This window comes from Paraburkholderia dipogonis, from assembly GCF_042680985.1.
Lineage (GTDB): Bacteria > Pseudomonadota > Gammaproteobacteria > Burkholderiales > Burkholderiaceae > Paraburkholderia > Paraburkholderia phytofirmans.
This window is the reverse complement of the sequence record NZ_JBHUFR010000006.1, coordinates 596,246-826,931: the sequence shown is the minus strand read 5'-3', so window position 1 is coordinate 826,931 and position 230,686 is coordinate 596,246. Positions and strand designations below refer to the sequence as shown.

200 protein-coding genes and 1 pseudogene are annotated in these 230,686 nt (G+C 62.6%); 86 read left to right on the top strand and 115 right to left on the bottom strand.

The genetic code is table 11. The features are described 5' to 3' along the window. Positions 1–414: 414 nt before the first annotated feature. Together ACFSNN_RS08355 and ACFSNN_RS08350 are read left to right on the top strand one after the other, a co-directional pair. On the top strand, positions 415–1,038 hold the full coding sequence (locus ACFSNN_RS08355) for a glycoside hydrolase family 25 protein (RefSeq protein WP_134465404.1): 624 nt from the start codon (positions 415–417) through the stop codon (positions 1,036–1,038). A 143-nt stretch (positions 1,039–1,181) separates the two neighbouring features. Then, positions 1,182–1,499, top strand: coding sequence for a hypothetical protein (locus ACFSNN_RS08350; RefSeq protein ID WP_134465405.1), 318 nt, complete (start codon positions 1,182–1,184; stop codon positions 1,497–1,499). Between the two features lie 28 nt (positions 1,500–1,527). Here ACFSNN_RS08350 and ACFSNN_RS08345 read toward each other — a convergent pair whose 3' ends face one another. Beyond that, entirely contained in the window at positions 1,528–4,593 is a 3,066-nt protein-coding gene (locus ACFSNN_RS08345) for an acetoacetate--CoA ligase (RefSeq protein WP_134465406.1), read from the bottom strand. Positions 4,594–4,982: 389 nt separating this feature from the next. Between ACFSNN_RS08345 and ACFSNN_RS08340 the strand changes: the two genes are divergently transcribed. Next, on the top strand, positions 4,983–6,209 hold the full coding sequence (locus ACFSNN_RS08340; RefSeq protein WP_134465407.1) for a GDSL-type esterase/lipase family protein: 1,227 nt from the start codon (positions 4,983–4,985) through the stop codon (positions 6,207–6,209). A 43-nt stretch (positions 6,210–6,252) separates the two neighbouring features. On the opposite strand, the gene ACFSNN_RS08335 is transcribed toward ACFSNN_RS08340, so the two are convergent. Further along, a complete protein-coding gene (locus ACFSNN_RS08335; RefSeq protein ID WP_166799392.1) occupies positions 6,253–6,420 on the bottom strand; it encodes a hypothetical protein in 168 nt (55 codons plus the stop codon). A gap of 503 nt (positions 6,421–6,923) precedes the next feature. Here ACFSNN_RS08335 and ACFSNN_RS08330 point away from each other — a divergent pair. Beyond that, the gene (locus tag ACFSNN_RS08330; RefSeq protein ID WP_134465408.1) at positions 6,924–7,157 is read left to right on the top strand and encodes a hypothetical protein; all 234 of its coding nucleotides are present in this window, start codon (positions 6,924–6,926) and stop codon (positions 7,155–7,157) included. A 149-nt stretch (positions 7,158–7,306) separates the two neighbouring features. Here ACFSNN_RS08330 and ACFSNN_RS08325 read toward each other — a convergent pair whose 3' ends face one another. The 5 genes from ACFSNN_RS08325 to ACFSNN_RS08305 all read right to left on the bottom strand — a co-directional run bounded on the left by ACFSNN_RS08325 (position 7,307) and on the right by ACFSNN_RS08305 (position 14,387). Further along, positions 7,307–8,956, bottom strand: coding sequence for a glucosamine inositolphosphorylceramide transferase family protein (locus ACFSNN_RS08325; RefSeq protein ID WP_134465409.1), 1,650 nt, complete (start codon positions 8,954–8,956; stop codon positions 7,307–7,309). A 43-nt stretch (positions 8,957–8,999) separates the two neighbouring features. Continuing rightward, entirely contained in the window at positions 9,000–10,817 is a 1,818-nt protein-coding gene (gene glmS, locus ACFSNN_RS08320; protein WP_134465410.1) for a glutamine--fructose-6-phosphate transaminase (isomerizing), read from the bottom strand. Between the two features lie 177 nt (positions 10,818–10,994). Further along, entirely contained in the window at positions 10,995–11,693 is a 699-nt protein-coding gene (locus ACFSNN_RS08315) for a FadR/GntR family transcriptional regulator (protein ID WP_134465411.1), read from the bottom strand. Between the two features lie 183 nt (positions 11,694–11,876). Continuing rightward, positions 11,877–13,013: an MraY family glycosyltransferase gene (locus tag ACFSNN_RS08310; RefSeq protein WP_134465412.1), complete on the bottom strand. Its 1,137-nt coding sequence runs from the start codon at positions 13,011–13,013 to the stop codon at positions 11,877–11,879. A 312-nt stretch (positions 13,014–13,325) separates the two neighbouring features. Beyond that, a complete protein-coding gene (locus ACFSNN_RS08305; RefSeq protein ID WP_134465413.1) occupies positions 13,326–14,387 on the bottom strand; it encodes an EpsG family protein in 1,062 nt (353 codons plus the stop codon). 468 nt (positions 14,388–14,855) lie between these two features. Between ACFSNN_RS08305 and ACFSNN_RS08300 the strand changes: the two genes are divergently transcribed. Beyond that, positions 14,856–16,031 (top strand): glycosyltransferase family 4 protein, encoded by a 1,176-nt coding sequence (locus ACFSNN_RS08300; RefSeq protein ID WP_134465414.1) that lies wholly within the window; start codon positions 14,856–14,858, stop codon positions 16,029–16,031. Between the two features lie 21 nt (positions 16,032–16,052). On the opposite strand, the gene ACFSNN_RS08295 is transcribed toward ACFSNN_RS08300, so the two are convergent. The 30 genes from ACFSNN_RS08295 to ACFSNN_RS08150 form a co-directional block, all read right to left on the bottom strand. Next, positions 16,053–17,027 carry a hypothetical protein gene (locus ACFSNN_RS08295; RefSeq protein ID WP_244323027.1) on the bottom strand — a complete coding sequence of 325 codons (975 nt, stop codon included), beginning with the start codon at positions 17,025–17,027 and terminating at the stop codon, positions 16,053–16,055. 67 nt (positions 17,028–17,094) lie between these two features. Continuing rightward, on the bottom strand, positions 17,095–17,832 hold the full coding sequence (locus ACFSNN_RS08290; RefSeq protein ID WP_244323099.1) for a DUF2334 domain-containing protein: 738 nt from the start codon (positions 17,830–17,832) through the stop codon (positions 17,095–17,097). 38 nt (positions 17,833–17,870) lie between these two features. Then, positions 17,871–19,061 carry a glycosyltransferase family 4 protein gene (locus ACFSNN_RS08285; protein WP_134465417.1) on the bottom strand — a complete coding sequence of 397 codons (1,191 nt, stop codon included), beginning with the start codon at positions 19,059–19,061 and terminating at the stop codon, positions 17,871–17,873. A 72-nt stretch (positions 19,062–19,133) separates the two neighbouring features. Continuing rightward, entirely contained in the window at positions 19,134–20,258 is a 1,125-nt protein-coding gene (locus ACFSNN_RS08280; RefSeq protein ID WP_134465418.1) for a glycosyltransferase family 4 protein, read from the bottom strand. 52 nt (positions 20,259–20,310) lie between these two features. Continuing rightward, entirely contained in the window at positions 20,311–21,471 is a 1,161-nt protein-coding gene (locus ACFSNN_RS08275) for a glycosyltransferase family 4 protein (protein WP_134465419.1), read from the bottom strand. Further along, on the bottom strand, positions 21,468–22,835 hold the full coding sequence (gene murJ, locus ACFSNN_RS08270; RefSeq protein WP_134465420.1) for a murein biosynthesis integral membrane protein MurJ: 1,368 nt from the start codon (positions 22,833–22,835) through the stop codon (positions 21,468–21,470). The genes ACFSNN_RS08275 and murJ overlap by 4 nt, the downstream gene beginning before the upstream one ends. Before the next feature lie 85 nt (positions 22,836–22,920). Then, entirely contained in the window at positions 22,921–23,952 is a 1,032-nt protein-coding gene (locus ACFSNN_RS08265) for an SDR family oxidoreductase (protein ID WP_134465421.1), read from the bottom strand. 77 nt (positions 23,953–24,029) lie between these two features. Further along, entirely contained in the window at positions 24,030–25,307 is a 1,278-nt protein-coding gene (tviB, locus tag ACFSNN_RS08260; protein WP_134465422.1) for a Vi polysaccharide biosynthesis UDP-N-acetylglucosamine C-6 dehydrogenase TviB, read from the bottom strand. A 92-nt stretch (positions 25,308–25,399) separates the two neighbouring features. Then, positions 25,400–27,643, bottom strand: coding sequence for a polysaccharide biosynthesis tyrosine autokinase (locus ACFSNN_RS08255; protein ID WP_134465423.1), 2,244 nt, complete (start codon positions 27,641–27,643; stop codon positions 25,400–25,402). 403 nt (positions 27,644–28,046) lie between these two features. After that, positions 28,047–29,216 carry a type VI secretion system protein TssA gene (gene tssA, locus ACFSNN_RS08250; protein ID WP_134465424.1) on the bottom strand — a complete coding sequence of 390 codons (1,170 nt, stop codon included), beginning with the start codon at positions 29,214–29,216 and terminating at the stop codon, positions 28,047–28,049. Further along, on the bottom strand, positions 29,213–33,400 hold the full coding sequence (locus tag ACFSNN_RS08245; protein ID WP_134465425.1) for a type VI secretion system protein: 4,188 nt from the start codon (positions 33,398–33,400) through the stop codon (positions 29,213–29,215). Before ACFSNN_RS08245 ends, tssA begins: the two co-directional genes overlap by 4 nt. A 61-nt stretch (positions 33,401–33,461) precedes the next feature. Further along, entirely contained in the window at positions 33,462–34,217 is a 756-nt protein-coding gene (locus ACFSNN_RS08240; RefSeq protein ID WP_134465426.1) for a DotU family type IV/VI secretion system protein, read from the bottom strand. 55 nt (positions 34,218–34,272) lie between these two features. Continuing rightward, positions 34,273–35,622, bottom strand: coding sequence for a type VI secretion system baseplate subunit TssK (gene tssK, locus ACFSNN_RS08235; RefSeq protein ID WP_134465427.1), 1,350 nt, complete (start codon positions 35,620–35,622; stop codon positions 34,273–34,275). A gap of 87 nt (positions 35,623–35,709) precedes the next feature. Next, positions 35,710–36,111: a hypothetical protein gene (locus tag ACFSNN_RS08230; RefSeq protein ID WP_341868452.1), complete on the bottom strand. Its 402-nt coding sequence runs from the start codon at positions 36,109–36,111 to the stop codon at positions 35,710–35,712. 110 nt (positions 36,112–36,221) lie between these two features. Further along, positions 36,222–37,643: a dicarboxylate/amino acid:cation symporter gene (locus tag ACFSNN_RS08225; protein ID WP_134465428.1), complete on the bottom strand. Its 1,422-nt coding sequence runs from the start codon at positions 37,641–37,643 to the stop codon at positions 36,222–36,224. Then, on the bottom strand, positions 37,640–38,341 hold the full coding sequence (gene cuyB, locus ACFSNN_RS08220) for a cysteate racemase (RefSeq protein ID WP_134465429.1): 702 nt from the start codon (positions 38,339–38,341) through the stop codon (positions 37,640–37,642). The genes ACFSNN_RS08225 and cuyB overlap by 4 nt, the downstream gene beginning before the upstream one ends. Positions 38,342–38,349: 8 nt before the next feature. Then, positions 38,350–39,624, bottom strand: a complete 1,275-nt coding sequence (locus ACFSNN_RS08215) for a dicarboxylate/amino acid:cation symporter (protein WP_134465430.1) — start codon at positions 39,622–39,624, stop codon at positions 38,350–38,352. 25 nt (positions 39,625–39,649) lie between these two features. Further along, complete coding sequence (locus ACFSNN_RS08210; protein ID WP_134465431.1) at positions 39,650–40,657, bottom strand: ABC transporter substrate-binding protein; 1,008 nt, start codon at positions 40,655–40,657, stop codon at positions 39,650–39,652. 14 nt (positions 40,658–40,671) lie between these two features. Continuing rightward, on the bottom strand, positions 40,672–40,920 hold the full coding sequence (locus tag ACFSNN_RS08205; RefSeq protein WP_134465432.1) for a hypothetical protein: 249 nt from the start codon (positions 40,918–40,920) through the stop codon (positions 40,672–40,674). 12 nt (positions 40,921–40,932) lie between these two features. After that, positions 40,933–41,319: a DUF4280 domain-containing protein gene (locus tag ACFSNN_RS08200; RefSeq protein ID WP_134465656.1), complete on the bottom strand. Its 387-nt coding sequence runs from the start codon at positions 41,317–41,319 to the stop codon at positions 40,933–40,935. A 2-nt stretch (positions 41,320–41,321) separates the two neighbouring features. Continuing rightward, positions 41,322–41,993 carry a toxin-antitoxin system YwqK family antitoxin gene (locus tag ACFSNN_RS08195; protein WP_244323029.1) on the bottom strand — a complete coding sequence of 224 codons (672 nt, stop codon included), beginning with the start codon at positions 41,991–41,993 and terminating at the stop codon, positions 41,322–41,324. An 80-nt stretch (positions 41,994–42,073) separates the two neighbouring features. Continuing rightward, positions 42,074–43,969 (bottom strand): type VI secretion system tip protein TssI/VgrG, encoded by a 1,896-nt coding sequence (tssI, locus tag ACFSNN_RS08190; RefSeq protein ID WP_134465434.1) that lies wholly within the window; start codon positions 43,967–43,969, stop codon positions 42,074–42,076. Between the two features lie 4 nt (positions 43,970–43,973). Next, the gene (gene tssH, locus ACFSNN_RS08185) at positions 43,974–46,709 is read right to left on the bottom strand and encodes a type VI secretion system ATPase TssH (protein ID WP_134465435.1); all 2,736 of its coding nucleotides are present in this window, start codon (positions 46,707–46,709) and stop codon (positions 43,974–43,976) included. Continuing rightward, positions 46,706–47,932 carry a type VI secretion system baseplate subunit TssG gene (tssG, locus tag ACFSNN_RS08180; RefSeq protein WP_134465436.1) on the bottom strand — a complete coding sequence of 409 codons (1,227 nt, stop codon included), beginning with the start codon at positions 47,930–47,932 and terminating at the stop codon, positions 46,706–46,708. Before tssG ends, tssH begins: the two co-directional genes overlap by 4 nt. Further along, positions 47,887–49,650, bottom strand: coding sequence for a type VI secretion system baseplate subunit TssF (tssF, locus tag ACFSNN_RS08175; protein ID WP_134465437.1), 1,764 nt, complete (start codon positions 49,648–49,650; stop codon positions 47,887–47,889). Before tssF ends, tssG begins: the two co-directional genes overlap by 46 nt. Continuing rightward, positions 49,643–50,098 carry a type VI secretion system baseplate subunit TssE gene (tssE, locus tag ACFSNN_RS08170; RefSeq protein WP_134465438.1) on the bottom strand — a complete coding sequence of 152 codons (456 nt, stop codon included), beginning with the start codon at positions 50,096–50,098 and terminating at the stop codon, positions 49,643–49,645. The genes tssF and tssE overlap by 8 nt, the downstream gene beginning before the upstream one ends. Positions 50,099–50,163: 65 nt before the next feature. Beyond that, on the bottom strand, positions 50,164–50,652 hold the full coding sequence (locus ACFSNN_RS08165) for an Hcp family type VI secretion system effector (protein ID WP_134465439.1): 489 nt from the start codon (positions 50,650–50,652) through the stop codon (positions 50,164–50,166). A 64-nt stretch (positions 50,653–50,716) separates the two neighbouring features. After that, positions 50,717–52,228: a type VI secretion system contractile sheath large subunit gene (gene tssC / locus ACFSNN_RS08160; protein ID WP_134465440.1), complete on the bottom strand. Its 1,512-nt coding sequence runs from the start codon at positions 52,226–52,228 to the stop codon at positions 50,717–50,719. Between the two features lie 53 nt (positions 52,229–52,281). Further along, positions 52,282–52,857 (bottom strand): type VI secretion system contractile sheath small subunit, encoded by a 576-nt coding sequence (tssB, locus tag ACFSNN_RS08155; protein WP_134465441.1) that lies wholly within the window; start codon positions 52,855–52,857, stop codon positions 52,282–52,284. A gap of 385 nt (positions 52,858–53,242) precedes the next feature. Further along, positions 53,243–55,030, bottom strand: a complete 1,788-nt coding sequence (locus ACFSNN_RS08150) for a hypothetical protein (RefSeq protein ID WP_134465442.1) — start codon at positions 55,028–55,030, stop codon at positions 53,243–53,245. 359 nt (positions 55,031–55,389) lie between these two features. Here ACFSNN_RS08150 and ACFSNN_RS08145 point away from each other — a divergent pair, with 359 nt between their 5' ends. Beyond that, positions 55,390–55,845, top strand: coding sequence for a ribonuclease (locus tag ACFSNN_RS08145; protein WP_134465443.1), 456 nt, complete (start codon positions 55,390–55,392; stop codon positions 55,843–55,845). An 8-nt stretch (positions 55,846–55,853) separates the two neighbouring features. Here ACFSNN_RS08145 and ACFSNN_RS08140 read toward each other — a convergent pair whose 3' ends face one another. The 3 genes from ACFSNN_RS08140 to ACFSNN_RS08130 all read right to left on the bottom strand — a co-directional run bounded on the left by ACFSNN_RS08140 (position 55,854) and on the right by ACFSNN_RS08130 (position 57,739). Beyond that, on the bottom strand, positions 55,854–56,351 hold the full coding sequence (locus tag ACFSNN_RS08140; protein WP_134465444.1) for a CPBP family intramembrane glutamic endopeptidase: 498 nt from the start codon (positions 56,349–56,351) through the stop codon (positions 55,854–55,856). 91 nt (positions 56,352–56,442) lie between these two features. Then, positions 56,443–56,844 carry a hypothetical protein gene (locus ACFSNN_RS08135; RefSeq protein WP_134465657.1) on the bottom strand — a complete coding sequence of 134 codons (402 nt, stop codon included), beginning with the start codon at positions 56,842–56,844 and terminating at the stop codon, positions 56,443–56,445. Between the two features lie 82 nt (positions 56,845–56,926). Then, the gene (locus ACFSNN_RS08130) at positions 56,927–57,739 is read right to left on the bottom strand and encodes a hypothetical protein (RefSeq protein ID WP_134465445.1); all 813 of its coding nucleotides are present in this window, start codon (positions 57,737–57,739) and stop codon (positions 56,927–56,929) included. A gap of 143 nt (positions 57,740–57,882) precedes the next feature. Between ACFSNN_RS08130 and ACFSNN_RS08125 the strand changes: the two genes are divergently transcribed. Beyond that, a complete protein-coding gene (locus tag ACFSNN_RS08125) occupies positions 57,883–58,425 on the top strand; it encodes a DUF488 domain-containing protein (protein ID WP_134465446.1) in 543 nt (180 codons plus the stop codon). A 45-nt stretch (positions 58,426–58,470) separates the two neighbouring features. Then, positions 58,471–59,082, top strand: coding sequence for a uracil-DNA glycosylase family protein (locus tag ACFSNN_RS08120; protein ID WP_134465447.1), 612 nt, complete (start codon positions 58,471–58,473; stop codon positions 59,080–59,082). Between the two features lie 52 nt (positions 59,083–59,134). Here the strand turns inward: ACFSNN_RS08120 and ACFSNN_RS08115 are convergent, their stop codons facing one another. Both ACFSNN_RS08115 and ACFSNN_RS08110 read right to left on the bottom strand, forming a co-directional pair. Further along, complete coding sequence (locus ACFSNN_RS08115; RefSeq protein ID WP_134465448.1) at positions 59,135–59,749, bottom strand: O-methyltransferase; 615 nt, start codon at positions 59,747–59,749, stop codon at positions 59,135–59,137. A gap of 3 nt (positions 59,750–59,752) precedes the next feature. Continuing rightward, positions 59,753–59,941: a hypothetical protein gene (locus tag ACFSNN_RS08110; RefSeq protein WP_134465449.1), complete on the bottom strand. Its 189-nt coding sequence runs from the start codon at positions 59,939–59,941 to the stop codon at positions 59,753–59,755. 262 nt (positions 59,942–60,203) lie between these two features. Between ACFSNN_RS08110 and ACFSNN_RS08105 the strand changes: the two genes are divergently transcribed. After that, on the top strand, positions 60,204–60,482 hold the full coding sequence (locus ACFSNN_RS08105) for a DUF1488 family protein (RefSeq protein WP_012426572.1): 279 nt from the start codon (positions 60,204–60,206) through the stop codon (positions 60,480–60,482). 25 nt (positions 60,483–60,507) lie between these two features. After that, positions 60,508–61,299 (top strand): phosphate/phosphite/phosphonate ABC transporter substrate-binding protein, encoded by a 792-nt coding sequence (locus ACFSNN_RS08100; RefSeq protein WP_134465450.1) that lies wholly within the window; start codon positions 60,508–60,510, stop codon positions 61,297–61,299. A gap of 16 nt (positions 61,300–61,315) precedes the next feature. On the opposite strand, the gene ACFSNN_RS08095 is transcribed toward ACFSNN_RS08100, so the two are convergent. The 4 genes from ACFSNN_RS08095 to ACFSNN_RS08080 form a co-directional block, all read right to left on the bottom strand. Further along, on the bottom strand, positions 61,316–63,385 hold the full coding sequence (locus ACFSNN_RS08095; RefSeq protein ID WP_134465451.1) for an acetyl/propionyl/methylcrotonyl-CoA carboxylase subunit alpha: 2,070 nt from the start codon (positions 63,383–63,385) through the stop codon (positions 61,316–61,318). An 80-nt stretch (positions 63,386–63,465) separates the two neighbouring features. Beyond that, on the bottom strand, positions 63,466–64,251 hold the full coding sequence (locus ACFSNN_RS08090) for an enoyl-CoA hydratase/isomerase family protein (RefSeq protein ID WP_134465452.1): 786 nt from the start codon (positions 64,249–64,251) through the stop codon (positions 63,466–63,468). A gap of 41 nt (positions 64,252–64,292) precedes the next feature. Beyond that, on the bottom strand, positions 64,293–65,900 hold the full coding sequence (locus tag ACFSNN_RS08085; RefSeq protein WP_134465453.1) for a carboxyl transferase domain-containing protein: 1,608 nt from the start codon (positions 65,898–65,900) through the stop codon (positions 64,293–64,295). 49 nt (positions 65,901–65,949) lie between these two features. Further along, positions 65,950–67,131, bottom strand: coding sequence for an isovaleryl-CoA dehydrogenase (locus tag ACFSNN_RS08080; protein WP_134465454.1), 1,182 nt, complete (start codon positions 67,129–67,131; stop codon positions 65,950–65,952). A gap of 306 nt (positions 67,132–67,437) precedes the next feature. On the opposite strand from ACFSNN_RS08080, the gene ACFSNN_RS08075 reads away from it, so the two are divergent. The 3 genes from ACFSNN_RS08075 (at position 67,438) to ACFSNN_RS08065 (ending at position 70,346) form a co-directional block, all read left to right on the top strand. Further along, positions 67,438–68,187 (top strand): TetR/AcrR family transcriptional regulator, encoded by a 750-nt coding sequence (locus ACFSNN_RS08075; protein WP_134465455.1) that lies wholly within the window; start codon positions 67,438–67,440, stop codon positions 68,185–68,187. Positions 68,188–68,278: 91 nt separating this feature from the next. Then, on the top strand, positions 68,279–69,100 hold the full coding sequence (locus ACFSNN_RS08070) for a DUF72 domain-containing protein (protein ID WP_377747537.1): 822 nt from the start codon (positions 68,279–68,281) through the stop codon (positions 69,098–69,100). 127 nt (positions 69,101–69,227) lie between these two features. Then, positions 69,228–70,346 (top strand): 3-deoxy-7-phosphoheptulonate synthase, encoded by a 1,119-nt coding sequence (locus ACFSNN_RS08065; RefSeq protein WP_377747536.1) that lies wholly within the window; start codon positions 69,228–69,230, stop codon positions 70,344–70,346. A gap of 200 nt (positions 70,347–70,546) precedes the next feature. Here the strand turns inward: ACFSNN_RS08065 and ACFSNN_RS08060 are convergent, their stop codons facing one another. Beyond that, positions 70,547–70,825, bottom strand: coding sequence for an HU family DNA-binding protein (locus tag ACFSNN_RS08060; protein WP_006049832.1), 279 nt, complete (start codon positions 70,823–70,825; stop codon positions 70,547–70,549). Positions 70,826–71,174: 349 nt separating this feature from the next. Here ACFSNN_RS08060 and ACFSNN_RS08055 point away from each other — a divergent pair, with 349 nt between their 5' ends. Further along, the gene (locus ACFSNN_RS08055) at positions 71,175–71,558 is read left to right on the top strand and encodes a hypothetical protein (protein WP_377747535.1); all 384 of its coding nucleotides are present in this window, start codon (positions 71,175–71,177) and stop codon (positions 71,556–71,558) included. A gap of 185 nt (positions 71,559–71,743) precedes the next feature. Beyond that, positions 71,744–73,717 carry a putative bifunctional diguanylate cyclase/phosphodiesterase gene (locus tag ACFSNN_RS08050; protein ID WP_377747534.1) on the top strand — a complete coding sequence of 658 codons (1,974 nt, stop codon included), beginning with the start codon at positions 71,744–71,746 and terminating at the stop codon, positions 73,715–73,717. Between the two features lie 30 nt (positions 73,718–73,747). On the opposite strand, the pseudogene ACFSNN_RS08045 reads toward ACFSNN_RS08050, so the two are convergent. Both ACFSNN_RS08045 and ACFSNN_RS08040 read right to left on the bottom strand, forming a co-directional pair. Continuing rightward, positions 73,748–74,047: pseudogene (locus tag ACFSNN_RS08045) on the bottom strand (cytosine permease); the annotation flags it as partial. Positions 74,048–74,076: 29 nt separating this feature from the next. After that, positions 74,077–74,808, bottom strand: a complete 732-nt coding sequence (locus tag ACFSNN_RS08040; RefSeq protein WP_377747533.1) for a DUF899 family protein — start codon at positions 74,806–74,808, stop codon at positions 74,077–74,079. A 237-nt stretch (positions 74,809–75,045) separates the two neighbouring features. Between ACFSNN_RS08040 and ACFSNN_RS08035 the strand changes: the two genes are divergently transcribed. Both ACFSNN_RS08035 and ACFSNN_RS08030 read left to right on the top strand, forming a co-directional pair. Continuing rightward, positions 75,046–75,984, top strand: a complete 939-nt coding sequence (locus ACFSNN_RS08035; RefSeq protein ID WP_377747532.1) for a LysR substrate-binding domain-containing protein — start codon at positions 75,046–75,048, stop codon at positions 75,982–75,984. A 107-nt stretch (positions 75,985–76,091) separates the two neighbouring features. After that, positions 76,092–77,342, top strand: coding sequence for an MFS transporter (locus ACFSNN_RS08030; protein WP_377767262.1), 1,251 nt, complete (start codon positions 76,092–76,094; stop codon positions 77,340–77,342). A gap of 75 nt (positions 77,343–77,417) precedes the next feature. Here the strand turns inward: ACFSNN_RS08030 and ACFSNN_RS08025 are convergent, their stop codons facing one another. Then, a complete protein-coding gene (locus ACFSNN_RS08025) occupies positions 77,418–78,023 on the bottom strand; it encodes a peroxidase-related enzyme (RefSeq protein ID WP_134459175.1) in 606 nt (201 codons plus the stop codon). Between the two features lie 180 nt (positions 78,024–78,203). Between ACFSNN_RS08025 and ACFSNN_RS08020 the strand changes: the two genes are divergently transcribed. The 4 genes from ACFSNN_RS08020 (at position 78,204) to ACFSNN_RS08005 (ending at position 81,822) form a co-directional block, all read left to right on the top strand. Next, positions 78,204–78,620: a cupin domain-containing protein gene (locus ACFSNN_RS08020; protein ID WP_134459177.1), complete on the top strand. Its 417-nt coding sequence runs from the start codon at positions 78,204–78,206 to the stop codon at positions 78,618–78,620. A 340-nt stretch (positions 78,621–78,960) separates the two neighbouring features. Next, complete coding sequence (locus ACFSNN_RS08015) at positions 78,961–79,980, top strand: VTT domain-containing protein (RefSeq protein ID WP_134459179.1); 1,020 nt, start codon at positions 78,961–78,963, stop codon at positions 79,978–79,980. Between the two features lie 115 nt (positions 79,981–80,095). Then, positions 80,096–80,629 (top strand): MarR family winged helix-turn-helix transcriptional regulator, encoded by a 534-nt coding sequence (locus ACFSNN_RS08010; RefSeq protein WP_134459181.1) that lies wholly within the window; start codon positions 80,096–80,098, stop codon positions 80,627–80,629. Next, complete coding sequence (locus ACFSNN_RS08005; RefSeq protein ID WP_134459183.1) at positions 80,626–81,822, top strand: MFS transporter; 1,197 nt, start codon at positions 80,626–80,628, stop codon at positions 81,820–81,822. Before ACFSNN_RS08010 ends, ACFSNN_RS08005 begins: the two co-directional genes overlap by 4 nt. Before the next feature lie 41 nt (positions 81,823–81,863). Here ACFSNN_RS08005 and speB read toward each other — a convergent pair whose 3' ends face one another. The 3 genes from speB to ACFSNN_RS07990 all read right to left on the bottom strand — a co-directional run bounded on the left by speB (position 81,864) and on the right by ACFSNN_RS07990 (position 85,129). Next, complete coding sequence (gene speB, locus ACFSNN_RS08000) at positions 81,864–82,832, bottom strand: agmatinase (RefSeq protein WP_134459185.1); 969 nt, start codon at positions 82,830–82,832, stop codon at positions 81,864–81,866. Between the two features lie 136 nt (positions 82,833–82,968). After that, positions 82,969–84,462, bottom strand: a complete 1,494-nt coding sequence (locus tag ACFSNN_RS07995) for an aldehyde dehydrogenase (protein WP_134459187.1) — start codon at positions 84,460–84,462, stop codon at positions 82,969–82,971. A 115-nt stretch (positions 84,463–84,577) separates the two neighbouring features. After that, positions 84,578–85,129, bottom strand: coding sequence for a cupin domain-containing protein (locus ACFSNN_RS07990; RefSeq protein WP_106277429.1), 552 nt, complete (start codon positions 85,127–85,129; stop codon positions 84,578–84,580). Positions 85,130–85,574: 445 nt separating this feature from the next. On the opposite strand from ACFSNN_RS07990, the gene ACFSNN_RS07985 reads away from it, so the two are divergent. The 12 genes from ACFSNN_RS07985 to ACFSNN_RS07930 all read left to right on the top strand — a co-directional run bounded on the left by ACFSNN_RS07985 (position 85,575) and on the right by ACFSNN_RS07930 (position 99,709). Further along, on the top strand, positions 85,575–85,796 hold the full coding sequence (locus tag ACFSNN_RS07985; RefSeq protein ID WP_370577238.1) for a hypothetical protein: 222 nt from the start codon (positions 85,575–85,577) through the stop codon (positions 85,794–85,796). A gap of 304 nt (positions 85,797–86,100) precedes the next feature. After that, on the top strand, positions 86,101–86,895 hold the full coding sequence (locus ACFSNN_RS07980; protein ID WP_134459189.1) for a gamma-glutamyl-gamma-aminobutyrate hydrolase family protein: 795 nt from the start codon (positions 86,101–86,103) through the stop codon (positions 86,893–86,895). A gap of 32 nt (positions 86,896–86,927) precedes the next feature. Continuing rightward, positions 86,928–88,262, top strand: a complete 1,335-nt coding sequence (locus tag ACFSNN_RS07975; protein ID WP_134459191.1) for a glutamine synthetase family protein — start codon at positions 86,928–86,930, stop codon at positions 88,260–88,262. Between the two features lie 27 nt (positions 88,263–88,289). Then, positions 88,290–89,735, top strand: coding sequence for an aspartate aminotransferase family protein (locus tag ACFSNN_RS07970; protein WP_134459193.1), 1,446 nt, complete (start codon positions 88,290–88,292; stop codon positions 89,733–89,735). 73 nt (positions 89,736–89,808) lie between these two features. Beyond that, the gene (locus ACFSNN_RS07965; RefSeq protein WP_132377569.1) at positions 89,809–90,930 is read left to right on the top strand and encodes a polyamine ABC transporter substrate-binding protein; all 1,122 of its coding nucleotides are present in this window, start codon (positions 89,809–89,811) and stop codon (positions 90,928–90,930) included. Between the two features lie 212 nt (positions 90,931–91,142). Then, positions 91,143–92,306 (top strand): ABC transporter ATP-binding protein, encoded by a 1,164-nt coding sequence (locus ACFSNN_RS07960; RefSeq protein ID WP_134459195.1) that lies wholly within the window; start codon positions 91,143–91,145, stop codon positions 92,304–92,306. Continuing rightward, positions 92,303–93,277 carry an ABC transporter permease subunit gene (locus ACFSNN_RS07955; protein ID WP_134459197.1) on the top strand — a complete coding sequence of 325 codons (975 nt, stop codon included), beginning with the start codon at positions 92,303–92,305 and terminating at the stop codon, positions 93,275–93,277. Before ACFSNN_RS07960 ends, ACFSNN_RS07955 begins: the two co-directional genes overlap by 4 nt. After that, positions 93,274–94,185: an ABC transporter permease subunit gene (locus ACFSNN_RS07950; protein ID WP_106277415.1), complete on the top strand. Its 912-nt coding sequence runs from the start codon at positions 93,274–93,276 to the stop codon at positions 94,183–94,185. The genes ACFSNN_RS07955 and ACFSNN_RS07950 overlap by 4 nt, the downstream gene beginning before the upstream one ends. Before the next feature lie 38 nt (positions 94,186–94,223). Continuing rightward, positions 94,224–95,792: a DUF3138 family protein gene (locus ACFSNN_RS07945; RefSeq protein ID WP_134459199.1), complete on the top strand. Its 1,569-nt coding sequence runs from the start codon at positions 94,224–94,226 to the stop codon at positions 95,790–95,792. A gap of 71 nt (positions 95,793–95,863) precedes the next feature. Continuing rightward, complete coding sequence (locus tag ACFSNN_RS07940) at positions 95,864–97,156, top strand: NAD(P)/FAD-dependent oxidoreductase (RefSeq protein WP_134459201.1); 1,293 nt, start codon at positions 95,864–95,866, stop codon at positions 97,154–97,156. Beyond that, the gene (locus ACFSNN_RS07935; RefSeq protein ID WP_134459203.1) at positions 97,156–98,496 is read left to right on the top strand and encodes an NAD(P)/FAD-dependent oxidoreductase; all 1,341 of its coding nucleotides are present in this window, start codon (positions 97,156–97,158) and stop codon (positions 98,494–98,496) included. Before ACFSNN_RS07940 ends, ACFSNN_RS07935 begins: the two co-directional genes overlap by 1 nt. Before the next feature lie 202 nt (positions 98,497–98,698). Next, positions 98,699–99,709 (top strand): DUF2891 domain-containing protein, encoded by a 1,011-nt coding sequence (locus tag ACFSNN_RS07930; RefSeq protein ID WP_134459205.1) that lies wholly within the window; start codon positions 98,699–98,701, stop codon positions 99,707–99,709. A 198-nt stretch (positions 99,710–99,907) separates the two neighbouring features. On the opposite strand, the gene ACFSNN_RS07925 is transcribed toward ACFSNN_RS07930, so the two are convergent. Next, on the bottom strand, positions 99,908–100,333 hold the full coding sequence (locus ACFSNN_RS07925; RefSeq protein ID WP_012426540.1) for a PRC-barrel domain-containing protein: 426 nt from the start codon (positions 100,331–100,333) through the stop codon (positions 99,908–99,910). Positions 100,334–100,561: 228 nt separating this feature from the next. On the opposite strand from ACFSNN_RS07925, the gene ACFSNN_RS07920 reads away from it, so the two are divergent. Beyond that, positions 100,562–102,937 carry a DNA polymerase II gene (locus tag ACFSNN_RS07920; RefSeq protein WP_134459207.1) on the top strand — a complete coding sequence of 792 codons (2,376 nt, stop codon included), beginning with the start codon at positions 100,562–100,564 and terminating at the stop codon, positions 102,935–102,937. Between the two features lie 77 nt (positions 102,938–103,014). Here ACFSNN_RS07920 and ACFSNN_RS07915 read toward each other — a convergent pair whose 3' ends face one another. From ACFSNN_RS07915 to ACFSNN_RS07900, 4 genes are read right to left on the bottom strand one after another with little or no spacing between them, the layout of a single operon-like run. Beyond that, the gene (locus tag ACFSNN_RS07915) at positions 103,015–104,283 is read right to left on the bottom strand and encodes an MFS transporter (RefSeq protein WP_134459209.1); all 1,269 of its coding nucleotides are present in this window, start codon (positions 104,281–104,283) and stop codon (positions 103,015–103,017) included. A gap of 1 nt (position 104,284) precedes the next feature. Beyond that, complete coding sequence (locus ACFSNN_RS07910) at positions 104,285–104,839, bottom strand: GAF domain-containing protein (protein ID WP_134465456.1); 555 nt, start codon at positions 104,837–104,839, stop codon at positions 104,285–104,287. Positions 104,840–104,871: 32 nt separating this feature from the next. Next, the gene (locus ACFSNN_RS07905; RefSeq protein WP_134459211.1) at positions 104,872–106,284 is read right to left on the bottom strand and encodes an MFS transporter; all 1,413 of its coding nucleotides are present in this window, start codon (positions 106,282–106,284) and stop codon (positions 104,872–104,874) included. 48 nt (positions 106,285–106,332) lie between these two features. Next, complete coding sequence (locus tag ACFSNN_RS07900) at positions 106,333–108,117, bottom strand: gamma-glutamyltransferase family protein (protein ID WP_134459213.1); 1,785 nt, start codon at positions 108,115–108,117, stop codon at positions 106,333–106,335. Positions 108,118–108,341: 224 nt separating this feature from the next. Here ACFSNN_RS07900 and ACFSNN_RS07895 point away from each other — a divergent pair, with 224 nt between their 5' ends. Together ACFSNN_RS07895 and ACFSNN_RS07890 are read left to right on the top strand one after the other, a co-directional pair. Continuing rightward, positions 108,342–108,998 carry a FadR/GntR family transcriptional regulator gene (locus ACFSNN_RS07895; RefSeq protein ID WP_134459215.1) on the top strand — a complete coding sequence of 219 codons (657 nt, stop codon included), beginning with the start codon at positions 108,342–108,344 and terminating at the stop codon, positions 108,996–108,998. A 167-nt stretch (positions 108,999–109,165) separates the two neighbouring features. After that, positions 109,166–111,097, top strand: a complete 1,932-nt coding sequence (locus ACFSNN_RS07890; protein ID WP_134459217.1) for an SMP-30/gluconolactonase/LRE family protein — start codon at positions 109,166–109,168, stop codon at positions 111,095–111,097. A 40-nt stretch (positions 111,098–111,137) separates the two neighbouring features. Here ACFSNN_RS07890 and ACFSNN_RS07885 read toward each other — a convergent pair whose 3' ends face one another. The 5 genes from ACFSNN_RS07885 to ACFSNN_RS07865 all read right to left on the bottom strand — a co-directional run bounded on the left by ACFSNN_RS07885 (position 111,138) and on the right by ACFSNN_RS07865 (position 117,107). Continuing rightward, positions 111,138–112,604, bottom strand: a complete 1,467-nt coding sequence (locus tag ACFSNN_RS07885) for an MFS transporter (protein WP_134459219.1) — start codon at positions 112,602–112,604, stop codon at positions 111,138–111,140. Positions 112,605–112,726: 122 nt separating this feature from the next. Further along, positions 112,727–114,694: an aconitase family protein gene (locus tag ACFSNN_RS07880; protein ID WP_134459221.1), complete on the bottom strand. Its 1,968-nt coding sequence runs from the start codon at positions 114,692–114,694 to the stop codon at positions 112,727–112,729. A gap of 201 nt (positions 114,695–114,895) precedes the next feature. After that, entirely contained in the window at positions 114,896–115,798 is a 903-nt protein-coding gene (locus ACFSNN_RS07875) for a LysR family transcriptional regulator (protein WP_134459223.1), read from the bottom strand. Between the two features lie 191 nt (positions 115,799–115,989). Continuing rightward, the gene (locus ACFSNN_RS07870) at positions 115,990–116,310 is read right to left on the bottom strand and encodes a DUF1330 domain-containing protein (protein WP_134459225.1); all 321 of its coding nucleotides are present in this window, start codon (positions 116,308–116,310) and stop codon (positions 115,990–115,992) included. 131 nt (positions 116,311–116,441) lie between these two features. Beyond that, complete coding sequence (locus ACFSNN_RS07865; RefSeq protein WP_134459227.1) at positions 116,442–117,107, bottom strand: GntR family transcriptional regulator; 666 nt, start codon at positions 117,105–117,107, stop codon at positions 116,442–116,444. Between the two features lie 253 nt (positions 117,108–117,360). Here ACFSNN_RS07865 and ACFSNN_RS07860 point away from each other — a divergent pair, with 253 nt between their 5' ends. The 6 genes from ACFSNN_RS07860 to ACFSNN_RS07835 all read left to right on the top strand — a co-directional run bounded on the left by ACFSNN_RS07860 (position 117,361) and on the right by ACFSNN_RS07835 (position 126,156). Beyond that, positions 117,361–119,631 (top strand): alpha/beta hydrolase domain-containing protein, encoded by a 2,271-nt coding sequence (locus ACFSNN_RS07860; protein WP_134459229.1) that lies wholly within the window; start codon positions 117,361–117,363, stop codon positions 119,629–119,631. A 26-nt stretch (positions 119,632–119,657) separates the two neighbouring features. Beyond that, complete coding sequence (locus ACFSNN_RS07855) at positions 119,658–120,470, top strand: hypothetical protein (protein WP_134459231.1); 813 nt, start codon at positions 119,658–119,660, stop codon at positions 120,468–120,470. 426 nt (positions 120,471–120,896) lie between these two features. Beyond that, entirely contained in the window at positions 120,897–121,637 is a 741-nt protein-coding gene (locus tag ACFSNN_RS07850) for a gluconate 2-dehydrogenase subunit 3 family protein (protein WP_134459233.1), read from the top strand. Then, a complete protein-coding gene (locus tag ACFSNN_RS07845; RefSeq protein WP_134459235.1) occupies positions 121,637–123,415 on the top strand; it encodes a GMC family oxidoreductase in 1,779 nt (592 codons plus the stop codon). The genes ACFSNN_RS07850 and ACFSNN_RS07845 overlap by 1 nt, the downstream gene beginning before the upstream one ends. Continuing rightward, positions 123,412–124,767 carry a c-type cytochrome gene (locus ACFSNN_RS07840; protein WP_134459237.1) on the top strand — a complete coding sequence of 452 codons (1,356 nt, stop codon included), beginning with the start codon at positions 123,412–123,414 and terminating at the stop codon, positions 124,765–124,767. The genes ACFSNN_RS07845 and ACFSNN_RS07840 overlap by 4 nt, the downstream gene beginning before the upstream one ends. Before the next feature lie 195 nt (positions 124,768–124,962). Continuing rightward, positions 124,963–126,156, top strand: a complete 1,194-nt coding sequence (locus ACFSNN_RS07835; RefSeq protein ID WP_134459239.1) for a porin — start codon at positions 124,963–124,965, stop codon at positions 126,154–126,156. Positions 126,157–126,187: 31 nt separating this feature from the next. On the opposite strand, the gene ACFSNN_RS07830 is transcribed toward ACFSNN_RS07835, so the two are convergent. The 4 genes from ACFSNN_RS07830 to ACFSNN_RS07815 form a co-directional block, all read right to left on the bottom strand. After that, the gene (locus tag ACFSNN_RS07830) at positions 126,188–127,051 is read right to left on the bottom strand and encodes a helix-turn-helix domain-containing protein (protein WP_134459240.1); all 864 of its coding nucleotides are present in this window, start codon (positions 127,049–127,051) and stop codon (positions 126,188–126,190) included. 113 nt (positions 127,052–127,164) lie between these two features. After that, positions 127,165–127,713 carry a carboxymuconolactone decarboxylase family protein gene (locus ACFSNN_RS07825; protein WP_134459241.1) on the bottom strand — a complete coding sequence of 183 codons (549 nt, stop codon included), beginning with the start codon at positions 127,711–127,713 and terminating at the stop codon, positions 127,165–127,167. Between the two features lie 184 nt (positions 127,714–127,897). Next, on the bottom strand, positions 127,898–129,118 hold the full coding sequence (locus ACFSNN_RS07820; protein WP_134459242.1) for a porin: 1,221 nt from the start codon (positions 129,116–129,118) through the stop codon (positions 127,898–127,900). Between the two features lie 59 nt (positions 129,119–129,177). Beyond that, positions 129,178–129,720 carry a hypothetical protein gene (locus ACFSNN_RS07815; RefSeq protein ID WP_134459243.1) on the bottom strand — a complete coding sequence of 181 codons (543 nt, stop codon included), beginning with the start codon at positions 129,718–129,720 and terminating at the stop codon, positions 129,178–129,180. A 454-nt stretch (positions 129,721–130,174) separates the two neighbouring features. Here ACFSNN_RS07815 and ACFSNN_RS07810 point away from each other — a divergent pair, with 454 nt between their 5' ends. After that, positions 130,175–130,876, top strand: coding sequence for a GntR family transcriptional regulator (locus tag ACFSNN_RS07810; RefSeq protein WP_134459244.1), 702 nt, complete (start codon positions 130,175–130,177; stop codon positions 130,874–130,876). Next, positions 130,873–132,180 (top strand): LysR family transcriptional regulator, encoded by a 1,308-nt coding sequence (locus ACFSNN_RS07805; RefSeq protein ID WP_134459245.1) that lies wholly within the window; start codon positions 130,873–130,875, stop codon positions 132,178–132,180. The genes ACFSNN_RS07810 and ACFSNN_RS07805 overlap by 4 nt, the downstream gene beginning before the upstream one ends. 31 nt (positions 132,181–132,211) lie before the next feature. Here the strand turns inward: ACFSNN_RS07805 and ACFSNN_RS07800 are convergent, their stop codons facing one another. Then, the gene (locus ACFSNN_RS07800) at positions 132,212–133,096 is read right to left on the bottom strand and encodes a DUF1932 domain-containing protein (RefSeq protein WP_134459247.1); all 885 of its coding nucleotides are present in this window, start codon (positions 133,094–133,096) and stop codon (positions 132,212–132,214) included. Positions 133,097–133,582: 486 nt separating this feature from the next. On the opposite strand from ACFSNN_RS07800, the gene ACFSNN_RS07795 reads away from it, so the two are divergent. Further along, positions 133,583–134,179 (top strand): putative pterin-binding protein, encoded by a 597-nt coding sequence (locus ACFSNN_RS07795; RefSeq protein WP_134459249.1) that lies wholly within the window; start codon positions 133,583–133,585, stop codon positions 134,177–134,179. 437 nt (positions 134,180–134,616) lie between these two features. Further along, positions 134,617–135,525 (top strand): LysR family transcriptional regulator, encoded by a 909-nt coding sequence (locus tag ACFSNN_RS07790; protein WP_134459251.1) that lies wholly within the window; start codon positions 134,617–134,619, stop codon positions 135,523–135,525. A gap of 21 nt (positions 135,526–135,546) precedes the next feature. Here the strand turns inward: ACFSNN_RS07790 and ACFSNN_RS07785 are convergent, their stop codons facing one another. From ACFSNN_RS07785 to ACFSNN_RS07770, 4 genes are all read right to left on the bottom strand, one after another. After that, complete coding sequence (locus ACFSNN_RS07785) at positions 135,547–135,801, bottom strand: shikimate kinase (RefSeq protein WP_377747624.1); 255 nt, start codon at positions 135,799–135,801, stop codon at positions 135,547–135,549. Positions 135,802–135,870: 69 nt separating this feature from the next. Further along, positions 135,871–136,647 carry a hypothetical protein gene (locus ACFSNN_RS07780; RefSeq protein WP_134459255.1) on the bottom strand — a complete coding sequence of 259 codons (777 nt, stop codon included), beginning with the start codon at positions 136,645–136,647 and terminating at the stop codon, positions 135,871–135,873. Further along, positions 136,644–137,825, bottom strand: a complete 1,182-nt coding sequence (gene pheA / locus ACFSNN_RS07775) for a prephenate dehydratase (protein ID WP_377747623.1) — start codon at positions 137,823–137,825, stop codon at positions 136,644–136,646. The genes ACFSNN_RS07780 and pheA overlap by 4 nt, the downstream gene beginning before the upstream one ends. A 25-nt stretch (positions 137,826–137,850) precedes the next feature. Further along, positions 137,851–138,948, bottom strand: coding sequence for a 3-deoxy-7-phosphoheptulonate synthase (locus tag ACFSNN_RS07770; RefSeq protein ID WP_166799310.1), 1,098 nt, complete (start codon positions 138,946–138,948; stop codon positions 137,851–137,853). Positions 138,949–139,467: 519 nt separating this feature from the next. On the opposite strand from ACFSNN_RS07770, the gene ACFSNN_RS07765 reads away from it, so the two are divergent. From ACFSNN_RS07765 to ACFSNN_RS07745, 5 genes are all read left to right on the top strand, one after another. Continuing rightward, on the top strand, positions 139,468–140,391 hold the full coding sequence (locus tag ACFSNN_RS07765; protein WP_134459261.1) for a DMT family transporter: 924 nt from the start codon (positions 139,468–139,470) through the stop codon (positions 140,389–140,391). 137 nt (positions 140,392–140,528) lie between these two features. Further along, complete coding sequence (locus ACFSNN_RS07760; RefSeq protein ID WP_134459263.1) at positions 140,529–140,945, top strand: acyl-CoA thioesterase; 417 nt, start codon at positions 140,529–140,531, stop codon at positions 140,943–140,945. 17 nt (positions 140,946–140,962) lie between these two features. Then, positions 140,963–142,108 (top strand): acyl-CoA dehydrogenase family protein, encoded by a 1,146-nt coding sequence (locus ACFSNN_RS07755; protein ID WP_134459265.1) that lies wholly within the window; start codon positions 140,963–140,965, stop codon positions 142,106–142,108. A 24-nt stretch (positions 142,109–142,132) separates the two neighbouring features. Beyond that, on the top strand, positions 142,133–142,549 hold the full coding sequence (locus ACFSNN_RS07750) for a thioesterase family protein (RefSeq protein WP_134459267.1): 417 nt from the start codon (positions 142,133–142,135) through the stop codon (positions 142,547–142,549). 97 nt (positions 142,550–142,646) lie between these two features. Continuing rightward, positions 142,647–143,606 carry an NAD(P)H-dependent flavin oxidoreductase gene (locus ACFSNN_RS07745; protein ID WP_134459269.1) on the top strand — a complete coding sequence of 320 codons (960 nt, stop codon included), beginning with the start codon at positions 142,647–142,649 and terminating at the stop codon, positions 143,604–143,606. Between the two features lie 82 nt (positions 143,607–143,688). Here ACFSNN_RS07745 and ACFSNN_RS07740 read toward each other — a convergent pair whose 3' ends face one another. From ACFSNN_RS07740 to ACFSNN_RS07730, 3 genes are read right to left on the bottom strand one after another with little or no spacing between them, the layout of a single operon-like run. Then, entirely contained in the window at positions 143,689–144,795 is a 1,107-nt protein-coding gene (locus ACFSNN_RS07740) for a porin (RefSeq protein WP_134459271.1), read from the bottom strand. A gap of 52 nt (positions 144,796–144,847) precedes the next feature. Further along, positions 144,848–146,176 (bottom strand): uracil-xanthine permease family protein, encoded by a 1,329-nt coding sequence (locus ACFSNN_RS07735; RefSeq protein WP_134459273.1) that lies wholly within the window; start codon positions 146,174–146,176, stop codon positions 144,848–144,850. A gap of 38 nt (positions 146,177–146,214) precedes the next feature. Beyond that, positions 146,215–147,330: an aryl-sulfate sulfotransferase gene (locus ACFSNN_RS07730; RefSeq protein ID WP_134459275.1), complete on the bottom strand. Its 1,116-nt coding sequence runs from the start codon at positions 147,328–147,330 to the stop codon at positions 146,215–146,217. A 103-nt stretch (positions 147,331–147,433) separates the two neighbouring features. Here ACFSNN_RS07730 and ACFSNN_RS07725 point away from each other — a divergent pair, with 103 nt between their 5' ends. Further along, a complete protein-coding gene (locus ACFSNN_RS07725) occupies positions 147,434–148,390 on the top strand; it encodes a LysR family transcriptional regulator (protein WP_134459277.1) in 957 nt (318 codons plus the stop codon). Here the strand turns inward: ACFSNN_RS07725 and ACFSNN_RS07720 are convergent. Then, positions 148,383–150,527, bottom strand: a complete 2,145-nt coding sequence (locus ACFSNN_RS07720) for a tetratricopeptide repeat protein (protein WP_134459279.1) — start codon at positions 150,525–150,527, stop codon at positions 148,383–148,385. The genes ACFSNN_RS07725 and ACFSNN_RS07720 overlap by 8 nt on opposite strands. A gap of 271 nt (positions 150,528–150,798) precedes the next feature. On the opposite strand from ACFSNN_RS07720, the gene ACFSNN_RS07715 reads away from it, so the two are divergent. The 3 genes from ACFSNN_RS07715 to ACFSNN_RS07705 all read left to right on the top strand — a co-directional run bounded on the left by ACFSNN_RS07715 (position 150,799) and on the right by ACFSNN_RS07705 (position 155,305). After that, positions 150,799–151,209 carry a DUF2946 domain-containing protein gene (locus ACFSNN_RS07715; RefSeq protein ID WP_134459281.1) on the top strand — a complete coding sequence of 137 codons (411 nt, stop codon included), beginning with the start codon at positions 150,799–150,801 and terminating at the stop codon, positions 151,207–151,209. 82 nt (positions 151,210–151,291) lie between these two features. Then, a complete protein-coding gene (locus ACFSNN_RS07710; RefSeq protein ID WP_134459283.1) occupies positions 151,292–153,691 on the top strand; it encodes a TonB-dependent receptor in 2,400 nt (799 codons plus the stop codon). Positions 153,692–153,766: 75 nt separating this feature from the next. Beyond that, positions 153,767–155,305: a PepSY-associated TM helix domain-containing protein gene (locus ACFSNN_RS07705; RefSeq protein ID WP_134459285.1), complete on the top strand. Its 1,539-nt coding sequence runs from the start codon at positions 153,767–153,769 to the stop codon at positions 155,303–155,305. A 65-nt stretch (positions 155,306–155,370) separates the two neighbouring features. On the opposite strand, the gene ACFSNN_RS07700 is transcribed toward ACFSNN_RS07705, so the two are convergent. From ACFSNN_RS07700 to ACFSNN_RS07635, 14 genes are all read right to left on the bottom strand, one after another. Continuing rightward, entirely contained in the window at positions 155,371–156,084 is a 714-nt protein-coding gene (locus tag ACFSNN_RS07700) for a methyltransferase family protein (protein ID WP_134459287.1), read from the bottom strand. Between the two features lie 7 nt (positions 156,085–156,091). Continuing rightward, on the bottom strand, positions 156,092–157,420 hold the full coding sequence (locus tag ACFSNN_RS07695; protein WP_244322869.1) for a VWA domain-containing protein: 1,329 nt from the start codon (positions 157,418–157,420) through the stop codon (positions 156,092–156,094). A 73-nt stretch (positions 157,421–157,493) separates the two neighbouring features. Continuing rightward, positions 157,494–158,123 carry a TadE/TadG family type IV pilus assembly protein gene (locus tag ACFSNN_RS07690; protein ID WP_134459291.1) on the bottom strand — a complete coding sequence of 210 codons (630 nt, stop codon included), beginning with the start codon at positions 158,121–158,123 and terminating at the stop codon, positions 157,494–157,496. 1 nt (position 158,124) lies between these two features. After that, positions 158,125–158,655 carry a TadE/TadG family type IV pilus assembly protein gene (locus ACFSNN_RS07685; protein WP_134459293.1) on the bottom strand — a complete coding sequence of 177 codons (531 nt, stop codon included), beginning with the start codon at positions 158,653–158,655 and terminating at the stop codon, positions 158,125–158,127. After that, positions 158,652–159,527: a sterol desaturase family protein gene (locus ACFSNN_RS07680; RefSeq protein WP_134459295.1), complete on the bottom strand. Its 876-nt coding sequence runs from the start codon at positions 159,525–159,527 to the stop codon at positions 158,652–158,654. The genes ACFSNN_RS07685 and ACFSNN_RS07680 overlap by 4 nt, the downstream gene beginning before the upstream one ends. Before the next feature lie 26 nt (positions 159,528–159,553). Further along, the gene (locus tag ACFSNN_RS07675) at positions 159,554–160,510 is read right to left on the bottom strand and encodes a type II secretion system F family protein (RefSeq protein WP_134459297.1); all 957 of its coding nucleotides are present in this window, start codon (positions 160,508–160,510) and stop codon (positions 159,554–159,556) included. A gap of 44 nt (positions 160,511–160,554) precedes the next feature. Further along, positions 160,555–161,532, bottom strand: coding sequence for a type II secretion system F family protein (locus tag ACFSNN_RS07670; RefSeq protein WP_134459299.1), 978 nt, complete (start codon positions 161,530–161,532; stop codon positions 160,555–160,557). Between the two features lie 27 nt (positions 161,533–161,559). After that, a complete protein-coding gene (locus ACFSNN_RS07665) occupies positions 161,560–162,942 on the bottom strand; it encodes a CpaF family protein (RefSeq protein ID WP_134459301.1) in 1,383 nt (460 codons plus the stop codon). A gap of 65 nt (positions 162,943–163,007) precedes the next feature. Further along, positions 163,008–164,210 carry an AAA family ATPase gene (locus ACFSNN_RS07660; protein ID WP_134459303.1) on the bottom strand — a complete coding sequence of 401 codons (1,203 nt, stop codon included), beginning with the start codon at positions 164,208–164,210 and terminating at the stop codon, positions 163,008–163,010. A gap of 46 nt (positions 164,211–164,256) precedes the next feature. Continuing rightward, positions 164,257–164,550: a hypothetical protein gene (locus ACFSNN_RS07655; RefSeq protein ID WP_134459305.1), complete on the bottom strand. Its 294-nt coding sequence runs from the start codon at positions 164,548–164,550 to the stop codon at positions 164,257–164,259. A 24-nt stretch (positions 164,551–164,574) separates the two neighbouring features. Then, positions 164,575–166,374: a type II and III secretion system protein family protein gene (locus ACFSNN_RS07650; protein WP_134459307.1), complete on the bottom strand. Its 1,800-nt coding sequence runs from the start codon at positions 166,372–166,374 to the stop codon at positions 164,575–164,577. A gap of 87 nt (positions 166,375–166,461) precedes the next feature. Continuing rightward, the gene (cpaB, locus tag ACFSNN_RS07645; RefSeq protein ID WP_134459309.1) at positions 166,462–167,295 is read right to left on the bottom strand and encodes a Flp pilus assembly protein CpaB; all 834 of its coding nucleotides are present in this window, start codon (positions 167,293–167,295) and stop codon (positions 166,462–166,464) included. A 37-nt stretch (positions 167,296–167,332) separates the two neighbouring features. Beyond that, the gene (locus ACFSNN_RS07640; protein WP_134459311.1) at positions 167,333–167,869 is read right to left on the bottom strand and encodes an A24 family peptidase; all 537 of its coding nucleotides are present in this window, start codon (positions 167,867–167,869) and stop codon (positions 167,333–167,335) included. Positions 167,870–168,010: 141 nt separating this feature from the next. Continuing rightward, positions 168,011–168,187: a Flp family type IVb pilin gene (locus ACFSNN_RS07635; RefSeq protein WP_134133970.1), complete on the bottom strand. Its 177-nt coding sequence runs from the start codon at positions 168,185–168,187 to the stop codon at positions 168,011–168,013. Between the two features lie 983 nt (positions 168,188–169,170). On the opposite strand from ACFSNN_RS07635, the gene ACFSNN_RS07630 reads away from it, so the two are divergent. After that, the gene (locus tag ACFSNN_RS07630; RefSeq protein ID WP_134459313.1) at positions 169,171–170,394 is read left to right on the top strand and encodes a metallophosphoesterase; all 1,224 of its coding nucleotides are present in this window, start codon (positions 169,171–169,173) and stop codon (positions 170,392–170,394) included. 58 nt (positions 170,395–170,452) lie between these two features. On the opposite strand, the gene ACFSNN_RS07625 is transcribed toward ACFSNN_RS07630, so the two are convergent. The 4 genes from ACFSNN_RS07625 to ACFSNN_RS07610 form a co-directional block, all read right to left on the bottom strand. After that, positions 170,453–171,340 carry an amidohydrolase family protein gene (locus tag ACFSNN_RS07625; RefSeq protein ID WP_208949606.1) on the bottom strand — a complete coding sequence of 296 codons (888 nt, stop codon included), beginning with the start codon at positions 171,338–171,340 and terminating at the stop codon, positions 170,453–170,455. A gap of 102 nt (positions 171,341–171,442) precedes the next feature. Then, positions 171,443–172,465 (bottom strand): substrate-binding domain-containing protein, encoded by a 1,023-nt coding sequence (locus ACFSNN_RS07620; RefSeq protein ID WP_166799312.1) that lies wholly within the window; start codon positions 172,463–172,465, stop codon positions 171,443–171,445. A 38-nt stretch (positions 172,466–172,503) separates the two neighbouring features. After that, complete coding sequence (locus ACFSNN_RS07615; protein WP_134459317.1) at positions 172,504–173,499, bottom strand: ABC transporter permease; 996 nt, start codon at positions 173,497–173,499, stop codon at positions 172,504–172,506. 75 nt (positions 173,500–173,574) lie between these two features. Beyond that, a complete protein-coding gene (locus ACFSNN_RS07610; protein WP_134459319.1) occupies positions 173,575–175,119 on the bottom strand; it encodes an ATP-binding cassette domain-containing protein in 1,545 nt (514 codons plus the stop codon). A gap of 382 nt (positions 175,120–175,501) precedes the next feature. Here ACFSNN_RS07610 and ACFSNN_RS07605 point away from each other — a divergent pair, with 382 nt between their 5' ends. From ACFSNN_RS07605 to ACFSNN_RS07585, 5 genes are all read left to right on the top strand, one after another. Continuing rightward, on the top strand, positions 175,502–176,398 hold the full coding sequence (locus ACFSNN_RS07605; protein WP_134459321.1) for a LysR substrate-binding domain-containing protein: 897 nt from the start codon (positions 175,502–175,504) through the stop codon (positions 176,396–176,398). Between the two features lie 197 nt (positions 176,399–176,595). Then, on the top strand, positions 176,596–177,345 hold the full coding sequence (locus tag ACFSNN_RS07600; protein ID WP_134459323.1) for an SDR family NAD(P)-dependent oxidoreductase: 750 nt from the start codon (positions 176,596–176,598) through the stop codon (positions 177,343–177,345). A gap of 83 nt (positions 177,346–177,428) precedes the next feature. Continuing rightward, positions 177,429–178,757: an MFS transporter gene (locus ACFSNN_RS07595; protein ID WP_134459325.1), complete on the top strand. Its 1,329-nt coding sequence runs from the start codon at positions 177,429–177,431 to the stop codon at positions 178,755–178,757. Positions 178,758–178,792: 35 nt separating this feature from the next. Continuing rightward, positions 178,793–179,638, top strand: a complete 846-nt coding sequence (locus ACFSNN_RS07590) for a transketolase (protein ID WP_134459327.1) — start codon at positions 178,793–178,795, stop codon at positions 179,636–179,638. Then, positions 179,635–180,636 carry a transketolase family protein gene (locus ACFSNN_RS07585; RefSeq protein ID WP_134459329.1) on the top strand — a complete coding sequence of 334 codons (1,002 nt, stop codon included), beginning with the start codon at positions 179,635–179,637 and terminating at the stop codon, positions 180,634–180,636. The genes ACFSNN_RS07590 and ACFSNN_RS07585 overlap by 4 nt, the downstream gene beginning before the upstream one ends. A gap of 78 nt (positions 180,637–180,714) precedes the next feature. On the opposite strand, the gene ACFSNN_RS07580 is transcribed toward ACFSNN_RS07585, so the two are convergent. Both ACFSNN_RS07580 and ACFSNN_RS07575 read right to left on the bottom strand, forming a co-directional pair. Continuing rightward, a complete protein-coding gene (locus tag ACFSNN_RS07580) occupies positions 180,715–181,047 on the bottom strand; it encodes a DUF2322 family protein (protein WP_134459331.1) in 333 nt (110 codons plus the stop codon). An 86-nt stretch (positions 181,048–181,133) separates the two neighbouring features. After that, on the bottom strand, positions 181,134–183,050 hold the full coding sequence (locus tag ACFSNN_RS07575; protein WP_134459333.1) for an SMP-30/gluconolactonase/LRE family protein: 1,917 nt from the start codon (positions 183,048–183,050) through the stop codon (positions 181,134–181,136). A gap of 313 nt (positions 183,051–183,363) precedes the next feature. Here ACFSNN_RS07575 and ACFSNN_RS07570 point away from each other — a divergent pair, with 313 nt between their 5' ends. After that, complete coding sequence (locus ACFSNN_RS07570) at positions 183,364–185,037, top strand: FAD-dependent oxidoreductase (RefSeq protein ID WP_134459335.1); 1,674 nt, start codon at positions 183,364–183,366, stop codon at positions 185,035–185,037. A 29-nt stretch (positions 185,038–185,066) separates the two neighbouring features. Here the strand turns inward: ACFSNN_RS07570 and ACFSNN_RS07565 are convergent, their stop codons facing one another. Genes ACFSNN_RS07565 through ACFSNN_RS07550 form a run of 4 tightly spaced genes read right to left on the bottom strand, consistent with a single transcriptional unit; the run spans position 185,067 to position 187,627 of the window. Continuing rightward, positions 185,067–186,392 (bottom strand): sensor histidine kinase, encoded by a 1,326-nt coding sequence (locus tag ACFSNN_RS07565; protein ID WP_377688815.1) that lies wholly within the window; start codon positions 186,390–186,392, stop codon positions 185,067–185,069. Then, on the bottom strand, positions 186,389–187,129 hold the full coding sequence (locus tag ACFSNN_RS07560; RefSeq protein ID WP_134459337.1) for a response regulator: 741 nt from the start codon (positions 187,127–187,129) through the stop codon (positions 186,389–186,391). The genes ACFSNN_RS07565 and ACFSNN_RS07560 overlap by 4 nt, the downstream gene beginning before the upstream one ends. A 7-nt stretch (positions 187,130–187,136) precedes the next feature. Further along, positions 187,137–187,259 (bottom strand): hypothetical protein, encoded by a 123-nt coding sequence (locus ACFSNN_RS07555; RefSeq protein WP_274378474.1) that lies wholly within the window; start codon positions 187,257–187,259, stop codon positions 187,137–187,139. Continuing rightward, entirely contained in the window at positions 187,256–187,627 is a 372-nt protein-coding gene (locus ACFSNN_RS07550; protein ID WP_134459339.1) for a GFA family protein, read from the bottom strand. The genes ACFSNN_RS07555 and ACFSNN_RS07550 overlap by 4 nt, the downstream gene beginning before the upstream one ends. Before the next feature lie 210 nt (positions 187,628–187,837). On the opposite strand from ACFSNN_RS07550, the gene ACFSNN_RS07545 reads away from it, so the two are divergent. Further along, entirely contained in the window at positions 187,838–188,404 is a 567-nt protein-coding gene (locus ACFSNN_RS07545) for a thioredoxin family protein (protein ID WP_134459341.1), read from the top strand. A 213-nt stretch (positions 188,405–188,617) separates the two neighbouring features. Then, complete coding sequence (locus tag ACFSNN_RS07540) at positions 188,618–188,869, top strand: DUF4148 domain-containing protein (protein ID WP_134459343.1); 252 nt, start codon at positions 188,618–188,620, stop codon at positions 188,867–188,869. Between the two features lie 147 nt (positions 188,870–189,016). Here ACFSNN_RS07540 and ACFSNN_RS07535 read toward each other — a convergent pair whose 3' ends face one another. The 3 genes from ACFSNN_RS07535 to ACFSNN_RS07525 all read right to left on the bottom strand — a co-directional run bounded on the left by ACFSNN_RS07535 (position 189,017) and on the right by ACFSNN_RS07525 (position 191,816). Further along, positions 189,017–189,685 carry an OmpA family protein gene (locus ACFSNN_RS07535; protein ID WP_134459345.1) on the bottom strand — a complete coding sequence of 223 codons (669 nt, stop codon included), beginning with the start codon at positions 189,683–189,685 and terminating at the stop codon, positions 189,017–189,019. A 49-nt stretch (positions 189,686–189,734) separates the two neighbouring features. Then, a complete protein-coding gene (locus ACFSNN_RS07530; RefSeq protein ID WP_134459347.1) occupies positions 189,735–190,499 on the bottom strand; it encodes a flagellar motor protein in 765 nt (254 codons plus the stop codon). Positions 190,500–190,571: 72 nt separating this feature from the next. Continuing rightward, positions 190,572–191,816 carry a Crp/Fnr family transcriptional regulator gene (locus tag ACFSNN_RS07525; RefSeq protein ID WP_134459349.1) on the bottom strand — a complete coding sequence of 415 codons (1,245 nt, stop codon included), beginning with the start codon at positions 191,814–191,816 and terminating at the stop codon, positions 190,572–190,574. Positions 191,817–192,283: 467 nt separating this feature from the next. On the opposite strand from ACFSNN_RS07525, the gene ACFSNN_RS07520 reads away from it, so the two are divergent. From ACFSNN_RS07520 to ACFSNN_RS07490, 7 genes are all read left to right on the top strand, one after another. Then, the gene (locus ACFSNN_RS07520; RefSeq protein ID WP_377688814.1) at positions 192,284–192,433 is read left to right on the top strand and encodes a hypothetical protein; all 150 of its coding nucleotides are present in this window, start codon (positions 192,284–192,286) and stop codon (positions 192,431–192,433) included. A gap of 63 nt (positions 192,434–192,496) precedes the next feature. Continuing rightward, positions 192,497–192,847, top strand: a complete 351-nt coding sequence (locus ACFSNN_RS07515; protein WP_134459353.1) for a DUF4148 domain-containing protein — start codon at positions 192,497–192,499, stop codon at positions 192,845–192,847. A gap of 117 nt (positions 192,848–192,964) precedes the next feature. Then, positions 192,965–193,759, top strand: a complete 795-nt coding sequence (locus tag ACFSNN_RS07510) for an alpha/beta hydrolase (RefSeq protein WP_134459355.1) — start codon at positions 192,965–192,967, stop codon at positions 193,757–193,759. A 558-nt stretch (positions 193,760–194,317) separates the two neighbouring features. Next, positions 194,318–196,663, top strand: a complete 2,346-nt coding sequence (locus ACFSNN_RS07505) for a TonB-dependent receptor (RefSeq protein WP_134459357.1) — start codon at positions 194,318–194,320, stop codon at positions 196,661–196,663. A gap of 27 nt (positions 196,664–196,690) precedes the next feature. Then, the gene (locus ACFSNN_RS07500) at positions 196,691–197,338 is read left to right on the top strand and encodes a MotA/TolQ/ExbB proton channel family protein (RefSeq protein ID WP_134459359.1); all 648 of its coding nucleotides are present in this window, start codon (positions 196,691–196,693) and stop codon (positions 197,336–197,338) included. Continuing rightward, complete coding sequence (locus tag ACFSNN_RS07495; protein WP_134459361.1) at positions 197,335–197,733, top strand: ExbD/TolR family protein; 399 nt, start codon at positions 197,335–197,337, stop codon at positions 197,731–197,733. The genes ACFSNN_RS07500 and ACFSNN_RS07495 overlap by 4 nt, the downstream gene beginning before the upstream one ends. 4 nt (positions 197,734–197,737) lie before the next feature. Further along, the gene (locus ACFSNN_RS07490) at positions 197,738–198,412 is read left to right on the top strand and encodes a TonB family protein (protein ID WP_134459363.1); all 675 of its coding nucleotides are present in this window, start codon (positions 197,738–197,740) and stop codon (positions 198,410–198,412) included. Positions 198,413–198,457: 45 nt separating this feature from the next. Here ACFSNN_RS07490 and ACFSNN_RS07485 read toward each other — a convergent pair whose 3' ends face one another. After that, positions 198,458–198,958 (bottom strand): lysozyme inhibitor LprI family protein, encoded by a 501-nt coding sequence (locus tag ACFSNN_RS07485; RefSeq protein WP_134459365.1) that lies wholly within the window; start codon positions 198,956–198,958, stop codon positions 198,458–198,460. A gap of 586 nt (positions 198,959–199,544) precedes the next feature. Here ACFSNN_RS07485 and ACFSNN_RS07480 point away from each other — a divergent pair. Further along, positions 199,545–201,383 carry a tannase/feruloyl esterase family alpha/beta hydrolase gene (locus ACFSNN_RS07480; protein ID WP_134459367.1) on the top strand — a complete coding sequence of 613 codons (1,839 nt, stop codon included), beginning with the start codon at positions 199,545–199,547 and terminating at the stop codon, positions 201,381–201,383. Positions 201,384–201,524: 141 nt separating this feature from the next. Here ACFSNN_RS07480 and ACFSNN_RS07475 read toward each other — a convergent pair whose 3' ends face one another. The 5 genes from ACFSNN_RS07475 to ACFSNN_RS07455 all read right to left on the bottom strand — a co-directional run bounded on the left by ACFSNN_RS07475 (position 201,525) and on the right by ACFSNN_RS07455 (position 207,921). Next, positions 201,525–202,376, bottom strand: a complete 852-nt coding sequence (locus tag ACFSNN_RS07475; protein WP_134459369.1) for a carbohydrate ABC transporter permease — start codon at positions 202,374–202,376, stop codon at positions 201,525–201,527. 10 nt (positions 202,377–202,386) lie between these two features. Next, a complete protein-coding gene (locus tag ACFSNN_RS07470) occupies positions 202,387–203,364 on the bottom strand; it encodes a carbohydrate ABC transporter permease (RefSeq protein WP_134459371.1) in 978 nt (325 codons plus the stop codon). A 64-nt stretch (positions 203,365–203,428) separates the two neighbouring features. Then, positions 203,429–204,682, bottom strand: a complete 1,254-nt coding sequence (locus ACFSNN_RS07465) for an ABC transporter substrate-binding protein (protein ID WP_134459373.1) — start codon at positions 204,680–204,682, stop codon at positions 203,429–203,431. A gap of 90 nt (positions 204,683–204,772) precedes the next feature. Beyond that, a complete protein-coding gene (locus tag ACFSNN_RS07460) occupies positions 204,773–206,755 on the bottom strand; it encodes a beta-galactosidase (protein WP_134459375.1) in 1,983 nt (660 codons plus the stop codon). Between the two features lie 11 nt (positions 206,756–206,766). Then, positions 206,767–207,921, bottom strand: a complete 1,155-nt coding sequence (locus tag ACFSNN_RS07455; RefSeq protein WP_134459377.1) for an ABC transporter ATP-binding protein — start codon at positions 207,919–207,921, stop codon at positions 206,767–206,769. A gap of 195 nt (positions 207,922–208,116) precedes the next feature. Here ACFSNN_RS07455 and ACFSNN_RS07450 point away from each other — a divergent pair, with 195 nt between their 5' ends. The 6 genes from ACFSNN_RS07450 to ACFSNN_RS07425 all read left to right on the top strand — a co-directional run bounded on the left by ACFSNN_RS07450 (position 208,117) and on the right by ACFSNN_RS07425 (position 214,775). Further along, complete coding sequence (locus tag ACFSNN_RS07450) at positions 208,117–209,148, top strand: LacI family DNA-binding transcriptional regulator (RefSeq protein ID WP_134459379.1); 1,032 nt, start codon at positions 208,117–208,119, stop codon at positions 209,146–209,148. A gap of 251 nt (positions 209,149–209,399) precedes the next feature. Then, entirely contained in the window at positions 209,400–210,173 is a 774-nt protein-coding gene (locus ACFSNN_RS07445; protein ID WP_134459381.1) for a flagellar brake protein, read from the top strand. 445 nt (positions 210,174–210,618) lie between these two features. Further along, entirely contained in the window at positions 210,619–211,623 is a 1,005-nt protein-coding gene (locus tag ACFSNN_RS07440; RefSeq protein ID WP_134459383.1) for a sugar ABC transporter substrate-binding protein, read from the top strand. Between the two features lie 91 nt (positions 211,624–211,714). Beyond that, on the top strand, positions 211,715–212,701 hold the full coding sequence (locus tag ACFSNN_RS07435) for an ABC transporter permease (RefSeq protein WP_134459385.1): 987 nt from the start codon (positions 211,715–211,717) through the stop codon (positions 212,699–212,701). Positions 212,702–212,720: 19 nt separating this feature from the next. After that, complete coding sequence (locus tag ACFSNN_RS07430; protein ID WP_134459387.1) at positions 212,721–213,518, top strand: ATP-binding cassette domain-containing protein; 798 nt, start codon at positions 212,721–212,723, stop codon at positions 213,516–213,518. Positions 213,519–213,548: 30 nt separating this feature from the next. After that, complete coding sequence (locus ACFSNN_RS07425; RefSeq protein WP_134459389.1) at positions 213,549–214,775, top strand: ROK family transcriptional regulator; 1,227 nt, start codon at positions 213,549–213,551, stop codon at positions 214,773–214,775. A 52-nt stretch (positions 214,776–214,827) separates the two neighbouring features. On the opposite strand, the gene ACFSNN_RS07420 is transcribed toward ACFSNN_RS07425, so the two are convergent. Both ACFSNN_RS07420 and ACFSNN_RS07415 read right to left on the bottom strand, forming a co-directional pair. Continuing rightward, positions 214,828–217,908, bottom strand: coding sequence for a transglycosylase domain-containing protein (locus ACFSNN_RS07420; RefSeq protein WP_134459391.1), 3,081 nt, complete (start codon positions 217,906–217,908; stop codon positions 214,828–214,830). 195 nt (positions 217,909–218,103) lie between these two features. Next, complete coding sequence (locus ACFSNN_RS07415; protein WP_134459393.1) at positions 218,104–219,087, bottom strand: LysR family transcriptional regulator; 984 nt, start codon at positions 219,085–219,087, stop codon at positions 218,104–218,106. 138 nt (positions 219,088–219,225) lie between these two features. Between ACFSNN_RS07415 and ACFSNN_RS07410 the strand changes: the two genes are divergently transcribed. The 5 genes from ACFSNN_RS07410 to ACFSNN_RS07390 all read left to right on the top strand — a co-directional run bounded on the left by ACFSNN_RS07410 (position 219,226) and on the right by ACFSNN_RS07390 (position 224,151). Then, positions 219,226–220,158, top strand: a complete 933-nt coding sequence (locus ACFSNN_RS07410) for a dihydrodipicolinate synthase family protein (protein WP_134465458.1) — start codon at positions 219,226–219,228, stop codon at positions 220,156–220,158. Between the two features lie 442 nt (positions 220,159–220,600). After that, positions 220,601–221,170 (top strand): RNA polymerase sigma factor, encoded by a 570-nt coding sequence (locus tag ACFSNN_RS07405; RefSeq protein ID WP_134459395.1) that lies wholly within the window; start codon positions 220,601–220,603, stop codon positions 221,168–221,170. Further along, on the top strand, positions 221,170–221,952 hold the full coding sequence (locus tag ACFSNN_RS07400; protein WP_134459397.1) for an anti-sigma factor: 783 nt from the start codon (positions 221,170–221,172) through the stop codon (positions 221,950–221,952). Before ACFSNN_RS07405 ends, ACFSNN_RS07400 begins: the two co-directional genes overlap by 1 nt. A gap of 128 nt (positions 221,953–222,080) precedes the next feature. After that, positions 222,081–223,361 (top strand): NAD(P)/FAD-dependent oxidoreductase, encoded by a 1,281-nt coding sequence (locus tag ACFSNN_RS07395; RefSeq protein WP_134459399.1) that lies wholly within the window; start codon positions 222,081–222,083, stop codon positions 223,359–223,361. Between the two features lie 94 nt (positions 223,362–223,455). After that, positions 223,456–224,151: a TetR/AcrR family transcriptional regulator gene (locus ACFSNN_RS07390; protein WP_012426458.1), complete on the top strand. Its 696-nt coding sequence runs from the start codon at positions 223,456–223,458 to the stop codon at positions 224,149–224,151. Between the two features lie 71 nt (positions 224,152–224,222). On the opposite strand, the gene ACFSNN_RS07385 is transcribed toward ACFSNN_RS07390, so the two are convergent. The 3 genes from ACFSNN_RS07385 to aroQ are packed head-to-tail and all read right to left on the bottom strand — an operon-like array spanning position 224,223 to position 226,988. Beyond that, the gene (locus ACFSNN_RS07385) at positions 224,223–225,608 is read right to left on the bottom strand and encodes an MFS transporter (RefSeq protein ID WP_134459401.1); all 1,386 of its coding nucleotides are present in this window, start codon (positions 225,606–225,608) and stop codon (positions 224,223–224,225) included. A 49-nt stretch (positions 225,609–225,657) separates the two neighbouring features. Then, positions 225,658–226,536, bottom strand: coding sequence for a shikimate dehydrogenase (locus ACFSNN_RS07380; protein WP_134459403.1), 879 nt, complete (start codon positions 226,534–226,536; stop codon positions 225,658–225,660). Beyond that, positions 226,533–226,988, bottom strand: a complete 456-nt coding sequence (gene aroQ / locus ACFSNN_RS07375) for a type II 3-dehydroquinate dehydratase (protein ID WP_134459405.1) — start codon at positions 226,986–226,988, stop codon at positions 226,533–226,535. Before aroQ ends, ACFSNN_RS07380 begins: the two co-directional genes overlap by 4 nt. Positions 226,989–227,306: 318 nt before the next feature. On the opposite strand from aroQ, the gene ACFSNN_RS07370 reads away from it, so the two are divergent. From ACFSNN_RS07370 to ACFSNN_RS07360, 3 genes are all read left to right on the top strand, one after another. Continuing rightward, complete coding sequence (locus tag ACFSNN_RS07370; RefSeq protein WP_377747526.1) at positions 227,307–229,190, top strand: bifunctional sugar phosphate isomerase/epimerase/4-hydroxyphenylpyruvate dioxygenase family protein; 1,884 nt, start codon at positions 227,307–227,309, stop codon at positions 229,188–229,190. A gap of 289 nt (positions 229,191–229,479) precedes the next feature. Continuing rightward, complete coding sequence (locus ACFSNN_RS07365) at positions 229,480–229,812, top strand: YdgH/BhsA/McbA family protein (RefSeq protein ID WP_134459407.1); 333 nt, start codon at positions 229,480–229,482, stop codon at positions 229,810–229,812. Between the two features lie 157 nt (positions 229,813–229,969). Further along, complete coding sequence (locus tag ACFSNN_RS07360; protein ID WP_106301051.1) at positions 229,970–230,230, top strand: hypothetical protein; 261 nt, start codon at positions 229,970–229,972, stop codon at positions 230,228–230,230. Positions 230,231–230,351: 121 nt separating this feature from the next. On the opposite strand, the gene ACFSNN_RS07355 is transcribed toward ACFSNN_RS07360, so the two are convergent. Further along, the gene (locus ACFSNN_RS07355; RefSeq protein WP_134459409.1) at positions 230,352–230,681 is read right to left on the bottom strand and encodes a hypothetical protein; all 330 of its coding nucleotides are present in this window, start codon (positions 230,679–230,681) and stop codon (positions 230,352–230,354) included. Between the last annotated feature and the right edge of the window lie 5 nt (positions 230,682–230,686).

The following is a 230,686-nucleotide window of genomic DNA, read 5'->3' as shown; positions in this document are numbered from 1 at the left end:
GAACGATGTATCGGGCATTTCAATAGGAATAGAAAATGTTCCAGTCCAACTTGAGGTGGCGGAGAAAGAATGTGAGCTAACACACACAGCGTTGAAGATTCATGTTTCGGACCTTTACGCAGCGCTTATTGTTTTCTTGCAGGTTCCAGACTCAACGCAACGTGCGGCAAACCGGGCGCTTCCTGAAACTCGAGCACCCCTCCTTCGACCGCAACGTTGAAATCAACACTCCGCGTGTGATCGGCGCATTGACGTGATGCGCGAGACACCCAATCGCTTGCAGCAAGCGGCTCGTCTTTCGAGCCGCGATAGCTGTGAGCGCTCCCGAACCGGGCCTCGATATCGTTGCTGATCGATGTCAGGTCTATCGACGCGCGTCGCATTTCGAAACCAGTCAATCGAGCGAGGACACTTATGCCAACCGGTTCGAACGTTGTCGTCGATATATCCCACCACAACGCCAACGTCGACTTCTCCGCGCTGAAGGCGGCAGGCATAGTCGGCGTCATTCACAAAGCAACACAGGGCGTAACAGGTGTGGATCCGACGTATGCCAGTCATCGCGCAAGCGCACAGCAGCAAGGCTTGCTCTGGGGCGCCTATCATTTCGGCACGGACAGCGATGGAGTGCAGCAGGCCGTCAGTTTCCTCGACGCTGTCGGCGACGTATCCAACACACTGATCGCGCTCGATTTCGAATCGAATCCGACGGGACCCAGCATGAGCCTCGAGGAAGCGCGCGCGTTCGTCACGCATGTCGCGTCAGCCACCGGCCGCTATCCGGGATTCTATTCGGGACACGATATCAAGCAGCTACTCGGCACAGGCACCGACACGGTGCTATCCAACTGCTGGTTCTGGCTCGCGCAGTACGGACCCACAGCCGTGGTGCCGCCGAACTGGACCCGCTGGACGCTGTGGCAATACACCGACGGCGCACTCGGGCCGCCGCCTACGGAAATACCTGGCGTTGGCCGGTTCGACCGCGACATCTTCAACGGCGACGAGGACGAACTGCGCTCCTTCTGGGGCACATGAGCGCGCCTATGCACGGGTACGCTCAAATGCCGATTGTTCGCGTGGTGCTGTGGACACTGCTGACTTGCGCGACTGGTGCCTGCGCGGACCACACGCCGGCCGGCACCGGTTGTCCGTCGACTTGCGGACCAGCAGTTCGGTCCGTGCCGATCGAGATCATCGTGCCGGTCGGCGCAAGCGCCGACGCTATCGTGGTCAGTGGCCAGCTTCGTCACAACGCGGATAGCGTCGGCTTTGCCTTCTCCGCTCGCTCAGGCATGCGTCTGGAATGGTCGTTCTCCGGGCCGCCCGCGCATATGGTGTTGACCCATCCGGATGGCGACTCGGATGGCCCCTTCCTGCCACCCGTCGTCGCGCTGCCGGGTTCCGGGCGATATGTGCTGGCGCTGTCCGCCGACACGATGGCCGAGGGCGCCGATGGTCCTTTTCGCCTGAAATTACGGCTATTACCGCCGGATTGAGGCCCACCGCCGGCTGCCCTTCGGCTCGCTATGCACCGGCCAGCCTGCGCGCGAGCGTATCGGCCACCATTGCCAGGTTCGGCTCCACGACGAGATCCGTATGGGCGCCGTCGATGGTCTTCACCAGCAGCCCGCTGCTTGCGACGCGCTGCCATGCCGGCAGTGGATCGCCTTGCCCGCCCTCCCTGCCGGACGCGCGCACATAGACGATCGGACTGCCAAGATAGCGGCGCGGGCGATACGTCGCCATCGCGACGCGCATCGACTCGCGCACCTGCCGCAGTACCGGCGGCAGCCCCTGCGTATCGGCTGCCGGCCTGGCCGCCATTCTGCCGAGCCGCATGCGAATCCGGTCAGCGGCGCCGAACACTCTGTCCTTCATGTAGGCCATGCGACCGCGCGCGGACAGTGCGCGGAATGCACGCACGCGCTCCGCCATGACTTCGTACTGGAAGGACAGCCACTCATGCAGCGGCAAATAGCGTTCGTCCACGTAAGTATCGAGCAGACACAACAACTCGATCTTTTCGCCCGCCGCGACAAGTTGCTGCGCCATTTCGAACGCGACCAGGCCGCCAAACGAATAGCCCACCAGCGCATATGGACCGCGCGGCTGCACCGCGCGCATCTGCCGGACATAGACTTTCGCCATTTCCTCGACGCAGCGCTGCGGCTCCTCGTCGCCGTCGAGCCCGCGCGCCTGCAGGCCGTACACAGGCCGCTCGCTCGCTAGCGCGCCGGCCAGCGTCAGGCACTCCATCACCGAACCCGTGATGCTATGAAGCATGAACACAGGCCTTCCGCGCCCCGCGCGCATCGGCACGACGTTCGGATGCGCGTCCTGGGTGCGCTCGCCCGTGATGACGGTCGCGAGCCGCGCAATGGTCGGCGCGATGATGAGCGTGGCAAGCGGCAGCGTTCGGCCTGTTGCCAGCCGTATTTCGGCGAGCATCTGCGCGGCGAGCAGCGAATGGCCGCCGAGTTCGAAGAAGTTGTCGTCGCGACTGACCGGCGAGAAGCTGAAAAGCTGCTCCCAGAGCGCGCATAGATAGACTTCGACCTGCTCGGCCGATTCACCGGGTTCCGGCAACTCGCGACGCGTGCGGGCGAGCGCGGGATGCGCGCTGATCTTCTCGACGCATCCGGGGTTCGCCAGCGACGACAGGTTGCGCACCGGCAAGCCGTTCACGGCATCGCGCGCGGCCGCCTCCGAAGCCTTGCCGTTGTGCGTGACGGGCAGCGCTTCGACTTCGGCGATCACGTCCGGCACGAGCGCCGCCGAACCCTGCAGCATCAGTTCACGCCGTACGCGCGAAGCGAGCGCGGCGCTCATCTTCGCGCCCCGTCGCAACACGAGCAGCAGCACGACGCGCTGGCCCGATCCGCTCGCGTCATGGGTGGTCTGCGCGACGACCATCGACTGATTGATCTCGCTAATCGTGCTGACAATGCGGTAGATCTCGCCGGGGCTCACGTTGATGCCGCGCACATTCAGCACGCCATCGCTGCGTCCGTGCAGACGCGCCGACCCCTGCGCCGAAAACTCAATGATGTCGCCGTGCGTCCACACGCCTGGATTCGCCTTGAAATAAGCGGCGTGAAAGCGCGAGCCGTCCGCGTCGCCGAAGAAGCCGAGCGGGCGCGACGGAAACGGATTGACGCAAACCAGCTCGCCGGTCGTGGAGGTGGGCGCGCCCTCGTTCCACGCCTGAACGTCGAGGCCCAGACTCCTGCACTGTGCTTCGCCCGCATAGACCGGCAGATTTGGATTGCCCAGCACGAAGCAGCCGATGATATCGGTGCCGCCGGAAATCGACTGAAGCTGCAGCGGCTTGACGTAGGCGCGTACCCATTCGAACTGCGAGTCGTACAGCACGGCACCCGTCGACATCATCGCGCGCAGCGCCTGCAGCCCGAACTGTTCGCCGGGTTTCAGGCCCGCGTCCTCGCACATCTTCAGATAGGCGGGACTCGTGCCGAACACGGTCACGCGCTCATCGGCGACCAGCCGCCAAAGCGTGTCGACTTCCGAAACCGGTCCGTCGTAGGTGACGATCTCGACGCCCGAAGCCAACGCCGACAACTGCCAGTTCCACATCATCCACGAGCAGCTCGTGTGAAAGTACAGCTTGTCGCCAGGACCCAGGTCACTGTGCAACTGATGCTCTTTCAGATGTTCGAGCAAGGTGCCGCCGGCACCGTGCACGATGCACTTGGGTTTTCCCGTCGTGCCCGACGAGAACATGATGAAAAGCGGATGATTGAACGGAAAGCGCCGCCATTCGAAGCGCGCGGCGTCACCCTGAACGACGAGATCGCGCAGCGAATGCTGAGGCTGGCTCACCGTGCTCGGCAGCGGCGTTTCATCCAGGCAGACGACATGCGTGAGCGTCGGCAAAGCGGCGGCCACGGCGGCGACGTGCGAAGCGATCGAGCCGGCCGTATCGAATGAGCGCTGCGTCGTGTGCGCGAACAGCATGCGCGGCTCGAGCGGCTCGAAGCGGTCGAGGATCGCCTGCACGCCGGTTTCGGGCGCCGCGGTGGAGAGCGTCGCGCCCAGCGCCGTGACCGCGAGCGCGGCGATGATTGCGTGCGCGTCGTTGCGCATTATCGCGACCACGCGGTCGCCCGGACGCAGACCGAGCTCGTCGAGCGAACGGGCAAGGCGCGTGACGCGCTCGCGCAGTTCGCCGCGCGTCATTGTTTCGCGGCGGCCATCGGCATAACGCGCGGTGAGTGCCGGCGACTCGTCCGGCGCGATCTTCGTTCCAAGAACGCTTTGGGCGTAATTCAGCTCGACGTTCGGAAAGAAGGAAGCGGTCTCGCATTCGTCGCCGACGCAGGCCGGTTCGGCTTTGCCGCCCCATTCCATTCCCTCCGTCCATTGCAGAAAGCACTGCCAGAACCGGCGAAATTCGCGCGTCGAATAAGCATGAAGTTCTGGATAATCCGCGAAACGCTCACCGGTGAAGTTTTCCAGCGCCGCGGTAAAGCGTGACATGCGTGAGCCGGCGACGTGTTCCGGCAAATTCTGAAATACGGGTTCGCGCGCATACATGCGCATGCTGGCCCCGACGAAATTCTCGTGATTCATCCCGCCACCAGTTGTGGAATAAAGCGTTATATGTAGTTATCTGCCTGTCGGCCGGCGGGCGCCGGCGAACAGTCGCATTCCGACAATGCCTCTTATCCGACCTTGGGCACTCTTCCCTCGCAAACAGATTACTGCGCGAGACAACGATGCTATGTGCGACCTCACACAAAATTACATGCGTCGACGTGCAGCGTCCCGCGCATGTACTTTCGACCACAGGCTCGTTGCGGGCGAGCAATCTGAATTCGCTCGCCGTCCGCCAGAGTGTTATCTACCGTACCGAACGCATAGGCAAAGACCGTTTAAATCGACAGACGAAGAACATTGTGCGATGCGTCTGCAACTGTCATCGCACTCACCGAAGCTCGGCCTTCCACAAGGAAAAAGGCGTGAACCGATGGATTCCGGCGCTTCTCAAAGCGGCCCTCGTCATCTCTATCGTGCTGCCGGGCACCGCCAGCAATCGCGTGCAAGGCGCCGAGACGTCCGCGCCCTGGATAGGCACGTGGTCGGCTTCGCCCTCCATCACCGACGATGACGGCTTCAATAACCAGACGTTGCGGCAGATAGTGCGCACCAGCATCGGCGGGACATCGGCGCGAATCCGTCTCTCGAACCTTTTCGGCTCCGAGCCGCTCGTAATCGGCGAAGCGCGAATCGCCCGCTGCGCGCAAGGTCAGCAAACGGTGCCCGGCAGCGACCGCGCTGTCACCTTCGGCGGACAGCCGAACGTGACGATCCCCGTGGGCGCTTCGGTCGTGAGCGACCCGGTCGCATTCGAGGTTCCGCCGCTCGCCGATGTCGCCATCAGCCTCTATCTACCCGTGCGGACGGCGCCGCGCTCGACCGGCCACGTCGACGGCCTGCAAGACATCTATATCGCCGCTGGAGACGTTGCCGCCGACCCGGCCTTCACCGGCGGGAACACATTCTCCCCGGGCGGCCAGTCCTACTATTTCCTGACGAACCTCGACGTGATGAACCCGGCCGCGACCGGGGCGGTGGTCACGTTTGGCGCCTCGATAACCGACGGCCTCAAGTCGACTGTGAATGGAAACCGTCGCTGGCCCAATCGCCTCGCAATACGGCTGCAACAGGCCGGCATGACGGTGGGCGTGCTCAATCAGGGCATCAGCGGAAATGACTTCTTTACCAATAACGCCGGACAGGCCGGTCTCAAACGCTTTGGTCGCGACGCGCTTCAGCAATCGGGCGCGAATTGGGTGGTCATCTCGGACGATGCAATCAACGATCTGAACACCGACAAACCGTCCACGGCTGCCCGGTTGATCGGTGCATTGCGACAGCTCATCGAGCGCGCGCATCGTGCCAACATCAAGGTGATCTGCTCTACGCTGACGCCGTTTGCGGCAACGGGACCCGTCGAAGCAGCGCGGCAAGACATTAACGCCTTCATCCTGAGTTCGACGACAAGCGGCTGCGACGCGGTACTCGACCAGGCGAAGGCCGTCAGCGACCCCGCCAATCCCGCTGTGTTGCTGCCGGCTTATAACAGCGGCGACGACCTCCATCCGAACGAGGCGGGCTTGCAAGCCATCGCCGACGCGATGGATCTGGACGCGCTCACAGCCGGGCCGCCCGTCCAGGCACCCTGAGAACGGCTGCGCAGGCGCTCACGCAGGGGCTCACGCAGGCGCCTCATTTACGCAGGCATCTCCGACGTCCGCCCAGTTTTCGCGCTCCGGCACCGGACTTCATCATTTTCTTTTTATCGGACGTGAATAGCAGGACATCCATCACCGCCAACAGCGAGAGCAAGACAATCGCGACGAAAACAACCGTCCCGACGATGCTCAAAAGTGTCATATGTCCTCCGTGAGTTAAGGGAAGCGGGGATCGATGCGCACTTTATCATTCCCACGGGCGTGGCCGCGATTTGCAAGGCTGCATGCTCCGCCACACCCGGTTAGCCGGCTAAACCTTGCACTCTCCTATAACGCTCCATTAAGTTGTTAGCAAGCCATGCGCGTCCGGCCTGGCGTCCCTGCGGGATATATCGGATGCCGGTACTCGCCGAGCCGCAGCATGAATTGCATTCTTACGAGTATACCCACGGCGGCATTCGCCACTCCCGGCGCACCGCCATTCGCGGGGTTGTTTATTGTCCGTGCATTCCCGAGCAGTTTGATTTCTGTGTGCGCCTTGCCGCAGAAAGGGCTCGCCTTTAGCCTCAACATCGGCACCAAATACATCAAAACGGGGGGACCAAAGTGGTAATCAGTAAATTTGAGGCACCAGGTTGAGTCGCCTGGATCGAACGCTTTACCGCCGTTCACGCCTATAAATCAATTCCAATATGCAGGCTCGCCATGTTCACATCAACCACAATTGTTGTCATCGTTTCCGTATGGGTCACCGTCGTAGTCCTGCTTTGGCTACTGGTTCGCAACGGTGCACTAAGAGAGCGCGAGGAATACGGAAAACCGCTCGCCAGCAAGCAGAAGCGGCGTGCCGCGAACGAACGGCGTTATGGAAATGCCGATAACGGTCACGCAGACCAGCCCGAGATTCACGGGCCGCCCGGAAGAAAGAGAACACCGTGAGATAGACGGACGCGAATTAAAACAGCCCCGGCGTAATGCGGGGCTGTCGCTTTAATGTTTCCGTATGCGGGATATGCTGTGTTAAGTCTGTGACTTTGCTTGATGACTCGCCGCTACGAGCGCGTTGCGCCGGATACAGCAGTGATTCGCTATTTACCGCGCTTTTTCATCCCGTCGATAAGGGTCAATCGGCCCACTCGATTGAACGTGTGCACGCGATCTATGCTCGCGTCCCAGTTTGCTTCGATCCGGCTCGCCGGCGTTTCCTTATAGGCAGTCTCGTCGATAGTGTCGATACGCTGAAACGACAACGCGCGCCCGTATTTACCACTGCAGTCCTGCGCGGGCCGATACCACTGCCCACGATGCTCGAAGATGCTCCCCGCGGGTCGAGCAGTTCTGATATCCGACACGATCGGGTTGCAGGGATGCGGATGCCAGTCCTTGCTCAACAGCGTATCCGACCAGAACAGAAACAACTCGTCGGACAGCGGTGCGTGCTCGTTTTCCCGCATGCAGGCGAACAGCCAATACTTGCCGTCGTGACGCCAGATCGTCGTGTCCACGGCCATCACGTCATCCATCAGGTTCATGACGTGTTCCCACTGATCCGGGAAGCGCGTGCACCGATAAAGCTCGATGGCCTTGCTCTCGTTGGTCTCCGGAATCATATACAGTTCGCCGTCCTCCTCCAGCATGAATGGATAAGACAGGTGATAAGGCCGCTCCAGAATTTTCACGGGAGGCAGGATCGGCTGGTCGTTTGCATCGAAACGGATAACCGAGAGATGCCCCCTGTTCTTCGAGTATTCGAGTTCTTCGATAAAGACCGCATACTCGCCATTTCTTTCGACCACGAACGGGTCTGCCCAGAAGCGGTCCTTGGGCGGCAGCAGTTGCTTGAATTCGAAAAGACGCTCAGGGAGATGATCGTTCTCGCCGAAGTGATACAGCAGCATCCACTGTTCGAACTTGCGCAGCCCGCTTGCCTTCTTTGCGACAGTTCTCGCCATCAACTGGCCAATGAATTTGCCGTACGCGCCGCTGGTCGGCTCGGCGACTTTCTCTCCGGAATAGAACACCGGCGGCGCATCAGCCTGCGTGTATTTCAGCCTGAACTTGTCTTCGCCGATCTCCCTCAATTCGCGCAACTTTCGCGGCGCGAACGAAAGCGTCTTCCAGTAGCAGTGGCTGCGATTCCTGTGAATCGACACCGGATAAGTCATCGACCATGATCTTTGCAGCGTGTGCGGGCGTTCGCCTGCCCGGGTCTGAAACTGCAAGGCGGACGCCGTCGTTGTGCGGTCCAGAAGAATGTCCCACACGCCGACGGGTCCATCACGTTCGACGACTTCATCGCCATGCCGATACGACCAGATGCCGCAAGAAGCCGTATCGAAGATCTCGCCGCACGGCCGCAACGGGCCTAGCCGCAGGAATACGGTGATGCCATGCGCGGCGATTTTCGCGAGGTCGCGAGGATCGAAATGATCCCCGCATTCCTTGCTCTCCACCTCGACATTCAGGGTCGGCACTTCTGCCAGCGCCGAGGCCAGGGACTCGGTCCTGAACGCGTCGTGTCCAACCTTGACGAGCCGCTTGTCGAGCGCCATCCACAGCGACAAGGGCCACGGACCGGCCGGCGAAGCGGTTTTCCTCGCCGGCCGCCGTTGGTACGCATATTTGACGACCAGGGCGATCTCCATCCCCTGCTCGGCGGCAATCAGTCCGAGCATGTGATTCACCCAGGCCGGCAACGCAACGTCGTCGACGAGAACCCCAACCTTTATCGTGTTCATCGCTGATTGTCTTAATGGATCGATATGCAACCTGCCCCGCGCTTCATTCCACCGTCACCGATTTCGCGAGATTGCGCGGCTTGTCGACGTCGGTCCCGCGCGTGCACGCCGTGTGATACGCAAGCAATTGCAAAGGCAGCACGTGCAGAATCGGCGACAACGGCCCGTAGTATTCGGGCATCTGAATGACGCGCAGCCCTTCCTCGTTCGACAGATTCGCATCGGCGTCGGCGAAGACGTACACTTGGCCCCTGCGGGCGCGAACCTCCTGAATGTTCGACTTCAGCTTCTCCAGCAAGCCGTCGTTCGGTGCGGTCACCACGACCGGCATCGCATCGGTCACGAGCGCAAGCGGTCCGTGCTTCAGTTCGCCGGCGGGATAACCTTCGGCGTGAATGTACGAAATCTCCTTGAGCTTCAACGCGCCTTCCAGCGCAATCGGGAAGTGCGATCCGCGGCCGAGGAAAATCGCGCTGTCCGTGCGCGCGATCTCGTGCGCCCACGCGATGATCTGCGGCTCGCGCGCCAGCACGCCCTGCAACGCCGTGGAGAGGCCCGATAGCTGCGAGCGGTAGGTCGCTTCCTGCTGTGCATCCACGTAGCCGCGTGCGCGGCCGAGCGTCACCGCGAGAACGAACAGCGCCACGAGTTGCGTGGTAAATGCCTTGGTCGACGCGACACCGATCTCGGGACCGGCTTGCGTGATGAACGACCAGCGCGACTGCCGCACGATCGCGCTCGTCGCCACGTTGCAGATCGCCAGCGTGTGGTCCTGCCCGAGCGATTGCGCATGCATCAGGGCGCCGAGCGTGTCGGCGGTCTCGCCCGATTGCGAAATCGGCACCACGAGCGTGTTCTTGCCCGGGATCGTTTCGCGGTAGCGGTATTCGCTGGAAATCTCGACCTGCGTCGGAATCTTCGCGATCGACTCGAACCACGCCTTGGCGGTCAACGCGGAATAGTGGCTCGTGCCGCAGCCGAGCAGCAGGATGCGGTCGATCTGCGCGAACGCCTGCGGGTCGGTGGCGCCGAAGAGCGTGGCGTCGAACGCGCTGTTGCGAGGGAACGTTTTCGACACAGCCAGCGGCTGCTCGAAAATTTCCTTCTGCATGAAATGACGGTACGGCCCGAGCGCCGCCTCGGTGGGCGGATGCACCAAAGTGCGCGCCTCGCGCACGACCGGCTGGCCGTCGCGGTTCATGACCCGCGTGCCGTTGTGCGACAGATCGGCAATGTCGCCGTCCTGCAGAAAGATGAACCGGTCGGTGACATCGGAAAGCGCAAGCGGGTCCGACGCAAGAAACGATTCCTTGCCGTTTATTCCGATCACAAGCGGCGAGCCATACCGCGCACCCACCACTCGCTCCGGCTCGGATTTGCAGAAGACCGCGATGGCATAGGCGCCACGCAGCTCGCTCACGGCGCGACGCACGGCTTCCGCCAGATCGCCCTGGTAGTAACTGTGAATCAGATGGGCGATCACTTCGGTGTCGGTCTGGCTCGCGAATTCATAGCCCGCGCCGCTCAGGGTGATTTTCAGCGCCTCGAAGTTTTCGATGATGCCGTTGTGAACGATCGCGATCTCGTTCTGCGAGAAGATGGGATGCGCGTTCTGGGTCGCCGGCGCGCCGTGCGTCGCCCAGCGCGTGTGCGCGATGCCTGTCCAGCCTTCGAGGCCCATCTCGCGAACCTCGCGATCCAGAGAGCGAACGCGCGTCAGACTGCGCACGCGGTGCGGCGCGCCGTCCCGCAGCACGGCCACGCCGCAGGAGTCGTAGCCGCGGTATTCCAGCCGCCGCAAGCCTTCGAGCAATACCGGAACGACGTTGCGCTCCGCAATCCCAGCCACGATTCCACACATATTCCCCTCCGATGGTTTAGTCCGTTGCGCGACTCAACCGTGTTGGAATATCGCGTGGACTTCATAAAGCGTCTTCTGTTGCGCTAAAGCAGTGCGTTGCTTCGCACATCCTTCTTCTTTATAGGTATCCGAATTAAATCGGCCACCTCCCGACAACTACAGCGGCCGGCACTCGACTCAAACTGTTTCCGCAAGCAGTTGGTCCGCGCTATGGGTGATGAGTTGCATCATCGCGGCCTTCGCGCTGTCCGCATCGCCGACCTCGATCGCGCGCACAACCTTGCCGTAGTCGGCGACCCGCGCCTCGTATGCGAGTGCCTGCATGCGGAAGACCGGCTGCATGGCCGTCAGCCCCATCCTGACGATGCTGCCCATCTGGCTGAGCAAGGCGTCGCCGCTTGCGTCGATGATCGCCACCTGCAACGCGTCCTCGGCGGCCTTGCGGGCGACGGGATCCCCGCTCGCCTGCTGCAGATTCTGATACATCGCGGCGATGGCAATGCGTTGATGCCGGCTCGCCCGGGTGGCCGCGAACGCAGCCGCGCGAGGGTCGACGAGCTTGCGGAACTCGATCAGCCCGTGCAGATATTCCGGATCGGGCGTGGCGCGAAGCCGCCACTCGGCAACCTCATGATCGATGATGAGCCAGTCTTTGGCCGGCTTGACGCGCGTACCCGTCTTGGGCCTGACATCGAGAATCCGGCGCGAAATCAGGATGCTGATCGCCTCGCGCATGATCGAGCGGCTCACGCCGAGCTTCTTCGAGAGGATGACCTGCGGAGGCAGCATGTCGCCGTCGAAATCCCCGTTGATGATGCCGGTCACCACCTGGTTGACCACTCGCTTGACTAGCGATGTTTCGTATCCGTGGTTCATTTTGTTTTCTCGTGGTCCTATGAGGCGTTACCTGCAAGGTCCGTGTTTTCCCGGATCCTCACTGCGGCTTTCAAGGCTTGTCCCCGTGCCTTTGTAGGTTCATATGGTGCATCGGGTTTCGTTCCCGCAACGTACGTCCTCACACACTGCCTGTGTAAATTGAAGGGAAATTGCAGCGCCGCGTCAGTGGCGCGGCTCTTCGGCTCCTCGCGGCGCGACGACCGGCGCGTGGCCCGTGATCACCAGCCAGCGCGGCGTCCTCAGGCGCACGATCGCCACATAGAGGTGAACGTAGATCGTGACAAAGGCGATGGCTGCTCCGGCGAGCGCGATAGGCGTGTCCCAGAAGAACGTGGCCGGCACGATGCTCACGAGGCTCAGCACCCACAGATAAACCGAGGTGCAGGAATTGCGCATCGCGCGCCGGCGCAGATTGCCGCCGTCGATACCCTTGCGCACCACACGCCGATACACGAGCGTATGCAGATGAAGCCCGTCCGGAGCGCCCGCCGGCCTGCCGCGCACGATCCTGCGGCGATAGATGGAAAAGAGCGTCTCGAAGGTCGGATAGATCGCGACGGCCATTGCGTACCACGCCGACACGCCCGGGTTGCGCACGATCAGCAGCACCAGCAGCTCCGCCATGATGAAACCGACGAAATAAGCTCCGCCGTCGCCAAGGAAGACGGAAGGCACCGGAAAGTTCCAGAGCACGAAGCCGCCGATCGCTCCGATCATGGTCAGCGCCATGCTCATGACGAGCCAGTCGTTGACGCTGTGGGCCACGTAGCCGATCGAGGCGAAGATCAGCATGGTCACCACCGAGGCGAGTCCGTTGAAGCCATCGATAATATTGACCGCGTTCGTCAGCCCGGCCACGCCGAGCATCGTGAAGCCGATCCCGATCGGCACAATGCGCAGCCACTGATCGACGAGCGGCAAATCCACCCGCGTGAGGGTCGCGTGCATCAGCAGGCAGGCCGCGAGCGCGGAAGCAAGCGCGCACAGCAGCCGCACTCGCGGGCTCACGCGCTTGGTCATGTCCTCGATCACGCCGCCGGCGAACACCGGCACGGCGCACAACAGGAGCAGCAGTTGACCTGTGCCGGGGGCGGTCGCCCACAGCGGCTGGATGAGCGGAATGACAGTGGCGGCGCATGCAATGCCCACTCCACCAATTCTCGGCACCGCATAGGCGTGGTTCTTCTGAATGCCGCGCAAGTCGTGGTCCATCGTCAGCGACCCGTGCAGCCCCGAACTTCGCACGATAAAAAATATAACCAGGAATGAGACAACAAAGCCAAACGCAAGATTTAACATCTCGGTCTCCAGCATAAACGGAGGAATTTTTATTTTCTTGTCGCTTTAATGCATGTTTAGGACAAGGTTAGTGATGCACACCGTCTCTCACTTTGAGTCTTTCCTCTGTGGCATTCCCAACACAACCCGGACACGATCATTTTATGAGCCGACAAATCAGCGTTAATACGACGTGCCACGGCATACGCCGGTTCGCTTACCGGCGCATCGGAATATGTCTATGAAATGACCATTACCCGCTCTTGCGCACGCTTCGGACAGGAGGCGCGCTTCGCACCGGCAAGCATTACATGGCGCCTGGCGGAAAACCGCTCAGAGAAAGTACTTATAAGTATCGAGCAGATAATTCTTGTGAATGTCGTAAGACAAAATAGCCAGGATAAAAGCGACGATCCACAGAATCAGCGAATTCTTGATACGGATCTCCGGCAGCATGAAGGCCAGCAGCAGCGGTCCATAGTAGACAATGCGCTGAGTCCCGAATGGATAGACGAAGAAGGAGATGATCAGGAACATGATCAGCCCGATATGCATGATCGCGACCTCATGCACTACGATTTCGCGCGCGACGTGTTCGATATGCTTTCGACGCAGCACGATCACGAGCATCGGTACAATCAGATAGAGAGCAAGTGAGATCAGGAAGTTCACTGTGAATTCTTCCTGCTGCGTGTATTCCTCGAGCCGGCGGCCGCCGAACCTGGCGAACAGCCATGCCGACGCCAGCGACATCGCGAGCGCCGCGCCGACCACGCCCACGATCGCCAGCGCCTTGCTTCGCCGCATGAGAAAGTGCGCAAGAATCAGGAACAAGGCCGGATACGCAAAGGTGGTGTGAACGATACTCGCGAGCAACGCGCCTCGAACGGGTTGCTGCCGGCACATCGCGAAGTACATGGCGATGGAAAGGGCGAATCCCTGGCGGATCTGGAACAACCCGACCGTCGCGAGGCCGGTGGGAATCAGCGCCCACAACAGCAGGCCGAGAAGCGGCCGGCGCGTGCGGCTAAGAGCAAGTGCCATCAGCACGTTCAGCACGACAACCGTCACGCGGACCGCGGTGTCCGGTGAGAGGCCCAGTGAATCGAGGCCTAGCACCCAGAGCCGCCAGCCGAGCTCGTCCGTGATGGTTTTCACGATGAACAGCACCACCGACTGGCTGCTGGACCAGAGATGGACGATCCAGAGCGGATCGGCGTCCCTGAAATACGCAACGTAATTGTCCTGATCGAGCAGCATGCTCCGATCGCCAAGGGCGATCTTCAGGAGGATGAACGCCGACAACGCCAGGAATCCAAGCATGGAAGGCCGCAGCCACCGGTAGCCGATTGGATGGATCTGGAACTTCGAGTTGAGTTGTTGTGCCACTTTCATCCCTCTCTTGCCCATCAGCTTGCCAGTGCCGCGCAAACCGGAGGAGGTGCGTTGATTTTTATGCCGCTCAGACTTGCGTTCGGCACTCGCCGTTCAGCGGACCGTGCCCGGTGATCGGTATTGCCATCTGCGGATTGAACGGCCTTGAAACTGACTTTCCCTTACGCCCCTGCACGCTATCAGCTTTTGATTGGACCTTACGAGCGGAACGGCACATAAGATTCGCATCGATGCCGAAGCACGGGTCCGTAGACCCGTATAAACAATAAATCGCATCCGGGCATGACCAGGGACAATTGTCCTGGCCTGTGTTCGATGCCGAACGGTATGGCAGCGGCTCGATCACTTAGCCTTCCATTGTCCTTTCGTGATTGCGGATATCGAGTCCGTTAAAAACACGCGGCACAGACTGACCTGATTGAAATAGCAGCGGTTCTATGACACCGAATGCCGTACCGTGCAAACAAAATGAAAATTGTCCATATTATTTCGGGACTCGGGGTAGGCGGCGCCGAAACCTTGCTTCTGAACCTGGTTTCGGAGTCCCGCACCGCCGGCGGTACGCATGTCGTCATTTCCCTGTCCGGCATCGACAAGATGGCGGACCGTCTGCGCGCCGCCGGTGCGGAAGTCAGGTTTCTGGGAATGCGATCCGGTGTTCCGAATCCGCTACTCCTGATTCGACTGGCCAGGTGGATCGTCGAAGCGCGCCCCGATGTCGTCCAGACGTGGATGTATCACGCGGATATTTTCGGCGGCGTGGCGGTGTGGCTGGCGCGTCTGATGTTTCGGCTCAGCAGGCAGCGCCACCGCTTCGTGCTGGTCTGGGGCATCCATCGAACCGAAGTGCCCACGGCCAAAGTCGGGCGCGTTCTGAATACGCTCGCACGGATGGGCGCGGCGACCTCCAACCGGTTGCCGGATTCGGTCATTTGCTGTGCCAACGCGTCGTTTAGAACTCACGTCGAGTACGGCTACGAGCGCACGAAAATGCGCGTGATTCATAACGGCTTCGATGTTCGCAAGTTCGTGCCGGACGCCACCGCAAGGACCGCACTGCTGAATGAGCTCGGCCTGCCGGCAGGTTCCATACTGATCGGAATCGTAGGGCGCTCCAATCCCGCTAAAGACTACGATAACTTTTTGCGCGCGGCCGCGATGCTTCATCAGCGCGTGCCGGAATGTCATTTCGTCATGGTCGGTAAAGACGTCGATGCCAACAACAAGGCGCTCGCACGCACGATCAACGAGCTTGGCCTGAGCGGCGTCTGCCACTTGCTGGGCGCCCGCAATGACCTGCATCGGATCATGCCGGCGTTCGACATGCTGTGCCTCTCGTCGCGAACAGAGGGCTTGCCCACGGTGGTGGGCGAAGCGATGGCTTGCAGCGTTCCGTGCGTGGTCACCGACGTGGGCGATACCGGCCAGCTGGTCGGCGACACCGGTCTGGTTGTTCCACCGCGCGATCCCGTCAGTTTGTCGGACGCGCTCGAGCAGATGGCGACGTTGAGTCTGGAGCAGCGCAAGACACTGGGAAGGCTGGCGCGCGAGCGGATCGTCGAATCCTTTTCGATTACGGTGTGCTGGCAACAGTATCGGGACATGTACGCGACATTGCTGCGCGCCAAAGGCGTGACGCGTTGAGCGCCACGCCTTTCGCAGCAGCTACCGGACGATGGTGGGATTCGTGATATCGATCTTGGGCCCCGCACGGTCATAGTCGGTACTGACAAAAGCATCTCGCCTCGGACGAATCCATGTCGGCGAATTGCTCGTAATAGAACCGGTGACCACGCTGCCTTTCATCTTCAATCCGGATACGCTGAAAGCCGCTTCCCTGCTGTCTTCGTCCTTGTGTCCGCTGATCACGACGCTGACGTTCTTTTCCCGGCTTCCCGGCAGTGCTTCCAGATAGACCAGAATGCCGAACTGGCAATGCCGCGTGATCGGATTCACAATGCGGATGTTTTCCACGATGTCCGTGTTCGCGTTCGGCTCGATGTCCAGTCCGGCGGAAGGAAGCGTGCCGGCTATGTTTTCCCACACCGGACTATCGAACAGAATATTCTTGCCGCTGATAATCGAAACACCTTGCCGGCGACAGCCGGACGCATAGTGATTCATGACCCGGATGTCGCTCGAATACGGCAGACCGTTGCCGAAGCTGTTGGCGATATAGATGCCGTCCCCCCAGCAATTGATCGTGCTGGGCGACAGTATCGTTACATCGGTGCTTCCTGCAATGGAGATACCCATGCCCCACTCCCCGCCCTTCACGGTATTCAACTCTTTACTGCCGTCGAGACGAGGATTTTCCAGCACCACGTGCCGCACGTCCCAGACACGGATGACCTCGTAGTTTTGCGTGTCATGCGGAAGCAGTTTGATCGAAGCGCCGGGAGCGAAGCGCACGCGGCTGTTGTTGCGCATGTGCAGTCCTTCCGCGTCGATCCGGCATGGGCCCGTAATCACCAGCGTCTTGCCGATCGAATTGTCGACCGCCTTCTGAAGCGCGGCGCGGTCATTCGTCTTGCCGTCCGCTATGACGCCGAACGATCGATCGATAACCTCATCAGGCGCGGCATGCTTATTGGTCACGACGTCGGCCACGGCAGAGAGAGGTCGCGTGATCGCACCCACCAGGCTGCTGAGGAGAAAAGCATTTACCGCTCTCCGGCTGTTGCGCACCGTGCACCCCATAAAGAGTTCAGCCCCTCAAGCGGCGCATGGCGCGCAACGGGGTAGAGGTTAAAAAGCGCATCGCCATCGCGACACCCGGGACAGGAGTTCTGACGCTCGCGGCTTCTTCAAAGGAGATGAACCGCGAGCGGTTCTTCTTCACGAAGCCGATAATCCTGTCGATCTCGGCCTCGCCGAGCGTATTGACATGCAGGCAGATGGAATACACGCCAAAACCAAAATGCAGCGGCGTTGCGAACAACTGCGGCACCGCAGTGAGAGCGCCGAATTTGTACGGATAGACGCCGCTGCCGTCCGTCAGATATTTGAAGTCGAGATCGGCCAGCGCGCGGAGCGTCGCTTCGTCGAACGAGTGGGAAGGCGCCATGAATACCGGTTGCCAAACGCCTTCTTGCTGAAGAATCGTCTTTCCCGCCTGCAGCTTGGCGAACTGCTCCTCGTAGGAGAGACCGGCCAGCTCCGATTTGCTGCCCAGACGCAACAGCCCGGGATGCTCGGTGACGTACTGGTGGGTATAGCCGTGCTGCGCGATGCTCCAGCCGCGATCGGCCCAACCACGCACCGTATCCCAGAACGCGTCTCTCGCCGGCTCGACGACCAGCGTCTGATCGAGACAGTTCGGCACGACGCCGACGAGCAACGGCAGGTCCTGATCCATGGAAAGCTCGTCGAACGGATCGAAGCGCGACCAGGCCATTTCTGGCGTGATGTCATCGAAGCGCAGTATGAATTTCGGAACGACCATGGCCACTCAATCTCCTTCAGGATGTTTTGCCGACACCGTCAAATCTGCCGCTCGCGCTGACCCGCCACGACGACTTCGCGAGGCGCCGGGTCCAGCAATTCGCTATAAACCCGCAGCGTCTTGCTGATCACGATCGATTCGTCGAATTCGCTCAGCGCCTTGGCCTGAGCCGCAAGGCCGAGTTTCCGGCAAAGCTTGCGATCGTCGTCGAGCAGGCGAATCGCATTGGCCAGTGCCGCGGCATCGCGCACCGGAATCAGCAAGCCATCGTCTCCCGTGCCGCTGACGACTTCGCGGCAGCCGGGGACGTCGGTGGTGATCAGCGGCAAAGCACACGCCGCGGCCTCGATCAGCGTCTTGGGCAAGCCTTCCCGATAACTCGGCAGCACCACGACGTCCACTTCTGACAGCAGCTTCGGCATATCGCTGACATGTCCCAGCCACGTGAGAAGCCCGTCCTTAGTCCAACCTTCGACGAGCTCACGGGGGACGGAGGCGGGATTGCCATCGTCGGGGGAGCCGGCAAGAAGAAACCGCACCGTGCGGTTTTCATCGCGCAGTGCGCGGGCCGCCTCGACGTACTCGGCAATGCCTTTGTCCCACAACAGGCGAGCAGCCAGTACGACCCGCAATGGAGCCTGGGCGTCCTCATCGGTCTGCGGCCGGGCCGAGAACCGCGAACAGTTCACGCCGGACCCTTTGATGAGCTGTATCGACCGGTCATCGACAATTTTCGCGCGCTTGAAAATCGCGACGTCGTCGGGATTTTGCAGAATCAGCGCATTGCGCCGGCCGTTAAGAGCGGAGCGCATCAGTTGGCGCACAATGGGCCGCAGCACGCGGGCTTTCAGATCCCGGCTCGTGAAGACGTAGCCCATGCCCGCCACAGCGTTGATTCGCGCGGGCACGCCGGCCAGCTTGCTCGCGAGCGAGCCATACACCGCGCTCTTGATCGTGAAGCCGTGGACGAGGTCGGGCTTTTCGCGGCGCAGAAACCGGACGAGCCATGCGAGCACACCCACTTCGCGCAACGGATTGAGGCTGCGGCGATTCATCGGCACCGCGTGCCAGCTGAACCCGAGTGCCTGCAGCTTCGGTCCGAATTCTCCCGGCGGCGACAGCAGGACCACGTCATATCCGTCTTGCCGCAGTCTCTGCGCCAGCGAGAGGCGGAAATTGTAGAGATACCAGTCGGTATTGGCAAAGAGAACTACTTTACGTCCGTTCATGTCCCGCTCCTGAATCTCTGAGCTGTATGTAAATACGGCAGGTCACGACCGCAACCATGCCGCCGGGTTTATTCAGTGCGTCGACTCGGCAGCCTTCGCACGTGCCCCAACCCGTTCGAACAACTGGTCCCAGATATGCAATACCGCCTTCAACGAATAGCGCTCCCGTACCGACATGGCGGCCTTCCTGCCCAACTCGGCGCGCAGCGGGTCGTCCGAAATCAGCCGGCGCAGCGCGGCAGCCATGGAGTTCGCGTCGCCCGGCGGAATCAGAAGGCCGTCCTCGCCGTTGCGCGTCAATTGCCGCGGTCCGCTAGGACAGTCGAACGAAACAACCGGCAGGCCGATCGCCATGCCTTCCATCAGCGCCATGGGCAAGCCTTCGTGACTCGACGACATCGCAAAGACCTGGCCCTTGGCCAGTTCGCTCCACGGGGTCAGCGTTCGTCCCGGCAGAAAGATCCGCTCGCCCATGCGCAGTTGCGCGATCTGCGCCTCCAGCGCCGCGCGCTCCGGTCCTTCGCCCCAGATCCACAAGTCCCAGTCAGGCCACTCGTCCGCGAGCAACGCAAAGGCGCGGATCAGCAAATCGAATTGCTTCGTCCTGTTCAGCCGTCCCAGCGAAATGACGCGCTTGCGCGCGGTGGCCGGTTGCCGTTGCTGAAGGAACAGTCCATCCGGCAAAGGGTTGGGCATCACCGCGATCTCCTTCATGCCCGGCACGACTTTTCTGAACGGCGCGACCACGTCGTCGGTGAGCAAGGTCAGCAGATCGGCCTTCGGATAGACGAACCGGCACAGCAGTCGCCATAGCAACGAACGGTTATCGGCAAGCGGATTCGTGTGCTCGCTCACGATGATGGGAATGCCGAGGCCTCGCGATGCGAGAATCGTCGTGACATTCACATTCGTCAGAAACGACACGATCACATCCGCCTTGCTCTCGCGCATGAGCGCGCGCAACGCCCTCATGCGTTCGATGTAGGCGAGCGGTCCCCGGCCGCGGCGCGTCACCAGGTCGGCCAGATAGACGAACTTCACGCCGGGTGAAACGGGGTAATTGCAGGCGCTGCGCCCGGAATACGTGGCGACGAGCGTGACCGAGTCGCCGCGCGCGACCCACGCATTGACAAGCGTTGCGGCGACGCTCTCGGCACCGCCATCCTGCATCGCGCTAATGAACAGGACGATATTCATGAACGTTCCGGCTTCGGTGCACAGCGTTGATGGAATGCAGCGCGCCCAGGACTCATTCCGTCACCCGCACGGAAGGACGATCGACGAGCCCCGAAGGTCGCGCGCCGGTTTGCGTGAACACGTCGCGCCACAGGGAGAAGACTCGCGCCACCGAGAACCGCTCGACGACAGCACGTGCGCGCGATGCCATCAACGCCCGGGTCTCGTCATCCTTCATCAAGGCCGACAAGGCTTCGGCGAGTGCCTGCGGGTCGCCGACCTCGCGAACCAGCAAGCCGTCGTGGCCGTGCGTGATGATGTCGCCAGGGCCCGCGTCGCAGTCGAAGCTCACCACCGCGCAGCCGCTCGCCATCGCCTCGACGATCGTCATCGAGAAGCCTTCGAAGCGCGAGCTCAGAACGTAAAGGTCCGCTCGCTCGTACCAGTCAGGCATATTGCCGACCTGACCCGGCAGCAGCACGCGGTTTCCCAGTCCCGCCGCCGCTACTTGTGCAGTGAGTGCGCGCCGGTCATCGCCGTCGCCGAGAATGACGAGGTCCCACGCGGGAAAATCGCTCGCGATCCGGCCAAAGGAATCGATCAGGATATCGAAGCCTTTCTGCTCGGCCATCCGTCCCGCCGCGAGCAATACGCGACGCTGCGCGCCCACCACCGCCTGCGGCGACACGAGAGGTTCCACGACAGGAATCGGCAGTGAGATCGAATTCGGAATGACGGTGACGCTTTTGCAATGGCAGTGATCCTGCAGCCATAGCCTGCTCTTCTCCGTCAACGCGACCACCTTGTCCGCGAACGGGTAAGTCCAGCGGCGCAGGCTTTCCCAGAATCTGCCTTCGAACAGCATCGGCGGATGGATGTGTTCGGTCGCGATGACCTTGCATGGCAAGCCGATGCCGGCCAGGATCGCCAGAATCGAGGGCCTCGTCTCGATACCGAGCACCACGTCGGGGCGCTCCTGTTTGAGCACACGCCGCAATGCCAGCATCCGGCTCGCATTCGCGAAGACCGCGCCCGCCAGACCGTTAGTGGCGCCCGCCAGATCGAGTGTCCTGCGCTTGACCGAGTCGTGCAGCGAATAAAAGTCGCTCGCGGTGGAAGTCAGCGTCACGACACAGACTTCCTGACCTTGTGCCGCCCATTCGCTCGACAGGTTCATGGCCACGCGTTCCGCGCCGCCGTAATGCAGTGAATGGATGAACAGCAGAATCTTCATAGCGGACCTGCCTTTTTATTCTCTAATGATCCGTGTGACAGCGTGAGAGACAGATAGCACACGAACGAACTGGCGCCCATGACGCCGGTTGCAAGAACGACCCCCGTGATGCCGAACCATCGAATCAGGAAAAAATTCGCAACTGCCTTTACAGCGAAGTTCACGACCGCGATGCCGGCCATGGTTTTAAAACGGCCCTGGCTCGCGAAAAGCTGCACCAGCACCAGCACCGAAAAATAGAAAGGAATCTGAATCAATCCCCAGCGAAACAGGCTGGACACCGCTACCGTATCCGCCGCGCTAAAGGCGCCGCGCTGAAACAGCAGCTTCACGACGAACGGCGCGAGAAGCCACGCCACCACCACCACTACGCCGCTCATCGCCAGCATGAACAGCGACCACTTTAGCGCGATGCTTCGGGCCCGAACGTTATCTCCTGCACTCAACAGCTCCGATAAAACCGGCAAGGTCGCGCGGCTGATCGCCACCGCACCCATGCTGACGAGCAGGCCGAGCACGCGGCTTGCATAACCGAGTGTCGCGATGTTGCCGTCGCCGAGACCGGCCACGAAATACTGATCCAGCGGCGTGGCCAGACTCATGACGAGCTGGCCGATCATGAACACGCCGACCGCACGGTACATGTGCGGCCATTGCGGCGAACTGAGAGAGACGCTGAGCCGCGGGCGGATCTGGTCGGCACGCCCGGCGAGCACGCCCAACAGCACCGCCTGGAGGATGAAACCGAGCGTGCTGCCCCAGATCAACGGCGCCGGCGAGCCTGCATCGTGCCAGGCCAGCACGAAACACAGCAACACGAGCGCCGGCACGCACTCCAGCAGCGTGTTGACATGCTTTTCGCGTGCCTGGAGGCGCGCGGCATAGACGCAGATCGTCAGCATGACGATGCCGACCGGCGCCATGCCGAGCATCATCCGGCGCGACATGACGCGGGTCTCGTCCGAGAGATTGCGCGCCATCAGGTCGAGCGCATACGGCCAGGAGAAATAGAGAAGGACCGTGAACGCCACGCCGACCACGATCGCCATCACGTCGAGTTCGCCGAGAAACTTCGCTTGCTCCTGTTTGGGCCGCGAGCGCAGTTCGACCAGCGCCGGCACCAGCACGACACTCAGCACGGCGACAAACGTAGCCGGCAACCAGGTGATCAGCGTGAGCGTGAGCTGATAGGCATCGACGACGTTGCTGATGCCGTAGCGATACGCGATCGACATTTCCTTGAGCGCGCCCGCCGACTTGCCGATCAGCGCGAACATGGAAACCCAGACCGCACTGCGTGCGATCCGGCTATGGTCAGGATGAATCTGCGCAAGACGGTTTCGCCAACCTGCGATCTGAGACATTGACGTTACCGCCTTAAAAGAAGCGACGCGTTGTGCATGAACCTGTTATGCCGAATGCGCCGGTGAGCTTGGGCGACTGAAGGCATTACCGTTTCGATACGAATTCGATGTACCAGGGCATCGCTCTGGACAAGCCTTCGACGAAGGGGATCCTGTTTTCATAGCCCAAAAGCCGCTCCGCCTTGTCGACATTGGCCTGTGAATGCCTGACATCGCCAGCGCGAAACGGGCCGAACACCGGACGTTTGTCGCAGTGCACGCCGTTGTCGGTGAGCACGGCCCGCAAGCCGTCGTAGAGCTGAATCAAGGTTGTGCGATCGCCGACGGCGACGTTGTAAACCTCGTTCCTCGCCGCCTCGTCCGACATGGCCGCGAGGATGTTCGCCTGCACTACGTTGTCGACGAAGCAGAAGTCACGGCTGGTCTCGCCGTCGCCATTGATCAGCACGTCGTCGCCGGCAATCAGCGCCGCCGTCCATTTGGGAATGACCGCGGCATACGCGCCGTCCGGATCCTGGCGCTTTCCGAAGGCATTGAAGTAACGCAGGCCGATCGTCTTGAAACCGTACGCACGGGCAAACACCGACGCGTACAGTTCATTGGCGTACTTGGTGACGGCGTACGGCGAAAGCGGCTGGCCGATCTGGTCCTCGACTTTCGGCAAGCCCGGATGGTCGCCGTATGTCGAACTCGACGCGGCATACGTGAAGCTCGACACTCGCGCATCGCGCGCGGCCACCAGCATATTGAGGAAGCCGCTGATGTTCACTTCGTGGGTCGCGATCGGATCGACCACCGAACGCGGAACCGAACCTAGCGCCGCCTCATGCAGCACGTGATCGACGCCATGAACGGCGCTCACGCAATCTTCCAGACGGCGGATATCGCCTTCGATGAATCTGAAGCGCTTCCATTGCTCCGGCGAAACAACAGAGCGTACTTCGTCGAGATTGCGTTGATAGCCAGTGGAAAAGTTGTCGAGCCCGACCACGGTCTGATCGAGCTTGAGCAGCGCCTCCAGCAGATTCGAGCCGATGAAACCGGCCACGCCGGTAATCAGCCACTGCTGCGGGCGCCCGGCGAGTTGTTGCCGTATTGTGTCGTAACGATCGGGCATCCTTGCCTCCGGATCAGATGAGGAAGCCATCACGTCGTGATGGCGTTGCGTGCGATGTGCGTGGCATCCAGCTTGGGTCAGAGACGCAGATCGCTGGCCTCGGGAGGCAGCAGGTATTTCAGGTCGTACAGCACATGCTCGGGCTTGCCGAAAACGCGAATGGCTTCCGCGCCCAATTCCAGGAACCGGCGGTGCGCGACGGCCACGATTGTCGCGTCGTAAACACCTTTGGCGGGATGCTCGATCGGGTCCAGGTTGTGTTCGCGCCGGGCGTCTTCTTTCGAGACCCATGGATCGTAGACATCGACTTGAACACCGTACTCCCGCAACTCGGCCACGATGTCGACGACCTTGGTGTTGCGCAGGTCGGGACAGTTTTCCTTGAAGGTCAGCCCCATGATCAGCACGCGGGCGCCGGCAACGCCGATCTGCCGCTTGGTCAACGCCTTCACGAGCTGCGAGGCGACATACCCGCCCATGCTGTCGTTCAGGCGCCGCCCGGCGAGGATGATCTCCGGGTGATAGCCGATCGCCTGCGCCTTGTGCGTCAGATAGTACGGATCGACGCCGATGCAATGCCCGCCCACCAGACCCGGTCTGAACGGCAGGAAGTTCCATTTGGTTCCGGCTGCCTGCAGGACCGACTCCGTGTCGATTCCCATCTTGTTGAAGATGATCGACAGTTCGTTGATCAGCGCGATGTTGACGTCGCGCTGCGTGTTCTCGATGACCTTGGCCGCCTCCGCCACGCGAATGCTGCTGGCCTTGTGCGTGCCCGCGACGATGATCTCGCGGTACAGCTGATCGACGAGTTCGGCGGTTTCCGGTGTCGATCCCGAGGTGACCTTTTTGATATCCGTCACGCGGTGCGCCTTGTCGCCGGGATTGATCCGCTCCGGACTGTAGCCGACAAAGAAATCCACGTTGAATTTCAAACCGGAAACGCGCTCGAGAACCGGCACGCACTCCTCTTCCGTCGCCCCCGGATAGACGGTCGATTCATAGATCACCACGTCGTTCTTTTTCAGCACGCTGCCGATGGTCGCGCTGGCGCCGATCAAGGGTCCGAGATCGGGACGCTTGTAGTCGTCGATCGGCGTGGGAACGGTTGCGATGTACACGTTGCAGGCGTTCAGTTCTTGCGCGTCCGACGTGAACGTCATACCCGTGGCCGCGGCCAGCTCTTCATTGCAGACTTCGAGCGTGACGTCCCGTCCTTCACGCAACGCCGAGATGCGGGCACCGTTGATGTCGAAACCCACCACCGGCCGATGCTTGCTGAACTCCACCGCAAGCGGCAATCCAACATAGCCGAGACCGATCACCGCGAGTTTCAGCTCGTTTAACGAATGCATGATTGTTGCTCCCCTTTATTATGGATTCGCGTCTTCGTTCAAACCCCGGGCGCGATTCAGCAGCGCTGAATCCTGGCCCGGGGCCACGCGCGTCATTTCGTGACCGAATCGGAGTAGTAAGCGTCGTATGCGTAGCCGCCGTACCGGCGCGACTGAGCGTAATTGCCGCGGCTCACCTTGAATCCGTTCAGCAGAATGCCTTCGACTTTCGAACCCGTTTGCGCCAGACGCTTGACCGATTCCGAGATCTCGCCGGCACGCGTATCGGCGAAACGCGCGACCATGAAGATCGAATCGGCGACCGGCGCCATGGTCACCGTGTCCGATACGGCAAGAATGGCGGGCGCGTCGAGCAGCACAATGTCGTACTGCTCCGAAGCGGCGCGAATGGTTGCTCTGAAATTGGCGCTCAACAGCAATTCGGCCGGGTCGTGCGGATACTCGCCGCACTGCAGGACGTCGAGATTCGGCAGAACTTCCTTGTGCACCGTATCTTCGAGCGAACGTTCACCCGTAATCAGATCGGCCAGCCCCGCGCCGCGTTGCAAGCCGAAGTACTGGTTCAGATGACCGCGGCGCAAGTCGCCGTCCACCAGCAGCACACGCTTGCCGCCCGAGGCGAGCAAGGTGCCGAGATTGGCCGACAGGAACGACTTGCCGATGCCCGGCAGCGGTCCCGCGAGCATCACCACGTTGTTGCGCTCGCCGTTCAGCGCGAATTGCAGTGCGGCCCGCATCGTGCGCAGCGCTTCGACAGCCGGGTCCATCGGATAGCGGAAAGCCAGAGCCAGTTTTTCCGGACCGCGAATCGCCATTTTCTGCGTCAGTTGCTCCTGCTGATCGCTGACCGGGATCGTCGCGTACACGGTCAGGCCGGTGCGCGATTCCAGCTCTTCCGGATCGGCCTCGCCCTTGAACAGATAGTCGCGCAGGAAGGCCAGCCCGATAGCGACGAACAGCCCCAACACCGCCGAAATCAGCAGCACGAGCGTTTTTGCCGGCTTGACCGGCCGCTCGGGGACGTCTGCGGTATCCAGCAACTGCACCGAAGCGGACTGACCGGCCTTGACCAGCCGCAGGGTGTCGATATTGCTGCGCAGCGCCGAGTACATGTCGGAGCTCATGCGCATGTCGCGCATCAGACGTATCGCACCTTGCTCCGCCGTCGGCATGGACTTGACGCGTGCCGCGAGACTCTCGACGTACTTGTTGGTGCTGGCGATCTGTTGATCGATCGCCACCACGCTCGGGTGCTCGGCGGTCAGGTGAGCCATGAGGTCCTGGCGCTGACGCTTGAGGTCATAAAGACGCGAGTCCGCTTCCGTAGCCTGGCGCAGGATGAGCCGGCTTTCCTCGTCCGCATCCAGCAGGCCGTGACTGTTGCGATAGGTGTTGTAGGCTTCTTCCGCCTGCTCCATCTGGCGCTTCGCGCCCGGCAGCTGCTGCTCGAGATAGTTCAGCGACTTCTCGGCGTTGGCGCCCTTCTCGTTCACGTTCTGGCGCACATACACTGCGCCGATATCGTTGAGGATGTTGGTCACGAGAACCGGGTCACGGCCTTCCAGCATGACGCCCAGCACATTCGACTTGTTGCCTTGCTCGTCGACCTGAAGGCCCTTTTGCAGCTGTTCGAGAGCCTGCTGACGCGAGTGGCGCGTGAGCTTGAACTCCGCCCCGCTCTCGCCGTCGAGCTTGCTCACGAGCAGATTGACCGGCCCGTGGCTGGTTTCGAATTGCTCGTCGACGCCGACGCGTCCCGTGACCGGCTGCTCCAGTCCCGGCCCGCGCAACTGGTACTGGCCGCCGGTCAATGCGGTGACGGTGTACGCGTTGCCTTCCTGCTTCCTCGGCACTTCGAAGGTCGACACGCTGATCGATTCGTCACCCCAGACGAAGCCGCCCCAGCCGAAGATGCCGGGCGTCATGCGGGTGTCGGTGTGGCGCGCGATCAGGCCGCCGAGCACCGGCAGGCGCTTCGGCTCGGCTTCGATGTAGAGCTTGAGGTAATCCACCGTCTGCATGGCGATGGCTTTCGACCTCAGGATCTGCATTTCGCTTTCGGCCGAAGACTTCTCCTGGAACAACGACGACGCGTTGCGCACCAGATCCTTCGAATCCGGCAGCGCGGTCGGCGAATTGTCCTCGACCCTGATCGAAATACTGGCCCGATAGATAGGCGTCGCACAAAACGCGTACAGCGCGCCCACCAGAATGAATGCCATTGTTATAGCGGCGATCATTTTTCGGTGATTAATCAACGTATCGATGATCGATCCGGGATCGAATTCGTCGTTACGTTCGGATAATCCCTCTGACGCTTGATATTTGAGTTTCATGGGCACGTCTCGTCACGTGGTTTTATTTGACCGCTCAGGCAAGCGGATTCGAACGAGGGAAATGTGCGATTAACGGTATTGGTCCTTTCCCTGACGCAACAGTACGCATAAGGCCGAATCAAGTATGCGCGGTAGTGCACACAAAAAATCCCGGACTTTATTCGCTATAAACGACTTGCAAAGCGCCTCGGGAAGCGGGTAACGGATTCTTTGAATAAGGGAAAACCACAAAATGTCCGACCAGACGGATTCGTGTTTTCACGTAAGGCGGAGGGGGATCGCCACGCGACGGTGGCGTAGCGGCATGCCGGGCGAATGCCAGCATGCCGCATTAGATGCGATGTGAGCGCGGACTCAAACCGGTGCGCCGGCCTCGCGCCGACCGTCCGGCATCGGGGAGGCTTTAATCGAGTCCCAGCAGCGCGAGATAGCGCGTCATGTCGCCTTCAGTGCGGACGATTTCGCGCATCAGATCGGCCAGCGGCATTTGCCCCCACGTCACGGCTCGCTTGAGCAGATACGGCGTGGGACTGTGCGGCTCGTTTTCTTCGAGGTAGCGCGCGACGATTTCGATCAGCCGGTACGCGTGCGCGCGGCTTTCGATATGTTCCGGCAATGCCGCGAGTCCCACCGCCGTCGTGCGCTGCGAGTCGGCAGCGAGCGCCTCGAGTTCCATTGCACCCTCCTGGTATTGCGCCGCCGAGGCAAACGCGCCTGAGTTCGTCTGCGCTCCTGCCTGCACATAGCCGAACGCGTCCTGCCCGTTGCCAGCCTGCGTGGGCGGCAACGCGTGGTCGCCGAGCAGACTGGCCGCCGCGCGCGCGAGACGCGCGAGCACGTCGCTCACACGCGACAGATTCGGGCCGTCGTCCTGCAAGCGTTCGTCTATCAGCGCGGCGAGCGAGCGCCATGCGTCGAGCGCACCGCCGATCTGCCGATACAGCGACATGAGGTTCGCGAGGTTGCTCCCTTTGGCCAGATGCTGCGCGAGCAGTTCGCGCGTCAAAGCGCCAGGGCCCGCTTCGTCTTCGGCGAGTTGCACGACCCGCTGCCAGTCGTCGAGATTGACCGTGGACGGCTCACGCCCTTCGATCGCCATCAACGGCACGTGCAGCGACAGCAGCAAGGAAAACGTGTCGTTCATCCAGACAAACGACGCGATGCGCGCGTCCGCGTCGCCGTCTTCGATGCGCGGCCACGCCTGATCCCAGTAGCGTTCGACCAGCGCGGCAAGCAGATGCGTCCCGGCCACGAATCCTTCGATCCGGTGCAGATGCGTCCACGCTTCGCAAAGCCATGCGGCAAGCTGAAAATCCTTGCTGCAGCTGCCGAGCGCGCCACTGCACATTGCCGCGACCGCTTTCCAGTCGGCCTTGATCAGCGGGCGCTCCCATTCGCCCATCGGCAGAGTCGCGTCGTCGTGATGGCGGGCGTCGCGAATCTGCTGATAGAGCGCGTCGTAACGCAGCGAAACGCCGCCGCCATCATCGTCGCCGCCCGTGACCGGCGCGATCAGCGCTTCGAAATCGACGTCGAACGCCGGGGCAAAATCGGTTGCATCAACCAGGTTCATAACGCGGTCCAGTCCGGCGCGCGCGCCGGGAAGTTGGCGGGCCACGGCAAGGGCGTTTTCTTGCCAGCGGGCGTCAGCGTGAGGCGCAGGAACACGCTGCCGCGCGCCTGCTTCGGCAGCAGCACGAGGTCGGCCGGACTCGCCGTGCCCAGCGGAAACTCGAAGCCGAGCAACTGCGCCGCGCTGTCGCCTCGCAGGCTCGCATCCGGCACGCGCTGCCGCGCGATGAACGACAGCAGCGCCCACGGGTCGGCGAATTGCCAGGTGAGCGTGCGTCCGTCGGTGGAGAGCGCGCGCTGCTGCGGGTCGCTGACGGCCGTGAGCGGCGAGTCTTTGGCGAAGCGCAGCACCAGCGACACCGGCGTGCCGTAATCCCAATGAAGCGCATGCGGCGCGTCATGCAAGGACACGCTTTGCGAGCCGATCGACAAGGTCCAGTCGATCACCTGATTCGCCGCCACTTCAGCGCCGCGATTGGCGCGGAATTCGACATTGACGTCGTAGCCGGTCGGCGCACCGTCGTCGGCCGGATAGAGCGGCGCGAGCAGCGTTCTGACCTGATCGAAGTTGTCGATGAACTGACGCACCGAGGCGTTCGTCAACGAGGTCTGCACGCCGCCGCCCGAGCGCGCGGCGCGGAACGTATCCGACACGCCCGCGTACCGCCGCAGCATCTGACCGACTTCGCCGAAATCCGCCGAACTGACGTCGCCCCGGTTGGCCACGCGCATCAAGCTCGCCCCGTTGAAGGGTGGCCGCCCCGCTACGCTCTGGTTGAAGACCGTCGCGAAACTGTCCCACTGCTCGCGCAACTCGTACACGAAGCTCTGGCTGCAACGCGACAGCAGGCGGTCGTAAAGACGCTCATGCAGCGCCGCGAAGTAGTCGTCGGCGCCGTTCGCGGCAGGCCGGCCCGCAAACTTCGACATGCAGCCGCCCGTGCCGGAATCGCCCGCGGCGGTCGCGACGAACTGCTCCAGCCGCAGCAAGCTGCTGTTCGGATTTTTCAACCGGTAGCGCTCGAGATCGCGCACGATGGACTGCCAGCGCTGCGCGAGCGGAGAGGCAGCATCGGTCGTATCGAGCGCCGCCAGATAGACGGACGCCTGCTTGCCGAGCGTCAGCGCACGGCTCGATTGCTGGTCGAGATACACCGCGAGCGCGCCGGCATCGGCGGCGCCGAATGCGGTGAGCACCGGCGAGCGCCCGCTGCGCGGACCGTCATACGCGACGCTTTGGCGGGTCGCATACAACTCGGACTGCGTCAGCGTATCGTCCACGACTTTCAAATGCGCCATCGCATCGCGCGACATGAGGTTGTCCAGATCCTCGACCTGCGCCGTGGCGTTCATCTCCGTCAGCAGCGCCTCGATCCTGACGAGGCGCGCGCGCGACGCATCGAACGCGGCGCTGTCCATGTCGCCTTGCGCCGGTTTGGTGGTCGCGGCGGCCGCGGTCTGATCGAGTATCAACTGCGCGAACTGCACGTCGAGCGCCTGTTCGACAGAAGGCAAGATGGCCGGCGGCATCGATGCGAGACCATCGGTCAGGAAGCGCTTGCGCACGTCGCCGAGCGTCAGCGCCTGGTCGAGTTGCGCGCGGTCCCACGCGATCGTCGAACCATCGGTGAGTTCAGGGAACGCACGGTCACGCGGCGCCGTCATGAACGGCTGCGCGAGCAGATTCGACAGACCGTCGCGCAGCGCAAGACGCGTCGCCGAGACCGCGTAGCGCCCGTCCTTGTCGAGCCAGACGAGGCCGCCGTCGGAGCCGTCGAAACGTACCGCGAATTCACTGCGGAACGCACGGAACGCCGTGTCGTCGCGCTCACGCACACGCGCCGCGAGCTCGGGTCCGATCAGGCGATTCTGCGCGGCATGCGCCAACGTGCGTTCATAGACCGGGCCCGGCGAGAACTGCGGCTGGCGCAACCAGTTGCCCTTGCCCGACGCGAGCAGATCGCGCTGCGTGTCGATCCCGGCGACGACCGCGCGATAGTTGCTGGTCAGTTGCGTGAAATCCGCCGCGCCCGTGGTTCCGACGGACAGGCTGTTCAGATGCTCGGTGATCGAACGCTCGGCAGCCAGTAACGCGTTGTCGGTGAAGAGCCCGCTATCCACCTGTTGCGCGCCCTTGTCGAAGGAGCAGCGCAGCGCCTGCTGGATGACCGGCAGATTGATGCCGCCGGCGGCGTTGGTCGGATCGGCGCCGCGCCGGGCCGGGTCGCGATAGAAGTAAGGCAAGGTGCCGGCCACGCTGCCCTGCAATTCGGCGCCGAGTGCGTAACGCACCACCAGCCGCAATGCTTCGGCATTGTCCGCGGACGGTGTTTGCAGACGTTGCAACGCCTGCAAGGCGGCGTCGAGTTGATCGGCCGAGCCGACGTACTGCTGGAGCGCGCGCATTTGCGGCAAGTCGTCGACAGCGAGGCTCGGGGCGCCGTGCACGTCGCTGCGCGCGGCTGCCGGCGCCGCACAGTCGTCGCCGATGATCAACTGGCCGGTGCTCGGGTCGCGGCTCTCGCCGGTCAACTGGCTCACGCGCGAGTACATCTCGCGCTCCAGCGCCGTCACCGCGATTTCGCCGAATTCCCGCTCGAAGCGCTCCTTCACGCGTGTGTTCAGATCGTCGACCAGACTCCACGAACCCGGCATGAAAACCGCCCAAGTGCTGTCGGTTTTCAGATTCTGGTTCAGTGCGATCAACGCTAGCGCCTTGCGCCGATACCAGTCCGCCGGCAAGTCCTGGGCCTGCTGCGCGGCCGCGGCGCGCTCGTGCGCGTCGCGCTGCAGAGAACCCAGCGCGGCGACCAGTTCGCCATTGCGATGGCTCAGCTGAAACGTCGCGACGGCGAGTCCGACGCCCCAGGTTCCCAGCAGCGCAATGCCGCCCCAACGCAACGCGCGGTTCAGCACCGGACGCGCGAGATACTGCGAGCGCGAGGGACGCGTCAGGCCGTATTCGAGGAAGATCTTCTTCTCGAACAGGTCGCGCAGGAACGCGGGCTGTAGCATCAACTCGTTGATTGGGCCACCCGGTTCACGGCGGCCCGCCGCAGAATCCTCGCGGACCTCTTGCAACGCGCCGCCCGCTTCGTAAGCCATCACGCCGCCCGCCGCCGCTTCATCGAATGCGGGCGATGGGAGCGCATCGCGCCTCGGCGCCGTTTCGTCTCCTTGCGCCATGCTCCATTGGGCGAACTCGCTGCTGTCGCCCGTCAGGTAAATGCCGCGGAAGAAAAACGGCTCGTGGTACGCGCTCGCGCGCAGCAGTTCATCGACATAGCGCTGCAATTGCGCGCTCATCGCCTCGATGCGTGAGGGCAGGAGCAGGAACTCGCGTGCGTCCATTTGCCCGGCGTCGAGCGCGAACAGCTCGGCGCTCGCATCCGAGACCGAGCGCATGATGCTGTGCATCGCCGTGTCGACCCAGTCCGACGAATACGTGGTGGAGAGGTCATACGGCGACGACCAGCCGAGCATGCTCGCGCGCAGCGTTTCCGGCAGCGCGCGGGCGAACGGCGCGAAGCCGGTCAGCGATTCGCAGCCTGTGACCACGACGTATACCGCGAAACGCATCGCGAAACGATTCTGCGCGAGCCACAGCCGCCGATGCGCGAGCTTCGCATGACGCACCAGTTCGAGTTGTGCATCGGTGTCGTCGGCAAGCAGTGTCGCGGCCGGCACGGTGATGACGACCGAGTCGAACGGCCGCTGCTGCCGGTAGTTGCGGCACAGGCCGAGAAACTCGTCCCACGGCTTCTCGTCGCCGTCGTCGTCGGGCGAACCCAGATAGGCCGCCTTGATATCGACCACGATGCCGCGATCGAAGAAATGCCACGAGATGCCCTGCGTGGCCGCCGGGCTCGCCGATTCGGCGCTCAACACGCTCGCCACGCCGGATTGCGCGATCGGCAGCGGGCGGGGATCGTCGCCCTCATTGAGGATCATGATCCAGGGAATGTTGTAGCGCTCGGCGCGCGACGCGATATTCCCTTCGATCAGTTCGACCGCCTGGCGAAACGCGCTGCGCAGCGAATCCGAGCGCAGGCGCACGATCTTGCGATCCGGCGCCGGCTTGCTGTTCGCGCCATGCAACGCGAAGTACAGCACGGCCCCGAGCACGACGCACACCACCAGCGTGAGCACCGCGATGGACAACAGAAACAGATTGCTGGTCAGCATGCTCGCGCTCCCCTGCAACGCGCGCGGCACGGCGCCGCAACTTTGATCGGCTGGCGTGAATTCACGGCTGCACTCCCGTCACCGGATCGGCATACAAGGCCTGACGCACCGGCCATGATTGCCAGAGCCACAGCACTTCGGAAATGGCCAGCAACGACACCAATGCCAACAGGAAAATGACTGTCCAGCGGCTGACGGTCGGCAGCTTGCGCGGCGCGACGTGCGATAGCGTGTTCGCGTAGGCCGGCTCGGCCAGCACGCGGTCGCGGCCGCCGAGATCCGCGCGGCGCTGATAGACGAACTCATACAGTTCCTCGCGATAGCCGCGCAGCCGTGCGGCCGCATCGGCATCGCGAAAGCGGCCCTGAAAACCCATCGCCAACGCAAACAGGTAAAGCCGCGCGACGTGGCGGCGCGAAGGTTCGCGATCCGACAGCAATTGCTCGATGCGGCGAAACACCAGATCGCCCGCGACATTGGTGCGAAACAGCGTGGATTCGAGCAGATACGCGGTCCAGCGTTCGCGGCCAGTCCACGGCGTATTGAGCAGGATTTCGTCGGCGAGCACGGCTTTCAGATAACGCGCATCGGCGACGTTTTCCATCTCGAAGCGCGAGCTGTCGCGCCGCGATTGCAGCGTCTGCACTTCGAGCAGATTCAGAAGATGACGGCTCAAGCCTTGCGCGGCGACATCCGGATCCGTGCCCGGCACTTCGGAAAAGCGCGCCTGCGCCTTGACGAGCTCGTCGAGAAAGACCCGGAACTGTTCGGTGACGAGATCGTCTTCTTCGGGTTCAAGCGGTCGATTGCGTGCCATGCTCAGCGTACCTTCATCGTTGCATTCATCTTCACTGTCTCATCGCGTGCAGGCGTCAGCCCTTCACGAACAGCAGCATTTCCTGTGGCCGCTGCGCGCTCGCGCCTTCGTTCGGATTACCGATCACCAGCGGTTCGCTGGCATGCACGAGCGCCGGTTCCGCGTCGATCTCGAACAGCAAATAGCCGGAGCCGGAGCGAATCCCGAGGTCTTCCGCGTAATCGACACCGCGCCGCGTCGCGCCGAGCACACGGCGCGCCCGCAGCGACGCATACACGGACTGCGAGCCGATCACCGCGCCGTCCATCCACGAAAGCAGGTCGCGTTCGGACTGGCCGCGCAGACCGACGACAAGACGCTCGCCGACCCAGTCCTGCTGCAAGGCGATTTCGAAAGCGCCGTGACGGAAGTCGAACTTGTGCTCGCGGTAGTCCTCGCTGACTTCCGACACCGAGTCGCGCAGCGAACGCAGCAACGGCGTGAACACCGCCAGCGGATCGGCATGCTCGTAATCCGGCGGCACGGGCGGCAGGCCGCCGGGCTTGAGCGTCGCGAGTGCGCCGCTTAACGACGCCAGCGACCAGAACAACGCGAGCGGATGCAGATGCGGCGTGCGCAGCACCGCTTCGGCATGCGGCAGCGCCGTGAGCAGACTGCGCAGGCGATCCTTCAATTCGAGCTGCGTCAGCCGGTCGTCCACTTTCGACGACGGATTGGCCGTCTGCCGCGCGACGAAAGCCGCCTTGCCGCGCAACTGTCCGAGCAAGGAAGCGACCGCGGTCCACAGCGGGTTATCGCGGGCAATTTCGAGCAGCGGCGGCAAGGTGTCGCCGAGCCGCACCACTTCATTGTCGCGATATACCGAGCCGAGCCTGAGATGCACGTGCATTCCCGAAGGCAGTTCGCCGGCCGTCAGCGCGAGATTCGGTACGAGGCGCGGAATGTCGGCGGGCGGTGCGTCGGACACCTCGTCTTCCACCGGCACACCCGCGGTCGAACGGAAGCGCTTCACCTGCGCGTCGCGGCGCATCGCGGCGGCGACCGGCAGCACCAGATAGAAGTCCAGCGGACCTTTCGCCAACTGCTCGGCGAACGGCTCCAGCGACAGTTCGAGCCGGCCGTGCTGGCTCGACTCGGCCGCATACGAAACCGCCGTGCCGTCGGGCATGATCGCGTCGAGCGCGAGAATCCGCACGAGTCCGGTCGGCAACAGGCCGTTGTCGAACACCAGATGCCGCACGCCCCAACTGAACGGCGCGGCGGCGAGCGTCTGCCAGGCGACGAGCGAATCGACCCGCGCGGCGCTCAACTGAAAATGCTGCGGCGACAGCAGCATGCCCTCGAACCACTCGATGCGGTCGGTCACCGCATTAGCCAGATTAGCCAGATTAGCCAGTCTAGACATGATTGCTCCTTCTCACGCCGGCTTCCTTCGCGCGGCATGCGGCCGTCCGACTGGCCGGGGAATGCTTCAAAACACCTGCACACGCTGTCATTTCGTATCCGCGACGGAAAAATTATTGCTGTCCAGCTGCACGACCAGGCGCCCGCTGAACTTCTGAATCCGGACGCGATGCGCGCCCGGGTCCGGGTAATTGGCAAACACAAAGGCCGCGACCACGCGCGGGCCCGCGAACGCATCGTCCGTTACGTCGAGCCGCTGGCCCGGCACCAGCTCCCAGCTGCGGTAGCGCAGGCTCTTCGGGAACGTGCTGAGCAGGTCGCCGCGTCCCGCGAACCATTTCGACGCGGGCAGCTCTGCGAGCCGCGCGAGCATCGCGTCGTCGCTGACCAGCACGACATCGACGGCGACGGGGCTGTTGTTGTTGACGTCGTCGCTGGCCGCTAGCGTGACCTGCGACCAGGAGGCTTTCTCGCCGCTCATGCCCAGCATGCCGCAGCTCGCGAGAACGCAGGCGCAGCCCAGCGCCATCAGCAGGCGAGTTGCGCGGCGCGACAGGTGGCGCGCAGGTTCGCTAGTACGTTCGCTAATCAGGCAGTTCCTCATCTCGCTCCAACTCCAATGCCCATCAGGACGATCAGCGATGCCGCCACGACCATGCAGCCGGCGGCCAGCACGAGCTGCGCGCGCGTGAACGCGAAGCGCAACACCTCGCCGAGTTCGGCGTCGCCGCGCGCTTCGGCCATGTGTGTGCGCTCCGACGGCAAGCCCGCCGACACGAGCGCGATCACCGCGCACACCGACAGCAGGCTCAGCACGTTGCGCGGCCCTTCGCAGATCAGATCGATGGTGACGAACAGCACGCCGGCCGCTTCCACCGGCAGATGCAGCAAGGACAGCACGATGCCGGTGTAGCCGGCGGTCGCCAACCCGCTCTGCCCGGCCGAGGCGAAGGCGGCCACCGCCGCGGCGGCGCCGATCATGGCGATCTCGCCGGCGCCGAGCGGACGCTCGTAGAGGTTCGCGACGAACACCGTCGCCAGCGCGAAGTACAGCGCCGAGCCGGCGCGCAGGAACACCGAGCCGAACGGCACCACCAGTTCGACCACACCGCGGCTGAATCCGAGCACCGTGCTCATCGCCTCGATGGTGTGCGGGATCGGTGCGGTCGCGCTGCCCGAGGTCAGGCCGACCAGCAGCGGCGCCTTCAGACCCGCGAGCACGCGACCGAAGGGCTGGCTGCTGCGCGCCGCGATCATCGCCAAAGCGATTCCGCCGAACAGCACGGTGGCCAGCAGGAAGCACAGCAGAAAGCCGCCCATCGCGCTGAGCGTCGCGCGTTCGGTATGCGATGTCAGATGCGCGGCCATGCCGAAAGCGAGCACCGGAATCAGCAGGTTGGCGCGCGCAATCACGATCTCCAATGAGCGATAGATCCCTTCGAACACGCTGTTCAGCATGTTCGTTCGCTCGCGCGAGAGCGTGGCGAATGCCATGCCAAACAGCAGCGTGCCGGTCAGAATGCCGAGCGAGCGCCCTTCCGCGAGCACCCGGTAGAAGTTATCCGGAAACAGATCCTGCACCCCGTAAGCGCTGACGCTCGACGCCGCGTGTGCGCCGTGATCGAACAGTGTGATGCGCACTTCTTCCGCATCGCTCGCGCTTTTGAGGACGAGCCCGCCAAGCTGCGCGTGCGCTGCATCGGAGAGATGTTGCCCCGGCATCATCAGCACGCCGGTCAGCGTTCCGCCGATCGCGCACAGCACCACCAGCATGACCGCCAGACCGAGAATCGTGCCGACGCGCACGGCCGGGCGCGGCAACGCCAGCACCTGGCGCAAGCCGAAAAACGTCGCCACCACCAGCAGCGGCACGGCCGCCATGTTGACGACCGACAGATACAGTTGCCCGATGAAATACGCGAATGCGCCGGCCGGCGCGGCGAACACGCCGCACAAGCCGCCCACGGCCACGCACAGCAGCAAGCCGAGCGTGCTCTGCGAGAGCGTCTGCAAAGTCTTCATTGCGGCCTGTTCCAGCCGCGCGCGACCGCGAACGTGACGGTGGCGCGTGCCAGTTCGAGTGAACTGTCGATCAACGTCAGCGGCGGATTCGACAGATGCCGCGCCGCCACGGGGATCTCGGTGCAGGCCATGACCGCCGCGCGCACATCCTGCGCGGCCAGCGTGTCGAGCACCGCCGACAGGTGGCCGGCCGCCTGTTCGAGCGCGCCGGCCTTCACCTCGCGGATACACGCCGCGATGCTTTGCTGCAGGTCCGCGCCGGGCACCAGCGGCTCGATGTCGCGCGCGCCCAGCGCGGCCTGATAGAAGCCCGACTTCAGCGTACCGCCGGTGCCGAGCACGGCCACCCGCCGCGCCGAAGCGGGCACCGCGGCCACGCAAGCCTCGGCGATATGCAGCACCGGCGCGGCACTGCGCGCCGCGATCTGCGCATACCAGTGATGCGCCGAATTGCACGGAATCGCGATCAGCCCGACGCCGTTGCGGTTCAGCAGATCGATGCCTTCCAGCAGAGCGCCGCGACAATCCTCGCCGTCACCGAGAATGGCCCGCGAGCGGTCCGGGATGTGCGGCAGATTGGCGACCAGCATCGGCAGATGCTGCTGGTCGCAGGAGGCGTCGGTGAGCTGCACGACCTTGGCCATGAAGTCGACCGTCGCGAGCGGCCCCATGCCGCCGAGGATTCCGATGAGTGCCATCGAGGCTCCTAGATTTTCAGCGGACGCGGGCAGATCAGCGTGACCGCGGCCGCGTTGCCGATCACGAGAATCAGCGTACGCAGCATGTCGCACAACGGATCGACCGCGAGGAACAGGATGAACGCGGCTTCGAACGGCAGGCGCAGATACGCGCACGTCATGCCTACCAGCGATACGGTGACGAGCCCCGTCATCCCCGCCGACGCAAAACCGGCCAGCACCGAAGCGAGCAGCACGGTCGCCACTTCGACGACGCCTAGCGGCCGCCCGTACAGTTGCGCGATGAACAGCGTCGCGCACACGTAATAGACCATCGGTCCGACGCGCAGCAGCGAAATGGTGAGCGGCACCAGCAGCTCGACGCGTGAACGCGCGAAACCCAGCTTGTCGACGAGGCTTTCGATCATGCTCGGCATGCAGGCCGCGCTATTGCGGGTGGCGAGCGCCAGCGCGAACGGCGCGCGCAGCGCGTCCAGCGTTCTCGCGAGGCTATGGCTCGAACGCTTCCAGATGATCGCGGCCGCGAGCATCAGCAACAGCACCGATACGACGAAGAAAGCGATCACGAACTGCAGCATGGCATGCAGCGGCCCCACGCCCGATTTGCCGAGCTGCGCGGCGCTCATGCAGATCAGGATCAGCGGCAGCGGATAGCTGAGCCAGTGCATCAGCCGTTGGCAGGCGTGATAGATCGTTTCCAGCGACTGGCTCAGGCCCGCCGAAATGCGCTCGGGTACGCGGCCGACCGCGAGGCCGAACAGCAGCGCGAACACCAGCGCCTTCAGCGCATCGCCGTTGGCGAGCGCCGCGAAGATGTTGGTCGGCACGAGGCTCGTCAGCACGTCGGAGAAACTGAGCGACGGTTGCGGGACGTCGGCGCCGTACAGGTTCATCACGGTGTCGCTGGAGGTCGCGTCGCTGCCCACCATCAGGCCGAACGTGCGCATGGTCGCGCTCGACAGGTTCGCGCCGGGATGCAGCGTCAGCAGCACGATCGCGCCGACCACCGCCACGGTCGCCGAGGTGCAGATGAACACGGTAATGACGCGCACCAGCAGGCGCGAGGTGCCGCCGTCGCGAAACAGGCGCTGCAAGCTGAAGATCACCGCCGAAATCATGAACGGCAAGGTCGTCATCTTCAGCAGATCGACGTAGATATCGCCGATGAAGCCGAGCTTCTGCGCCTCGACCGGCATGAGCAGGCCGAGCGCGCCGCCGATCGCGAGGCTGCCGATCACCACCCACGGGTTGAGTACGAATGCGTAGATCCTGCTGGAATTCATGGTGTGCTCTCTTGCGTGATGCGTATCAGTGATCGGTGGCCTGAAGAACCGTGCCGACATCGAACTTCGTATTGCGCTCTGCCAGAAACTGGTTGACGAACGCGAGCAGCGTCGGCTCGGACACGTTTACACCGATGGCGAGCGTGTCCTCCAGATCCTGCAGCGTAACCACACGCAGCCGCAGCGACGCGGTCGGGTCGATCTTGAGCACGCGCTTGACCTCGAACTCGTCGCGGAAAGCCGCCGTCACTTCGCCGGCGTTCAGCGCGCTCAACACCGCGTCCCAGGTCGGATAACTACGCACTTGCGCCTTCGGAAAGTTGTTGGTGACATAACCGGCGTACGACGAATTCGCGACCACACCGATCGAGCCGTCGTACGCGCGGATCACTTCCGGCACCGGCCGGCCATGCGCCAGTTGCGCGAACTTCACCCGATTGAGCAGCAGCGAGCGTTTCAGGCTCAGATACGGCGCGCTGAAACTGATCACTTGCGCGCGCGACAGCGTCCGCGATAGCTTACTGACGGCAATATCCGCCTTACCTTTAGCGAGCAGGCTCACAACATCGTCAAAAGTCTTGGCGTCGCGATTGAAACGCACCTTCACGCCGAGTTTTTTGGCGATGTCGGTGGCGAGCGTGATGTCGAGACCGGTCAGCTTGCCGTCGTGTTCTTCGAAGAACGGCGGCTGATCGACGCCGAGCACCGCGACCACCAGCTCGCCCCGTCCGACGATGCGGGCGAACTCCGGCGCCAGCAGCCGGCCGTCCGGCATCTGCACGAGGCCCGTAGAAGTGGTCGGCAGCGCGGCTGGAACAGCGGCGCCGGGTGCCGCAGACACAGACACGGCCGCGGCGGGCGCCGGCGGAGTGCCGGCGGCGCCGGCCGGCGGCGAGCTCAGCACGGCGAGCGTGGTCACCGCGGCGATCGCGATGAGCAGCAGCGCCACCCGGCGCTGCACGCCGCGCGTGAGGCAGGCCGCGAAGGATTGGCGGTCGAGGTACCGGGCGAGGATAAGGAGCGGAAACGACATGACAAGTACCAGTCTTAAAGAGTCGAAGAAGCGGGAACCGGAGCGAGGTCGCTGGCGCCCGGCAAAGCCGGTTGCGGCGCCACGCTGCCGGTGGCGACCGTGGCGCGAGCCGCCGGTGCCGTGGACGCGTCGCGCGGCGCGTCGGCGCTGAAGCGCGCGCCGATCTCGATGCCCAGCACAAACAGCAGCACGCAGAGCAACAGCGCACAGGCCGCGGCGATGGTCATCATCCGCGAAGTCATGGAAAAAACGTATTGCTGCATTGGCCTCTATCCTCAAGGAACCATAGTGGTGAACTGCGCGGGCGCGACGATCTGGATCACGCCGCCCCAGGAGCACATCAGCTTCGACGAGTTCTGCAGCGCGGGCAGTCCGCCGATCAGCACGGTCGGCGAACCCGGCACCCACGGCGCGGCGGTGACCGGCACGCACGGCATGGGCGTGAGCGCGCCGAGCGCCGCGGCGGTCGCGGCGGCGACCATCGGATTGGCCGGGCAATTACACATGCCGAAGGGCATCACGTTGACCATCGGCAGATGGTCCATGATGGTGGCCGCCGGCGCGCCGGACAACACCCGGTTTGCCGGCAGCACGCCGAGCGTGCCGGGCGCGGCGCCGAAGCTGCATTGGAGCGTGGTTCCCGCCGTTACCTGGATGCCCACGTCTAGCCCCTCACCCATTTTTCGAAATGCCTGACGAGCCGCGGCGCGGCGGTCGAAGCGCCGGGCGCCTGGCCCGCGTCGACCTTGCGCCATTCGCCTTGCGGCTTGCCTTGCTGGTAGACACGCTCTTCGACCACGCTGCCATCGGGAGCGAAGCGGCGCACGGTGCCGTGCAGCAGATCCGCCCGATAAGGCGACGACTGAACCAGCGCGCCTTCGCGCGAGTAGTCGCGCGTTTCGCCTTCGAGCAATCCGTGGCGGTAGTTCACGCGCCGCACGACGACGCCGTCGCTCATGAACACCGCCTCGCGATCGAGTTTGCCCGCCTGGTAAATCAGCCGCGACGTGACGAGCCCCGACGGCGCATACGAGACGCTCTCGCCGTGCAGCACGCCGTGCACATAGTGCTGACGCGCGGCGACGCGGCCTTCCTGATAGAGCATCGTCACGCCATGCAGCTTGCCGTTCAGGTAGTGCGCCTGCTGCAGCGGAACGCCCTGCTCGTCGAATGCAGTCAGCGGGCCGTTCAATGCGCCGTGCGCAAAGTTGGCCTGTACGAGCGCGGTGCCGTCGGCCGCATAGCGCGTGCTCTCGCCGTGCGCCACGCTGCCCACCAGAGACGCGCGCCCGACGAGACGGCCCGCATCGTCGCGTTCTTCGACGATGCGCGCCACGCCATCCGCCGCTTGCGGTGGAATCGACGCATCGGCGGAAGTTGCGGCTGGCGGTGACAGGAAAGTTTCGATCGCTTGCCTCAGTTCAGTTTGACCAGCCCGCCCTTGAGCGCGAGCATGCCGCCGCCGTCGACCGTCTGCGTCGTCGAAGCCTTGTGGGAAAGCGACAGTCCTTCATTGCTCAAGGTCGTGCCCGCCTTGCTCGCGTGCGTGGTGCCGGCTTCGCTGCTGAGCGAGGTGCCCGCCTTGATGCTGATCGAACCGCTGACGTCGAGCACGAGATTGCCACTGACCTTCAGCGTGTAATTGCCGGTCACGTTCTGCGTGAAAGCCGCGTGGTTGGTGTGAGTCTCGTCGCCGGTCACGTCGAGCGTACGAGTGCCTTTGACGTTGTGCGTTTCCTTGCCGGTCTGCACGTCGATCGTGCGGTCGCCCTTCTGGATCACATGCGATTCGGCGCCGGCAATCACGGTCGTGCTGAGCGCGTTCTCGATCGCGACGGTCATGTCTTTTTGCGCGTGGAAGTACAGCTCTTCCGCATTGAGCTTGTCTTCCATGCGGATTTCGTTGCCGGCGGTGCCGCTTTTCGACGAGCGCGAGCGCATCACGCTTTGTGTCTGCAGCGAAGGCAGCGCGACCGGCGGCGCGTTCTGGCCGTTGTAGACGCTGCCGGTCACGAGCGGCCGGTCGGGGTCGCCGTCGACGTAGCTCACCACCACTTCCTGGCCGATGCGCGGCAGGAACAGATGCCCCCAACCCTGGCCCGCCGAGGCCTGCGACACGCGCACCCAGCACGAGCTGTTCTCATCGTTGGCGGCGCTGCCGTCCCAGGGGAATTTCAGCTTCACGCGGCCGTTCGCGTCGGTCCAGATTTCCTCGCCGGACGAGCCGACCACTTTCGCGGTGTGCGTGCCGGCAACCAGCGGACGCGGCGTCACGAGCGGCGCGCGAAACGGCACCGACGCCGGAAACACATGGAATTCGTTGCTGTACGTATCGTTCGACGCCGTATGCGTGACGTCGCGCACCACATACGACACGTTGAGCGCGCCGTTGACGTGCCCGCTCAACTCGAACGACGTGCCGGCCGTCAACGCATAGCAATAGCTCGCGCCGCGTCCGGTTTGCTGCTGCACGGTTTGCGCGGCGAGCCGGACCGCGGATTTGCGCGTGCCTTCCGCGCTCGTGGCGTACTTGCCGGGAAACGTGAAGCGCCGTCCGGTAGGAATCGAAGCGCTCCCGACAGACGACGCCGTCGAACTGGCCGCGGCAAGATAGTCGTAATCGCCAAGCACATGTTCGCCGGACACGATGCCCTGCGTCATGGTGAAGTCGGAGACCCGCTCGGCGCGCGGCGCTATGCTGCTGTCGGGCGCGAAATACAGCGTGGGCTGACCGACCTGGTGCGCCGACGGGCTGTCGGCGAGCACCATGGTGTGCGCGCCGTTCGCGAAGCTGAAGAAATAGAAAATGCCTTCCTCTTCCATCAGCCGCGAAATGAAGGCGAACGCGCTTTCGTCGTATTGCACGCAGTACTCGCGCACCGCATAGTCCGTGCTGCTGATGCGCAATTCGAACGGCACCTGAAAACTGCCCAACACGGTCTTGACGATGTCGAGCGCGCTCTGGTTCTGAAAGATCATCCGGTCCTGGCCGAGCGTGAGCAGCCACAGGCGCGGCGCGAGTTCGGCCGAATAGAAACCGTACTGCGAATTGGCGCCCGTATGCGCGAAACGCTTGACGATGCCGTTGAAGTAACGCGCCGTGCCGGCCTGATCCTTGACCGTCACCGTCACGCTCTTGCCGATGATCGTCTGCGCGTCCAGCGCCAGGTTTGTCGAGTGCATCCGCAAGTCGAAATGAAACGGCTCGGAGATCGCCTCGCGGCCACCGAATCCGTCGAGCAGCAGCGCGTCGGCGCCGAACGGCGTCGTGACCGAGATGAAGCTGTTGGCCTGGCTGGGCACGCTGGACATGCTGCTACGCCTCCTCGACCGACAGGAAGCGGAATTCGATGCCGCCCGCGCCGTTCAGCGCGAGATGCACGCCGCCGAACGGCTCCGCGATCGAGATGCGTTCCAGCACCTGGCGCGCCAGTTCCGGCAGGATCGATTGCGTCAGGATGTGATCGACATTGCGCGCGCCGCTATCCACTTCCTTGCAGCGCTCGGTGATCAGCGCGGCGAGCGGTTCGTCCCACGTCAGGCGTGCATGGTGATTGCGCTCGAAACGCTGCGCGAGCCGCGTGAGCTTCAGATTGACGATCGACGTGATCTGCGCGTCGCCGAGCGGGTAATACGGCACGAGCACGAGGCGGCCGAGAAACGCCGGACTGAACTGCTTGAGCAACGCGGGCCGCAGGCGTTCGCTCAGCGCCTCGGGTTCCGGCCGGCGGCCGCCCTGGCACGCGTCGGTGATGATGTCCTGCGCCGCGTTCGAAGTCAGCAGGATCAGCGTGTTCTTGAAGTCGATCGGCACGCCTTCGCCGTCTTCCATCACGCCCTTGTCGAATACCTGGAAAAACAGTTCGAGCACGTCGGGGTGGGCTTTTTCCATTTCGTCGAGCAGCACGACGCTGTACGGGCGACGCCGCACCGCTTCGGTCAGCACGCCGCCGCGTCCGTAGCCCACGTATCCGGGCGGCGCGCCCTTCAGGCCGGACACGCTATGCGCCTCCTGAAACTCGGACATGTTGACGGTAATCATGTTGCGCTCGCCGCCATACAGCGTATCCGCGAGTGCGAAGGCCGTTTCGGTCTTGCCGACGCCGCTCGGCCCGACCAGCAGAAATACGCCTACCGGCTTGCCTGGATCGTCGAGATCGGCGCGGAACGTGCGCACGCGGCGCGCGATCGCGTCGAGCGCCTGATCCTGGCCGACCACGCGCTCGGCGAGTTTGTCCTGCAGATACAGCACGGTGTGCAGTTCGTCGGCGAGCATGCGGCCTACCGGGATGCCGGTCCAGCCGGAAATCACCTTCGCCACAATGGCGGAATCGACGCAGACCGGCACCATCGGCTCATCGCTCTGAACCGCTTCGAGCCCTTTTTCCAGGCGCGCGAGATTCGCCGTCAGCGACGCGCCGTCGTCGGCGTCGTCACCCTCGGCGGCCTTGCGTTCGTCCGCCAGATAGAGGCCGATCTTCTTGCGCCACGCGATGATTTCGCCGACCGCATGCTTTTCGGTGACGAGCTTGTCGGACAGACGCGCATGCTGTGCGCGCTCTTCGTCGAGCTGCTTGTTGACCGCCGCAATCGCGTCCGCGCGATCGCTGCCCGTGGCCGCTTCGTGACGCAGAATGCGCAACTGGTTCTCGTTGGTCTCGATCGAGCGGCCGAGCGCTTCGATTTCCTCGGGCACGCCGTTCTGCCCGATCGCCACGCGCGCGCACGCGGTGTCGAGCACGCTGATCGCCTTGTCGGGCAACTGGCGGCCGGAAATATAGCGATGCGACAGCTTGACCGCGTCGCGCACCGCGTCGTCGAGAATTTCTACGCCGTGATGTTCCGCGAGCTTTTGCACCATGCCGCGCAGCATGTCGATGGCCACCGCTTCGCTCGGCTCTTCGACCTTCACCACCTGGAAGCGCCGCGCCAGCGCCGGGTCGCGTTCCACATATTTCTTGTATTCCGCCCACGTCGTCGCGGCGATGGTGCGCAGTTCGCCGCGCGCGAGCGCCGGTTTGAGCAGGTTGGCCGCGTCGCCCTGGCCTTCGCTGCCGCCCGCGCCGATCAGCTGATGCGCTTCGTCGATAAAGAGAATCACGGGCACCGGCGAGGCCTTCACCTCGGCGATCACCGACTTCAGGCGATTCTCGAACTCGCCCTTCACGCCGGCGCCGGCCTGCAACAACGCGAGATCGAGCGAGCGCACCGACACGTTGACCAACGCGGGCGGCACGTCGCCCTGTACGATGCGTTGCGCGAAACCTTCGACGACCGCCGTCTTGCCGACGCCCGCCTCGCCCGTCAGGATCGGGTTGTTCTGGCGCCGCCGCAGCAGCACGTCGATCAGTTGACGGATCTCCGCATCGCGGCCGCGAATCGGATCGATCGCGCCTTCGCGCGCCAGGCCGGTCAGGTCGACGGTGTACTGGTCGAGTGCGGTGCGTTGCGTGCCGCCGCCCGGCGCGCGCGACATCGACGGCATGGCGGGTTGCACTTGCGCGCCAGCCGTTTCGCCGGACGCATCGGCAGGCTTGCCGCTTGATGCGGCGTTGCGTGCAGCAGCGCCGCCGGCGTCTTCCGCCGAACCGGCCAGCACGGTCGGCAGCATTTCGCGCAAAGTGGCGCGTGGAATGTTCAGCAATGCCGGCGCCGATTCGAGCAGCAGCCCGCGCAAGCTGTCGACTTCGAGCAGTGCGAGCACGAGCGTGCCGGAGCGGATCTGCTGCTCCGCGAGCAGCATCGAACTCAATAACCACGCCTCCTGAAACAGCGACGAAAAGTTCGGCGACAAAGCCGGCGTGCGGCCATTGCCGCGCTTGAACTGATCGATCGATTTCTGGAGTTGCGCGATCAGCGTTTCCGGTTTGATCTGGAAATGCGCGAGGATCGCGTGCAGATCGGGCGCATCCGCTTCGAGCAGGCTCAGCAGCAGATGCTCGACGTCCACGTTGTAATGGGTCTGCCGCACGCACGCCTGGGCGGCCTGCTCCATCGCATGCTTGCACTCCGGATTGAGCCGGCTCAGCAACGTGCGGATATCGATGTTCATGCGCTGCATCCTTCGTAATGGCGCGAGGGTTGGCCGGCCGCGCGCAGCGCGAGACGAACCGGAGCCGGCGCCACGGCAGTCGTGCCGCGTGCGCTTGTTGTAGCGTTGGTGCGCGCGGCGTTGAGCGAGGCGCCGTCGTCTTGCGCGCTCTGCTGGCCGCCGGCCACCCAGGAGGTCCAGCCGAGCCGGGCCGCATGCGGGCCGCCGAGCGCGCAGCTCACCCGTTGCGGCGTGAGCTTCAGCACGAACTCGACGTCGAAATCCTGCTGCACGTAGCACTGGATCAGCCACTGCGCGAGCGCGTGATCGCGGCCGCCGGGCAGCAATGCGGCAAAGCGCTCACGCGACAGGTCGGAGAACTCGATGCGGATGCCGGCGGCCTGATCCCACGCGCGCCGCCCGAGCACACTGTGTCCGCCGAGCCGCGGTGCGCGCGAACCCACCCGCGCGAGCCGCAGCGAATCCGTGGCGTCGATCTGGCGCCAGCCGCCGACGAACTGCATGCCGCGCACCGGCACGCCGAGGCGGTCGGACAGCAAGGCGAGCAGACCTGTCATCGAACGCGGCGCCGCGCTGAGCAGACCGGCATGACGCATCCACAGCCGTTCCTCGTGAGGGCCGCGCAGCGCACCATGCAGCCCGAGATTGCTCAACGCATCGAGACAGGCGGCCAGCGCCGACGCGTGCGGCGAGCGCCAGTTCAAACCGGGCGCGTGCTTCTTGCGGCTGCGGTAGAGAAACGAGAGAAAGCGGTGATTGAAGATGTCGAGCAGGTCGGCGGTGGCGAACTCGCGCCGTGCGCGGCCTTCCAGCACCAGCTCCGTGAACGGCATGGGCAGCGGGCCGTTTGCGCCTGCAAGCGTAAGCACCGGCGTGGACAGCGTGTAGGCCGGCGTTTGCCGGTCGCGGTCGCGGTCGTGGTCATGCTGATGCTCGTGTGCGTGAGATGCGTCTTGCGGCTCGCTCTGGCGAGCGGACGGATGCCTCGGCGACTCGCCGCGCCGCACACCGTGCACATCGCTCGGCTCGAAGGCGAGCGACACGAAACCGCTCAACCGCACGGCTTCGCCCGCGCCGTTGCCGCGACCGAGCGCGCGCGCATGCGGCACGGCGCGCTCGAGCAGACTGATCGCCTGGAACAGATCGAAACCCTGCGGATTCGCGATGAGCCGGTCGATCAGAGCAGCTGCTGGCAACCGGTCATCGGCTCCCATTGCTTCCATATCTCGTCTCCACGGCGCACCACCAACCGCACAAAAGAATTGACCGATGTGTACATGGCGAAAAACCGCGCCAGCACCGCGCCCATCAGCAACGGCGATCCGCCGACGAACGCATGCGCGTCGAACTCGATGCTGACTTCGGTGCCGCGGCAGTAGCCGCGCCATGCGTCGGCGCCGACATGCGCGGTCACGCTGCGCGCCTGAATGCTCTTGATGCCGCGAATCTGGTCCTGTTCACGGGTGCTCTCGGAGGCGAACAGACGCAGCATTTCCTGCAACTGCTTGTGGCCCGTCGCGCCGCTCACGAGCGAGTGATAGTTGAGCGTCAGCAACGAGATCAAACGCCACAGCGTCTCGCTGCCGAGCGGCGGATTGCGCTGCAGCGTCGGTTCGTACAGGCAGCGCACCCGCGCGTTCTGCGACACCTTGTCGACCAGCATGCGGGCGCCCACCGGCACCTGTTCGGCCAGATGCCGGTTGGTGCACAGCACGTTCGCGTAGACCACCGGCTCCGCCGGCTCGCTGACGGCGTTGCTCGCGTCGACGAAACTCAGGAACATGTCGGTGCCCTGCACGTTCTCGCGCAAGCTGTGTTCGCGGCGTGCCGACCAAAAGACCGTCGCGCCGTTGGCGTCGACGTGATCGATCGAGGAGAAACCCGGCACGGTCGCCGAGCGTTCCATCGACGGGTCGGACGCCACCACGGAGACGATCGAGTGAATTTCCGTCATGGCGTCGCGCCGCTGATCCGCGACCAGCCGGTATTCGTAATGACGGTGATCGATCGCGATCGGCTCGCTCGTCTGCGAAAACAGATTGACGATGGGCGTGCAGCCGAGCTTGAAATGCTGCGCGCCGAGCATGCCGAGCCCGCGCGGCACGCGTTCGAGATGCAGCACGATTTCGCACGTGCGGCCCGTGCCGAGACGGCCCGCCAGATGGTGCAGATCGAAAAAATGAAACTTGCGCGGAAAGGCGAAATACTCCTGCATCAACCCATAGGCCGGCTGCGCGTGGGGCGGCTGCGGCAGCACGCTGTCCGCCTCCGCATAGCCCACCTCGCGCCACGCCGATGCGGGCAGAACCACGCCGCCGCCGCTTTGCGGGCGCAGCGATACGTCCGTCACGGCCGATGCAAGCAGCTCGTAAAGCGGCATCGTCACCATCCAGTCGCCGTGCAGATGAATGCGCAACTGTTTGAGTTCCAGCTCCGCAAAATCGACGCCCGGCTCGCATTCGAGCGTGAGACGCAGCGTCGAGTCGTCGCCGAACGCGGCCCGGCTGATTCGCAGCGGCCACAGCGTGGTGTCCCACGCGGTGCGGAACCGGCAAGCTTCGCCGCTTTCGGTAAGCGCCTGCAGTCCCGTGTGACGCGCCACCTTGAAACCCGCCGTCACCTTGCCCTGACTCGGATCGAGTTCGAACTGCGCGACCGTCATGGAGGGCGTCGGCTGAACCAGCGACGGACACACGTTGTCCAGCAAGGCCGACGCGACCTGCGGAAATTCCTGGTCGAGATCGCGGTGCACGCGCGCCGCGAGAAACGCGGTCGCTTCGATCAGCCGCTCGGTGTGCGGATCGAGCGATTCGGTGCCGTGCAGCGCAAGCCGCGCGGCGACCTTCGGATAGCGCTGCGCGAATTCGGCGCCCTGCGTGCGCAGATAGGACAGTTCGCGTTTGTAGTACTGGAGAATGTCGTCGTGCGCGAGTTCAGCCATGTTCCACCCAGCGCGGATCAGCGGTGTGATGGCCCGACGGCGCCAGTTCGAAGGCCACGTGGCCCACGCCTGTCTGTTCACGGATCTGTCCGCCGATCATCAGAATCGCGTCGGGGGCGCGCTCGGCGGGAAAAGCAAAACTGACGCTCACGTCCTTCAGACGCGGCTCGAACAAAGCGATGGCATGCTGGATGACCGCGGCGATCGCGTCGCGATCGCCGCCCGAGCGCAACGAACGCTCCGAGAAATCCGGCACGCCGTAATCGATGACGCTGCCGTCGCTCTCACCGAACGCTTCGAAAGTGAGCCGCGAACGCGTATTCAACAGCCTGCCCAGGTCGCGCGCCACCGACTCACGGAGCGCATTCGCGCCCGTGAGTTGCGTCTCGCCGGCAGCGGCGAGACGGTCGAACAGGGGCATGGCCGAACCCCTTGAAATTGCCGACATGACGCGAATACTCCTGCAACGCGGACGGTGATACGGCGTTCGCTTGCGCGACCCGCGATAAATGCTCAGGCAGCCGGCGAAACCGCGACGTTCTTCGACAGATCCCAGCCGAACGACGCGTTGCCCTTCTTCGTCGAATCGATGTTTTGCTGCGTGTACGAAGACGTGATCTGCGTGAAGTTGAGCGAGAACGAATCGCTCATCTGACCACCGCCGCTCGTGCCGATCGACGACACCATCGCGTTGGTCATCACGTACTTCATTTGCAGCATGAACTTGCCGTTTTCGTTACGGCCGATATACAACGTCGCGTCGCCGAGTTTCGTGCCGGCCGTACAGGCTGCGTACAGGCCCGGCGTCGACTGATCGGTGCTCTTGGAGAACGTGAATTCCTGGAAGCTCGGGCGGCCGAGCGTGCGTTCCGTATTGGTCGCGTCCATGCCCATCGGCAGCGAAACGGAATGCGAGAAAGAGTGGATCACGATCTGATCGGCGTAGCCGTCGATCATCGCGTTGCCCTTGATGTCCTTGATCTGGAGAAGAATCGTATCCATGACTGTCCTGGTTTAATCGGTTGTGTGTGCAAACTCGCGTGCGGCTCTCGCCGCACGCCATGCATCAGGCTGCCGCTGCCGGCAATTCGGCGACGAGGCGGATCGATGCGGTCAGTTCTTCCATCTGGAAATGCGGCTTCAGGAAGCAGGTTGCGCGATACGCGCCCGGCTTGCCCGGCACTTCCGTCACGTCGACACGCGCTTCGCCGAGCGGATAGCGCGCCTTCGAAGCCTGCGAGGCCGACGGATTGATCAGCACGTAGTCGGCAATCCAGTTGTTCAGATAGCTTTCCACGTCGGAGCGCGTCTGGAAGCTGCCGATCTTGTCGCGGATGATGACCTTCAGGTAATGCGCGAAGCGCGACGCGGCGAGCACATACGGCAGGCGCGACGACAGTTGCGCGTTCGCATTTGCCGCATCCTTGTTGTAGACCTTCGGACGGTTGGCCGTCTGGCTGCCGAAGAACGTCGCGTAGTTGGAGCCCTTCGAATTGACGATCGCGATAAAGCCGAGGTCGTTCAGTTCCTTCTCGCGGCGATCCGTGATCGTGACTTCCGTCGGGCACTTCAGCGCGATGTCGCCTTCGCCGGTCTTGAACGTGTGAGCGACCATGCCGTCCACTTTGCCGCCGCCTTCCACGCCGCGAATCGCCGTCGACCAGCTGTATTTCGCAAAGGCGTCGGTGATGCGCAGGCCGAGCTGGTAGGCGGAGTTGGCCCACAGGTACTTGCCGTGATCCGTGCCGTCCACGTCTTCTTCGAAGTTGAAGCTCTCGACCGGCTTGGTCTTCGCGCCGTACGGCAGACGCGCGGCGTACGACGGCAAGACCAGCGACACGTAGCGCGAGTCTTCCGAATCGCGGAAGCTGCGCCATGCGGCGAGTTCGGCGCTTTCGAAAGTCTTCGACAGATCGCGCGTGACACCCAGTTCCGTGTACGACTTCAGGTCGAACAGGCTCGGCGCGGCGGCGGTGATGAACGGCGCGTGCGCGGCCGCGGCGACCTTCGAGATGCGCTGGAGCAGCGCGAGATCCTGCGGATGACGGCCGAAGCTGTAATCGCCGATCAGCAGCGAATACGGATAGCCGCCGAAGGTGCCGTACTCTTCTTCGTAGATCTTCTTGAAGAGCACGCTCATGTCGTGATCGACCGCCGTTTCCAGATCCTTCAGCAGTTCCTTCTTCGTGACGTTCAGGAGACGCAGCTTGAGCTGCGGGCCCGTTTCCGTGCCGTACACCATGTCGTGCAGACCGGTCCACGACGCTTCGAGCGCCTGGAACGCCGCGTCATGCATGATCGCGTTGATCTGGTCGGTCAGCAGCGAATCGATTTCAGCGACACGTTCGTTGATCATCGCGACCACGGACTTGTCCGGGCTCGTGCGCATGCCTTCATCGAGAATCTGCGACGCGAGTTGCCCGATCAGCTTCTTCGCGTAGACGCTTTGCGACTCCTCGACCGCCATGTTGCCTTCGTGAACGATGCGTTCGAGAAGACTCAGGTCGGCGCCGGGTGCGCTTGCCTGGATTGTCTGGGTATCGCTTGCCGCCATGCCGGCTGCATTGTTGCTTGCCATCTGGATCACCTGTGAAAGTTCGTTACGCCCGCCATGACGGGCATGCAATGCCGTTACGCTGCGGGTGCGCCTTCGTCGGCGGCCGGCTCGGCTGCGGCCTCGGCTTGAGGTTTGGCGGCCGCGGCAGCGGGCTTCTCGCCGCCGTGAGCCTGGCTTTGAACTTTCTTCAGGTCCTCGGTGTTCTGGACGATGCGCTCCAGCATCAGATCGAGTTCGTCGTTGCCGTCGAGTTTGGCGAGCAGATCACGCAGTTGCTGACGTGCTTCCAGCAGCTTCGCAAGGCGCGGAACCTGTTGCACGATCGCTTCCGGATGGAAGTCGCCGAACTTGGCGAAATTCAGTTCGACCTTGAGGTTGCCCTCGCCCTTCATCGTGTCCGGCACCGACAGATCGAGACGCGGTGCGATCTTGCCCATGATCTCGTCGAAGTTGTCGCGATCGATCTCGACCAGCCGACGCTCTTTCAGCTTCGGCAGCGGCTGGGCCGGGTGACCGGACAAATCGGCCAGCAGGCCGACGACCATCGGCAATTCGCGCTTTTCAATCGCGTCGCCGATTTCCACGTCATAGGTGATCTGGACGCGCGGCGGACGATTACGCCCAACCCACTTCTGCAAACTATTGGACATACGTATCTCCCGGTGAAGCTCGCATACATTAAGAAAACCGTCCGCTCGTCTATCTCGAAGCCGAGCGCCATATCAGGTAATTCGGGGTGGAACGCGCAGTAATCGCATGACGAGGGCAGGCGCGCGCAACCGTCGCCAAAGCTTTATCGGCGCTGCCTGAGTGATCTTTAGAGTTTTTCCTCGGAAACCGGGTTAGTACCTACGAGCCGGTGCCGCGCTAACGTTTGCGCGCATGTTTGCGCGCATTTGAAGGGCAATTTGGGGTCAGCGAGAGCTGGGCGAACCGGTCGTCGACCGGTTCGCGCGACGACCGGCGGGTTCGCATTTTTCGAATGGAGAACCCGCCGCCGGGGAGAACCGCGGAATGACGTTCCGCGTATGGCGCTTACGTTGCCGCCAGGAAGGCGACGGCCTTGTCGGCGAACGTATCCTGCGTGTGATGATGCACAGCGTGATCGAGCAGACCCTGAATATTGCTGCGGCCCTCGGTGTCGCGTGCCTGGAACTTGAAGCCGGAGGTCTGCAAATACCGCGCGCCGAAACTCTTCAGACGTGCAAAGTACTCCGCGCCGGCGTTGTACGTGGCGCGGTCGACCACCTGGCGGGCGGGTTCCAATTCATCCCGGAACAGGTTGGCGAGCGTCATCAGGCTGCCGCAAATGCCGGTATTCAACGTGAGCATCGGGATCAGCGGGCTGGCGTCGCAGCCTTCCTGGAAAAACGCCTTGAACTTGTCGAGGTCGTGGATGATGCCACCTTTGGATGGATCCATATTCGGCTGGAATTCGAGGCCGCGCGGACCCGGATCGCGCGTGGCGAGTTCGCGTTCCTGCAGGTAGACCTCGCGCGCCTTGGCGAGAAACGCGTGGATCTTGCTCTGCTCCCACAGGCGGAAGGTGAACTTGACCAGCCACTCGACGCCGGTGACGATAGCCGATACGAGACTGCCGGCGCCCGGCAGGAAGGCACTCAGCGACATCGACACCACGCCTTTGAGCGTGGTCCACAATCCCTGGAAAATGCCGGATTCCATTTCGCCTTCGAGCGTGGCGGCGATCAGTTCGGGATGCCCGGGGTTCAGTTCGATGCGGCGCCGCTGCAGCCACGCGCCGACCTTTTCCGCGGCGGCACGCAAGGTCTTGACGATGCCCGCGCCAAGGTCGATGGCCGCGCCCACGAAAGGCGCCGCGCTGGCTAAACATTGTGTGACGACGACCTTGATCAACGAACGCACCACGCTGCCGGCCAGGTTGAAGTTGCTCGCCGATGCCCCGAGCAAGGCATTCTTGATCTTCTCGAAAGCCCACGTCACGGCGCTTTCTATCTCGCGGCGCAGGTTGTTGAGCGTTTCAGTCACGGTGACGAACGCCGCGCCGACCAGCGTGGTCGGCAACACCCAGGGGTTGAGGAAAAGCGCCGGATCTTCCTTGATCATGTCAAAGCCGGCCTGGGTCACCGGATAAGTCCAGGTCACGCTGGACTTGATCACGCCGCTGCCAGGGCTACTCATGCCGGGGCTCACGGTGCCGGTGGTCGCCCAGCGCCGCTCCCTGGTGGCGGGGGCGCTCAGACCGAAGAGATCGTCCACTTTCGCCACGCCCTTGGGCAACAGTTTGACGCCTGTCGCGGATGCCGTGGTAAGCGCTTGAGCGGATACCGGGTGGCCTGCCATGTTGATATGCCGGGTGGCCTGTGTGGCGCTGTTCAGATGTTGCGTGTTGGTGGCGAAGCCGGACCCCACTGCACCACCGACGGCGGCCACACCCTCCATCGCGATGGTGAAGCAGTTCATGTCGATGTTGAGATTGCCCAGCAGATAAAGCACACCGTAACGCGAATGCGGGATATCGAAGTTCCTGATCCGGTCGCGAGCGGCCGCAGCCGACGCGCGCGGCGGCGCGACGTTGGTGGCCTCCCGCAGGATGTATTCCATCAGGCCGCCGCTCTCGGTGTTGCGCGGCACGCGGGCCCAGTTACCGCCTTTTTCCGCGACGTAATCGTCGAGGGCGTCGCGCAGCGTGGCGGCCTTGAGCGCGTCGAAGCGCGCCGTGCACCAGACGGCGTACGCAGCATCGACGCGCCGTGTGCTCGCGCTTCGCGAACTGAGTGTCAGCGCCGTACGGCGAATCCACTCGCTTGCATTGACAACTTCCAACGGTCCTTTTGCACCCATCTCCAGATCCCCTGTCGCCGGTCCGCCGGCTTATCCTGGTGTTGAACCCAATTGCAACTTCGTAGGTAAATGATCTCCTGCACCGGTTCTTTCGAGTGGTTCCAGGATCGTCGATGGCGCGCACGCGGAGCCGATAGCTTGCGACGAACTCACTTCGTCAGTCACCGAGGTATGCATCGGCCCGAAACGCCATCACATCGTTAACGGTCGCCATGTCGCGGACTTTAGTGGAGAGTCGATATCACCCTGGTTGCGGTGTAAAAAGCGGTGATCTGCCGCCGAACATTGATTTGCTCCGCCATTAGCGATACCTTCTATCCTGGTCGTCGAATTGCGGTCAACGAGAGGAGACCCGTTTCGTGAAAAGAGCGTGGGCTTTGTCCGGCATCGTCGTCTTGAGCGCGATTCTCGGCGGATGCGACAAGGGGGGATCGCAAAGCCCCACCGAGGCGTCGGGCGCATCCGCGAGCGAGGCATCGGCTCCGCCAGCGGCAAGCGCGAGCGCTCCCGCCGTCGCGTCAGGCGCGCTCGGCACCATCACCAAAACACAGTTGCCGGGGGAAGCAGCCGAAACCTTGCGGCTGATCAAAGCGGGCGGCCCCTTCCCTTTCTCGGAAGACGGCGTGGTGTTCCGCAACAGCGCGGCATTGCTGCCGCAGCATCCACGCGGCTATTACCACACATACACGGTTCGCACGCCTGGGTCGACGGATCGCGGGCAGCGCCGGATCATATGTGGTGGACCACGCAGGCAGACAAGCGACTGCTATTACACCGACGATTACTACGTCAGTTTCAAGCGCATTGCGGAGTAAGGCCGCCTTTACAGAACGAATAGCGTGATTGCCGCTGTTATTCCGTTGCGCAACGCATGCACGGCAAGCGTTGCGATAAAGGGATGACCTTTGCGCGAATCTTCAATCGCGAAGACCGTCGCCAAAATGCCACCCACAAGTGTGCCGAGTACAACGTACGGTACGCTGTAACTATGACTCAAGCCGAATAGCAGAGCCGAAATACAGATTGCGATGCCAGTCTTGCAACGGAGTTTGCTTAGGACCCGAAGACATCCCCACTGATGAATTGTGGTCTCGATGAGCGGTGCCGCAACGCACCCTATCGCAATCAATTTGAAGACGTTGCCTTTTCCTAAGTCGGGGCCGCCCAGCGTCTGCCCGGGCGTTAAAAAGGGGGCAAAAATTAGCAGCGGTATTACGGCTAGATACGTGCCTGCCAATGCCAGCACTACCAGCTTCGCCGTCGGTAACTCCAATAGCCAAAGTTTCACTCTCTGCAGGCATCTATGCGATGTCGTTAGCATGGGCCGTCTATGGTCTCTCGGGTCGTCGTTTTTTTCTGGTTTGATTGTCAGCGATCCGGGAGTTGTTGTCGATCGGCTGCTCAATGATAAGTCATCCGAAAACCCTCGCCCATGCCGCCCGAAGACGTCGCGCGCGATCTTCGAAGAGATATGACGCGGCGAGCGTCAAGAGGCCTGAAATAACACCCGTGACGATGTGCTCGACATAAGGGATGCGGTAGTGACTCACGTGTGCATAGGCGTCGCCCAATGCCGTCAGCGAGCCTACGATCAGCGCATTGCCGTATCGGTTCCCGTAAAGTTTCGCAGCGGGCGTGAAGGTCAAAAGCACGGCAAAGAGTCCGGTGAGCAGACCGGTATGGAATGCAATCGTCCAGTGGGCAAGGCTCATGATGTTGCCCCAGCTCCCCGGCATGCAGGTCATGCACGCGCTGGTCGGCTGCCAGAAACGCTGGACAAACAGCTTGAAGCGGCGCTTCCACTCGATTGACATGAGGTTTTTCTCACCAATGCCGGTGTTACGGCCGACGCCAGCTCTTTGGTAAGTCGTGGCGGAAGCGGCCATTCGAAAAATATCAGCCCTTCCCATCCTCCTGCCGCTCCGCAATCGCCGCAATCGCCGCAACGATCCGGCTCTGTGGCGCAACGAGCTGGTCATCCGTAGTCGCCACCAGCCACAGGCGCGCTCGCTCCGCGATCCGGCGGTTGTGGTCCTTCAACGGGCCCATCGCGGCAGCAGCCTTCCAGACCACCGGGCCGACCCGGCTTTGCCTGCCCGACGGCGCGCCGACAAGCAGGCAGTACGGTCCCAGCGGAAGCGATACAAACGGAAGTGCCGGACTCGCGCTCACGCGCCAGTCGATAAAAGGCGTCTCGCTGATAAGCAGCGGTGTGGGCAAGCCGTAAAGCACGCTGTAGTCGTACAGCGCCAGCTGTTCCGGCATGCCGGCGTATTTGCGCCGGACGTCGTCGACAACCGCCGCGCGGATCTCGTCGTCGAACATGGGTTCCTGCGCGTAGCGGGCAAACGCCTCTCGCGCCTCCCATTGATAGGCGCTGAACACGCCGAGTTCAACGCAATCCTGCACCGCGCGTTGAACCTCCGTGACAGAACCGGCTTCCTCCGGCTTGCCTAACTGCGCAGCCCGCAAAAACCGGGCAAGTCCCGCCTCCTGAATCGCGGGCCCCTCCTCGGACACATCGTCCTGAGCGTCCTTGCCAAGCGGCACGTAAGTATATTTTTCGGCGGCGAAATGCGACTTCTTGCCTTCGTCGAATTTGATCACGCCATCGACGCAATCCAGATAACGAGTCCCGACCCGACCATGCTCCCAAATCCAGTTTTTCAGGAGCGGACGTAATGGATGCGGTCTGTCTTGTTCGGCCATTGAAACCTCCAAGTGCCTCAGTATAGTTCCAAGTCGCGGATTGCTCCGTGGAGGACATGGCGACGTTAGCGTCGGCACGTTGACCTCTCGCCACCCACGTTGTACACAACATGAATGGACGCAAGCGCTTCAGGAAGGCACCGATGAGCCGCCCCTTTTTCACGATTGGTCATTCCAACCGGCCGTTGCCCGAATTCGAGAGTCTGCTGAAGGAGGCGGAGATCGCGACGCTGATCGATGTGCGCAGTATTCCTCGCTCACGAACCAATCCGCAGTTCAATCAGGACACGCTGCCGGATGCGCTCGCGCCGGAACATATCGGCTACGTGCATCTTGCGGAACTGGGTGGGCGCCGCGGCAGGCGCAAAGACGATGCAGCGTCGCCCAATGCGTACTGGACTCATCCGGCGTTCCGCAATTATGCGGACTATGCGCTGAGCGACGCTTTCCGCGATGGTCTCGCGCAGCTTCTCGCGCTCGGCCACCGGCGCCGCTGCGCGATCATGTGCGCGGAGGCGGTCTGGTGGCTCTGTCACAGGCGTATCATCACGGATTACCTGCTGCTGCACGGCGAAACCGTACTGCACATCATGGACGCGCGCCACACTACCGTTGCAACGATGACACCGGGCGCGCAACCTCAACCCGACGGCACGCTGATCTATCCGGCTCCCACCACGGCCTGAACCGGCATGCGAAGCGACTGCCCGTCCGCTGTATTGCACGATTGCATGACTGTCACCACACAAGCCACGTCGCTCGATAGCCTTCTTCGCGAGATTCGCGCCTGCACACTCTGCTCGCCGGTGCTGCCGCACGCGCCGCGGCCGGTGCTGGCGGCATCCGCGCAGGCGCGCATTCTGATCATCGGCCAGGCGCCGGGCGCGCGCGTCCATGCGTCCGGCGTGCCATGGAGCGACGCGAGCGGTGCGCGGCTGCGCGCATGGCTCGGCGTCGACGACACCGCCTTCTACGACACGTCGAAATTCGCCGTCGTGCCGATCGGCTTCTGTTTTCCAGGCCGCGGCGCGAGCGGCGATCTGCCGCCGCGGCCCGAGTGCGCCGCCCGCTGGCACGAGGAACTGCTCGCGCACATGTCGTCGGTACGGCTCACGCTGCTGGTCGGACAATACGCGCAGCGATTCGGACTGGGCAAGGCATTCGGGCCGACCTTGACGGACACGCTCGTGCGATGGCGCGAATTCGGCCCGCAAGTCGTGCCGCTGCCGCATCCGTCGCCACGCAACATTGCGTGGTTCAAACGCAATCCTTGGTTCGAAGCAAGCGTGTTGCCGACATTGCGCGAGCGAGTCGCGGCGGCATTGGCGACGCCCGACGCGTGAAAATCTGGCCGATCGACAGGTCAAGATCAGCCGCCGCCAGTCATTCGAGCCTTTAGCGATACCGGCTGATTTCCAGACCGGAGCCCACCGGCACCGACAGACTCGTCATTCCCGGCTTCGCGCGAACCGCGCGGATATAGCGCAACGCGTTCTCGCCGCCCGGCCGGATCATATTGTCGGCGACGATGATCGCGCCCGGATTGAGCTTCGGATAAAACGCGTCGAGACACGGCACGTAGAGATCTTTCCAAAGATCGATAAAGACGAAATCCGGCTTGATCGACATATCCTCGATCAGTGTGACCGCATTGCCGACCTTGAAGTCGACATAAGAAGCGAGGCCGGCGCGGCTCGCCATCTCGCGTGCGTAGGCCGATTTGTCGTCGTGCAATTCCATGGTGGTCACGCGGCCGCGCGCCGCTCGCGCGGCTTGCGCGAGCCAGAGCGTCGCATAGCCATCCGACGTGCCGAGTTCGAGAATGTGCGGAGCCTGCAGGCTTGCCGCGAGAATATGGATGAAACGCGCGGTCTCCAACGCCGCCGCGGCTACATGGCGACCTTTCGTTGCCTTCTGCTTATCGTGCCGGCGCGGCTCGCGCCCTTTCGTCGGCTCTTCTTGCGCGCGCTCCTGATAGGCGTCGAGCACGGCCAGAAAGTCGGGGTCCATCCGTCAGCGGCAACCGATCGCGCAGCCGAGCAGGCTGAACGCACCGACAATCCCCACGCCCGCGCCAAGCCCGAACGTTTCGAGCGACGTGGCGCAACCTTGCAGGCCGCAGGCGCCCGCCAGCGCGGCCACCATGAGAACTTGCCGGATGCGGCTGCGCGCAAACCGGCTATATCGACTGCCGTGGATCATCGTCCCTCCTCTCGTGTTGATGGGCCCGTGCCAACGCGAAACGCCGCAGCGAGTGTAGCCAGCCGGCTTCATCGCGAAACGGTCGAATACCGGGGACAAAGAGGGAGTCGATTACAAAAGCTTCCGCAGACGTATCCGGTTTCTGCTCCGCGCAGCCCGTCAGTCGCGGCCATTTCACACCGAATGCCGGTTTTCCCACATACCGACAGCTTACGGCTTGTCATCCTGATGGCTCAGGCGTGTGTTTTGGCGGGAGATGGCTATGTCGGTCTATGTCGATGAAGGGTTCAGGCCCTGTGTGACGGAATGCGCGACGGTCGCGTTCCGGGTGTGCTGTGACGATCGCGCGCAGATTTTCGAGGTCAGCGCCGACGCACTCGTAACCTTTTGCGGCGCGGCGAGCAAGCGCAAGGAGGATCTGCTCGTCGCATTCGAGGATGCGCAGTTCGAGATCCTCTCGGTCGCGGCGCAGAAATGGGCATTCAGACCGACGGAGCCGGTGCGTCTCGGCCTCGACGAATTCCGTATGGTCAGACATTAAACAACAGGTATGCCAGAATCGCATCATGACCTGGATCGCCGCCCTGCCAATGTATAACGTCACGCCCGCGCTCGACCTCGAGTGGCGCGAGTGGCTCGCCGACGTGCTGCGTATGGTCAAGCCCGCGTGCCGCATCGTCGAACCGGACGAGGAATTGCACGGCTTCTGGCGGCGTCCCAATCTGCTGATCTCGCAGACCTGCGGTTATCCGTTCATGCATGGTCTGCAGGAACAGGTTCAACTGGTCGCGACGCCGCGCTTCGACGCTCCGGGCTGCGAAGGCGCGCATTACTCGAGCGTGCTGGTCACGCGTGCTGACGCGCAATTCGATACGCTCGCGGCCTGCCACGGCGCGCGCGCCGCGTACAACCAGGACGATTCGAATAGCGGCATGAACGTGTTTCGCCACGCGGTGGCGCCGTTCTCGCGCGCCGGCATGTTCTTCAGCTCGGTGTTGCGAACCGGCTCGCATCTCGGCTCGCTGCGCGCGGTGGCGGAAAATCGCGCGGACGTCGCCGCGATCGATTGCGTGACCTTCGCTTTCGTGTGCGACGAAATGCCAGAACTGGCCCGCCAGGTCCGCCGGATCGGTATGACAGCGCCCTCGCCGGGCCTGCCTTTGATTGCCTCCGACACGGTGCCCTCGGCGACGATCGAGGCACTGCGCGAAGCGCTGAACGAGGCGCTTGTGAACCAGCCCGAACGCGCAAAACGCCTACGTTTGCAGGGCTTTTCCGTATTGCCGCTCTCGGACTACGAGCGCATCGAGCAACTCGAAAACGAGGCGCGTGCCGTTGGGTATACGCGCCTCGCCTGAGGCCTAAGCCGAGGATTTACTGGTGCTGCACGTCCAGCACCAGAAGCTGCGCGCCATCGGCAACCTGATCGCCGACCGAGTACAGCACTTCCGACACCATACCGGCCGCCGGCGCACCGATGGTGTGCTCCATCTTCATCGCTTCCATCACGATGAGCGGCGTGCCTTTCTCCACCACGGTGCCCGGCTCGACCAGCACCGCGATCACCTTGCCCGGCATCGGCGCGGTCAGGCGGCCTTCGCCGCCTTCGGCATCCGCGGCGTGTGCAAGCAGGTTCTGCCATTCGAACGACAGCGCTTCGCCGAGGCAGAACACATGGAACGTATCGCCGTCGACGAACACGCGGCCCGTTGCGCGCGCATCGCCGATCGTCGCGCGGTATTCATGCAGACCGTTGCCCTCTGACCAGCTGAAGTCCTCGCGCACGCCATCGTGTTCGAGCGTTTGCGTGCCGCCGTCGCGCGCGAACGTGACGGTAAAGGTGCTTTCGCTGTCGCCGCCCGCGCTGCCGCTGTCCAGATCACGCCAGCCGAGCGTCTGCGTGTAGCCGCCGTTCAGGCGCCAATGCGACAGCGCATCCCACGGCGACGCGCCATGCGCCGTGCCGCCCTCGCGCTTGAGCAACGCCGCGCAAGCCAGCGCGAGCGCTTCCTTGAACGGTTTCTTGCGCGGCGCGAACAAGGCGTCGTGATGACGTTCGATCAAACCGGTATCGAGATCGCCCGTTGCAAACGGCTCGCTCGCGACGATGCTTTGCAGGAACTCGACGTTGGTATGCGGGCCGACCACCTCGCAGGCATGCAACGCGCGGCTCATACGCGCGAGCGCCTCTTCACGCGTCGCGCCGTGCACGATCAGCTTGGCGATCATCGGATCGTAGAACGGTGTGATGGTGTCGCCTTCACGCACGCCGCTGTCGATACGCACCGGCGCCTTGCGTCCAGATTCGCCGAGACCCGCCGCGCCTGAGCCGGCCGCGTCGAGGGTGAACTCCACGCCTTCCGGCATGCGCAGATGCTTGAGCGTGCCCGTCGACGGCAGGAAGCCGCGCGCCGGATGTTCGGCGTAGATACGCGCCTCGATCGCGTGACCGTCGATCTTCAGCTGTTGCTGCGTGAGCGGCAGTGGTTCGTCGGCCGCGACGCGCAGTTGCCATTCGACCAGATCCTGGCCGGTCACCATCTCCGTGACCGGGTGCTCGACCTGCAGGCGCGTGTTCATTTCCATGAAGTAGAAGTCGCCCGTGCCGGTCATGATGAACTCGACCGTGCCCGCGCCGACGTAATTCACCGCGCGCGCGGCCGCTACCGCCGCCTCGCCCATTTCACGCTTGATTTCAGCGGCCAATCCGGGCGCCGGCGCTTCTTCCAGCACCTTCTGGTGACGCCGCTGCACGGAGCAATCGCGATCGAACAGATAAACCGCGCCGCCGTGACGATCCGCGAACACCTGCACTTCCACGTGACGCGGACGCGTCAGATACTTTTCGATCAGCACGCGATCATTGCCGAAGCTGCTTGCCGCTTCCCGCTTGCACGACGCCAGCGCCGCCGCGAAATCCTCGCTGCGTTCCACCACGCGCATGCCTTTGCCGCCGCCACCCGCGCTGGCTTTGAGCAGCACCGGATAACCGATCGCATCCGCCTCGCGGTGCAACAGTTGTGCGTCCTGATCGTCGCCGTGATAGCCGGGCACGAGCGGTACGGCGGCTGCATGCATCAGCGCCTTCGCGGCAGCCTTGGAACCCATCGCGGCGATGGCCTCGACCGGCGGTCCGATGAAGACGATGCCGGCCGCCTCGCACGCATGCGCGAAGTCTTCGTTTTCCGACAGAAAGCCGTAGCCCGGATGCACCGCCTGCGCGCCGGTGGCGCGCGCGGCTTCGATAATCCGTTCGACGCGCAGATAACTTTCCGCCGCTGTCGAGCCGCCGATATGCACCGCCTCATCGCAGGCGGCCACGTGTTTCGCGTTGGCGTCCGCATCGGAATAGACGGCCACGCTCGCGATGCCGAGCCGCTTGCAGGTCGCGGCGACGCGGCACGCAATCTCGCCCCGGTTGGCAATCAGGATCTTGTTGAACATGAAGTGTCTCGATGAAGTGAGCCGTTTTTTCGGGGCTGTTGTTCTGATCAAGGCGCGGCGGGCGCCCTGGAATAGGTGCTTCAGTTGCGCCAGGCCGGCGTGCGTTTTTCGAGGAACGACGCGACGCCTTCGCGGCCTTCCGCGCCGGCACGCGTGCGCGCGATGCGCGCCGCCGTGTCCTCGATCATCGCGTCGCTCAACTCCCGGCCCGCAATGTCCTGCACGAGTTGCTTGCACGCGCGCACTGCTTGCGGACCGTTGGCGCAAAGCGTATCGGCAATCTGCCGCACGGTGGCGTCGAGTTGTTCCATGCTCACCGCTTCACTGACGAGGCCGAGACGCAACGCCGTCGCGCAATCGAACTGCTCGGCGGTCGTAAAATAGCGGCGCGATGCCTGCTCGCCCAACGCGCGGATCACGTACGGCGCGATGGTGGCGGGAATCAGACCGAGCCGCGCTTCCGAGAGGCAGAAGCGCGCGCTTTCAACCGCCACCACGATGTCGCAGGCCGAGATCAAGCCCATGCCGCCCGCGTACGCGTCGCCGTTCACGCGCGCGATCACCGGCTTGTTGCAGCGATAGATCGACGACAGCATGTTCGCCAGCAGCATGGCGTCGGCGCGGTTCTCGTCGTCCGAGTAACCGGCCATCTTCTTCATCCAGTTCAGATCCGCGCCCGCGCAGAACGCCTTGCCGTTCGCGGCGAGCACCACCGTGCGCACGTCGTCGCGGTCGTTGAGCGCCGTGAAGGCCGAGGTCACTTCGGCGATCATCGTTTCGTTGAACGCGTTGCGCACGTCCGGACGATTCAACGTGACCGTCGCGATCGCTCCGGCGAATTCGACATTCAGTGTTTCGTATTGCATCGTCGCTGCTCCCGCGCGTGGTTGCGTTGCCTGGCGCATCGTCACATTCTGAACACGCCGAACCGCGTGTCTTCGATCGGCGCGTTCATCGTGGCCGACAAACCGAGACCGAGCACGTCGCGCGTTTGCGCCGGGTCGATCACGCCGTCGTCCCACAGACGCGCGCTCGCGTAGTATGGGTGGCCCTGATGTTCGTATTGATCGCGGATCGGCTGCTTGAACGCCTCTTCTTCTTCGGCGCTCCACGAACCACCCTTGCCTTCGATGCCGTCGCGCTTGACCGTGGCCAGCACCGACGCCGCCTGCTCGCCGCCCATCACCGAGATGCGCGCGTTCGGCCACATCCACAGGAAGCGCGGCGAATACGCGCGGCCGCACATGCCGTAATTGCCCGCGCCGAACGAGCCGCCGATGATCACCGTGAACTTCGGCACCTTGGCCGTGGCCACCGCCGTCACCATCTTCGCGCCGTTGCGCGCGATGCCTTCGTTTTCGTATTTGCGGCCCACCATGAAACCGGTGATGTTCTGCAGGAACACGAGCGGAATCTTGCGCTGGCAGCACAGTTCGATGAAGTGCGCGCCCTTGAGCGCCGACTCCGAAAACAGAATGCCGTTGTTCGCGATGATGCCGACCGGATGCCCCCAGATATGCGCGAAACCGGTGACGAGCGTGGTGCCGTAGCGCGCCTTGAATTCGTCGAACGCCGAGTCGTCGACGATCCGCGCGATCACCTCGCGGATATCGAACGGCTTGCGGGTATCCACCGGAATCACGCCGTACATGCTCTTCACGTCGTAGCGCGGCGGCTTCGGCTCCTGCAACGCGACCGGCACCTGCTTGCTGCGATTCAGATTGCCGACGATGCTGCGCGCAATCCCCAGCGCATGCGCGTCGTTCTGCGCGAGATGATCGACCACGCCGGACAGACGCGTATGCACGTCGCCGCCGCCGAGGTCTTCCGCGCTCACCACTTCGCCAGTCGCGGCTTTCACCAAAGGCGGGCCGCCGAGAAAAATCGTCCCCTGGTTCTTGACGATGATCGACTCGTCGCTCATGGCCGGCACGTACGCGCCGCCCGCGGTGCACGAACCCATCACCACGGCGATCTGCGGAATGCCTGCCGCCGACAGATTCGCCTGGTTGAAGAAGATGCGGCCAAAGTGATCGCGGTCCGGAAACACATCGTCCTGGTTCGGCAGATTCGCGCCGCCGGAGTCGACCAGATACACGCACGGCAAGCGATTTTCAGCGGCGATTTCCTGCGCCCGCACGTGCTTTTTCACGGTGACGGGATAGTAAGTGCCGCCCTTGACCGTTGCATCGTTGCAGACGATCACGCACTCCTGCCCGGCGATCCGGCCAATGCCGGTGATGACGCCCGCACCTGGCGCGTCGTCGTTGTACATGCCGTAGGCCGCGAGTTGCGAGAACTCCAGAAACGGCGTGCCCGGATCGAGCAGCTTCTCGATCCGCTCGCGCGGCAGCAGTTTGCCGCGGCCCGTGTGTTTGTCGCGCGCCGCCTGACCGCCGCCCAGCGCGAGCTTCTCGACTTTCGCGCGAAGGTCGGCGACCAGCGCTTCGAGCGCCGCCGCGTTGGCGCGGAAGTCGTCCGAGCGCGGATTCAGCTTTGATTCGATGATCGGCATTACGTGGCTCTCCTGTTCGCCGCTTCTTATTCGCTTCGGGCCGTGGCGCTCATGCCGTTTCGGCGAACAGCTCGCGGCCGATCAGCATGCGGCGGATTTCGCTCGTGCCGGCGCCGATTTCATAGAGCTTCGCGTCGCGCCACAAACGGCCGACCGGATACTCGTTGATGTAGCCATTGCCGCCGAGAATCTGGATCGCCTCGCCCGCCATCCACGTGGCCTTTTCGGCCGTGTAGAGAATCACGCCCGCGCAGTCTTTGCGCACCTGGCGCACGTGTTCCTTGCCGAGCGTGTCGAGTTGGCGGCCCACCGCGTAGAGATACGCGCGGCACGCCTGCAACGTGGTGTAGAGATCGGCCACCTTGCCCTGAATGAGCTGGAATTCGCCGATCGACTGGCCGAACTGCTTGCGGTCGTGGATATACGGCACGACCGCGTCCATGACGGCGACCATGATGCCGGTCGGGCCGCCCGCGAGCACGGCGCGTTCGTAGTCGAGACCGCTCATCAGCACCTTCGCGCCGCCGTTCAACTGGCCGAGAATGTTTTCTTCCGGCACTTCCACGTCCTGGAACACGAGTTCGCCGGTATGCGAGCCACGCATGCCGAGCTTGTCGAGCTTCTGCGCAACGGAGAAACCCTTCATGCCCTTCTCGACGATAAACGCGGTAATGCCGCGCGAATTCGCTTCGGGATCGGTCTTGGCGTAGACCACTAGCGTGTCGCAATCCGGGCCGTTGGTGATCCACATCTTGGTGCCGTTGAGCACGTAGTGATCGCCCTTTTTCTCCGCGCGCAGCTTCATGCTGACTACGTCCGAGCCGGCGTTCGGTTCACTCATGGCGAGTGCGCCGACATGTTCACCCGAGACGAGCTTGGGCAGATACTTCTGTTTCTGCGCTTCCGTGCCGTTGCGATGAATCTGGTTGACGCATAGATTCGAATGCGCGCCGTACGAGAGACCGACCGAGGCCGACGCGCGCGAGATCTCCTCCATGGCGATCATGTGCGCCGTGTAGCCCATGTTCGCGCCGCCGTATTCTTCCGAGACCGTCATGCCGAGCACGCCCAGATCGCCGAACTTGCGCCACAGGTCCATGGGAAACTGATCCGTGCGATCGATTTCCCCGGCACGCGGGGCGATTTCTTTGGCAGCGAATCCCGCAATGCTGTCGCGCAGCATTTCGATTTCTTCGCCGAGCGGGAATTGCAAACCGGGCAGGTTGCTCATTGCAGTGTCTCCAGAGTTCGTTGGCGGCCGGCCTTGGGTGGGCGCCGGCTGGTCCGGTGGCGGCTCGGCGGACGGCGGCAGCCCGGCGGCTTTGTGAGCCGCCCCTGCCGTCACGCACGAGGCGCGAAACGTTCAAGGCGCATTTCACGCTAGATTTACGTAAGCGTCAATAGGTATTTTTGAGTGTTACTCAGAAACTGGAGCGGCCGCCTACAACGTGACTTTGGCGTGATAGCATCGCACTCATCGGGCTCGATTCGCATCTACACCGGCGGAATGAGCCTCACAAATTTGAACTGGACTCATATGACGGTTGCCACGAAGGCCGAGTTACCCGCCTCGCGCCGCCAGCCGGCCGGCCGCAAGTCGCAGCAACGCGTGAAGGAGATCCTTCAGGCGGGGCGCGACGTGTTCTCCGAAAAGGGCTACGAGCGCGCGACCACCGCCGAGATCGCGCAGCGCCTCGGCATTTCCGAGGCGACCGTGTTCAGCTATTTCCGCGGCAAACGCGAGCTGTGCGCGCGCGTGATCGGCGACTGGTACGACGAGATCATCGAAGCGATCGAATCGGGCTTGCCGCGCGACGGCAATGTGCGGCAGCAGTTCGCGTTCATCGTTCGCACGCACTTGCGGTTGATGCTGGTGAACGGCACGGATCTCTGCGCGCTGGTGTTGTCCGAAGGCCGGGCGCGGCATCATGAACTGAGCGAGGCGCTCACCGAGTTGCAGCGCCGCTATACCGCGCCGTTGATGCGCGTGCTGGCGCAAGGCCAGGAGAGCGGGCAGATTCGTGCCGACATGCCGTTGCGCCTGTTGCGCTCGATGGTGTTCGGGCCGATGGAACACGTGCTGTGGGATGCCACGCTCGCAAACCGGCACATCGATATCGATGCCACGGCGGATCAATTGATCGACGTACTGTGGGCGGCGCTGACGCCGCCGGATCTCGCGGTGAGCGCGTTGCAGCAGTTCAGGGTGGAGGTGGCGGAGGCGAACCGGCGGTTCGAGAAGGCGACACGCGGGGCAACGGATACGCCGGCTGACAGCAGCGAATAGAGCCGCAATCTCGTAGTTGTGCACTTCAGTTCCACGGCGAAAAAACGGCTAATCTACTGCTTCCCCGCGCGAAGTCAGATGGAGACGCCAAGTGCCGAAAGAACCCGCCGCAAAGACCACAAAAACCACGAACATCCGCATCGGCATAGGCGGCTGGACCTACGCGCCCTGGCGCGGCACCTTCTACCCGGCCGACCTCACGCAAAGCCGCGAACTCGAATACGCGAGCAAGAACCTCACATCGATTGAAATCAACGGCACGTTTTATGGTTTGCAAAAACCGGCGAGCTATGAAAAGTGGTATCAGGAAACCCCGGACGATTTCGTCTTTTCACTGAAGGCGCCGCGTTACGCGACCAACAGAAAAGTGCTCGCCGACGCGGGCGAAACGATTGAACGGTTCTTTGGCAGCGGTGTGCTGCTGCTCAAACAGAAGCTCGGTCCAGTCGACTGGCAATTCGCGCCCACCAAGAAATTCGACAAGGAAGACTTCGAAGCCTTTCTGAAGTTACTGCCGGCCAGTATCGAAGGCCAGAAGCTCAGGCATGCGATCGAAGTCCGCAACGACACCTTCAGGACGCCGGACTTCATCGCGCTGGCCCGCAAATACAAAGTCGCCGTGGTCCTCGCCGGCGACAGTGAATACCCACAGATCGCCGACATCACCGCGCCCTTCGTGTACGCCCGCATCATGGGCACCACGGACAAACAAGCCAAGGGCTATTCGACCAAAGCGCTCGACGCGTGGGCCGAACGCGCGCGGCAACTGGCGGCAGGCACCACACCGGACGACCTGGAAACCTGCGCGGATGCACCCGCGAAAACCGCCGCGCGCGACGTCTACCTCTACGTGATCAGCGGCTTCAAGGAACGCAATCCTGCCGCCGCCATGGCGCTGATCAAACGGCTCTGACACGCGGCGCCCGGCCGCATCGCGCGAGTGTCATAATCCCGGCAGCGAAGACAAGCACAATCGACGCACCCACACACACGCAGTCAGGCCGCAAGGCCGCTTCATCACCAAGGTCCGGGAGAATATTTTGAGCGCCATCGACAATCCTTTGCACGATCAGGAAGTCGGCTCGGCCGACGCCACCCAGGACACCACGCGCATCGACGACGTACGGATCGGCGCGGTCCGTCCACTGATTTCGCCTGCCCTGCTGCAGGACGAGTTGCCCGTGCCGCCTTCGGTGCAGACGCTGGTCGAGAAAACCCGCGCGGAAATCGCCGACATTCTGCATGGCCGCGACGACCGGCTCGTAATGATCGTCGGACCGTGTTCGATTCACGACCACGACCAGGCAATCGAATACGCGCGCAAACTGAAAGTCGCCACCGACGCCTACAAAGACGACTTGCTGATCGTCATGCGGGTCTACTTCGAAAAGCCGCGCACCACGGTCGGCTGGAAAGGCTATATCAACGACCCGCGTCTGGACGGCAGTTTCCGCATCAACGAAGGCCTGCGTCTTGCGCGGCAACTGCTGCTCGACATCAACGGTCTTGGCTTGTCCACGGCCACCGAGTTTCTTGATCTGCTGAGCCCGCAGTACATCGCCGATCTGATCGCGTGGGGCGCCATCGGCGCGCGCACGACGGAGAGCCAGAGCCATCGTCAGCTGGCATCGGGTCTGAGCTGCCCGATCGGTTTCAAGAACGGCACGGACGGCGGCGTGCAGATCGCCGCGGACGCGATCGTCGCCGCGCGCGCGAGCCACGCGTTCATGGGCATGACGAAAATGGGCATGGCCGCGATCTTCGAAACGCGCGGCAACGACGACGCGCACGTGATCCTGCGCGGCGGCAAGAAAGGGCCGAACTACGACAGCGCGTCGGTGGAAGCCACCTGTGCGGCGCTCAAATCAGCGGGTTTGCGCGAGCAGGTCATGGTCGACTGTTCGCATGCGAACTCCGGCAAGTCGCATTTGCGTCAGCTGGAGGTGGTGCAAGATCTGGCGCAGCAATTGTCGCAGCGCGAGCGCCGCATCATCGGCGTCATGCTGGAAAGTCATCTGGAAGAAGGCCGTCAGGATCTGAAGCCAGGTGTGCCGTTGCGTCACGGCGTGTCGATCACGGATGCCTGCGTCAGTTGGGCGCAAACCGAGCCGGCGCTCGAAACACTCGCCGAGGCCACCCGCAAACGTCGCGCGGGCTGAGCGCGCCGGGCCGCCAACGCCGCGTCGAGCACGCCCCCGAGGAAGCCCCTTGGGGGGAAGTACAAAACACACGCGCCGCACCATCCGCCGATCGATCCACCTTACCGGGGTTGGGCAGCGCGTGATTCCTCACGCCCGATGCATCGCTCTCCGCGCGCCATGGCAGCGCGCGTGGATGCTCCGGCGCGAAGCGCGTTGCATTACGACGCGTTGACAGCTTCCTTGAACGCCTTGCCTGCCGTGAACTTCACCGTCTTGGCAGCCGCGATCTGGATCTCGGCACCCGTCGACGGATTGCGGCCCACGCGTGCTGCGCGCGCGCCAGTCGAGAAAGAACCGAAACCGACCAGTTGCACCGTATCACCACCCACCACGGCTTTGGTCACCGCTTCGACGATCGCGTCGATGGTTTGGCCGGTGGCCGCTTTGCTTTCGCCCGTCGCTGCGGCGACTGCATCAATCAGTTCCTGTTTGTTCATAGCACTTCCCGTATGGTAATCATGGAACCGGCGCCACATCTGTTGCGCCGGGACCGACACACTAACGCATAGGCGCGGGTTCGCGCAAACCTTGGGTGTAAGCCTTGTATCACCCGCCCACAGGGAATTTGACGATTTTTTCCGGCAAAGTGCCATAAGAATCGCGCCCTTAGCCGCTTCTTCGGCTGGATACGTGTTTTCGCGTTATCACAATCCGTTGCAATTTCAGTGCTTTAGCGCGTCGCAAGCCGCTACCGGCGGGCTTTTTTACTATGTTATGGTGGATCGGGAAGACTCGAAATTTGTCAGGCGCGGCGGGGTTAAATAGAGAATCCGGGAGAAATAAAAAATGAAATTTCGCCATATTGCAACATATGCGCTGCTCGCAGCGACGTCGTGCGGAGCCTTCGCGGCGGACGAGAACAGCTGCGCGACGCTCGTCGGCACGGCAAATTCACCCGCGCCGCAGAGCTTTCAGATACGCGACGGCGAGCCGGTCGACCTCGTCAGCGGCGCCCGAACGGTGCACGGCAAGCTGCTGGTTTTCGGCGACGGCGGCGTTTTCCGGGCCTATTGGCAGCCCGACAACAGCCCGGAAAAATATGTGCTGGCGAACGCCGGCGTGAACAGCGTGCGGCTCGTCTCCACACCGCCGCAAGGCACGCCCGCGCAGAATGGACAGCCCGGCACGGCGCTCGCGCCGCAACGCGTGCTCTCATGCCCGGCGCTTTGACTCGGCGAACCTCTCACTTCAGCCGTCTGGACACGGCACAAATGACACGCAGAGCGCCGTATCCCGGTCGTACTTACCGTTTATTCGCACAGCGATCGATTTCTATCTGACCCGCCCTCAAGGTCCCATCGGTCCTGCCGATATACAAAGCTGCGTGTGCTGCGCAAACGTTTAAAGGGACGGGGATGATTCTATTAACCAAATTGAGGGAGGCGCTGTCGGTCGCGGATCGCGACCCCGAGCTCGTACGTTCGCAGCTCGAAGCATTTGGCCACCAGGTCCCGCTTCTCTATTTCATCCTGCTCGTCAATACGGCGGCCGTCGCCATCACGCACGTGAACTGCGCGCCGGCCTGGCTGTCGATCTACTTTCCCACGACGCTGTGCACGCTGTGCATCATCCGGTGCATACGCTGGTGGCGGCTTCGGCACCGCGTCCTGACTCTCGACAAGGCGGTGCCCGAAGTGCGCAAGCTGACCTGGCTTGCGGGCCTCTTCGCCGTCGCCTTCAGCGCCTGGTCGTTGTTCCTTTTTCCCTACGGCACCGCGTATGAACAGACGCAGGTGGCGTTTTACATGGCGACCACGCTGGTCGGCTGCGTGTTCTGCCTGATGCACTTGCGCGCGGCGGCCATGCTGCTGCTGTCCATCGTCATCCTAAGCTTTTCGATGTTTCTGGTGTTCACCGGCTACCCGGTCTTCATCGCGATGGCTGTCGACATGACCCTCGTCGGCGTTGCGCTCGCCTTTATCATTCAGCTGTATTGCCGGACCTTCGCCGATGTGGTGCATGCGCAGCGCGAGTTGCAGGCGAGCCAGCAGAAGACGCAGCGCCTGAGCGACGATAACTTCCGGCTCGCGAGCATCGACAGTCTGACGGACCTGCCCAACCGGCGCAGTTTCTTCGCCTCGTTGCGTGCGTTGTCCGAACAGGCGATCGGCACAAGCAGCGGCTTCAACGTTGGACTGATCGATCTCGACGGTTTCAAACAGGTCAACGATATCTACGGCCACGCCAGCGGCGACCTCGTCCTTCAGGAAGTCGGCTCGCGGTTGCTCGCGCTTGCCGAGCCCGGCATTTTCTTCGCACGCCTTGGCGGCGACGAATTCGGCGTGCTGGCGCAGCACAAGCTGACGGACGAGACGCTCGTCGAGTTGGGCGAGCGCATCTGCGAGGCGCTCGGTCAGCCGTACCGGGTCGCCGGCAATGTCGCCGAGTTGTCGGGCACGATCGGCTGGGCCGCGTTTCCCGAGGCCGGCACGACGGTGGCGCAGGTGTTCGAACGCGCCGACGCGGCGCTGTACGTCGGCAAGGAAAGCCGGCGCGGCACGCCGGTCATCTTCTCGACTGAACATGAAACGCGCATCCGGCGTTCGAGTCTCGTGACCCAGGAGCTGCGTCACGCGGACCTCGAGTCGGAACTGTTTCTGGAATTTCAGCCCATTTACGACGTGGTCACGCAACGCACCCTCGGCATGGAAGCGCTCGGGCGCTGGCATAACGCCCGGCTCGGCGCCGTGAGGCCGGAAGAATTCATTCGGATTGCCGAGCGTACCGAACTGATTCTGCGCATCACGGAGGTGCTGCTCCACAAGGCGCTCGACGAAGCCGCGCGCTGGCCGTGCGAGCTTTATCTGTCGTTCAATCTGTCGGCGATCGATATCTGCACTTCCGCGCGCGCCCGCCGGTTGATCGATATCGTGCTGGCTAGCGGTGTGCCGCCGCATCGCGTGTCGTTCGAAATCACCGAGACCGCCGTGACGCGCGATTTCGAACAGGCCCGCAGTTCGCTCACCATGATCAAGAAAGCCGGCTGCCGCGTGTCGCTCGACGACTTCGGCACCGGGTATTCGAGCCTCAGCTACGTGCACCGCCTGCCCTTCGATACGATCAAGATCGACCGCAGCTTCATGACGGACGTGGATACCAACAGCGCGTCGAAGAAGATCGTCAAGTCGGTACTCGACCTGTGCCGCAACCTTGGACTCGAATGCGTGGTGGAAGGACTCGAAACGGCATCGCAAGTCGAGGTCGTCAAGACGCTTGGCGCACGCGCGGTGCAGGGTTATCTGTTCAGCCGGCCGATGCGGGCGAGCGCGATCGCCGCGTATCTGCAAACGGCGCAGGGGCACGACTACGCTGTGCAAATGCTGCCGTAGTGGATGCCTCGCGTCTTGTCGTCCCGCTCTCTATTGCCCCACGCTGTCCGCGCCGCCGAATTCACGCGGCAAGACCACCTGCTCGGGAATGTCAGCGCCTTTGACGCGCGCGGCCAGGTAGTACAGCAACGCGGGCGCGACTAGCTCGACGATCCACGAAATATCGACGCCGCCCAACGATTCCACCAATGCGCCCGTGTAGAAGCTCGTCGCGATGAACGGCATCTGGACCTGTACGCCGAAGGCGTAAACCGTAATGCCCGTCATATTTCAGCGGCCATAGCGGCCATCGGAGTCGAATAACGCTGGCACTTCTTCGGCGATACGCGTGCGGCGCCTCGCCGACTTCACCACGGTGCTTAACGCGCCGCGTTCCCGTATTCGAGCTTCGGATACCAATCCGTGCCGCGCCCGCCTGGCGTCATATCGAGCACGGTCCAGATGGGCATCACGTCCGGCGCGCCGCGTGGATCCTGCCCGGGGTCCGCGGTCGAAGGTCCCATCTCCTCTGCCCAGAAGTGCCGCACGGTGCCGCCCGAGCGCGTGAACACGTTGAACGCGGGATTGTCGTCGCCGGCCGGATCTTCCGCCGCGTAGTCGCGATTGAAGGTGTTGCCGCCCGACGAATACAGCCGCAGATTTCGCCAGCCGCGCTCCTGCTTGAACGCCACCAGCCTCTCGATCGGCGAGCGCGCGATGATGGCGAACGCCACGCGCTGCAGCATGTCGGGCATTTCGCCGTCGTATGCGCTCAGCAGCGACGTGCACATCGGACACGGCCGGGCGCGCTGCGGGCCGAACATCCAGTTGTAGGTGACGAGCGTGTCGTGTTCGCCAAACATCTCCGACAGCTTCACCGGACCGGCTTCGCCCACGAAAAGGTAATCTTCCGGCACGACGCCGCCGGGCGGCAGCGCGCGGCGCTGTTCGGCGACCCGTTCGATATGGCGGCGCAACTCGATTTCCTCGGCGAGCAATTCGTTGCGCGCGCGGCGATAGTCGGCGCTTTCGCCGGGAAAGCGGCTCGGTGTGTCGGCCGCCAGTTGGCGGGCCGGCTTCAATGTTTGTGCGGATGCGGATACGTCGGTCATCAGCCATCTCCTGTTACGGAACAAGGATAAAGGGCGCAAGTAGCGCGCCGCGACCACGAGCGCGTTCTCGTCCTCCATGTAGTCACGACGAACCGCGCGGAGGCAAATCGACAGCATCGATCGAAACTTTTTTGCTGCAACGCTCGCATCTGCCGCCCCGGCAACCCAAAGCGCCCGGCAAGGTATCCTTTAGCGCAACAGCAGGCGCGCCAGACGCGCCGTCCATGGAGATGCAACATGCCGCTTCGTCTGCCACCGCTGCCGGCGCTTCGTTTCTTCGAAGCGGCCGGCAGGCATCAAAGTTTCAAACTTGCCGCCGCGGAACTGAATGTCACGCCGAGCGCGATCAGCCACGGCATTGTCGGCCTGGAACAAGCGCTCGGCGTCGAACTGTTCGCGCGCGAGCCGCGCGGCATTTCGCTCACGGCGAGCGGCGCGGACTATCTATCGTACGTCTCCGAAGCGTTCTCGCTGATCGCCATCGGCACGCAGCGTCTGCCGAATCACCGCGCGGATCGCCCGATCGCGCTGAGTTGCGCGCCGACCTTCGCGTCGCGCTGGCTGCTCCCGCGCCTTGCCGGCTTCCGCGCGCGCTGGCCGAATGTGAACGTGAGCGTCGACACCTCGCATCGGCAAGTCGGCTTTCCCGTCGACGGGTTCGATTTCGCGGTCCGCTTGAGCCGTGCGCCGGTCGCGGGCACCGCGTGGACGCGGCTGTTCGGCGAGCGCTTCGTGCCCGTATGCAGCCCCGCGTATCTGGCGAATTTGCGCGACGACAAGGGCAACGCGGACCTGCGGCACGCGACGCTCATTCACGTCAACGCCGCCAGCGAGGACTGGCAGGCATGGCTCGACGCGACCGGCACCGAGGGCATCGATACCACCGCGGGCCTGCGCGTCGACACGATCCAGCTCGCTTTCGAAGCCGCCGCGATGGGCCTCGGCGTCGCGCTCGGCAGACGGCCACTGGTGGATCGCGACATCGACAACGGCACGCTGGTGCAAACCTGCGCGGCGACGATCGCGTCCGCCACGGCCTACTGGTTGGTGAGCGCGGAAAACGCGGATCGCCGGCCGGAGCTGTTCGATTTCAAACGCTGGCTGGTGAGCGAGGCCGAGCACGTCGACACTCACATTAATCCTGCCGACCAGGCACTGCAAAGCGCCGCCAACTAAACCGCATGTCCGTTCGCACAGGTGAGCCACGCTCACCTGTCGTCGAAAACTTATCTTTTGCCGCTTCTGACGCTCGCTGCGACCATATGTCGAAGGAGATCAGAACCATGTCCACCGCCGACAGCAAACGCTTCACCCCCGCCTTCAATCAGACGACGCTCGTGATTCTCGCCGGCGCGCTCATTCTGAGCGCCGCGATGGGAATCCGGCAGACCTTTGGCCTCTTCATCGGGCCATTCTCGTTCGACCGCGGCCTGCCGGTCACGCTGATCGCATTCGCGATCGCGCTGCACAATCTCGTGTGGGGTTTCGCCCAGCCGTTCGCGGGCGCCGCCGCGGATCGCTACGGCTCGGCGCCGGTGGTCGCGTTCGGCGCGACGACGTTCGCGGCGGGGCTCGGCCTCGCGGCCGTGGCGCCCAGCGGCGCCATGCTGATCGTCGGCATGGGACTGCTAGTGGGCATCGGCGTGAGTTGCACGACCTTCGGCGTGGTGCTGCCGGCGGTCGGCCGCATCGCTTCGCCGGAAAAACGCAGCATGGCGATGGGGCTCGTCAGCGCCGGCGGCTCCGCGGGCCAGGTGTTGATGGTGCCGCTTGTACAAGGCATCCGGCTCAGTTCGGGCATCGCGACGTCGCTCTTCGTCCTCGCTTTCGTGATGCTGCTGATCGCCCCGCTCGGCATGGTGCTCGACCGGCGCGCACGGGTCGGCACGCCCGTTCAGGAAACGCCGGCCGTGCCGCTTCGCAAGGTGCTGGGTCAAGCGGCCGGGCATCGCGGCTACCGGCTGCTATCGCTCGGTTTCTTCACTTGCGGTTTCCAGCTTGCCTTCATCGCCACGCATCTGCCCGAATATCTGTCGCTTTGCCATATGCCGCTCGGGCTCGGCGCCACCGCGCTCGCGCTGATCGGCCTGTTCAACATGGCGGGCAGTTGGGCCTGCGGCTGGCTGGGCGGCCGCTTCCGGCAGCACTATGTGCTCGGCTGGCTTTACGTGATTCGCAGCGTGACGATCGGCGCGTTCTTTCTACTGCCGAAAAGCCCCACGTCGGTGGTGGTCTTCGCGGCCGTGATGGGTCTGACCTGGCTCGGCACCGTGCCGCTCACGAGTGGACTCGTCGCGAAAGTGTTCGGCACGCGCCATCTCGGCAGCCTGTTCGGGGTCTGCTTTCTGAGCCATCAGATCGGCTCGTTTCTCGGCGCGTGGCTCGGCGGTCTGGTGTTCGATCTGACGGGCTCGTATTCGCTGCTGTGGGAAGCGACGGTGGTTGCGGGCCTCGTCGCCGCCATGCTGCACTTTCCGATCGACGACACCGCCGTCAGCACGCCCGCGCTTCGAGCCGAACCGGCGGCGGCGTGAGCGTGTGTGCCGGCGATGCGGGCGGACGCAGCCGCCGGCATCAAGTGAAAAACAGCGGGAAACGCCCTTACGTGGCTATTTTTTTGGCGTCTCCACCGCGGCTTTCGGCACACGTCCCATCAAATAGAACTCGTCGTTCGGACGCATGGAAATGACGTTGGCCATGCGGTTCGACAAACCGAAAAACGCAGTGATCGCCGCGATGTCCCAGATGTCTTCGTCGGAAAAGCGATGCTCGCGCAGCGCTTGAAAGTCGGCGTCGCCGACCGTGCCGGACGCGCTGCAAACCTTGACCGCGAAGTCGAGCATCGCCTTCTGACGCGGCGTGATATCCGCCTTGCGATGATTGACGGCGACCTGATCGGCCACCAAGGGCGCCTTTTCGTAGATGCGCAGAATCGCGCCGTGCGCGACCACGCAATACAGGCACTGGTTGATCGCGCTGGTCGCGACCACGATCATCTCGCGCTCGCCTTTGCTCAGGCCACCCTCTTTCAGCATCAACGCGTCGTGATAGGCGAAGAACGCGCGAAATTCGTCCGGGCGGTGCGCGAGCGTCAGAAACACGTTCGGCACGAAACCGGCCTTTTCCTGAACTTCGAGAATGCGCGCGCGAATGTCGTCCGGCCATGCGTCCGGTTTGGGCACGGGGTAGCGGCTGATCGGCTGATGCTTGGCCATGCTGTGTCTCCGTCGTATCTGTGTGGGTATGGCGACGATTCTAGCAAGCCGTACCGCAGCAGCACGCCTGCGCTCGACAAGGTCCGATATCGGCGCTCATATCGTCTAGACTTTGCACTCAAGGGAGTATGAGCCGCGCCGCGACGACCGGCGCCGGCCGGATTTCAGCAGGAGCTGACCATGTCAGACGTTTTGCGCGACGCGCGAGCGCGCGTCGTCAAGGTTCGACCCGACCGGGCAATGGCGACGACCCAGCGGCTGCCTTACTTTGTCGGCATCTCGGCCGGCACCGCGGGCAGCACGGGTTTGTCGATGTATATGGTCGTGGTGCCGCCAGGCGGCCATGCCGAACCGCACTTTCACGCCGACTACGAAACCGCGATCTACCAGCTCGAAGGCAAGATCGAAACCCGCTACGGACCCGGCTTGCGGGAGTCCGTGATTACCGAACCGGGCGATTTCCTGTTCATTGCGCCGGGCGTGCCGCATCAGCCGTTCAATCTGGACGCGACCACCGCGGCGCGCGCGATCGTGGCGCGCAACCACGCGGACGAGCACGAACGCGTCGTGCCGTACGATCCGGCCTCTGACGCGTGATCCTGCGCCAGACGCGACGCGAGTGCCTTTAGATGAAGGCGGCGGGCCCGCCGCAGTGGCTAACGGCCTGCTGCATCGGTCTCGCCGCCGACTACAACCATACGCATTCCCCCCCGCCATCCCGCCTCAATCGGCCCGGCGTGCCGCCTTCCCCGCAGCGCCGTTCTGCCACCTGTGCTTAAATCCGCTTTTCATACCTTTTTTGTACCATGGCGGCCGCCTGCCGACGCGGCATGGCGCGCGCCGTAGTGCGGGAACGGAACATGCGCGGGCTGTTCGCCATGCGCCGCCCGGGCGCGGTCGTTTCAAAACCCTTCAGTGCATTCTCAGGAGCGCGGTTGTGTGGCATTTTCCGGTTGCTATTCCGCCCTCGCTGGGCGTTTGGGCCGTGTTCATGAGCGTGCTCATCACGCAACTCGGCGTGCCGATTCCGGCCGCGCCGATGCTGATTCTCGGTGGAACCATGGCCGCCATGGGGCAAACCTCGTATGCGAGCGTGGTGTGCGCCGCAGTCGCCGCCACACTGATCGCCGACTCGCTATGGTTTTTCACCGGACGGGCCTACGGCCGCCGCCTGCTGAACTACCTGGTGCGCTTCTCCCTCTCGCTCGACACCACGGTCCGGCTCGCGCGCAATACCTATGAACGGTACGGCGCACCGATTCTCACCGTTGCGAAGTTCCTGCCCGGACTCGGCCTGGTCTCCGCGCCGCTGCTCGGCACCACGGCCATCAACGTCGGCGTGTTTCTGCTGTGGGATTTTGTCGGCGCGACGCTGTGGGCGAGCGTATGGGTGATCGGCGGCGCCGCGCTGCACGACGAGATCGTGCAACTGATGCTGCTCGTGCGCCACAACGGCGGCACGATTTTCGATGCGTTCGCGGCGATCTTCGTGGCCGTGCTGCTGTATCGCTGGGTGCGCCGCTGGCAGTTTCGCCGCTGGCTCGCGCATACGCGTATTTCGCCGGACCAGCTCGACGAGATGATGAAGTCGAACGAGCCGCCGCTGATCTTCGACGCGCGGCCACGCAGCGTCCGCGCAATGGAATCGCACCGGATTGCCGGCGCACGGCCGCTGGATCTCGATTCGCCCGAGCCGATCGACCCCGAACTGTTAAAGCGGCCGATCGTCGTCTACTGCGTGTGTCCGAATGAAGCGACGGCGAAGCGGATCGTCGAGCAGTTGCATCGCAAGAATATCCATCACATCCGCGCGCTCAAGGGCGGCCTCGATGCATGGCAGAAACGCGGCTATCCGGTCGAACCGTTGCCGGCCGACTTCCACACCGCGAAGGCCCACATGATCGAGGACGAAGGCAAAGAAGGCGAATACACGATTCGGGCGCGGCTGGCGAAGTAACGCTTTCGCGCGTGCCTCGCGAATAGCGCCGCGTTGCCGTCAAAAAAACAGCTTGCGTCTCATCTTCAATGTGTGCAACATGCATATATGCATGTTGCACACATTGAGGCTTCCCATGACGCAGCGCACAGAAAACCTGCTCGGCGTGCTCGCCCTGCTGGTCACTGACGAAATGAACACGCAACCCACCGTGGATGCGCTCGCCGGCCCCACCGCTCGCGCCATGCTCAACGCGGTCGGCCAGTATCCCGATTCATCGATTGAAGTGCTGCGCGAGGCGGTCGATCTGTCGCATCCGGCCGCCGTGCGCGCCGTGGCGGGCTTGGTCGAGGCGGGTCTCATCGAGAAAAAATCGGGTGCTGACAAACGGGCTGTCGCGCTTGCCTTGACCACAGCCGGCAAACGTGAGGCCAAGCGTCTGCAAACCGCGCGCGACAAGATGCTGCAACGCATAGTCGGCCGGCTTGAAGACAGCGAGCGCGACGTGCTGGAAAGCCTGCTGATCAAGATCTTGTGGAACGAGACTCGCGACCCCGCGCACGCCATGCAACTGTGCCGCCTGTGTGACGACGGTCCCTGCCTGAAAGCCGGCTGTCCGGTCGAATGCCGCGAACAGGGCCTGCCCATGCCCGCGCGGAGCAGCACATGAAATCCGCCGCGCCGGTGCGCTGGCGCGCAATCGCGGCGCTGACCGCAGTGTCGGCGCTCTCGCAGGTCGGCCAGTTCGGCATCGGCTTCATGGTGCTGCCCGTTTGGCTCGCCCATCGCGGCCTGGATGCGCCACGCGCCGGCCTCTTTTCCGCCGCGCAGTGGACCGGCATGCTGGCCGGCTTGCTGATCGCGCCGTGGCTGATGGCGCGCGTCGGCGCGAAACGCACGGTGTCGCTGGGTTTGGTGGCCACGCTTGTGGCGTTCGCGATCATGGATACGTTGTCGTGGCCGCTGTGGCTCGTGCCCAGTCTGCTGACGGGCTTCGGCATCGGCTTGCGCTGGATCGCCAACGAAACCTGGCTCTACAGTCTGGTCCCCGCTGAATCGAGTGGACGCGTGGTGGGCGTGCACGAAGCGCTGATCGCCACGGCCGGCGTCATCGGGCCCGCGCTCGCGGTGTGGTGCGATGTCGATGGACTCATCACGTTCGCGGCCGGCGCGGCCTTCACGTTTGCAGCGGCGCTGCCGCTGTGGCTGACCGCATCGGATGAAAAACCGCCAGCCTTGCAAGTAGCGCCGCCTACGCGAAGAAAGAGCGCCGAGCGACGCCGCACCCTCGGCCCGCTAGTGAGCCTCGGCATGGTAGTCATCGCGGCAGGCGGCATCGGCGACGGCGCGCTTTACGGCCTCTTCCCGCTATTCGCAGACGCGCACGGCCTCAACGCCACGCAAACCGCCACGCTGCTGACGCTGTTCGGGGTCGGCGGCATGGCGCTGCAATTTCCGGTCGGCTGGCTGGCCGATCGCGCGGGCCTTGCGGCCACGGTGATCGTGTGCGCCGCGCTCAGCACAGTGGCTATCTGCGGCTTCGCGCTGGCCGCGCCCGCGTCGTGGCTCGCGGCGGCGAGCGCTTTGCTGCTCGGTGGCATGAACAGTTCGTTCATCACACTCGGCATGTATGCGGCTGCTTGCAGCGACAAGGCCGCGCTCACACGCAACATGCGGCTGCTGTCGCTTACCTTCACCGCGAGTTCGATCGCGGGGCCGCTCGTCGCGGGCTTCGCGATGAATGCGCGCGGCAGCGATATGCTGATGTGGCAACTCGCGCTGATGAGCGGCGCGCTCGTGGTCTATACGCTCGGCTTGCGCGAAGGCCGGCGCCAGCCCGAACATTCGTCGTCGATGAGCTGAGCCGGTTTCTTTGCGCCAGTTCGCCGGAAGAGCGGGCCCGCCTAAGCCTCGCGTCCTGCAACCTTGCGCTGTCGCCACAGACACAGCAGATCACACGCGATATGCGCCGCGGCAATCGCCGTGATCTCGCTCTGGTCGTAAGCCGGCGCTACTTCCACGACGTCCGCCCCCACCAGATTTAACGCACCGAGCGCGCGCACGATCGCGAGTCCCTGCGCCGACGACAAACCGCCCGCCACCGGCGTCCCCGTACCCGGAGCGAAGGCCGGATCGAGACAGTCGATGTCGAATGTCAAATACGCGGGACGTGTGCCCACAATCGACGTAATCCGCTCCACCGCCGCTCGCGCGCCGTGCTCGTGCACCCACGCGGCGCCGAGGATATTGATGCCCATGAAATCATCGTTCCATGTGCGAATGCCGATCTGCACCGAGGTCTTCGGATCGATCAAGCCGTCCTTCACCGCTTTGTAGAACATCGAGCCGTGGTTCAGGCTGTCGGGGCTGTCATCGGCCCAGGTATCGCAGTGCGCATCGAAATGAATCAACGAAAGCGGTTTGCCGTACTTCTCCGCGTGCGCGATCAAGAGCGGATAGGTGATGTAGTGATCGCCGCCGAGCGTCAGCATCTTCGCGTCCGAACGCAGAATCGTGCGCGCATGCTCGACGATGGACTCCTTAATCGTGAGCGGATTGTGCGCGTCGAACCAGCAATCGCCGTAGTCGGTCACGGCGAGGTCGTCGAACGGATTGAAACCCCACGGATACGGATGCAACTCCGACAACTGCACGCTGGCCGCGCGCACCGCGGCGGGCCCCAGACGCGCGCCGGGGCGGAACGTGGTGGCCAGGTCGAGCGGCACGCCGGAGACCACGACGTCGACGCCGTCGAGTTCGCGTGTGTACTTGCGGCGCATGAACGACAGCACGCCCGCATAGGTGTTTTCGATCGACGAGCCATAAAGCGACGGGCGACGCATCGCGCCGTCGCCATAGACGAGTTCAGTCATGGATGAGCTGTTACCTTTAGGCAGTCCGGCGCGGCACGCAAAGCTTCCGGATAGCACACGCAACGCCGGCCTCGGATTCATTGGGAAACGCTACGGCGCGCATCACACGCGCCGTAGCGCCGGCTTCGCGAATCCTTTAGCGCAGCCGCACGAGCGTGGACTTCAGCTCGGTGTATTTTTCCAAAGCATGCAGCGACTTGTCGCGGCCATTGCCCGATTGCTTGTAGCCGCCGAACGGGAAGTTCATGTCGCCGCCTTCGTCGTAGCAGTTGACCCAGACTGTGCCGGCGCGGAGTTTGCGCGACACCTCGTGTGCGGTGGTCAGGTTCGAGGTCCAGACGGCGGCCGCGAGACCATATTCGCTGTCGTTAGCGATCCTGATCGCTTCCTCCACCGTGTCGAACGTGATCACCGACAACACCGGCCCGAAGATTTCCTCACGCGCGACCTTCGCGCCGGAAGCCGGAATCTCGAAGATGGTCGGCTCGATATAGAAGCCGCCGGTGTCCTCTTTCACGCGCGCGCCGCCGAGCAACAGTCCGGCTTCGGCACGGCCTGCCTCGATATAGCCGAGCACGCGCTCGAGCTGAACCTTGTCGACGATCGCACCCATCGACGTGTCCGGATCGAGCGGATTGCCCGGCGTATAGCTGCGCGCCGCGGCGATCAGCTTGTCGATGAAGAGGTCCTTGATGTCGCGATGCACGAGCAGGCGCGAACCCGCCGTACACATTTCGCCCATGTTGTAGAAGATCGCACCCGCTGCCGCATTCGCCGCGCGGTCCATATCCGGGCAATCCGGCATCACGATGTTCGGCGACTTGCCGCCGAGTTCGAGCCACACGCGTTTGAGATTCGATTGCCCCGCGTACTGCATGATCAGCTTGCCGACGTTGGTCGAGCCGGTGAAGGCGAGGCAGTCCACGTCCTGATGCAGCGCCAGCAGCTTGCCCGGCTCGCCAGCGCCCGGCACGACGTTGAACACGCCGGCGGGAATGCCGGCTTCGAGTGCGAGTTGCGCGAGGCGGATCGCAGTGAGCGGCGACTTCTCCGATGGCTTGAGCACCACGCTATTGCCCGCCGCCAACGCCGGGCCGAATTTCCACGACGCCATCAGGATCGGGAAATTCCACGGCACGACCGCGGCCACCACGCCAATCGGCTCGCGCGTGACGAGTCCGACCAGATGATGATCGGCTGGCGCGACTTCGCCGCCGATTTTGTCGATGGCTTCAGCGAACCATTCGACGCAATACGCCGCGCCTGGTACGTCGACGCTAGTGGTGTCGGCGATCGGCTTGCCGGCGTCGAGCGTTTCGAGCAGCGCGAGTTCGTCCATGTGCTCGCGAATCGACGCGGCCCAGCGCAGCAGCACGGCTTTACGCTGGCGCGGGTTGAGGCCCGACCACACGCCGGAGTCGAACGCGCGGCGTGCGGCCGCAACGGCGGCGTCGACGTCGGCCGCGCCGCTGTCGGCGACTTTGGCGAGCAGCTTGCCGTCGATCGGGCTCAGGCAGTCGAACGTGCGGCCGCCCTCGGCATCACGGTATTCGCCGTCGATAAACGCGCGGCCTTCGATCGATAGCGTAGCGGCCTTGTCTTGCCAGAAGGCGAGAGATTTCTTTTCCATCAGGATGCCTCAATGTTATGCGCTCGACGCAAACCCGCATCGACTTCATGCGGCACCGAACTGCGGCAGTGAGTTGCGGCAGTGAATCGAGTCGAGGCGCGTTGGCGCGGAGTCTTTAGAAAGTGGGCGGCGAATTGGCCGACACGATCTCGCAGAGATGCTCCGCGCTGGGATTGCGAAAACGGTGCGGAAGACGGCTTTCGAAGTAGTAGCTGTCACCGGGGTCGAGCAGCCACGTGGTGCCGTCCACCGTCAGTTCGATCTGACCGCTGACCACCACCCCGCCCTCGTGCCCTTCGTGCTCCAGCATTTCCGGCCCCGTGTCCGACAACGGCTGATAGACCTCGCGCAGAATGCCCATGTTGCGGTCTTTCACACTCGAACCCGCGAGATAGAACTCGATCGACTCATTGCCGAGGTTCGGCATGTCGGCACGGCGCGACACGACCGAACGTTCCACTTCCACTTCGAAGGTGAAGAACTCGGCAAGACTCATGGGTATGCATTCGAGCAGTTTCTTCAGCGAGCCGACCGAGGGGCTCACACGATTCTGTTCGATCAGCGAGATCGTCCCGTTTGTCACTCCCGCCCGTTTCGCCAGTTCACGCTGGGACAAGCCGTTCTTCTTGCGGATGTATTGCAGACGGGTTGCTACTTCTATGGACATCGCTAGGTTCTCTGACATTGAATACGATCGGGGCGCTAAGTGACCAGATGAAATGAACACAAGACTCGGGGCAACGCGCTGCTTGCGAGTGTTGAATATTCTAATCACTTTGATCTTTGCGCCGCTGGGGAAAACCCTGAAAGGATTCCGAAATATGAATGGCGCAACGAACGTTCCCACGGGCCGGGATTCTAGCCGGACCCTCGGGAAAGCCCTGATAAATGTTTTATCAAAAAGGGTTTGACGGCTTTATTGGCTCGTATATGCTGGTTCCCAGGCGATCGTCATACCGGCGTCGTGAGGCACCCAACGGTGTTTCGCGGCGCAGCGAATTCAGTTCGCATCGGTTCAAGGCGATCATCCCAGCGTCCTGTTTCTTTAAACGCCCCGTGCGGATTTCGAGCAGGCCGTTCAATACTTTCAACGTCGCTAGTCGAGTGTAATCGTGAGAGTCCGAGGCCCTTTGGTGAGATGGAATCGTAGTCAGGCGAGTTGTCCTCGCGCTGACGGCGCCATCGCCGACGGCAGCAGCGGCAGCCTTGCGTTCCGCCGCTTTCTGTCCGTCTTCACGATCCTGTCCCGCCGTTCAGTTCGACGTCACAACTCTATCTCCGCGCGCGCCTTCATTGCCGTGCGCACGGACGAAGTCGCCTCGCTGCTGCCGTAGCGCCTCCCCCTTTTCGCCGTTCGATTCATCCGTTTGCGTGAGCGCGCTCTTTCGAGCCGTGCGTTCCTGCCTGTGCGGTGCTGTTTGCCGCCTGTGCAATTCATGCCCATCGGAGCGGTTGCGCACCGCAGCGGATCGAATCGAACAGCTCATCTGACTATCACGCGCGGCGCGTTTCAGTTGACGACGACTGCCTGCACTACACCGGTGGCTTTGCGCTCGGCGCACGGCTGCGGAATCGTGCCGCGCTGTGTTTAACGTTGTTCATGCCGCGTCCCGCGGGGAACACACACGTCTATTCGTTATGCGAAAGAAACCCTTGGTCGGCATCAGCGCTGACAGAACGATGATGGGAGTCCACCCGTCGCACGTGGTCGGCGAGAAATATATCGCCGCGATCGTGGACGGTTCACAGGCGCTGGCCATGCTGCTGCCGGCGCTCGGCGAGCGTCAGTCCGCCGAAGACGTGCTCGCGACGGTCGACGGCCTGTTGTTTACAGGCAGCTATTCGAACGTCGAGCCGCACCGCTACGGCGGCCAACCCAGCACGCCGGGCACGCTGCACGACGCCGCACGCGATGCGACGACGCTGCCGCTGATGCGCGCAGCGATCGCCGCTGGCGTGCCGGTACTGGCAGTCTGCCGGGGCTTCCAGGAAATGAACGTGGTTTTCGGTGGGACGCTGCATCAAAGCGTTCACGCGGTGGACGGTCTGAACGACCACCGCGAGAACAAGGAAGACGACCTCGACGTGCAATACGCACCGTCGCATTCGATCACGCTGACGCAGGGCGGCTTGTTGCAGCGCCTCGCGGGCGGCACGAATGAAGCGCGTGTGAATTCGTTGCACGGCCAGGGCGTCGAGCGGCTGGGCGTCGGCCTCACGGCCGAGGCCACCGCGCCGGACGGCTTGATCGAAGCGGTGAGCGTGAAAGATGCGCGCGCTTTCGCGCTGGGTGTGCAGTGGCACCCGGAGTGGAAGCATGCCAACGACGCACTGTCCACCGCAATCTTTCGGGCCTTCGGCGACGCCTGCCGCGATCGAATGCGCACCAAGGCCGGCTATGGCGCGGCATCCGCCGCTGCCACGCATGCCTGAGCCGGTCGCGCACCAAAACAGAGAGAATAAACATGCATGACATCGACGATTTTCTGAAGAAGAACCGTGTCACCGAAATCGAAGCGATCATTCCGGATATGGCCGGGATCGCGCGCGGCAAGATCATTCCGCGCAGCAAATTCGAATCCGGCGAGTCCATGCGCTTGCCGCAGGCGGTGATGATCCAGACCGTCACGGGAGACTATCCGGAAGACGGCACGCTCACCGGCGTGACCGATCCGGACATGGTGTGCGTGCCCGACGCCAGCACCATCCGCATGATTCCGTGGGCCGTCGATCCGACCGCTCAGGTAATCCACGATTGCGTCCACTTCGACGGCACGCCCGTCGCGATCTCGCCGCGCCGCGTGCTGCGCCGCGTTCTCGAACTCTACAAGGCCAAAGGCTGGAAGCCGGTTATCGCGCCTGAACTCGAGTTCTATCTGGTCGATATGAACAAGGACCCGGATCTGCCGCTGCAACCACCTATCGGCCGTACCGGTCGTCCGGAAACCGGCCGCCAGGCGTACTCGATTGAAGCCGTCAACGAATTCGATCCGCTGTTCGAAGATATCTACGAGTACTGCGAGGTGCAAGAGCTCGAAGTCGACACGCTGATTCACGAAGTCGGCGCCGCGCAGATGGAAATCAACTTCATGCACGGCGATCCGCTCAAGCTCGCCGACAGCGTGTTCCTCTTCAAGCGCACGGTGCGCGAAGCCGCGCTGCGTCACAAGATGTACGCGACTTTCATGGCCAAGCCGATGGAAGGCGAACCGGGCTCGGCGATGCACATGCATCAAAGCCTCGTGGACGAAGAAACCGGTCACAACCTGTTCACCGGCTCCGACGGCAAACCCACTTCTTTGTTTACGGGTTATATCGCCGGCCTGCAGAAGTACACGCCTGCGCTGATGCCGATCTTCGCGCCGTATATCAACTCGTATCGTCGCCTGTCGCGTTTCATGGCCGCGCCGATCAACGTGGCGTGGGGCTACGACAACCGTACGGTGGGTTTCCGCATTCCGCATTCGGGACCGGCTGCGCGCCGCATCGAAAATCGCATTCCGGGCGTGGACTGCAATCCGTATCTGGCGATTGCCGCGACGCTCGCCGCCGGCTATCTCGGCATGACGCAGAAGCTCGAAGCCACCGAGCCGCTGCTCAGCGACGGTTATGAATTGCCGTACCAGTTGCCGCGCAATCTCGAAGAGGGTTTGACGTTGATGGGCGCATGCGAGCCGATCGCCGAAGTACTCGGCGAGAAATTCGTCAAGGCCTACCTCGCACTGAAGGAAACCGAATATGAAGCGTTCTTCCGCGTGATCAGTTCGTGGGAACGCCGGCATTTGCTGCTGCACGTGTAAGGCAAACGCAAAAAATTGGAGGCAGTCATGAGCTACAGAACAGAAGAAGTCGCTTACGTGCAGCCGGCCCAGCCGGCCGCGAGCGCGCAAGCAGCACAAGCTACGCAACAACGCAGCACCGCCGAATATCGCGCACTGGACGCCGCGCACCACATCCATCCGTTTTCGGATATGGGCTCGCTCAACCGCAGCGGCAGCCGCGTGATCGTGAAGGCGCAAGGCGTGTACTTGTGGGACTCGGAAGGCAACAAGGTGATCGACGGCATGGCCGGCCTGTGGTGCGTGAACGTCGGTTATGGCCGCAAGGAACTGGTCGATGCCGCGTACAAGCAGATGCAGGAACTGCCGTACTACAACACCTTCTTCAAGACGACGCACCCGCCGGTGATCGAGCTGTCGGCCTTGCTCGCGGAATTGGCGCCGGAAGCGTTCAATCACTTTTTCTACTGCAACAGCGGTTCCGAAGGCAACGACACGGTGCTGCGCATCGTCCATCAATATTGGGCGACGCAAGGTAAGCACTCGAAGAAGTTCGTGATCTCGCGCAAGAACGGCTATCACGGTTCGACCATCGCGGGCGGCACGCTCGGCGGCATGGGCTACATGCATGAACAGATGCCCTCGAAAGTCGAGAACATCGTCCACATCGACCAGCCGTATTTCTTCGGCGAAGCACAAGGCAACCTGACGCCGGAAGAATTCGCACTGGCCCGTGCACAGCAACTGGAAGCGAAGATTCTCGAAATCGGCGCGGACAACGTTGCGGCGTTTATCGGTGAGCCTTTCCAGGGAGCGGGTGGCGTAATCTTCCCGGCATCGACGTACTGGCCGGAAATTCAGCGCATCTGCCGCAAGTACGACATTCTGCTGGTCGCAGATGAAGTGATCGGCGGTTTCGGCCGCACCGGCGAATGGTTCGCGCATCAGCACTTCGGTTTCGAGCCGGATCTGATCACGCTGGCGAAGGGCCTGACGAGCGGCTACGTGCCGATGGGCGCGGTCGGCCTGCATGACCGCGTGGCCAAGGCAATCATCCAAAACGGCGACTTCAATCACGGTCTCACGTATTCGGGTCACCCGGTCGCCGCCGCTGTTGCGGTCGCCAACCTGAAGCTGCTGCGCGACGAGAAGATCGTCGATCGCGTGAAGAACGACACAGGTCCGTACTTCCAGAAACAATTGCGCGAAACCTTCGCCAATCATCCGATCATCGGCGAAATCTCCGGTACGGGTCTGGTGGCCGGCCTGCAACTCGCCCAGGACCCGAAAACACGCAAGCGTTTCGCCAATGGCGGCGACGTCGGCACGATCTGCCGCGACTTCTGCTTCAACGGCAACCTCATCATGCGCGCCACCGGCGACCGCATGCTGCTGTCGCCGCCGCTCGTGATCAATAAGGTGGAAATCGACGAAATCGTTTCGAAGGCCAAAAAAGCCGTCGATGCGACAGCGCAACAACTCGGTATTTCGTAACGGCAGTCCGTTCCGGCGTGAGCACACCCACAAAACACGCTCATGCCGGTTCTTCACATCAAGGGAAAAAACCATGAGCGTTAGTCATCTTCGTCATGCGGTCGCGGGGGCCGCGCTTCTCGCCTTCACGGGTTTTGCGGCGCTGTCGGTTACGCCGGCCCTTGCGGCCGACACGGAACTGAATGTGTACAACTGGTCGGACTACATCGCGAAGGACACGATTCCGAACTTCGAGAAGCAGGACGGCATCAAGGTCAAATACGATAACTACGATAGCGACGACACCCTGCAGGCCAAACTGCTCGCCGGCAGTTCGGGTTACGACATCGTGGTGCCGACTTCGAACTACATGGCCAAGCAGATTCAGGCCGGCGTGTACCAGAAGCTCGACAAATCGAAGCTGCCGAACCTCGCGAATCTCGACCCCGTACTGATGAAGATGATCGCCGACGCGGACCCGGGCAACCAGTACGGTGTGCCTTGGGCATACGGTACGGATGGCATCGGTTACAACGTGCAGGCCGTGCAGAAAGCGCTCGGCGCCAATGCGCCAGTGGATAGCTGGGCACTCGTGTTCGATCCGGCCAATCTCTCCAAGCTGAAAGGCTGTGGCGTGTCGATACTCGATCAGGCCGTCGACGTCTTCGCCGCCACGCTGCAATACATGCACAAGGATCCGAACAGCACGAACCCCGCCGACTATCAGGCCGCCTTCGAAGTGCTGAAAAAGATCCGCCCGTATATCACCCAATTCAATTCGTCCGGCTACATCAACGACCTCGCCAATAACGACGTGTGCGTCGCACTGGGCTGGTCGGGCGACGTCGGCATTGCCAGCCGCCGCACCGAAGAAGCCAAGCGCTCCTACCAGATCAAGTTCTCGAACGTGAAGGAAGGCGGCTTGTTGTGGTTCGACGTGATGGTGATTCCGAAAGACGCACCGCATCCTGAAGCCGCGTTGAAATGGATCAACTACATTTCGGACCCGAAGGTCAACGCCGCGATCACCAACGAAGTGTTCTACCCGACCGCGAACAAGGCCGCGCGCCAGTTCGTGACGCCTGCTGTCGCACAGGACAAGACCGTTTATCCGGGCGATGAAGTGTTGAGCAAGATGACGCTCATGAAGCCGATGCCGACCGACATTCTCCGCCTTGAAAACCGTCTTTGGGCGCAGCTTAAAACCGGTCATTAACCTGGCCACATTAATTAATCGATCCCGCGCTCAGGGATCGCTCGAACCCTGAGCGCATGAATAGCCGTAACGGTAGTCAGCCTGCGCGTTTGTTCTAACAGTCCCACCCGCGCGCAGTCCCATGTTTTCCGATCGCAGCGCACGTTGCGAGACGCCTCTAGCGCCTCGTATGGAGACACTTGCGCCCGCGATCCGCAAGGAATGGTTACATCATGAACTCGACGACCTCAAAAAGCGCAGCCGGCGCCACCCAGATGGCCCGCCCCGCAGTGACGACAAAATCGAAATCGGACGAATTCGTTCGGATTGAAAACGTCGTGAAGAAATTCGGCGACAGCACGGCTGTCGACAACGTCAACCTGAGCATCGCCAAGAACGAGTTGTTCGCGCTGCTCGGCAGCTCAGGCTGCGGCAAGTCCACGCTCCTGCGCATGCTCGCGGGGCTCGAGACGGTGACCTCCGGGCGTATTTTCGTCGACGGCGAAGATCTCGCCGCGATGCCGCCGTACAAGCGGCCGGTCAACATGATGTTCCAGTCGTATGCGTTGTTCCCGCACATGAGCGTGGAGGCGAACATCGCCTTCGGTCTGAAGCAGGAAGGCACGCCGAAGAACGAGATCAAGGAACGCGTCGCCGATGCGCTCAATCTCGTGCAGATGAGCAAATACGCGCAGCGTAAGCCGCATCAACTGTCAGGCGGCCAGCAGCAGCGTGTAGCGCTCGCGCGTTCGCTCGTGAAGCGCCCCAAGCTGCTGTTGCTCGACGAGCCGATGTCGGCGCTCGATAAAAAGATCCGCCAGAAGACCCAACTCGAACTCGTGAACATCATCGAGAAGGTCGACGTGACCTGCGTGATGGTCACGCACGATCAGGAAGAAGCAATGACGATGGCCGGCCGCCTCGCCGTGATGAGCGAAGGCCGCATCGTACAGATCGGTTCGCCGAGCCAGGTGTACGAGTTTCCGAATAGCCGCTTCTCCGCCGAGTTCATCGGCTCGACCAATCTGTTCGAAGGCACGGTGGTCGCGGATGAACCGGACCATATTTTCGTGGAAAGCGAAGAGCTCGAATCGCGCATTTACGTGAGCCACGGCATTACCGGACCGCTTGGCATGCCGGTAGGGATCTCGGTGCGTCCGGAACGCGTCAAGGTCTCGCTCGATAAACCGGCCACGCCGCACAACTGGGCGCGCGGTGTAGTCGCGGATGTGGCGTACATGGGCAGCTATTCGCTGTATCACGTGCGTCTGCCGAGCGGCAAGACCGTCGTGTCGAATCTTTCCAGTTCGCATCTGATGGCCGAAGGTGCGCCTTCCTATAACGACGACGTGTTCGTCTACTGGTCGCCGGCTAGCGGCGTGGTGCTGACGCAATGAGCAATCCCACTACCTCCTCCCCCGCGACGCTCGGCGCACCGTCCGGCAGCCGCCTGCTTGGCTTGCTGAAAAAACGCCTGTCGATGTTCGTGCCGTCGGGCCGCTCGACCGTGATCGGCGTGCCGTTCCTCTGGCTCACGGTGTTCTTCGCGTTGCCGTTCGTGCTGGTGCTGAAGATCAGTTTCGCCGATCTGCGTCTGGGCATTCCGCCTTACACGGATCTCGTCACTGTCAAGGACGGCATGGTGCATTTCGCCATGCAGCTCAGCCACTACGCGTTTCTGCTGCAGGACGATCTGTACGTCGCCACGTATATCAGCTCGCTGAAGATGGCAGCGGTCTCGACCTTCTTCTGCCTGCTGATCGGTTATCCGATTGCGTACTACATCGCCCGCTCGGAACCGACGAAACGCAACCTGCTGATGATGGGCGTCATGCTGCCCTTCTGGACGTCTTTCCTGATTCGCGTCTACGCATGGATCGGCATTCTGAAAGACGACGGCCTGCTCAATCACACGCTGATGGCGATCGGCATGATTCATTCGCCGTTGCGCCTCTACCACACGGATATTGGCGTCTATATCGGCATGGTCTATTCGTACCTGCCCTTCATGGTGATGCCGCTGTATGCGCACCTCGTGAAGATGGATCTGACGCTGCTCGAAGCCGCCTACGACCTCGGCTGCAAACCGTGGACCGCGTTCACGCGTATCACATTGCCGCTGTCGAAGAACGGCATTATCGCCGGCAGTCTTCTGGTGTTCATTCCGGCGGTGGGCGAATACGTGATTCCGGAACTGCTCGGCGGCGCCGACACGCTAATGATCGGCCGCGTGATGTGGGATGAATTCTTCAACGACATGGACTGGCCGATGGCGTCCGCCGTCACCGTCGCAATGGTGCTACTGCTGCTCGTGCCGATGGCCGTGTTCCAGTACTACCAGGTCAAGGAACTGGAGGGCGCGAAATGATCAAGCCTAATAAGACGCTTTCCAATAGCGTGCTGACGTTCGGATTTCTGTTTCTCTACATTCCGATCATCAGCCTGATTGTGTATTCGTTCAACGAGTCGAAGCTCGTCACGGTGTGGTCCGGCTTCTCGCTCAAATGGTATGGCGCGCTGTTGCAAGACGGCGAGTTGCTGAATGCCGCCTGGCTTTCGCTGAAGATCGGTCTGTTGACCGCGTGCGCCTCGGTTGTGATCGGCACATGGGCCGGTTTCGTGCTCGCGCGCTTCGGACGCTTTCGCGGCTTTACGCTTTTCGCCGGCATGATCAACGCGCCGCTCGTGATTCCGGAAGTGATTCAGGGCATCTCGCTGCTGCTGTTGTTCGTCGCGCTCGAACAGATGCTCGGCTGGCCGAAGGGCCGGGGTCTCTTCACCATCTGGATCGGCCACGTGATGCTGTGCGTGTCGTACGTGGCGATCATCGTGCAATCGCGTGTGAAAGAGCTCAACAAGTCGCTCGAAGAAGCCGCGCTCGATCTCGGCGCCACGCCGTTCAAGGTGTTCTTTCTGATCACGCTGCCTCTGATCTCGCAGGCGCTCATGTCGGGCTGGCTGCTGTCGTTCACGCTGTCTTTCGACGACCTCGTGCTCTCCGCATTCCTCTCCGGCCCCGGCTCGACCACGCTGCCGCTCGTCGTGTTTTCGCGGGTGCGTCTCGGCCTGAATCCGGAAATGAACGCACTCGCCACTATCTTCATCACCACGGTGACGATCGGCGTGATTGCCGTGAATCGCTGGATGCAATTGCGCGAACGCAAACGCAATCGCGACATGCAGATGGCTTTCGCCCTCGCCGAAGCCGCCGACCCCTTGCCCGCCGCACCACAACAAGCCGCCGTACGAAAGTCGCTCGATACGGCACGCGCATAAGAAGTCCATTCGCAATACGACCAATAAGGAGAATTTGAATGAGAAAGAAGCTCATCTGTCTGTTGGTGGCGGGGAGTCTGCCTGGCATGGCCATGGCGGATGCCACCAGCGACCAGATCAAGGCGCTCCAGGCCCAGCTCAATGCACTGCAAAAGGAGGTCAAGCAGCTGCGGGCAGAAGTCGCCACCAAGCCGAAGGCAGCCACGGCGGCGACAGCGGCCGCTGCCCCGGCGATAGTGGCCGCGCCGATGGACGTCTCCTCGCCTGATTACGGCAAGGCTCAGGCGACGCTGACCAACGACGACGTGACGGCGATGAAGCAACAGATCGCCAATCAGCAGTTGAAGGTCGATTCGCTCGAAGACGCGGCGCAGACCGGGCCGATCGCCGGTTTGTCGGTAACGGGTTATATCGACCCGACATACCTGTATAACCGTGCACAGAGCAGCTCGTCGTTCCTGTTCGCGAACCACGAAAGCAGCTATAACTACTTCAACAGCACGTTCGGCGATCTGTACCTCGACATCAAGAAGACCTTCGGTGTCGGCCCGATGGCGCCGTCGGCTGAAATCACGTTGATGCCCAACCGCGGCAACGGCATTACGCTGCTGCAGAACTCGCACGGCGATATCGGCAACAACATCCTGAACACGGCCGTGGTGAATGTGCCGTTGACGGCAACCACGACACTCGTGGCCGGTTTGATTCCGAGCTTCGGCGGCTATGAAGTGCAGCAGTCGAATCAGATGCTCACGCTCACGCACAACCTGCTGTACGACTTCTCGGATCCGGGCAGCTACATCGGGATCGGCGCGAACTACACGGCCGGCAACTGGGCGTGGAAGTTCTTCCTCGGCAACGAGCAGTACCGCACGTTCGGCGCAGTCACGCAGACGGGCACGAACGCGCTGGGCGATCCGATCACGACCAGCAACAAGATTCCGACGTTCACGGCTCGCACCGATTACACGTGGTCGAGCGCACTCGATCTCGGCGCGTCGATCAACATCGGCCGTCAGACCTTGCCTAGCTCGATCGACGCCAACGGCGCGGTCAGTTACGGCGTAGGCGGCCAGGCGCCGAGTTCGGGCGGTACGTTCTTCTTCACCGAAGCCGACCTGACCTACACGCTCGCCGACGTGCAATACAACGCCGAACTCGACTACGGCCAGCAGCAGAACGCCGCGTACAACGGCGGCCAGGCTCAGTGGTACGGTCTGTCGCTGCTCGCGCACCGCAAGTTCAATCTGCCGGTGGTGGGCCGCATGGGCGCGACGGTGCGTTATGACCTGCTGGTCGACAGCAAGAACGGCGGCGGCGGTGGCGGCATTGCGTTGAACGGCAACGGCATGGACACGGCGAACGGCTTCGGTATCGGCGCGGATTGTCTCGCCAATTCGCAGGCGAACGGTGGCCTCGGTTTCGAATGCAAGGGCGCGACCCGTCAGGACGTTTCGCTCGACCTGCTGTTCTATCCGACCCAGCAGATCACGGTCAAGGTGGAATACCGCCACGACTGGGCCAACAAGCAGGTGTTCCTGAAGAACGACGGTTCGTATGGCAAGTCCAACGACCTGCTCGCGACCCAGTTCATCTACTCGTTCTAATCTGTTTTGCCGGCGCGTGGCCTTGCTATCGAAAAGGCCACGCGCGCAGGCTCTTTCTGCATGCTCTGCCTATGCTCCGATTCTCGAACCAGCCTCACGTCGCCTCGTACTACGCCGCCACTGCCAACGACAGCACCCGCCATCCCGCGCTCGACGAAACGATCAGCGTGGACGTTTGCGTGATCGGCGCGGGACTGACCGGCATTTCCACGGCGCTCAATCTTGCTGAACGCGGCCATTCGGTCGCGGTGCTCGAAGCATCGAAAGTCGGCTGGGCGGCGAGCGGCCGCAACGGCGGCCAGTTGATCGGCGGCTTCGCGTGCGATATCGATACGTTCGCAAAGTACTTGCCCGCGGACGACGTGAAGCGTGTTTGGGACATGGGGATCGAAACCCTCGATATCGTCAAGGAACGCGTCGCGAAGCATCAGATCGATTGCGATCTGACCATCGGCTATCTGACCGCGGCGAATAAGCCGCGCGATACCGACGCACTGCAAAAATGGCGTGACGAAGCGCAACGGCGCTTCGGCTACGACCGCTTCAGTTATGTCGATGCGGACAGCGTCGGCAACTATGTTCAATCGCAGCGCTACCTGGGCGGCCTGTTCGACGCCGACAGCGGCCATCTGCATCCGTTGAATTACACGCTGGGCCTGGCGCGCGCGGCGCGCGAAGCGGGTGTGCAGATTTTCGAGGACAGTTGCGTCACGGCCTTGCGTGAAGAAAACGGCCGACATGTGGCTGAAACCGCACGCGGGCGGGTGCAGGCACGCTTCGTCGTGCTCGCCTGCAATACTTATCTCGGTCAGCTCGCGCCGGACGTGGCGAACAAGATCATGCCGGTCGGCACCTACGTGATCGCCACCGAACCGCTCGACCCCGATCGCGCCGAAGCGCTGATGCCCGCCAAAGCCGCCGTGTGCGACAGCCGCTTCGTGCTGGATTACTTCCGCCCGGCGCCCGATCACCGCCTGCTGTGGGGCGGCAAAGTGAGTTACTCGAAGCTCGCGCCGCGCAACCTCGGCGAAGCAATGCGCCGCGATATGCTGAAGACTTTCCCGCAACTGGACGACGTCAAGATCGACTATGCGTGGGGCGGTTTCGTCGACATCACCATGAACCGCGCGCCGCATTTCGGCCGGCTCTCGCCGACCGTTTATTTCGCGCAAGGGTTCTCGGGGCACGGCGTGAATACCACCGGTCTCGCGGGCAAACTGATCGCCGAAGCGATCGACGGCCAGGCGTCGCGCTTCGATCTGTTCGGCAAGATCCGTCACCGCGACTTCCCGGGCGGCGCTACACTGCGCACCCCTGCCCTCGTACTCGCGATGGCCTGGTATCGAATGAAGGACCTGCTTTGATGAATGCTCCGACTCCCGGCCTCAATGCGCCCAACACGCTTAACACGCTCGACCGCCGTGCCGATGCGCTGATCGCTAACTCCTACTACGAAGCGAGCGCGACCCGCCCGCTCGCCGACGACCCCGAGCTCGACGGTACGCTCGAAGCCGACGTATGCGTGATCGGCGCGGGCTTTTCAGGTTTGTCGGTGGCGCTGGAGTGCCGGGCGCGCGGCTTGTCGGTGGTCGTGCTCGATGCGCATCGGCCCGGTTGGGGCGCGTCGGGCCGCAACGGCGGCCAAACGCTGGTGGGTTTCGCGAAAGACGAGATCATGGAACGCCAGCTCGGTCTCGACGGCGCGCGGGCCGCGTGGGCGATGTCGGTGGAAGGTGTTTCGTTAGTGCGCGAGCGTATCGAACGCTACGGCATCGATTGCGATTTCACGTCCGGCTATCTGACCGTGGCCACCAAACCAAAACGCGTGCCCGATTTGCGTTCGTGGATGGAGTCGGCATCGCAACGATGGGGCTATTCGAAACTCTCGTGGCTCGATACGGACGAGGTCCGTTCGCGCGTCGCTTCAAAACGCTATCTGGCCGGGGTCTACGATCCGTTTTCCGGCCATCTGCATCCGCTCAAGTACTGTCTAGGTCTCGCCGACGCTGCGCGCCGCGAAGGCGCGCAGCTGTTCGCGCATTCGCCGGTGATCGAGGTCGTGCGGGGCGCGCGGCCTGTCGTGCGTACCGCTCGCGGCGAAGTGCGCTGCCGTTTCGTCGCGGCTTGCGGCAATGCCACGATCGGCGATGTACTGCCCGCAGCGGTGGCCGCGCGAATCGCGCCGATCGCATCGTACATCGTTGCGACGGAGCCGCTCGGCAAGGAGCGCGCGGATGCATTGATCAAAGGCCGCGAGGCGATTTGCGACAACAACTTCTTCCTCGACTATTTCCGCTTGTCGGCGGACCATCGCGTGCTGTTCGGCGGGCGCGCGAGTTCGACCGGTGCTTCGCCGGTACAGCTCGGCGAAGAGATTCGCCAGCGCATGATCGGCGTATTCCCGCAACTCGGTGACGTGAAAATCGACTATGCGTGGGGCGGATTTGTCGACGTGACGCGCAATCGCGCGCCCGATTTCGGATCGATCGATCCGAATTACTACTATGTACAGGGGTTTTCGGGGCACGGCGTCGCATTGACCGGTATTGCCGGGCGCGTGGTGGCTCAAGCAATGGCCGGTGAGACGAAAGCCTTCGATCTGTTCGCGCGGTTGCGGCACGCGCGCTTTCCTGGCGGCCCGGCGTTGCGCGGACCGGCGCTGGAATTGGGGATGATGTATCACCGGATTCTGGAGATGTTTTAAGCGTCACCGGCAGGCCGTGCGGCTTTTACGCCGCCCCGGCAACCGCGACGACACCCATCCTCAATATCATGCCGACAGCGCTGCTGTAACGTCGTAACGAGGCACGGCGCAATCCGGTCGCACATGCCCACTGCTTTACTATTGGTGGCCCTCAACAGCATACTGTCATACTTATTCGTATGCCGCTTTTGAGGAGACGCCGATGACCACTCAACTCACTCGCGAATTCGCGTCGAAATTCGCCAACCTGGCCCTTGCCCATCTCACGCGCGAATACCCGAACAAGCTGACGCATTCGCTCGCCGGGCCGCAAGACGTGCAAGGCCCGCGTGCGCTGCATCCAATTTTTTACGGCAGCTACGACTGGCACTCGTGCGTGCACGGCTACTGGTTGATTTTGCATCTACTCGACCGTTTTCCCGATCTGCCTGAAGCGACGCGCATCGTCGCGGTGGTCGACGAGCATTTCACCGCGGCTAATGTGGCCGGTGAAGTCGCGTATCTCGAACTGCCGCACAACCGTGGTTTCGAGCGTCCGTATGGCTGGGCCTGGCTGCTCGCGCTGAGCGCGCAACTCAGTTCGCTGAAGCTCTCGGAAGCCGCGCGCTGGTCGAAAACCTTTGCGCCGCTTACCGAACTGTTTGTCGAGCGCTTCGAGGACTTTCTGCCGAAAGCTACCTACCCGCTGCGCGTGGGCACGCACTTCAACATGGCCTTCGCATTGGCGTTGACGCTGGATTTCGCGCGGCAAACATCGCGTGATTCGCTGGAAGCACTGGTCGTGAATACCGCGGAACGCTGGTTTGTGAACGACGTCGCGTGTCAGGCATGGGAGCCTGCCGGCGACGAATTCCTCTCGCCTTCGCTCATGGAAGCCGAGCTCATGCGCCGCGTATTGCCGCCGGCCCAGTTCGTCGACTGGTTCGGCCGCTTTCTGCCGGATCTCGGCGCGAAAAAGCCCGCTACGCTGTTCGAACCCGTCACCGTGACGGATCGCACCGACGGCAAGATCGCGCATCTGGACGGCCTGAATCTCAGCCGCGCATGGTGCCAGCGTTCACTCGCGCGCGCCCTGCCCGCAGGCGATATTCGCCGGACGGTTCTATTCGACGCAGCCGAGCGGCATCTGCAAACCGCACTGCCGCACGTGGCCGGCGACTATATGGGCGAGCACTGGCTCGGCACATTCGCCACGCTTGCGTTGGAAGCTTGAATGAAGGCCTGATTCGAGACCTGGAATCGAACTCGACCGGCGGCATGGTCGACTGAAAAATACGAAAGCGGCGCCGCACGCGCGAATCGGTTTTTCAAACCAACCGATTCACGCTGCGAGCGCCGCTTTTCCACTATTGCGTCAATGCAGAGCCGCTTCTTGCGGCTCAACCAGCGACGCTGCGCCGGCTTCCCGCATTTACTGCCCCGTCAGCTTTTTAGGCTTTGGCGGCGCCTGAACCTTGTTGTACTGGAACTCGGGCGTTGCCTTCAAGGCATCTTTGGTAGCGCCCGCCAGATAGAAATTCCCCTCGCGGATGTCCAGCGCCGCGATAGGCACCGCCACGTCGTGCGATGCCACGCCCAGGAAGCCGCCTGCGGAGACGATGGCCGCGGACAGCGAGCCGTCCGGCGCGATCACCAGATCGCGGACCGTGCCGATTTTCGCGTTCTGGTCGTTGTAGACCGACTTGCCGAGAATGCTCTTCTTCACACTCCAGCCGCTCAGCAGCGCATTCGACTGCTCGACCGTGACGCTCAGCGGTTGCGTGCCGGCGACTTGCGCCTGTGCACCAAGGCTGGTTGCAGCTACCGCGACGACAACAACAAGTTTGCCCAAAGTCATATCGCTTACTCCGTTATTAGTAGACTTGACCGGCGCGTGGCCCGCGCCGTATGGAATCGCTGCACCACGATCATACAGACTGCGCGGCGCGGTTGCATCCAGCGTGCCGGAAGGTCGCACGCGCACATCGACGAGCCTACGCCACGATGCTCGGTGACGACGTCACCGGCCGTAGCGCATGGCGGTAAAATCGCGCAGGGCGATCACGCCGGTTTTAGAGGTGGCAGTTTGACTGAGCTTGAACAGGGTTTCATCTTGACCCGGCATTGGCGGGACACGCCCGCCGGCACCGAAGTCGATTTCTGGCTGGCCACGGACGGCGGGCCCCGGCACGTGCGCTTGCGCCCTCAGCCTTCGGTGGCGTTCATTCCCGCCGAACATCGCGAGCGCGCCGAGACGATTCTGCGCCGCGAAGCGCCGCTCGATCTGCGAGCGCTCGATCTGTGCGACTTTCAGCATCGGCCGGTCATGGGACTTTACTGCCCGCAGTACCGGCAATTGACGGGCTTCGAGAAACGCCTGAAGCAAGGCGGCGTCGACGTCTACGAAGCCGATGTCTTTCCCCCCGAACGCTACATGATGGAGCGCTTTATCACGGCGCCGGTATGGTTCAGCGGCGAAGCGCAGAGCACCGGAAAGAGCGGCCCGCTCGTGAACAGCGAACTTAAGCCGGCCGCCGGCTATCGCCCGCCCTTGAAACTGGTGTCGCTCGATATCGAAACCAGCGCTCACGCCGAGTTGTATTCGATCGCCCTAGAAGGTTGCGGACAGCGTCAGGTATATATGCTCGGGCCGCCGAATGGCGAGGCTGGCACGCTCGACTTCGACCTCGAATACTGCGAAACCCGCGCACAGTTGCTGGAAAAACTGAACGCGTGGCTCGAGCGGCACGATCCCGATGCGATCATCGGCTGGAATCTGGTGCAGTTCGATCTGCGTGTGCTGCAGCAGCATGCCGAACAATATCGCGTACCGCTGCGGCTCGGCCGTGGCGGCGCCGTGATGGAATGGCGCGAGCATGGGCTCAAGCAGAACCACTTCTTTGCCGGCGCCGCGGGGCGCTTGATTATCGACGGCATCGAGGCGCTGCGCTCGGCGACCTGGAGTTTCCCCTCGTTCAGTCTCGAATATGTCTCGCGCACGGTGCTGGGCGAAGGCAAGGCGATCGACAATCCGTATCAGCGCATGGATGAAATCCAGCGCCGCTTCGACGAGGACAAGCCCGCGCTCGCGCACTACAACCTCAAAGACTGCGAACTGGTCACGCGCATCTTCGCTAAAACGGAGCTGCTGCCGTTCCTGCTGGAACGCGCGAGCGTGACCGGTTTGCCGGCGGATCGCAGCGGCGGATCGGTGGCGGCGTTCACGCATCTGTATATGCCGCGCATGCATCGGCAAGGCTATGTCGCGCCCAATCTCGGCGATGTGGCCGGCGCCGCGAGCCCCGGCGGTTTCGTCATGGATTCGCGCCCCGGTCTCTATGATTCCGTGCTCGTGCTGGACTACAAGAGCCTGTATCCGTCCATCATCCGCACGTTTCTGATCGACCCTGTCGGTCTTGTCGAAGGCATGCGCAATCCCGCCGACGATCAATCGGTTCCAGGCTTTCTCGGCGCGCGCTTTTCACGCACGCGCCATTGTTTGCCGTCGATCGTCGGGCAAGTGTGGCAAGGCCGCGAAACGGCCAAACGCGAAAACAACAAGCCGCTTTCGCAGGCATTGAAGATCATCATGAACGCCTTTTACGGCGTATTGGGATCGACCGGGTGCCGCTTCTTCGATCCGCGTCTCGCCTCGTCGATCACCATGCGCGGCCACGAAATCATGCATGCCACACGCGAACTGATTCAAGGCGAAGGCTATGAGGTCATATACGGCGACACGGATTCGACCTTCGTGTGGCTGAAACACGCGCACAGCGAGGAAGACGCGAGCCGCATCGGCCGCGCGCTGGTCGAGCATATCAACGCGTGGTGGCGGCAGAATCTGCAGGAAAGATTCGGGCTCGACAGCGCGCTCGAACTGCAATTCGAGCGGCACTACCGGCGCTTCTTCATGCCGACGATTCGCGGCGCCGAGGAAGGCAGCAAGAAACGCTACGCGGGCCTCACCGTTTTGCCGGACGGCAGCGAAGACATCGTCTATAAGGGACTCGAAACGGTACGCACCGACTGGACGCCGCTCGCGCAGCAGTTTCAGCAGGAACTGTATCGGCGCATCTTCACGCAGCAACCGTATCAGGATTACGTGCGCGACTATGTGCGCGACACGCTCGACGGCAAGCTCGACGATCAGCTCGTCTATCGCAAGCGGCTGCGCCGCCCACTCGAAGAATACGAGCGCAACGTGCCGCCGCATGTGCGCGCGGCGCGTGTGGCGGACGAGTTCAACCGGCGGCAAGGGCGCCCGCTGCAATACCAGAACGGCGGCTGGATCAGCTATGTGATGACGGTTGCCGGACCCGAGCCGCTGGAGACGCTGCGCTCGGCAATCGATTACGAACATTATCTGACGCGTCAATTGCAGCCCGTCGCCGACGCTATCCTGCCGCTCCTGCGCGACGATTTCACGACCTTGATGTCAGGGCAGAAGCAGTTGTTCTGAGGCAGTGCCAGCATCGGGCGTATCGACGACGCACAGCAAAGGTCGCGCATGAGAAACGCATTAGCACCTGCCGCGACTCACGGCGTGGATGGCCGGTCCGTGTCGTACAGGCGGTCCGGAATAAACAGCGCGGTCACGCCGCTCAGGAAGAACACCGCGCCGACCACGAGAAAGCCCATACCGATGGAAAACTGCGTGGCCAGAAAACCGATCACGATAGGCGCCGCCCCCGAACAGAAGCGCCCGAGATTATAAGACCCGCCCACCGCCGTGCCGCGGATGGAAGTGGCGAAACTTTCGGACATGAACGTGCCGATCGTGCCCAGTGGTACGCCGTACAGGAACCCGAAGAACAGCATGAGAACGGCAATGTTCTCCCGCGTGTGCCAGAAGATGATCACCGGCAGAAAGAGCGCGGCGCCCACGCAGCCGAGCACATACACGCCGCGCCGGCTCCAGCGGTCGCCCAGCCAGCCGGCGAAGATCTTGCCGATGAACGCCACGACGTAGGTTCCGATCATGTACCCGGTCAGCGAGCTGAACTTGATATGCAGCTCTTTTTCGAGGTACGTCGGCAGCCAGTTATTCAGGCCGTAGAAACCAGAAAGAATGAAAACCGAGGCCAGCGTCCACAGGATAAACAGAGTACGCGTCTGTCGATTGCTGAAAATCACGTGGTAGCGGCTGTCGCGCCAGCGGCGCTGGCTCGTGCGCTCGATCGCCTGGCTCGCCCGCCAGCTAGCCGGCTCGGGCACCGCGAACTTGATCGCCAGAGCAAACACCACGGGTATCGCCGACACGTAGTACAGCGTGCGCCAGCCGTAGTGCGGCAAAATCCAGCTGCTCAGCGCAATGACCACGATATAGCCGGCCGAAATGCCGGTCTGCAAGGCGCCCAGAATCAGCGAGCGCCGCTCCGTGGGCACGTATTCGGCCACGAGTGTCGTGACCAGCACCATGGAGCCGATGCCCAACGAACCGATGAAGCGGACAATCGCGAACTCCACAAAACTGTGCGTGAGTCCGAGCAGCCCCGCGCCGAGCGAAAAGAGCGCCAACGCCCAGACCACCACCCTCACCCGCCCTATGCGATCGCTCGCCCAGCCGCCGAGAATCCCGCCGACTGCCATGCCGAGCAACGTCAGGCTACCCAATGCGCCCGCCTGGACATTGCTCAGTCCGAAGTCGTCCTTGATGCGCGTCAGCGTGAGGCCGTACATCATGACGTCCGCGCCATCGGCCATGAGCGCAAGATAACCGAGGATGAAAACAAGCAGCCAGCGGCCTTGCGAGACGGAAGTCTGGCTCGCCGGCGACGCCGTCGCAACGCGTTGGGTAGTGGTCATGTCAGAGCGGAGTCAAACTGCTGGCGGTTACCGGTTGGCGCGAAACGAGAGCGGGAGCCAGGAAGGAACCAATCAGCAATCCCAACTCTTCATGCCGCCTCGTGTACCACCTCTCCTGATGCGTCAGGTTCATCGTGCCGATGCACACGCCGTCGTACGCGATCGGAATGTTCAGTATCGATCCGAGGCCCATGCCGGTCATCACCGTGTGATCGTCGAACGCTTCGCGGATGCCTTGCGGGGTTTCCGCGCGAAAGGGCTCGAGCTCGAGCAGGATCTGTTTGGCCCACGGCGTGCCGTGCTTTTTCTTGCGCCCGCCAACCGGATAGACGTCGGGCATGTTCGTATAGACGCGCTCCACCTCCTGGTTTTGCGCGTCGTAGGACATGATCGTGAAAAGGCTGAAGCCGATTGCGCTTGCCGCCACGTCATGAACCGCACGGAAAATCGCCATTGGCTGACCCGTGAGCCGCATGGCCTTGGCAAGCTGTTCAAGGTTCGACATATCCAGCGCTTGCGAAATGGGCGGCGCAGTTTCGATCCGGATGCCTTGCATGGTCTGTGTGGGAAAGTTAGCGATCACGGCATTCAGCCGTGTATTTCGGTGGAACTGAGCGGGCCTCGAACATCTTGCGTGCGACCGAATTCCTCGGCCTCGATGTCTTCGAGCGAGCGGTTGCGAGTCTCGATACCCAGGAAGAACACCACGCAGGCCCCGATCAGCAGAACCGTCGTGGTCATCGCGAACACGCCGAGGAAGCCGAGCGCGGGATAGACGAGGCCGACCAGAATGGGCGCGCTCACCGAGCCGATGCGGCCGAACGATGACGACGAGCCGGTGCCGGTCGTGCGCACCGCGGTCGGGAATACTTCGGGGGTGTACGCATACACGCCTGCGAACGCACCGTTCATGAAAAACGACAGGCAGATGCCCGCGACCATGATCCCGATTCCCGTGTGAGAGAACGCAAGCGCGATTGCCGCTATGCCGCCCAACAACATGTATGAGGCGACCACCGCCTTGCGCCCGATCCGTTCATTGAGCCATGCAGCCGAGAAATACCCCGGAATCTGCGCGCCATAGATCGCGATCGAATAGCCGAAGCTCTTCGTCATGGTGAGCCCTTCTTTGAGGAGCAGGCTCGGAATCCAGGAGAAGAACGAGTAATACGCGAAGGCGACCGAGAACCACATCAGCCAGCTGACCGCCGTGGTGCGCGCGAGTCGCGGCGACCATAACGTGAGCACGTTCTGCAGCGCGCTGCCGCTGGCGCGTGCCGACGCGGGAAGCACGCCGACGGAGCCGACCGGCGGAAGATGAATGCCCCGGCCGGCAAACCACGACTCGATCGTGCTGACGATCCGGTTCGCTTCGTCCGTGCGGCCCTGGCTTTCGAGCCAGCGCGGCGACTCGGGCAGCGTTCTGCGCCACCAGAGCAGCATGACGACCGGCAACGAAGTCACCACGGCCAGGTAGCGCCAGCCGTCGACATAATTTCGCACCACGACGAAGCCGAGGATGGACGAACTCAGATAGCCGAACGACATGAAGCCGACCAGCGCTCCGCAAAACATTCCTCTGTAGCGGCGCGGCACGAATTCCGCGAGGAATGGCGCGATCACCACGGTCTCCGCGCCGGAACCGAATCCCGCGACGATGCGCAGCGCGAAGAACGTGTGCCAGTCCGTCGCGGCCGCACTCGCGAGCGACGCGACACAGTAGATGGCCAGCGCTGTCATCATGATGCGGCGACGGCCGATCAGATCGGCGAATACGCCTGACAGGAACGCGCCGAAGAAGTACCCGATATAGGTGCTACTTGCGACGAGCCCAGTTTCGGCGCTGCTCAGATGCCATAGCTTGCTCACGACCGGCAGCAGAAACGCGAGCGACGATGAATCGAGTCCATCGAACAGATACCCCAAGCCACCGATGAGCAGGAGTTTGCGGTGAAAGCCCGATAACGGAAGTCTTTCAAGACGAGCGGCTACGGCAGACACGGTAACTTTCTCCCTGAAGGAATGGACACGATTTCCGCCATGCCGAGGTTATCGCCCGACCGCGTAGGCCTGCATCTGGCGAGGCGTCGCCGCGCCGCGCATCAGACCGTTTCTGATTCCGACTGCGCAGACGCGCCCGAGCGACCAGGGTTCGGCCACCGTCAGGTCGTGGCCGCGCGCGCGCAGTTCGGCCAGGGTGCTTTCCGGAAAACGCGACTCGGCGGACATCTTGCCGAGATGCATCGCGCGCGGGTAGAACGAACCCGGAAAATGCGCGGTCTGGAACGACGGCGAATCCGCGGCCGCCTGAAAATTCATGCCGGCGTGCACGTGTTTGAGGAAGAGCTGGATCGACCATTGATCCTGCTGGTCGCCGCCGGGCGTGCCGAATGCCGCATAGGGCTTGCCCGCGCGAGTGACCAGCGTGGGCGAAAGCGTCGTGCGCGGACGGCGACCCGGCCCGAGCGATGACGGCAAGCCCTCTTCCATCCAGAACATCTGCGCGCGCGTGGTCACGTTGAAGCCGAGGCCGGGCACCGCCGGCGACGCCTGCAGCCAGCCGCCCGAAGGCGTGGCCGACACCATGTTGCCCCAGCGGTCGACCACGTCGAGATGCACCGTATCGCCGCGCAGTTCGGGCAACGCCGCGAAGGTCGGTTCGCCCTGGCCGAAGCCGCCGGACTGCTCCTTGCCGGCCATCGCCATGATGCGCGCGGCGCGGCGCTCGCTGTCGCCGAACGTGCCGGGACGGAATTCGAGCGAGGCCCGGAGCGGGTCGATCAGCCGGCGACGTTCGCCGTTATAGGCGTCGCTCAGCAGCATATCCATGGGGACGTGCGCGAACGCTGGGTCGCCGTAGAACACCTCGCGGTCGGCGAACGCGAGCTTCGAGCACTCGATGATCGTATGCACGAAATCCGGTCCCATTGGGTCCATGGCCGCGAGATCGAAGCCCTTGAGCAGCGCGAGCTGCTGCAGGAACATCGGCCCCTGGCCCCACGGGCCGGTCTTGTGGACACGAAGGTCGCCATAGTCGTACGAAACGGGGTCTTCGTAGGACGGTTCCCAGCGCGCGAGATCGCCGGCGTCGAGCAGGCCGCGGTTGCGCTGACCCGAGGTGTCGAGAACGGCTGTCGAACCGAAATACTGGTCGATGGCATCGGCCACGAAGCCGCGATAAAAAACCTCACGGGCGCGTTCGCACTGTTCGCTGCGGTCACGTCGGGTATTCGCTTCTCGCAGAATGCGCTTATACGTGTTCGCAATGGCCGGATTGGCGAAGAGCTGGTTCGGCATCGGTGCGTCGCCGTCGCGCAGCCATTGCTCGGCCGAAGTCGTCCATTCGGCCCGGAAGAAATCCTTGATGGCAAGGATCGATGAGGTCATGCGCGGCAGCACCGGGTAGCCGTTTTCCGCATAACCGATTGCGTAGCTCAGCACGTCTTCGAGCGGCAACTGGCCGTAATCGCGCAGCATGGCCATCCACCCGCCAAACGCGCCGGGCACGACGGCCGGCAGCAGTCCGGTACCCGGCACGACTTCCAGGCCTAACTTGCGCATGCGCTCGATGGTCATGCTCGCGGGCGTTACGCCCTGCCCGCACAGCACGCGCACGCGGTCTTCGCGCGCGCTGTAGAACACGACCGGCAGTTCGCCGCCCGGACCGTTCAGATGCGGCTCGACGATCTGCAGAACAAAACCGGCGGCGGCGGCGGCATCGAATGCGTTACCGCCTTTCTCGAGCACGGCCATGGCCGACGCGCTAGCCAGCCAGTGCGTGGAAGCCACCATGCCGAATGTGCCGATCAGTTCCGGGCGGGTGGTGAACGACATGCGCTGCTCCTTTTGCAATCGTGGGCGACTGGCGGCTGAACCAATCACGATAGGTACGAGTTGATCATCAGCAACGATACTGCCAGAGCCGATGAATTTCACATGATGCTAACCCGAAATATCCTTGCGATATACCGGGTCAAAATATTTTCTGGAAACTGCGCGCCACATTGCGTCAATTCTGCTACCGTTGGAACCAATAAACATTGGTTCGGTCGAGAAAAATGGAACAGACAGCATTGGAAGGGTTGCTCGGCTATATCGCCCTCCATCAACTCAAGGACGGCGACGCGCTGCCGCCCGAACGAAAGTTGGCCGAAGACCTCGGCGTCAGTAGAAGGGAACTGCGCTCGGTGCTGGCTTCGCTGGAGGCGTCGGGCCGGGTGTGGCGCGGTGTCGGGCGCGGCACTTATCTGGGCGCGCGGCCGCTGAAGTTCGGCCCCACGCTGCGAGGACTGCGCGCGGGAACCAGCCCGGCGGACATCGCCGAAATGCGGCTGCTGTTCGAGCCCGCTCTTGCGGAACTCGCCGCGACCAAAGCGAGCCGGGACGATCTGCTGGAACTGGAAAAGTGCGCGCGCAAAAATGCCGCTGCGAAGAACGACGAAGAGTGGCAGCAATGGGATCATCGCTTTCACTTACTGATTGGGCAGGCCACTCGCAATCCCGCACTCATCGCGCTCATGGAAGTCATCAACAGCATGCGCGTCAAACCGGACGTACGTGAAAAGACGGTGGCCCAGGAGACCCGGCAGTATTTCGCCCAGCAGCATCAGGCTGTCGTCAATGCGATGAAAGCGCGCGATGGAGAGACAGCGGCTCGCTGCATGCGCGAGCATCTGCTGAGCGTTCAAGGGCGGGCATCGGGCAAGGCGAATTGATTTTCGTGAAGACCCCGGCAGTCAGAACTTCAACCCCGCGCGCGCCGTTTCGATCTTGAGTCCATCCGCAATTTGACCTAGAAAGGAGGAGGCGCAAATGTGCCCGTTATTCGTATTGAATTAAACGAGTCACATCAATCATCGCTACGCTCAGGAGAGCATCAGTCATGGTCGCAAGAAAACGAATTCATGCTGCGCTCCTCGTCGCGATGATCGCCGCGATTGCGTCGGCCTGTCAGGCGCAAAACACCACTGATTGGCTCGCGAACACCTATGGCACTCTCGCCACTCATGTCGGCAACGCCGCGCGTTCCATGTGGGTCGCACCCGAAGGCGTCATCTACACGGCCTCCATGTGGGACGAGTACGAAGGCGGCGTCGCGATTTATCAGAATCACCGGAGCGCCGGTTCCATCGGCGCGCATGGCGAATTTCAGGGCAGCGCCATCACGGGTAATGTCAAATCGATTTTCGTGGCGTTGCAATACAGCGCGTCATACGGAAGCGGCGCGGTGGGACGATACAACCGCACCACCGGCGCTCGCGATCTTTTCATTCAGGTCACGGCGTCGAAGCACCAGCCGCGCGTCGACGTCGTCACCGGACTCGCCACGGCGGGCTCGCTGCTTTATGCGAGCGACATCGACGGCAATCGCGTGCGGATCTTCACCACCGACGGTGTCTGGCAGAGAGACATCAACGTCCAGAGCCCAGGGGCGCTTGCCGTGGATGGCGCCGGCAACGTCTGGGTCGCGCAGAAGAGCGCGGGCACGATCGTCGAGTTCAGTCCAACCGGGGCGCTGCTGAATACCATTCAGATGCCTGGCGGATCGCAGCCGTCGGCGCTCTATTTCGATGCGTCGTCGGAACAACTCATGGTGGGCGATGAAGGGCCCGACATGAACATCAAGCGCTACACGCTATCGGGTACGCCGACGCTGGCTGGCACGTTCGGCATTCAGGGCGGTTATCTCGACACCACCACCGGCATCAAAGGCCAGGTCGGTGCGAAGCGCTTCACACGCATCGCAGGCATCGGCAAGGACACCGCGGGCAACCTCTATGTGCTCAACAACCCGTGGGGCGGAAGCTGGGACCTTGGCCGCAACGGCGGCACCGACATTCATGCGTATAGCAGCGCCGGCAACCTGCAATGGACGCTGCGGTCCCTCAACCTCGAGGGCGACGCCGTACCGGACCCGCTCACGGACGGCACGATGTTCTATGGCGGCACCAACATCTACAGCGGCAGCGCAGGCGGCGCCTTCGTCGCGAACACCGTCGATCCGTTCGCCTATCCGTCGGACCCGCGCATCGACATGAACGATACTTCTCGGGACGAGCACTTCGCTCACCTGGCCACGGTCGGCGCCAACCGGATTCTCGTGGCGTCCGGCCAGAATCCCGATGTCTACTACTTCTTCCATTTCAACGCAGCGAACGGCTACATCGCGATACCGGACGCCACGCTTCCCGGCGCGGCGTTTAAAACCACCGCCCTGGTCAGGGACGGGTTCTGCATCGACAGCAAGGGCGGCGTGTGGGCCGGTCTGGACAAGACAGGCTACATCTATCACTACCCGCTGACCGGCTTCGACGCCAGCGGCAAGCCGACCTGGGGAGCCGGCATACCGATCCGCATTCCCGCGAGCATCCAGCCGCTGACGCGCATCCTCTACCTCGCGGACAGTGACACGATGATTCTCGGACAGGGCGTTGTCGGGAGTACGGATTGGACCGGGATAGGCACGCGGATCGAGGTGTATCACGGCTGGAGCGCGGGCAATACCACGAAACCCAATCCGGTGATCAACCTGACCCACGCCGGCGCCAAGTCGATCGACGCGGCCGGCCGCTATCTTTTCGTGGGCTACTGGTTCGGCAGCGGGCCAGCGTTGCCGGACATCGACGCGTTCAATCTCGCCACAGGCAACCTCGACGCAACGCTGGTCAACACCAGCCCGCGTACCGTGGACGCCAGCAGCGCGATCGATGCGATGTACAGCGTCAAGGCCTACCTTCGATCGACCGGCGAGTACGTGGTCACGAAGAACAACGTCAAGGGCTCCAGCATTACTGTTTTTCGCTGGACGCCGTGACCGCGTATAAAGACGTCAATCCTTACGAGCGTGAGGTTGCCTACCGCGAGATTTTTTCCAGCTCGATGCCCTTCGTGCGCGGTCCCATCAAGCCGATTGCCAGCATGACGATCAGCATCGCTCCAGCAATAAAGACGAACACCCCAGTGGTGCCAAACTGCTTCAACACGGCGGCAATCAGAAACGCCGTGAAGATCGCCGAAAAACGGCTCCACGAATAAACGAAGCCCACCGCGCGCGCCCGAATGCTGGTCGGAAAAAGCTCGGTCTGATAAGCATGGTAGCTGTACGAAATAATGTTGCCCGCGAGCGTCAGACACACACCGAGACTCACCAGCAACACCGCGCCCGACGCCTGGCTGAACCACAAGCCGCAGACGATATTCACACCCGCCATCACCACGATCACTGTCTTGCGCTCGAAGCGGTCGCCGATGATAAGTCCGATCAGCGGACCGACTGGCGCAGCCAATGCGATCACGCTCGAATACATCAGGCTCGTGGTGATCGTAATGCCCTGCTTGATCAGCAGCGTGGGCACCCAGTTCGCAAAGCCGTAGAAGCCCACGGTCTGGAAGATATTGAAGATCGTCATCATCAGCGTGCGGTTGCGATACGGCGGCACCCACATATCGCGGAAGCTGCCGCGCGGCGCGACCGCCACCGGCGGCGCGGGCGGCGGCAACTCGCGGCCGTATTCGCGGCGCACGTTCGCTTCGAGCGCCGTCATCACGCGGTCGGCTTCGGCAAGCCGTCCTTGCTGTGCGAGCCAGCGCGGGCTTTCCGGCAAGGCTCGACGAATCCACCATACGAACAGCGCGCCATGTGCGCCGATCAGCACGACCCAGCGCCAACCGTCGAGACCAAGCAATGTGCGCGGCACCAGCAGATACGACAGGAACGCCACCACCGGCACAGCCGTAAAACCGACCGCCTGCTCGCACGCGAACGCGCGGCCGCGAATCTGCTTGGGCACGAGTTCGGAGATGTACGTGCCGATCGTCACCAGTTCAACGCCGATGCCGACCCCTGCCACGAAGCGCCAGAAGTTCAACCCGGTCGCCGTTTCCTGAAACGCCATCACCACATTGGCCGCCGTGTACCACAGCAGCGAATACGTGAACACGGCGCGGCGTCCGAAGCGATCCGCGAGAAAGCCGCACGCGATCGTGCCGATAAAGAGACCGCTGAACAGCGCCGCGATGAAACTCGCGACACCGGTCGAGCCGAACAGGCCGTGCGTGGTCGCGCTCAGCAGACCGCTTTTGACGAGGCCCGGCGCGACATACCCGGAGTACAGCAGATCGTAGAGTTCGAAGAAGAAGCCGAGGCTCAGCAACACCACCAGCTTCCAGACGGAACGCGTGGCCGGCAGCCGGTCGAGGCGCGCGGAAATGCTGCCGGCGTCGAGCGGCGCGGCCGCGGCGGTGCGATTGACGGTGCTGTCGGAATGCGCCGCGCCGCCGCTTTGCTTCGCGACGGACCCGGCGTGATCGGGGGATGCCATGTTGTTTGTCTCCTGGTGATACTCGCGAAACGATAGGGCTCGCTGGACCGGTCTCGCCGGCCTCTTGTACTTTCGCGCGTCACACGCACCATGATGCCGGGCCCCAAGGTCCGGCCAGCATTCTAGCCGCGCGCGCGCTTCAATTGTTCGAAGGTCGTGATTTTTCCGGCCAGCGCGCTCGCCGCTACCGTGTACGGACTCGCGAGCCACACATTGCCCGGTCCCGAACGGCCCGGGAAATTGCGGTTGATCGCGCTGATCGTCACTTCGTTCGCCCGGGCCGATTGGCCCGGCCCGCAATTCGCGCACGACCCGCAGCCCGGCATGACGAGCGTCACGCCGGCGCGCTCGAAGACCGGCAAATAGCCGCGCTCCTCGCAATACGCGCGCACCGCCATGGTGCCGAACTGCAAGTAGAGACGCGTCCCCTCGGGCACGCTAAGACCTTGCTCGACGCCCCAATGCAGCACCTCGTGATAGAAATCGAAGTCCTCGCGCTTGCCTGCCGTGCATGAGCCGCCATAAGCGATATCGATGGCGACATCCTGTTCCAGTTGCGGAGCCGGCACGCCGTTGCCGGGGTCGCCGGGACGCGCGAGCATTGGCTCGATCGCGCTTGCGTCGATAGTGATCGTGTCGCGATAGGTGGCGCCCGCATCGCTTTCCATCCAGTTTTCAACGGTGAAATCGATACCGCGCCGCTCTTTGAGAAACGCCACCGTGCGCTCGTCCGGTTCGACGATGCCGGTGAAACCGCCCAGTTCCGCGACCATGTTGGTCAAGGTCGCGCGTTCGTCGATCGACATCGCGCGCACGGCCGCACCGCCGTATTCGAAGACGAGGCCGATCGCGCCACCCGAGCGGATCGCGTCCATTTGCAGCAGATGCAGCACCACGTCCTTCGCGGTCACGCCGTCGCGCAAGTGACCGCTGATTTCGATGCGCAAGGTCTCCGGCACTTTGCAGCGCACATAGCCCGTCACCCAGCTATTGGCGATTTCCGTTGCACCGGCACCGAATGCGAGGCAGCCGAGCGCGCCCGAATGCGGCGTATGCGAATCGGTGCCACACGCCACTTGTCCCGGCAACGCGTATTGCTCGGCCATCAACGCATGACAGATGCCTTCGGAGCCCGGCATGCCGTCGAGCGCGCCGTGCGAGCGCACCGGATAGTCGCGCGAGAACGACGTATGCCCTTCCATCAGATTGGCGACGCCTGGCAGCAGGCCGTCGCGCACGTGCGGAATGCTCTGCGATGCGAGCACCAGATGATCCTGGAACGCGATGATGTGATCCGGCGCATGCAGCGGCGCCGGTTTGCCGAACGCGCGATGCATCAGATGCGCGCACATGCCGGTGAAGTAATCGTGGCTGAAGCGCCAATCCGCGGCGATGAACACGCCGTCGCCGCGTTGCGCGCCCACGCTGGCCGGATGCAGATGGCGCCCGATGATCTTCTCGACCAGCGTCTTCGGCTGCGCGGCCTGCGCCATGTCAGCGTGAGCATCAGCGCTAGCGCTATCGCCCGAGCGCGGCGCGGGCCAGTCGGCGAACTTGCTGTACGCGAGCAGGCCGCCGCTGCGAATGATCTGCTGCGTGAGCGCGTCGCGCCCCTTGAGAAATTCGTCGATCGGCACCGCTTCTCCCGCGCTCAAACGATCGAGCACGGAAAAGTCAGTGGTGGTGAGAATGCCGATGTTGTCGCAGTTCTGCTGGTAGATCCGCTCGAAGCTTTCCGCGACGATCAGCCGGATACCGGCCGAGAGTTCCGCCAACGGACTCGATTCGCGCGACGATCCCTTGCCGTAGCGCTTGCCCGTCACCGTCACCTGGAAGCCGCCGTTCTTCACCGCATCGCGGCCGATCGGCATGCGCTCGCCGGCCTTGAAGCCGACATACGGAAACTGGCCGAGACGCTCGTCGTAGGTGAGCATGACGGTGACCGGCGTGATCTCGTCGGTGGAGACGTTGTCGCGAAGCGGTCCGGCTGTTGCGCGCGTGAAGTTCTCGCCGGCGAGTTGCGCCTCGATCACCGCCGGGTCCTGGGACAGGTACAGCACGCGGCCGTCCAGACGAATCGTGTCGCTCATATGCATTCTCCTTGCGACCACTATACGGCGCGCGCGGGCAATGCCGAAGTGCCGGTGCGGCAACGCAGACCTCTCGTTTGGCGATGCTTGGCGCGATCGTGCAGGACATGGTGGTCCGGGCGTTGGCGCGTCACCGCCGGCATACTAAAGCCGGCCACCGGCACAGACATGCATCGGCCAATTCGCGCGCCTTGGCTCGCGTCAACCGCCCTTGCCGAGAAACCCGACCAGCGCCGCCGCGCTCGCGCTCAACTGATCGCGCGCCTTGAAGATCATGATGAGCCGGCGCACCGCCCACGCATCGCTCAGAGACAGCAGGCTCACGTCGAGCGCATTTAAATAGAGCAGCCCGACCTGTTCGGGCACGATCGCGATGCCGAGCCCGGCATGCACCATCCGGCAAAGCGCGTCGAGACTGCTGACGCGAATCTTCACGTCGAGCTGCCGTCCCGCGCCGGCGGCCTGTTGCGTGAGCAGTTGCGTCAGCGCGCTCTCGCTGCGCAACCCGACGAAGCTGTCATCGAGCAGGTCGTCGAAGTTCACCCGCAACGCACCGGCGAGCCGATGACCACCCGGGACCAGCACCGCCAGCCGATCCTGCCGATACGGCACCTGCTCGAACGCCTCGCTGCCCGCCACCGGGTTGCAGATGCCGAAGTCCGCCGCGTGCTCACCGACAATCCGCAGCACGTCGGCGCTATTTTCCTCTTCCAGTTCGATCGACACCTCCGGAAACGCGCGCCCGAACGCGGCTACATCTTCCGGCAAAAACTGCACGATCGAAGACAGATTCGCCACCACCCGCACGCGCCCTTTCGCGCCCGACGAAAAGCGCGACAGCTCCGCGCTCATCTGCTCGATATTGCCGATGATCGCCAGCGCGTAGCGCAGCACGGTCTCGCCGACCGGCGTCACGGTGATGCCGCGCGACTGGCGCTGGATCACCGGCAAACCGATCACCGCCTCGATCTCGGCAATACGCCGGCTTACCGCGGACGATGCGATGAACTCGCGCTCCGCCGCGCGCGCGATATTGCGCTCCTGGCAGACGGCGACGAACAGGCGCAGCGAGGTGAGGTCGAGTTTCTTGAGAAGGTTTTCCATTGTTGCTGCTTCATACGCGGTGAGCCCGAAGAACCCGGCATCGGCATGAAGGGACCCTTGGCAAAAAAAGATGGGCAAGTGTAACGCCCTTCTCCAGGCCAACCTGTCATTCCCACAACCGGCTTTCGATTAGCCTCTTTGCTGCCTACACGCGCAATGAACACAGTAAGACGCGTCATCGCCGGCGCGTTTCACTTCAGGATATCGGTTGCCTTGTGCCGCTCCTCCACGCCGTCGATCAGAATCACCGGCCCACGCGCATGCCGCGTGCGCAGCGGCAGGATGCGCTGATACGCGTCCGAGCGGTACCAGGTGCGCGCGGCGGCGAGATCGGGAAACGCAATCGCGATCAGATCGCCGTGCCATTCGCCTTCGAGTATCTCGGGACGTGCGCCGTGCACGATGAAATGGCCGTCGAACGGCGCGAGCGTGGCGTCGATGCAATTGAGGTATTCGACGATGTCGTCGCCCAGTTCGACGTCGTGCAGATGGGCAATCGCGTAGGCGGTCATGGCGTGGCTCCTGGTCATGAGTGGATGCGAAAACTCGCATGCCGCTCATGGTCGGCTCGGGCGTGACGCGCGTCGATTACCTGTGAGGTAAAAGAACTCGCCGCGTCGCGCACGAGGCAAGCGCCACGCCGCTATTGCGCGCTGACTTGTGCAAGCGCGGCAATCAGGTCGCCGAAGCGTTCGCCCTGAACCAGAATGTGCCCTCTCAGCGCGGCGGCGGCAGCTTCGCCGTCGCCCGCTTCGAGCGCATCCACGACCGCCTGGTGTTCATCGAACGAGGCGGCCACGCGCCCCTTGACGCGCAACTGCAAACGCCGGTACGGGCGCAGCAGTTTATGGAGCGCCTTCGCCTGGTCGTGCAGAAAACTGTTGTGGCTGCCGTGATAGATCAGGCAGTGAAAGCGCTCGTTCAGATGGTAATACTCGTCCGGGCTGCCGGCGTCACGCGCTTTCTGACATGCGACATGCGCCTCGCGCAGCGTCTGCAATTCCTGCGCGTTCATACGCCGCGCGGCAAGGCGGCTGCACATCGCCTCGAGTTCGGCCATCACCTCGAACATCTCGATCAGCCTGTGCAGGCTGATCTTCGCGACCACGGCGCCGTGCCGCGGCCGCATCTCCACCATACCTGCCGCGGCCAATTGGAGAAGCGCTTCGCGCACGGGCGTTCTGGACACCTCGAAGCGCGCGATCAATTCGGCCTCGTCGAGCGGCGCGCCCGGCGGCAGGTCGCCGGTCGCAATGGCTTCCTCGATGGATTCGCGCAGCTGGTCTGCGAGCGTGAGCTTGTTTGTCATGTTTGGACTCCATACGGAACCGAGTTGACCACAACGAGCATCCTGCCACCGTACGCGTAAACGATAGTTGAGAACGGTGTCAGTCGAATTATAAATACGGATGAGCCTTATAAATATAAAGATAAACCCCTTACAAAATATTGACAGGCCAATCTGGGCATATTCGGTGTTGTTCACGCTGTTCGCCCGATCACGGTCCGTCGCATCCACACGCGCGCACTCCTTTTCCCTGACCGTGTTCGGAGGCCTGACCATGAAGGTGCAGTCGGTAGCTGTATCCGTAGGAGTCGGTGTCGGAATCGCGTTGCTCGGCGGCTGCGGGCACGACAGCGTGTCGTCGTCCTCGCCCGCCATGGCGAAGGGCGCCGGCTTCATCCAGAGCTTCCAGATCGTGTCGAGCGCACCGGCGTTCGGCGGCGCCACGCCGGCCGGCGCGGCGGGCCCCTACCAGGTGATCAGCGCGGTCGTACATGGCGAACTCGATCCGAACGACCCGCTCAATGCAGGCATCGTGAACCTGAAGAACGCGCCGGTCGGCAGCGACGGCTACGTCGCCTATACGACCGACGTGGTGATCCTGCGCCCGCAAAACGCGTCGGCCGCCAAACGCGTGCTGTTCTACGACGTCGTGAATCGCGGCAGCAAGATCGGCGCGGCGTCGTTCGTGGGCGGCGGCGCGCTCGATACCGGCGCGGCGCCCTCGTCCAGCTTCCCGTCGCTGCTGCGCAACGGCTATACGATCCTGTGGAGCGGCTGGCAAGGCGACGTGCCGCTCGCCGGCAACAGCACCACGTCCGGCGCCGGCCTGCTCGGCGCCAGCTTTCCGGTGGCGACCAACAAGGACGGCACGCCGATGACCGGCCTGAGCCGCGAAGAATTCATCCCAGACTATGCGGGCGGCCCGCCCACCACTATTCCGTTGACCTATCCGCCGGCCAATCTGTCCGACAAGAGTTCGGTCACATTCACCGCGCGCCAGTCGTGGCTCACCGCGTACGGCAGCATTCCAGGCGGGCTCGAAACCTATACCGCGCCGTCCCAGCCGGTGACGACCTGGAGCTACGTCAGTACGCCGAACAATGTCTACGAAGGCAACTACTCCGTCACGTTCACGCCGCCCGCGACCGTGCCGGGCCGGAACGGCACGCAGGTTGCGCCTGATGCCGGGACCATTTACAGCTTCGTCTATCAGGCCGCCGCGCCGACCGTCGACGGCATCGGTTTCGCCGCCTTGCGCGACCTGGTGTCGTTCCTTCGATACGATGCGGCCGACGCGCAAGGTGTCGCCAATCCGCTCAACGATCTTAAGAACGCGGGATGCGCGGCCACGACCTGCTCGACCAGCACGAACTTCGATATCGCGATCGGCGAAGGAATTTCGCAATCGGGCCGCTTCATGAAGGACTTCCTGTATCAAGGCTTCAACGTCGACAAGCACGGCAAGATCGTGTTCGACGGCATGTTCCCGATCATCTCGGCCGCGCGCCGCACGTGGACCAATGCCGCCTTCGCGCAGCCCGGCCGCTGGTCGAAGCAGCATGAAGATCACTTCATGCCGGGCTTCCAGTTCCCGTTCACTTATGCGACCACGACCGACCCCGTGAGCGGCGCCACTGACGGCATCCTGAAGGCATGCACGGCCACCAACACCTGTCCGAAGATCATGCAGCTCGACGGCGCGTTCGAGTGGTGGGGCGGCGCGGCGTCGCTGGTCGTGACCGACGGACGCGGCAACGACATCCAGTTGCCTTCGAACGTGCGCTACTACCTGGTGGCAGGCACGCAGCACGGCGGCGGCAGTGGCGTGACGACCGGCAACATGACCGTTCCGGCCACGGGCAGTCAGTGCCAGTTGCCGGGCTCGCCGGTCGAAGAAACACCAGTAGAACGCGCGCTGATTCCGGCGCTTGTCGCCTGGGTCGGCAAGGGCACGCCGCCACCCGCATCGCAGTATCCGACCGTAGCCGCCGGCACGCTGGTCGCGCCGACCCAAACCACGGTGGGTTTCCCGTCGCTGACCAACGTGATGGTGCCAAGCGGTGCGGCCGCGACGCCCACCTCGCTGCAATTGACCTTTAATGGCGAGTACAACCAGTTGTTCGTGACCGACTATAGCAATGCGGTTCCCGTGGTGAACACGGCGCAGGCGTACACGATTCTCGTGCCGAAAGTGGATGCCAACGGCAACGAAACGTCCGGCGTGCTGGTGCCCGACGTCGCCGCCCCGCTCGCCACTTACACCGGCTGGAACTATCGCGGCGCGGGACATGCGATCGGCGACGGCTGCATTTCGAACGGCGCCGCGATTCCGTTCGCGGTGAGCGCGGCCGCGCAGGCCGGCGGCACCGACACGCGCACCACGCTCGCCACGCTGTACGGCGGCAGCCGCTCGAAGTATCAGGCTGCGGTCGCGGCCGCGGCGAACGCGCTGGTCAGCCAGGGCTATCTGCTGCAGGACGACGCCACCAACGTCTTCATTGCGAACGCGAGCGCCGTGTCCGCGACCTTGCTGCCGCAACCTTGAACGGCCGCGCGCCGGGAGCGAACGCCATGATGCACAGAGCAGGATGCACCGCCGCCGCGTTCGCCGCCGCTGCGCTGGTTGCCGCATGCGGAGGCGGTGGCGGCGGAGGTGGCAGTAGTGGCGGCAGTGCCGGTGCGCCGCCCGCTCCGTCTTCGAACGCTTCGGCGTATCAGAACAGCATGACGCTCGGCAGCGTCGGCGCCGTTTCGCTGTCGCTCATCGCGGCGACGACGACCGTCAACGCCATGCTGGTGAGTCCCGTCGCTGCCCCGCTGCTCGTGGCCGGCAACAACACGCTCGTGTCGACGCATCTGGCTACCAACGTCACGGGCGCCGGCACGGCATGTGTGTCGGCGCCCACGAACAGTATCGGCACGGTGAGCGGCGTCAACGCTGGCGTCAATATCAAGAGCGTGGCCGCGCTGCTGGACAATACCTGGAGTGTGTCGGCCACGCCGTCCGCGAACTGGACGACGCTCGGCGCGAGCGGCGCCGTGTTCGACGGCTGGGAAAACTGCGGCGCGAAGGCAGAAGGCGCGCCTTCGCCGTCGTCCACCTTGACGGTCAACGCGGACGGCAGCTTCTCCGATAACGTGTTCGACGGTAATCCGTCCACCACCGTCACGACAGTCAATCAGAGCTTCACCGCCGCGCAAGCTGCCGCGTTATTGTCGGATGCCGGCTATGTCGATACCAGCCAGCCCGCGAATCCGCAGACCATCAGGTTGAGGATTTACCACAACGCCGCGCAGCAGACCGTGCTGGTCGAACAGGGCATTCCGGCGAGCGGTGCGACGAATCAGAATCCGGGTTTCGTGGCGATTTACTTTCCGCGCTGATGGCGTGCCGCTCGCGATCGTTACGAGCCCACCGTTAGCGACATCGGAAACGTGCGCGGCTTGAGTCGCGTCAAATACGTCAGCATCCACGTCCTTACAGGCTCGCCGTACACGGACAGATCAATGCCGCGATAACGCAGCGCGCCTTCACCCTTTCGATGACCTCGGCACGCTCCTGTTTCGTTCTCGCAACAGGCGCACCCCATCAGTAGCGTTTGAAAAAAAGCCGTCGCCGCCCTGTTCAGGTTCGGAACCCCCTTTGATTTAAAAGGGTTTTTCTCCGAGACGCGGCATTTCATCACTCCACGAAACAAGCTATTGTAAAAAAGTTAAAAGACTTTGGAACCGGTTCCATCTATCATCCCGCCGGCAATCCGATGACTGCCGCAACGCAATTGCGCGCTCCAATCTGGTGACTGGAACAACATGCCTTCATCCCCTATTAGCTCTCGCCGTGGCTTCTTACGTACGGCTATCGCTCTGGTTCCGGCCGGCACGCTCGCCGGCTGCGAGGTCAAGCAACCCACGACGGCCTCCGCGCCGGGTTCCAGCGAAAGCGCGAACGCGAACGCAGGCCGCGCGTCCGGCGTGGACTACAAACCGCATTTCTTCGACGCGAAAGAATGGGCGTTCATCCACGCCGCGGTCGACCGTCTGATTCCGTCGGACGGTGAAGGCCCCGGCGCCGTCGAAGCGGGCGTGCCCGAATTCATCGACCGGCAAATGGATACGCCGTACGCACATGGCGCGCTCTGGTACATGCAAGGTCCGTTCGCGCAGGGCGCGCCCGAACTCGGCTACCAGTTGAAGCTCGTGCCACGCGATCTGTACCGCCTCGGCATCGCGGCGGTCAACGCGTACTGCACGAAGACTTACGCGCATCCGTTCGACGCCCTCGATCCCGCCACGCGCGACACCGTGCTCGGCGCGCTCGAGAAAGGCAAGGTCGATCTGGACAACGTGCCGGCCGGCGTGTTCTTCGGACAACTGCTGCAAAACACGCGCGAAGGCTACTTCTGCGATCCGATCCACGGCGGCAATCGCGACATGGGCAGCTGGAAGATGATCGGCTTCCCCGGCGCGCGCGCCGATTTCATGGACTTCGTCAATCAGAACGGCGCGGCTTATCCGTACGGCCCCGTGTCGATCGAAGGAAAGCGCACCTGATGTCTACTCAAACCAAACCGCACGTCGACGCGGTGATCGTCGGCTTCGGCTGGACCGGTGCGATTCTCGCGAAGGAACTCACCGAAGCCGGTCTCAAAGTGGTCGCGCTCGAACGCGGCGAGTATCGCGACACCTATCCGGACGGCGCGTATCCGAACACGATCGACGAGCTGACTTATAACGTCCGCAAGAAGCTCTTTCTCGATCTCTCGAAGACCACCGTATCGATCCGTCATGCGCCGAACGATACCGCTCTGCCGTATCGCCAGTTGGCCGCGTTTCTGCCGGGCGAAGGCGTCGGCGGCGCGGGCCTGCACTGGTCGGGCGTGCACTTTCGCATCACGCCGGAAGAACTGCGTCTGAAGAGCCACTATGAGGAACGCTACGGCAAGCGCTTCATTCCCGAAGGCATGACGATTCAGGATTACGGCGTCAGCTACGACGAACTCGAACCACATTTCGATTTCGCCGAGAAAGTGTTCGGCACCTCGGGCCAGGCGTACAAAGTCAACGGCAAGATAGTGGGCGACGGCAACATTTACGAAGCGCCGCGCAGCGACAATTTTCCGCTCGCCGCGCAACTGAACACGTATTCGGCGGAGCGCTTCGGCAAGGCCGCGCGCGAACTCGGGCTGAATCCGTACCGCTTGCCATCGGCGAATACGTCGGGGCCGTACACCAACCCGTATGGCGTGCAGATGGGCCCGTGCAATTTCTGCGGATTCTGCAGCGGTTACGCGTGCTACATGTATTCGAAGGCGTCGCCGAATCTGAACATTCTGCCCGCGCTGAAACAGTCGTCGGACTTCGAGTTGCGTTCGCGCTGCCACGTGCTGCGCGTCGAACTCGACGACACGAAAAAGCGCGCCAAGGGCGTGACGTATGTCGATCCGGCTGGCAACGAAGTGTTTCAGCCGGCCGATCTGGTGATCGTCGCGGCGTTCCAGTATCACAACGTCCATCTGCTTCTGCTATCGGGTATCGGCAAGCCGTATGACCCGATCTCCGGCGAAGGCGTGGTGGGCCGCAATTTCGCGTACCAGAACCTCTCGACCATCACCGCGTTCTTCGACAAGGACACGTTCACCAATCCGTTCATCGGCGCGGGCGGCAACGGCGTCGCGGTCGACGACTTCAATGCCGACAACTTCGATCACGGCCCGCTGGGTTTCGTCGGCGGATCGCCGTTGTGGGTGAACCAGGCGGGCGCCAAGCCGATCAGCGGTATCGCCACGCCAGCCGGCACGCCGAACTGGGGCGCCGACTGGAAGAAATCGGTGAAAGACCACTACGCCCACACCATTTCGATGGACGCGCACGGCAGCAACATGTCGTACCGCGACGTGTTCCTCGACCTCGATCCGACCTATCGCGATTCATACGGCCAGCCGCTGCTGCGCATGACCTTCGACTGGAAGGACAACGACATCAAGATGGCGCGCTACGTGACCGGCCAGATGCAGAAGATCGCGCAGCAGATGGGCCCCAAGTCGATCAATGTCTATACGCGCGAATTCGGCGCGCACTTCGACTCGCGCCGCTATCAGACCACGCACCTGGTGGGCGGCGCGGTGATGGGCACCGATCCGAAAACGAGCGTGCTGAACCGCTATCTGCAAAGCTGGGACGTGCACAACGTATTCGTGATGGGCGCCTCGGCGTTTCCGCAAGGCATCGGCTATAACCCGACCGGACTCGTCGCGGCGCTGGCTTACTGGTCGGCGAGGGCGATCCGCACGCAGTATCTGAAGAACCCCGGGCCGCTGGTGAGCGTATGACGAAGAAGATCGATATCCAACGCCTCGCGCAGGCGATGAAACGCGTGGGCGCGGCGGCCGTGCTGGGCATGACCACGCTTGCCGCACACGCGGCAGCGCCACCAAGTCAAAACGACGCAGCGCTGATCGCGCACGGCGAGTATCTCGCGCGGGCCGGCGATTGCATCGCGTGTCATTCCGCGCCCGCAGGCAAGCCTTTCGCCGGCGGTCCGAAATTCGACACGCCGATCGGCGCGATCTACTCGACCAATATCACGCCGGACCGCAACACCGGCATCGGCTCGTGGACCTTCGCGCAGTTCGATCGCGCGGTGCGCGCCGGCGTGAAGCCGAACGGCGACACGCTGTATCCGGCCATGCCGTTCCCATCGTATGCACGCCTGAGCGAAGACGACATGCACGCGCTGTACGCGTACTTCACGCAAGGCGTCGCGCCGGTGAGCCAGAAGAACAGACCGGTCGACATCGTCTGGCCGCTGTCGATGCGCTGGCCGCTCGGCATCTGGCGTCACCTGTTCACGCCCGAGCCGGTTTCGTTCGACGCGAAACGTTACGCCGATCCGGTGATCGCGCGCGGCGCCTACCTCGCGCAAGGACTCGGCCATTGCGGCGCGTGCCACACGCCGCGCGCGGCGACGATGCAGGAACGCGCGCTAAGCGACCTCGACGGCCCGGCGTTTCTCGCGGGCGGCGCGACGATCGACGGCTGGATTCCGTCGAGCCTGCGCGGCAATCCGCGCACCGGCATCGGTGCGTGGAGCGAAGCCGATCTCGTGCAATTCCTGAAGACCGGACGCACGCAGCACAGCGCGGCCTTCGGCGGCATGACGGACGTCGTGCAGCACAGCATGCAGCACATGAACGACGCCGATCTCACCGCGATCGCGCGCTATCTGAAGACGCTGCCGTCGACCGATCCGCAGGAAACGCCATACGCGTACGACGACACCGCCGCGCGCGCCCTGCGCATGGGCAACGCCACCGCGCCGGGCGCGGCCGTCTATCGCGACAACTGCACCGCCTGCCACCGCAGCGACGGTCGCGGCTACAACCGCGTGTTTCCGGCACTCGGCGGCAATCCGGTCGTGCAGGGCAAGGACGCCACCTCGCTGATTCACGTGCTGCTCACCGGCAGCACGCTCGAAGGCACGAAGACCGCGCCCTCCTCGTTCACGATGCCGGCCTTCGGCTGGCGCCTGAACGATCAGGAAGTCGCGGAAGTGACCAACTTCGTGCGCAACAGTTGGGGCAACACCGGCTCGACAGTCAGCGCGACGGACGTCGCCAAAGTCCGCAAGACGGTCACGGTGCACGCGCCCGACATGCCGCCGGGCGCAGCGCTGACCCACTGATCGCACGCGGCCTCGCGTGACGCGTCCCACTCAAGGGACGCGTCACAAGCATGGCAAGCGCCGCTGCGCACACCCTTCCCCTGCTTCACATAGTCCGCTCCGTTGCTCAGGAGCGGGCATCGGTGCGCGCGCAAAAAAAGAGAAAGCGCCATTCAGGCGACTTGAGATAGAAGTTCCAACCAGGCTATGAATACGATGAAAAAGCAATGGATTGCCGCCCCCCTGTTGATGTCGTTCGCCGGCATTGCGTCCGCGCAGAGTTCCGTCGTGTTGTACGGCATCGTGGATGCGGGTATTTCATACCGCAGCAACGAGCGCACCGGCACCACCGGAAACTATAGCGGCCACTCGAACCTCGCAGTGACGAGCGGCAACCTCTCCGGCAGCCGCTGGGGCATCAAGGGTCAGGAGGACTTGGGCGGCGGCTGGAATGCATTGTTCCAGCTCGAGGACGGCTTCGATATCACGAACGGCAAGACCGGCCAGAACGGCGGGCTGTTCGGCCGCCAGGCGTACGTGGGCGTCGGCAGCAAGCAGTACGGCACGATCACGCTGGGCCGCCAGTACACCTCGCTGAACGACTTCGTTTCGCCTGTCGTGCCGGTGGCAATGGTCGGCGGTTACGGCGCACACCCGGGCGATATCGACGATCTGGATCAGACCGCGCGCGTCAACAACTCCATCAAGTACACGAGCGCGAACTATGCGGGCTTCACGTTCGGCGCCCTGTACGGTTTCGGCGGCCAGCCCGGCAGCCTGAAGCAGCAGAACACGTGGAGCGTGGGCGCCGCCTACGGCAACGGCCCGTTGCATGTGGGCGTCGGCTACGAACGCTCCGACAACAGCAAGACCGGCACGCTGGACGCGACTTACGGCAAGTGGAACGGCACGGACGACGGCCTGTTCAATTCATCCATCAACGAAGGCTACGCGAGCGCGCAATCGCAACAGATCATCGCGACGGGCGCGACGTACGACTTCGGGCCGGCGATCGTCGGCGTGAATTACAGCAACGTGCAGTATCGCTCCGGCGCGGACTCGCTGTTCAAGGGACACGCCACGTTCAATATCGCGGGCGTGTTCGGACAATGGACGATCCGTCCCGCCGTGCAATTGTTTGCGGGCTACAGCTACACGCGTGGCGGCGAAGTGGATGGCGTGGCTGAGCGCGCTCAATATCACAACGTGACGCTCGGCGCGCAATATGCGCTGTCCAGGCGTTCGACTGTCTATCTGATGGGTGGTTACCAGCACGCGTCGGGCGGCACGCTGGATGCGCTCGGCAGTCCGCTCGCCGCTACCGCATCGGTTAGCGACAAGGGTAATGGCCACTCGTCCGCGGCGCAGTCGCAGGCGATTGTCAGCATCGGTGTGCGGCATAAGTTTTAAAGCTTCAACGCGGCGCCGCTTGCCAATCGATCTAGCGCTGCGACTGCGGCGCCGCGTCGAGCATCTCCAGATGACGGGCTTCGGTTTCGTCGTCGGCGGGGAACATGCATTCGAGGCGTAACTCCTGCGCCGCGATCGTCTGCGGCGTGCCTACGGTCGCGACCATCGAGAAATACTTCATGACGTAGCCGTTTTTGACGAAGCCGATCGGGATCACCGGCATGGCCGCCGCCGACGCGGCCCCGGCCGCCAATTCGGAATGCCCCGGCTGCATGTTCGTTTCCACATCCGGGTAGGCGCGCAACGCATCGAGCAACTCGCGCGTACGATCATCGATCACCCGCCCCACCGACTCGCGGTAGACCCGCTGAATCAGACTGTCCGCCACGCTCTGCCAGTCGCTCACGAATGGGCGCATACCGTCCGGGTCGAACATCAGATGCAGCATGTTGCGCGGCCCCTTGCGCGCCGCCATGTCGATGAAGCAATCGAAAAAACGCGGCGCCGCCTCGTTGGTCATCAGCACGTTCCAGTAGCGGTCCATGACCAGTGCCGGAAACGGTTCATGCTGACGCAGCATGCGTCCGAGCGCATTCGTGACGCTTTGCATTTCTTGCGCATTCCAGGCGGCGTCGGCATACATCGGCGCGTAGCCCGCGGCCAGCAGCAGCGTATTACGTTCGCGCAGAGGGATGTCGAGTGCCTGCGCGATATCCATCAGCATCTGGCGGCTCGGCACGCTGCGTCCGCTTTCGATGAAGCTGATATGACGCTGCGACACGCCAGCATTGAACGACAGGTCCAGTTGGCTGATGCCGCGCACATCCCGCCAGTGGCGCATCAAGACGCCGAGATCGTTCGGGGGCGTTTTTTTGAGTGGGTTCGCAGCATTCATCGTGTGTTCCTGTCCGCAAGACGATACAGATAACGGGTTCGGCGAGCACAGCTCGGCCGAACCTCGTCGGTCAGCATACTCGCTGGCGCTGAGCTCGCCGTCCCTTACGAGAATCAAGCCGTCCAGGCGTGGACCTGAAACTGCGCTTCCAACGGCGGTTGCGTGATGCTGCCCACGTAGTTCGTGATCGTCGAGGCCGCCGCCACCGCGAGCACTTCGAGTACCTGATCGCGACGGAAACCGGCTTCGAGAAATGCGCTTACGTCGCGCTCGTCGAGATGGCCGCGCTCCAGGATCGCGGTTTTCGTCAACGTGGAAAGCGCGGCATGCTGGCGGTCCGCAGGCGCGCGGCCTGCGCGAAGCGCTTCGACATCGGCAGGCGTGAGTCCCTCGTTCAACGCCAATGCCGTGTGAAATGCGACCGCCCACGTGCATGCATTGGTGACGGCGTTGGTCAGCAACAGCGTCTGGATCTGCGCTTCCGTAAACGTGCCCGAATGGACTTTCTGAAACAGATTGATGAACGCACCGATCAGCACGGGCGATTCGGCCATGGCGCCCGCGATGTTGGGGATGAAGCCGAAGGTCTCTTGCAGTTGCTGCAATACCGGTTTGGATTGTTCCGGTGCGGATTCGATGGTGTGAACCTGAAACGTCGACATGATGTGTCCTCGATAGTGAACGGGTTCGGGGTGAACCGCGCGACAACCGAAGATTAGGCGTGGGGGTGAGGGGCGGCAATTACCTGGGATGTAATAGAAGCGGCGCGGCGAGGAACCGCACGCGCCAATAAAATGGCCGGGTGCGTCAGCCGCAACCCGGCCCATGTCATCACGACACTCTAAATCAGAACCGGTGAATAATCCCCACCCCCACCGCCACCTGACTGCCTGACGAAGACGGCGTCGAGTTATAACCATCGCCGAGCGTCGCCGTGGCGTCGATGATCTGCCCCGCGCCATTGGTGCCCAGCGTCTTGCCCTTCGCCTTCTGATACGCCTCCAGCGCATACAGACCGGTGCGCTTGGACAACGAGTAGTACTGGGACAGATTGAACTGGTGATATTGCGCGTTGTCGTCGATGCCGTTCGCGCGCGTCGCACGCGTGTAGCTGTAGCCCGCGCCGAAGTCCCAGGCAATCGCCGGCTTCCAGTGCAGCACCAGACCACCGGTGTTCCAGATCTCCGTATCATGAAACTTGGAGCCCGTGCCCGGAATGTACTGCACGTTCGAGTACGTGGCCGTGACGTCCCAGGCGCTATTGAACGTGTAGCCGCCGCCAACCGCAAACCGCTGCTGTGCCTGCGCGGTCTGATAGCCGTTCGTCAGCGCGGAGACGCCGATCTGCGAGCCGCCGTTGGTGGTGGTCGAATCCGCGCCCCACGCTCCGCCGCCCAACGTCGAGTTGTTGATCCGCGAGAAGCCGACCGCGAGGCCCACCGGACCCATTGCATACTGCACCGCCGTCGACCATGTCGAACCACGGTTCGTGCTGCCCGCCACGCCGCCCAGCGAATACGAGCCGCTCGCCGTCAAACCATAGAATTTCGGCGACGTGTACTCCAGCGTGTTGTTCGCGCGGTAGATCGTGTCGAGGCCGTCGATATCGCCCGGGTGCGCGCCGTAGTAGCCGGTGATCCAGGTGGTCGGGCTGTATGGTGAGAGCAGCTGGTAATACGACGCGTACTGCCGGCCCGCCGTGAAGGTACCGTACGCCGGATTCGTCACACCGACCCATGCCTGTCGGCCGAACATCGCGTTGGTGTATTGCTGGCCGCCCGTCGCCGAATTGAAACCGGACTCGAGCTGGAAGATCGCCTTCGTGCCGCCGCCCAGATCCTCACCGCCCTTCAGGCCGAAGCGGCTGCCGGCCCATACGCCAGGCGTCATCTTGACATCCGATTTGCCGCCCTTGGTCGTGCCGAGCGTCGACTGATTGTTGGTGTACGACAGGCCGTTGTCGACAATACCGTACAAGGTCACGCTGCTTTGAGCAAAAGCCGGCACGGCGGCTGCAATCGCCGCGCCGAACAGCACGGCGTCGACACGTCTGATACTTTTTTTCATGCTCCAGATCTCCAATTGCTACGTCGTTTGTTGAAATACTTTTTTTGCCGGCGTCCTGGCTATTGCGTGGCCTGTTGCAGCCGCCGTTTCACCGTCAAGGCCAACGGCACGGTAAAGAAGATGTGCGACATGAATCCGCCGATGATCACCGCCGGGTCGTAATAGTTCGGATGGTTGTCGGAAGCGATCATGATCGCCACATGCATGGCGATCCATGCCAGCACCGCGTAGAACAACGCCACCAGCGTCGCTTCATAGCCGCGTCGGCTGAAGTACGGCCAGATGGCCGCGAACAGCACGCCCCACGCGCTAGCGAAGACAAAGTGAATCGCGGTGCCCACCAGGTACGCCCAGATCCCGAGCGATGCCTGCATCTCCTTGCCGAATACGAGGCCGGTCGCGTTACGCGGAATGCCCGCGAGCGGCATGATGTGTTGCGCACCCACCCACACGAGCGCCTCATAAATCCAGATGACCACCGCGCCGATCAAGCCACCGGTCACGCCCGCGCGAATCATCGCCGCGCGACTCGGCCACGCCGATTGCGACGCGGCCGACCTGCCGCCGAGTTCCGCTCCACTCACACTGAAATTGCCACTCATGTCTCTCTCCTTGAAACGCGTGTCACATCAGGAATGCCGTACGGACATCAGCGCGCGAAGTCTCGCAAGACGCTTCGTGCCGCGCAGGAACCGCTCGTCGATCGGATAAGCCGTCGTCAACGGAGAAGAGCCCGTGACAACCGCCTTGGGATCCGAAGATAAGAATCGTGCGGGTTTCTAGAAAGTACGGGTAAACCTGAGACGAGCCGGGAAATATCGCTCGCCGTGGCTTGAATTGCGGGTTTTGAGCGTTCAAGGCGGCGCTGCAACCCGCGCGGCGCGTGGCCTCATCGGTATCCCGAGTGTGTGCCGACGGTCCTAGGCCAAGTCTCCGCTCCGCTACTCGCAATAAACAAAACAGATGACCCCGAAACGAAGTCGCAAGCCTCGCGAGAAGCGTGGTGAAGCGCCGTTTGCATGGCTATACTTGACGGCGTCCAACGAGTCGACAGCAATGAACGAGACCACCCAACAGGCGATTGTCCAGACCCTGCGCGAGAAGATTCTGGCGGGCGAACTGTCGCCCGGCCAGCGGCTCGTCGAAGCGCAGCTCGCGCAATGGCTCGGCGTATCGCGCACGCCGCTGCGCTATGCGCTGAGCGTGCTGTCATCAGAGGGGCTGCTGGACCGTTCCGGCGGCCGTGGTTATGTCGTGCGCCGTTTCAGCGTGAAGGATGTGCTGAACGGCATCGACGTACGCGGCGTGCTCGAAGGACTCGCCGCGCGCTCAGTCGCGGAGAGCGGCGTGGGCCCGGCGCTGGCCGCCTCGCTCGATGAGTGCTTGCGCGAAGGCGACGAGATCTTCGCCAAGGGGCGTCTGAACCCGGGCGACGACGTGCGCTACGCCGCCATGAACGGGCGTTTTCATGCGCTCATTATCGAGGCCGCGCAAAACACGGCCGTGAGCGCGGCCTTGAGCCTGAACGACAAGATCCCGTTCGTCTCGCCCGCCACGGTCGCCTTCGACGAATCCGCCAGGGAGCGCCAGTTCATGATGCTGATCTACGCGCATCGCCAGCATCATGCGATCGCGGACGCGCTGAGGAAAGGCGAAGGCGCGCGCGTGGAGGCCTTGATGAAGGAACACACGCACATCTCGAAGGAAAGCCTGAACCTGTCGCTGCCCACGCTGCATCTGATCGCGGGCGCGGCATGACGAGCGCCGCGACGTCCTCCGTCGGGAACCCGGCTTCAGCCAGGACGCCGTCGACCTCGGGCAGCAAGGAGTTGCTCAACCTCGCGCAGTTGCGCGCGTTTCGGCTCGTCGCCGATATGGGCAGCGCGACACGCGCCGCCGCCGCGCTGTTTCGCGCGCAATCGGCGGTCACGCGTTCCGTGCAGGAGTTGGAGTCCGCGCTCGGCGAGCCGCTCTTCGACCGCGGCCCGTCGGGCATGCTGCCGACACCCGTGGGCCGCGCCGTGCTGCAGCGCTGCGAAAGGATTTTCGCGGAACTGGAAGAGCTCGCGCATTGGTGCGGCGCGCGGCAGGCACGCCGCCGGCCCGCCGCGGAAGGCGCATTGCCGGCCTATCTGCTCAACACGCGGCGGCTGCAACTGTTCGTGGCGCTGGCGCGGCACCGGCACATGCCGAGCGCCGCGAAGACCTTCGGCATTAGCCAACCCGCCGTGAGCACCGCAATTCGCGTGCTGGAAAGCGGCTCGGGCCTGAGTCTTTTTCACCGAAGCCCGCGTGGCATTCTGCTCACCACCGAGGGCGAAACGTTTCTGCTGCACGTGCGCCGCGCGCTAAACGAACTACGCCACGTGCCCGACGATATCGCCGCATTGCACGGCAAAATCCAGGGCTCGGTGACGGTCGGCGCGCTGCCGCTCAGCCGCACGCTGATTCTGCCCAAAGCGATCGCGCGCATGACATCGGAAAATCCGGGCGTGCGGGTCGTCACCGACGAAAGCAGTTACGAAGCGCTCGTCGCGGGTCTGCGCGCGGGCGACATCGATTTCATTCTCGGCGCGCTGCGCGACAACGACGCCAGCAGCGGCCTGAAGAACGAGCGCCTGATGTCGGAAGATATGGTGGTGCTGGTGCGCCGCGATCATCCGCTTGCGCAGGCGCGCAACCTGACCATCATGGATCTGCGCGACGCGCGGTGGATCGTGCCGCGCAGCCATGCGCCGGCGCGCGCGCTGTTCGAAGCGCAGTTCAAGCGCATGAAAGTGAAGCCGCCCATGCCCACAGTCGAAACCGCGGACCTTGCGGTGATTCGCGGTCTTCTGTTCGGCACCGACATGGCGGCAGCGCTATCGGCGCAGCAATTGCATCATGAGGTGCAATCCGGGCAACTGGTGGTGCTCGACGTGCGGTTGCACAACACCCGGCGCGAGATCGGCCTGACCGTGCGCGCGACGGGCACGCCCTCGCCTGCCGCGCGCGCGTTGATCGATGCGATTCGCCTCTCGGTGGTCGATGTGACGCGCACGGTCAGCATCGCCGCGAGTTAGCCTCGGTGGACGCGTGCGATTGTCTGAATGCTTAATCCAGTAGAGCGTCGAAGAAAGCGCGCCAGTCGAATGGCGCGGCTAACAATCCTAACGAGCCGTAGTCGATACCACCTTCCTGCATCGCATCCACGATGTTGTCCTGCAGGCGCGCGCACGCCTCGCTCATGAACGGCGTGATGCCGGCTTCTTCCAGCGTCTGCGAGACTTCGCGCATTTCCGCCGCGCGCCGCCGGCCATGTTCCGCGACGCGGCTGATCAGATAGCCGGGCACGTCGGCGTCGGCACGCATCTTCGTGAACGTTTCGGTCAGCGAGGCGAGCACGATCGACTCGGCGTCATAGTGCCGTGCGGCGCGCAGGCACTCCACGGTCAACGCCTCGATGCCTTTGATCATCACGCTGCGGCACATCTTGGCGGCCGACGCCACGCCGACCTTTTCCGACACCGCGCGCACATCGAGGCCCAACGGCGTGAGCAAAGCCGCCACGCGCGCGGCCTCGGCGCCGCCTAGCAGCATCGGCACCGCGAGACCATAAGGCGGCACCGGCGCCATGACGGCGGCCTCCACATAACACGCGCCGGCGCGCTCGATGAAAGCTTGCGCGTGCTGCTTGGTGGTGGGCGAAACCGAGTTGATGTCGAGATAGATCTGCTCCGGCTCGATGCAGCTCGCGACCGCTTGCGCGACTTCGAGGTCGGCTTGCGCGGTCACTGCGGAGACGATAATCTGCGCGTCCCCGATGGCAATCGCCAGCGTATCGCCGACACGAACGCCCGCGGCCTGCGCCTTCTCACGCAGCGCGTCGCGCCGCAGGTCGAACATCGACACTTGCACGCCTTTTGCGGCCAGCGCCGAACCTAGTATTCCGCCGGCCTCGCCGAAGCCGACGAATGCAATGCGTTCAAGATCGTTCATGGCCGCGTTTCCCACACCGTCGCAACGCGCGAGCGGATTTCAATGCACATGAGGTTCGCGCGATATCCGTTCTGGTTGCGTAGAGCGAGTGCTATGCCTGAACGCCTCACGAGATTGCAGCTATGCGCTGTCACCGCCTGCGTTTGCTTGCCTTTCATTTGCACCTCACCACTGTTCACTACGTGAGTAGTGGTCATTGTAGGATCGGAAAGCACAATATGAAGCACTAGAGGTGCGCGCAATATCATCCATTCTGTTTATCGATGACGCAAAACCGCGACACGTGCCCGATTTCCTCATTAACCTGCGAATAGCCGCATGTGTTCCAACGCCGCGACAACACACGTGCGGCCTACGTCACGTAGCATAGGAATCAACGCGATATATAAAGCCAGGCCGCGACACAGCGAGCGGCAATTACCCGACAATAGAGGCCGCGACGATCTGGCCGAACCCGTCGCCCTTCTCGTCGTCCGGAGACAAGCAATGAATAAACGCAATTTCCTGACCAGCGCCGCACTGCTGGGCGTGACCGCTGCGCCTGCATTCGGCGGTCAGCGCGTCCGGAAAGAAGCCTGCGCGGCATCGCCCGTCGTTCTGACGATCAGCGGCGCGATCAAGCGCCACAATCGCGGCGCGCTCGATCCCGCGTTCGACCAGTTGCTCGCCAAGCATCAGGTGAAGTTCTCCGAAGCGTACGGCGTCGATTTCGCTGCGCTCACCGGCATGCCGGCGGTGACGATCAGGCCCACCACCGAATACGATTCCCGTCAGCACACGTTAAGCGGCCCGCTGCTCGCCAATGTGCTCGAACACGTCGGCGCGCCCGGCGCGGGCAGCACGCAGATCGTCATGCACGCGGTGGACGGCTACGCAGTCGCGACGACGCTCGACAAGGTACGCGCCTATCAATTCATCGTGGCGACGCAAATGGACGGCAAACCGCTGCCGCTTGGCGGAGTCGGTCCGCTGTGGGCTACCTACGACGCGGACAAGATCCCTGAGCTGTCGAGCAAGCCGCTCAAGGACCGCTTCGAACTGTCGCCTTGGGGTTTGTATCATCTGCAGGTAACCGAGGCTTAAAGGTGTGAGGACGGCCGCGATCAAGCTTCGTGCGGCGGGTCGCTGTGCTGGTCAACAACGTCGGCAGCACGATCGTCGAACAGGTTGGTGCGATTCTGCTTTTTCGCTTCCAACTAGGCTTTCTACCTCACCGGTAGCGTGCAGACCGTTGCCCATCGTGATCGAGGCTGACGTGAGCACCCTCGGAACATTAGGAATTTTCCAACCAAATCTTATGAAGTTGACACGCAGTCTTTGATAGGGAGGAAAAGCTTCGTCTGGTAGGCTTGCGAAAGTCAAATTAGCGTGTTGCTCAAGCCACGATTGGCACCATGTTCCAACCGCCGCGCATCACAAACGCGTCTGACTTAAACGTCGAGAGTATCGGCACGCATTGCGCGGAGACTCTGGAACGGCAGCTAAAAATAAAACAGTAATTGACCGGGAATCGCGCCGCTATGGACATTGACGATCGTTTCAGGGGCATCTCGGTCTTCATGCAGACCGCGAATGCGGGCAGCTTCACACTCGCGGCGGAGCGAATGGGGCTCACGACGTCGGCTGTCGGCAAGAGCATCGCACGGCTCGAAGTGCGGCTCGGCACCCGGCTTTTCCATCGCAGCACACGGCATCTGAGCCTGACCGATGACGGGAAAGGGTTTCTCGACAGTTGCCTGCGTGCGAGCGCCGAGTTGGAAGCCGGGCGTGCGGCGCTGGATTCCCGCAAGATCGCACCCGTTGGCCGCCTACGCGTCGATTTGCCGACCGTGTTCGGGCGGCAGTTCGTGATGCCGGTATTGTTCGACTTGACCAACCGGTTTTCCGAACTGGAACTCGAAGTCAGGTTCAACAACCGGATGGTCAATCTGATCGACGAGGGTGTCGACCTCGCGATCCGGATCGGCGAACTCGAGGACAGCTCGAACCTCGTGGCCCGTTGGCTCGGCCAACACAAGCTGGTCGTCTGCGGCTCCGCCGACTACTTGCGCATGCACGGCATTCCGGCATCGCCAGATGACCTCGCTTCGCACAGGTGCATCGCACACGGACGCGGCGACATCACGACACCGTGGTTTTTCGCAAGAAGCGACGGCTCGAAGGACAAATATCGCGTGCGCGGGCACCTGCAGTTCGGCAATGTCGACGTGATCGCGGATGCGGTTCGCATGGAGCGAGGGCTCGGCCAACTGCCAACCTGGCTGGTCAACGACGAGCTTGCCTCTGGTACGCTCGTCAGCGTCCTCGACGAGTACTCAACCGAAGGCGTGCCGATTCACGCGGTGTGGCCAAAGGTTCGACATACGATGCCCAAAGTACGCGTGGTGGTCGACGAACTCGTTCGGCACTTTGCCGCCACGATGCCGTGACACTCTGGCAACCGGTGACGCTCATTGACGACACGCGGTGACGGCGTCGAGCCGCCCGACGATATCGGCTACGATCGAACAAACACTTCTGTCGGTCGTATCGATCGACCAGGACGCGCATGCCGCGAACGCCGCTTCACCCTGGATAGCAAAAAGCCCCGAAACCGAGCGGCGCGCCCGTGATTCGAGAAGCGTGTCAGAATCTATGAAACTAATTCCAAGGTGCTTTGCAAGTCGTTGCCCCACTGTCGTTTTTCCCGTGCCCATCAAGCCGATCAGGCATATGCGAGGAACAACCGGCGGCCGTGCCTCAGCCGCGTGCGCCGGACTGGTTCAGACCCGTCATCAGAGGCGTCTCCAGATCGAACGATTCGCACGCGTTGCAGCGGCGATCATGCCGTGTGTCACCGCATCGGCAATCCTATCGAGCGTGATTCTTGTCTCACGGACTTCGACGGTCCATTGTCGGGCCGAGTCCCCGCGGCACCCGACAGTTTCGGTGCTGCCGATAAAATTCAGCACGATGCCGCCGAGTGCTCCGCGATCGTCGAGATGCATCTCGGGCAGCGAATGAGCGCCTCCCGTCGGGCAATCACCGTGCTTGCTGGAGAAGTCGAGGAAGAAATGCCTCAGCCCGGCATACGCTTTGCTCTCGAATTCAGTGGACGGACTCGGCAACTCATGCGTGCCGAGACTGGATGCAACCGTCCAGCCAACCGACGACGCATTTGCCGGAATCGACAAAGGCTCCGCCGTCTGAATCTGGCCGACCAAATCAGGAAATACATCCTCATTCCAGAGGAACCAACTAGAAATCACGTCCCGTTCGCTCGTGACGGTCGCGAGGGATGCCTCCAACGCGAGTGCGATCCCACACCTGCGCAACCACTTCGCGAGTGTATGGCCTTGAGAAGGGTCAGCGCGCTTGCAATCGTGCATCCAGATCATCGGCAGGATCTGGAGTTCGTCGACGTAAGCACGCTGAAGCTCGCGTAGCAGTTCAATCGTATCGCGGCGCATCAACGTATTGGGTGTTACGCGCAACAAAACGATTGCGCGCTGATCGCGGCGCTGAATAATCGCTTCCACGTCGCGCCGGGCGATTCTTTGGGTGACACTCATGCGAATACCTCGAGCACACCTGCTTGTCGGGACGGGTAAGAACCTGCAACGAACAGCGACGACGACTCCTGTCCCATGTCCGCGAGCGCACGCGAAACCGCCTCGTCCAACTGATGGCCCGCGAATTCAAGAAAGAACCGGTAGGTCCACAAAGTCGTCCTGACAGGACGACTTTGGATCCGCAGCGTCGATATCCCGCGCTGTTGCAACGGCGCCAGCAGCCGGGACAGACTGCCCGGCTGATTCTTCAGTTCGGCGAGTATCAGAGTCGCGTCGTTGCCGGTCGGAGGCTTCCGCTGGCCACCGATGACGAGGAAGCGAGTGGTGTTGATTGGCTCGTCCTGAATCGACCGCTTCATCAAGCCAAGATCGTAAAGCCGCGCGGCCCGTTCACCGGCGATCGCGGCGTAACCGGGTGTGGAGGCCGCCGCGCTAGCCGCGCGCGCATTGCTCGGCGACGCCCGACGCTCGACGCCCGGTAAATTCCGATCGAGCCAGCGCCTGCATTGCGACAGCGCTTGCGGGTGACCGAGCACGCACTCGATCTCGGCAAGTTCCGTTGCATTGGTAAGCAGACAATGGGCGATCGGTATTACTACCTCGCCAGTGACGGGCAGGCGCGCTTCGCCAATCAAATCGAGCGTGCGCGCAACGACGCCTTCAGTCGAATTTTCGACCGGTACGACCGCGCACTCGATCACGCCAGTCGACACGGCTTCGAACGCCGCATCCGTCGATTCGAATGGAGTCAGCAGTGAGACCGAGCCAAACTCGCGCAAGGCGGCGTCTTCGCAATAGGTGCCTCTAGGGCCGAGATAGCCAACAAGAGGCTTCCCTTGCATCAAGCGGTTAGCCGCAAATATCTCGTTCCAGATACCGGCTATCTCATCGGCACCGAGTGGTCCATGGCTCTCTGCCGCGAGATCGGCGAGAATCTGCTCCTCGCATGAGGTCTGCACGAATGCGATACCCGCCTGTCGCTTTGCGATGCCAATTGCTCCGGCAAGCTCGCAGCGCCGATTGAGTAGCGCGAGGATCTCGCGATCGATAGCATCGATGCAAATACGGTCGTTGTCGATCTTGTTCTGCATCTGTTCTCTGAATAATCGAATAGCTTCGGCCACGGCACCGGAAAAACGTTGCCAAATTCCGCCAGGAGCGCCAGGTCGGCGCGCCACCTTCCGCAAAACTCGGACAAAACGGCTAAACAGTTGCCGCCGGCGCGCCCATTTGCGTAAGCGCCGCGCCTGCTTCCCGGCGTAACCGGACCGAATGGGCAAGCTCTGTGAGCACCGCAACGGTGTCGTTCCAGCTGACGCACGCATCCGTGACGCTCTGCCCGTAGACGAGTGGGACGTCCCCGTTCAGCGGCTGATTACCTGCAACGAGGTGCGACTCGATCATCACGCCGGCGATGCGACGCTCGCCGGCGGCGAGTTGCGAGCCAATCGATTCGCACACGGCCAGTTGGTTCATATGGAACTTACCGCTATTGCCATGGCTCGCGTCAATCATGATCCGCATGGCGAGGCCGTGAGACGCGAGCGAACTGCACGCAAGATCAACGCTGCGCGAATCGTAGTTCGGCTGCTTGCCGCCGCGCAGCACGAGATGCGCGGACGGATTACCGGCCGTCGAACGCCTGATGGCACTTCCGTCCTCGGAGATTGCGAGGAAGTGATGGGGAGCGGAAGCCGAACGGATCGCATCGATCGCGATCTTCACGTTACCGTCAGTGCCGTTTTTGAATCCGATCGCACACGGCAGGCCGGATGCCATCTCGCGATGAATTTGCGATTCCGTCGTGCGCGCGCCAATCGCCCCCCAACTGACAAGGTCAGACAAGTATTGATGCGTCGTCACATCGAGAAATTCGGTCGCGACTGGCAAGCCAAGCGCCGTGATCTCCAGCAGCAGTTGGCGCGCGAGACGCAGGCCGGCTTCGATATCGTAGCTCTCGTTCAGATGTGGATCATTCACGAAACCCTTCCAGCCGAGACAGGTGCGAGGCTTCTCGAAGTACGCGCGCATCACGATCTCCAGGTCGCTGCCAAGCGTGGTCCGAAGCGATGCAAGACGCCGCGCGTAGTCGAGTGCGGCCTTGGGCTCGTGAATGGAACAGGGGCCCACCACGACGAGCAGTTTGTCGCTCTCTCCCAGCAGGATGTTTCGAATTGCTACCCGAGCACGAGAGACAAACCTGCCGCCAACGGGATGAAGTGGAAGTTCCGCCTTCAGCGAATATGGACTTGGCACGCGAATATCAAGAGCAACTTTCGTGGTCTGTTCCGTAAGCGACATGTCAATAGGCTCTTTAAATATTTTAAGTCCGACTTGCGATTGATAATGGAGCCAGTCTTTGGCGATGCGCAATCTACATTGACCGATTGTTAGATGCAACATCAATTTTGTCTCGATTCCCAATTTTGAATATTTTTCCCATGTATTTTATTCGAATCGCATTTCTTCGACGTTTGATGTTCAGAAATTTCGCAATGCATGATTGTTTGGTGGCGGAACGCCGGGCGGGGATGACCTGGTGGCGAGGAGCCTGCGCCCCTTGACGCAACGAGGCCAGGCGATGATGTAGCGGTGTCACGCGGCATTTATCATCGCGAATTTCAGGGCTTTTACATTTTTAAATTCTGAATCCACCTTCCGAAAATTCTGCATGCAACTGCGACACAAATGGCCTCATTGATTGACGACTGCTAGCCTAATCAAGGAATCAAAATCCACAAACACTGGAATTCGAATCGGTTTATTCCTGAAATACTTTTGAATACACTGTGCGGATTCCGAATATGTGGAGAGGACTTGATGAAAAATCAAACCGCCGGAACGCAAAAATTTGCTTTTGCGTTTCCACTTCTGGCCGTGTTGATCTGGTCCGGCAACACTGTCGTTGCGAAGCTTGCTGCGACCGCGGTACAGCCGGGTGCGATCTCGTTCTATCGGTGGCTCGTCGCCGGCATCTTGATGACTCCATTTCTCGGGCGTCATACGTGGGCGAACCGCCAGATCGTCAGGCAGCATCTCGGCAAGCTCGCCTTGCTTGCATTGCTCGGCATGGTGATCTACCAAGGCTTCGCGTATCTGGCCGGCAAGACCACCACCGCGACCAACATGGGGGTAATCATTGCGATCATGCCCCTCGTCTCGGCAATTCTGAATGCAGCCGTCAACGAAGAAGCGATAACGTCTGGCGTATTCGTGGGTGGCTTACTGTCGATCGGCGGAATCGTGTTCCTCATCAGCCATGGGCATCCAGCCAACCTGTTGGACAACGGCATCCGCTTCGGTGATGGCCTGATGCTCGCAGCGACGGTCTCGTACGCGGCGTACGGGGTACTCCTGAAACGGTGGGCAATTCCGCTGCCGACGTGGCAATCGCTGTATGCGCAGGTGGGCTTCGCGATTGTCTTCCTTCTTCCGTGGTTCGTCCTGTCGCCTTCGTCACCCGTCACTGCCGGGAACACCTCGTTGATCCTGTATGCAGCACTTCCCGCATCGATCCTCGCACCGTATCTCTGGATGAACGGCGTGCGACTGATCGGTCCCGGCCGGGCGTCGCTGTACATGAACCTACTGCCAATTTTTGTCGCGCTAGTCGCAATGCTGATGCTCGGCGAACCGCTCCACTCTTACCACCTGATCGGCGGCGCCGCGACGCTCGTTGGCGTGTGGCTCGGACAGACCGCAACGCGTCCGCTGATTCGGGCCAAGGGCGTTCAGCCCCGATAACAGAAGTTGGTGGTAACTCCGCACAGCTTAAGGTGCGAGAGTCAACGGAACACTGCGCTTCCACAAAAGCGAACGTTCGACATAGCTTTAGGGCCCGCGATTCCCCTTTTTTGAAATCGCAACGAGAGAAAATGAAAATGAACAAGCGACTCCACGAGACAACTATCGAGGTCAAGTATCGTGACACGGACTCCGTCGGTCACGTCAGCAGCCCGGTCTACTACGATTACATACAACACGCGTATGTGAAGTACATGCATGAACTTCTCGACGTAAGTTACGACGAGAAACTTCCGCAGATCATGGTCAAAACGCAGTGCGAATATGTCAAGCCGGCAGTGCTCGGCGACACGCTAACAGTGCGTTGTGGCGTCAGCAGATTTGGCAACAAGAGCTTCGAAATCGAGTATCTGATCGAAAAAAGCGACTCCGAGCGGACGCTGATCGCGAAGGCGCAATCAACGCACGTCGCGTTCGACTACGCGGCCCATCGGCCGATTCCGGTGCCGGAAAGCCTGAAGGCGTCCGTCGCCGCCTTCGAACAAAGCGTCTGATCAGACCAGAGGCAGACATGCAGTTCGAATGGACAGCGGAACAGCGGGGAATCCGAAACCGCTTTGAAGCACTCGGCAGACGCCTCGCGCAAAGTGCAGCCGATGCGCCAGCGGAAACCTCGGCGCCACGTGCATGGCAGGCTTTCAACGCCGAGCGGTTGTGGCACATCCTGATACCGGCAACGCACGGAGGCGACGGCCTCGGATGGTGGGAATTCGCGGCAGCATTTGAAGGGCTCGCGTCGGAAATCCGCAGCACCGCGCTGTTGATGTCAGTCGCGAGTCAAGCGGGTTTTATCTACGCCCTGCTGTCGTACGGCTCAAAGGGCCAGCAAAAAAAATACTTTCACGAACTGCTGAACGGTGCGGTCTCAGCAATCGCAATCTCGGAGCGCGTGACGGGAACCAACTTCCAGAACCTGCGAACGCGACTGACACCTAGTGCCAACGGCTATACGTTGAGCGGCAGCAAGTACAACATCAGCAATGCGCCGGCCGCGGACGTCATTCTCGTCGTAGCGAAACTGACTGAGCAGACGAAGGAAAACGTCGCACTCGTACTGCTCGACCAGGGCACGGCCGGCCTGAATTGCGCCGCACCGGACTCGAAGCTTGGCAATGTGGACCTCCCTACCGGTGCGCTGACGTTCGAATCGGTCGGAATCGCCGAGGAGAACATACTGGGACCTATTTCGGCGGGCGGGCGGAATCTGATGGAAATCGCGTCGGTGATGCGGATCTTCTTCGCACTCGCAACGGCGTGCGTGGTCGCACCGTATCTGCGCAATGCGCTGCGTTATGCATCGGTCAGGCAAGGCCAGTCGCAGCCGTTGAATGCGCACCAGTACGTGCAGAAGAAACTGGTCGACATCAAGATCGGTCTTGAGCGAACGAAATGGCTTTCATATGCGGGGCTCTCGCAACTGCTTGCCAGGGATCCAGAGGCGCTGATGACCTGCTCGATCGCAAAGATCGTCGGATCAGAGGACATTAGCAATAGTGCGTTGGAGTTGTTGAAACTCTACGGCAGCGATGGATACCAGATCGGTGAGATCTCGCGTTTCGTCACGGACGCACTCGGTTTCCTCAGTGCCGGCGGAACGGAGGAGATGCATCGCAACAGCATCTTTGGCCAGTTGACGCGAGTCGCCGCATCAGCCTGATCAACACTTAAAAAAGGTAGCGCAATGAGTATCCAGATTGGAATGAAGACCTCGAAGGTCCACGGAGTCAGCAGCGCTGAGTTGGCGAATCATTGGGGTGGAGAAGCCGGTGCGCTCGCAAGCCCAATGATGATTATCTTTATCGAAATGACCTGCATGTCGATTACCGATCATTTGCTTGAGCCGGATCAGATCACGGTCGGCTATCGATTCAACATCAACCATCTCGCCCCAACGCCGCCCGAGTGGAAGGTGCGGGTCGACGCCGAACTGATCGATGTCGACGGCCGCATGATGACATATCGCATCGAGGTACATGACGCCGCAGGCAAGGTTGCGGACGGAACACACACACGCTTTGCCGTCAGCAACACTCGCTTCCACGAGCGGATGCAAGGCCGCAAAGAGGCGGCCAGCGTGCTCGATAGTACGCCCCCGTAAACCTCAGCGGCCTGAACGTCGCTGGACTGTCCCATCGCCAGACGCTATTCGCGTCAGCGACGGGTTTGACATTTGCATTTCCTGATAAGGTCCTGCCTTGCTACCGTCGATTCTAAATAACCTGACGCTCCCGATTATCTCGTCGCCGCTATTTGCAATTAGCTATCCCGAGTTGGTTGTTGCACAATGCAAGGCTGGTATTGTCGGATCGTTCCCAGCGCTTAACGCTCGTGAGCCGGATACGCTTGAAGACTGGATCGATCGCATCAATACGCAACTCGCGGTGCTCCGAAAAGAGACCCCACACGCGATTGTCGGTCCTTACGCGGTCAATCAGATCATCCATGCTTCGAACACTCGCGCGGAGCGCGACATCCGGACCTGCATCGATCTGCAGGTGCCAATCCTGATTACGAGCCTTCGTCCTCCTGAGCGAGCGTTGATCGATGCAGTACACGAATACGGCGGCCTCGTGCTGCATGACGTCATCAACCTGCGTCACGCGAAGAAGGCGATCGACGCAGGCGTAGACGGATTGATCCTCGTCGCCGCCGGGGCCGGCGGACACGCGGGCACGCTGTCGCCGTTCGCATTCGTTGCGGAAGTCAGGAAGATTTTCGATGGAATCGTTGTACTCGGCGGCGCGATTGCAACTGGCGAATCGATCTTCGCGGCGCGCGCGCTTGGCGCCGATCTCGCGTACGTCGGCACGCGCTTCATCGCGTCGCGCGAGGCAAACGCAAAGGACGCGTACAAATCGGCACTTGTCGAAGCGCAGGCCGGCGACATCATCTACACCGATGCGTTCACCGGCGTGCACGGGAACTACGTCCGTCAAAGCATCCTTGCAGCCGGGCTGGATCCCGACGCGCTGCCGGAATCCGCGGGGGCGAAAATCGATTTCTCAGCAACGGAAGGCATGCAGATCAAGGCATGGCGCGACATCTGGGGAGCTGGCCAAGGAGTTGGCTCCGTCGATGACGTCGATTCGGTCAGCGAGATTGTCGCAAGACTCTGCACAGAATATCGTGGCGCGCGCGAGCGGATGCTCGGCTAGTCGGCAAGCATGGGCGCACGCGTCATATATCGCCACCGCCGTGCCGCCTGCCGGCGGCGGCAAATCCTACCCGCGCGCAGCCTCAAAACAAATGATGAACCCCGGCAAGAACCACCGTCTGCCGTCCACCTGACGCAGCCCCAATCCCAAGCGTATTCGCCACCGCGCCACCGCCCGCGGTCTCGAACATCAGGTCGGCGTAAAGCTGCGTCGTCTTCGACAACGAATACACGTTCGCCACCGTGAATTGCGTCCAGCGATGTCCATCGAGCGTCGCGGCCCAGGCTCCGGCCGCGACTTCCTCGGCCGGCGTCAAGCGCAGATTGGCGCCGCCGTCGAAGCTGCGGAAGTGCTCGCTGCCGCCGTTCGAAGCGATCCGCACATCGGTGGCGAGCGCATGCAGCGTCACCCGTTCGAACCGGTACGATCCGCCGATACCCATGTCGCGCACCTGTTTTGCGTTGAAGCTCGCGCCGGGTACGAGCGTTTGCCCTTCGAACGAAGTCAACCCGAGCCCGTTCGACAACGGCAGCAAACGGTCGCGATACTCGGAATACGCCGCCACCAGTTTGAGCGGACCATTCATATAGTTAGCGCCGAAGCTGATGGTGCGCCCGTTGGTATTGCTGGCCGCCGCGCCGGGAAATCCATAGAGCACGCCGAGCGTCAGGCCGCTATAGGTCGCGCTTTTCCATTTCACCGTGCTCGACAATTGCACGGGCAAGGTACTGCCGAGACCATCCAGATTGCCGGGGTGAAACGCGGAGAAGTCGCCGAGTAGTTGTCCCGTCGAGACCGAACCGAGCCAGTCGAAATTCCAGTCGGTCTGACGGCCGAGCGTCACCGTACCGAACAGCGGATCGGATAATCCCACGTACGCCTGACGATTAAAGAACGTCGTGCTGCTCGCGGAGGCGCCGGTCGTCGTGACGAAACCGCTCTCGAGTCTGAACACGACCGAACGGCCCGCGCCGATATCCTCCACGCCCTGAAGGCCGAAGCGATCGGCCTGCAGCGTGCCCTGCTCCGCGATAAAAGCCGATGAGCCGTGCAGATTGCTCACATAACCGAGACCTGCGTCGAGACTGCCATACAGCGTGACACTGCTCTGCGCAAAAGCCGTCGAGGAAACGACGAGCGCAGCCGAGCCCGCGACGATTGTCGCGAGGAAAGCGATTTTGATTTTCATGGCGTGTGGTGAAACGTTGGAAGGAAAACAGCGTGGGCGTGGAAAGCCGGAATCAGATGGTTTGCACTTTCTCCGCGGGTGCGAGGCGCCATGGGCCGAACACCAGATTGACGACGATCGCCGTGAGCGTGCCCGCGGCCATGCCGTTACCCAGCACGATCTGTAACGAGCCCGGAAACGCCGCATAAACATTCGGCACCAGCACCGGTATCAGTCCCACCACGAGCGCCGCGGCTAGCGTGTACTGATTGCCGCGCACGTGCAGGTCGACCTTGCCGAGCAGATTGATGCCCATCACGCCGATCATTGCGAAGACGATCAACGCGGTGCCGCCGACCACCGGCGCGGGAATCGCGTAGGCAAAGCGTCCGAGCGGCGCGAACAGCGCGACGAGCATCAGCATGGCGCCCGCCGTCGCGGTGACGTAGCGAGAACGCACGCCCGTGGTTTGCACGACCCCGATATTCTCCGCGCTGGTGATGATGAGCGAAGTGCCTAGCAGCGCGCCGATTAATGACGCCAGCGCATCACCGCGAATCGTGCGCGGCACGTCGCGGCGCATGTCGATCTTCCGGCCCGTGATCTCGCCGACGGCTACCGTTTGCCCCGTCGCTTCAGCCATCGAGATCACGCTGAAGATCAGCATGGGCAGCGCGGCCAGCACGTCGAAACGCGGCATGCCGAACGGCAGCAGCGCCGGCAGCGTGAAGAGCGGCCCGCTCCACAGCCCATTGGCGGGCATCAAGCCCATCGTCCAACCGGCGAACGTACCGGCGGCAAGACCTAGCAGCACCGCCAGCCGGCCCACCGTGCCCTTGAACAGACGCGCTACCGCGAGCGTGGCCACGATCGTGAGCAGCGCAAGTCCAAGCGATTGGGGCCGCGCGAAACCCGCCGTGCCCGGCTGTCCGACCACGATACCGACATAGATCTTGATCAGGCTCACCGACACGAGGACCAGCATCGTGCCCACCACCACACGAGGAAAGAACCGCAAGCAGCGCGCGAATACCGGCAGCACGATCCAATAGAACAGACTGGTGAGAATCGCGGCGCCGGCCGCCGTGCGCAAATCCGTTTGCGTCGCGATGACCGCGAACAGCATCGCGGGCGCGCCGCCCGGCACCATCACGAAGGGCAGACGCGCGCCGATCGATCCCGCACCGAGCGATTGCAGCAGCGTGCCCGCGCCGCACACGAAGAAAGTCGCGCCGATCAGATGCACGGTCATGTCCGACGGCAGCGACAACATGCGCGACACCAGAAACACCGCGGTGACGGGCGAAGCGGCCATCGACAGCACATGTTGCAGGCCGAACAGCACGAGTTGCCACGCGGGCAGGCGAGCGTCGACGCTATGAGTGGCGGGTTCTGGATTCACGTTACCCTCGCAGTTTGAAGCGCAATGAAGCGCGGCAGTTACGCGCGCAACCACGGCAATTGCTCGCGGCTGTAGCGGAAGGTCTGGAACACACTGTTCAACTGGCCCGGACCGGTTTTACGCGCCGCTTCATCCGGGTATTCGCCGAACCACGGAATCACGTATTCCCACACCACTTCCCCTGCCGGAGTCACTTCGAATAAGCGCCCCGTGGCGGACTCGGTAATGTGCGTATTGCCGTTCGCGAGGCGCTGCGCGTTGCCCATGAACGCGCTGTAGAACATGTTCACCATGTCGTCCGCGTATGACCACACTACTTCGCGGCTAACAGGATCGATCTCCAGCACTCGCGAGAACACCACGTGCGCGCCAGCGCGGAAATTGCCGTTGTCGAAGGTAAGAATGTTGCCGTTGGCGAGCGCCACCGGCGCATGCTGATGCGAAACCACGCTCGGTGGAATATGCATTGTCACGGCGCCCGATTGACGATCGACCGCGATGATGCCGGACGTGGTGCGCAAACTCATCAGCACCTCGCCCTGCGCGTTCACACCGAGCCCGTTTACGAGCGGCCAGTGATAGCGGCCGAAGCCGGGCGCGATAGGAAAGTCCTTGGGATTCAGGTGCTCCCAGGCCTTCCATTCCCATACGAGCTCGCCCGCTCGATTCACTTCGCGGATCACGTCGCCGTACATCGCTTCTTCGGGACCATGCGCGGTGCCGCCCGGCACGCGATCCGCGAAACCTGCCGGCACCGGCGCGCATGCGGCATAGAGCAGATTGCCGTTCGGCAGCCACTGCGCGTCATGATGATGCGCCGGGTCTTGGTAACGCCAGACCACTTCGCCTTGCGGCGTGACCTCGTAGAAATCGCCGCCATGCCACATCGACCACGGTGCATAGCGGTCTTCCAAGTCCGCATGGTTGCCGTTGTAGCCGAGATTGCCGTTCGGCAGAATCACCGCGTGACGGCCGGGACGCACGGGCATCTGCCATTCGTGCACGACCTCGCCGCCGATATCCACGAGATACACGCGCCCGCCTGCTGTCTGTGGCGCGATCAGCGTGTAGCCGCCGGCGGACAGTTCCGGGTCGTGAGCAATGAGGCCGACGCCGCGGCGGCGCTGGGTAATTTGATCGACTGTGGTGGTCACGATTCGCTCCGTTAAGATGGTGGAACAAATCTAGGCCATTCAATGCGTCAGGAAAATCTGATTGTTCTATACGGGCCGTTCGAGAAAACTATACAGTCCAATCATGCGTCCAATATCACAGACATTCCGCTGTTTCGACGAGGTGGTCAGACGCGGCTCGATCCGAAAAGCAGCCGAATCGCTGCATCTGACCGCTGCCGCAGTGCACCAGCAAATCCTCAATCTCGAGGAGCAGGTCGGCTCGCCGCTGTTCGACCGCTTGCCACGCGGCATGCAGCTCACCACCGCCGGCGAAATCATCATTGCGGCAGTGCGGCGCGGCCAGCGCGATTTCGACAACGCCATGACACAGGTCGAAGATCTGCGCTCGCTGAGACGCGGGCATGTCAATCTGGCGGTGTCGCCGTCGTCGGCCGAGCAATTGGTGCCCGATGCGATCCAGGCCGCGATGGAACGCTATCCGGGCGTGACCTACAGCGTGCGTTCGGGCAACGGCGAGAGCATCCTGAAGTGGGTAGAGACCGGCGAGGCCGATATCGGCTACGGCCTGCGCCGCAAGCCGCCGCCAGGCGTCGTGGAAGTGCGGGCGTTCACGCAGTATCTCGGACTGGTCACGCCCCCGGGGCATCCCCTCACGAAGCTGCAGAAACGTCCACGCCTGCGCGAATGTCTCGACTATCCGCTCATCCTGATGACGCCGGATACCGAACTACGCGCCATGGTGGACCAGATCGATCACCGTGAAAGACGCAAGGCGCGTCCTCTGGTGGAAACCAGTTCTGTTTCGATGGTGCGGCGGCTCGTGGCGGACGGCGTCGGCATCGGATTTCTGATCGCGGAGAACGTCGCCGAAGACGTGGCCGAGCGCAAGCTGGCATGGACACCGCTCGCCGATGCGGGCGCCCAATCGTTCAGTTGCCTGTATCAGCGCTCGGACCTGACGAGTACGGTCGCGATGAGCATGTTTCTGCAGTTCCTCGGTCAAGCGATCGAAACGATCGAGGACCGCTTTCACACGTCGACGCAATCGACCCGCAAGCGTGGCACGCGCGTCAGGTAGGCGTATGGGCTGCCGCGCCGAATCGTTCGACGCACGCCTGACGCACCCGTTCGACCGGCATCGACCAATCCTCGCCCGGCGCGCGTCGGAACAGACGCAGCGTGTGCGGATACCACGGCGAATCGTTGCGATCGTGCAGCCAGCGCCAGTCGATATCTTTTTCCGGCAGCATCACCCAGCACGGCTTGCCGAGCGATGCCGCCAGATGCGCGGTAGACGTATCCACGCAAATCACCAGATCGAGTTGCGCGATGATCGCGGCGCTGTCCGCGAAATCCATCACGCGCGAGCCGAGGTCGAGTAGCGGTTGACCGGCGGGCGGCTGGTGCGCCTCGTCCTCGCCGCGCCCCTTTTGCAGACTCACGAAGCTCACGCCGGGCACACTCCAGAGCGGCGCCAATATGGCGAGCGACGGGATCGAGCGGTTCACATCGTTATGATGGTTCGCGTTGCCTCTCCATACCAGACCGATCCTGCGGCCGGAAGGCAGCGCGTCCAGCTCGGGCCGCCACCGCTCGACCAGCGCCGGCTCCGCCGCGAGACGCACGGCGCGCGGAATCGTGTCCACGCTCGTGCGCAGATGCAGCGGCGCGCTCAGCAGACTCGTCCAGCAATCGTAAGCAGACGCTTGCGCACGCGCGGTGTCGTGATCGAGAACGGCATCGACGCCGTCGACGCATGCCATCAGCCTGTGCAGCGACGGTACGCACGCGAAGGCGATATGCGAGGCGCCCTGTGCTTTCAGCAAGGCGAAATAGCGGCTGAACTGGATCATGTCGCCGAGACCATCCTCCTGCCACACCAGCAGCGACTTGTCGGCGAGCGTGCCGCCTTGCCACTGCGGGCAAGCCAGCATCGCCACAGTCTTGTGATGGACGAAACCGGGTTGCTCGTAGCGGCATTCGTAAAGACGCCAACCTTCTTCGAAGCGTCCCATGCCGAGCAGCAGCACGCCCAGGCCGAATTTCGCATCGCCGTAATCGGCACGTAAAGCGAGCGCTCGCCGATACGCGCTTTCGGCCTCGGGCAATTGCATGAGTTGCGCCCGCGCCGCGCCGAGGTTGTAGTGCGCCTCGGCCATCTCAGGGCACACGCTGAGCGCCTGCTCAAAAGCGTCGACCGCCGCCGGCAAACGATCCAGCCGGCGCAGCACGCACCCCAGGTTGTTGTGCGCGTGAACGAGACCGGGCCGCAGGCGAATCGCTTCCCGGTAAGCCGCTTCGGCCTCGAACAGATGCTCCATTTTGCACAGCGTCACACCGAGGTTGTAGTGCGCTTCCGCGTAGTCGGGACGTTGCGCGATGGCGTCGCGATAAGCCGCTTCCGCTTCATTCAAACGTTCGAGATCGGCGAGCACGGTGCCGAGATTCAGGAGGGCTTCTTCGTAATCCGGACGAATAGCGAGGGCGAGGCGAAAAGCCAGTTCGGCTTCGGTGTGACGAAGCGTCGCCTTCAGTACGCCGCCAAGGTTGTTGAGCGCCTCCGGATACTGCGGCCGAATTGTCAGCGCCTCGCGATAGGCGGCGTCCGCTTCGGCGAGACGGCCCAATTCCATCAGCACGTTGCCCAGATTGTTATGGACTTCGGCGTGAGCCGGCAGTCCCGGCAGCGCGTCCCGGAACGCCGCTTCCGCTTCCTGCAGGCGGCGCAGTTCGTGCAACACGATGCCCCGGTTGTAATGGGCTTCGGCGTAGTCGGGGCGAATGGCCAGCGCCTCGCGATACGACGCCTCCGCTTCCTCCTTGTAGCCGAGCCCGTAGAGCACGGTGCCGAGATGATTGCGGGCGTCGGCGTCGCCGGGCCGCAGTGCGACCAGTTGCCGGTACATCGCCTTGGCCGCCGACAGACGCCCGAGCGACTTGAGCAGCATGCCGAGACTGCCGTACACCTCGGCATAGCCCGGTCTGAGTTGCAGACAGCGACGCCAGTAGCGTTCCGCCTCCGCGGGACGCTGCAAGGCGAACGAACAGGCCCCGGCGATATTCAACGCGTCGGCGAGGGCGCCGTCCGGCATCGCATCGCCTTCGACGAGCGGCGTCACTATCGACAAAGCCTCGGCGAATTGGCCGGCCGAGAACGACGAGACGGCCCGCTGGTTGATATCGTCGATGGGGGATGCGAGCTGCGTGTGGTTCATGAGTCGTGGTAACTGGAGTCGGCGACGATCCGGCCGGGTCGGTCGCATGCGCCGCGCACTGAACGGTACTTCGGCTGCGGGATCAGGCGTGCCAAGCCTCGGTGCGGCCGCGAAAGCGGAACATGTACCACGCAGCTTACGTGAATCGGCGCGCCTGTAACGCGGCGAAATGAGCGGGATTCGGCCTTCTAATCCCACGCTATAACGAGCATTACGAACAAAAAGACGGCGCGGCAATGTTAGAATCGCCCGCGTCTTTACACCCGACATCATGAATCCACGCTCTCGCAACCACCTGACCGCATGGCTTGGCCTGTTCGCCATGTGGCTCGTCGTGTTCGCGCCGGTCGTGAGTCAGATGTTGATGGCGAACCGCGCGCACGAGCCCATCGCCGCGCTGTGTTCGGTGTTGCAACCGCGCAATTTCAGCGTGGTCAGCACGGCGAGCGCGACCACGCAGGCCGCCCCGGCACCGGTCAATCTCAGCCACGACGACGCGTTCGGCGCGTGCGGCTACTGTCATCTGCTTCAACACCACGTCGCCATGCCGACGGTCGCCGCCGCCGAGCCGCCGGCCGCCCTCGCGCTTGCCGGCACCGCGCCGCCCACACTCTCCACCCGCTTCACGCCGCTCGGCGCCTTTCCGTCCGGCCGTCCCAGAGCTCCGCCCGTCGTTTCCTGATCGCCATCGGTCCTGATCGCGCATTCGTCGCACCCGTCGAGGGGGCACGCGATCGTCTGTTCCATGCATCGAGGAAACGTTCATGTTCAACTTCGCCTTGCGAAGGCTGCCCTTTTGCGCCCGCCGTGGCGCGCGCGGCGTCTCGCTTCAACCGCTGCCCCGGCCGTTCCTGTCCGGCTATCTGCCGGCCATCGTTCCCGCGTTTGTTCCTGCATTTGTTCCCGCGTTCGTCCCGGCCTTCATCGCTTCTTCCGCTCATGCGCAGAGCGCGAGCGCCGAAGCCGCGCTGCCCGCCATCAGCGTCAGCGCGAATGCCGCCGCGCCGCGCGCTGTCGATCCCAACCTGCCGGCCTCGGTCGAAACCGTCACCCGCGAGCAGTTCGACAACTGGAACGTCGTCAACACCGAAGACGTGCTGAAGTACATGCCGAACCTTGCGGTGCGCAAGCGCTTTATCGGCGATCTGAATTCGATCATCGCCGTGCGCGGCACCAGCAACACGCAAAGCGCGCGCGGTCTCGTCTACGCGGACGGTCTGCTGCTCAGTAATCTGCTCGGCAACAGCTACTCGTTTCCGCCGCGCTGGTCGATGGTGTTTCCCGACGAGATCCAGCAGGTCGATGTGATCTACGGACCGTTTTCCGCGCTTTATCCGGGCAATTCGCTCGGCGCGACCGTGCTCATCAGCACGCGCATGCCGAAACAGTTCGAAGCGAGCGCCGACGTCAAGGCTTTCACGCAGCACTTCAGCCTGTTCGGCGTGAACCAGAATTTCAACGGCAGCGAAGCGAGTGCGACACTCGGCAACCGCATCGGCAAATTCTCGTTTCTGCTCGGTGTGAATCACCTGGAAAACACCAGCCAGCCGCTGCAATTCGCCACGCTCGCCAAGTCCGGCACGCCCGCCAAAGCCGGTGACACGCCGGTCACCGGCGCGTACTTCTACAACAACCAGACCAACACACCGACAGCGGTGCTCGGCGTGAACGGCGAAGGCATCGAACACACGGTGCAGGACCAATTCAAGCTGAAGATGCAGTACGACTTCACGCCGACACTGCAGGCCGGCTTCACGCTCGGCTATTGGCATCAGACCTACAACAGCCAGACCTCGAGCTTTCTGCGCGATGCGAACGGCAATCCGGTCTACAGCGGCAAAGTCGCGATCGATGGCTACGAGTACACGATTCCCGCCGCCGCGCTCGCCCCGAGTCTCGGCCATAGCGAGAACTGGCTGTATGGCGTGTCGCTGAAAACGCGCAATGCCACCGGCTGGAACGGCGAAGCGATCGCTTCGTACTACGACGTCAGCAACAGCGTGGCGCGCACCGCGAGTTCCGGTGCGCCGGGCAACGGTCCGGGCACCGTGCTCTTCGGCGACGGCGCCGGCTGGAAAACGCTCGATCTGCGCAGCACCTACACGCCCGCGACGAATCAGGCCGGACTCGCGAATCACGCGCTGAGCTTCGGCTATCACTACGACAACTACTTCGTCGACAACGAAAGCTACAACACGCTGAACTGGCGCGACGGCGCGGCCACGTCGTTTGCCAACGCGTTTGCGGGCAAAACGCAAACCCAGGCGCTGTACGCGCAGGACGCCTGGCGCTTTTTGCCGCGCTGGAAGCTCGTCTACGGCGTGCGCTATGAAGACTGGCAGGCTTATGGCGGCTCGCAGTCGCTGGGCGGCACGACGCTGCCGTATAGCGACGTGAGCCAGCAGCACTTCTCGCCGAAAGCCTCCCTGTCGTTCGACGTCACCGACGATCTGATCCTGCGCGCGTCGATCGGCCGCGCCTATCGCTTTCCGACGGTTGGCGAGCTGTTTCAAGGGCAGATCAACGGCTCCGCGATCGTCAACAACAATCCGAACCTGAAGCCCGAAGACGATCTCTCGAAGGAACTGAGCGCCGAATGGGCGCACTGGAACGGCGTATTCCGCTTCTCGCTGTTTCAGGACGACGTGAAGAACACGATCTTCAGCCAGACCGATACGACCGTGATTCCGAACGTGACGAACTTCCAGAACATCGGCAAAGTCCGCTCGCGCGGCGTCGAAGCGAGCTACTCGGGACAGGATGTGCTGGTGCGCGGCCTGGATCTGCTGGCAAGCGTGGCCTACACGCAGTCGAAGATCATCGCCAACGCGCAGAACCCGGCCACGGTCGGCAAGTACTTCTACCGAATTCCGCTGTGGCGCGCGAATCTCGCCGCGACGTACCACTTCGACGAACGCGCCGCGCTCACGCTGGCCGCGCGCTATTCGGGCCGTCAGTACAACACGCTCACCAACGCGGACACGAATCCGGATGTGTTCGGCGGCACCAGTTCGTACACGGTGGCGGACGCGAAATTCAGCTACAAGCCGACCAGGCTGAGTGAAATCGGCATCGGCGTCGACAACCTGTTCGATGCCCGCTACTTCGTCTATCACCCGTATCCCGGCCGTACGTTCTACGTGGAAGCGAAGCTGCGCATGTGAGCGCGCTGAAACCAGGCGCTTACGCATCCACGTCGCTCGAACTGATCGATTCATCTTTGCTTCAGGAGGATTTTCATGTCCACCACCACTGGCGCCGACGCCCGGCGCGTCACGCCGGCGACCGCCGCTGTCCATCCAGGCTATCGCACGCTCTGGCGCTGGCATTTCTATGCGGGCCTCTTCGTGATGCCGTTTCTGGTCGTGCTGGCGATCACCGGCACGCTGTATTGCTTCCAGCCGCAAATCGAGCCGCTGCTTTATCCGGGGCGCCTGATCGTCACGCCGCAAGCGACGCCGAGACTGCCCGAAGAGGCGCTGCTGGCGAGAGCGCGCGCGGCCATGCCACCGACCGCGCACGCGCTGACCGCGGTTGTCGCGAACGCACCGGAGCGCAGCGCCGAATTCGTCTTCCGTCTCGCGGACGGCGATAGGCAGAGCGTCTATGTGAACCCCTATACCGGCGCGGTGCTGGGCACGCTAAGTGTCGAACGCCGCTTCATGCAAGTGGACCGGATGCTTCATCGCAAGCTGCTGCTCGGCAAACCCGGCGAGCTGCTGATGGAGCTGGCCGCATGCTGGACGCTCGTGATGATCGGCACCGGCGTCGCGTTATGGTGGCCGCGCGACAAAATCACGGCACGTGCGGCGCTGTTGCCGCGCTTTGCGCTGAAGGGACGTGCGCTGTGGAAGAACGTCCATGCCGTGATGGGCATCTGGCTCGCGCTCGGCGCGCTCGCGTTCGTGTTGACGGGACTGCCGTGGACGGGTTCGTGGGGCAAGCAATTCAAGGCGCTCGCGACCGCCGCGAATCTCGGTGCGCCACCGGGTTCGTGGGGCGCTCTGCCGTTGCGTTCCGCCATGCCGGCAAAGAACGGCGCGCAGCACTCCGCAACGGATACGCACGCGGACAACACGGCGCACGATGAGCACGCCGAACACAACGGCCACGGCGCCCATGCCGCCAAGATGGACTCGATGCCCGGCATGGTGATGGACGACCTGCCGCTGCCGCTCACGCCCTGGGCCGTCGGCAACACACGCGTGCCCGACTCCCGCTCGCCCTCCTCCGCCGATGAGGCAAGCGTCGCGCATCCGCTGCCGCTCGGACGCGTCGTCGCGCTGGTTGCCTCGCTCGGCGTGACGGACGGCTACAACATCGTGCTGCCTGCTTCCGCGACTGGCGTCTACACGGTCTCGTACTTTCCAGACGACCCGAAAAACCAGCGCACGCTGTACATCGATCAATACAGCGGTGCGATTCTGAAGGACATCCGCTATGCAGATTACGGTGCGGTGTCGAAGGCCGTGTCGTACGGCACGTCGCTGCATATGGGTCGTTATTTCGGCGTCGCCAACCAGATTCTCTGCGCCGCGATTTCTCTAGGGCTGGCGGCGATGGCCGTCACCGGCTGCGTGATGTGGTGGAAGCGGCGGCCGCAACGCGCGCTCGGGGCGCCGTCGCGCGAACGTGCCGCGCCGCCGATGCGCGGCTGGAAAATCGGCCTCGTCCTGCTCGGCATCGTGTTCCCGTTGATGGGCGCCACGCTGCTTGCGGTGTGGCTCGCGGATCGGGCGATCTTCGGCCGTGCCGCGCGACGGGCGGCGACGTTGTGACGGCGGCTGCCTGGCCGTTTGTGTGATTGCGGGGGAAGACGGGGCGTGGCTTGCCTGAAACACACCTAAAACAGGCCCGGAATCACGCGATAACGCACGCGGCCCTTGTAGTTGCGATAGCCTTCGTCCGCTGAGAGAAGCTGCTCCTCGCGTACGATGCGCCCCACCTGCAACGCGAACTGGCACCCGTAAACCAGCAGATTCTGCAGACCGAAGTTCACCAGCAGGAAGCCAATGTCGGTGATGAAGTAACCGAGGTACATCGGATGCCGAATGAAACGATAGGCACCGCGCGATACGACGCCGCGATTGGCGGGCAAGATGCCGAACGAGCGGCGCAGCGATGCTTTGGCGAACAGTTGCCAACAAATCCCCAGCAGTTGCAGCGCCGCGCCCACAGCCTCCGGCACAAGCTGCACGCCGGGCGCGAGACGCACGGCGAGGAAATAGTACGTGCCGCCCATTGCACACAAGAAAGCGAACGGCCGCCAGTCGCGTTTCATCGGCACCCGTGTGAAGAGCGACAAGCCCACCGTGAAGCACGCCGCCACCACCAGCAACAACAGCGTGATCCGCGAAGGCGCCGCGCGCCATTGCGTGATCGCGGCATAGGCGAACAGGCTCAGCATGGTCGCGGCGCCCGCGCGCGCCAGCACTTCCACGAACGCGTGGCGCAGACCGCCAACACTGCCGGGATCGGCAGGCGTGGTGCTCGACGCAGCAGCGTCTTGCGGGCTGGCCGTGAGTGGCAGGTCTTGCAAAAGTGTCGTCGGTGTCATGGCGTGCTCACTTGGAAATACGCAGGATTTGCGAAGCCAGTTGCGAAAAGCACGGCTTCAGATCGGCCGGTGTCGCGGCGTAGCAGTACACGCCGACCGGCTGTTTCGGGCTGTAGCAGCGCGCGGGTGAATCGGCGGTGTTGGCCATGCACTTGAGCACGTCCTGGCCGATTTCATTGTCCGGACCGGCGGGCTGCACCAGTTCGGGTCCGTACCCGAGCGTGAACACGTAAGTGCCTTCGGCGCGCGCCGCCGCGGCCATCGCTTCGAGCAGATTGCGCGACGCGCGGTTGACGTTCACATACGTGATGTCGCCGTTCGGCACGGCGCGCGGCGCGCTCACAGGCCAGATCGGGAAGACCTGTTCGTTCTTGTCGTGCGCGTTGTACCACTTCGGCATGGCCGTCACGAGCTTGGTCACGTTGCTCTGGTAGCACGGCGAACCGAGCGTCTGGTTGAGCGAATTCATGTCGTACAGCCCGGACATCGTGCCCGCGCTGTCCGGGCTCGCGATGGTGCCGGCGGTGTTATTGCAACCGCTCTGATTGGTCGTGAAGAACGAAGAGAAACTGTTTGGCGCGCCGTCGGAGAAGAACACGATCACCCGCAAGCTCGACGGCTGCGTGATTACCGTATTCAACTGATTGCGCGCGTTCCAGATCGCTTCGGCCGAATTGGTGCTGCCGTTGAACGAGTATTTTTTGATGTCGGCAGTCATCGTCGCGCGATCGAATCCGCGCGTATTGCCTTTGAACGGCACATCGACCACGGTGCCATAGGCGAAGTGCATCAGCGCCACGCGGTCGTTGGTGACATCGAAATTATTGAGGAAGGCCACCGCATTCGAGCGTACCGCGGCCGGCACGCCGGACGTATTCAGCGAGCCCGTGGTATCGATCACGAACGCCATATCCAGAGTCTTGCGAATCGCTTGCGAGGACGAGCTCACGTTCAGCACGTTGAATCCAAGTACTTTCGTGAAGGTAACCGGCACGCTCGCCTGCGCGGTCATGCCGATCGTCACCGTGCCGGCGTTGAACACGATCGACGGCGTACCCGCGCTTACGCTGGAGCCGAGAAAACCTGCCGGGTAGTTCGCCGAGAAAAAAGCCGTTGCCGCCTGCTGCGCGTTGTTGGTCTGCTCCGTCTGGTTGCTGCCGCGCGTGACGGCTTCGCCGGCCGCGATCACCGCGCCGTCGGTGGCGGCATCGAGGCGCGCCTTGATCATGTAGCCGAGACCGGAATCCACGGCGAGACCGAGGATGCCCAGCAACGCGATCAGCGACACCGCCACGATGATGCTGACCGATCCCCGCTGCCGCCTTCTTAATGCCACCGTTCTTTTCGGTATTGTTGTCATGCCTACCCCCGGTCCTGCATTTTTTTATTTGACCCGGCTATTCGCCGGGTCAGAACACCGTCATTGCGTAAAGATTCGGCGAGAGCGCGGGCGTCGTGAAGCCGCCGCCCAGATCCAGCGAACCGATGAGCGGCTTCTGCAAATAGAACGCCTCGACCGCGTACGCGATCTGCCCGTCGGAGAGCTTGCCTTGCAGAAGGTTCACCGCCGGCGACGATTTCCCCGCCGCCGGAATGCCGCTGCAACCGCCGGTCCCGTCCGTCGCCCAGCGCGTGCCGGCGTTGCCACAGTTCCATAGCTGGCTCGCCGGATAGTAGTTGCCGCCGGTCCAGCGATACTGCGCGACCACCACGCCCGTGCAATTGTTACCGCTGCTGTCGCAGTTGTTGTTGCCCATGATCTCGGTGATGTAGATCATGCCGTTCGCGGTCATGTTCAGCGGTGGCGTGGTCGACGTGAGCGAGGTCATGATGGTCTGCATCGGAAACGTGAGCGACGCGCGCGAGGACAGGCTCGCGCCCTCGCGGCTCACGTTGATCAGAATCATCTGCGCCTGAACGTTGCGCGCAATGTCGTACACCGGCAGCGCGAGTGCCACCAGCATCGGCAGCAACAACGCCATTTCCACACTGACAATGCCTTTGGACGCGCGGCGGCTTCGCAAGGAACGTGTGCGCATGTCAGAAGCCCTCGTTGCGCATCGTCGCCGCGACGCTGAAACTGAAATCGCCGTTGGCGAAGAACGGCTTGACCAGCGGCGTGAGAAGCGGCCAGATGCAGTTGATCTGCAGCACCACGATGTCGCCGGGATTGCCGAACATGCCGGTGCTGTAACTCGTCTGCGTGTTGTAGGTCTGGGTCGCGCCATTGATAGTGATCACGTAACTCGGCGAGACGAGCGAATAGAGACCCATCGAACTGTCCTTGATCTCCTGCACGACGGCCAGATAACGTTGCTGGTTGGTCGCGTTCGGGTCGAGGTTGGTCTGCCCCGTTACCGAATAACGCGCGCCTTCCCGCACCGCGTATTGCATGGTCAGATTGACCCACAACGCGACGCCGAGGTCCATGGCGATGCACAGCAGCAGAATCAGCAGCGGCGCGACCAACGCGAACTCGATCGTGGCCGCACCTCGCTGCTTGCGTGCGAGGCCGCGCCTGTTTGTGCGCGCTTCTGCGCGAGCGGCGGTGTGGCGGCGAGCGGCTTTCATTTCGTCTCCTTGTCCAGCACCGGCATCCGCACCGGTTTGGCGCTACGGAGCCCCGCGCCGCGTTCGGCGCGCAGGCGCAGCGGCCAGCAGAACGCTTCCAGCAGCGAACGTGGTTGCGTGCCGTCGTCGAGCCCCGTGGCCGGCCACTCTTCTCTGGCCGGCACCCACTGCGTGTCGAACAGGTGATCCCATAACGGCAGAAGTTGCGTGAAGTTATGGTCGAAATGCTCGGTGCGGTTCGAATGATGCAGGCGGTGATATTGCGGATTGTTGACCCAGGTAATGTATCGGCCGAGGTCCACGCGCAGATTCAGATGCGCGAAGTAATTGCCGAACATGAATACGACCGAAGTCAAACCGACAATCCACGGTTCGACCTTGAACAGCACGCCGACGAGCGGATACAGCAGACAGCCCTTGATGAGCGATTCGACCCAGTGGTGCCGCCACGTGACCGTGACATTGAACTCGACCGCGCTATGGTGCAGCGAATGCAGCTTCCACAGCACGGGCCACGTATGCTGCAGGCGGTGAAACGCATATTCGAGCACGTCGATTGTGAGCAGCACGATCACGAACGAGGCCAACGCGCCGAACCCGTGCGAGTTCAGGACCACCATGCCGCCGCCGAGCGCATTCACGATCGCGATGCTCGCCGCCGCCGTAAGCGGCCTCATCGCTTCCACCATCGCCAGATACATGCCCGCGTAGGCCACGTTGAAACGCTGCCCGGCACGCGATTGCAGCATCGCGGCCGGCCAGCGCCGTTCCAGCGCCGCGCCCGCGGCCATCATCACCAGGCCGAGCGCATATGCGCGCAGCCAGATGCTTGCATGATTCATCAGATCAGGAAACGGGCCGGATGCGAACATGTGATTCCCCAGTGAATGCCTGGCGTTCAACCGCCCGCGATGCCGTTGATGGCCGGGAACAGCTGGCGCATGACCTGGATCGCCGACGGACCGACCAGCACGGCCAGCAGCGTCGGAAAAATAAAAAACATCAGCGGAAACAGCAGCTTCAAGGCGATCTTCGCAGCCTGCTCTTCAGCGCGCAAGCGTCGTTTGGTGCGCAGGTTGTCGGTATAAACACGGAGCGAGTCGCCCACGCTGGTGCCGAAGCGGTCAGCCTGAATCAGCATCGCGGCCAGCGTGTCGATGTCTTCCACGCCGGTGCGCAGCGACAGGTTGCGCAATGCCTTGTCGCGGCCCGAGCCGGCACGCAGTTCCAGCAGCACCATGTCGAATTCGTCTTTTAGCGTGTGGCTCTTCACGCCGATTTCCTGGGTGACGCGCATCATCGCTGCATCGAGGCCGAGGCCCGCTTCCACGCACACGGTCATCAGATCGAGCGCGTCGGGCAAATCCTCGAACAGCTTGCGCTGACGGCTCTCGACGAGACGCGTCATCACCAGATTCGGCAGATAAAAGCCGAGCGCCGACGCGGCAAGCACCGTCAGCAGCAGATAGATGCGCTGACCGGCTTCGAAGGCATTGCCGAAAAAAATCAGTGCAAGAGCGGGCAGTGCGAGCGCGAGCACCGTCTTGGCAGCGAAATAGAGTGCCGGCGCGGATGCTGTGCGGATGCCCGCGTTCGCGAAGCGCAGACGCAGCGCCGATTTGTCCCAGTCGTCCTTCGGCAACGACAGTTTGGCAACCCGCTCGGACACCTTAGTGACCGTCTCGATCCAGTTCTTCTGCGTACCCGCCTCGGCCTCGCCGTCGATGCCCGGCTGCCCGAGTTCCTCGATGCGCCGCTGCACTGGATCGGGGCGCAGCAGCGACATCGCCTTCAGCGCCGCGCCGAACACGATCAGAAACATCACCCCCAGCAGCACGATCTGTTCTATTTTCATGGTCTGCGGGCCAGGCCCGCGCTCCTCGTGTCGAAAGCGGTGGTCTAGATATGGATGCGCACGACTTTGCGCATCCACAAGATGCCGAACAGCATCATCGTCATCGCCACGCCGGCGAGTTGCGCGCCGGCGGGGTCCGTCCAGAACACGCTGATGTAGCCGGGATTGAGCACCGACAGCAGCCCAAGAATGGCGAATGGCAACACGCCCAGCACCCACGCCGACAGGCGCCCTTCCGCCGACAGCACGCGCACCTTGCCGAGCAGCTTGAGCCGTTCGCGAATGATGCCGGCGATGGACCCGAGAATCTCCGCCAGATTGCCGCCCGCTTCGCGCTGGATCAGCACGGCGATCACAAAGTAGCGCAGATCGTCGACCGGTACGCGATTCACCATGTTCAGAAGCGCGTCGTTCATCGACACGCCGTAGTTGATCTCGTCGAACACCAGCGCGAATTCACCGCCGAGCGGATTGGGCAATTCTTCGCCAACCATGCCGAGCGCGGCCGGAAACGAATGGCCGGCGCGCAGCGCGCGGGCGATCAGGTCGGCCGCGTCGGGCAACTGGCGCTCGAGCTGCAGCACGCGTTTGGTGCGCTTGCGGCGAAGAATCAGGGTGGGCAGCAGGCCCGCCGCCACGGCGAACACGCCCATGACCGGCGCGGGCAATTGCAGCACAAACCCGCCCAAAGCGCCCAGCACCGCACACAGCAGCGTGTAGCTGACAAAGCGCGCCACCGACCAGGTCAACCCGGACTGCTGCAACTGCCGGTCGAGCGCATGCACGCGCGGCATGCGCAGCAGCAACTGCGTGACGAACGGCGACTCGCTCAGCATGCGCTGCTTGAGAATCGAAAGCTGTTGGCTGCTCACGTTGCCGCCGGCGGAGAGCGCGCGAATGCGCTCGTCCATGCGCTTGACGTCCTTGCCGTGATGGCTGCTCCAGAACAGATAGACGGCTTCGATGGCCAGCACCACCGCGAGAAACGCGAGCACCGCAAAGCCGATAAACGACGTGTTCATGTCCCTCTCCTCAAAGCGGTTGCGCGCTCATACTTCGAAACGCCGTGCCGGATCGAACATCTGGTCCGGCAGCACGATGCCGAAGCCCGCCAGCCGCTCGCAGAATTTCGGCCGCACCCCGCTCGCGCAGAAATAGCCTTTGATCGTGCCGTTCTCGTCGACACCGGTACGCTTGAACGTGAAGATCTCCTGCATGTTGATGATGTCGCCTTCCATGCCGGTGATTTCGGAGATGCTCATCAGCTTGCGGCGTCCGTCGGTGAGACGCGAAGCCTGCACCACGACCGTGATGGCCGACGCGATCTGCTGGCGGATCGCCTTGATCGGCATCGTCAGACCCGCCATGCCGACCATGTTCTCCAGCCGCGTGAGCGCGTCGCGCGGCGTGTTCGCGTGCAGCGTCGCCATCGAACCTTCGTGGCCGGTGTTCATGGCGTGCAGCATGTCGAGCGCTTCGGCGCCGCGCACTTCGCCCAGCACGATACGGTCGGGGCGCATCCGCAGCGCGTTCTTCACCAGCGAGCGCTGCGAGATTTCGCCCTTGCCTTCGATATTCGGCGGCCGCGTTTCGAGCCGCAGCACGTGTTGCTGACGCATCTGCAACTCGGCTGCGTCTTCGATCGTCACGACCCGCTCGCCCTCGGGAATGAACCCGGAAAGCAGATTGAGCAGCGTGGTCTTGCCGCTGCCCGTGCCGCCCGAAATCAGTACGTTCAGCTTCGACTTGATCAGCGCTTCGAGCAGTTGCGCCATCGCGGGCGTGAAGCTCTGGTTGTTCACCATGTCGGTGACGGTGAGCGGATTCACCGCGAAGCGGCGAATCGACACCAGCGGTCCGTCGATCGCCGAGGGCGGAATGATCGCGTTGACGCGCGAGCCGTCCGGCAGGCGCGCATCCACCATCGGCGTGGATTCGTCGATCCGGCGGCCCACGCGCGAGACGATGCGCTCGATGATCTTCATCAGATGCGCGTCGTCGTAGAAAGTCACGTCGGTGTGTTCGAGGCGCCCGCGCCGCTCTACATACACGTGCTGGGACGTGTTCACCAGAATGTCGGAGATGGTCGGGTCGTTGAGCAGCGGTTCGAGCGGGCCGAGGCCGACCATTTCGTCGTGCACGTCCTGAGCGAGACGGCGGCGCTCGAGTTCGTTCATCGGAATCTTGTCTTCGTCGACGATCCGTTCCACCAGTTGCGCCAGCTCGCGCTTGATCTGCTCGGGCGACAGCCGTTGCAGCTTGTCGAGCTCCACCCGGTCGATGATCGCCTGATGAATGTTCATCTTGAGCTGCTGATAGGCGCGCCGCGCCGCGAGGCTTTCAGTGGCCGCGCCGGCCGCGGCAGTTGCGGGACTGGCGCCGTCGAACGGCATCGTGCCGCTCTGGATCATCAACTGTTCGCGCAATGACATGGTGCTCTCCGCATTCTTTTCGATGACAAGCCGGCCTGAATGGCGTCAGGCGGCATGTCCAGATTTCAATGTCCGGGTTTCAGTTGCGGCGGCGAATTCGGCCGGCTCTGGAACAGACGCCCGAGCACGCTCTTACGCTGCGCGACCGGCAACGGCCACAGCAGCGCAGCCAGTTGCGAGATTCCCTGGGCGAGCGCGCCGCCCTTCGCGCCGGTCACGAGCGGCACGCCGTGATTCAGCGCCTCCGTGGCCTGCTTTTCGTCGCGCGGCAAGTGATGCGCGACTTTTGCGCCGAACGTTTCTTCGAGCGTCGCCAGGTTGATGCGGGCGTTCTTGTCGTACTGGTTGACGATCACTTTCACCTTGCTCGCCGGATAGCCGAGCTCCTTGAAAATGTCGAGCATGCGGCGGCCCGCGTGCAGGTACAGAATGTTCTGCCGCACCACCATGCAGATCGAGTCGCTGTGATCGAGCGCGTGGATCGCGAGCGGATTGATGTTCTGGCCGACGTCGATCAGCACCGCGTCGTATTGCTCGCGCACCAGCGTGAGAATCCGTTCGAGATGCGCGGCGCGCAGTTCGCCCGACTTGACCGGATCGCCCGCGCCGGCCAGTACGTCGAGATTCGCGTGCACATGCATCACGCAAGATTCGAAGAACGCGGCATCGAGCCGGTCGATCTGCGAGCACAGGTCCGCGAGCGTGGCGGGCGGCGCCTTGTCGGCGACCAGCAGACTCGCGTCGGCGAATTGCTGGTTGAGGTCGATCAGCAGCACGCGCTTGTCGCGCAAGGCGGCCAATGCATAGGCGAGATTCACGGCGATCAGTGTCGTGCCGCTGCCGCCCTTGCAGGAGGTGAACGACACCACACGGCCGTCGCGGCGCGTGCCGCCGTGTTTCTTTGCCGAGACGTGAGCGAGCGCGTCGGCGATCTCGGCGTCGTTCAGCGGCCAGGAGAGCACATGCCGCACGCCGACCCGCATCGCCGCCATCAGCAGCGCTGTGGACGGCGCCGGAGTGACCAGCATGCAATGCAGGTTCGGCAGATGCGACAACACCTCCTCGATGCCGCCCAGGTCGCGCGGCGCCAGCTCGGCGTCGTCGACGATCAGCAGGTCGGCGCTCCTGATCGCCGCGGCGTGCACGCGCAATTGCTTTGCCGTACCGTGCAGCGTACGCAGACGAAACGCAATGCCGCTTGCTTCGAGACGCGCCGCGATGTGCGGCGCGCGCTCGGCGCTGGACGAAACGAGAAGGGTGTCGATCATGGTAAGTCTCCGCTGGCTCTGCCGCGAGCCGCCTGGTTGTGCCGCTTCAGTACGAAGGCGATGAGCCGACGCCGATCGTCAAGGAATTGGTGGGCGGGGGCGGCGCCGTGAAGGATTTGGCGTAGCTCTTCTGTGCGGCGGCGGCGGCCGTCCCGTCGATACCCGCGACCGGATCGGTGTTGGCCGAGGCGTTCGGATTGAGTGTCTGCATTTCCTTGATCTGGTTGACCGAGTCGCCGAACGTCGCGTCCCAGTGCGGCGTCGAGCTCAGGCAGCCGGCGAGCGCGGCGCTCAAGCCGGCGCACAGCGCCGTGCGGATCAGTGTCTTGGTGCTTGTCATGTCGATCTCCGGTAGGCCGCGCATTTACTGCGCGGCATTTGAGGCGCTGGTTTCCGGCGTGGCCGGAATCACGGCCACGGACGCAGCCGCGCTCGGAGCAGGTGCGGGGGCCGGCGCAGGCGCAGGCGCGGGTGCAGCGGCGGGCACCGAAGCCCCCGCAGCCGGCGCGGCGCGCTTCTCGCCTTCCATGTGGCCGGTCAGGTAGACGTTCGCTTCGCTGGCATCGCCGAAGTGGTCGGTCGGCAGCGGATAGTGCTGCGGCAGTGGCTTGGCGAGACGCGGCGTCACGACGAACACCAGTTCGGTCTTGTCCTGTTCGTAGCTGGTGCTGCGGAACAGCGCGCCGAGCACGGGCAATTCGGCGGCGCCTGGCAAGCCCTTGATCGAGCCGGTCACGTTGCTTTTCAGCAGGCCGCCGATCGCGAAACTTTGACCGTCGAACACCTGCAGCGTCGTGGAGGCACGGCGCGTCGTGATCAGCGGCAGGATCGTCTGATTGTTCGAGTTGCCGGCGCTGACGACCACGCCGGTAGACGACAGCTCGGACACCTCCGGCGACACTTTCAGGTTGATGCGGCCACCTTCGAGCACGGTCGGCGTGAAGGTCAGGCCGACACCGTACTGTTCTTCCTGCAGCACGATGGTCGTGCCGTTCGCGCCGTTGCTCTGCGGCACCGGAATATAGACCTTGCCGCCCGCGAGAAAACTCGCTTCCTGGCCGCTGATCGCCATCAGGTTCGGCTCGGCCAGAATCTTCACGAGCTGGTCGGTCTTTTGCGCATCGATAGCGGCCCTGAGCGGCGAATTGTTCGCTTTCGAAGCGGTCAGCGCGCTCAGCCCGCCCGACAGATAATCGGCCAGCAAGCCGAAGCTCCAGCTGCCGATGCCGCCGTTGATATTGGCCGCCACGCCGAGCTGGTCGATCAACGTCTTCGAGACTTCGGCGACCTTCACTTCGAGCATGACCTGCTGCGGCGCGGCCACATGCATCATGTTGATGATGCGTTCGCCGCCCGCGCCGCCGAGCGCCGGCGCCGGCACACCCATCGCGCGCGGCGCGGCGCCGACCGGCAACGGGCCGCTGCCCATCGGCGCAGCGCCTTGCAAGGCGGCGGTCGGACGGGCCACGAAGGCGCGCGCCAGTTCGAGCACGCGTTCGGCCTTGACCGCATCGGAGACCGTGCCGGTCAACACCAGCGTATCGGCGGCGGCCTTCACCTGAATGCCGGTTTCCTCGGGCATCAGCGCGGCGAGGGTTTGTTGCAGACCGGCCGGATCGGCGCCGACGCTCACGTCGATGATCGTGCAGGAGCCGCTGCGGCCCTGCACGATCATGTTGGTGGTGCCGACATCGGAGCCGAGCAGGTAGAGCGTTTGCGGCGACACGAGCATGGCCTGCACGACGGCCGGATTGCCGACGCTGCGGCTCTTCACCGGTTCGCGCACATCGACCATCGTGGATTTGCCGACCGGGATCGTCACCGAGCTATGTTCGGCGACCGGGCCGCTGCAGTTCGGGCCGCGAGCGCCCTGCAGCGCGCCGCCGGACGAAGCACCCGGGCCCATGCCGCTCGCGGCGATGGTCAGATGCACCGAACCGTTCGACGCCACCGTAAGCGGCACGTCCGGCAGTCCGGGCACACCCGCTGCGGCGTTTTGGCCGGCCGCTTGCGCCACCGGCAGCATCGTCAGATACAGGCCCAGCAGCACACACGTGCACGCTTCGGCGATCCGGGTGCGGCCCCGCGGCAGGCGCGAATTCGCTTCGCGCGGGCCGAGCGGGTGCCGCGGCGCGCTAGCGCGCTGAGTGGTTCTGATGTTCATGTCCTACCCCCGTTATGTGCCGCATTTTTTTGCGTGCCGCTTTGAATGTCAGTCACGCGTCGGTCACGGCTTGCAGGCTCGAGCCTGTCAAAAGCATTCCTGTCTTACGTCGGCGCCGTCGAGCACCCGTACGCAGTTGGCCGGCGCGTGCACCGCGACTTTGCGCACGATATGCACGGGCTTCGGTTCGGGCGCGGGCGCCACGGCGACCGGCGTTTGCAGCAGGCTGGCTTTGGTGGCGCCGGCGGTGTCGATCGCTTTCGGATCGATCTGGTTACGCAACACCAGCGACAGCGTGCCGATGCTGCGCGCAAGGTCGATCTTCTCGGCCTGTTCCGGCGACACTTCGAGCGTCACCGCGTCGACCACCTTCGGCTTGGTTTCGTCGCGGCCCACTTCCTGCGCGACGGCCAGCACGAGAATCTTTTCGAGCACGATCTTGGAGATGTTCTGATCGCGCTGGGTGCCAGGATCGCGGCCATCCTTCTGCGTGTTGACGATGATGTCGACGTAGTTGCCCGGCAGCGCGAAGCCCGCCACGCCAATCACGTCGTTCACGCGCACCGTGATCGCGCGCTTGCCTTCGCCGATCACGGCGGAGAGGCCGCCGAGCGTGCCGATCGGCGTGAGCTTCGCATCGAGAATCGGTTCGCCGCGCAGCAGGCTTTCCTTCAGCACGCGGCCGTCGAGTTTCTGGATGTCGGTGTACGAACCGGGTGGCACGCTATTGGACGGCCAGTCGGTGAGCTTGAGGTAGTCCGGGCCGATCCGTTGACCGAGATTGATGTCGGCCGCCGCCACCACGACTTTGGTCGTGGCGTTCGACGACTGCGAGACCATCCAGCGCGAGGCGAACACCACCGCGGTGAGGCCCGCAATCGTCGCGATCAGCAGCATCGTTACAGCGCGCGCGTTCTTCATTTTCAACCCCTGATTTTTTGTCCCGCTCCGGCACGCGTCACACGCTGGCGAACAACACGCATGCGCTGCCTATTGCTATCGCAATGCCGTAAGGCATGGTCCCGGTCGCACTGCTTTCTGCCACACTGCCCGGCCCGCGCAGCGCGCCGTTGCCCGGCGTCGCGCAGCTGATCACCAATGCCGCCACCCCGTTCAGTCCGGCGCGCATCTGGCGACGCCGCAGCCATATTGCGAGCGACCCGATTGCGCCGATTACACAGGTTGCCAAACCGATTTCGAGCGCGCCGTAAGCGCCGCAGAAGGCGCCGATTGCCGCCATCAGCTTCACGTCGCCCGCGCCCAGCAGCCGCATCGCGTAGCCCGGCAGAAAGATCGCGCCACCCGCGAGCATGCCGCCCAGCCACATCGCCGTTCCGTCGACGACGCCTTGCGTGAACCACTGCACCGGCATCGCCACGATCAATCCCGTCGCGACCAGCCAGTTAGGAATCCGGCGCGTTTGCATGTCCCATAGTGCGGAGATGAGCACTAGCGTCATCACGCACGGTCCAACCGGAAAAGGAACCCCGTTCATTGCCTGCTCCGTTTCGAGGATCGAATTGCCCTTCTTTAGTGGAGTCGTTTCTTTCAAGCGCTGGGCCGTCGCTACCCTGTCCCGAAGGACCGTCGAGGCAGGGCGCGCGATCGGCTTTTGCACCTGATGCCGCGCGGTGCGTCAGGCCGCGGCGGTGGCGAGCTTGTTCGAAATGGTCGTGAACACGGCTTTCAGGTTCGTGCCCATCGTCGTCACCGTTGCAATGATCGCCACTGCGATCAGGCCGGCCAGCAGGCCGTATTCGATCGCTGCCACACCGTCTTCTTCGCGCAAAAACTTCTTGATCGTGTTCTTCATGCTAACCCCCGTAGAGTGAAAGTTGACTTCGGTTTAGTGCCGTCTGCGGCCGCCTGAAAAACAGGTCTGCCGAAGCGGCGTTCATGCCCGTCACAAGGACGGAAAAAAGGGGCGAGGCCAGCGCCTTACTTCGTCACGATCACGCGAGGCTGATACCCCGTATCCATCGCCGTGTCGTTGTTTCTCGACAACCGTTTTTCGTTGGCCCCGCCGCACCCCGTAAAACGCGTGGACTTCCCCGAACGCGATTTACGAAGACTGTTGTTGCTGCCGGACATTGCTTGCTGCTTTCCGTCTGCAACATGTTTTTCGCTTTGTGACTCTCTATTTGCAACGGCTATGCCAACAGGCCTCAAAGCCTTGCTGGGCAACGATCGGCGCTCCGGAGAAGGATGCGGGAAGGAATTCACAACACGCGATGGCTCGGATTTGAGACATCGAAAAACGCCGCAGTGGCGTCCGCCTGGCATGCTTCACGCGTTATTTCCGCGGGGCGGAAAACCGTAGGACCATTGGCTGGCAATGGTTCGACAAATATCCCGGTCAAATTTGCTGTGATTGCGCCTACAAAAGTAGGTTTTACTGGGCATGTCCGGGATGTTGCAAACCTGAGACTGACGGCGTGAGAGGGGTGCGTCGACGAGGCGGCTAAAAGCGATATCCGCACACTTCGCTATGTGGGGTAACGCGCATTGCGCGATTGACGGTGGCGCGCCCCATCGTTCTCGCGCTGGATGAAATACACGGGATAGATGCCGCGGCGAAAAATTTTGAGGTTGCCGCGAGCAATGCATCCGTTGCCCTCGGACGATGCGCTGCGCCTTGGCGGTAGCGCTTATCAGAGCGATCAGGAGTTTCGGCCGGCGCCGCAATTTCGCGAGCGCAACGATAAAACCACGGCCGACTGCGCGCGCCATTGCGACCTGGACGCGAAGAAGCCTGACGCGTCCGGTTTCGTTCAGCCCTGCGAGCCGGCCCAATAAATGGGCGCACGCACAACGGTGGTGGTGCACATCGCTGTGAACCGTGAATGCCTTGACGCGCCACATGTAACGGAGCGTAAAAGACCCTGCCGGCGCCACTCGACTAATGCGACGATGGCGCCGCTCCGCCCGCACGCAACCAAGGCCGCGCTCGTTCCGAAGCTCGATCGGAACGATGGGAACGCCATGCGGGTTCCAACACCTCGTTACAAATCGACACTGAAGGCACTCGATTGGCGGTCAACACTAGGTGACGCGCGGCGACACTGCGCGCGCAAAGCCCAACCAAAGAGGACACGTTCGAGGTCGAAACCGTCCGGGCTTTACGCAGCAACCGTTCAGAAGTCTTTGGTCGTTTCACGTCAACCTCATTGCGGTGAAAACATGCAGCAGACTTTCATACCCGTGCGACGCTTCAAAAAGAACACGGCCGGTCGCGACTTTGTCGTAGGCGATCTGCACGGCTGTTTTAGCCGGCTTGGAAAAGAACTGGAATTGCGCCGCTACGACCCGTCGCGCGACAGACTGTTTGCGGTCGGCGACCTGGTGGATCGGGGCGTTGAATCGCCTGCAGTGCTCGAATTCGTGGATCGATACCGCATTCAATCGGTGCGCGGCAATCACGAGGACACGATCGTGCGCTGGCATCGCCACGGCGGAAAAAACGCGTCGATCCGATCCAACGGCGGAGAGTGGCTGTTTGATATGGCGTACGACGAAGCGGCGCTGCACGACATCGTGACGTATATGGCGGCCTTGCCCTACGCCATCGAAATCGAAACGGACGAAGGTCTGGTCGGAATCGTGCATGCCAACGTGCCCATGCAATCGTGGCCGAAGATGGTTCAGGCGCTCGAACAGGAGGACCGCAACGGGCCGGTGCGCCGCAAGGTGATCTGGGATCGCTCGCGCTGGATCCCGGGCAAGGCCGCAGGTTTTGTTTCGATGCGGCGGGCCTTCGCGCAACTGTGCCAACGGTTCGCGTCAGGATGGCGAGACCCGGGCAGCCGCATCGACGGCGTGGCTGCGGTGATCGTCGGGCACACGCCGGTGCGGGAGCCGAAGGTTCGCGGCAACGTCATCAATGTCGATACGGGACTCGTGTACGGCGGAGCGCTGACGCTGCTGCGTCTGGACGAGATACCCAACCTGCTCAACCGCGCGGCGCGCGAACAACCGGCGTTCGGCCGCTCGGAAGGATATCCGGCGGGCTCGGGCGTGTGATGACGGGGTGAAGAGGCGCTGCGCACCTCTGGTCCCCCTGCGAGAGCGGCCACCGCCATCACAGCCTGTACACCCGCTCCGCGTTGTCATGAAACAGCGCAGCCCGCTCACCCGCCGAAAACTCCCGCGTAATCTCCTTGAACGCGTTGAACACATCGTCATAGCTGCTGAACAGTTTGTCGACCGGGAAGTTGCTCGCGAACATGCAGCGCTCCACGCCGAATGCTTCGATTGCGTGCAGGACGAACGGGCGGATACTGTCCACCGTCCACTTCCAGTCGCCCATACCCAGACCGGAGATCTTGCAGAAGACGTTGTCCGCCGAAGCGAGCAAGCTCATGCTCCTTTTCCATGCTTCGATCTCTTCGGGCTTGCGGTCGACGGGCATGCCGGTGTGGTTGAGCACCATCAGCGTATCGGGAAAGTCGCGCGCCAGCGCGAGCGCTTCTTCCATCTGCGTGTAATAGAGTTGTAGATCGAACGACAAGTCGTGGTCCTTGAGCAGCGCATAGCCGCGCCGCCATTGCGGATCGCTCATTAAATGCGGACTGTCGATAAACGTCTTCACCGGATCGCGGTGGAAATTCAGGCATTGGCGAATGCCCCGCACGTTCTTGTACTGGCAGTGCTCTTCGATCACAGCCTGTGCATTCGGCGAAGACAGATCGGCAAAACCCACAATCCCGTGCGGATAGCCGTGCTCGTCGGCAACACTCTGAAGCCATCGCGTCTCGGCCACCGGATCGTTGTGATCGTATTCGACCTGCAGATGAACCGTCTTGACCACATTCTGATTCTTGATGTCGGCAAGAAAGTCGTCGATCAGATAGTCCTTGCGAATGGCCGAATAGTCACCGAACACGCGATCGAGCATCGGCCCCTGCAGCCACGGATAGTTGCCGGTCTTCAGATCGTACAGGTGATGATGCGGGTCGATGATAGGCAGATTGTCCACAGTGCCTCCTTTAAATTTATACGACGCGCGGCGCCGCTCGCGAAAAAACGCAACGCGACGAGCGGCCCGCGCAATCAGCTCAACGCCGGTTCCTCAGTACTTGCCCGCTGACGGCGGATAGACACGCTTCACGGTGGCCTGCGCATCCGGCTGATCGATCGTCTCCTTCGTCACGAGCGGTTCCTTGAGCGCGAGTTCCTGCGTGGTCGGCTTATGATTCAGCGCATTGAACACCTGGGTGGTCGCGTCGATGCCTTGCCCGACCGCCTCCTGCAAAAAGATGCCCTGGATCGCGCCGTCGCGCAGCAGCTTGATTGTCGTCGGGCTGCCGTCGGCCGTGACGACCGCCACCTTGCCGATCGCGCCACGCGTTTGCAGCGCCTTGGCGGCACCCGTCGCGGCTTCGTCGTACATGCCGTAGATGGCTTTGACGTCGGGGTGAGCGGTCAGCACGTCGTTGGCCTGCTGCACCGCTTCGTTGACCGTCAGTCCGTGCGTCTCGAGCACCTGCACGAGATCGCAGCCATCGGCCTTGAACGACTCCTGCGCGCCCTTCATGTACTTCTGCGCATTCTCGCGATCCTGCGGCAGGGACAGCATCGCCACCTTGTTGCTGCCGCGATCTTTCGCGAGCTTGCACACATACGTGCCTTGCGCCTTGCCCGTGTCGTAGTTATTCGCCGTCACGGCCGACGTATAGTCCGTCTGCCCCGCCTGCGGCCCGATCCCGGTGAAGGCGACCGGCACGGACTTCGACTTCAGAAGACGCAGCACGGGTGGCGTGCTGGTCGAACTGACCGGCCCGATGACGATCGCGTTGACACCGCGCGTCATGGCCGTGCGCACGTTGTCCATCTGCTTGGCCGGCGAGTTTTCCGAGGTGAATTCGACATAGTCCATGCCGAGTTCATGCGCCCGTTGCTTGACGCCATACGCGACCCACTGCCAGTACGAAATATCCAGCGACGGCGCGATATACGCGACCGTCTGCTTGTCCGCCGCCACCGCCATCTGCGAGGCGAAAGCCGCGGCGAGCGCGACGATCGACGCCATGGCGATCCGCGCTACCGGCTGCGTCGTATATGCGCCGGCCGACCTGAATGTGCGCTTGTTCATGATGTGTCTCCTTCCTGATAGTTTTAGCGAACCCGCGCTCAGCGCCGGGCTTTGGTGACGCGGTCCACAAGAACCGCGATGAGAATGACGACACCGGTCACGGTGCCTTGCCAGAAACTGTTCACGCCGATCAGATTCGCGCCGTTCTGAATGATCGTGATCATCAGCGCCCCGAGCAGAGCGCCGATGGCCGAACCGGTCCCGCCGAACAGGCTCGCGCCGCCGATCACCACGGCCGCGATAGCCTGCAGCATCAGGCTCGATCCCGCGGTGGCCTCGGCATTGCTGATGTACGACACGCTGACGATGCTCGCGAACGAAGCCAGCAAGCCCGAAAGCAGATACGCGCCGAGCCGCACGCGATTGACAGGAATCCCGATCACGCGTGCCGACGAACTGCTGCTGCCGATCGCATACAGCCAGCGGCCCGCCACCACCTTGCGCAAACAGAATTCGATCGCGACGAGCAGCAGCACGCACCACAGCGCATAGTTCGGCAGGCCGGGAATCAGCGTTCCGGAATCGAGCAGCCAGTAGTCGGGATTGGAGATCGGCAGCGAATGGCCGTCGGTCACGATGAACGAGAGGCTGCCCGCAATCGCATACGTGCTGAGCGTCACGACGAAGGGCGCGAGTCCGACGAACGTCACGAGCGCACCATTGAGCGCGCCGATTCCGACGCCGACCGCCAGTCCGGCGACACTGCTCGCCACCGCGCCGTAGCCGTGCGCCATGGCAAGGCCGGTGACCATGCCCGTCAACGAAAACACCGAACCGACCGACAGATCGATGCCGCCGGTAATGATCACGAGTAACACGCCGAACGCCATGATGACGAGCGGCGCGGCCGCCTGCGTCACGTTGGAAATATTGCCACCCGACAGCGCCGCCGGCACGATCATGCCGACCGCGAATTCGATCACGATGATCGCAATGGCAATCGCGATTTCAGTGCGGTATGCCGAAAGCAAACGGCGTCCCGCGCCGCTGCGTTTCGGCTGCGCCTCCGCGATCGGATGAGTGGCTGATTTCATGACTGTCTCCAGATTGATGATGTTTTGGCGCGACGCGACGCGGCGAGATGTTGCGAGATGCGGTGCTTACCGACGTTAGGCGGCCATGCCCGTAGCGGCGGCGAGTTGGGTTTCGTTGACATCGGCGTGGCGCAAGACTTCGGTCGGTTTGCCGTCCAGATCGAACGCGAGCACGGTGTCGCACAACTCGACCAGCTCGATGTATTCGGTGGACCACCAGACGATCGTCGTGCCCTGCTGCGCCATCTTGCGAATCAGCGCGTAGATTTCGCGCTTCGTGCGGATGTCCACACCGCGGGTCGGCTCTTCGAGCACCAGGAGCCTTGGCCGCAGCAATAGCCAGCGGGCAATCAGCAGTTTTTGCTGCGTGCCTCCGCTCAGTGTGGCCGGCAAGTCCCACAGCGAGCCGGCGCGAATCTTCAGGGCGTCGAGCAGCCGCGTGCTCTGCTCGATCTCTTCGCGCTTCACGACACTGCGCCGGTTGACGACGCGTGCTGCCGCGACGAGGTTATCGACGATCGGCAGCGTGGCGAGCACGCCCTTGTTCGAGCGGTCGCCCGAGACGAAGCCGACGCCGTCGCGCGCGCCGGCCGACGGATGCGAATAGCTGACATTAGCACCGTCGCGCGTTATGGCCCACGAACCGGCGGGCGCGATACCGGTCAGCGCATCGATCAGCGAAGACGGGCCGACCGGCGCGCCCGCGAGACCGACGATCGCGCCGGCCGGCACCTCGATCGCCACGCCGTCGCGTTCGATCCGCAATGCGCCTGCGTGGATGCGAGCGCCGCGCTCACCGATGTCCTGCTCCCCTGTCGGGTTCGCCTGCCCCAGTTCCGCCGATTCCGCGACGCGTGCCGCCGCTTCATCTACAACGATGCTCTGCCCCATGCATTCGATAATCTCGCGGTCCGTGATCGCATCGAGCGCGACGCGATCGACGGCCGTCTTGCCGTCGCGAATGATCGTGCAGACATCGGCGATCTGGCGAATCTCGCGCATGCGGTGCGAAACGAACAGCACCGCAAGTCCCGTATCGGCGATGAGGCGCCGCAGCACCGCGAAGAGCCGGATGGTTTCCGCAGCGGTCAGATTCGCGGTCGGTTCGTCGAGCAACAACAGCTTCGCGCCCGAACCGAGCGCGCGAGCGATCTCCACCAGCTGGCGCTCGTGCAAGGTCAGATCGCCGACCAGCCGTCCCGACGATTCACGCGCGAACTGCGGATCGATCAGCGACAATGCTTCGACCGCGATTTCCATCGACGCGCGCTCGCTATATTTCGCCGCGCCGCGCCGCAGCCGCGGCATTGCGATGTTCTCGGCCACGGACAGATGCGGCAGCAGCGCGAGTTCCTGATTGACGACCGCGATGGTGCCGGCGGCGACATGCCCGCCTACGGATGCACCAATCGCTTGCCCGTCGAATTCGAGCGTGCCGCCGTCGCGTTCGAACTGACCGGAGATGATCTTGATCAGCGTGGATTTGCCCGCGCCGTTGCCACCGAGGAAAGCGTGCACTTCACCGGGTGCGATCGAAATGTCGAAGCCCTTCAATACGCTCGTCGGTCCAAAGCTCTTGACGATTGCGCGCGCCGTCAACAAGTAAGGCTGCTCAGCCATGTCCTCTCTCCTTTCGCGTTTTCCGCGCACGGTGCATGTTTTGCGAGTGCGCAGCACGACGTTCGCCAGTACGCCGCATAGGCGATAGCCAGTGAAATGCGTTTACTCGATATGGAAGCGAACAGGACTAGAGCGCTGCGTGTGAGCGTTTGCTGTTCGCGCGCTCACCAGGAAAGTCGGATAATCCATTACTGTCTCCTGCGCAGTTGTTGCACTGCGCAACCTGTGGTTATGATTAGCCGCCTCGCGGCAGTGAAACTGCCGGGTTAGTACCGAGAGGACTTCATGCACCCCTGGCTGCGCGGCTTGTCGACAGAATGGCAGTGCGAATGGCGTGTGAACAAGGCGGTTTCATTCAACTGCATCTGAAAAAAATTTCACTATGCGCATTCCACCGGTCAAGGCCATCGTCGCGTTCGAGAGCGTGGCCAGAACGAAAAGCGTCAACCGTGCCTCGGAAGAGCTCGGGCTGACCGCATCGGCAGTCAGTCATCAGATCAGCAATCTGGAGTCTGTAATCGGCCAGCCGCTCTTCTATCGCTCGGGCCGTGGGCTCGTTCTCACGCCGACCGGCGAGCGTTATCTGTCCGATGTGACGGGCTCGCTGGCGGATCTGAGCCGCGCCACCGAGCGCGCGTCGAGCCGCACCGACGTCGATATCCTGCGGGTGCATTCGAGTCCGAGTTTCGGGCTCATGTGGCTGTTGCCGCGGCTTGCGTCGTTTCAGGAAGCCAATGACGATATCCAGTTGAATCTCGCCTGCTCATACGAGGACGTCTCGTTTACCAGCGGTTATTACGACATCGACCTGCGCCACGGCTACGCGAATTGGCGCGACCTCGAAGTCAGAACGCTGCGCGGCGAATTCATCGCGCCGCTCGCGTCGCCGAAATATCTGGAGAACAATCCGGTCAAAACGCCCGAAGATCTGCTGCAACATCGGCTGATCTACTCGGAGACGCCGCTCGTGCAGTGGAAGCAGTGGTTCGGGCGTACCGGCGTGTCGGCTGCCCACAAGACCTTCGACTTCTCCTTCGACCGCTCGTACATGTCGCTGGAAACGGCGGCGCTCGGCCTCGGCATCGCGCTCGAAAGCGTGATGCTCGCCTCGGTCCGGATCAAGGAAGGCGCGCTCGTGCCGGTCTTCGACGATACGCACGCCGTGGAGGTCGGCGCGCATCATCTGGTCTATCCGCCGCAAAACGCAGAACTGCCGCGCGTCACGCGCTTTATCGCGTGGATCGAGCGCGAGGTCGAGCGCATGGAGCGCAAGGCCTAAGTCCACGTCTATCTTGGCAGGGTTTTCCAGCACCCCATGCGCATGAGATTGCGAATGCGGCGTCGCACCATGCAACCCCTGCTTCGAAGCAGCACGTCACCTGAAAATTTCTCAAACATAGTTGAGCAGTACGTCGTTGATGCGACCGGCCGCGCGGTAGACACTTCGGCCATCACATCAACACTCAGGAGACAATCATGCTGCTCGATAACAAAGTCGTCGTCGTGACAGGCGCGGCCTCACCGCGCGGAATCGGCAAGGCAACTGCTAAAGCAATGGCCGCCCAGGGCGCCCGCATCGTCATTCTCGATCTACGCGAAGAAGACGCGCAGCGCGCCGCCGCCGATCTCGGCGACGATCACCTCGGTCTCGCCTGCGACGTCACCGACAAAGACGCGTGCGTCTCGGCGGTCAAAGCGACGCTCGAACGCTACGGTCGCATCGACAGCCTCATCAATAACGCCGGCATTACGCAGCCGGTGCGCACACTGGACATCACATCCGAAAACTTCAACGCGATCGTCGACGTCAATCTGCGCGGCACGCTCTACATGTCGCAAGCCGTGCTGCCGGCCATGAAAGAACAGAAAAGCGGCAGTATCGTCTGCATGTCGTCGGTTTCCGCGCAACGCGGCGGCGGCATTTTCGGCGGCCCGCACTACAGCGCGGCGAAAGCCGGCGTGCTCGGTCTCGCGCGTGCGATGGCGCGCGAGTTCGGCGGCGACAGCATTCGTGTGAACTCGATCACGCCAGGTCTGATTCAGACCGACATCACCGGCGACAAGCTCACCACGGAAATGCGCGCCGATATCATCAAGGGCATTCCGCTCGGCCGGCTCGGCGATGCGAGCGACGTGGCGAACGCGTGCCTGTTCCTCGTCAGCGACCTGTCGACCTATCTCACGGGCATCACGCTCGACGTCAACGGTGGCATGCTCATTCATTGACTGATCGTGACGCGGGGCCGCTCGCTGGGAGCGGCCGCGTGACCGGCATCCGGGCCAAGCCGGAGCCATGGAAGGAGACACACATGAAACCAAAGTACCCCGCTGCATCCATTGCCGCCGACATGCTGCCGCAAACCGACTCGACGAGCTTCGAGTCGAAGACCTACGCGAAAGTGAGCCGTCGCCTCATCCCATTCCTGATGCTGTGTTATCTCGGCGCTTATCTCGACCGCGTCAACGTCGGCTTCGCGAAGCTGCAGATGCTCAACGACCTGCGCTTCAGCGAAACCGTGTATGGGATGGGCGCGGGGATTTTCTTTCTCGGCTACTTTCTCTTCGAAGTGCCGAGCAATCTGGTGCTGCATCGTGTCGGCGCGCGCAAGTGGCTCGCGCGGATCATGCTGACGTGGGCGGTGATCTCCGCTTCGTTCATCTTCGTGAAGTCGCCCACAACCTTCTATGTGCTGCGATTTCTGCTCGGTGTCGCGGAAGCGGGCTTCGCACCGGGTGTGATTCTCTACCTGACTTACTGGTTTCCCGCTGCGCGCCGCGCCAAAGCGCTGTCGCTGTTCTTCATGGCGATTCCGCTGGCCGGCATTATCGGAGGCCCGCTGTCGGGCTGGATCATGCACTCGCTGCAAGGCGCGATGGACATGGCCGGCTGGAAGTGGCTGTTCTTGCTGGAAGCGGTGCCTTCGCTCGTGCTCGGCGTCGCGATCCTGCTCTATCTCGACGACGGCATCACGAAAGCGAAGTGGCTGACGGATTCCGAAAAGACGCTGCTCGCGCGCAATGTGGCCGGCGACAACGCGCATAAGATCGCCCACGTCTCGGTCAGGTCGTTCATCGGCGACCGCCGCTTGTGGCTGATGGCGGCGATCTACTTCTGCGTGGTGCTCGGCCAGTACGGCCTGACCTTCTGGCTGCCGACCATCATTCGCAAATCCGGCGTGGCCGATCCGCTGTGGATCGGCGTGTTCACCGCGATTCCTTATCTGTGCGCCATCATCGCGCTGCCTCTCGTCGGCATGAGTGCGGACCGACATCGCGAACGCCGTCTGCACCTGGCGATTCCGATGCTGATCGCCGCAGCGGGCTTCATTCTGCTGCCGGCCATCGGCAGTGTGCCGGCCTCCATCGTTTGTTTGAGCATCGCCGCCGCCGGCATTCTCGCGTCGTCTTCGCAGTTCTGGTCGCTGCCGACCGCGTTGCTCGGCGGCATGTCGGCCGCCGCGGGAATCGCGGCGGTGAACTGCGTCGCCAATCTTGCGGGCTTCTTTTCTCCGGCGATCGTCGGGTGGCTGAACGATCTGACCGGCAAATCGACCGCCGGGCTGATCTTTATCTCAGTGGCCGTCACGTTCGGCGCCTGCCTCGTGTTCCTCGTGCCCGCCCGGTCGGTGAACCGTTAAACCCTTTCTATTCACGACTGATCACAGGAGACAGCATGAACAGTCCAGACCGCGTACCGACGGCAACCCTTGCCGGGCACGCTTACCGTATCCGTAGAAACGCGCTTTTGATGGGTGAAGTGCAGGGCCAGGGTTATATCGGCCAGGCGCTCGACATCGCCGATGTGCTCGCTGTCGCTTACTTCGGCGCGATGCGCTACCAGCCCGAAGATCCCGACTGGGAAGAGCGCGACCGCTTTCTCCTGTCGAACGGGCATTACGCGATCGCGCTGTATGCGGCGCTATTCGAAGCCGGCATTCTGCCCGCCGAAGAACTCGAAACCTACGGCAGCGACGACAGCCGTTTGCCGATGTCGGGCATGGCGAGCTACACGCCCGGCATGGAGATGTCCGGCGGCTCGCTCGGCCAGGGCTTGACGATCGCGGTAGGCCGCTGCCTCGGATTGAAGCGCAAAGGGTCGAAGTCGTTCGTGTACACGCTGTTCTCCGACGGCGAACTGGATGAAGGCGCGATCTGGGAAGGCTTGATGTCGGCGAGTCACTGGAAGCTCGACAATCTGATCGCCGTGGTCGACGTGAACAACCAGCAGGCCGACGGTCCGTCGACGCAGATCATGGCGTTCGAGCCGCTCGTCGAGAAACTGGAGGCGTTCGGCTGGTTCACGCAACGCGTGGACGGCAACGATATCGCCGCCGTGGCCGCAGCGTTCGATGCGGCTCGCGCGCATCCTGAAGCGCAGCCGCGCATCATCATCGCGGACACGCGCATGGGTTGCGGTGTGCCGTTCCTCGAACAGCGCGAGAAGAACCACTTTATCCGCGTCGATGCCGATGAATGGCAACTGGCGCTGGAAGCACTCAAAGAAGGGAGACAAGCATGAGCAGCGCAACCGCGAGCAAACCGCGCCTGAAGACCTCCGCGATGATCGCCTCGATCGCAAGCGAAGGACAGGTCACACGTTCCGCACCCTTCGGCCACGCGCTGGTCGAACTGGCGCGGCAAAAGCAGAACGTGATCGGCATGACGGCCGACCTCGGCAAATACACCGACTTGCACATCTTCGCCAAGGAATTCCCGGAACGTTTCTACCAGATGGGCATGGCCGAGCAATTGCTGATGGGCGCGGCATCGGGATTCGCGCATGAAGGCGCGCAACCTTTCGTCACCACCTATGCGGTGTTCGCCACGCGCCGCGCGTACGACTTCATGCATCAGACGATCGCCGAAGACAACCTCGACGTGAAGATCGTCTGCGCGCTACCGGGTCTGACGACCGGCTACGGTCCCAGCCACCAGGCCGCGGAAGATCTCGCCCTGATGCGCACGATGCCGAACATGACCGTGATCGATCCCTGCGACGCGCTCGACATCGAGCAGATGGTGCCCGCGATCGCCGCGCATAAGGGTCCCGTCTATGCCCGCCTGTTGCGCGGCAACGTGCCCGCCGTACTCGACGAATACGACTACACGTTCGAGCTCGGTAAAGCGAAGCTGCTGCGCGACGGCGCCGAAGTGCTGGTCATCTCGTCGGGCATCATGACGATGCGCGCACTCGAAGTGGCGAAAGCACTGGAAAGCGACCGGATCGGTGTCGCCGTGCTGCATGTGCCGACCATCAAACCGCTCGACACGGAAACGATCGTGCGCGAAGCGAAGCGCTCAGGACGTCTCGTGGTGGTGGCCGAGAACCACACGGTGATCGGCGGTTTGGGCGAAGCGGTCGCCACGGAACTGATGCGCGCGGGCGTAGCGTGCCACTTCCGTCAAGTGGGATTGCCCGATGCGTTCCTCGATGCCGGCGCGCTGCCGACACTGCACGACCGCTACGGCATTTCGACCGCCACGATGTCCGAGGCGATCAAGGGCTGGTTGAACTGAGTGTCTTGATGGACGACGCCGGCATGCTGCGGCGTCGCCTCATCGCTACGGTGCCACGCCGATGACAAACAACTCACCTCAGCGGGCGCTGACCACGTCGATCCGCAAAGCGTCCCCGCCTGCGGCAATCGCGAGCAGGATGTCGACGTTCGGATGCGCGCCCGGCCGATTGCGCGCGTCGGCCGTGTGCTCGGCAAACACGACGAGGCCGTGCTCGGCCGCTTTGGCGTCGAGCGTGCCGAAGGTCTGCTGCAGATAGTTGTACACCGCCAGCGAACCCTGCTTGCCCGGCTTGTTCTCGATGCTGGCCACCACGGCGCCCTCGCCGTCCACGAGATCGATACGCGCGATTGCGTCGATGCCCGGCATCTGCGCGAGGTTGTCCTTGAATACGTTGCCCGGTTGAATCATTGAAACCACTCCTTGTGTTCAGAAAATTGCGGCGCGGGCCGTATCTTATCCGATAGGGTGGCATGCCATGCCGAAGCGCACGGCCGTCACGGCGTCCAGCGATACACCACGATGCTCGACCCGTTGTAGTTGTCTTTCGTGATCACGTACTCGCCCGCCGCCCTCAGATAAGCGCGCAGGCCGTACATCGAATCGACGTCGTTGCCGACATCCACGGTGCCGGGACTGGAATTGGTCAGCGTAGTAACGAGCTGGCCCGTGGTGAGATTGAAGGCGTCGATATTGGGCACCGTGTGCAGGTAGCCGACGAACAGATAATTGCCCGCCGCCGTGATCGACTTGGGATTGGCGCTATTGAGCGTGATCACCGGATCGGGCCGCGTGGTGTTGCCCGCGCTCCAGCCGTGATAGACCTCGATGCGCGACTGCATGGCGGTCCAGTCCCAGCTTCCGGCAATGCCTTGCGCGAGGATCATGGTATCGCTCTCCGCGAGGTAGAGAATGCGCGTGAGCGGCCGGATGCTCTGCGGTATGGAGATCGTGACTGCCGGGCCCCATGACGGTTTGCCATTGCCGTCGAAACCGGTGAGCGGATAGTGATAAATGTGATTGGTCCGGTCCAGACCGGCCCACACGTCGCCGCGACTATCGATGCAGAAGCCGCCCGTGACCTGCACGTTCGTATTGAACGCTGCCCCTGGAATCGACGCGTCCGGTATCGCGATGTAACCGCTCGCCGGGTTGAAATGAAAGAAGTAGAAGATGCCCGGGTTCTGCCCGGACGCCACCAGAATCCGGTTGCCACCGACAGTGACGAGCTGGCCGAAGTGTTGGCCGCGCTGCGTGTCGTTCATGTTCAGGCGCGGATCGGACGGATACGTAAATGGATCGACCGTGTTCGCGACAAACGTGCCGCCCGCCGTGCCGGTGTAGATGTGCGTGCCGCTGTAGAAGTAGGCGGCGTCCGTCGATGGGTCCGGCGCGGCGATCGCCTCGAAGTTGAGCGACTGTAGCTTCCATTCGAGGTTGCCGGCGCTGTCGTACGCGTGAAGATCGGTAGCGCCGTTGCGGCCGAGATCCCAGCCGCCGCCCCACGGATTGTTGAGCACGTACAGATTGCCGGCAGCGTCCTTGCCGACGCCAACCACGCGTGTGAAGCGCTTGTCGCCCACCTGCCCTTTGATGCCGCTGGTGGTGTCGAGATAACCGCCCTGAATACCGAACGTGCCGACGAGCGTCGGCGTGCCCGCGATCGTGTAGCGCTTGATGTTCATGTCCGGCCCCTGGTCGCCGACCATGAGTTGCCCGGACGCGCCGTCGAAATACAACGCGGAGGGCCGCGACGCCGCCGGCATCTGAATCGTATTCAGCAGCGCGCCGGCCGGGCTGAACTCGACGATCGCGCCCGCGCTCTGCTGCGCGACCCAGAGGTTGCCGGCGCTATCCAGCGTGAGCGCGCCGGGGCTCGATACCTTGATATCCTGCTGCCAGACACCGTCGGTCGTAAAGACGCGCACGCGATTGCCGAAGAAGTCGCTTGCATACAGCAATGAGCCCGCGGTCGCGAGTCCGGTGATGACATCGGCATGCAGTATCGACGTCCACACGCTGACGGGGATGATCAGGTCGCGCGTTTGCGTGACCCGGTTATAGCGTCCCACCGAGCCGCTGCCGAACGACCTGTTGTATTGCAACGCTGCGAAGATCGACGTGGCATTGCCGGTAATGGCGCTGCCCTGGAAGTCGGCGTGCGTGCCGATCGAGCCGAGGCTCTGGCCGTTCTGATAGATCGCGACGCCGCCCTCGTTCTCGTCCCACAACGAAGCCGTGTAGATCACGCCTTCGGGCGCGACCCACAGCGAGCGCGCGGTATTGCCCACGTGCGCGGCGAGCGTGCCGAACGTATTGCCCAGCCAGTCGGTGGTGTATTGCGCGTAACAGGTCTGCGCGAACACGGTGATCGCCGCGCATAGCAGCGCGACACGGAGGCGGTGCTCGACCATGAATGATGTTCCCCGAACAATCGTTCCTCGACAATGTACCTCGCCAGATATGAAATGTTAGTGATTGATATGAAGATAGTTAAGGTACGGTGATTAAACCATGCAGCGTGCATGTAAAACGAAAATCGGCCACCCGCTAGCAAGCGGAACACCCCTGTTTTTCGCACTTTACCGACGGCTAACCTCTGGCGCACAATCTCTGCGGACAGGACGGTCCGCTGTCTTTTCCGGTCAATCAGATCAATCGCGCCGTGCCGCATCCGGCTGCGAGTTCACCCCAGCGCGCATATGCGCGCGCCATTCGGAACGCTCCATGGGCAATAAATCGTCAAGCAGACCCGAAGACCTGGTGGCGGGCGGCAGCCGTCATCATCAGATTTTCCCGAGGCTCAATGAAAAGCAGTTTGCCGTGCTCGAACGATATGGTGAACGCCGGCGGCTGAAAGCGGGCGACGTTCTGTTCACCGAAGGCGACCGGCACATTCCCATGTTCACTATCGTCTCCGGCACGATCGAGGCGTCGCGGGGCGCCGGAGACAAGCACCACGTTCTCGGCACGCACGGCCCCGGCAGCTTCACCGGCGAAGTGGGAACGCTCGCGGGCCGCGGCGCGGTCGCATCGGCACGCGCCACCAGCGACTGCGAAGTGATCGTGATCGACGAAGAATCGCTGCGGGCACTCGTCGTCGCGGAAGCCGAACTGAGCGAAACGATCATGCGCGCCTACATCCTGCGGCGCGTCGCGTTCATTCAGGACCAGCACGGCGGGACTCTGGTGATCGGCAGTTCGGCTTCGTGGAGCACGCTGGTGCTGCGGCATTTCCTGAGCCGCAACGCGCAGCCGTTCGCCTACTTCGATATCGTCGAGCACGAGGAAGCCAAGGCCCTGCTCGAACGTTATGACGCGACCGAAGCCGACATACCGGTGATCGTCACCCTGCAAGGCAACGTGCTCAAGCAGCCGACCAACCGCGCGGTGGCCGATGCGATCGGCCTGAGCCCCGACCGGCTGAACGGCGAGCGGTTCGACGTGGTCGTGGTCGGCGCGGGACCGGGAGGGCTCGCGGCCGCGGTGTACGCGGCGTCTGAAGGACTGCGAGTCGCGGTGGTCGACACCAAGGCGCCGGGCGGTCAGGCCGGCACCAGTTCGAAGATCGAAAATTACTTTGGATTCCCGACGGGTATCTCGGGGCAAGCGCTCGCAGGACGTGGACTGTCTCAATGCCGAAAATTCGGCGCGGAAGTCGGCGTGCCGATCGAAGTGCTTGGCATCGAATGTGAGAACGCGCCGCCCTTTCACCTGCGCCTCAATTACGACGAGCACGTGTATGCCAACGCGGTCGTCATCGCGACCGGCGCGCGCTATCGGAAACCGCAGTTGCCGCGTCTCGAAGAGTTCGAGGGAAGCGGCATCTATTACAGCGCGACCTATATGGAAGCCGCGTTCTGCAACAACCAGGAATTGATTATCGTCGGCGGGGGAAATTCGGCTGGGCAGGCCGCGGTGTTCCTGTCGGGATTCGCGCGTCACGTGCATATCGTGATTCGCGGCGACGGACTCAGCGCGAGCATGTCGAACTATCTGATCCGGCGCATCGAAGCGGCGGCGAACATCAGCGTTCATGTGCGCACGCAAATCGTCGAACTGAACGGCGAGACACAGCTCGAATCGATCAAGTGGGACAGTCAAGGCCATATCGAGGAGAAACCGATCCGCCATGTGTTCCTGTTTCTCGGCGCACAGCCGAGCACCGGCTGGCTCGGCGATTGCGTCGCGCTCGACAAACATGGCTTCGTGCTCACGGGTCCCGATGCAATGCCGCAGTGGTCGTCGGACCGCCCGCCGCATTATCTGGAGACGAGCCGGCCGGGTATCTTCGCCGTCGGCGACGTGCGCAGCGGTTCGGTCAAGCGGGTCGCCGCCGCCGTCGGCGAAGGAGCGGCCGCGATCCAGTCGCTGCATCAATATCTGGCGCTGAACCGCTGAGGCGGGCGCCCGGTGGTTCGCGACGGCCGCTACGGCTTGGGCAGATTCCTCAACGTCAAGCGGGCTTCCAGGCCGCCGCCGGAGCGGTTGTGCAGCGTGAGGGTGGCATCCATCGCCATGGCCAGTTGCCGCGCGATGGCGAGGCCGAGCCCCGTGCCGCCCGTATCGCGATTGCGTGACCCTTCGAGCCGGTAGAACGGCTCGAACACCGCTTCCAGCGATTCGGCGGGTATGCCGGGACCGCGGTCGAGCACGGCGATCGCGGTCTCGCCGTTGGGCAAAGTAGCCGCCGTGATCTCGGCCGCGCCGCTGAACTTCAGCGCGTTGTCCACCAGGTTGCCGAGTATGCGGCGCAAGGCCTGCGGACGCGTCACCAGCGAATCGCCCAGCCGCCCTTCCAGGCTGACCGCCTGACCGGCGTCCACATAATCGCAGACGAGGCTGTCGAGCAGCGCGTCGGGATCGACACGGCAAGGGACTTCCGTCGCGCCGTGCAGCGTGCGCGCGTACGTCACGCCCTCCTTCACCAGGCTTTCCATTTCCTGCAGATCCTGGCGCAGCTTCGCGCCCTGGGCGTCGTCGTCCATTACGTCGACGCGTAGGCGCATGCGCGTGATCGGCGTTTGCAGGTCGTGCGAAATCGCCGCCAGAATCTGCATGCGTTCAGTCATATAGGTGGCGATGCGATCCTGCATCGCGTTGAAGGCGCGCGCGGCGCGCGACACTTCCGACGGCCCGTCCTCCGGCAAGCGCGCCGCCTTCAGGTCCGGGCCGAGCGTATCCGCGGCGAGCGCCAGCTGATGCAACGGCCGCGTGGCGAGCCGCACCGCCAGCCAGCAGCACGCCACCAGCACCGCCAGTTGCAACGCCAGCACGAGCGGCAGCCAGCGCGACAGTGGTGCGCCCGACATGGGGCGCATATCGATGGTCAGCGGCGTGCCGTCGCTCAATTGCAGATGCACTTGCAATCGTTCTTTGTCGCCGGGAACGCCATTCACCGTCAGCGGATAGTGCTTGCCGATGCCCTCCGCGATGGATTGCGCCACACGCTCGGACAGATGCGCATCGATCGGGCTGCCGGCAATGCCCGGGCCCAGGATGAACTCATAGCTGCGCCGCGCGAGCCGCGGCAACCACTGCGCGCGTTCGTCCGGCGGCAGATGATCGAGCAGCGCCACCGAGCTGCTCACTTCCCGCTCGATGTAACCCATCATCACGTTGGTCATGGTCTGATCGCGCTCGGTCAGCGTGAGCCAGAACGACAAGGTCTGCGCCAGCGCGAGGCCGACGAACAGAATCAGAGCGAGCCGCGCGAACAGCGTGCGCGGCCAGTGCAGCCAGGACCAGCGCTTCATTGCGGATCCCCGATGGCCGTCACCGCCGCGGAGAACACGTAACCCTCGCTGCGCAGCGTCTTGATGTAACGCGGCTCGCGCGCGACGTCGCGCAAGCGTTGACGCAGACGGCTCACCATCAGATCGATCGACCGGTCGAACTGATCGGCCTGGCGGCCCTGCGTGAGGTTGAGCAGTTGATCGCGCGTCAACACCCGCTGCGGATGATCGAGAAATACGCGTAGCAAGCGGTACTCGGCGCCGCTCAGCGCGACCATTGTGCCTTCGGCGTCCAGCAGATGACGCGCGGTGGTGTCGAGGCGCCAGTCGCCGAAGGCCAGCATCGGCGCCGATTCCGTCACCTGCATGCCGGGCGGCAGCATGCGCGCGCGCCGCAGCACGGCGCGAATGCGCGCGAACAACTCGCGCACGGCAAAGGGCTTGGGCAGGTAGTCGTCCGCGCCCATTTCCAGTCCGACGATGCGGTCCGCCTCCTCGTTGCGGGCCGTCAGCATCAATACCGGCACTGCGCGGAATTTGCCGGCGCGCAGTTCACGGCACAGTACCAGACCGTCCTCGCCGGGCATCATCAGATCCAGCACGATCAGATCGGGCGCGCCCTGCTCCAGCGCCGCGCGCATCTGGCGCCCGTTCGCCGCGAGCGACACGCGCATGCCGTTCTTCTCGAGATAACCGGCCAGCAATTCGCGGATGCCGCGGTCGTCGTCGACAATCAGTACGTGATCGATGGTTTCCATCAAGGCTTCATCTCTTTTGGCGTTTCAACTGCACCCGGCTCGCAACCATCAGTGAACACTGCACCGGATGCGCCAGTTCGGCGGCAAGGCCGCCGGTCAGGAAGACGACGATAGCCAGCAGGCGTTTCATGCGTCCTCCAGCACGGAGAGGCTCGCGCCGTCCGCGACCCCCGCTTCCAGACTATACGGATCGACGCCTTCCAGGCAACCGATGTTGACTCGCCACGACTGCGGGTCTTTACGCGTCTGATGAAACGGATAGATGCCGCAATGCTTGCAGAAATAGTGCCGGGCCACCCGCGTGTTGAACTGGTAGAGCGTCAACGAATCTTCGCCGCTCAGTATCTTCAACTGGCTTGCCGGGAACAGCGGCGTCATCAATGCGCCCTTGCGGCGGCACAGGCTGCAGTTGCAGCGGCCGGCCGGGGTGATCGGGCAACGTACTTCGAATTTGACGGCCCCGCAATGGCAGGATCCGTGCAGCAAGTCGGCGCTCATGGTGCTCTCCGTGTTTTGGCAATGCCTGCTTTATAGCCTGGCTCGCACGGGGAATTGTGTCGCAGTGTATCTGGACCTCGTACAGATACACAACATTGCACCCACGCGGCTTCGGCGACACATGCCAGATACCTGCGGACGCTTCAATACAGTCATTCGCGGCCGGTGCGCGAATTGCCTTTTTTAGCCTCTTCCTGAAAGGACCCTGACATGCTCTCCGCAACCAAGATCAAAACGCTTGCCGTCGCAACCGTGATCGCCGCCGCAGCCGCGAGCGGCATCGCCGCCTTCGCGGGATCGCCCGAACCGGGCGCGAGTGTGCCCGCGCTCGGGACCAACGCGGCGGCTCCCGACTTCACCGGCATTTCGCAATGGCTCAACAGCGATCCGCTCACCTTGCAGCAACTGCGCGGCAAGGTGGTTCTGGTCGATTTCTGGACTTACACCTGCGGCAACTGCATCAACACGCTGCCTTACGTGAAAAGCTGGAATCAGAAATACAAGGATCAGGGGCTGACGGTGATCGGTGTGCATACGCCCGAGTATCCGTTCGAGCGCGATACCGACAACGTGAAGTCCGCCATCAAGCGCTTCGGCATCACTTATCCGGTCGCGCAGGACAATCGCTATGCGACCTGGAACGCCTACAACAATCAGTACTGGCCGGCTTTCTATCTGCTCGACAAGCAAGGCCGGATTGTCTACACGCATTTCGGCGAAGGCGACTATGCGAAGACGGAAGCGAAGATTCAAGCCCTGCTCGCGCAGCAAGGATAGCCGCGGGTTCGTATCGGAATGTATCAGGGGATTGCGGCGATACACGACATTGCAATTCGCCGCTTTCCCGACACATGCCAGATACGCCCGCGCGGTTCAATACATCAACGCCGCTTCTCTGACAAGAATCGCATCGCAGCAAGTCCTGGTCGACCTCTGCTCTCGCGTTCAGATCCGCGGACGTCTCTTATCCAACCGTTCAAGGAGAACGATATGAAAGTTTCCATGATTGCTTTGACCTTTGCCGCCTGCGTGATCGGAAGTATTGCCCACGCTGCGGTTCCGGCGCCCTCGACCGCTAGCGTCGATTCTTCGTCGATCGCACAGGCGGCGCAGCCGCAATGGTCCGCGAGCACGGCCAGTGCCGTACAGAAAACGCGTGCACAGGTGCGCCAGGAACTCGTGCAAGCCGAGAAGGATGGTCAGCTCGCCAATCTGAATCGTTCGATTTATATGGGAAGCTGACGGGCTGTTTGGCGTTGACATTGGCGTCACGCGGAGGGCTCTGACTATTCGCGGCGTCGAATTCGAGTGCGTGGACGAGCCCGCTAAAAGCGGAGCGTTGACGGGCGTAAGGGACCTCGACAGCGCCTCGCTCCGCCCCGCGCAAATTCAGTACTCGACGAGAATCGTCACGCGACGATTCGCGGCGCGCGCCGCCGCGTCGTCGCCGATGATCAAGGGGAAATTGTCCGCCCGGCCGATCGCGGCCATTCGGTGCGCCTCAATGCCTTTGTCCGCGAAAAAGCGAACCACCGCGCCGGCCCGCGCGGACGACAGCTCCCAATTGGATTCGTATTTCGCCGTTGAAATAGGCACATTGTCTGTGTGACCTTCGACGAGAATGTTGTTCTTCGATCGCTCACGCAGTACACCGGCAATCTGATTCAACACGTCGAATGATTCCGGCAACAAACGCGCGTCGCCCGAATTGAAAAGAATTTTTGCGTTGATGGCGATTTCCACGCCTTGCGCCGCGTTCGAAATCGTAATCTGGCGATTGTCTCGCAGCGGCTCCAGCAGAGAAAGCAGTTGCTTCTTCGAGGCATCCGGCGTAGCGGGCGCCGCCTCTGTCACCACGTGGCGCTCCAACGCCTTGATTTCGAGTTCTCGCGTTTTGGCCAACTGCAGCACATAGAGCGCAAGGAACAACACCATCAGCGTGGTGATGAGGTCGGAGTAAGAGATCAGCCAGCGCCCGGACTCTGCCTCGCCTTCGTCTGCGGCGTCGTAGCCGGTCTTGTCCGCCGTGAGGCGCTTGTTACCCGAGGAGATGTTCATAGCCGAAAAGTTTGCGCCCGAAATTACGTATGATTGGCGTCGAAGCACACTAGCCCAGCAACTCGGCCGATCTTTCCCGCACGTCACCCGCTAGCCGCGTTTCAATGGTGTGAGGCGACTCTTTACGCGAGATCGCGAGCAAGCCGTCAAGATATAACCGCCTGAAGCGCAATTCGCTGTCCACTTGTGCCCTGATCTTTCCATACAACGGCAGAAAGACCAGATTAGCCAATGCGAGGCCGTATAGCGTTGCGACGAAAGCCACCGCAATACCTTGCCCGAGTTGCGCGGGTTCGAGCATATGGCCGGTCACCTGAATCAGACCGAGTACCGCACCGAGAATGCCGAACGTGGGTGCGTAGCCGCCGGCCTGTTGCCAGATCCGCGCGGCCAACATGTGATTGCGCTCATACGCATCCAGTTCTCGCTGCAAAGCGTCTTCCAGCACGGCCGTCGAGACACCGTTTGCCAGCAACTCCAAACCTCGTTTGGCAAACGGATTGATGCCGCCCGCCTCGATCGACTCGAACACCAGCATGCCGTTCAGTTTGGCCTGATCGCCCCATTCGAGCAGGACGGACAGGCTCTCGCGATCGACCTGCCGCGCCTTCACGAAAGCAAGGCGCAGTTGCTTGATGCCGTCGAAAAACCGTGCCCAGGTGTTCTGAATCATCACCGCGCCCAGGGTGCCGCCCAGAACGATGACGAATGCCTCCAACTGAAACAGCGAAGTAAAGTGCCCGCCCTCGAGCGAGAAACCCGCGACGATCGCCGTCACGCCGAACACCGCGCCAAATAGCGTCAACAGATCCATATGTCCTCTCGAATGGCCGGCCGCGACTTCGAACTTCGAAGCCGATGCGGCCGGCTGTTTGCGTGTTGCGCGTCAGGCGTCCAGATTGGAAAGCGGCGCAGCCGTGGCCGCCGGAGCTTTGATTGTCCGCACGATCTCCAGAAAACGCTCTTCGATCTCCGCGATTTCGAGTGGATCGATCTTGATCTCCCGACGCATGACCCACGAGACTTCTTTCTTTCTCGCCTCGGTCATCACCGAGAGCAGCCGCTCGGCGATCGGCTGGCCCGTCACGGCGGACAGCAGTTTCGCGAGGTCGTATGTGTCGAACGCGCTCACCGCTTCGAACAAGGTTCGCTGGTCGACGAACTCCAGATCGTCGAGCGACTTCAGGTCGGTCAACCCGCGGGTATTGCGGCGCGAGAAATAGCTGATGCCTTTTTCCTCGACGTAATTCAACACCCTGGTCTTGCGAAACGCGAAAAGATCTTCCGCGATTTCCGAGTGGGACAGCTTGTTGAGAATCACCTTCTTCTCGACGCCGATCAGAGCTTCCAGGTCGTCCAGTTCGATCAATTCCAGTTCGCTGCTGATGGAGAGATCGAGATCGTGGTCCGCTACCTGTTGCGCACGCTCGGTGATTCGCACGGGATCGAACGTAACCAGTTGCCGGCTCGTTGCGCCGTCCTGCGCGGAATAGCGCGCCGAGGCGGTGCTCGGGCGGTCGGTCCAGCCGGGTTCGAGCGAGACGAGGTTGAGTTTCTCCATTCGTTTGAGCATGGCCATCACATGCGGACGCGAATGGCCGGCAATGGCATGGCACTTCCTGATCACGTCAGGCAGAGGCACAGAGAACTCCTCCCCTTGCGCGCGACGCATGCGTCCATCCAGCCTGTCGGCACTCTCGCCGCCCGCCATCAATGAAAGGACGTGCGCGTAGGACACGACACCCGGCAGAAAGTCCGCGTGCGTATTGGTAGCAAGGACATCGTCCTTCTTTTTCACGCGCCGGATCAGCGTGCGTACGATATGGCGAAGCAACGGCGAGACACGTTCGAGTTCCTCCTCCACCACGTTCGCCGCGATGACGGTCAACTGGCAGAAGCTCAGCGCCTTCGCGGTGTGCGCTCGTGGTTCCGGCGGCAGCAAAGCCGCCTCGCCAAAAAACTCGCCTTTACCCAGCGTGGCGAGAATCACCTTCTTCTCGTCGCACTGGGTGGAGATTTCGACTTTGCCATCCGCAATGACGTAGACGACGGCGTCGCCCGCAAAGCCTTCGGAATAGATGACTTCGCCCGGAGCCGCTGTACGCGACCATGGCGATCGTTGGTGATTCAAGATGATTCCCCCGAAGAGCGATTTCCTCGTCAGCGCTTACCGTGCAAAAGGCTCGCGCATGTCCGATGGTCCAGATTATTTGACTGGATAACGACATGCAAAACGCAAAGCTTTAATAAACGTAATCGTCAGACTTAACGGCGCAAACGTTTGGGAGCCCGACTGGATAAGGCTTTGCGCGATACCGGTTTTTTCGTTTGACGGCACGAGCACCCGTCGTCCGCGCGCCGGACGTTCAGGAAAATGTAAGACTCAAATTTTTCTTCACAATCGCGAAAAAAATTTGGAATAAGAGAAAACCCGATGTGTTCGCCCCTACAAGACAGCGACAAACGCTGCACGGTAGTGGCGAAACAGGCATGTGCGCGCGGCTCTCATTGCAAGCGGCTCATGTTGGCGGGTAAGCAAAGACGTGGCTTCAGTTGATTCGCAAGGCACCTTTAATCTCTTACTATTTAGGCATCCAAATGAAAAGCAAACTTTCCATCATTCTTTCGCTGATCGTTCTTGCTTCGGCAGGTTTTGCTACGCAAGCTTCAGCGAAAGAACATATGCATACGCACACGCAGCAATGTGTCGGTCCCGCGGGGTTCTGCACGCCGTACTTCGGCAGCTGAAGCTGCACGCTTCAGGCAATCGTTGTCTCTCTACTCATCGCATTTGATCAAGGAATCTTTATCATGAAAAACGCTCTTGTTTGTTTCGCTCTCGCCCTCGGCACGCTGGCCGCCCCTGTTGCGAGCTTCGCACAATCGAATGGCCCCGTCACACGTGCTGAAGTGCGTGCCGATCTGGTGCGCCTCGAACAGGCCGGCTACAACCCTTCGCTTGGCGACGACGCTGATTATCCGGCCGCCATTCAGGCAGCCGAAGCAAAGGTCGCCGCGCAGACCGCACCGCAGACGACGCAGCCGTCGTACGGCGGCATGGCGCAAAACGGCAGTTCTTCGTCTGGCATGCGCAAGCACGCGTCGACCGATTCCAGTTGCGTCGGCCCCGTCAGTTTCTGCAATGTTTTCTTCGGCAGCTGAATGACACGTATCGGGAATCCTGTTTCGCCCTTAATTTCAACAGGATTCCTACCTTTATCAAGCGAATTAAAAATATCTTTTCAAGAATAATTTCTTACTTATGAACCGGAGTGTGTCATGAAAGTTTTGCCTCTCGTCGCCGCGGCCTTGTCGTTGTCTGCCGCGCTTTTCGCCTCAACCGCCGCGATGGCGCAAGACGCTCAACCGCAAACCGCGCCCGTCCACAACATTGTTCTCGTACACGGCGCGTGGGTAGACGGCTCCGGCTGGAAGCCGGTTTATGACAGGCTGACCAAGGACGGTTATCACGTCACCATCGTGCAGGAGCCTCTGACATCGCTCGACGACGACGTCGCCGCAACGAAACGCGTGCTCGATCAGCAGGACGGCCCGACAATTCTCGTGGCTCACAGTTACGGCGGCTCGGTCATCACTGAAGCCGGCGTGCACCCGAAAGTGGTGGGCCTGGTGTATGTGGCCGCGCACGCGCCGGCCGTCGGCGAAGATGAAAGCGACCTTGGCAAAGGCATGCCGAGCTACACATCGAAGCAACCGGACGCCATCATGAAGACCGGCGACGGATACACTTATCTGAATCCCGCGGATTTCGCGAAGGATTTCGCTGCCGATCTGCCACTCAAGCAAGCGCAGTTCGAATCGCACTCGCAAATTCTGACGGCCGCGAAAGTCTTTTCGGCGCCGATGACGGTCGCCGCCTGGACGACCAAGCCCAGCTGGGGCATCGTGGCTGCCGACGACAAGATCATCAACCCCGATCTCGAACGCTGGTACTACGCACGCGCGCATAGCCATACTACGGTGATCTCGGGCGCAAGCCACTCGGTCTATGAATCTCGGCCAAAAGAAGTGACAGCCGTCATCGAAGACGCGGCGAAGCACGCGCGGTCCTGAACTGATGGGTCGACAATCCCAAGCCATTCGAAGAGCTTCATTTAACAAGGCAATCGCTCTCTGCCGCCACGCTGCTCTCAGCGTGGCGATGCTCGTGGCTCGTCAACGAGCCACATCCTGAACTCTAGCGACCACGGCTGCAACTTCATCGCACCTGAATGAACCGCGTCGTCAGCAAGAGCAACGGCTGCCTGCTCGAATCGACAAAAGGGTTCGACATGCGATCAAACCCGCCTCCCCCGCCGCATTAGCCGGCACGCGAAACCCACAGCCGATAACACGCACGGCTCCGCGCTAGCTGCCCAAAAACGGGCAACCGCGCAGGCGTGAATTGCGCCCGCCATCTCATCCCACGCCTTAAAACCAACGCGCCATCAACTTGTCATTGTTTTCCGTGAATGTAATGATATAACATTCCTGCGACGACGTGACAGAGTTTCGCGGCTGAAAGGTGATCCACGCCGCGAGTCGCGAGAACACACGTCAGCCTCAGAAAAACCGTCGACCAAGACAGAACAACGCATACAGCCAGTCGCCAACACACTCGAATACATAACGATGAAAATCCGCAAGCGCGTCTCTTCCGCAGCTCTGCTGCTGTTCGCCATGGCTGCCCACGCCCATGCCGCGACTGACGAAAGTTCAGTAACCGGCGCAGTCACAGACGCCGCTGGCCAACCCGTCAACAACGCCACGGTAATCGTGCAGAACGCGAGCGGCACCGCTGTCAATGAGGCGAAAACGAACGCCGAAGGCCGCTTCGCCATTGCACATGTAACACCGGGCACCTACGCGATCGTCGTCACCGCACCGGGATTTGCGAGTGGCAACAGCATCACCACCGCGAGCGCCGGTGCGGAAAGCACCGTCAGTGTCAGTCTTGCGAAGAGCGGCACACTCGAAGTTCAGGTGAATGCGAAGCGACTGGACAGAGCGCGCAATGGGTTGCTGCCCGAGACCGGCAGCAGCGTGTACCGCTTCAGTCAGGCCGATATCGAAGCGCTGCCCGCGGGCCAGAACACGCCACTAAATCAGGTGCTGCTGCAGGCGCCCGGCGTGGCCAGCGATTCATACGGACAACTGCACATGCGCGGAGACCACGCCAATCTGCAATACCGCATCAACGGGATCATTATTCCTGAACCGATCAGCGGCTTTGGGCAAGCGCTCGACACGCGCATCATCGACCAGGTCAATCTGCTTACCGGGGCTCTACCGGCGCAGTACGGCTACCGCACGGCAGGTGTCGTGGACATCCGCACGAAGACGGGCGACGCGGGCAATGGCGGCACCATCGACGTGTTCGGCGGCAGCCACCAGACCCTCAAGACCAGCGCCGACGTGTTCGGCACGCAAGGTCCGTTCAGCTATTACTTTAGCGGCTCGCTCGGCGTCAACAACCTCGGCATCGAGAATCCGACTGCAAGCGCGAACGCATTACATGACCACACCCGTCAGGGCGATGCGTTCGGTTATATGTCATACATCATCAATCCGCTCACGCGAGTGAGCCTGATGTTCGGCACCACGAGCAACCAGTTCGAAATCCCCAACACGCCTGGGCTGCAGGCCAATTTCACGCTCAACGGCAACAACACGTTCGATTCGAGTCAGTTAAACGAAACGCAATCCGAGTTGAACAATTTTGCGGTGCTGGCGCTTCAAGGCACCAATGGCGGCGCACTGGACTATCAGGTCGCGCTATTCACCCGCTACACGCGAACGCAATTCAATCCCGATCCGGTGGGCGACCTGCTTTTCAACGGCGTTGCGTCCCAGGACTTTCACAGCAACTCGGCTAACGGTGCGCAAGTCGACACCACGTGGCGACTCAACGAGAAGCATACGATTCGCGCCGGCCTCTTTTTCCAGCAGGAACACGCCGTGTTCGACGACAGCGTCGACGTCTTCGCAGCCGATGCCGACGCCAATCAGCTATCGGATCAGCCCTTCAATATCCACGACTCGAGCAGCAAAACCGGCTATCTGTACAGCGCATACGTGCAAGACGAATGGAAAATCACCGACAAGCTCACGCTCAATTACGGGCTGCGTTATGACAAGATGGATGAGTACGTCAGTGCGAGCCAGTTGAGTCCTCGCATCGGGTTGGTCTATGCGCTGACGCCGACCACCACGTTTCACGCCGGCTATGCGCGCTACTTCACACCGCCCGCATTCGAACTGGTGTCGGGGTCCACGATCACCCGCTTCAACGGCACCACTAACCAGAGTCCGTCGAGTCAGAACGATCAGGTGCAGCCGGAACGCAGTCACTACTTCGACCTCGGCGTCACGCAGCGTCTCGGTTCGAATGTGACGATCGGCATCGACGCCTACTACAAAAAATCCACTAACCTGCTCGACGAAGGTCAGTTCGGCTCCGCCCTCATCTTCACGCCGTTCAACTATCAATACGGACGCGTGTACGGACTCGAGTTCACCGCGAATTACAAGCAGGACAACGCGTCCACCTATCTGAACCTCGCCTACAGCCGCGCGCAGGGCAAACAGATCGACTCGGCTCAGTTCAATTTCGAAGCGGACGAACTTGCCTACATCAACGACCACTGGGTGTATCTGGATCACGACCAACGCATCACCGCGTCATTCGGCGGCACGTATGACCTCGGCAGAACGACGTTTACCTTCGACGGCCTGGTGGGCAGCGGCTTGCGAAGCGGCTTTGCCAACACCGATCGCCTGCCCGTCTATGCGCAGATCAATCTCGGCGTAATCCAGCATTTCAACCAGCCTCTAGTGGGCAAGTTCGATGCGCGCTTGCTGGTCGTCAATGCATTCAATCGCGTTTATGAATTGCGCGACGGCTCGGGCATCGGAGTGGGCGCGCCGCAATACGGGCCGCATTTCGCCGTCTACGCCGGTATCACCAAGCATTTCTAAATCTGTCGCGCAGCAACGAGGTCGGTCATGCAAGATTGGACGAGTATTCTGGCGGCGGTACGCGTGGGTGGATGGGTGATCTATCCGCTCACGGTACTTGCTGTTCTGGCGGTTGCGATCGTCCTCGATCGCGCCTATGTGTTTTTGCGTTTCGGCCGTCTGCCGCCGGGCACTGACGACGTGCGTGAAATTCACATGCCAAGATCCTCCACCGGCGTGGACAGCGGAATGAATCGTGCGCCACGCCAGAACGCATTCAAACGGATGAGTACATCGTGGCGGCCCGATGCATCCGTTCCACTGTGGCTACGCGAAGCCAATGCGCAATCGATCGCTTCGCAGATCGAGCGCGACATGAGCAAGGGTTTCTGGGTGCTGGAGACCATCGTCACGGCCGCGCCGCTGTTGGGCTTGCTCGGCACCATCGTCGGCATGATGCATTCGTTTCAGCTGTTCGGCGGCACGGGGCTCGTCGATCCGGCCGGCGTCACCGGCGGCGTCGCGCAGTCGTTGGTGGCGACGGCGATCGGTCTCGTCGTCGCGCTGTTCGCACTCTTCGCGTTCAACTATTTTTCCCGCCGGCTTGAACGCCTGATGGATGAACTCGAATCGTTCGCGACTGCGCGGCTCGGTGAAATACGTCTTGCCACGAGCGTCGCGGGAGAGCAGCCGTGAAGTTCAAGCGTTCGCGCGCGGCCAGACGTGGCCGCATCGAAATTATTCCGATGATCGATGTCATGTTCTTTCTGCTGGCGACGTTCATGCTCGCATCGCTCGCCATGCAGCGGATCGATGCCGTCAAGCTGACGTTGCCCGCGGGTCGCGCGCAACAGTTGGCCGAGCATGAGCCACTAACCATCTCGGTCGACAGCCGCAACGAGATCTTCGTGAACCATCTGCCGGTGCGCCCCGATCAGATCGAGCCGACGGTAAAGCGACTGCTGCAGCCCGACGCCAATGTCGTCATTGCCGCGGACAACGCAGCGGGCCACGGCGCGGTCGTGCAAGCCATGCTCGCCGCACGCCGAGCCGGCGCGGCGCGGTTTCTGATCGCCGTGCGTCGTGAATAGCGCGATGCGTCTGACCACCACAATCGATGATTCGCAAACGCTTCGGATCGTACTGTCGATCGTCGTCGCGCTCGTAGTCTGGATCGTGTTTCTGCTCGCGCTCGGACATTGGCTCGACGCAACGACATCGGAGCCAGCACCAGACAAGCCGCTGGAGATGCGCGTGGTGGAGCTCGATCCGCAGTCGCCAGTTCATCCCGAACCGATGCCCACGATCAAGCCACAGCGACCGGACGAGCCACGTCCGCATGCCACGCCGAAACCCGCTCAAGCACGCGCACCGCGGCTGCCACCACCGGACATTCAGCCAACTAGAATCCCCGCGCCCAATGAACCTACCGCGCCCACCACGCGTTCAAATAACTCCCAAGAGGAAAGACAGAGCACATCACAACCCACTCTCCCTCCCAGTGACACAGCCGCGCGCTCTATCGCGCAACCGTTACCCGAACTACCCGACGATCTACGCGAGCAAGCCTATCAAACCATCGCGACCGCGCGCTTCGTGATTCATGTCGACGGCTCGGTCGATGTTGAACTGCTCAAGCCGACACAGAATCCACGCCTCAACCAGCTTCTCCTCGAGGCCCTACGCAAATGGCGCTTCTTTCCGGCATTGCAGGGCGACCGTCCGATCGAAAGCAAGCAGGACGTCCGCGTGCATTTCAATGTGAGCTAGTGCGCCGAGGCGTCGCGTCCGCCAACGCACTTTCACCATCGGCAACTACTGCGCACTGGCAGTCGTCGCATTCGCAATAGCCTCGCCTTTCATCTTCCGAACCGCATCGGCGGCCGAAGGCGCGAGGTTCTGCCCCGCCAGCGACGCGTCGAACGCTTCGCGGCGCGCCTGCTTCGCCTGTACGTAGTCGGCGTCCAGTTCGGCGATGCGGCGGTCGTACCAGCTCTTTACGCACGCCTCATCGGTGCAGTTGTGCTGGCGCCAGAGCCATTGATGCGTACGTGCCGCTTCGAGCGCAGCCGTATCGAGCGTTGCGTCTTTCGCGCGTTGCCACGCGGCGGCAAGACGATCGTCGAGCGCCGACAGCGCCGGCTCCTTACAGACGATCTTTTCCGATGCGGACGACTTGCTCGTGCATTTGAAGCTTGCCGCGGACGCGTCCGCAGCAAGCGTGGCGCCTGCGAGCAGCACGCCGATCGACAGCATGGTGGACGGCGTCGCGAGACGTTGAAGAGCGCGGGACAAAACGGTGTTCAAGGTAGACATACCGGGCCTCTGTTCAGGGAAGTAACCAGGCACAGGCGTGACGAGACTATGTCGTGGCCTGCTGCCAGGCAATCAGGGATTGCGCTGGCTGTGGCAGTAGATTAGCGCCCGCGAAATGCCGCGATGAAGGGAGAACACGCCTTGATTCAACAGTGCTTACACGATATTTCCACGCAGTGCTGATGCCACCGATGACGGCATCGATCAAAGCAGCGCGATTGCGAAAGTAATGCAATCCAATCTATTTTTCTTATCGCACGGACCGATACTCGCGACGCAACTGCTCAACGCACTGCCTTGCCGGGCCGCGCGACAACCCACCCTACCTCATTGATTTTGCAACACTTTATAGTTAATGAAACGCTCCAGATCGCGTCCGTAATTTGCCGCAACAGGCAGAAAGTTTCGGATAGCTGACTTTGATCGCACGTCTGCCCGGCCGCGCCACGCCTTCTTTCCCTTACCACGCCCGCCTATATTGAACCCGCGCACCGAGGTCGATTGCGGTGCGCTTCAAACGGCCTCTATTCCGAAGGTCGCGGACAGTGTCCGCCCCCGCATTAATCGACGACAACAGGAGATAAAGATGCCTGGTCTTTTCAAAACAGGATGTGCAACACGAGGCTGGCTGCCGGCAGTACGGGCCTGGCTTCTTCAACGAACCGTCGGCGGCAGATCGATTGCCGCGCTAACGGGCGCCGCGCTCATTGCGCTGCTCGGCATGCCGATCAATGCCAGCGCTGTCACCACTGGTTTAGCCAATTTGCCCGCCGTCATGCCCGCCATGAATTGCGCCGCCGTGATGAGCATGGACCTCAGCGGCGTCACCGACGGAACGGTCACCATTACGTCGGCCACGGTGCTTCCCGCGGGTACCGTCGTGGGACAGAACACGCTGCCAGCAGCCATGTGCGATGTGAAGGGGACAATCGGACCGGGTGCCTCGCTATTCGAGTTGCAACTGCCGACGCAAGGCTGGACGCAACGCTACCTGCAAGCCGGTTGCGGCGGCCTGTGCGGCAACCTCTCTGTCAATGCGCCGATGGCCTCGACCTGCGTGCCCGTCACCAACGGGCAGATCGCGATGGCCGCGACCGACATGGGTCACGAAGGTGGCAACGACGGCTCGTGGGCACTCAACCCTCAAACAAAGATCGATTTTGCGTATCGCGCGGAGCATGCCACTGCACAGGTATCCAAAGCAATCATCAACAAGTTCTACGCGCGGCCAGCGAAGTATTCGTACTTCGACGGTTGTTCCGATGGCGGTCGTGAAGCGTTGATGGAAGCACAGCGTTTCCCGGACGACTTCGACGGTATCGCAGCGGGCGCGCCGGCGAATGACCTCATCGTGCAGAACACGTTTCATCACGCATGGCCCGCGGTAATCAACGTCGATCCGAATACCGGCAAGTACATTCTGCTCGCGAGCAAACTGCCGTTGATCCATGCAGCCGTGCTGCAAGCGTGCGATAGCATCGACGGCGTGGCGGACGGCGTGATCGACAATCCGCAGGTATGCCATTTCAATCCGCAATCCATGCTGTGCGCAAAAGGCCAGGCGGCATCCACTTGCCTCTCGCAGGCCGAAGTGAATGTGGTACGGCAGATTCATGACGGCGCGACCGATGCGAACGGCGTCCACCTCGAGCAAGTGGTCTCGCGCGAATGGGGCGGCGAATTGAACTGGAGTCTGTTCGTGCCGACCACCGACGCCGGACCGAGCGGCAGCATCAACTTCGTTTTGCCGTTCCTGCAGTACCTCGACTATTTCAACGGTTCGAATCCTTCCGCCGCCTTGAGCAATCTGAAGTTCACGATCGAAGGCTTCCTGAAGACCGTGCCGGTGTCGAACTATCTCGCGGCAACCGATCCGGACCTGAGCCCGTTCGCGCGTCGCGGCGGCAAACTGATCCTGTGGCACGGTCTGGAAGATCAGCACATCACGCCGCGCGGCACGATCGAGTACTACGAGCAGATGAAGTACTACATGGGTAGCGACAAGGTCGATCAATTCACGAAGCTCTATCTGTTCCCCGGCGTCGCGCACTGCGGTGGCGGCAATGGCCCAAACACGTTCGACATCGTGACGTCGGTGATGGCGTGGGCGGAGACCGGCACCAAGCCCGGCAAGATCGTCGCCTCGATCGTGGATGCGAACGGTCAAACGACGCGCACGCGTCCGGTGTTCCCGTATCCGTCGGTGGCTCATTACACGGGCTCGGGCAGCACGGACGACGCCGCCAACTTCGTGGCCTCCACGCCGTCGTCGGATCCGCGCGTCGATCTGCACTGGATCGGTGAGTGGCTGTACTCGCCGGGCTACGAAGCCTGGTGCCAAACACACGGTTCGGATCTGATCTGCAAAGGCGGCAATAACTGGAGCAGCTATCGCAAGGTTCCGGCTCACTGGGACAATAACTAAGGTCAGGCACGACTACTGAATTGAATTGACCACGCCCCTGCTATCCGCACCTCTTGCGAGGCAACGCGGATAGCAGAACTTCAACCGCAAAAAAAAGCCCGCTTTCGCGGGCAACCCTTCTCAACACGACACACAACCACTTCAACCCTTCGTCGCCCCAAACGTCAAACCGGCGACAAAATGCTTCTGCATCGCAAAGAACATCGCCACCGAAGGCAATGCCGCGAGAATCGATCCCGCCGACACGAGATTCCACGCCGTGGTCCACTGCCCTTTCAACGCGGCCACGCCCACGGTAATCGGCGCGGCATCGTCACCTTGAGTCAGACACAGCGCCCAGAAGTAGTCGTTCCAGACAAACGTGAACACGAGAATCGCCAATGCCGCGAGCGCCGGCCGGATCAACGGCAGCACGATCTTGAAGAAGACCGTCCACTCATTCGCGCCCTCGATGCGCGCCGCCTCGACCAGTTCGAATGGCAACTGCTTGATGAAGTTGCGCAGAAACAGCGCGCAAAACCCGGTCTGAAACGACACGTGAAACAGAATCAGCGCGCTGACGGTATTGAACAGACCGAGTTGCAACGACAGGTCTCGCACCGGAATCATCAACACCTGCACCGGCACGAAATTGCCCGCCACGAAGGTCGCGAACAAAGTCGAATTGCCACGGAACCGGTAGATCGCCAGAGCGAAGCCTGCCATCGCCGCCAGTGCAATCGAACCCACCACGGCAGGCACCGTGATCAATACGCTGTTCCAGAAGTAATGCAGCATGGGCGACGTGGTCAGCGCCTCGCGATAGTTGTCAAACATCGCGAAGTGCTTCGGCCATCCCCAGTAGTTGCCCTCGCTCAACTCGTCTGTCGAACGCACCGATGTGACGAGCACGGCGATCATCGGCAGCAGCCAGATCAGCAGCGCGACCGGCAGCGTCAATTTGTACATGCGGCGAGTGGCCGGCTTCCATTTGTCGATGGGAATTGGAAACATGGTCGGCTCCTTATTGCTCGGCGCGCAGCATCCGCCGCAAGTGATAAACGATGTACACCAGCATGATGGCGAACAGCACGACCGCCACTGCCGCCGAATAGCCGATGCGGTAGTACTTGATCGCCTGGTCGTACATGTAATACGCGAGCACGGTCGAGCTTTCGAACGGACCGCCGCTCGTCATCACCGAGATCAGATCGAAACTGCGCAGCGCGCCGATAATCGTCACGACAATCGCCATGAACGTGGTCGGCCGCAGCTGCGGCAGGATCACGTGCCACAGCATCGACCAGCCACGCGCGCCTTCCATGCGCGCGGCCTCGATCTGCTCGGCGTTCAGCGAGGTCAGCCCGGTCAGATAAAGAATCATGCAATAAGCGGTTTGCGGCCACAGCGCTGCGAACACGATCCCGAACGTCGCATAGCGCGGGTCGCCGAGTACCGGCACGCCGTGGCCGAGGATCACGGCGAGCAGGCCGAAGGTCGGGTCGTAGAACCACGAGAAGATCAAGCCGACCACCACGCCCGACAGCACGAACGGCGCGAAGAATAGCGATTTGACGATACGGATGCCGGCCACTGCCTGATTCAGATACAACGCGACGGCGAGTCCCATCGGCGGAGCAAGCAGGAACAGCAGCAGCCAGATGAGGTTGTTCTTCAGCGCGGTGTAGAACGTCTGCGCATGAAATAACTCGACGTAGTTCGCGAGTCCGACGAACGACGGCTCGCTCATTCCGTCCCAGTTGAAAAAGCTGAGGCGGATAGTGGAGAGGATCGGCCACACCACGTAGATGGCCACCATGACGCAGGCCGGCGCAAGGAACAGAAAAGCGGCGCGCCGCTGCCGGCGCGCGGTGGGCGACGGACCGCGCCGCCGCGAACTGGCCGGCTTGCCGCCGCGCACGGCGCCGCCCGGTGTGGGCAAGCCCGGTCCGCCGGGTTCAGCAGGACCGCTCACAGTGTGGCGGGTGACGGAATGCGACACAATCGTTCTCCAGATCCAGTTCCTGACTCAATGCAACGGAAGGCGGCCTCGCGGCCGCCGCCGCTTACTTCTTATAGATCCGCTTGCGCGTCTGCTCGAGTTGCGCGAGCACGTCGTCGAGCTTCGTGGGGTCGGAGATGAACTGCTGCATCCCCTTCATGCCTTCGTCGGCCATTTCCTTAGTCATGTCCCGATCATAGAACTGCGCAATACCGCCCTTGGTGTTCGCAAGAATCTGGAAGCCGATCTTGGAGATCGGATCTTCCGGTTCCGGCGACTTGCTATTTGCCGACAACGAACCGAGCCCGGTCGCCAGCTTCGCGCCAATTTCCGGCGTCTCGACGAACGCCAGGAACGTGTGCGCATCCGCCTTGTTCTTCGCCTTCGACGGAATATGCAGCGACTCCACCGGGCCGTCTTCGGCAGTCGGCACCTTCGCGTCGATGATCGGGAACTGGAAGTAGCCCATTTCCGGCTTCACGTTCGACGGGAAACCCGCGGTAATGAACGTGCCCATCAGCATCATCGCGGCCTTGCCCTGGAACAGGAACGGCTGCACCGAATCGAGATCGTAGGAGAGCGAGTTGTCGATGAAATAGCCCGCATCGATCAATTGCTTCCACGTCGTGTAGACCTTCTTCACGCGCGGATCGGTGTAGGGAATCTCGCCCGCCATTAGCTTCTGATGGAACGCATTGCCGTTCAAACGCAAGTCGAGATAGTCGAACCAGCCGGCGAGCGTCCACGAATCGCGGCCTGCCACGGCGATCGGCGTGATGCCGGCGGCCTTCAGCTTCTTGCAGTCTTCGAGAAACTGATCCCACGTTTTCGGCTCGCCGCTAATACCTGCCTTTTGAAACAGATCCTTGCGATAGAACATGCCCCACGAGTAGTACACGGTCGGCGCGGCGTACTGCTTGCCCTTATACGACGAAGCCTCTTTGGTCGATGCATACATCTCGTTCCAGCCGTTCTTCGCCCAGTCGCCGCTCAGGTCTTCGAACAGGCCGCGCTGCGCGTAATAGGCCATGCGTTCGCCGTCATGCCAGTTGACGATGTCGGGCGCGACGGTCGTCAGCCAGCCGGGCAATTGCACCTTGTACGCTTCTTCGTCGACGAACGATACTTTCACGTCGATGCCGGGATGCGCCTTCTTGAAGTCGTCGATGACCGACTGCCAGACCGCGCGCTGGCTCGCGCCCTTGAACGCGATATTGGCCGTGAGCGTGCCCGCCTGTGCCGTGCTGACGGCAGACGTCCCCACCGCCGCGGCGGCCAGCGCGAGTGCCAACAGAATCTTGCGTGGTTTCATTTTCATGTTGCCTGTCTCCTTGATTCCTTGATTTTGCGTCGTTGTCGTTACTGCATGGAATGTCGTTGGACACTGCGCCGGTGCATCAGGTCGCCATCATGATCGATAGACGGCCACGCCCTGCGGTTCGATTGCGTGCGAACCGAACACGAAGACGTCGTCGGCTACGCCGGTAAGCGTGTGCGTTTCGTCGCCGTAATTGAACACGTAGGTCAGCGCGCCGCGGCGGCTCACTCGCACGCCGTCGCCGAGCGGCATCGTTTCGAGCCCCGCTTCCTGTGCGATCCGCGCGAACAGACGCACCGTGAGCGCGTCGTCGAACAGACTCGCCAGGTAATGGAACGCGCCGCCCCGTACATACGCGGGATGGCCGTCCGCGAATCGGGCCCGCACGTCGAGCGATTCCGCCGCCTCGGTGTCGATGAAATCACGCCAGTGACGGGCGAAACCGTCTGCTTCACCAGCACTTTTGCCGTCAGCGAGCCGCACGGCTTCAGTCACGTTCGGCCGCATCGATTCGACGCGCCACACGCGCACCGGCAACACCGAAGTCAGCGCGCCGGGCGGCAGGTTCGCCGGAATCTGCAAATCGTGGGTCTTCGAACCCGTGCGCGGACCGAGTACGACCTGCGCACCCGAACTCGCCAGACGCTCCGCAAACGCCTCGGGCACGACCGGCAGCGGCGGCACGACGATCAGGCTGTAGCCGTCCAGCGGCGCGTCAACCGGCACGATATCCACGTCGAGCCCAAGCGCGCGCAACGCCGAGTAATACTCGAAGGCGAAGCGCGGATAGTGAAAATCCGCGCCCTGCGGATGAATCTCGAACAGCCACTTCGCCTCGTAGTCGTAGATGAGCGCGACTTTCGACCGGACCGCGGCGTTGGCGTCGGCATTCGCTGCGAGCACCGTGCGAATCTCGCCGGCAACTTGCGACGCTTCGCTGCCGCCCACGTCCAGACGGTTGTCCGGCGTGTTCAAGCCTGCATGCATCTGCTCCTGCGCAAACGGCGCCTGACGCCAGCGGAAATACGACACGCAGCCCGCACCATGCGCGAACGCCTCCCAACTCCACAGCCGCACCATGCCCGGCAGCGGCGCCGGATTCCACAGCGCCCAGTTCACCGGACCCGGCTGCTGCTCCATCACCCAGAACGGCAGCTTCGACATGCCGCGATAAACGTCGTGATTGAACGACGCGAAGTCCGGGTGCCCGCTGCGCAGCCAACGCGCTTTCACTTCCGGCGCGAACCATTGCTCTTCGAGCGCGCCGAGCGGATAACTGTCCCACGTCGCCACATCGAGGTCGGCGGCGACCTTGTAGTGATCGAACTCGGTGAAGAGTTGCATGAAGTTGTGCGCGACCGGCCGCCCCGGCGAATTCGCGCGGATGATCTCGACCTGCATGCGGTTATAGCGCGCCACTTCGTCCGAGGCGAAACGGCGGTAGTCGAGACGATGCGAAGGATGCGCTTCCGTCACGGTCGCCACCGGCGCGTCGATCTCGTCGAAGCTGCGGTACTCCATGCTCCAGAACACCGTGCCCCAGGCGCGGTTCAACGCGTCGATGGTGTGATAGCGCGCTTTGAGCCACTCGCGAAAGCGCCCGACAGCCGCTGGCGAATAGCTGACCACCGTGTGATGGCAACCGAACTCATTGTCGGTTTGCCAGTAAGCGACAGCCGGATGCTTGCCGTAGCGCTCGGCCACCGCCGTGCAAATCTTCTGCGACGCGGCGAAATACGACGGCGACGAGAAATCGTAATGACGCCGCGAGCCGAACGCGCGAGGGCGTCCATCGGCGCCGACCGGCAGAATGTCGGGATGGCGGTCGATCAGCCACTTGGGCGGCGTCGCGGTCGGCGTGCACATCACCACTTGCAGGCCGGCCGCGCCGAGCACATCAATCGAACGGTCGAGCCAGCCCCAATCGTATTCGCCCGGCGTAGGCTCGATGCGGCTCCAGGCAAATTCGGCGATCCGCACCTGCTCGATGCCGAGGGCTTTCATCCGGCGAGCGTCGTCTTCCCACATCGACTCCGGCCAGTGTTCCGGGTAATAACAGACTCCAAGGCGCATCCGAATGTCCTCTATGCGTAGTGTTCGACGGATTCGAGCGAAGCGGCGGCAAAGCCGTCTTCGGTAAATAAATGGCAGGCGGCACGGGGCACGCGCAGGCTCGCGCGCTCGCCGGGCGCGAGGCGCGTATTGCCCGGCGCTTTGGCGATCAGCGCGGCGCCGCCGGGCTGATCGAGATGGACATAGCTGTGTTCGCCGAGTTGTTCGACGAGCGAGACGGTGCGTGTGAGCACGGCGTCGTCCGGCGCGACGGAAGACGGATCGACAAATTCCAGGTGCTCGGGGCGCACGCCGAGCGTGACCGCTTGCGAGGTTTGCAGCCCCGCGCCGTTCACCGGCACGCGCACAGTCTCCTGCGTGTGATCGAGCGTGATGGTGACGCCTTGCGCATCCACCGAAGCGACGCTTCCCGGCAGAAAGTTCATGCGCGGCGAACCGATGAACCCCGCGACAAAGCGGCTCTTCGGACGGTGATACAACTCGAGCGGCGCGCCAATCTGCGCGATGCTGCCGTGGCGCTCGGTATCCTTGCCGGCATGCAGCAGCACGATCTTGTCGGCGAGCGTCATCGCCTCGATCTGGTCGTGCGTCACGTAGACCACGCTGGCTTTGGCAAACTGCTTGTGCAGCCGCGCGATCTCGATACGAGTCTGGCCACGCAGCGTGGCGTCGAGGTTGGAGAGCGGCTCGTCGAACAGAAATACACCCGGCTCGCGCACAATGGCGCGGCCGATCGCCACCCGCTGCCGCTGGCCGCCCGACAGCGCCTTGGGCTTGCGTTCGAGCAGCGCTTCCAGTTGCAGGATGCGCGCGGCTTCGCGCACCTTGCGGTCGATTTCATCCTTGGGGGTTTTCGCGAGCTTCAGGCCGAACGCCATGTTCTCGAACACGCTCATGTGCGGAAACAGCGCGTAACTCTGGAACACCATCGCCACGCCGCGTTGCGCGGCCGGCACGTCGTTCATGAGTTTGCCACCGATCGAGAGGTCGCCGTCCGTGAGGTCTTCGAGACCGGCAATCATGCGCAGCAAGGTCGACTTGCCGCAACCGGACGGACCGAGAAACACGCAGAACTCGTTTTCGCCGATCTCGAGATCCACGTCGCGGATCACCGGCGCGCCGTCGCCATACGCCTTCTGCACGCCTCTTAACGAAATGCTCGCCATTGCATCGACTCCGTGATTTAATCAGCTCGAAGTCGGAGATTAAGCGCTTAATCAGAAAGGGCCGAAAAAAATCGATCGCTTGGGATCGTTGGGGCCTTGCCTGTCTCCGAGATCGTTTTGTCTGTGCGACAGATGGTGCCGCGCCTTGGCGCGCGATGCAAATGTCGGGCAGCCATCCCAAATAATGAAAACATCATGCCCACACTTAGCGAAGTCGCGCGTCATGCCGGCGTCACCCCGGCGACGGTCTCCAACGTGCTGCGCAATCGCGGCCGGGTCGGCGCGACCACCCGGCAGCGCGTGCTCGAGGCCGTCGAAGCGCTCGGCTACCGTCCGCATCTCGCCGCTCGCGCCCTCGCCGAAGGTCGCGCGCCGACGCTCGCGCTAATGGTGTCGAGCATCGCGAATCCGTTCTATCCGGAGTTCGCGCTCGCCGTCGAACGCGCGGCGCGCACGAGCGGACACTTCGTGATCATCTGCAATACGAACGAAGATCCGCACACCGGCCGCGCGTATCTCGACCAGATTGCCGGCACGCTCTCCGAAGGCGTGCTCGTAACGAACGCGAACCTCGATTTCGCCGATCTTCATACGACCGAATCGCGCGGCACGCCGGTCGTGCTGTGCATGTGGGAACGGCCTAACGAGCCGCCGGGGTTGCCGTGCGTCGCGGTCGATTTCCGGCGTGCCGGCGAACTGGCGGGCGCGCATTTGCTGGAGCTCGGCCATCGGCGGATCGGCGCGATCGTGGGCAGCAAAGCCTCGGGCATTCATGCGGCCCGTTACGAAGGTTTCGTCGATGCGCTGCGCGCCGGCGGCGCGCCGAAAGGCCGCGTCAAACATGCGGTCGATACGATCCAGGGCGGCTACGCAGCGGCACGCGCGCTGCTCGAAAGCGATCCGAAGCTCACCGCGATCTTCGTCACCAACGACCTGCCCGCGCTCGGCGCGATGCACGCCGCCGCCGACCTCGGCCTGAACGTGCCAACGGACCTGTCCGTGATCGGCATCACCGACATTCAACTCGCGCGCGAATCGCGCCCCGCGTTGACGACTGTCGCGGTGCCGACGGTCGAAGTCGCGGGGCTTGCGGTATCGCTGTTGCGTGAACTGATCGAGTCGTCGTATGGACAGGCGGGTCGCCCAACGGCCAGCGTGCCGATGCGCATCGCCTCGCCGCCCGAACTGGTTGTGCGTGCATCCACGGGCGTGCCGCGTTCGCGCTGATGTGGCCGTAACAACATCGCGGACGTTACGTAGCGAATCCTTCGACGCGCGTGCGGCCCTTCCTCACACGCCGCCCGTAAACGCACGCCGCAAGCAGTCCCACGGGCTGCGCACAGCATTCATCCAGCGATCCATGCAGTTGGCACGGTCCCTGCAATAACTCAGGGAAAGGCCGAGCGCCGCGACGACCCACAGGCCGTCCGCGCTCTCCAACCGGCCGGGCCAAGGCCGTAACACGCATGGATATTCGAATGATTGCCGATCTCTCGCTGGATGCCGATGTCGCCGAACAAACCCAACAAACCCTCGACGCCGACTCGAACTTCGCGCAGCGCCATCCCTTGCAAATCGCCGTGTGTCTGCGCCAACTGGTGACCGGACAGGACTTCGTCACGGTCGAGTTCGGTGGCCGGCAAATCGTCACGCAGATACTCGATGTGGACTCGCGCAATGCGCGCTTCGTCTTCGATGCCGGCAGCGTGGCCGATGACAACGATGCCTTACCCGCTGCCCGTCAACTGACGTTCCGCAGCCTGCCCGGCGGCATTCGCACCGAGTTCACGACGCTCGATGCCACGCCGACTCAGTTCGACGGACTGCCGGCTTTCGAAGCGCCCTTGCCTGCGTTGCTCCACTACGTTCAACGCCGCGAATTCTTCCGCGTGCAAACGCCCGTGCTCGACCCGTACATCGCCAGCGGCCCGTACGCGGATAGCGGCTCGTTCCGTCTGGAGTTGCAGGATTTGTCGCTGGGCGGCATCGCCTTGAAGACCGCCGACGAACGCTTCGGCTCGCTCGAACGCGGCACGGTGCTGCGCGACGTCGCATTGCAACTCGGCGGCTTCGGCATGCTGCGACTCGATCTGGGAATCGTCGCGCCACGGCAGGTGCGCACGGCGAAGGGCGACCGACGCTTTGTGATCGGTTGCAAGTTTGTCGCGACGCCGGGCTCTGCCGAGCGGACCTTGCAACGCGTCGTCACGCAACTCGAAACGAGGCGGCAGGCGCTCACGCCGCGCCGTTGAGCTGTTGGTCACGGACATCGTGATAACCGCGATGTCCGCACACCTCAGGGTCCGCTGAATACCCTCGCGACGCAAAAGATCTAGCGTCGAGAAAACCTCAATTAGCTTTCAATTCGCCTTCATACGAGCCAGGACTTTCCCCAAGCCCGAACGCTCTATCGCGCACCGCAATACTCCGCCGAAGCCGCGCCGCATAAGGCATTCAGCCTGCCGGCAGCTTTCCGCGCGCAAACTTTCATGCCCATGATTTCCTTGACGCGAGTCGACACGCCTGCTGTACTAAATCAACCAAAGTGATTTAGGCGGCGCGAAACGACCCGGCTACAAGCCGTTTCGAACCGCCTTCATCTCGCGGCAGATCGCAAACCAGGTTGCCAGCACGCAGCGTTCGCGCAGGCAGCCGCCAGTACCACAACGTCGTTGCCAAAAACCGGAGGAGCGTCCCATGAATCTGAATTCCCGCAGGCTTCCTGTCGCCAGGAAAATCGTGTCGATGTGCGTCGCGGCATCGGCGGTATGGTGTGCGAGCGCGAGCCAGGCGGCTGACCAGCCTGTCGTCGGCCTCATCACCAAGACCGACACCAACCCGTTCTTCGTCAAGATGAAACAGGGCGCCGAAGCGGCTGCCTCGAAAGACGGCGCGAAGCTGATCACCGCGGCCGGCAAGTTCGACGGCGACAACGCGAGCCAGGTCACCGCCATCGAAAACATGATGACGGCCGGCGCGAAGGCGATTCTGATCACGCCGAGCGACACCAAGGCGATCGTACCGAGCATCAAGAAAGCGCGCGCCGCCGGCGTGATGGTCGTCGCGCTCGACACACCCACCGATCCGCAAGACGCCACCGACGCCCTCTTCGCCACCGACAACTTCAAGGCCGGCGTGCTGATCGGCAAATACGCGAAAGCCGCGCTCAACGGCAAGCCCGCGAAGATCGCCACGCTCGATCTCGCGCCCGGCGTCTCGGTCGGCGTGCTGCGTCATAACGGCTTCCTGGAAGGCTTCGGCGTGAAGGAAGGCGATCCCTCGGTGGTGTGCAGCCAGGACACACGCGGCGATCAGGCCAAGGGCCAGACGGCGATGGAAAACTGCCTGCAGAAGTCGCCCGACATCAACGTGGTCTACACCATCAACGAACCGGCGGCCGCCGGCGCTTACCGCGCGCTGAAGGCTGCGGGCAAGGACAAGAGCGTGATGATCGTCTCGATCGACGGCGGCTGTGAAGGCGTGCGCAACGTCAAGGCCAGCGCCATCGCAGCGACCTCGCAGCAGTATCCGCTGAAGATGGCCTCGCTCGGCGTGACGGCCGGCGTCGAATACGCGAAGACCGGCAAGAAAGTCTCCGGCTATCAGGACACCGGCGTGACGCTGATCACCGACAAGCCGATGGCCGGCATCGACAGCAAGGACACCAAGTTCGGCCTCGACAACTGCTGGGGCAACAAGTAACGCGCACTGAATAGGGCGGCCCGATTCGCCGGGCCGCCATCGGATTTGCCGCGTGGCCGAGCGCCACGCTTCTGCATCGAGGTCATCCATCATGTCGACTCCTTCCGCGCCCGCCGGCCACTCACGCTCGTTTGCCGAGCGCATGCCATCGCTTGCCGAGGTCGGGCCACTCATCGCGCTGGTACTGGCTTGCGGCTTCTTCATTTCGCAGAGCAGCCGCTTCCTGTCGTTCCAGAACCTCTCGCTGATCCTGCAGCAAACCATGGTGGTCGCGGTCATCGCCATCGGCCAGACGCTGATCGTGCTGACCGGCGGCATCGACCTGTCGTGCGGCATGGTGATGGCGTTCGGCTCGATCATCATGACCAAATTCGCGGTCACGCTAGGTGTACCGCCGGTGCTCGCGATTCTCTGCGGGGTCGGCGCGAGTACGCTGTTCGGCGCGCTCAACGGTGTGCTGATCACGCGCATCAAATTGCCGGCCTTCATCGTTACGTTGGGTACGTTGAATATCGCGTTCGCGCTCACGCAGATCTATTCGAACGCCGAAAGCGTGTCGAACCTGCCGGACGCGATCATGTTCTTGGGCAACACCTTCAAACTCGGCCCCGCTGATGTCACGTACGGCACCGTGCTCACTTTGCTGATGTATCTGGCCACGTGGTTCGTATTGCGCGACACGGTGCCAGGCCGGCATCTGTACGCACTCGGCAACAACCCGGAGGCCGCGCGGTTGATGGGCCTGTCGTCGCAGAAAATATTGCTGACCGTGTATTCGCTGGCCGGCGCGATCTACGGCGTCGCTGCGCTGCTGTCCGTCTCGCGAACCGGCGTGGGCGATCCGCAGGCGGGGCAAACCGAGAATCTCGACAGCATTACCGCGGTCGTGCTCGGTGGCACGAGTCTGTTCGGCGGACGCGGCTCGATTTCCGGCACGCTGCTCGGCGCGTTGATCGTGGGCGTGTTTCGCAATGGTCTGACGTTGATCGGCGTCTCTTCGGTCTACCAGGTGTTGATCACCGGCATGCTGGTGATTCTCGCGGTGGCGGCGGACAAACTTTCCCATCGTCGCGGTTGAACAGTCAGAGGAATCCGTCATGTCTACCCCTACTTCCGCTTCTTCCGCGATGCCCGTTCTGCAGGCGCGCGGACTCATCAAACGCTACGGCAATGTGACCGCGCTCGACGGTTGTGATTTCGAAGTGATGCCCGGCGAGATCATGGCCGTGATCGGCGACAACGGCGCGGGAAAATCGTCGTTGATCAAGGCCCTTTCCGGCGCCACGGTGCCGGACGAAGGCGAGATTCTGCTCGACGGCAAAGCGGTCAAATTCCGCAGCCCGCTCGATGCCCGCGCGCAAGGCATCGAGACGGTGTACCAGGAACTCGCCGTGGCGCCCGCAATGAGCATCGCCGAAAACCTGTTCCTTGCGCGCGAACTGCTGAAACCCGGCTGGCGCGGCTCGATCTTCAAGATGATCGACAAGCGCCGCATGCTGGACGAAGCGACCGCGCATATGAAGGACTTGCAGATCGGCATACGCTCGATGCGCCAGGCCGTCGAAACACTGTCGGGCGGCCAGCGTCAGGGCGTGGCCGTGGCGCGCAGCGCGGCGTTCGCGCGGCACGTGGTGATTCTCGACGAGCCAACCGCCGCGCTCGGCGTGAAGGAAGGCAACATGGTGCTGGAACTGATCCGGCGCGTGCGCGACCGCGGCCTGCCGGTGATCCTCATCAGCCACAACATGCCGCACGTGTTCGAGATCGCGGACCGTATTCATATCCAGCGGCTCGGCCGGCGCGCGGCCCTCGTGAACCGGGCGGACATCCACATGTCGGAGGCGGTGGCAATCATGACCGGCGCAAAGGAAGCAGACGTCAAGGCGATTGCATGATGCGCGCATCCTGCTGAGCGGGCGCTCGCCATGGAAACCACCGGCACCCGCTCGCCCCTCAAACGCACGGTCGGCTCGAATCAGGTCGGCATGCGGCAGTTCAACGAGCGCATCGTGTTGCAGGCGATCCGCTTGCACGGGCCGCTGCCGAAAGCCGACGTGGGCCGCCTCACGCGTCTTTCGATGCAGACGGTGTCGATGATCGTCGAGCGTCTTATCGAGGACGGGCTGCTCGAAAAGCAGGCTCGCGTGCGCGGCAGGATCGGCCAGCCGTCGGTACCGATCGCGTTGCGCGCCCAAGGCGCGTACACCATCGGCATCAAGGTGGGACGCCGCAGTCTCGACGTGCTGGCGATGGATTTTGCCGGCCACGTAGTGCACCGCGATGTCTTCGACTACGCGTATCCCGATCCGCGCACGCTGTTTCCCGCGCTCGAAAATAAACTCGCGCGCGTGAATCAGACGCTCGGCGCGAAGGCCAGCCAGGTGGTCGGTGTGGGCGTCGCGGCGCCTTTATGGCTCGGCGGCTGGCGAGACTTTCTCGGCGCGCCGCCCGAGGCGCTGGAAGCATGGAACGAGATCGATCTGCGCTCGCGCATCGGCACCATGACGGGCTTGCCCGTCGAGTTCGCCAAAGACACCACGGCCGCCTGCGCCGCCGAACTCGTGATGGGCCAGGGGCGCGGCATCCACAATTTTCTGTATCTGTTCGTCGGCACGTTTATCGGCGGCGGGCTCGTGATCGACGGCCGTCTGCATGGCGGCCCGCACGACAACGCGGGCGCGGTCGGCTCGATTCCGCTGCGCGAAGGCGGCGCGCGCAAACCCGCGCGCCAGCTATTGCACGCGGCGTCGGGCTTCGTGCTCGAAAAGCTCTTGACCGATGCGGGCGCGCCGGCTGCGGCCGCCCACGATCATCGCGCGTTGTCGCCGGAACTGTGGCGGCACACCGAGCAATGGCTCGATAGCGCGTGCCCCGCGATCGCCACTGCGTTGACCAATGCAGCCGCCCTGCTCGATCTCGACGCGATCGTGATCGACGGCGAACTCGACCGGCAACTGCTGCGCGAAATCATTCGCCGCACCGAGCGCGTGCTCGATCGCTTCGAATGGGAAGGCATGGTGCGTCCGCAATTACTGGAAGGCGCGATCGGCGCCGATGCGCGTGCGATGGGCGGCGCGATTCTGCCGCTTTATGCGCATTTCGCGCCGGTGCATGAGTTGTTCCTGAAGCCGGCGGCGGAGACGGTTTATTGAGCGCTGCCGGTATGATGCATCTGCGTCGACACCGGCACGCTTCGCCCAACGCTCATTGCGCGGCGACCTTCGCAACCGAAGCCGTCTTCACAGGTGTCTCATTCAGCAACGGCTGCAACACCGGCGCCAAAGACTTCAGCAATTGCACCGACAACGCGCTCGTGAATTCGTAATGCGCGGCATACGGTTCATGCACCCACGCCGTCAACGTGCCGTAGAACCGGTCGCCCATCGCGAACACAAAGGTCGCACTGCGGTTCACCTTGCGCGACTCGATCAGCCGCGCGCCTTTGGCGAACACATTGAAGCGCTGATCGCCGGTACCGGTCTTGCCGTACACCTCGAGCGTCTGGCCATCGGGGAACGTCATGCCTTGCGCGAGACGCTTCGCCGTGCCGCCGGTCACGACATCGCGCAACAACACTTTCACCGTGCTTGCGATTTCCGGCGACAACTGCTGCTCGGGCGCCACCGCCGCACGCTTGAAATGCGTTTCGTACGGCGTGTCTTTTGCGAAGTCGAGTTGCGTGAGGCTTTCCGTCGGCACCTTGTTGCCGTTGTTGGCGATCACGCCGATCAGTTGCGCGAGCGCGGCCGGCCGGTCGCCCGACGCGCCGATTGCCGCGGCATACGAAGGCGTAAGCGTCGCGAACGGATAGCCGAGCGCCTGCCATGATTTGCCGATCGCATCGTAGGCGCGCAGTTCGACCATGCGTTTGATGCGGCGGTCTTGCGTCGCGTGATAGCGCGTCTTGAAGAGCCACGAATAAGTCGACAGACGCACGTCGCGGCTCGCGCTCTGGATCTGTTCTAGCGTGGCGTCGGGATGCTCGCGCAGATAGTTGAGCGTCCACAGTTCCAGCGGATGCACGCTCGAAATATAGCCGCGATCGTTCAGATTGAAGCGGTCGATCGCGTATTTAGCGTACAGGTTGGCCAGGTCTTCGTCGTCGAGCACGGAAGCGGCCGGCGTGTTTTTCAGCGCCGCGCGCATCTTGACGTTGAACCACGCATTCGACTCGTCCGGCGCAACGCTGCGCAACACCGTCGCCACCTTGGGCGGCGATTTGCGCACACCGAGCAGCAGCAGCGCCAAGGCCTGGTCGGGTGTCTTGCCGTGATACTTCGTGTAGAAACGGTTCATGTACACGCGGCTTTCCTGATCGGCGAAGCGCGTCAGATACATCTTGCGCATCTCAGGATCGCCCAGCCATTGCGCCGACGGCCCGGTGGTCTGCACCATTTCATAGTGGACGATGTCGCGCATCAGCCGCACGAACACCAGATTCACCGAATGCTGGAACGCGCGGTGCACGGTCAGGATGCGGCTGTTGTCGTCGGATTCGAAATTGTTGAAGGTCTGCGCGCCGCCACCCGTGTAGAACGTTTCACCGGGACTGGCCGAGTATTTGCGCTCCACGGCCGCGTCGAGCATGGCTTGCAGCGAACGGTCCGAGGTGTGCGCGAAATAATCGAGCGACCAGCGCGTGAGTTGATCGTTCGGATCGTACTTCACGGCTTTCAGTTCCGCTGTGCTCAGCGGTGCATAACGCTTGTGCAGGTCGGAGACAATCTGCAAATACGTCACCACGGTACGCAGTTTCGCCGTCGAACCAAGATTCAGACGCGCGCCGGAGTTGATGTCGAACGGTTGGTTGACGCTGTCGGTTTGCACCCGCACGAGGTTGGCGCCGTCGCGCCGCTCGAACAGCGTGAAGCTATACGCGATCCTCGAAGGATCGTCCGACGCGCGCAGCATTTCGAAGCCGACCAGACCCGCGGCTCTCGCCCCGTCGCGCGTGGCGGCAGCGGCGAGCCGGTCGCTCACGGCTTGCTGAACGGCGTTGTTGAGCGTGCCCTTCGCCTGCAGATCGAGGCGGTCGAGTTCGTAGAAGCTCGGAATGTTGAGCGCGGCCAGCAGATGCGAACGCATGGACGTCACCGCCTTGCGCGACACGAAGGAATCCGCGCTGGCGGTTTTGACGGGCGCCCGATGCAAATCGACCACCGCGGAGAGCGCCGCGTCGCGCAACGGAATCGACACGATGCCGCCGTTCGCCAGCAGCCGCAGATAACTGTCGGTCAGCCGTTCAAGTTCCTTGTAACCGTGATGCAGGAAATACGACGGCGCACGTTGCGCGATCATCAACGAAAGCACCTGCCGGAATGCGATGCCCTGCTCCGGCAGATTCTGTTCGGTCGACGGCGCGATCAGGATGCGGTTGACGTCGTTGAAATCGCGGCCATACCAGGCGGCGAGACCGTCGCCAATCCCGTTGATTTCGCCGATGCCCGGCTGCGCGGCCAGCGGCACCGAGTTGAGATAGTGGACCACGATCTGCCGGCGCGCCGGCATGGTTTGCGGCCCGTTCAGATAAGCGCGCACCGAAGCCGAGGCGATCTGCCGCAACTTCTCCGGCGGCGTCGCCGTGCGGCCGCCCGCCGAGTGGCGGAATTTTTCGATCTGCGTGGCGAGCGTGCTGCCGCCGGGCTGCGATTGATGGTGATTGAACACGCGCACGCCCTGATCGGCCAACGCGCGGCTAAAGCGCCCCCAATCGATGGCTGGATTGCGGTTCGGTTGATTCGGATCGAGCAGATAGCGGTCTTCGATAAACAGCAGCGAATTCACGACCAGCGGCGGAATCGCATCGAAGTCGTCGTACACGCGGCCGGGAAACTGCGCGGCGAAGAGCGGCGCGCCGGTGCCGTCGAAGAGTTGCAGGCCCGCACGATCTTTTTCTTCGTACGGCAGAAAGAGGCCGTTATCCGCCAGCGACAGCATCCGCTCGGAATCGCGCGCCTGGGTGGTGATTTCGAAGCCGCGTTGCAGCAGACGCTGCTGGATCGACGGCAGCAACGCGTAGCCCAGACGGCTGTCGTAAGGACCTTTGTCGGCTTCGGGAAAACGGATGGAATGACTGGGACCGTCGGCGACGGAGAAACCCACGTCGCGAGTCAATTCGGAGAGATAGTGCGCCTGCAATCGCGAGGTTTCGATCTCGTTCTGGCAAAAGCGTGCCGCCAATGCCAGCGCGAGCAAAAATGCCGCGACCAGCGCCCATTTGAACCATTTGCGCACAGACGCCACGCCTGTCGCGCGAAACGGTAACCGAACCAGCGGCCGATTCATGGTGCTCTCCCCGAGCGGACGCCGGTTTCTTCTGGCCCGGCGCACCTTCAAAGCAGTGTAGCGCGGAACGTGAACCTGCGATCCGTTCGGATTTACCCGAGAGTGTCGCGGCTACAACACCCGTTTGCGAAACATGGCGCGGCGTGAATCGCCATGCGATATTCAGCGTCTTTCCTGTGATGAAAAACCGCCGCTTCAGGCGGTTTTTTGCTTTCTCGTCGAGCGTTCCGGCAACCGCCCTTGCGCCGGTTCGATCGGCTGCGCGCACAGCAATTCGATGAACTGTTCCGCCGGCGGCGACAGCACACCGCCCTTGCGCGTCACGATGCCAAAAGTCTGCGAAGGCGACTTGAGCTTGACCGGCACGAGGCGCAGCATTTTTTGCCGGACGAATAAGGCGGCGATCGCCGTGGGCAGCAGCGAAACCAGATCGTGACTGCTTTGCAGGAGCGCCACCGTCACGAACGTCGAGGCCGTGGAAACCGGGTTATCCGGCATCTGCAGACCGGCCAGATCCATCTCACGTTCGAGCAGCGCGTGCAGCGGCATATGCGACGGATACATCACCCAGCGGTGGCCCGCCAGATCGCGCAGCTTCACCTCTTTCTTCGGCAAGGACGGATGGCCGTAGCCGACCACCACCGAGAGCGGTTCGTCACCGAGCGGACGATAGTGATATTTCGACGGATCGGCCGCCACCGCCGCGCGGCCGATCACCAGATCGAGCCGGCCGTCGTCGAGTTGCTGCAGCATGCGCGCGCTCGTGTCTTCCACTACTTCGACGGAAAGACCCGGTTGCGTGGCATGCAGTTGATTCAGCGCCGGCACGACGCACTCCGGAATCGCGCCCATGATCGCGCCGATCGCGAGCCGTCCGCCGCGCCCGGAACGTATTTCAGCGACGTCCTGGCAGAGAGCGGTGAGATCGGTCGTCATGAGGCGCGCGTAGCGGATCACGCAATGGCCGAGCTGGTTCGGGATCATGCCGCTTTTCGAGCGCTCGAAGAGCGGCGCCTCGAGCATCGACTCCAGTTCCTGCAAGGCCTTGCTGGCGGCCGACTGCGTCATGGACATCGCGCCGGCGGCTTTGTGCAGCGACTTCAGGTCGTCGAGGGCGATCAGCAATTGGAGTTGCTTCATGCGCAGCTTCGACAGCAGGACGTTGAGAGTGTCTTTCATGGCGGATCGAATTGCAGTGCAGGTGAGTCGCAAAAGCGATCACAGGATGGAAACAATTCAATATACCTGCCGTGTCCGGCGCCGTATAGTCGGCTGAGTTGCATGCCGACATCCAACGCCAACGAGACACCCACCACCATGACGCAGTCATCTCATCCCGCAGCAATGCGCGGCGTGTTCCCCGTCGCGCCGACCATCTTCGACGACGCCGGCCGGCTCGACCTCGAAGGCCAGAAACGCTGCATCGACTTCATGATCGACGCGGGCTCGAACGGGCTGTGCATTCTGGCGAACTTCTCCGAGCAGTTCGCGCTCTCCGACGGCGAGCGCAACACGCTCATGCACGCCGTTCTCGAACACGTCGCGGGCCGCGTGCCGGTGATCGTCACGACCACGCATTTCAGCTCGTACCAGTGTGCCGAGCGCAGCCGCAGCGCGCAGGCTGCGGGCGCCGCCATGGTGATGGTCATGCCGCCGTATCACGGCGCGACCATCCGCATCGGCGAACGTGGCATCTACGAGTTTTACCGCACGGTGTCCGACGCGATCGGCATCCCGATCATGATCCAGGACGCGCCGGTCAGCGGCACGCCGTTGTCCGCGCCGTTTCTCGCCCGCATGGCGCGCGAGATCGACAACGTGTCGTACTTCAAGATCGAAGTGCCGCAAGCGGCGAACAAGCTGCGCGAGCTCATCGAACTGGGCGGCGACGCAATCGTGGGTCCGTGGGACGGCGAAGAGGCGATCACGCTGATGGCCGATCTGGATGCGGGCGCAACCGGTTCGATGACAGGCGGCGGCTACGCCGACGGCATCCGTCTGATCGTCGACGCCTATGCGGCCGGCGACACCGAGGCGGCCGCCGCGCACTATCAACAGTGGCTGCCGCTGATCAATTACGAAAATCGCCAGGGCGGCCTCGCTTCGTGCAAGGCGCTGATGAAGGAAGGCGGCGTGATCCGCTCGGACGCGGTGCGCCATCCGTTGCCGCAAATGCATCCGGCCACGCGCGAAGGATTGTTGAAGGTCGCGCGGCGGCTCGATCCGCTGGTGCTGCGCTGGGGTCGTTAAGGCGCACCTCGAAACAACCAGGCGCAAATTGAGGCGGCAAATACCGCACGAACACATTAGCCCATTCCGGTCCGGATAGTCGCCGACAAATCGTCAACCGCCCGGACCTGGTCTCGGGAATGAGCCGCGCACCCCGTACTTCGTCATACCGCCCGCGACGCCTCATTTCCTGCGGCATCGTCTGGCTCCGTTGTCGGCCTCTGGTTTTCGTCAGGCTAGCGCAACGGCCCTGCTCCCACTCACACGCACCCCGTGTCCGGACTGCCCTGCAAGCGCCACGTAGCGCGCCCTATCGTCATGGCGCGAGCACACGCAACGCCGGGCTCTGCAGCCACATACGCAAACCGCTTCCTTATGGATGCAGGCCCACGAAAAAAAACCCCATACAAGCTGGCGGAGAAGTTGAGTAACATAGGCGCGCAAGCTCACCCTAACTCCCTCCATGACCGCCAATCCTCGAGAACTGACGCCGGAAACGCTCGCCGAACTGCTCGAACGTGTCGCCAAACAAGACGGCGCGGCGTTGCGCGAGCTTTATGATCTCGCCGCCCCGAAACTGTTCGGTCTCGCGCTCCGTATATTGAGCAGGCACGAGTGGGCCGAAGAAGTTTTGCAGGACAGCTTCGTCAATATTTGGCGCTTTGCCGGCGACTATCGCCGCGCCTTGTCCGCGCCGATGACGTGGATGTCGGCGATCGTCCGCAACCGTGCTCTCGATCACCTGCGGCGAGTCAACACGCAGGAAACGGAATGGAGCGATGCGTTGGACGATCTCGTGGCGACCGGCGACCCGGATCCCGAAGCGCTGAGCGCGGTCAGCCTGCAGGCGCGTTTGCTGGCCGGCTGCATGCAGCAGCTCGAACCCGCGCAACGCCAGGCGGTTGCCCTCGCGTATCTGCGCGATCAAAGCCATAGCGAGATCGCCGAAATGCTGAGCGTGCCGCTCGGCACTATCAAGTCGTGGATCCGGCGCGGCCTCGCCAAGCTGAAGACCTGCCTGGGAGGCGAGTGATGAATCTGCATCGCCATCCTCAGCTCGTCGATCTGCTGGCCGCCGAATATGTGCTCGGCACATTGCGCGGCGGTGCGCGGCGCCGCTTCGAACGCCACGCGGACCACGACGCGACGATCCGCAAAGCCGTCGACGAATGGCAGCGGCGCATCTCGCCGATGGCCGAACTCGCCGAGCCGCGCATGCCGCCGGCCGCCGTCTGGGACGCCATCGAACGGCGACTCGGCCTCACGGCCACGCGCGAGGCGGAGCGTCCTCGCACCGCGGTGGAAACGCCCGCGCGGCCATCGCGCAGCCTCTTTGAAAACCTGGCGTTCTGGCGCGGCTGGGCGCTCGGCGTCACGGGTCTCGCAGCGGTTGCCGTGGTGGTCGCCGTGCGCTCGCTGTTGCCGTCCGCCACGCCGCCTGTCACGGCGCCCACCGTTGCTCAGCAACCCGAAACCGCCGTGTCGCATGTCGCCGTGCTGAACAACAAGGACGCGCATCCGGTCATGCTGGTCGCGTGGGACGAGGCGCATTCGACCATGTCGGTGCAGCCGCTCGGCAAGGTCGAGTTGCCCGCCGGCCGGGCGATGGAACTGTGGGGCATTCCGGCGAGCGGCCATCCGGTCTCGCTCGGCATGCTGCCGGACAGCGCGAACGGCAAGGTCACGGCCGGCCAGCAGAAGCCGGAGAATTACGCGGCGCTGGCCGTGTCGATCGAAGCGCCGGGCGGCTCGCCCGATCACAACGCGCCGAGCGGTCCGGTGGTGTTCACCGGCAAGCTGTTGCCGGTGTCCTAGGCGTTTCATGATTAGCCGGAGAAGGCCGGCATTCGCTCGACGCGAATGCCGGCTTTTTTATACGCGCTTCGACACCGCGATCATGCGACGGCTGGACGCGAGCGCGCGATTGCCGCTACCCTAGCCGTATGCAAAGCTTTTACGAAGCCACTGTCACCCGTTCTTCCGCCTATGCGCCGCTAGCTGGCCGGCGTGCCGCCAATGTGTGCGTCATTGGCGGCGGCCTGGCGGGATTGTCCACCGCGTTGGGACTCGCCGAACGAGGCGTCGCGGACGTCACTGTGCTCGAAGCCCGGCAAGTGGGCTTCGGCGCGTCCGGCCGCAACGGCGGGTTCGTGTTTGGCGGCTATAGCCTCGATTGCGCCGATCTGCTCAAAACTCTCGGCGCCGTGCGCGCCCGCGAACTCTATACGCTGACCACCGACGCAGTCGATCTGATGCGCAAACGCATCGCGCGCTATCACATCGACTGCGACGCGACCGACGCCGGCGTGATCCTCGCCAACTGGTTCGACGAACCGGCTCGACTGGAATCGCAGCGGCGCCTGATGCGCGATTCGTTCGGCGTCGAGTGGGAACCGGTTGCGGCGCAGCAGCTTGCTTCGCAGCTGAAAACGCGCCGTTATCACGGCGGGCTGTTCGAGCGCAATGCGTTTCACTTTCATCCGTTGAAGTACGTGCTCGGCGTGGCTAACGCGGCGGCGCATGCCGGCGTGCAGATCCACGAGGATTCGCCGGTCGTGCGTCTCGAGCGTGACGGCACCGGCTTCGTGGTGCACACGCAGCACGGTGCGCTCGACGCGCAACACGTCGTGATGGCGGGCGGCGGTTATGCGCGCCGCGTCTATTCGCGGGTCGAACGCGCGGTGCTGCCGATCGCCACCTACGTAATGGCGACCGAACCGCTTGGCGCCCGTCTGCAAGATGCGATCGACACGCGCGCCGCCGTCTACGACACTCGCTTCGCCTTCGACTACTATCGCCCGCTGCCCGACACGCGCATTCTGTGGGGCGGCCGCATCTCGGTACGCGACCGCGAACCCGAGGTGATCGCGCGACTGTTGCGGCGCGATCTGCTGAAGGTCTATCCGCAGTTGCACGACGTACGGATCGACTATGCGTGGGGCGGCCTGATGAGCTACGCGCGGCACAAGATGCCGCAGATCGGCCGCAGTGCGGATGGTGTCTGGTACGCGGTCGGCTTCGGCGGACACGGCATGGCGCCGACTACCGTATCCGGCGAACTGCTGGCCGCGGCGATTGCCGGTGAGCGTCCGGTGCCCGAGGCGTTTGCGTCGTTCGGCCTGACACCCGCTTACGGCGCGCTCGGCCTCGCCGCCGCGCAACTGACCTACACCGCCATGCAGACACGCGACGCGCTCGCCGCGCGTCGCCGGCCTGCCGTTTGACCTCGGCCGACACGTCGTCGCACATGCCCGCGCGCCGGTTAAAAGGCCAATTTCGCCATGCTAGAATGCGCCGTCACTGCCGCTCGAATACACAATGAAAAAGGGAAGCAAGGCCGCCGAGCCTGATACCAACGGCATCCCGTCCGACAGTCCGCGTACCGACGCCCGGCGCAAGTACGATCCCGAACAGACGAAGCGCAACATCCTCGACGTCGCGACCCAGGAGTTCTCCGCGATGGGACTGACGGGCGCGCGCGTCGACGCGATCGCGGAGCGCACGAACACCACCAAGCGCATGCTGTACTACTACTTCGGCAGCAAGGAAGGGTTGTACCAGGCGGTGCTGGAAAAGGTGTATGGAGACATTCGCGCACTCGAACAGGATCTGCACGTCAGCGAACTCGATCCGATCGAGGGCATGCGTGCGCTCGTCGAGTTTACGTTCGACTATCACGACCGTCAGCGCGATTTCGTGCGGCTCGTCACCATCGAAAATATTCACGGCGCCAAGTACGTCGAGCAGGTCAAGACGTTCAAAGGCCGCAACGTCACCGTGATTCATACGATCGAAGATCTGCTCTCGCGCGGCATCGCGGCTGGACAGTTCCGCAGCGATATCGATCCGATCGATCTGCACTTGCTGATCAGTTCGCTGTGCTTTCATCGCGTGGGTAATCGCCATACGTTCGGCACGGCGTTCGGCCGCGATCCGTCGCATCCGCGTTTGCGCGCGCGGCATCGCGCGATGATCGTCGATGCCGTGCTGCGGTTCGTGCGCAAGGACGATTGAGGGAAGCGGGCCTCAAGTAAAAACGGGACGCGCCGCGTCCCGTTTTTTTTCGTCTAGCCTCAGGCAGCCGTTTAATCCACCAGCACGATCCGCTTGATATCGCCGACGATGAAGATGTACGACAGCGCCCCGATTAGCGCGATCGCGCCGATGAACACCAGCGCGCCGACGAACGAGCCGGTTGCCGCGACGATGAAACCCACCACCAGCGGCGTCACGATGCCGGCCAGATTCGCCGCGAAGTTGAAGATGCCGCCGGTCACGCCGAGCAGGCCGTCCGGCGCGATGTCGGACACCAGCGTCCAGCCCAGCGCGGCCATGCCTTGCGCGAAAAACGCCACCGACAGGATCGCGATCACCGCCACGTTGCTGTCCACATAGTTGGCGAGAATGATGGTCGACGCGAGCAGCAGGCCGGCGATGATCGGCAGCTTGCGCGCCACGTTCGGCGACTTGCCGCGGCGCAGCAGCCAGTCGGAAAAGAAGCCGCCGAACATCACGCCGATCGACGCGGCGATGAACGGCATGATCGCGAAGAAGCCGATCTTCAGCCAGGCCATATGGCGTTCGGTGGCGAGATACGTCGGGAACCAGGTGAGGAAGAACACCAGCGTCGAGTTGCCGGCGAACTGGCCGAGGCAAATGCCCGTCAGTTGACGATGCTTGAGCAGGCGTCCGATGGTGCGCCATTCGAAGCCGCCGCTTTTTGCCGATGCCGCCGCTGCCGCATCTGTGCCGACCGCCGCATCGGCATCCTTCTTCCGATGCGTGAGACCGCCGCCGGCTTCGATATAGTCGAGCTCCGCCTGATTCGCCGACGGATGGTCGCGCGGCTCGCGATAGAACATCCACCAGATCCCGCCGAACACGATGCCTACGCCGCCCACCACGTAAAACAGCGAGCGCCAGCCGAACGCGCCCATCAGCATGAACAGGAACGGGCTGAAAAAAGCGAGGCCGATGTATTCGCCGACGGTGTACGTGCCGGTCGCCATCGCGCGTTCGCTCTGCGGGAACCACGTGGCAACCACACGGCTATTGGTCGGAAAGCACGGCGCTTCCGAGACGCCGAGGCCGAGGCGGAACGCGAACAGCGCGCCTATGCCATGCACCAGCCCTTGCGCCAGCGTGCACAGCGACCAGAAGGTCATCGACAGGAAATACGTGAGCTTGCTGCCGAAGCGGTCGAGAAACAGACCGCCCGGAATTTGCGAGGCCACATAGCTCCACGAAAACACGGAGAACAGCAGCCCCATCAACGCGGCGTTGATGCCGAGTTCCTTGGTCAACTGCGGCGCCGCGATGCCGAGCACCGTGCGGTCCAGGTAATTGATCATCGTCCCGACCGCGAGCAGGGCCAGAATCTGATAACGCGCTTTGGAGCGGCGCGCGGTGCTCGCCGTCACACCTTGCGGCGTGGCGGCATCGGCGGGACTGGATTGAATCGGTTGCTGCATGGGTTTCTTGTCTCCTCGATCTTCTCGTTACCGGTCGGCACGCTGCCGGTTAGCGTTGCAACAACGACTGAAAGTGGGTGTAGACCCGCTCGGCGTCCGGTTCGAGACCGGTGAAAATGCGCATGGCGTCGACCGCCTGATACACCGCCATGCCGCCACCGCTCAGCGTGCGGCAGCCGAGCGCTTCGGCCGCCTGCAACAGCGCGGTGCGGATCGGGAAATAGACGATGTCCGCGACCCACAGATCGCGGTGCAGCAATTCGACCGGCAACGGCAAGCCGGGCAATTTCGCCATACCGGTGGGCGTAGCGTGAATCAGGCCATTGGCGGCCGCGAGCGATTCGGCGAGCGAACTGCCGGCGCTGACGGTGGCGGCCGGGAAACGCTTCTGCAATTCGTCGGCGAGCGAGGCGGCGCGCGTGGCGTCCACGTCGAAAAGCGTGAGCGATTTCGCGCCCATGTTCAGTGCGGCGTGCGCGACTGCCGCGCCGGCGCCGCCGGCGCCGAGTTGCACGACACGTTCCAGCGACACGTCCGGCAAGCCGCGCTGGAACGCGCGCGCGAAACCGGACCAGTCGGTGTTGTGGCCGACGCGTTTGCCGTCCTTGAACAGCACCGTGTTGACCGCGCCGAGTGCGCGCGCGTCGTCGGAAAGCTCGTCGAGCAGCGGAATCACGGCCTGCTTGCACGGGTACGTGATGTTCAGACCGTTGAAGCCCATGCGTTCGGCGGCCATCAAAAGATCGGGCAGCGCGGCGACGTCGAGTTTCAGCGGTTCCAGGTCGATGCGGCGGTACACATAGTGCAAACCGAGCTTGCTGCCCTCTTCCTCGTGCATGGCGGGCGTCAGCGATCCGCCGATACCCGCGCCGATCAGGCCGACCAGATAGGAATGAGGTGTTGCCTGTGAGTTCGCTTGTACGTTCATTTCGCCGTCCTATTCTTAAGAATGGTCGCCATCCGCTCCAAAGCCAGTACATAGCCCTGCGTGCCGCAACCGATGATGACCGCCTCCGCCACCGCCGACACGTACGAGTGATGACGGAACGCCTCGCGGCGATGCACGTTTGAAATATGCACCTCGATGACCGGCTTTTCGATCGCGGTGAGTGCATCGGCGATGGCCACAGACGTATGCGTATAAGCCGCCGGATTGATCACGATGCCGTCGACCTTGGTGCGCGCCGCGTGCAGCCAGTCGATCAGTTGATGCTCGGCGTTCGACTGACAGAAGTCGATCGACAGATTCAGGCGCTCTGCCGCATCGCGGCAAAGCTTCGCGACGTCGTCGAGCGTTTCCGAGCCGTAGATGGCCGGCTCGCGCGTGCCGAGCAGATTGAGATTCGGTCCGTTGAGGACCAGTACTGACGCATAACTCATGACAACCACTCCCGCTAGATAAGGCAACAAGCCAGCCACGGCAATCGCCGTGGTTTTGCAATGTGAGCGAAGTGTGCGCGCATTGGACGTCGCCGTCATTCGGGGTTTCTACGAATTTGTACCATCTAGTTAGTTTGTATAGACTGTCGAGAATTTCGGTTAGTGTGGGCGATTGTGGCTTGCGTCTTGATGACGCGTGTAACGAACTGGTCCATTTTCCGCACTGCAGCATGTCCGTCGCCGGACCTGCGAGCGTCGCGCGCCGGCCGTTGCGCGCCTTATTCAACAGCCGTTTGAGTGTTTTTGCAGGAGCCGTTCATGCAACGTTCGATTGCCACCGTGTCGATCAGCGGAACCCTCGTCGAGAAGCTGACCGCGATCCAGGCGGCGGGCTTCGAAGGCGTCGAGATTTTCGAAAACGATTTGCTGTATTTCGACGGCTCGCCCGCCGACGTGCGGCGCATCGCCGAGGATCTCGGGCTGAAAATCATGCTGTTTCAGCCGTTTCGCGATTTCGACGGTGTCAGCGCGGAGCGTCTCGAGCGCAATCTCGACCGCGCGAAGCGCAAGTTCGACGTCATGCATGAACTGGGCACGGACCGCATTCTGGTGTGCAGCAACGTTTCGCCCGACACCATCGGCGACGACGCCCTGATGACCGACCAGCTCGGCGCGCTGGCCCGCGCGGCGGAGGCGGCCGGCGTGATCGCGGGCTATGAAGCGCTCGCATGGGGCAAGCACGTCAAAACCTACCGGCACGCGTGGAAGCTCGTGAATGCGGTGAATCATCCGAATCTCGGGCTCGTGCTCGACAGCTTCCACACGCTGTCGCTGAACGACACGCCGGACGCGATCGCCGATATTCCCGGCGACCGCATCGCTTTCGTGCAGATCGCCGACGCGCCGAAGCTCGCCATGGACGTGCTCGAATGGAGCCGCCATTACCGCTGCTTCCCCGGCCAAGGCGATTTCGATCTGGCCAATTTCACGGCGCAGGTCGTGAAAACCGGCTACAGCGGGCCGCTTTCGCTTGAGATTTTCAACGACGGCTTTCGCGCCGCGCCGACCACCATCACGGCCGCCGATGGTCACCGCTCGCTCCTGTTTCTCGAGGAACAGACCCGCGCGCTGCTCGAAAGCACGCAGCAGCCGGTCGGCGACCTGTATCGCTCGCCTGCGGCGCCCGCGCACGTCGGCTACCAGTTTCTGGAGTTCGCGGTCGACCACAGCACGCGAGCACAACTCGTCGACTGGCTCGGCAAACTGCGCTTTCGCGAGGCGGGCCGGCATCGCTCGAAGGAAGTCACGCTGTATCAGCACGGCGCGGCCTCGATCGTGCTGAACGCCGAGCCGGATTCGTTCGCTAACGCGTTCTTCCAACAGCACGGCTTGTCGCTGTGCGCGTCGGCGTTTCGCGTGGACGATGCCAATCAGGCGTTCGAGCGCGCCGCCGGCTTCGGCTACGCGCCGTTTTCCGGGCAGATCGGCCCGAACGAGCGCGTGCTGCCCGCCGTGCAGGCGCCGGACAGCAGCCTGAACTATTTCGTCGACGAAACGCCGGATCAGCCCACCTTGTTCGAGGCCGATTTCGTCCTCACCGACATCAACGGCCCCAGCGAAGTGGGGCCGCTCAGCCGCATCGACCATGTGTGCCTGTCGGTGCCGGCGAATTCGCTGGATACGTGGGTGCTGTTTCTGCGCACTGCTTTGGGCTTCCAGGCCGAGCCCGGCGTGCTGGTGCCCGATCCGTACGGCCTCGTGCGCAGCCGCGCGCTGCGCAGCCACGACGGTTCGGTGCGGATCGTGCTGAATGCCTCCGTGGACCATCACACGGCCGTGGCCGAGGCGTTGCACACCTATCACGGTTCCGGCTTGAACCACGTCGCTTTCAGCACCAGCGACATCTTTAGCGCGATTCCCGAGTTCGTCGCCAATGGCTTGCCGGTGCTGCGCATTCCGCGCAATTACTACGAGGATCTGGCCGCCCGCTACGCGTTGCCGGACGAGACGCTCGAGGCGCTACGCGCCAATAACATCCTGTATGACCGCGACGAGCGCGGCGGCGAGTTTTTCCATGCTTACACGGAGCAGCTCGACCAGCGCTTTTTTATGGAGATCGTCGAGCGGCGCGGCGGTTACGACGGCTACGGCGCGGCGAATGCCGCCGTGCGGCTCGCCGCGCAGGCGCAGCGGCGCAAGTAGGGCTTTGGCGGTTTGGCGGTTTGGCGGTTTGGCGGTTTGGCGGTTTGGCGGTTTGGCGGTTTGGCGGTTTGGCGGTTTGGCGGTTTGGCGGTTTGGCGGTTTGGCGGTTTGGCGGGCAAAATTTTTAGTCGGCGACTCCGGCCAGGCGGGCACGGCGTGTGCGGCATCGGCAGGGATAGCCGCGCCACACCGATATAATGGCGCCTGATTTCACGACCGATGCCGCGCGGTTGCGTCAGAAGCGGCGCCGCATGTGCCTTTGTCGGCCGAACGTAACGTCAGGAGAGATATGAAGAAGTTTGCCGCAGTCCTGTCAATTCCCCTGCTCCTCAGCGCTTGCGCGTACTTCCAGAAGAATCCGGACGCCGGCGAGCCCGTTACGGACACCACCACGCAACGCTCCGTCAACGACGTGGTCTCATGCCTCACGCAACTGGCCACCAGCCACGACGCTGCGTTCAAATCCACGGCGATCCCACAAGGCCAGATGCTCGACTTCGGCGATTCGAATATCGTCAAAGTGCGCAGCGATAACGGCGCGACGACTTACCGTTTCTATGCGGGCAAGCGCCACGTGAGCAATCTGTGGATCGAGTCCGCGGGCAAAACCTGCGCCCCGTAAGGGTTGGCGGGAGGGAAAGAAAACGTAAGTGTGACAATCGGTAACATGGTTCGATGCAATCTTCATGTCATGGTGTTACAGGACAATGGGTCTTAAGAATCGTTTAAGACTTCGTCCGCATCATCCATCCGACACGAAACCGCACAAGGTGCGAACCATGAACCAGCCCGATCACAACACGAACGACACCCCGGCGCCGGCCAAGCGACCTACCATTTTGCGCCGCCTGCTGAGCCACCACGAACTGGCGACGCTGCTGCTGTTGCTGCACGCGCCGATCGACGCATTTGCCAAACCCGAGATTCCGCAGCTTCACGAAGCTGGGTTGATTGAAACGGTGTCCAGCGACGCAGGCGGTTCGCGTATCCGTCTGACGCCCGAGGGCAACGCCGTACTTCGCGGCCTCGGCATAAAGTAACGCACGCCTTGATTCGCGCTAGAAGGCGAGTGAAGCGCGCGCGCATGGGTCTCAGGCCGCTTAACCTGGCAGAGCACCGACCAGACTCACGCTGACAAGCGCCGCGACCGGCTCACGAGCATCACGCCTGCCACACGCCGTACCCCAATTCACGCAGTCCAATCGCCAATTCCACTTCCATGTCCTGTGCGCCGCGGTAAGGCATGGGATTGAACACCTCGTACAGTTCGGGCACAAGGCGCAAGCCGTAATCGCGCACATACCGATTGGCCTGAATGCCGGCCTTATGCCGGTCGAAGCGCAGATCCGGGTCCAGCCCCGTCATTCCCACGTACACGCAAGGCTTGTCGAACCGGTAGTCCGGATTCGCGCGGCGAAAACGCGCCTCGTTCCAGACCTTGTCGTCCAGCGCGACGACGTAGACGTAGTAATGGTGCTTGCGACGAGCCATGTGCT

Bases quoted from the DNA above. Each gene is read 5' to 3' on its own strand.
- ACFSNN_RS08300 (WP_134465414.1), top strand. From the start codon at position 14,856: ATGAAAATTGTCCATATTATTTCGGGACTCGGGGTAGGCGGCGCCGAA.
- ACFSNN_RS08265 (WP_134465421.1), bottom strand. From the start codon at position 23,952: ATGCCCGATCGTTACGACACAATACGGCAACAACTCGCCGGGCGCCCG.
- ACFSNN_RS07975 (WP_134459191.1), top strand. From the start codon at position 86,928: ATGCATGACATCGACGATTTTCTGAAGAAGAACCGTGTCACCGAAATC.
- ACFSNN_RS08060 (WP_006049832.1), bottom strand. From the start codon at position 70,825: ATGAACAAACAGGAACTGATTGATGCAGTCGCCGCAGCGACGGGCGAA.
- ACFSNN_RS07475 (WP_134459369.1), bottom strand. From the start codon at position 202,376: ATGTTTCCAATTCCCATCGACAAATGGAAGCCGGCCACTCGCCGCATG.
- ACFSNN_RS08225 (WP_134465428.1), bottom strand. From the start codon at position 37,643: ATGAAGACTTTGCAGACGCTCTCGCAGAGCACGCTCGGCTTGCTGCTG.
- ACFSNN_RS08165 (WP_134465439.1), bottom strand. From the start codon at position 50,652: ATGGATACGATTCTTCTCCAGATCAAGGACATCAAGGGCAACGCGATG.
- ACFSNN_RS07725 (WP_134459277.1), top strand. From the start codon at position 147,434: ATGCGTCCAATATCACAGACATTCCGCTGTTTCGACGAGGTGGTCAGA.
- ACFSNN_RS07895 (WP_134459215.1), top strand. From the start codon at position 108,342: ATGGAACAGACAGCATTGGAAGGGTTGCTCGGCTATATCGCCCTCCAT.
- ACFSNN_RS07575 (WP_134459333.1), bottom strand. From the start codon at position 183,050: ATGGTCGAGCACCGCCTCCGTGTCGCGCTGCTATGCGCGGCGATCACC.
- ACFSNN_RS07355 (WP_134459409.1), bottom strand. From the start codon at position 230,681: ATGGCTCGTCGCAAGCACCATTACTACGTCTACGTCGTCGCGCTGGAC.
- ACFSNN_RS07750 (WP_134459267.1), top strand. From the start codon at position 142,133: ATGAGTATCCAGATTGGAATGAAGACCTCGAAGGTCCACGGAGTCAGC.
- tssI (WP_134465434.1), bottom strand. From the start codon at position 43,969: ATGTCCAGCGTGCCCAGCCAGGCCAACAGCTTCATCTCGGTCACGACG.
- ACFSNN_RS08080 (WP_134465454.1), bottom strand. From the start codon at position 67,131: ATGAGCAACCTGCCCGGTTTGCAATTCCCGCTCGGCGAAGAAATCGAA.
- cuyB (WP_134465429.1), bottom strand. From the start codon at position 38,341: ATGGCACTCATCGGAATCCTCGGCGGCATGGGGCCGCTCGCGACGGTC.
- ACFSNN_RS07670 (WP_134459299.1), bottom strand. From the start codon at position 161,532: ATGAACACGTCGTTTATCGGCTTTGCGGTGCTCGCGTTTCTCGCGGTG.
- ACFSNN_RS08245 (WP_134465425.1), bottom strand. From the start codon at position 33,400: ATGCTGACCAGCAATCTGTTTCTGTTGTCCATCGCGGTGCTCACGCTG.
- ACFSNN_RS07830 (WP_134459240.1), bottom strand. From the start codon at position 127,051: ATGAATGCTGCGAACCCACTCAAAAAAACGCCCCCGAACGATCTCGGC.
- ACFSNN_RS08120 (WP_134465447.1), top strand. From the start codon at position 58,471: ATGACTGTCACCACACAAGCCACGTCGCTCGATAGCCTTCTTCGCGAG.
- ACFSNN_RS07540 (WP_134459343.1), top strand. From the start codon at position 188,618: ATGAAAGTTTCCATGATTGCTTTGACCTTTGCCGCCTGCGTGATCGGA.
- ACFSNN_RS08215 (WP_134465430.1), bottom strand. From the start codon at position 39,624: ATGAATTCCAGCAGGATCTACGCATTCGTACTCAACCCGTGGGTGGTG.
- ACFSNN_RS07620 (WP_166799312.1), bottom strand. From the start codon at position 172,465: ATGAACAAGCGCACATTCAGGTCGGCCGGCGCATATACGACGCAGCCG.
- ACFSNN_RS07380 (WP_134459403.1), bottom strand. From the start codon at position 226,536: ATGAACGTACAAGCGAACTCACAGGCAACACCTCATTCCTATCTGGTC.
- ACFSNN_RS08020 (WP_134459177.1), top strand. From the start codon at position 78,204: ATGTCAGACGTTTTGCGCGACGCGCGAGCGCGCGTCGTCAAGGTTCGA.
- ACFSNN_RS07555 (WP_274378474.1), bottom strand. From the start codon at position 187,259: ATGAAACGCCTGCTGGCTATCGTCGTCTTCCTGACCGGCGGCCTTGCC.
- ACFSNN_RS07935 (WP_134459203.1), top strand. From the start codon at position 97,156: ATGAATGCTCCGACTCCCGGCCTCAATGCGCCCAACACGCTTAACACG.
- ACFSNN_RS07685 (WP_134459293.1), bottom strand. From the start codon at position 158,655: ATGAAAGCCGCTCGCCGCCACACCGCCGCTCGCGCAGAAGCGCGCACA.
- ACFSNN_RS07810 (WP_134459244.1), top strand. From the start codon at position 130,175: ATGAACGAGACCACCCAACAGGCGATTGTCCAGACCCTGCGCGAGAAG.
- ACFSNN_RS07945 (WP_134459199.1), top strand. From the start codon at position 94,224: ATGAGAAAGAAGCTCATCTGTCTGTTGGTGGCGGGGAGTCTGCCTGGC.
- ACFSNN_RS07370 (WP_377747526.1), top strand. From the start codon at position 227,307: ATGCAACGTTCGATTGCCACCGTGTCGATCAGCGGAACCCTCGTCGAG.
- ACFSNN_RS07885 (WP_134459219.1), bottom strand. From the start codon at position 112,604: ATGGCATCCCCCGATCACGCCGGGTCCGTCGCGAAGCAAAGCGGCGGC.
- ACFSNN_RS07865 (WP_134459227.1), bottom strand. From the start codon at position 117,107: ATGACAAACAAGCTCACGCTCGCAGACCAGCTGCGCGAATCCATCGAG.
- ACFSNN_RS08005 (WP_134459183.1), top strand. From the start codon at position 80,626: ATGAAATCCGCCGCGCCGGTGCGCTGGCGCGCAATCGCGGCGCTGACC.
- ACFSNN_RS07955 (WP_134459197.1), top strand. From the start codon at position 92,303: ATGAGCAATCCCACTACCTCCTCCCCCGCGACGCTCGGCGCACCGTCC.
- tssH (WP_134465435.1), bottom strand. From the start codon at position 46,709: ATGAACATCGATATCCGCACGTTGCTGAGCCGGCTCAATCCGGAGTGC.
- ACFSNN_RS07900 (WP_134459213.1), bottom strand. From the start codon at position 108,117: ATGTCGTTCACCACCCGCCCGGAACTGATCGGCACATTCGGCATGGTG.
- ACFSNN_RS07425 (WP_134459389.1), top strand. From the start codon at position 213,549: ATGGAAACCACCGGCACCCGCTCGCCCCTCAAACGCACGGTCGGCTCG.
- ACFSNN_RS07700 (WP_134459287.1), bottom strand. From the start codon at position 156,084: ATGACACCGACGACACTTTTGCAAGACCTGCCACTCACGGCCAGCCCG.
- tssG (WP_134465436.1), bottom strand. From the start codon at position 47,932: ATGGAAGCAATGGGAGCCGATGACCGGTTGCCAGCAGCTGCTCTGATC.
- ACFSNN_RS07365 (WP_134459407.1), top strand. From the start codon at position 229,480: ATGAAGAAGTTTGCCGCAGTCCTGTCAATTCCCCTGCTCCTCAGCGCT.
- ACFSNN_RS07605 (WP_134459321.1), top strand. From the start codon at position 175,502: ATGCGCATTCCACCGGTCAAGGCCATCGTCGCGTTCGAGAGCGTGGCC.
- ACFSNN_RS08325 (WP_134465409.1), bottom strand. From the start codon at position 8,956: ATGAACACGATAAAGGTTGGGGTTCTCGTCGACGACGTTGCGTTGCCG.
- ACFSNN_RS07640 (WP_134459311.1), bottom strand. From the start codon at position 167,869: ATGAACGGGGTTCCTTTTCCGGTTGGACCGTGCGTGATGACGCTAGTG.
- ACFSNN_RS07635 (WP_134133970.1), bottom strand. From the start codon at position 168,187: ATGAAGAACACGATCAAGAAGTTTTTGCGCGAAGAAGACGGTGTGGCA.
- ACFSNN_RS07720 (WP_134459279.1), bottom strand. From the start codon at position 150,527: ATGAACCACACGCAGCTCGCATCCCCCATCGACGATATCAACCAGCGG.
- ACFSNN_RS07630 (WP_134459313.1), top strand. From the start codon at position 169,171: ATGGGCGCACGCACAACGGTGGTGGTGCACATCGCTGTGAACCGTGAA.
- tssF (WP_134465437.1), bottom strand. From the start codon at position 49,650: ATGGCTGAACTCGCGCACGACGACATTCTCCAGTACTACAAACGCGAA.
- ACFSNN_RS07435 (WP_134459385.1), top strand. From the start codon at position 211,715: ATGTCGACTCCTTCCGCGCCCGCCGGCCACTCACGCTCGTTTGCCGAG.
- ACFSNN_RS08075 (WP_134465455.1), top strand. From the start codon at position 67,438: ATGACGGTTGCCACGAAGGCCGAGTTACCCGCCTCGCGCCGCCAGCCG.
- ACFSNN_RS07710 (WP_134459283.1), top strand. From the start codon at position 151,292: ATGTTCAACTTCGCCTTGCGAAGGCTGCCCTTTTGCGCCCGCCGTGGC.
- ACFSNN_RS07530 (WP_134459347.1), bottom strand. From the start codon at position 190,499: ATGGATCTGTTGACGCTATTTGGCGCGGTGTTCGGCGTGACGGCGATC.
- ACFSNN_RS07560 (WP_134459337.1), bottom strand. From the start codon at position 187,129: ATGGAAACCATCGATCACGTACTGATTGTCGACGACGACCGCGGCATC.
- ACFSNN_RS08135 (WP_134465657.1), bottom strand. From the start codon at position 56,844: ATGTCAATCGAGTGGAAGCGCCGCTTCAAGCTGTTTGTCCAGCGTTTC.
- ACFSNN_RS07825 (WP_134459241.1), bottom strand. From the start codon at position 127,713: ATGTCGACGTTTCAGGTTCACACCATCGAATCCGCACCGGAACAATCC.
- ACFSNN_RS07440 (WP_134459383.1), top strand. From the start codon at position 210,619: ATGAATCTGAATTCCCGCAGGCTTCCTGTCGCCAGGAAAATCGTGTCG.
- ACFSNN_RS07445 (WP_134459381.1), top strand. From the start codon at position 209,400: ATGATTGCCGATCTCTCGCTGGATGCCGATGTCGCCGAACAAACCCAA.
- ACFSNN_RS07680 (WP_134459295.1), bottom strand. From the start codon at position 159,527: ATGTTCGCATCCGGCCCGTTTCCTGATCTGATGAATCATGCAAGCATC.
- ACFSNN_RS07880 (WP_134459221.1), bottom strand. From the start codon at position 114,694: ATGAGCGACACGATTCGTCTGGACGGCCGCGTGCTGTACCTGTCCCAG.
- ACFSNN_RS08205 (WP_134465432.1), bottom strand. From the start codon at position 40,920: ATGCAGCAATACGTTTTTTCCATGACTTCGCGGATGATGACCATCGCC.
- ACFSNN_RS07420 (WP_134459391.1), bottom strand. From the start codon at position 217,908: ATGAATCGGCCGCTGGTTCGGTTACCGTTTCGCGCGACAGGCGTGGCG.
- ACFSNN_RS08275 (WP_134465419.1), bottom strand. From the start codon at position 21,471: ATGAAGATTCTGCTGTTCATCCATTCACTGCATTACGGCGGCGCGGAA.
- ACFSNN_RS07460 (WP_134459375.1), bottom strand. From the start codon at position 206,755: ATGCGCCTTGGAGTCTGTTATTACCCGGAACACTGGCCGGAGTCGATG.
- ACFSNN_RS08285 (WP_134465417.1), bottom strand. From the start codon at position 19,061: ATGAACGGACGTAAAGTAGTTCTCTTTGCCAATACCGACTGGTATCTC.
- ACFSNN_RS07385 (WP_134459401.1), bottom strand. From the start codon at position 225,608: ATGCAGCAACCGATTCAATCCAGTCCCGCCGATGCCGCCACGCCGCAA.
- ACFSNN_RS08255 (WP_134465423.1), bottom strand. From the start codon at position 27,643: ATGAAACTCAAATATCAAGCGTCAGAGGGATTATCCGAACGTAACGAC.
- ACFSNN_RS08010 (WP_134459181.1), top strand. From the start codon at position 80,096: ATGACGCAGCGCACAGAAAACCTGCTCGGCGTGCTCGCCCTGCTGGTC.
- ACFSNN_RS07800 (WP_134459247.1), bottom strand. From the start codon at position 133,096: ATGAACGATCTTGAACGCATTGCATTCGTCGGCTTCGGCGAGGCCGGC.
- ACFSNN_RS07490 (WP_134459363.1), top strand. From the start codon at position 197,738: ATGCGTCTGACCACCACAATCGATGATTCGCAAACGCTTCGGATCGTA.
- ACFSNN_RS07520 (WP_377688814.1), top strand. From the start codon at position 192,284: ATGAAAAGCAAACTTTCCATCATTCTTTCGCTGATCGTTCTTGCTTCG.
- ACFSNN_RS07585 (WP_134459329.1), top strand. From the start codon at position 179,635: ATGAGCAGCGCAACCGCGAGCAAACCGCGCCTGAAGACCTCCGCGATG.
- ACFSNN_RS07510 (WP_134459355.1), top strand. From the start codon at position 192,965: ATGAAAGTTTTGCCTCTCGTCGCCGCGGCCTTGTCGTTGTCTGCCGCG.
- ACFSNN_RS07500 (WP_134459359.1), top strand. From the start codon at position 196,691: ATGCAAGATTGGACGAGTATTCTGGCGGCGGTACGCGTGGGTGGATGG.
- ACFSNN_RS07515 (WP_134459353.1), top strand. From the start codon at position 192,497: ATGAAAAACGCTCTTGTTTGTTTCGCTCTCGCCCTCGGCACGCTGGCC.
- ACFSNN_RS07910 (WP_134465456.1), bottom strand. From the start codon at position 104,839: ATGCAAGGCATCCGGATCGAAACTGCGCCGCCCATTTCGCAAGCGCTG.
- ACFSNN_RS07855 (WP_134459231.1), top strand. From the start codon at position 119,658: ATGATGCACAGAGCAGGATGCACCGCCGCCGCGTTCGCCGCCGCTGCG.
- ACFSNN_RS07835 (WP_134459239.1), top strand. From the start codon at position 124,963: ATGAAAAAGCAATGGATTGCCGCCCCCCTGTTGATGTCGTTCGCCGGC.
- cpaB (WP_134459309.1), bottom strand. From the start codon at position 167,295: ATGAAGAACGCGCGCGCTGTAACGATGCTGCTGATCGCGACGATTGCG.
- ACFSNN_RS07405 (WP_134459395.1), top strand. From the start codon at position 220,601: ATGACCGCCAATCCTCGAGAACTGACGCCGGAAACGCTCGCCGAACTG.
- ACFSNN_RS08290 (WP_244323099.1), bottom strand. From the start codon at position 17,832: ATGGTCGTTCCGAAATTCATACTGCGCTTCGATGACATCACGCCAGAA.
- ACFSNN_RS07665 (WP_134459301.1), bottom strand. From the start codon at position 162,942: ATGTCATTGCGCGAACAGTTGATGATCCAGAGCGGCACGATGCCGTTC.
- ACFSNN_RS08355 (WP_134465404.1), top strand. From the start codon at position 415: ATGCCAACCGGTTCGAACGTTGTCGTCGATATATCCCACCACAACGCC.
- ACFSNN_RS07660 (WP_134459303.1), bottom strand. From the start codon at position 164,210: ATGATCGACACCCTTCTCGTTTCGTCCAGCGCCGAGCGCGCGCCGCAC.
- ACFSNN_RS07715 (WP_134459281.1), top strand. From the start codon at position 150,799: ATGAATCCACGCTCTCGCAACCACCTGACCGCATGGCTTGGCCTGTTC.
- ACFSNN_RS07565 (WP_377688815.1), bottom strand. From the start codon at position 186,392: ATGAAGCGCTGGTCCTGGCTGCACTGGCCGCGCACGCTGTTCGCGCGG.
- ACFSNN_RS07590 (WP_134459327.1), top strand. From the start codon at position 178,793: ATGAACAGTCCAGACCGCGTACCGACGGCAACCCTTGCCGGGCACGCT.
- ACFSNN_RS07875 (WP_134459223.1), bottom strand. From the start codon at position 115,798: ATGGAAAACCTTCTCAAGAAACTCGACCTCACCTCGCTGCGCCTGTTC.
- ACFSNN_RS07455 (WP_134459377.1), bottom strand. From the start codon at position 207,921: ATGGCGAGCATTTCGTTAAGAGGCGTGCAGAAGGCGTATGGCGACGGC.
- ACFSNN_RS07815 (WP_134459243.1), bottom strand. From the start codon at position 129,720: ATGAGTGGCAATTTCAGTGTGAGTGGAGCGGAACTCGGCGGCAGGTCG.
- ACFSNN_RS07465 (WP_134459373.1), bottom strand. From the start codon at position 204,682: ATGAAAATGAAACCACGCAAGATTCTGTTGGCACTCGCGCTGGCCGCC.
- ACFSNN_RS07780 (WP_134459255.1), bottom strand. From the start codon at position 136,647: ATGAGTGTCACCCAAAGAATCGCCCGGCGCGACGTGGAAGCGATTATT.
- tssA (WP_134465424.1), bottom strand. From the start codon at position 29,216: ATGAACCTGGTTGATGCAACCGATTTTGCCCCGGCGTTCGACGTCGAT.
- ACFSNN_RS08335 (WP_166799392.1), bottom strand. From the start codon at position 6,420: ATGACACTTTTGAGCATCGTCGGGACGGTTGTTTTCGTCGCGATTGTC.
- ACFSNN_RS07970 (WP_134459193.1), top strand. From the start codon at position 88,290: ATGAGCTACAGAACAGAAGAAGTCGCTTACGTGCAGCCGGCCCAGCCG.
- ACFSNN_RS07615 (WP_134459317.1), bottom strand. From the start codon at position 173,499: ATGAAATCAGCCACTCATCCGATCGCGGAGGCGCAGCCGAAACGCAGC.
- ACFSNN_RS07535 (WP_134459345.1), bottom strand. From the start codon at position 189,685: ATGAACATCTCCTCGGGTAACAAGCGCCTCACGGCGGACAAGACCGGC.
- tssK (WP_134465427.1), bottom strand. From the start codon at position 35,622: ATGTCTAGACTGGCTAATCTGGCTAATCTGGCTAATGCGGTGACCGAC.
- ACFSNN_RS07845 (WP_134459235.1), top strand. From the start codon at position 121,637: ATGTCTACTCAAACCAAACCGCACGTCGACGCGGTGATCGTCGGCTTC.
- ACFSNN_RS07770 (WP_166799310.1), bottom strand. From the start codon at position 138,948: ATGTCGCTTACGGAACAGACCACGAAAGTTGCTCTTGATATTCGCGTG.
- ACFSNN_RS08040 (WP_377747533.1), bottom strand. From the start codon at position 74,808: ATGACCGACGTATCCGCATCCGCACAAACATTGAAGCCGGCCCGCCAA.
- ACFSNN_RS08150 (WP_134465442.1), bottom strand. From the start codon at position 55,030: ATGGGTGCAAAAGGACCGTTGGAAGTTGTCAATGCAAGCGAGTGGATT.
- ACFSNN_RS07505 (WP_134459357.1), top strand. From the start codon at position 194,318: ATGAAAATCCGCAAGCGCGTCTCTTCCGCAGCTCTGCTGCTGTTCGCC.
- ACFSNN_RS08125 (WP_134465446.1), top strand. From the start codon at position 57,883: ATGAGCCGCCCCTTTTTCACGATTGGTCATTCCAACCGGCCGTTGCCC.
- ACFSNN_RS07415 (WP_134459393.1), bottom strand. From the start codon at position 219,087: ATGAAAGACACTCTCAACGTCCTGCTGTCGAAGCTGCGCATGAAGCAA.
- ACFSNN_RS08090 (WP_134465452.1), bottom strand. From the start codon at position 64,251: ATGCAATACGAAACACTGAATGTCGAATTCGCCGGAGCGATCGCGACG.
- ACFSNN_RS07765 (WP_134459261.1), top strand. From the start codon at position 139,468: ATGAAAAATCAAACCGCCGGAACGCAAAAATTTGCTTTTGCGTTTCCA.
- tssE (WP_134465438.1), bottom strand. From the start codon at position 50,098: ATGTCGGCAATTTCAAGGGGTTCGGCCATGCCCCTGTTCGACCGTCTC.
- ACFSNN_RS07360 (WP_106301051.1), top strand. From the start codon at position 229,970: ATGAACCAGCCCGATCACAACACGAACGACACCCCGGCGCCGGCCAAG.
- ACFSNN_RS07960 (WP_134459195.1), top strand. From the start codon at position 91,143: ATGAACTCGACGACCTCAAAAAGCGCAGCCGGCGCCACCCAGATGGCC.
- ACFSNN_RS08095 (WP_134465451.1), bottom strand. From the start codon at position 63,385: ATGTTCAACAAGATCCTGATTGCCAACCGGGGCGAGATTGCGTGCCGC.
- ACFSNN_RS08305 (WP_134465413.1), bottom strand. From the start codon at position 14,387: ATGAAAGTGGCACAACAACTCAACTCGAAGTTCCAGATCCATCCAATC.
- ACFSNN_RS07980 (WP_134459189.1), top strand. From the start codon at position 86,101: ATGCGAAAGAAACCCTTGGTCGGCATCAGCGCTGACAGAACGATGATG.
- ACFSNN_RS08115 (WP_134465448.1), bottom strand. From the start codon at position 59,749: ATGGACCCCGACTTTCTGGCCGTGCTCGACGCCTATCAGGAGCGCGCG.
- ACFSNN_RS07915 (WP_134459209.1), bottom strand. From the start codon at position 104,283: ATGACCACTACCCAACGCGTTGCGACGGCGTCGCCGGCGAGCCAGACT.
- ACFSNN_RS07930 (WP_134459205.1), top strand. From the start codon at position 98,699: ATGACCACTCAACTCACTCGCGAATTCGCGTCGAAATTCGCCAACCTG.
- ACFSNN_RS08230 (WP_341868452.1), bottom strand. From the start codon at position 36,111: ATGCTGGGCATGAGCGGCGAGAAAGCCTCCTGGTCGCAGGTCACGCTA.
- ACFSNN_RS07790 (WP_134459251.1), top strand. From the start codon at position 134,617: ATGGACATTGACGATCGTTTCAGGGGCATCTCGGTCTTCATGCAGACC.
- tviB (WP_134465422.1), bottom strand. From the start codon at position 25,307: ATGCATTCGTTAAACGAGCTGAAACTCGCGGTGATCGGTCTCGGCTAT.
- ACFSNN_RS07840 (WP_134459237.1), top strand. From the start codon at position 123,412: ATGACGAAGAAGATCGATATCCAACGCCTCGCGCAGGCGATGAAACGC.
- ACFSNN_RS07990 (WP_106277429.1), bottom strand. From the start codon at position 85,129: ATGTCCATAGAAGTAGCAACCCGTCTGCAATACATCCGCAAGAAGAAC.
- ACFSNN_RS07610 (WP_134459319.1), bottom strand. From the start codon at position 175,119: ATGGCTGAGCAGCCTTACTTGTTGACGGCGCGCGCAATCGTCAAGAGC.
- ACFSNN_RS07890 (WP_134459217.1), top strand. From the start codon at position 109,166: ATGGTCGCAAGAAAACGAATTCATGCTGCGCTCCTCGTCGCGATGATC.
- ACFSNN_RS07480 (WP_134459367.1), top strand. From the start codon at position 199,545: ATGCCTGGTCTTTTCAAAACAGGATGTGCAACACGAGGCTGGCTGCCG.
- ACFSNN_RS07805 (WP_134459245.1), top strand. From the start codon at position 130,873: ATGACGAGCGCCGCGACGTCCTCCGTCGGGAACCCGGCTTCAGCCAGG.
- ACFSNN_RS08310 (WP_134465412.1), bottom strand. From the start codon at position 13,013: ATGTTAAATCTTGCGTTTGGCTTTGTTGTCTCATTCCTGGTTATATTT.
- ACFSNN_RS07995 (WP_134459187.1), bottom strand. From the start codon at position 84,462: ATGGAAAAGAAATCTCTCGCCTTCTGGCAAGACAAGGCCGCTACGCTA.
- ACFSNN_RS07600 (WP_134459323.1), top strand. From the start codon at position 176,596: ATGCTGCTCGATAACAAAGTCGTCGTCGTGACAGGCGCGGCCTCACCG.
- ACFSNN_RS07675 (WP_134459297.1), bottom strand. From the start codon at position 160,510: ATGAAAATAGAACAGATCGTGCTGCTGGGGGTGATGTTTCTGATCGTG.
- ACFSNN_RS08030 (WP_377767262.1), top strand. From the start codon at position 76,092: ATGTCCACCGCCGACAGCAAACGCTTCACCCCCGCCTTCAATCAGACG.
- ACFSNN_RS07430 (WP_134459387.1), top strand. From the start codon at position 212,721: ATGTCTACCCCTACTTCCGCTTCTTCCGCGATGCCCGTTCTGCAGGCG.
- ACFSNN_RS08330 (WP_134465408.1), top strand. From the start codon at position 6,924: ATGTTCACATCAACCACAATTGTTGTCATCGTTTCCGTATGGGTCACC.
- ACFSNN_RS07705 (WP_134459285.1), top strand. From the start codon at position 153,767: ATGTCCACCACCACTGGCGCCGACGCCCGGCGCGTCACGCCGGCGACC.
- murJ (WP_134465420.1), bottom strand. From the start codon at position 22,835: ATGTCTCAGATCGCAGGTTGGCGAAACCGTCTTGCGCAGATTCATCCT.
- ACFSNN_RS07925 (WP_012426540.1), bottom strand. From the start codon at position 100,333: ATGACTTTGGGCAAACTTGTTGTTGTCGTCGCGGTAGCTGCAACCAGC.
- ACFSNN_RS07580 (WP_134459331.1), bottom strand. From the start codon at position 181,047: ATGATTCAACCGGGCAACGTATTCAAGGACAACCTCGCGCAGATGCCG.
- ACFSNN_RS08025 (WP_134459175.1), bottom strand. From the start codon at position 78,023: ATGGCCAAGCATCAGCCGATCAGCCGCTACCCCGTGCCCAAACCGGAC.
- ACFSNN_RS07760 (WP_134459263.1), top strand. From the start codon at position 140,529: ATGAACAAGCGACTCCACGAGACAACTATCGAGGTCAAGTATCGTGAC.
- ACFSNN_RS08130 (WP_134465445.1), bottom strand. From the start codon at position 57,739: ATGGCCGAACAAGACAGACCGCATCCATTACGTCCGCTCCTGAAAAAC.
- speB (WP_134459185.1), bottom strand. From the start codon at position 82,832: ATGACTGAACTCGTCTATGGCGACGGCGCGATGCGTCGCCCGTCGCTT.
- ACFSNN_RS08140 (WP_134465444.1), bottom strand. From the start codon at position 56,351: ATGCTAACGACATCGCATAGATGCCTGCAGAGAGTGAAACTTTGGCTA.
- ACFSNN_RS08105 (WP_012426572.1), top strand. From the start codon at position 60,204: ATGTCGGTCTATGTCGATGAAGGGTTCAGGCCCTGTGTGACGGAATGC.
- ACFSNN_RS08210 (WP_134465431.1), bottom strand. From the start codon at position 40,657: ATGTCGTTTCCGCTCCTTATCCTCGCCCGGTACCTCGACCGCCAATCC.
- ACFSNN_RS07820 (WP_134459242.1), bottom strand. From the start codon at position 129,118: ATGAAAAAAAGTATCAGACGTGTCGACGCCGTGCTGTTCGGCGCGGCG.
- ACFSNN_RS07410 (WP_134465458.1), top strand. From the start codon at position 219,226: ATGACGCAGTCATCTCATCCCGCAGCAATGCGCGGCGTGTTCCCCGTC.
- ACFSNN_RS07550 (WP_134459339.1), bottom strand. From the start codon at position 187,627: ATGAGCGCCGACTTGCTGCACGGATCCTGCCATTGCGGGGCCGTCAAA.
- ACFSNN_RS07545 (WP_134459341.1), top strand. From the start codon at position 187,838: ATGCTCTCCGCAACCAAGATCAAAACGCTTGCCGTCGCAACCGTGATC.
- glmS (WP_134465410.1), bottom strand. From the start codon at position 10,817: ATGTGTGGAATCGTGGCTGGGATTGCGGAGCGCAACGTCGTTCCGGTA.
- ACFSNN_RS07940 (WP_134459201.1), top strand. From the start codon at position 95,864: ATGCTCCGATTCTCGAACCAGCCTCACGTCGCCTCGTACTACGCCGCC.
- ACFSNN_RS07950 (WP_106277415.1), top strand. From the start codon at position 93,274: ATGATCAAGCCTAATAAGACGCTTTCCAATAGCGTGCTGACGTTCGGA.
- ACFSNN_RS07965 (WP_132377569.1), top strand. From the start codon at position 89,809: ATGAGCGTTAGTCATCTTCGTCATGCGGTCGCGGGGGCCGCGCTTCTC.
- ACFSNN_RS07650 (WP_134459307.1), bottom strand. From the start codon at position 166,374: ATGAACATCAGAACCACTCAGCGCGCTAGCGCGCCGCGGCACCCGCTC.
- ACFSNN_RS07390 (WP_012426458.1), top strand. From the start codon at position 223,456: ATGAAAAAGGGAAGCAAGGCCGCCGAGCCTGATACCAACGGCATCCCG.
- ACFSNN_RS08315 (WP_134465411.1), bottom strand. From the start codon at position 11,693: ATGAACCACGGATACGAAACATCGCTAGTCAAGCGAGTGGTCAACCAG.
- ACFSNN_RS07395 (WP_134459399.1), top strand. From the start codon at position 222,081: ATGCAAAGCTTTTACGAAGCCACTGTCACCCGTTCTTCCGCCTATGCG.
- ACFSNN_RS07860 (WP_134459229.1), top strand. From the start codon at position 117,361: ATGAAGGTGCAGTCGGTAGCTGTATCCGTAGGAGTCGGTGTCGGAATC.
- ACFSNN_RS07795 (WP_134459249.1), top strand. From the start codon at position 133,583: ATGAATAAACGCAATTTCCTGACCAGCGCCGCACTGCTGGGCGTGACC.
- ACFSNN_RS08345 (WP_134465406.1), bottom strand. From the start codon at position 4,593: ATGAATCACGAGAATTTCGTCGGGGCCAGCATGCGCATGTATGCGCGC.
- ACFSNN_RS07595 (WP_134459325.1), top strand. From the start codon at position 177,429: ATGAAACCAAAGTACCCCGCTGCATCCATTGCCGCCGACATGCTGCCG.
- ACFSNN_RS08280 (WP_134465418.1), bottom strand. From the start codon at position 20,258: ATGAATATCGTCCTGTTCATTAGCGCGATGCAGGATGGCGGTGCCGAG.
- ACFSNN_RS08110 (WP_134465449.1), bottom strand. From the start codon at position 59,941: ATGATCCACGGCAGTCGATATAGCCGGTTTGCGCGCAGCCGCATCCGG.
- ACFSNN_RS08050 (WP_377747534.1), top strand. From the start codon at position 71,744: ATGATTCTATTAACCAAATTGAGGGAGGCGCTGTCGGTCGCGGATCGC.
- ACFSNN_RS08035 (WP_377747532.1), top strand. From the start codon at position 75,046: ATGCCGCTTCGTCTGCCACCGCTGCCGGCGCTTCGTTTCTTCGAAGCG.
- tssC (WP_134465440.1), bottom strand. From the start codon at position 52,228: ATGGCAAGCAACAATGCAGCCGGCATGGCGGCAAGCGATACCCAGACA.
- ACFSNN_RS07655 (WP_134459305.1), bottom strand. From the start codon at position 164,550: ATGACAAGCACCAAGACACTGATCCGCACGGCGCTGTGCGCCGGCTTG.
- ACFSNN_RS08100 (WP_134465450.1), top strand. From the start codon at position 60,508: ATGACCTGGATCGCCGCCCTGCCAATGTATAACGTCACGCCCGCGCTC.
- ACFSNN_RS07850 (WP_134459233.1), top strand. From the start codon at position 120,897: ATGCCTTCATCCCCTATTAGCTCTCGCCGTGGCTTCTTACGTACGGCT.
- ACFSNN_RS07740 (WP_134459271.1), bottom strand. From the start codon at position 144,795: ATGAAAATCAAAATCGCTTTCCTCGCGACAATCGTCGCGGGCTCGGCT.
- ACFSNN_RS07400 (WP_134459397.1), top strand. From the start codon at position 221,170: ATGAATCTGCATCGCCATCCTCAGCTCGTCGATCTGCTGGCCGCCGAA.
- ACFSNN_RS08240 (WP_134465426.1), bottom strand. From the start codon at position 34,217: ATGGCACGCAATCGACCGCTTGAACCCGAAGAAGACGATCTCGTCACC.
- ACFSNN_RS07870 (WP_134459225.1), bottom strand. From the start codon at position 116,310: ATGACCGCCTACGCGATTGCCCATCTGCACGACGTCGAACTGGGCGAC.
- ACFSNN_RS08085 (WP_134465453.1), bottom strand. From the start codon at position 65,900: ATGCCGATCATCGAATCAAAGCTGAATCCGCGCTCGGACGACTTCCGC.
- ACFSNN_RS07450 (WP_134459379.1), top strand. From the start codon at position 208,117: ATGCCCACACTTAGCGAAGTCGCGCGTCATGCCGGCGTCACCCCGGCG.
- tssB (WP_134465441.1), bottom strand. From the start codon at position 52,857: ATGTCCAATAGTTTGCAGAAGTGGGTTGGGCGTAATCGTCCGCCGCGC.
- ACFSNN_RS07570 (WP_134459335.1), top strand. From the start codon at position 183,364: ATGGGCAATAAATCGTCAAGCAGACCCGAAGACCTGGTGGCGGGCGGC.
- ACFSNN_RS08055 (WP_377747535.1), top strand. From the start codon at position 71,175: ATGAAATTTCGCCATATTGCAACATATGCGCTGCTCGCAGCGACGTCG.
- ACFSNN_RS07755 (WP_134459265.1), top strand. From the start codon at position 140,963: ATGCAGTTCGAATGGACAGCGGAACAGCGGGGAATCCGAAACCGCTTT.
- ACFSNN_RS07485 (WP_134459365.1), bottom strand. From the start codon at position 198,958: ATGTCTACCTTGAACACCGTTTTGTCCCGCGCTCTTCAACGTCTCGCG.
- aroQ (WP_134459405.1), bottom strand. From the start codon at position 226,988: ATGAGTTATGCGTCAGTACTGGTCCTCAACGGACCGAATCTCAATCTG.
- ACFSNN_RS07690 (WP_134459291.1), bottom strand. From the start codon at position 158,123: ATGCGCACACGTTCCTTGCGAAGCCGCCGCGCGTCCAAAGGCATTGTC.